This is a genomic window from Cognatundibacterium curvum (genome assembly GCF_014284235.1).
GTDB classification, from domain to species: domain Bacteria; phylum Pseudomonadota; class Gammaproteobacteria; order Burkholderiales; family Burkholderiaceae_D; genus Undibacterium; species Undibacterium curvum.
Window position 1 is genome coordinate 403,700 of record NZ_JACOGD010000001.1, and the last position, 230,686, is coordinate 634,385.

Sequence of the window (230,686 nt, forward strand, 5' to 3'; positions counted from 1 at the left end):
CGTGCGAAGTGGCTGGCGAGTGGAGGCATTTGGCGTGAACCCAATTACAAACAAACTGATCTGAGCCTAGATCAACAGTTGAGACAAATTCCGAAGGAGTTACCAGTTGGTATTCTCAAAAACTAGCCCGCCTTCTAACCCAACACTCAAGTTCGCTCCCTTTGGTCGCTGGGACGCGCCTTCGGCGCGCCCCTTTGCTGCACGTTAGGCCACTCGAAATGAAGCCCGAGTTCCATTTCACGTACGAGAAAGACTGGCTAACTGCGCCCGTAGCGTTCTGGGTGCATGTGCCCGTTACCGGAACGAGCGAAGCCTGTGATCCTCCTGCCCCAGTTGCAGTTCCTCATCTCGGCTACGCGGTACTCCGCGTGGAGTTCGAGTCTCACGAACTTCAATTCAGCGCGTTGGCTCAGCTGGATCACTTCATTGAGGTTCTGTCGCGCAAGCCGCTTCCCACTTCGCGCCAGCTAGCCTCGCGTCGGAAGTTGCCGGTAGGCCCAAACGGCCATTGGTTAAGTCGGTTGCCCGCGGAGCTCAAGTCGCCTCGAAAGCGAGAGAAGCTGGTGCAAGTGCTTGGCGCAATACGCGAGCAGGTGGCTGGCCCGTGGTCTAACCAGTCGCTTGAGCCGACTCGTGTCGGCAGGCTGCCGCTCTCGGCTCAGCTTCAACGTTAAGGCTAGCATGTCAGTATCACCGCAATTTACTCGCTCAACCTGGTTCGCAACCGTTTTGGCATTGCTGGTCGCCTTGGGTACGCAAGTGTTGATCGGCTCCTTGTTGCCCCTCTTTGCATTTGAGTGGCTCTACGAAATGCCGCCAATGAACCATCCCGTGCTAATCGCCGGAGAAACATCCTTTTGGCGCGTAGACGCGCTGATTCGCGCGATGTCCTTTGCTATGGGTGCCTTCATTGCTCACCTACTTGCCAAGTCGCACTCTTGGCAATTGTTTGCCAGTTTAGTGGCAATTTCTATAGCAGACACCTTTTTTGAGCAATTCCCTATGCAAGCGACTCCTTGGCAGCTTGGAATTTGGGCTTCAGCAGCGCCAGTAGGAGCACTACTTGTGGGCGTACTGTTCCAGACAAGGAAGGCCAATACCTGACTGGTCAGTCAAGCTGATACAGCCTGCCTAGGTAGATAGTCACACCGTATTATTTGCGTGAGTTTTCAGGCCATTAGTCAGAACACTATCCGGAATTTTTCGCACCACGCTCGAACTGGGTTTGGACACAAGCAAACTGCCGTTACCCTGTTTCTTTATTGCCAATTCGGTCACCCCGCTTTACAATCAGTCATCATTTTTTATCAGGGTCAGCGTGCGTTATGTCTCATCGCTTAACTACCAGCCTGACGAACCGTTACAGCGGATCGCCTGCGTCGCCCGCTGACCTCAAACGTTAGGAATAACTCATGGCACGTAAGGTACTTGCCGCACTCTTCGGGCTGTTTTCAGCGTCTGCGGTGGCTCAAAACTTTGAAGCAGGCCAAGTCTGGCGGTACAAGACTCGTCCGGGAGAAAGCGATTCGTGGCTCTATATCGTCAAGGTTGAATCATGGCCGAACGGTGAAAGAATCTTTCACATTTTCGCCGACAAATTAAAAATCAAGAACCCAATGCTTGCTGGCGGCGTACAAACTGAGCTTCCACATGCCCCAGTTTCAGAACAAACCCTGAAGTTAAGTGTCACGCGGCTTCAGAAGAAGACAGGTGCACTTCCAGATATCGCTGAAGGATATGGTGCATGGAAAGAACAATATGATCAAGGTGGCGCTGGGGTATTCACCATCTCGGTAAGCGAGATCATTACCCTAATTGAAGGTGTCGTTAACCAACATGCGAAACCGCATTCCTAACAAGTCCGTCAACCGGGCACCCAAAAAGCTACGCTTTTTGGGTGCCCTCCGCGCTGCGCGCTCCGGCGCCGATTACGTCCAACGTCTGCCCACTTATGTTTCTCGGATCCCGTCTAAGCGTTCGCGGCTGGATATTCGTCCTTTCTGTTACCGTTACCGGGACAATTGCTTACAGCACCGTGATCGTGCGTCTCCTTAAGCCCTTCGTGTCAGAACCTGTGTTCGACTTCCTAAACATTTGGGTCACAGTCGCCTGCGTTCCATTCCACATTTGGCTTGGGCGAAAATATATTCTCTCTCAGCGCAATGATGAGGTGTTGAAGTGAAGGCTTTTTTCGCTAAATGGTTCGCCGCTTTAAATAGCGCAGTGAGTGTTTGGGAACATTCGTCAGTTACAGAGCATGTCGCATCGAACGCACAATTCAACCTAGCTCCCTCTAAAGCAGCGAGTTTAAATTGGAGCCAATATTTGGGGAAGCGATCAGCATTGCTACTGACATGTATCACTCCGGTGATCGGTCTGTTTTCGCAAACATAGCGATACGGAGTTCTACGGTTGGCGCTGTGAACAGGCCGTTGAATGCGGGCGCATCGATCGACGGCGCAAAGTTGTCTGGGCCAGCTCTGAACGGCATCCCAGCAGAGGTCTATGAAGCCGGGTCAAGTTGGTGGCGGAGAGCTCTACGTAGCTCGTCACAGGCCTGACTAGTTGCTGGAGTGGACCTCCACCAGCTCCAACGTTAGGCACATCGTATTGATTGAGTGAATTTTCACGCCGTTAGTCAAAACATTACTCTGAGCTTTTCATACAAGACTCACCTTCGTTTTTGACACAAGCAAACTGCTGACAAGCTGTTTCTTTATTGCCAATTCCATCGCCCGGCTTTACAATTCGTCATCATTTTTTATCAGAGTCAGCGTGCATTATGGGTCACCACTCAACACCCAGCCTGACGAACCGTTGCAGCGGCTCACCTGCGGCGCCCGCTGAACTCAAACGTTAGGCCTCACAATACACGCTGCTCCAATGCTCATATGAAAATCAGTTTAAGAAAGATCACGCTTGAAAACTTAGACGACGTCGTTGATCTTCGGTTACTTGATCACCAATCCAAGTACCTCGCGAGCAACTCTTATTCAATTGCCGAGGCCAGCCTGAATACATCACTTCGCACCCATGCCATCTACGGGGACGAGCGGGTGATTGGCTTTGTCTTGTACTGCACGCCAGATGACGGTGATGACGAACCGGGCACATATGAAATTTGGCGCTTGATGATCGATGCGGGTTTTCAAGGGCACGGGTATGGTCGGCAGGCTCTGGAGTTGGTTCTTCGGGAGATATGCGCAGACGAGACTTCGCGGAACATCCACATTTGCTATAAACCAGACAACGAGGCGGCGAAACGTTTCTACTCTAGCCTTGGATTTGAAGAGGCCGGTATCGAGCCTGAAACTGGTGAGATGGATGCAGTGGTTACGCCCTTGCGCATCAGATGGTCGAGGCCAGCAGGTAAAGCCTGACCGCTCGTTCGAGCCGGCTAGTCGCTTCAGACCCCCATTTCGTTCTGGCCCTGCGGCACCCTGCCGTCGCGGGCCAGTTAGCTTCAACGTTAGGTATATCGTATTGATCGAGCGAGTTTTCGTATCATCAGTCAAAACCCTGCCCAAAAATTGTCACACCAGGCCCACCGTCGTTTTGACACAAGCAGGCTGTTGATCCCCAGTTTCTTTATTGCCAATTCCATCTCCCTGCTTTACAATCAATCATCATTTTCTATCAGGGCCAGCCTGCGTTATGTCTCACCACTCAACAGCAAGCCTGACGAACCGTTGCAGCGGATCGCCTGCGGCACGCTCTGAATTTAAACGTTCGTTCGTTTTGAGGTTCCTATGATGCGTATTCCAGTCTTTTTAGTCGGCGCGCTATTGTCCGTTGCCGTGGAGGCTCATACGAGTTACGAGGCCGACCTCGTTTGCCCGATCGGTGGTGAGAAATTCAAAGCGATGCTTACCGCCTCCGGGACAAGCTTTGGAAAGTTTCTCGATCTAAAACCATATGGCCCTATCGCAGCACCTTGGCCTCTTGCCAAATGTCCAACCAATGGCTTTGTGATGTTTCAAAGCAAGTTTTCCGATACTGACATTAGTCGCCTCGAAGCATTCGTCGCGTCTACTCAGTATCGGGAAATGAAAAATACTCACACCAACTACTATCTTGCCGCGTCGCTTCAACGGCAAATTGACGCTCCTCTCCCACAATTAGCCTCAACTCTGCTATATGCCACCTGGGAAGCTCCCGACAGCCTCTATTCCACCTATGCCGCTGAAGCACTGGAGGCCTACCAGGCTTTACTGAAAGCCGAACCAGCGGACAGCAAGAATTGGGTTACTTATCAGCTAATTGCTGGTGAGCTGGAGCGACGTTTGGGGAAATTCGAGGCCGCTGCGAACCGATTTTCTGATTTGAAAAAGAACCCCAGTCTCGATTCGTTCGTAAAAGGAATAGTCGAATTTCAGCTCCAACTAATCTCGGAGCGCAACTTGACGTCTCAGCGAATTCCCAGCGGCAAAAAGTGATGGTGCTGCGCTGCCCAACCCATCATTACACCGGACGCTGCGCGATAAAGCAGCGCAGCGCCGGTGAATTCAAACGTTAGGTACCTCTGTGAAATTGTTGCAATCCTTGAGCGCCAAGACACAAGACGCAATAAATTTGCAGTTCCCTGAGCTGCGCGCAATTAAAGAGAACGATCCGAACTCCATGAATCGAGTCGCGATATCGGTGTTTGATCACTGGCTCAGAGACGAGGCCGAATGGCATTTACTTGATTGCTACGACGGCAAGGAAAGAGAAAGCAGAGATAGAAAATTCCTGTCCCACTGGCAAGCTATATTCGAATCGACCGAAGTTTACACACTTAGATATCGCGGCAGATGGCCACGAAAATCAAAATTAGTTATTAAAAAATACTTGGACAAGCACGGCTTCTTAAGTCAATGCAAATTCGATACTCGCCACTCTCCTAGCCAATTTGTCATACTGCCGGAATTTGATTGCATCTACTTAGCTTCCTGGGATGACACAAATGTTGTGTACTTTAATTCCAGGGAAAAAGCAGATTCGATCATTAACTTAGCTAAGATTCAAGGGCTACATTGCCTTGAATTCGATAATTAACCTTTCGGTCAACGTTAGACATGTGCATTGACATGATCTATCGAATGCAATTTTTTTGACAAAAGCAAGCTGCTAATAGCTAGTTTCTTTATTGCCAATTCCACCACCCCACTTTACAATCATCTCTCATTTTTAATCAGGATCAGCGCGCGTTATGGGTCACCACTCAACACCTGGCCAGACGAACCGTTGCAGCGGATCACCTGCGCCGTCCGCTGAACTCAAACGTTGGGCCGCATTGACGCGGTCACAAAATTAATTTTTTGCATATAAAGGTGTTAAATGGAAAAGCAGAATTATTTAATTGAACAACTAATAATGCAGAATCGTTTGTTGAAGCTAATATTGAGTGTACTGGTTGTAACTCTATCAGCCATAGGCTTAATGGCAGCAAGGGCGCCCGAGGGTGTAACTGAGTCCATTCGAACCAGGGAATTATTGGTGGTCGATAGCAATAACGTAATTCGCGCCAGAGTATCAGGGGATATGCCAGATGCGATTATGGCAAACGGCCATGTGTCTAAACGCGGTGCCAAGGCAGCTGGCTTTATGATATATGACCAAGAGGGAATAGAACGGGGTGGTTATGTCACGTTTGACCATGGCAATGCGATGCTTTCCTTGGATTCAAAATATCGCATGGTTGCCAATCTTATTGCGGGCCCTGAAGAAGATGGCGTTTCTGTCTTAAATTTGCATACAAAAAATTCCTCGTTGGAGCTGCGATCTGACCCTGAAGGTTCAAGACTGAGCGTCTCAAAGGCGCATCGGGTAACCTATCAGCATCCGGAGATTGAAACGCTTAGTCAGGGCAAGTGCAGGAGCTACAAAGATTTGGAAAAGAAATATCCCGGCGAGGGCGTATGTCTTGATCGATTCTCTCAAGCTACGTGTGATAGATGTTTCAAATCTGAACAGTAGCTCTCATACTTTTCTCATCTTTTGGCTGGTTTTCTTTGAGTTGGCGTTGTTCTTCGTGGCCTAAATTCCAGTCTAAACTTGCGCTGAAGTGGAATGCCCAAATAGCTGCGCTATTCAGGCTCCTGTGCTGCTTAACTTTGGCGCTATGCATATCGTATTGATTGAATGAGTTTTCAGGCCATCAGTCAAAACACTACCCGAGATTTTTCACGCCAGGCCCACCGTCGTTTTTGACACAAGCAAACTACTGACACCCTGTTTCTTTATTGCCAATCCCATCGCCCCGTTTTACAATCAGTCATCGTTTTTTATCAGGTTCAGCGCGTGTTATGTCTCACCGCTCAACTAGCCGCCTAAGGTATCGTTGCAGCGGATCGCCTGTGGCATCCGCTGAACTCAAACATTAGATCGCACAACGATGAGACGTCTTGCCTGGTTAATTTTCTTTTTGATACTGCCTGCGTATGGTGCAAGCGACTTCTATGAGACGTTTGATTTTAAGAACTGCCTGCATTGGTATATTGATAACGAACCGCATGGAGTTGAGCTTAGTAAAGAGCCAAAGGAATATATAGCGGCGCTGGAATTGGCAAACCGCCAACCCTACTCCTGGCACAAAATTGAGTCGTGGTATGAACTGGAGAAGATGCCTGAAACTGGAAAAAACAAACTCGTTTCAGTGTATTCGGCAAGTGCCGGTCACTCAAAAAATAACTACGTCCAGAAGTTCGGCGCATGCTATGGAAACCTTTCCGTTGGAATTACCTGCTTGCCAAAACAAAACTTTCCATTGACTGGCGCAACCTACCGAGCCATCAAGTCCAAGGGAATACTAACTACTCTGGCGTGTGTCGCTGGATGCAAAACTGGCGCCCCAGCCTACATCTACTACATGGGCTACGAAAATATGGAAGGCGAAAGAAACATTGAACATGAAACTGCCAAAAAGCGATTCATTAAGGTATGCGGCGGTTCACTCTAACCCTGCGTTCGAGCAGACCTGCGGGAAAAGCCGCGCAGGCCGCTCAACTCCACGTTGGGCACAAGTGCATGGATCTCGCTGATCACATTTTTTTGAAGAGGGTAATTCCCTCTTGTCGCTGGGGTTCTCCATGATCGAAACACTTGAGCCCTACTCCCGTCAGATGGCTGAGGACTTACTTTCTGTATATCCCGATTGGGATCACCTCCTGACTGTTGTCACTGAAGACGGATTTAACTTCTTCCGAGTCGAAGTGCCGCCGTTGCCCGGAGCCAAGATCGGCCCACTTGGCATTACCTCGCTCTATAGCGAAGAAATCACCATTTACTTCGATTCTTACCACTGTCACTATGCGTCGATACTTCCCTCCATCGACGAACCTGTGGGCGCTATTCCATTGATTCAACAATTGCTGAACGAGGAACTTGTTGTCGTTTCCTACCTTTGCAGCGGAGATAGCATAATCAAGGACGGTGTATTTTCGAGGATGCTTGTGCCTGTAGCGGGGATTCCGAGCGAAAACTACGAGTATTACTATGCCAACGCTTTGCGTATACGATCATGGAAAGGCACGTACGACAACGAGTTTCCCGCCCCCTATGTCAGCAGTAAGCCCAGACGCTGACCAACACTACTCAACATAGAGCCGCGCTTGGCAATGTGTGATAAATCGATACAACGCTGGCTACCATCAAGTTGGGTATCTCATTGATCTAAGGAGCTTTCATACAATATTTCAACGCTACCCGACGCTTTTACATCAAGCTCACAAACCCAGTTATAAAGATGATCTGACAAAATATGGCGAATTTACTGCCAGGGACTTCAAAGACGCCTGTTGGGCGTTGTTACACCAAGGTGTGGAAGTTTGTGCAGCATCACCGAACCCGATTTTTCAAGCACTTGCAGTCCTTCACAGGAAATTTGGCAAACGTCGCCTGCTTACGCTGGTCGACAAAACTTCAGAGACTCACCCATTAGTGCGGTACTTGCCAGAATTGCGGCTATCCAGTGAAAATCTGCTCCCTAAACTTTCTGTCAGGCTTCAACATCGTATAACTTACGTGAAATTGGCACCATCAATCAAAAATGCAGTCTGGAAATGTTCACACCAGATTCACACTTATCTTATGAGTTATCGCAATGAGTCCATGGATTTCATTAGTCTCAACATGCGCAATTGGCTGTATTGCAGTCATCGCTTATGAGAGAGTATTTCTTCGAAAACACGCATTAACAAAATCTGGGTATCTTTTTATTGGGGGAGTAGCTGCCGGATTCTTTCTTTACATGGCTTTTTGGCAGATGCCAAAACCAGATATTTCCCCTGTCCTTTTTGGCTTAAAGTGGATTGTGTTTGGGTTTTCCATGCTGCACATCAACAAGGCATTCGCTAAAAATAATGAAAACTCATGACATTCAAGTTCGCTACAATTCGCTCCGCCGGACGCGCTAAAGCGCGCCACTAAATTTTTCCTCAGGGTTCATACATGCGTCTTTCAGTTCAACCGGAGTACCTCAATGCAGTTCTCGCTTCGGTGGATGGTCATTTTTCGACCGCGCGCGAGAACTTTGAAGTCTTGATTGCTCGTGCCGAGATAGAAGAAGATCTGCCTAGGCGCAATGCACATGAGTCAATAGCAAACAATTTCTCTTACTTTGCCTGGGGCATTCCTTGTGGGCTGTGATGTCAAAGGGAACGCAGCTTATTTCGACAAGAATAAAGTCTATGCGCTGGATGGTGCCAGCGACAAATGGGGGGATTCTTCTCCCATGAAAGCGATGTCAACGCAATATCGGTCAATCAACCGGGGCCGCATAGTTGGCCTGGCCAAGCGAAACGTCAGCCCCCCTTTAATTCAAGCGTTAAATTTCACAAGGAACGAACAATGTCATTAGTCTGGTCATCCTCAATCGACAATCTCGACTGGGCAGAGCTTGCCGCGCTGTATCGTGCCGCACCGCTCGGAAACAAAACGCCTGAAGGGCTGAGAACTGCGTTTACGAACAGTATGTTCAAATGCTTCGTCTACCAGGACGGTAAGCTGGTTGGTGTTGGCCGTGCCCTGGCGGATGGGGTTGACTGTTCGTACATTTGTGATGTCGCGCTGCTGCCCAGCCATCAGGGAATGGGCCTGGGTAAGCAAATCGTCGCTAAGCTGGTCAGCTTATCCAGTGGTCACAAAAAAATTATTCTGTACGCGGTGCCGGGTAAAGAGCCTTTCTACAAGAAATTCGGCTTCAAACGCATGAGCAGCGCGATGGCTATCTTTGAGAATCAGGGCGACGCCCTGGAGCGAGGGTACGTGAATGAAACCTGAGGCAGCTCCCAACTTCTCTCCGTCTTGTCGATGGACTCTGCATGATAAAACCGCGTAATACCGTTTAGCTTCACAACAGGATTAGCAAACTGATGTTCATACAGACACTGATTCCGGACCCCGATTCGCCCTGGTTCTTCGTTTTCTTCTTAGCCATGTGGTGCACGATCACTGGATTGCTTAGCACGCTATCGGGTTGGCGCAGCATGACCACCCACTGGCGGGTGCTGGGGGAAAATTCAGGCAACATCTATCGCTTCGTGTCCGGAACAATTGGCGCCAAGTCATTTCCGGTCAGGTACGGCGGTTGCCTGACCATCACGGTATCAGAACAAGGTCTGGGCCTTGCGGTTCTCTTCCCTTTCCGCTTCATGAGCCCGCCAATTTTCATTCCGTGGTCACAGATCGTCAGCGTCACCGAGGGGAAAACATTCTTCGTTCGCCATGTACTGATTCAGCCACACAATCACTGGGCACGCATCAAATTGCACGGCAGGGTTGTGGAGCAAATACTGAGTTCGAGTTCTGGACGCTTATGGAATGCAGCTTAATACTGTTGTTGAACCGGTTGAGTGTCGCGGATCAAACGCCGCGCCCGCTGGACTTATACATTAGGACGACTATGTCTGCTCGCGGCTACCTACTCATGGCACTCATCGTGATTAGTTCGATATCGCAATCTCACGCTACATCGATCGGGTTCACCGACGTTAGTGTCCTTATTTTCTCGCCGCGCGAATCAATACTTCAAGCCGGGCACAACCCACCGCTTTCGCACGCGACCCATATTATCCATAGTAAGTGCGCGTCAAAGCTACTTCCCGTCGTTGTCCTGACAGGCATTATCCCCGATGAAAACGCTCCTTTCGAGACTGAACTCGCACGTAGTCGTGTAGCGAGCGTAAAACCAGTCACTGATACAGAGTGTTGAAACCCCGTAGTTCCAGTTCACTTGACATTAGCCACACGCAAAATGCATCGGATTTCGTGCAACTTACTGCCCTTTTACTTGTCCAGATATGAGCAAGCTGTGGACACATTGTCCCACTCTGGGAGGACGGTAATTACCCATGACAGTGGATTGATGATCCTGATGAAGTCACGCTTCCGCATCACCAAAGACAAGGTAGATGACGAATTTCTGTACCTGAGCCCAAATGTTTTTACGCTAACTCCACTAAATTTCCTCCTTAGCAAACTGCCTGCACGCTGTTTTATTATTGCCAACTCCATCTCCTCGCTTTACAATCAATCATCATTTTTTGGCTGGGGCAGCGTGTGTTATGTATCACCGCTCAACTACCAGCCTAACGAACCGTTACAGCGGATCATCCGTGGCGCCCACTGAACTCACATATTAGTCCCGTATCGTAAAACACTAAACACATCAAAGGCTTTCAATGCATGCGCTCCCGATGTACGCCGCCCTGCTTGGGCTTCTATTCTTCTATCTGAGCATAAGAACCATTGGTTTGAGGCGCAGACTACAAATTGGCATTGGCTCGCAAGAAAGTGCTGAAATGCTTCGTGGCATGCGCGTGCATTCAAATTTTGCAGAGTATGTCCCCATCACACTCTTGCTAATTTACTTTGTTGAAATTCAGGGTGCTCATCCATTGCTCATTCATGCGCTAGGCATCCTTCTTTTGGTTGGGCGGGCAGTTCATGCGTATGGCGTCAGTCAAATGAATGAGAAGTTTGTTTTTAGAGTCTCGGGCATGGCCATGACGTTCACTGCACTGCTCATTTCATCTTGTGTTTTGCTTTTTAACTTCCTCACGAAATGACTGCTATTGCCTATTGTTGAATAGACAAATTTGTAGTTAGTTACCTTCATTCGCGGCACTCCTCATGGCGCAGCTTAGCGAACCGTTGCAGCGGATCGTCTGCGATGCCTGCTGAACTTATACGTTAGTACATATGAAAAACATCCTGATCATCGACGGAGCAGACAACTGTGTGTACGACATCTTCGCTGCCACAGATAGTGAGTTCGACCTTGTTTTTCCGACGGGGCAGGACATTGCGTTCATCGACGAAGTCATGGCGCGCGGTCCGAAAGGTGAGTTGAATGAAGCCTTCAATCGGATTTGGCAGCGTCCGATACGGAAGGCAGAAGCCATGGGAATTCACGGCACCCTTTTCGACGAGTTAGAGCACAAGAAGCAGTATTATCCGACTCGACGCGATAGCGATGCGAGGAATCCAGATGGCTCCTGGCTGCGTTAACGGGGCAAACTATGGAACCTCAAGTGGCAGGCTGCATGGTTCTCAGCAACTGTTCATCGCAATGTGCAGCAATCAGGGCCTTTATCAGCTTTAACATTAGACAAGAACAGCAAAAATGAAAAATTACTTTTTTGAAATTCGTTGGGCAATCGCCCTGATTCTTCTGAATTATCTGGTGATGGAAGCAGCTGCTACCTGGCTCACTGAAGACAAGATAAATCTATTGTTCACGATTGGCAGAGGCTTAGTGTGTATTTATGCTGGGTGGCTAGTCATTTCAAATTCTGTTGGTGGTCTGTGGAAGGCCTCGCTGACCGGTGCATTGTTACTCTTAATTGACCATGTTTTGTTAAAAGGTGGGACCTATCTCTGGGCATACTTCTTCTCTCCGGCAACCTTCCCTTTTGATGGGTTAATGGCATTTGGGGGTGTAGTCATTTCATATTTTGTGTTTGTCTGGGTACCTATGGCACTGGCATGTCTTGGAGGCATAGCTGCCAGGACTTATTTCAAACATTCCGGCCAGAGCCATGATCCTGGCACAACGCCTGACAGCGCTCTTTAATTCAGGCATTTATTTTCACAAGGAACGAACAATGTCATTAGTCTGGTCATCATCAATCGATAATCTCGACTGGGCAGAGCTTGCCGCGCTGTATCGTGCCGCACCGCTCGGAAACAAAACGCCTGAAGGGCTGAGAACTGCGTTCACGAACAGTATGTTCAAATGCTTCGTCTACCAGGACGGTAAGCTGGTGGGTGTTGGCCGTGCCCTCGCGGATGGGGTTGACTGTTCGTATATTTGCGATGTTGCGCTGCTGCCCAGCCTTCAGGGATTAGGCCTGGGTAAGCAAATCGTCGCTAAGCTGGTCAGCTTATCCAGTGGTCACAAAAACTTAGCGACACTGATTTGCATGAGGTCTGCCTACCACAACTGGAGTCCAAGCCGGGAAACTGCCGTTATTGCACTGCTCACAGCGGTGTATATGGCTGTTATCGTTGGCTACCTGTTTTTAAGTCCAAGCATGCGAGCCCTCTATATTCAAGGTGATAAAGAGAAGTGGGCTGGTCGCTGACCAGAATGCCATCCGTGGCGCAAAGCATATATGTGAGAGGACCTGCTGACGTAAGTCTCTCATCTCAAATCTCAATCGGAATACGCCCAGGAATTTTCATATGTACTCTCAAATCAAACTTGATCAGCTAACTGCCGGGTCGATTTACAAAATTACTTTCCTTGGTCTGGCTTTTTCATTGATGCCGTTGTGCCTGGTCTTCGGTGTTTTCGCAGTGTTTGGATTTAACACCATTATCTGGAACGGCCAGCCAGTTCACGGTCTGAGTGGCCTACTTCTCTCACCAATAATTGCAGCAATAATCGCTTCACTCCTGGGAGGCTTCGTTGGAACAGCCTGTGTGGCGGGTCTTTGGCTGCACTCCAAATTTCGACCACTCACACTGTCTGGCAAGAATATCTCGCACGACCAGCAAAGTGTCAGCTGAGCAATCAACTGAACGGAGATGCGGCGGTTCGGCTTTAAGTTTGAGCTGCAAGGAGCCAATACGCTAGCTTGAAGAATCATGGAAAAGCATGTGATTTTGGAGTGACCAGATGACTGATTCAGAAACGATATGAGCCGCCTCTTTAGCAATTCGACTTGGTCATTATGGTGTTTACTTTTGCTTGTACTTGCCCTGAAAGCGGCGCAAGCAGCGGGGCTTGATTCGCACTTGCCGCCAGGTGTCGCTTTTAGCCGCCTGATTTTGCTCAATGCGGTCACATTTTCGGAATTTTTTCTTGCGATCGGATTGTTAGGCGCTGTATTAATTTCCCGCTCTAAGCCAGATTGGATAGTCGTCGCTCTATCCTTAGTAGCCATAGCGTGCGCGCTCTGCCATATGTTCTACTTTTTAATTGGCATTGAATCGCTCCTCCTGTATGGCGCTTGTTCATTAATTCGGGAATACTGTCGCCGTTCATAACTCCGCAATCAATCGGAGCTGCGCGAAGATCTGCGCAGCCCGCTTACTTCAATGTTAGCCCTAAGGAGCCCTCTGCCTGTTTGGATTATTCAAAAAAAACCGCTGCCGCCAGAGCCACGCAAGCAGTTTCCGCCCATCCCAGACTCACTCCTTATTTAACAAGACGCCTGCCGGCATCTATCAATTTGAATGTTAGACAAGACTATGTACGACGAAGATAAACACAAGCGCGCAGTCAAGGCCGAGTTGACAAAACGAGGTCTGGGCTCGCTCATGAATGACACAAAATGGCGCGAGCTGCTTGCTGAGATAAACAAGCTACCCTTTCCGCCGCCTTACCAAAGAAAGGACCTGCTGCAATCTGAGCCCGCTCCAGCCAGCTTTGACTCAGATGTTTGGTACCATGGGGATTGGGATGAAGGAACGCATCCTCTGTTTTCTGTCGAATGGATACGAATCCGTCCCAGATATCTAAAACATGTCGCGAACTTACTGCCGAAAGTTACGGTCAGTTGTGAGGCTGAACTTGAGCAAGCATTGCAGTCGATTGGTCAGGCTTATGAAAAAGTAGATGACTCAATCTGGATTTATGCTTATCGATGACGTAGTTGTCGGCCTCTGATCTGAGCTTTCGGTTGATGGGGATCGCCTGATCTCATGTAAGCTCCAGAGAATATTTTTTGCCTCCACGTTCAAACACTACACTTTAGGAGATATCAATGTCACAGCCTATGTTGGTCCTCGTGCAGTTCAACGTAAAGGATTTCCCAAAATACGTCGAGCACTACGCGTCATTAATGAGTGCAGTCGCAGGCAAATTCGGTGGTCAGTTTATTGCTGCCTCGCGGGATGTCATTGTCAAAGAGGGCAAGACTAGCGGAAATTTCACTGCAATCATTCGCTTTCCCTCCAAAGAAGCGGCGACTGAAATGTATGAGTCTCCGGAATATGCACCATTGAAGGCGAAACGTATTGGCGAACTGACCGATGGCGGCAATCTCATTTTCATACCTGGCCTTGAGCTACCTCAGACTAAATAAGTTGAGCAGCGCATGAGAAATGCCTGGCACTTTTGAAAAGAATCGCAAATGATGCTTGCCCTCCCCTTCAAGGAGAGTTTAAATCCAGCCCTGTCATCCTGCAAAAAAAATAGGTCGCGAACCCCAGCGCCAGCAGGCTTAGCACGAAAATGACTGTGACCTTGCGGCCCGCGCGCAGTATGGCGCGCTTCTCATCTGCCCACTCTTTTTCCTTTGTTCCTTGATCGTAATGCCACTTGATGGCGAAGTACATGCCCGTGCCGAGCACGAGTAGTTTGAACGTCACGAGGACGACAGGGGTCCATTCCATTTGCGTATTTCCCGGCTATTAACTGACACTAAAATTCTGGGGTGCGCAATTGAAGCACAGCTTCAGCAGCTACATGTGTTCGCATCATCCACACAGTCGCCCTGCCCGGGTTCTCATTCAATTTGCTGCGCCAATAAGCATGGCACTCAGCGCAGATAAGAGAAAAAACGGTCACGGCAGCCATATACGCATGGTGTTGCTGCACGCCCTGAGGCATACTACTTTAAAGCGATATTCATACATAGTGACAAAATGTCCCAGCCAAAACACATACAAGAAGACGATACGCACATTTGGCGCCAGGCGTACCGGTTCAGCTTTGCCGCCAGTCGTTCATGATTGATCATCTCTACGCTATCTTGTTCTTGAGTCTTCCTCCCCCGGGGCTTGGATTGTTTCTATGTGTGGCAATCCGGATCAGGCGCTCAGGGATGCAAGACCAAGCCATCTTTCCGCTCTTTTTCAATTTTGCATGCTATGGCGCTGTCCTCATGTTCGCCATCTCGGCCTTCTTTCATATGTGGTCAGGAGCACACTCCATTGCTATGCTTGGTTTAATCGTGGTTGGGCTACCCGTGATTATCATCCAAGCCATAAAGCTCTCCCGGACTTGGCATGCTTCGGCCTGCCATCGTGCTTTATGTATTTCCAGCTATTTGTTCCCTGTCGCGCTTGCATCCTGCATCGGACTTTCCTTTGCGTTTGAACAGTGAGTCCTGCGTGTACGCATCTGCTCGGTGGCACCGTCGATGATCTCTGAAAAACACACTCGACTCGATTCATTATTGCCAATTTCATCACTGGGTTTTACAATCAGTAAGAAACTTCCATTGAAGCTTAGGTGCGTGATGTGTGATGCGTCGTCATGAAACCAGTAAGCTAAGCTGAGTTTATAGTGGGCTGCCTTTGATGCCCGCTGATATAACCACTTTAATACCATATTCGACATGCTAAAGCCATTGCTTGCTCTCTTTTTTGCTTCCATTTTTCCCACCCCTGTGGCTGCGCAAACATCACGAGGTTTTGACGACAGTGCTCAAAATCTGATGGTCGTACTGAGAGAATCACAAGGATCGAACAAGCAGGTCGAATCGCTTGTACCTATGGGTAAGGCGAAAGCAAAACTACAAGACGGACGAGAAATCGAAATCGACACCGGCTGGTTCGAGTATCTTGGTGACATGCATGTTCGTTTCGTCTTCGACACACCGACCAGCATGCCAAGCGCTACTCCCAAGGATATTGAGCGTCTGGCGCTAACTCCTGAAGCTGCCCTTGAGCTTGCTGTACGCAACATCAAACGCGTGTATGGCGAGCCTAAAGCCGTACCCTTGAATGATCTCTTTGAAGTGAAAGCTAAGTCTCCTGATCTGGACAGCAGCTACTTCCTGGACAAAGATTTCTGGAACGCTCAACTCAAGAAATACCCTGACGGTGTAGTCGCGCTGGTAGCTAAGCGAGGAGGATTGATGTTTGCACCGCTGGTCGACCTGAAGGCAGTCGAAACCATGAAAAGCTCCGTCGCCTATCTGCACTCAAGCAGTGAACGCATGCGTATTTCTTCGGCACTGTATTTATTTAAAGATGGCAAGTGGTCAGTCTACCAGGCCCCTGTTGGCGCACGCACGCAGTAAAGTCGAATACGCTGGTTGCCCCCCTGAGAATCCACGTCGAAACCAACTTCACGTCTGTTTAGTCGACTCAATACCTATGAAGACAACAAAATGAATGCCCTAAATTCAAACCGAAGAACTGACTTCATCATCTGTGTTTCACAACTTAGTTTCGCAGTCTTGATCGGCATTCTCGCGTTGGGCGTGTCTGTCACTGCGCTTATGCATGCCGTTGATCCCGAACACTTTGGCCCGTGGGTATCTAAAACAATGTTTGTGTTTGGCGGCCTGGAAGACCCGACAATGGCACGTGAAGTACTCGGCGACAAAATCTATTTATATGCTGCTGCAGGGGCACTGATCGCTATCCCAACCATCTGGGAACAGAGTCAGGCTGCGCTAAAGCGCTTTAAGCAAACAGCCGGTGTTTGACCGGAATGTGCTATTGGTCGCCTTTTATACTGCCCCACCTTCTATGACGGCTACCGTTTCATTCAACGGCACAAGCTGAATTCAAACCTTAGGTTGCACATACCATGCTCTTTCGTCGCATTCTAATTACCATCGGTGCGCTTTCTCTCGTCTTGTTGGTGGGAGCATGGCTACTGTTGAAGTATGCACCCGAGGTCACGCTCAAGCTGACGCAGGCTCAGTTACAAGCGCAAATTGAACCTCACTTCCCCGCTAAGAAATGTGTGCTGGGTGCGTGTATTGAACTTCTGGCGCCACGCCTGGCGCTCACCAACGGCTCGAACCGCATAGTGATAGAGACCACCTTCGTAGCCACGCTCGGTCATCGGTCCATGCCAGGTTCTGCTCAGCTCAGCGGTCGCCCACATTACGAACAAGCTTCAGGCAACTTTTACCTGACCGACGTTCAGGTAACCCAATTCCAGATGACCGGCGCCGCACCGGACCTTAATGAAGCAATCAAGCTTCGTGGCCCCGGCATCATGGCTGCCATCATGAATCGCTTCCCTATCTACTCAGTCCAGTCTCATCAGGAATATGGCCGCATAGCTAAGCTCGCGCTCAAATCAGCAAACATTGTGGATGGACAGTTGCAGCTGGTCCTCGTCAACCCGCTCCTGATCTTCGGGAAAAGTACACAAGGCACTCTCAGTGATGAGCCTGCCTCGCAACAGCAAAATGCCGCTTAACCCAAACCTAAGGCTTTAATTTAATGTCCAGGCAATTCGAATCATTCAGTAAATTCCTCAGTCTCGTACTTCGCCACAAGCCCGAAACCATCGGTTTGCAGCTTGACCCGGAAGGCTGGGTGGACCTCGATCAATTGATCAAGCATGCGAACGCACATGGAACTCAGTTGAGTCGTCCCATCGTGATGGAAATCGTGGCTACCAATGAGAAAAAGAGATTTTCCGTAACGCCCGATGGTTCAAAAATCCGGGCCAATCAAGGCCATTCCGTTCAGGTCGATCTGTGTCTTGCACCTCAGGTACCTCCGGCAATACTCTTTCACGGTACAGCCACACGATTCCTCACATCTATTCGCGAACTTGGGCTGGTGCCAGGCTCCAGACAACATGTGCATTTATCGGCAAGCGATGCCACAGCCCATGAAGTCGGAAAGCGCCATGGAAGCCCGGTCGTGTTATCTGTTAGCGCCTTGGATATGCACAATCACGGCTATATCTTTTATCAGTCTGAGAATGGCGTCTGGCTCACAGCTACGGTCCCGAATCGGTATCTGTCATTCCCAGTGTGATGCCTAAACCTTAGATCAAACGTACGCGTTTTAGCGTTTTTCCTGCGATCCTTTAGACTTTTCGCTTCACGTTCAGATGCCAGACTCTGATCTTTTTTGAGAGCCACTCACTCCGAAATACGCACCACTGTACGCACACTTTTGAGGTCGTAAAATGACAGACGCCAAATCATACGTCACCGACAATGCAGCTGAATTTAAATGGCAAGCCGACGACATATTTGGACGCATCGCCACCCGATACGACAGGCTCTGTGATGTATTCAGCTTTGGCATTCATCGCCTGTGGAAGCGCAAGGTCGCACAGCAAATCGCAAGCGAAAGCTGGAACATTCTCCTTGATGGAGCGACTGGCACAGGCGATATCATTCTGCGCGTTGTGTCACAGCCTGGCGTCGAAGGAAGAACCATCCTGGCGTCAGACCTTAGCCCCAAAATGCTGTCCATCGCTGAGAAGCGGCTGAGTAAGTATTCTGCGACGGTTACCCTCAAGTTATTGGATGCAGAAAGCATGCCTTCCGTCGCCACGCATAGTGTGGATGCCTACTCGATTTCGCTGGGCTTAAAAATCTGCAACCGGCGCCTTGCCCTGCAAGAAGCGTTACGCGTACTCAAGCCTGGTGGCCGCCTCATCATCCTTGAAGCGTCCAATATACCTTGGTCAGCCTTACAAAGGATGTACTTGCTGTACATGTCAATTTGCATGCCGGTCCTCGGCTGGCTGGCAACCGGCGGCGATGCTTCCGCTTACAAGTACTTGCTGAAAGGCATACGAGAATTCCCAAGCGCTGAAGATCTCGCCGACGAAATGGCGGGAATAGGCTTCGAAGACGTCGCGTTCGAACGGCTTTCGTTTGGTATCGTTGCAATTCATACTGCCCGTTCGCCAGGCTTGCAGAGCAAGCCTCCGCATGCAATCAACGGCATGCCAGCCGACGGCCTTTAATTCCAGCTTTAACTGCGCCTCAATTCAACTCTGTGCTGCAGTGAGCGATTTAAATAAATAGCTTGTGCAACATAATTAAATTCAAACGGACATACGATGAACTTTCTCTCCCGCATTTTTGGCCGACCTGCCGCGCAGCCTGTACAGGATCAGGCGGTTCTTATTTATCTCGATGGGCAAGGTTTGCCGGAAGAGGTTTACGCTGATTGCGATCTGATGACGCTGGAAGAACAGCTTGAGCATGCGCTTGGTTCTGGAGAGCTGGGTGTTGTTGATGGCAATGAAGTGAGCACGGATGAAGTCCAGCTGTTTCTGTACGGTGCGGATGCCGAAGCGATGGTTCGGGCCATAGAGCCAGTCCTGCGCGCATACCCGCTCTGCCAAGGTGCGAGGGTTGTTGTTCGCCGCGGTGCGCCTGGTGCAGAGCAGCGGGAATTTTTCGTCAAGCCCTGAGCAGGCGCTCAAGCTACCGCCGTCATTTCAACAAACGCGTCAACGTTGGCAATCGCTCAGACAATATGAACCGGAAATTCAGCGAATAATGCGTTGATAAGTATTCGACCAAAATTGCCATTTTCATATGTACATGTTAACCTCGAACGTCCACACAACATATAGGTCGTAATCAAAATGCATGTCACGCCTCCCCCTCCAAGATTCACCACTGAAGCGGTACCGGGTGGAATACGCGCGTCTATACCGTCCCGCCAAAACTGGTTAATCATACTTTTCTTGAGCGCATGGTTAGTCGGCTGGGCGTTTGGCGAGATTCAAGCGGCGACAGAACTGCTAAATCCTTCCGAAAATTCACCCTCACTTTTCATGGCGGCATGGATAACTGGCTGGACGCTGGGCGGAATATACGTCGTTAGCACCATTATCTGGCAGCTCGCGGGCAGGGAGATTATTACGCTGGATTCGACCACCTTCGAACATCGACTGGAAGCCCTAGGTCTGGGATGGTCAAGGCGTTATGCCCTTGCTGAAATCAAACATCTTCGCGTCACTGAATACGCGCGCGCGAGTTTCGCCAATCAATCAGCATGGGCACCACCGCTCATAGGCTCAGGACATGGGCCGCTGGCATTTGATTACGGTGCCAAGACCTTACGCATCGGTTCCGCACTGGAAGAAGCAGAGGCCAGGCTGCTTTTGGCCCAGCTTGAAGCCCGGCTTCCACGCAGGTTGGATGAGGACTAACATCGTTTACCTGGCAGGCGACACCCGACCATAATTCATCTGAAATCGTTATGCTTTTGAAGGATAGGCAAATAAACGCTGTTCAAAAATATAAGACTGACACGCCAGTTTTTCAATTCACGGTTAGAGCGTAATACTGACATTAGTTTTATTACCAGGAATGGATGGCACTGGCGACTTGTTCACGTCGTTCATGCATGCACTCGGGGCCGAATTCAACATCATAGTCGTTCGCTACCCTACAGATAAGACCCTGAATTACCGTGAACTTTTAGCGCATGCGCGACGATCACTTCCTACCGATGAGCCCTACTTCATTCTGGGTGAGTCGTTCTCAGGCCCTTTAGCTATTTCTCTTGCGGCCGAGACTCCGTCACACTTATGTGGTGTCATTCTGTGTGCCACGTTTGCACGCAATCCGCGACCGTATCTGACTCCATTCAAATCTCTGCTGGCAGTTGCGCCCGTTCACTGGATGCCGCCTGCTGTATTAAGCTGGGCTCTGCTAGGCGCTTTCGGAACAAGGATGCTGCGCTCTGACATTGCGCAGGCTGTCGGGCGTGTTGCCCCTGCTGTCCTCCGCACCAGATTGCAAATGGTCGCTTCCTTAGATGTTTCGGCTCAGCTCTCGGTATTAGTTGTGCCTTGTCTGTACCTGCAGGCCACGCATGATCGTTTAGTTCCCGAGAGCGCCGCGGAGCATATTAAAAGTATTCTGCCGCAGGTTTCGTTGGTCAGAATTAACGCGCCACATTGCCTGCTACAAACTGTGCCAGAGAATGCCGCCAGCGTTGTTTCCACATTTCTCCGTGAGTCTATACTGCTTAAGCAAGCTGCTGATATTAGACATAATCCAATGCAATTTAAATAAGAAATAAGAAATAAGAAATAAGATGTCAGCATACTCAGAGTTAAAACTTTCGCAAAATGACCGCCGTCCCTTCGTAATGTTGCGTGCAATTTCAGAGGCTCATTCTGTGACGTGGTCTGCGCACTGACTGAACACATTGCACTTGGCGTTGCCCCCAGCCACAAGGTCAGCTCCGCGCATTCTTATTGCATGGTTTTGGCACCGGATTGTTTTTGATCTGCAGGTTTCTTTTAGTACAATTAACAACGCTAACCTCATCGCTTATGTCACGGTCAACATCGACATTAGAGATCACTACAGATCCCTGCCCTATGGACTACACTTGCCCCAGCTGTGCGTGTTCGCTTAAAAAAGAACCACCCGGATTCCAGCCACTTTCTGGCCAGCGGCGCTGGCTTCCACTCAAAACAAGTATGGCCTGTAGCCGTTGCAACACGCGGGTCGAGCTCAATGTGCACCCCATTGAAAAGAAAACGCGCTTCCTTGAATTGGGCATGTTTTGCTTACTGATCTTGCTCTCAACGTGGGAACACTCTATGTCCTTTGTATGGATAGCATTGCTATGGGGCGGTCTGAGCGAAATAGGTCTGGCGCTTTGGTCGCGTCTGTATTTGAGTGACTGGAAGCGTTATGTTCCGGCCAGACCAGACGAGCCAGCCTTTGCGAAACCTGATTCATTTAATACGTAAACACTATGCAAAAGCTATTAATCAACTTGCTCATTTTCTCTCTAGGTTTTTCCTGGGTGACTGCAAGACAGCATCACAAAATAACTTTTAGTTTGGCAGCCCGTATTGCCTTGATTGGACTGACTTTGCTGGCATTAGTCGCCTTGCACGCCTTGTTGATAGCGCACCAGTCTTTAAGCACGGCTTTTTTTGTACTCAATAATGCTAATGATGCGCAAATGGGTGTGATTTATGGTGTGTGCGCAATTTACATTTCGATTTTATGTTTTATTTGGGTCGTTTCTTTGCGCCTCAAACTTAAATAGACACAGATCAACTTAGAATCAAAAATTCAACAAATCTGCCAAGATTGCCATCAAGCATGACTGACTATTCGATATAATTCAGACCATGCGATCTTCTTTTTTACTCCGTCAACTGATTTCCTGGATAGCTTGCTTTGCCTTGCTGTTCAATGGATTTGCGCCCGCTCTGACGGCTGCTTTTCCTGGGAAGCAGGCGGATGGCTTGTGGGTGGAAATTTGCAGTGCCAACGGTAGTAAAGCGCTCAAGCTGATTGCGGTTAGCGCGGATGCTGATCAGAAAACGCCAACGGATCAGATGCAGGGCACGCAGAGTAAGGTGCATAAAGGGCATTGTGCTAACTGTCTGCCGCATGCTGATCATGCCGTGTTGATCAATACCGCGCTCAGCGATATACAGCCTGCCGAAATTGGCGCATCCTTCCCGCCGCTTTTTTACCATTCTCCCAAACAGCTTTTTTCCTGGGCCAGTGCGCAGCCCAGGGCACCACCTTTCCTGGCCTGAGTCCTTCAGGCATCTGATTTCACGCTGCTTCTTTGCATAAGCTGCTGACAGCGCGGTCTGCTGCTGTCGCTGCGCGCTGCCTTACCAGTGTTCGCGCCAGCATTTTCGCTATGTTCAGCGTCTGCACCGCCTTGTGAGTCAATCTGAATCAATTTGATTCATCCAGCCTGAAGGCTGCTCTTAGCTCCAGATTGTTTCATCTATCCCAAAGGCCGTGAATGGTGCTCGCCTGTCTGCAGGCGGCCTTGATCGCTGCCATAGCGTACAGAGGGAAATATGTCTGCTTCTTTAAAAAAGTCTGAAGTCTGTTTACTGGCGCTGCACTGCTTTAACGTGGCGGCGATTTGTGCTTTGGGTGTGTGGCATGCGTATGCCTTTATGAGTGTACCCAAGGCTACGCAACAGGGTATTCACCTTGAGCGCTTGAAGCTGATTCCGGCCGAGGCGGCCAGACCTGCGTTCAAGTCAGTCACTCCAATCTGAGTATGTATTTTGTTTTGTTCCTATTTTGTTCCTAAAAAAAGAAATATCCATGTCTACTTTAAATTTATGCAGCACGGTCAGGCGCCCTGCTTTTTTGATGCTGTCCACGCTGGCGTTTCTCGCTGCAAGCAATGCGCAGGCTTCTTGCGGTAGCAGTTTTTGCCTGGTCAATACTGACTGGTCGGTACAGGGTGCCTGGCTGGAGCGCGGTACCCGTGTGGATTTGCGGTTTGAGCAGGTGAATCAAAATCGTTTGATGTCTGCTGCAGAAAAAGTCACGCCATCGAATGCCAATGAAGTCGAGCTGGAAACGATCAGCCGGCGCTGGGTGTTCAATCTGGATCATGCGTTTCATGACAACTGGGGCGTATCCCTTGTCCTGCCCTTTATTGATCGTTCACATGTGCATACCGAAAGCGCTGAAAGGGTCAACTGGACGTATCGCCAGATGGGTGACGCACGTGCGGCCTTACGCTACCAATCCGACATACAAGAATCAGCAAATGGTAAAAACGCAGTCATGGGTGCGACGTTGGGATTCAAACTGGCCACGGCAAAAACCAATATCGCGAACAACACCGGCACACCCGCCGAGCGCAGTCTGCAAGCTGGCAGCGGCACCACCGACCTGACCGGCAGCGCCTATTACCGGCGTGTGTTACCTGACCTGGCAAGCACCTGGTTTGTGCAGCTCAATACAGAAATCCCGCTCAATGAAAAAGATGGCTATCAACCGGGTGCCACTGTAGGTGTGGATCTGGGGCTGCGTACTGAGTGGAAGTATGGCATCTCGCCCATGCTGCAACTGAATTTCCAGCATAAGAAACGTGACTCTGGCATTCAGGCTGAACCTGACAATTCTGGTGGCCGCTCGCTCTCCATCAGCCCCGGACTGAGTTACCGCATCAATGCGCGCAGCCATCTCTACGGCTTCGCACAGCTGCCTGTCTACCAATACGTCAATGGCGTGCAACTCGCACCGAAATGGGCATTTACTTTGGGCCTGCAATCGTCTTTCTAACCTTTTTAATTTCTTAATTTAGGCAATCAATATGAAAACATTCCAAACAATCCAAACATCACGCCCGGCAGCATTGTCCTTACTGGCCTTGTCTGCACTGACATTGCTCAGCGCTTGCGGTGGTTCCGGTGGCAGCACAACGCCTGCGGTGACCTATCCTGCAGTAATGCCGGTCTCGGTCAACTTTGAATTACTCGCCAATGGGGTACCCGTGAAATGCGGTTCCAGCATCACAGGCCTGGGTAGCAAAGCCAGCACTGCAGAATTGAAAGATGCGCGTTTTTACATCTCCAATGTCAAGCTGATCGATGCCAACGATAAGCTGGTACCTGTCACCCTGACTGCGAACGACTGGCAAAATGATCAGGTCAGCCTGATCAGCTTTAACGATGGCAGCACAACTGCCTGCGGCGGCACCGCATTACCTACCAATAGCGTAATCAGCGGCACGGTTCCTGGCGCGGCTTACAAGGGTATCAGCTATGAAATCGGTGTGCCTGAAACGCTGAACCATACTGACTACGCAACTGCGACCAAACCAATGAATGTGGCTGCGATGGCATGGAGCTGGACCTCGGGCCGCAAGTTCCTGAAGCTGGAATTAAACCCTGTCGGTGGTGTGAATGTCACCCGCATCAACAATACCACCGTGCCACCGACCACCACCAACAGCGTGTCGTCAACCTGGAATCTGCATTTAGGTTCAGTCGGCTGCACGACCAATGCAAGCAATGGCAGCTATAGCTGCACGAATTCGAATCGTATGGTGGTCAAGCTCGCAAACTTTGACGCTGACAAACAAAAAATCTCGCTGGATCTGAATGCATTGTATGCAGCAAGCGATCTGAGCAGCGATACCAGCGGCGCCGTCGGCTGTATGTCGGGTACCACTGATCAGGAATGTAAAGGGATATTTGACAGCTTTAAAATTGATCTGAGCAGCGGCAACCCAACCACCGCCGGTGTGCAATCTGTGTTTGTGGCACGCAATAAATAATGGCAGCCATCTTCAGCCGTTCTATGCTGTCTGGACTCTCGCTGTTAGCCAGCACCGTGATGCTGCTGGCCTGCGGTTCAGGCGGCTCTGGTGGAGGTGGCCCCTCCTCAACCCATAGTCATGCAACGCCAGTCACGCCTGCATTGAATGGATTCCCGGAAGCCATCATTCCGGCATCGAACCCTTATACCGAGGAAAAAATGCAGCTCGGGCGTCAGCTGTTTTATGACACCCGGCTGTCCGGCAATGGCAGCCAGTCCTGTGCTTCTTGCCATCAGCAAGACAAGGCATTTACCGATGGTCGCCCGCTCGCAATCGGTTCGACCGGTGAAACCCATCCACGTAATTCGCAAGGTCTGGCTAATGTGGTGTATCACGCGACCCTGACCTGGGCCAATCCGGTACTGACCGAGCTGGAACGACAGATGGAAGTACCGCTGTTCGGTGAACATCCGGTAGAAATGGGGATCAATGATCAGAACAAGAACACCGTGCTGTCACGCTTCCGGCAAGATCCGGCGGTGATAAAGCAGTTTCAGGCAGCGTTCCCGAAGGATGCAGATCCGGTCAGTTTCGCCAATATCATTGCCGCGATTGCGAGCTTTGAACGGGCGCTGGTGTCCAGTGATTCGCGCTATGACCAGTTCTTGCAGAAAAAAGCGACACTGAGCGCATCCGAATTACGCGGCATGAATCTGTTCATGGGAGAAAAGGCCGAGTGCTTCCATTGTCATGGCAGTTTTAACTTCAATGATCAGGTCAAGTTCAAAGGATTGTCGCAAGTCGACACGCCTTTCCATAACACCGGGCTGTATAACATTGATGGCAAAGGCGGCTTCCCCTTCCCTAACCGCGGCTTATTTGAAAGCACTTTGCGGGCACAGGATATGGGTGCATTCCGCGCCCCCAGCTTGCGCAATGTCGCAGTGACAGCGCCGTATATGCATGATGGTTCCATCGCGACGCTGAAGGAGGTGCTGGATTTTTATGCCGCCGGTGGACGCCATATCACGACCGGGATCTACGCGGGGGATGGCAGAACAAATCCGTATAAGAGCGATTTAATCACCAGAATTAATCTGAGTGAGCAGGATAAATCGGATCTGATCGACTTTCTCGGCACGCTGACGGATGACAAGTTTCTCAAAAATCCAAGATTCTCGAATCCAAACTGAAGCCTGAACACCATCAATTCCGGGGCCAGTCCCCGGGTTTTGGAGTATGCATGAATTTCCCCATTTGCAATCACACAGCCATTTTTCTGGCGGCACGGACAGAAATGACAGAACAGCAGGCGGCAAAGCTCTGGTGCGTAAAAAGTGGCGCGATCCGGATTGATACCCTTGCGCCCGAAGCTACAACCACCAAGCCCGGCTTTCTGAGACTGGCGTTGAAAGGAGACCTGATCGGCGTTGAGCGTCTGGCGGCGATGCCCGAACAGCTAAGACTCACGGCAATTACCCCAAGCTGTCTGAGTCCGGTGAATTTAGCCGATGAGCAGCAATGGCAGCAATGCTTGTTGCAGGCGCTGCTCAGCGCGCACCAGCGCCATCGTGAAGCGATGGACTTACGTTGCGGCACGGTCGATGAACGGGTACGCAAGCTGCTGCAACTACTGGCAGACTCTGGGCCCGACGATACGGACAAGGATTTGCCTTGTACCTTGCCCAGTCTGGGAAACATGGCGGACATCCTGCTGTCCACGCGCGAATCAATTTGCCGTGCGCTGACTCACTTACGCGACACCCATATGCTGGAAGACCAAAACCCAGCGCATATGAAAAGACGCAGGCTGGAAAATCGTTCTCATCTGATCCGTAATATACAGGTGCTGCAATAAACTTCATTTCCACGCCCGGATTCTTTACTTTTTGCTTTCAACTCAGACATCCTCAGCGCCTGCAATGTAGCTACGCTGGGGATTTTGTCGATTTATGTTGAATTTCTGAACTGAATGTGAGGTTTTGCTACATTCCCAGCTTATCAGGATGATAAACTTGCCCACAAGCTGTATGTGCCGCCCAAGCAGCTTGTTTAGTATCAGAATCAGCTCCTCACCAGCAGAAGAAGAAAGAAAATCTGTTGAGTCAGACCTGTTCTGTGATGGCGGTTCCCAAAATGAAACTTTATGTCTTTATCCAGTAGTCCGAACACAGTAAAACCGATTTTATCCGGCGATATACGCCCGGATCTGCTCCGCCAGGAAGTACTGGCAGATATTCTTGAAGCAACAGCCGACGCACGGCCAGAACACACCGCGCTGATTTGTGGCGACCTTAGCCTGAGCTATGCCGAGCTAAATGCGCGTGCTGATCTGGTCGCTCACCACTTGATACAAGCGGGCGTGGTTCCGGGGCAAATTCTGGGTTTATGGTTGCCGCGCGGGACAGACCTGCTGGTGATGCAGGCCGGGATAGCAAAGACAGGCGCGGCCTGGTTGCCGTTTGATGCCGATACACCGCCAGAGCGGGTTTTGGTTTGCCTGCAGGATGCGCAGGCATTTGGCTTATTGAGCACATCAACCTTAGCGCAGACGCTGACTGACTCCGGCTTGACGATCTGGGATGCTGCTGACTTGCTGGCCCCGGTACAGACTACGCTGCAAAGGCGCCAGGGATGTGCTGCGACCGATCCGGCCTATGTGATTTACACCTCGGGGTCGACCGGCAAGCCCAAGGGCATCCTGGTTAATCAGGGCAGTATCTGTCATTTCTTACGTAGCGAAAATGCCGTACTGGGCATACAAGCCAGCGATAAAGTGTATCAGGGCTTTTCGGTTGCGTTTGACATGTCGTTTGAAGAAATCTGGATCAGTTATCTGGTTGGCGCGACCTTGTGGATAGCGCCTAAGGAAATCACTGGCGACCCGGATGCGCTGCCGCTGGCGCTGGCGGCAAACCAGATCACAGTACTGCACGCTGTCCCTACCCTGCTCGCTTTATTTACCCAGGATGTACCCAGCCTGCGCCTCATCAATCTGGGTGGTGAAATGTGCCCGGAATCGCTGGTGGCGAAATGGAGTCGCGCCGGACGCCAGATGTTTAACACCTATGGCCCGACTGAGGCGACGGTCTCCGCCAGTCTGGCTCAGTTGTATCCGGATCAGCCTGTCACGATAGGCAAGCCGCTGCCTAACTATTCCATGATGGTGATTTCCACCGAGCTGGAGCAAGGCTTGCGTTTATTGGATGTGAGTGAAACCGGGGAACTGTGTATTTCCGGACCCGGTGTGGCGTGTGGCTATCTGGGGCGCCCGGATCTGACTGCGGAAAAATTCCTGGCCAATCCCTGGTCGCAATCTGAGCACGATCAGCGCCTGTATCGTACCGGCGACCTGGCAGTCATTCAGGACGACGGCAGTATTCAATGCCTGGGCCGCGCCGATGATCAGGTGAAGATACGCGGCTTCCGCGTCGAACTGGGTGAAATCGAAACCCTGCTGGCGCAACAAGCTGGCGTAGGAACGGTCGCCGTGGTGCTCAGAAAAGATCAGGATATTGATCAGATCGTCGCCTTCATCGTGCGTGACACTGCACATACGGACAATGAAGATCAAGCTGCCTTTGTGAGCCGTTTGCGTCAGCAACTGGCAACGGCGCTGCCACCTTACATGCTGCCAGCGCGTTTCGAGTTACTGGAAGCTGTGGTACGTCTGACCTCTGGCAAAATAGACCGCAATCATTTGAAACGCCTGGAACTGAGCGCAGCACTTGCGACCGGAGAATCAGACCTTCCTGAAAATCCGGCTGAAGCATGTCTGTTCCCGGCCTTAGCGCATTTGTTCCCCGGGCAAGCCATACTGCGCTCAGCTGACTTCTTCCGGGATCTGGGTGGTCACTCCTTACTGGCGGCGCGTCTGGTATCAGCCATACGGAAAGACCCGCGCTTTGCCTATTTCAAGATTGCTGATATTTATCAGCAGCGACGCGTTGGTGCCATTGCTGAGGTGCTGGCTGCCTCTCTGCAGCAACCGGCAGCGACAACAACACGTAGTGAACGCAAGTTTGCCCCTGACTGGAAACGCTATGCATGCGGAGTCGCACAGGCAGCGAGTATTCCCTGGCTGGTTGCTATGCGTATGGTGCAATGGCTGGCTCCCTTTTTTGCCTACCATTTTTTCACCGGTGATGCGGATGACTCCATCCCGCGCGCCGTTGCATTATCCGTTGCCGCCTTCCTGCTGTTGACCTTGGCAGAATTTGGCATTGCGATTCTGGGCAAACGCCTGATTGCTGGCAATCTGAAGCCGGGTCATTATCCTTTATGGGGCTTCACCTACTTCCGCTGGTGGCTGAGTGACAGACTGATAGAGGCCGCACCGGTGTATATGCTCAGTGGCTCTTCGCTTTATACCTGGTGGCTGCGTGCACTGGGTGCACGTATAGGGCACGACGTAATCATAGGTTCGATGACGATACGGGCACCGGAATTACTGCAGATCGGTGATGGCGTCAGCGTAGGCAATGCCTGTAACTTTGAAAATGCCAGAGTACAGAATGGCGAACTCATCCTGGGTCAGATAGCACTGGGCAAAGACGCCTGTGTTGGTTCCTATGCTGTACTGGAAGGAAACGTGAGCCTGGCGGAAGCGGCCCATCTGGAGGGCCAATCAGCGCTGGCTGAGGGACAGCATATTCCGGCATTCCGTGTCTGGGCAGGCTCTCCTGCGCGCGATACCGGTGCATTTACGCCCGACCCTGACTCGCCACGGCCTGCGCTGAGTACGCTACGTGCCGCATGGGAAGCTTGCTTTTTCATCTGCGGCTCACTGTTTATCTGCGCCTTGTTTTTCATGCCGGTCTTTCCTAGCTTTGTCACGATAGACTGGTTAGACAGCATAGATACGCTTTCTTTCCTGAATGGGAATTCGGTACCGCTGCAATTACTCAAGTATTTCCTGCTGGCCTTCCCGGCTACAGCAGTATTGATTATTTGCACGGCGCTGTTATCAGCGGGCATACGCTGGAGTGTACTGCCGCGCTTACAAGCGGGTAAGTACGCGGTCCATAGCAAAGTCTATCTGGGCAAATGGCTGGTCAATCAGATACAGGAATCCAGCCTCAATGTATTGCACGGCGTGTATGCAACGGTCTTTGCCCCCTTCTGGTACCGGCTGTTAGGTGCCAAAGTCGGACGTGGTGCAGAAATCTCCACCGCGCTGGGCGTGGTACCTGACATGCTGACCTTAGGCGATGAAACCTTTATCGCTGATGCGGTATTACTCGGCGATGAGCAAATTGATGGCGGCTGGATGACGATGCATCCTACCGTCATTTCTAAGCGCAGCTTTGTCGGTAATGGTGCTTACGTTCCTGATGGTACCATCTTGCCGGAAAATGTATTGATAGGCGTACATACCAGCGTGCCAGCCAATGAGCGCTTGAAAAATGGGGATACCTGGCTGGGATCACCGGCCATCCATTTACCGGCGCGTGAAGAAGTCAAAGGCTTTCCTGAGCATCTGACCTATCGCCCTTCTGTGATACGTCGCCTGGGACGAGGCTTAGTCGAAGCATTCCGCATCGTTGCGCCACATGCGCTGGTGATTGCGGTCGGCTATACCATCGTGCTGGATCTGATGCCATTAGCTGGCGAAGACCGCTGGACCGAAGTTCTGGTCTACCTGATCGGTGCCGGACTCATGTATGGCATAGGCAGCTTTGCGTTTGTGCTGGCACTGAAATGGCTGCTGATTTTCCGCTACAAGAAGGCCAGCGTGCCAATGTGGACCCCGTTCGTGTGGTTATCGGAAGGCATTACCAATCTGTATGAAGGTATCGCTGTGCCTAACTTTATGCGCTATCTGCGCGGCACACCCTGGCTGCCTGTCGCCTTTAATCTGCTGGGTTGCCGTATCGGGCGTGGTGTGTATATGGATACCACCGATATCACCGAGTTTGACTGCGTCAGCATAGGCGACTACAGCGAAATTAATGCACTGGCCTGCCCGCAAACCCATTTATTTGAAGACCGGGTCATGAAAATTGATCAGGTCAGCATAGGCAAACGGGTTTACATGGGGCCGCGCAGTTATGTGCTGTACAGCGCAGTGGTGGAAGATGATGTCAGTCTCGGTCCACTTACGCTGGTCATGAAGGGAGAATTCATCCCGGCTGGCTCCTCATGGGCAGGATGCCCGGCAGCGATACGGACTGGCCAGTAATAGCAAACTGAAACAATCAAAAGCTGAAACGAAGATGAGATACGAGGGTGAGCTTTGATGCTCACCCTTTTTTACATGTGACTGGCACAATCGCTTGCCAGGCCGAACGGTAAAACGAATCTGAAATCCGCACTTTCAGGAAGGCCATGACACTTACCAGTTAGCCTTAGATAAAATCACCAGCCACTTTTTGAAGAACAACATTTCCAGGTGACCGGCTTGCACGCCGGTAGAGCAATCCAACAGCGGATTCACAGCATAGGAACGCTGGCGAAAATCACGGCAGACGAAAATTTCACGCCGTCCCAAACGGACTAAAAACGCATTTGGTGACAGTTGTAAGCTGAAACGGGTATCAAAAGAAGATTGCAGGTAAGCCATGATAACTCTCCATCGTTTAAACAAAACATGAGGTACAGCAAAGTCAGAACAACACGACTTTGTCTCTGGTGTGTTACGCAACGGAAGTACTTTAACACAATTACTGTATGCATATACAGTGCTTTTAAAAATGCTGGTTTTTTGCAACATCGCATGCATCTGAACGCCAACGCAGTTGCGTGTCAACGCTGAGGCCAGACATAAAAAAACCCGGCACAGGCCGGGTTTCCTGATCGCGCAGACAAATGCGCAAATGAGCATGTAGCTTAACGGATAGACTTCAGATACTCCGCAAACTCTTCGCCGGTTTCCTTGTGCTTCAGGCCCAAAGCCACACTGGCCTTCAGATAACCCAGTTTAGAGCCGCAGTCATAGCGGGTGGCAGCTGCACGATATGCATAGACCGGAAAATCCTTGAGCATCGCTGCGATACCATCGGTCAGCTGTATTTCACCACCGGAACCTTTACCCAGTTTTTCCAGATAAGAGAAAATCCGGCCAGACAAAATATAACGCCCCACCACAGCCAGCGTAGACGGCGCCACATCCGGCATCGGTTTTTCAATAATGCCATGGACTTTTTCCAACCTGTCCTGATATGGCGAACCACTGACAATACCGTACTGACGGGTAAATTCACGTGGCACATCCTGCACGGCGATAATACTGCCGCCTTCCTGTTCATACGCCTTAGTCATTTGCGCCATGACCGAGGCCTGACCGATGTCAGCATCCATCAGATCATCAGCCAGCAACACAGCAAATGGATCATCGCCTATCACTGGACGCGCGCACAATACCGCATGGCCCAGACCCAGCGCCGCAGGCTGGCGAATATAAATGCAGTTAATATTTTTAGGAATCACATTTCTGACCAGATCCAGCAAGGCTTCTTTGCCGGCGGCTTCAAGCTCGCTTTCGAGTTCGTAAGCTTTATCGAAATGGTCTTCAATCGCGCGTTTGTTGCGGCCAGTGATAAACACCATTTCTGTGATACCCGCCTCAACCGCTTCTTCGACGGCATACTGGATCAGCGGTTTATCCACGATGGGCAGCATTTCTTTAGGCTGCGCCTTAGTGGCAGGCAGAAAGCGGCTGCCCAGACCAGCGACGGGGAACACGGCTTTTGTAATTTTTCTCATTTCAGCTCCTGGAACAAAGTTGAAGCAATTCTGCTTCTGTCAAAATTGGTACGCCTAATTCTTGTGCTTTTTCTAGCTTACTGCCGGCCTCGGTACCCGCAACCAGATAATGGGTCTTTTTCGACACTGAGCCGGACACCTTACCACCGGCCGCTTCGATCAAGGCCTTGGCCTGATCACGACTGAGCTCAGCCAGGGTTCCGGTCAATACAAACGTCTTGCCACTTAAATGGCCTTCTTCAAGCACCTGCCCTGCCATTTGCTCCAGCAAGGACAAGCGCAATACGTGTAAATCCTGAATATCCTGACGATGCGTGCCCTGCTGCAGCCACTGCAGTAAAGCTTGCTGTACATCAGCTGGCAAGCCCAAAGCCGTGTAGGAAGCGGTATCGAGTTTAGCCAGTTCTCCCAGACCGATACCACGCTCAGTCAATTGCTTGCAACGCGCCAGTGTGAGTTTAGGTATATCCAGCGCCGCCAGCAACACCGCCGGTTCGAGTTTATCGCGCAATTTAGGATTGACGGCTTTTTCACCAACGGGCGCGACACCTGCTGCCAACAAGCCATCGATTGCCTCTTGATTCTGCGGCTGAGAAAAAAACTCAGCAAGCGACCAGGCAACGGTAGCGCCGATATCCGGCAAAATACGGAAGATACTGGCAGGCACTTGACGTATCAACGCCAGGCTACCCAGATAATCAGCCAGGGTTTTAGCAGTAGACTCGCCAACATGGCGTATGCCCAGCGCGAACAAAAGTCGCTCCAGAGGCGGCTGCTTGCTGGCGGCAATCGCGGCGATCAGGTTTTCCGCCCACTTACTGGCGACCTTACCTTGCAGTACGGTTTCCGGTGTCACGCCATCGCGCAAATCCGCCTGGCGCTTCATTTCCAGTAAATCTGACAACTGCAATTGATACAGGTCGGCGATACCCTTAACGATATTCAGATCGACCAGGGTATCGATATAACGCTCACCCAGGCCATCGATGTCCATCATTTTCCTGGAGGCGAAATGACGGATCGCTTCTTTTCTTTGTGCTGAACATGATAGTCCGCCAGTACAACGCGCCACTGCCTCGCCCTCTTCACGCACCACATGAGAACCACAGACTGGGCAAGTCTTGAGCATTTCAAACGCGGCCGGTTCAGGCTGTGGACGGCGTTCCAATACGACCGCCACCACTTCCGGTATCACATCGCCGGCGCGGCGCACGATCACGGTATCGCCTATACGCACATCCTTGCGTCTGACTTCATCTTCATTATGCAGCGTGGCATTGGTCACGGTCACACCACCGACAAATACCGGTGCCAGTCGCGCTACCGGCGTCAGTGCACCGGTACGGCCTACCTGGATGTCAATACCACTGACCGTGGTTAAAGCTTCCTGAGCCGGAAATTTATGGGCAATCGCAAAGCGCGGCGCGCGCGAAACAAAACCGAGCTGCTCCTGCTGCGCAAAGGCATTCACCTTATACACCACGCCATCGATTTCATAGCCTAGTCCATCGCGTTTTTGCTGTATGTTGCGATAAAAATCGAGTAAGCCTTGCGCGCCTGCCACCACCGCATTTTCTGCGCACACTGGTAATCCCAGCGAGGCATACCAGGCCAGCAAGTCTCTGTGCGACTCCGGCAGCTCAGCACCGTCCAGGGCACCGATGCCATACGCAAAAAAGCGCAGTTTACGTTGCGCCGTAATTTTAGAATCCAGCTGACGTAAGCTACCCGCTGCGGCATTGCGCGGATTGGCAAATTCTTTGGCACCGGCATCGCGCTGACGCTGATTCAGTTTCTCAAAATCCTGTTTAAACATCAGCACTTCGCCACGCACATCCAACACTGCAGGCGGATTTGCCGTATTCAGCCGTAGGGGAATACTGCGTATGGTACGGATATTTTCTGTCACATCTTCACCGGTGTAGCCATCGCCACGGGTGGCTGCCTGAGTGAAGATACCATCCACATAACGCAGATTAATCGCCAGCCCATCAAACTTCAGATCGATGGCATACTCAATTTCAGCCGTATCCGACACATCCAGACCTTCTTTGACACGTTTGTCAAAGGCAAACACATCTTCATCTTCAAAGCCATTATTCAGCGACAGCATAGGAACCGCATGCTGAACCTGAGAGAATTCAGGCAAGGCAGCACCACCTACGCGCTGGGTCGGCGAATCTGGCAGACGTAACTCAGGATGGTTTTGCTCTAAGCTTTGCAGCTCACTGAATAAGCGATCGTATTCAGCATCCGGTATGGTCGGTGCATCCAACACATAATAGGCGTGACTGTGCTGCTCTAACTCCTGACGCAGAACTGCTGCACGCTCAGCCACAGTTTCCTGTCTGGCCTCAGGGGCAGCATCGAACAAATCGTTCTGCATAGCGATCAGCTGAATAAGCGCTGCGCACGTACCGAGCCAGCAGGAACCTGCGCCTCTTCCATCGCGCCATAGAATTCGCTGACCTGACCTGCGATCTCATCCAAGGCCTCTTTCGAGATAGGACGATTACCATCATCCACCACGATACCACCCAGGCGGGTCGCGAGCGATCTGGCGCAGGCAGCCATCGCACCGAAACCATCACGGGCTGGTGCCACGCAAGGCACATCCAGCAACAAGGTCAGGCGGGAGGTCATGGTCTCACTCACGCCTACATTGGTCGATAAGGTGAACAGGCTGCCACCATCGCCATCCGGCATCATCAGGCGGCCATCAGGACGCTGATCGAAGCCCATCTTCTCTAACGCCGCGAGCAAGGTATTCAAGGCCCAGGCCGCACCATTGGCAGCGATGTTCACACTGAGTTGCGCATCATGTTCAGACACGAACTGGTGCAATTCCCTGGCATTACTGATCACGCGATTCATGTCAGGCACATCGGGATGCGCACTCAGGTTGTCGGCAATGGCGCGCAGCTTCATCACAAACTCTGAATATTCGAGTTCATTTAAAGGACCGCTACGGCTGACCATTTGTATGCCAGCCAGCAGCGTGGTGTAGGCGCCACCAGTGGCAATCACATCCTTATCACCGGCTGCAGTAATGCCGACAAAATGGACCGGCTTTTTACCCACGTATTTTAATTCGGCGATTTCAGCCAGTAATTTTTCACCACGCATCGGCGTGTCAAATTCGAGTGGAATCACGCAATCGATTAACTCATCGACGGGCAATTCTTTAGCGTGTACTTTGACTGCGACCGCTACTGTTTCAGTATCAGCTTCAGCCTCAGTGCCGCTCACATCATCTGTGCCAACCGCAGTGCTGGCAGCTTCCTGTTCAGAGTGCGGCTCGAGGGCAGGTTCCAGCTTCGTGTGCTCTGGGCTTAATTTCGGTTCCTGGCGTACCACCGGAGTGTCTGAAGGGCTCAGTAAGGCATCGTCATCGCCGTCACCAAAAGCGTTTTCTACGGTTTTTTTCGCCTTATATTCCTGCCATTTATTGAAAGCAAAGACCCCAACCACGAGTACACCGCCACTTGCAAATAAACTTAATTGTAAATCCGTCATGCTGCTTGAACCTCAGTAGCAAAATTGACAGCGGACTCCATGTCCACCGCCACAATTCGAGAAACCCCCTGCTCTTGCATGGTCACGCCTATCAGCTGCTGCGCCATTTCCATCGCAATTTTATTGTGGGAGATAAATAAAAACTGTGTGTTATTCGACATACGTTTCACCATATTACAGAAACGTTCCGTATTCGAGTCATCCAGCGGCGCATCGACCTCATCGAGCAAACAGAATGGAGCCGGATTCAGCTGGAACATCGCAAACACCAAGGCAGTCGCGGTTAAGGCTTTTTCCCCACCGGACAGCAAATGGATAGTCGCATTTTTCTTGCCTGGCGGCTGCGCCATGACCTGTACGCCGGAATCCAGAATTTCATCGCCAGTCATGATCAGCTTAGCCTGACCGCCACCAAACAAGATAGGGAATAACTCAGCAAAATGATGATTCACTTTATCGAAAGTCCCCTGCAACAACTCGCGGGTTTCGATGTCGATTTTATGAATCGCATCCTGCAGCGTGGTGATCGCTTCGGTCAGATCCGCATGCTGCGCACCGAGGAAGGTTTTTCTTTCGCTGGCCTGAGCCAGTTCTTCCAGCGCCGCCATATTCACCGCACCTAAAGCCGCAATGGCATTGCCCAGGCGTGTGACCTCGCCCTGCAGATAAGAAGGCTTCAGATCATCATGCAGTTTTTCAGCGAGTTGCGCTTCGTCGACTTCAAAATTCCTGAGTTGTTCCTGATACTGTTCCTGCGCCAGACGAGCCGCCTGCTCTTTGAGCTGCAACTCCATAATCCGGTCACGCTGAGGCTGCAGACTGCGTTCTATCTGATTTTTATTATCTTCAAACTGACGCAGCGACTGGGTCAGCTGATCCAGTTCATGGCGCGCATTAGCCAGCGCTTTTTCCTGTTCAGTACGGCGGTCCAGCAAATCCTGCAAACCAGCCTGTGCGGTCTGGTCATTCATGCTTTCCAGCTCAAGCTGGCCTTGTTCCATACTGGCGAATAACTGCGCCGACTGTTCCAGCGCAGTCGCGATATTCCTGCGCATTTCTTCCATCTTATTGCGATGAGATTTTTCAGCAAACGCTGCTTCCTGCGCTGCCAGTTCCAGATCACGCACGCGCTGTCTGGCCTGATTCAGACCATGCTCTTGTTCCAGATAGGCGGTCTGGCCCTGTTCATGCAATTCCTGCATTTCAGCCAGTTCCAGATCCAGCATTTCAAATTTCTGCTCAGATTCAGCGCGTACCTGCTGCTGCTCTGCTTCCTGCGCCGCAATCTCAGCCAGATCTGTGCCGATCTGGGTCGAGCGCTGGTTAAAGCGCTCCTGCACTTCAGCCAGCTTCATGAATTCAATTTGCAGGCTATGCGTACTCTGCGTCAGTGCGGCAACGCGCTGGCGTAAGTCCTGTAGTTGCTGTGCTGCCTGGGTATAGGCTGCCTCTGCCCTGATGGCCGCATTTTTTGCCTCATCCGCCAACATCTGGCGCGCGCGGCATTGCTTACCGAGATTCTCGATTTCCTGCTGGCGTCCGAGCAAGCCATCCTGTTCAGAATCTGATGCATAGAAACGCACGCTGGTACGTGAAATCACATGTCCCTGACGTGTCACAAACGAGGCACCAAACGGTAACTGCGCGCGGTTAGCAAATGCTGAACTCACGTCTTCGGCCACGTATAACTGATGTAACCAGTCTTGCAGCAGGCTGCGGATGCCGGTTTCGTTCAGTTGCAACAGCTCGATAAACGGTTTCAGCCCAGGCGCACTGGCCGGTGGTTCTGCCTGTACCTGAGGGCTGTACAACGCCAGCTTGGCAGGCGGCGCATCGCTGAAGAAGGCCTTAGCCCAGTCCAGATTAGACATTTCCAGAGATGCGGTACGTTCACGCAGCACCGACTCCAGCGCAGTTTCCCAGCCTGCTTCGATATGTAGCTTTTGCCACAGCTTAGGCAAACTGCCCAGCTCATGTTTGTCCAGCCAGGGTTGTACTTTGCCCTGACTTTGTACTTTTTCCTGTAATTGTTTGAGGGCCAGCAAACGCGCTTCTAATTGCGCCAGCTCAGCCGCATCCTGATTCACTTGCTGCTGTGCCTGCTTGCGCTGTTCATCCAGTGTTGGAAGACGTTCCTGCGCTTCTTCCAGCTGCATATTGAGCTCTTCCAGCACCTGCTTCTTCTCTTCCAGCTGGATAGAGAGATTATCGAGATGGGTAGAATCGGGCGTAGCCAGGCCCTGCTTTTCCTGCATCAGGCGCTCTTTACGCGCTGCCAGACTATTGAGGATATTCGATGCATTACGCTGATGCGCAGACTCAAGTTCGATCTGCTGCTGCATCTGCATGATCCTGGCACGCGACTCGGTCGATTTCAACTGGGATTCACGCCAGCCCTGTTCAAGCGCGGGCAGCGTGTCTTGCTGTGCCTGAGCCGATTCCGCGGCCTGCTCGGCACGCATGGCTAATTCTTCGACCTGAATTTCAGCTTCGGATAAATCATCCTGTAAATGATGACTTTGTGACTGCCATTGATCGCGCTGCGCCTTGAGCGAATGCAGTTGTGACTGCAGACGGCTGCGCGATTCGATCACAAATTTAATCTGGGCTTCCAGGCTGCCGATCTCGGCATTGGTCTGATACAAATGCCCCTGCGCCTGGTGCATACGGTCACCGACGGCATAATGCGCCTGACGCATTTGCTCGAGCTCCAGCTCCACATGACGTAATTTTGCGGTCTGTTCTTCCAGATCCAGCTGAGTCTTTTCTATTTCGGCAAAATGGCGCTTTTGCTCGTTTGCAGCCTCGTTACGGCGCAACAGCCACAACAGCTTTTGCTTTTCTTCCTGATCGGCCTGCAGCGCGTGGAATTTATTGGCCACGATGGCCTGGGCTTCCAGTTTTTCGAGGTTGTTATTCAGTTCGCGCAGGATGTCTTCGACGCGCACCAGATTTTCATGGGTATCGTGAATCCGGTTTTCGGTTTCACGGCGGCGCTCTTTATAGCGCGACACACCGGCCGCTTCTTCGAGGAAGATACGCAACTCTTCAGGGCGGGCTTCGATAATCCGGGAAATCATGCCCTGACCGATAATCGCATACGCGCGTGGTCCCAGACCCGTACCCAGGAAGATGTCCTGAATATCACGGCGGCGCACCGCCTGGCCGTTGATGTAATAAGTCGAAGTGCCGTCGCGTGTCAGCGTACGCTTGACCGCGATTTCTGCGTACTGACTCCATTGCCCGGCCGCCTTACCGAGGCTGTTATCGAACACCAGCTCTACCGATGCGCGACCAGCCGGTTTGCGATGCGTGGAACCGTTGAAAATAACGTCCTGCATGGATTCGCCACGCAACTCGGATGCTTTGGATTCACCCAGCACCCAGCGCACGGCGTCAATAATATTTGATTTGCCACAGCCGTTCGGCCCCACGACGCCGACCAGTTGCCCAGGCACCTGAAAATGCGTTGGGTCAACGAAGGATTTAAATCCCGACAGTTTAATAGAGGTTAATCGCACTTGATGAAGTTTTATTATCGTCTGCAGCCCCTCGCGGAACTGCACTTATATTCGTGAGAACGGATACCCTGAGCCATACAGGAAAGCATGGCATCATACCATTTGATGCCCGAAATTTTCACAAAAAAGCCTTGAAAAATAACCAACAAAAACACTATTTTCTGTAAAAAAGCTTAAAAAATCCTAATTTAATTGCGACAAAGCCTTTCTCGGGAGAATCGGGCAAAGGATATAATATGTTAAACCTTGCTTGCGAGAAGAACAAAGCAAATGTGATGTCGGAAAGCATCAGTGACGCCAGTCCATCATCCGCCTGCCTTTTAAATAACTCAGCAGAACTGAAACTGAACCATTCCAACATGACTTTTCACCCCTACCTGACCAGCCTGCAGCCTTATCCTTTCGAGAAATTACGCCAGTTATTCAGCGGCATTACGCCGAATCCGGCTTACCACGCGATCAGCCTGGGCATCGGTGAACCTAAGCATCCGACACCGGCGCTGATAGAAGATGCCCTACGCAATAACATGGCGGGACTGGCCAGCTACCCGTTGACAGCCGGTTCAGAAGCCTTACGTCGCAGTATCGCCAATTGGATTGCGCGCCGTTATGACATCCCGGCGCCTGACTTTGCCACTGAAATTTTGCCAGTCAACGGCTCGCGTGAAGCCTTATTTGCTCTCGCTCAGACCATTATCAATCCGGCTGCGTGCAAAGATGGCAAACCGCTCATCATGTGTCCGAATCCGTTTTATCAGATTTACGAAGGCGCGGCCTATTTGTCCGGCGCTGAGCCTTATTTTGTAAATGCAGATCCGGCCCGCAATTTTGCGCCCGATTACAGCCAGGTGCCTGAGCATATCTGGCAACGGGTACAACTGCTGTTCGTCTGCTCGCCCGGCAATCCTACCGGCGCTGTTTTACAACTGCATGACTGGAAAGAGTTATTTGAGCTGTCCGACCGTTACGGCTTTGTGATTGCAGCGGATGAATGCTATTCCGAAATCTACTTCAAAGCCGATGCCCCACTCGGTGCGATGCAGGCTGCACGTCAATTGGGACGCGGCTATGAACGCCTGATCAGCCTGTCGAGTTTATCCAAACGCTCGAATGTGCCTGGCATGCGTTCAGGCTTCGTCGCTGGCGACGCCGCGATCATGAAGCAGTTTTTGTTGTACCGCACTTATCACGGCAGCGCGATGAGCCCGATGATACAAGCGGCATCGGTCGTCGCCTGGGATGATGAGCTCCACGTGCAGGAAAACCGCGAAAAATATCGCCAGAAATTTGCACAGATTACGCCATTACTCTCAGAGGTGCTGGATGTGCAGTTGCCGGATGCAGCATTTTACCTGTGGGCGAAAGTCGATCATCTGCAGGGCATCAGCGATACCGAATTCGCACGTCAACTCTATGAGCGTTATCACGTCACCGTGCTGCCGGGCAGTTATCTGGCCCGCGAAGCACACGGCATCAATCCGGGCGCTAACCGCATCCGCATGGCCTTAGTAGCAGACGTTGCGGAATGCCTGGAAGCAGCGCAGCGTATCGTCGCTTTCTGCCATGAGCTAAAAGGACAATAAAGGTCAACTACGGTCATTCCTGGTCTGTCAATGCCCCACAAAGGTAAAACCAGACCAGTCAGCCGCCACAACTTACCAACTGAGATTGAGTCTGCGCCGACTAAGCACTATGATGCGGGAATCGTATCCGCTCAGCCCAGCCCAGGCTTAACTGTTTTTTTATTTAATTTTATTCTTTAAAAGCCAACATCACCATGACTCAACAATTACAGCAAATCATTGATCAAGCCTGGGAAGACCGTACCAGTTTTTCTCCGAAATCTGCACCTGCCGAAGTGCGTGAAGCAGTCGCACACGTGTTGTCCGAACTGGATGCAGGCAGTCTGCGCGTCGCGCAAAAAATCGATGGTCAATGGCATGTGAATCAATGGGTAAAGAAAGCCGTGCTGCTGTCTTTCCGCCTGGAAGACAATATTTGCATGCCGTCCGGCGACCATATGCAGTTCTATGACAAAGTGCCGACGAAATTCGCTAATTACACCGCTGAAGACTTTGCCAAAGGCGGTTTCCGCGTGGTGCCGCCAGCAGTCGCACGTCGCGGCAGCTTCATTGCCAAAAACGTGGTGTTGATGCCTTCCTACGTCAATATCGGTGCCTATGTGGATGAAGGCGCGATGGTAGACACCTGGGCCACAGTCGGCTCTTGCGCGCAAATCGGTAAAAACGTTCACTTATCCGGTGGTGTGGGCATTGGTGGCGTTTTAGAACCTATGCAAGCAAACCCAACTATTATTGAAGATAACTGCTTCATCGGCGCGCGCTCTGAAATCGTGGAAGGTGTGATCGTGGAAGAGAATTCTGTGATTTCCATGGGTGTTTACATCGGCCAGTCGACCAAAATTTATGATCGTGCCACCGGCGAAGTCAGCTATGGCCGCGTACCTTCCGGCTCGGTTGTGGTTTCCGGCAGCCTGCCTTCTGCGGATGGCAAATACAGCCTGTACTGTGCAGTGATCGTCAAACGCGTCGATGCACAAACCCGTTCTAAAACCAGTATCAACGAATTACTGCGCGGCGCATAATTCAGCAAACCCGTCAGTGCTGGCCAGCTACCTGCAGCAGACCAGCACTGCTTGGCAAAAGTAACACCAGAATAATTCGTATAACAGGGAAAAGGAAGCATCATGGCAGCAATGGAGCGCTTGTTTCAGCTCATGAAAGAAAAACATGCTTCGGACATGTTTTTCGCAATCAATTCACCAGTCCATCTCAAGATTAATGGCAATCTGCTACCCATCAATCAGCAGCGTATGGATCAGGCGAATATCCTCGCCCTGTTAGCCGAAGTCGTCGCGCCTGAGCATCTGGAAGTCTTGGAGCGCGAAAACGAACTCAATATCGGTATCGGCGCGGCTGGCATAGGTCGCTTCCGTTTATCGGCCTTCCGTCAGCGTGGCTCGATCTCGGCCGTATTCCGTTTCGTTCCTGGTGATATTCCGAAATTGAACAGCCTGAATCTGCCGCCAGTGCTGTCTGATCTGATCATGGAAAAGCGTGGTCTGATTCTGGTGGTTGGTGCAACCGGTTCAGGAAAATCGACTACCATCGCATCGATGCTGGATCACAGAAATGAAGTGAAGTCCGGCCATATCCTGACGCTGGAAGATCCGATTGAATACCTGTTCCGCAGTAAAAAATCCATCGTCAATCAGCGTGAAATCGGCAGTGACTCGGAAAGCCTGAAGACTGCCTTGAAAAACTCTTTACGCCAGGCACCGGATTGCATACTGATCGGTGAGATCCGTGATCTGGATACGATGATGGCGGCGATTGCCTATGCACAGTCCGGCCATCTGGTACTGGCGACGCTACATGCGAATAACAGTTATCAGGCGCTGAACCGCATCATCAGCTTCTTCCCTATGGAAAACCGCACTGCGCTGTTACTGGATCTGGCCTCGTCGGTGCGCGCCATCATTTCACAGCGTCTGATCCGTGCCGTTGATGGCGGCCGCTGTCCGGCGGTCGAAATCATGCTCAACACGCGCTATGTGTCTGAGCTGATAGAACAAGGCGATATTTTCCAGATCAAGGAAGCAATCGAGAAAAGTCTGTCGCCTGGCTCGCAAACCTTTGAGCGCGCACTGATGACTCTGATTAAGGATGGCCTGATCAGCAAGGAAGAAGGTCTGGCCAATGCCGACTCAGCCAATAATCTGTTGTGGCTGCTGAATAATGAAACGTCGACCAATCAGGCACCGGTACCGGAACCTGAGCCGGAAACCAAAGAAGAAGCCTCTTTCACCGAATTCACGCTGAACGTTTAAACCGTTAAAGAATTAACCAATGAATCGCAGTCCACGCAAGATCACCCTGTACGGCATCCCAAATTGTGACACCGTCAAAAAATCCCGGGTCTGGATGCAGGAACAGCATCCGGATTTCGTGTTCCATGACTTCAAAAAACAAGGTCTGGAACGCGCCACGATAGAACAATGGCTGGCGCATCTGAGCCTGGATGTGCTGATCAACCGCAAAGGTACCAGCTGGCGTGCACTCAGCGAAGAACAAAAACAATCCGCCAGTGATAGCGAAGCGGCGATTGCACTGATACTCAGCAATCCTTCGCTGGTCAAGCGTCCGGTGCTGCAAATCAGCGATGCACAAGGCATTGCACATGTGTCGGTAGGTTTCACACCTGACACGTTCAACACTATTTTTTCCCGGTTCTGAACACCATGAGTAAAACCCTCGCTCTGACCGAGCAATTAATCGCACTCGACTCCGTTACCCCTGAGGATAAAGGCTGCCAGCGCACCCTGATTTCATTGCTGGAACCACTGGGTTTTACCTGTGAAACCATACAATCCGGCGACGTGACCAATCTGTGGGCGCGCCGTGGTACCCAGCAGCCCGTGCTGGTATTTGCCGGACATACCGATGTGGTGCCTACAGGCCCGGTCGTCCAATGGCAATCTGCCCCGTTCATACCCACCCAACGTGACGGTAAATTGTATGGCCGTGGTGCGGCCGATATGAAAACCTCGATTGCTGCGTTTGTGGTCGCCACCGAAGAATTCATTGCCGCCCATCCGGATCATCAGGGCTCGATTGCCTTTCTGATTACCAGCGATGAAGAAGGCCCGGCCACCGATGGCACCGTCGTGGTCTGCAATCAGTTAAAAGAACGTGGCGAGCAGCTCGATTACTGCATCGTCGGCGAACCGACCTCTTCTGCGCAGCTGGGCGACACCATTAAAAACGGCAGACGCGGCACTATGTCAGGCAAACTGACGGTGCGTGGTGTGCAAGGCCATATCGCTTACCCGCAACTGGCTAAAAATCCTATTCACCTGTTTGCGCCAGCGATGGCAGAGCTGGTCGCTGAAGTCTGGGATGAAGGCAACGACTACTACCTGCCAACTTCATGGCAAATGTCGAATATCCATGCCGGGACCGGCGCCTCGAATGTCATTCCGGGTGAAGCGGTCATTGATTTCAACTTCCGCTTTTCGACCGCCAGCACAGCCGAAGGCCTGCAACAGCGCGTCCATACGATCCTGGACAAACACGGCCTGGACTATGCGCTCAAATGGACCGTAGGCGGTCATCCCTTCCTGACGCCTAAAGGCAGCCTGAGCGACGCGCTGGCCGCTGCGATACGCGCAGAAACCGGGCTGGAGACTGAATTATCGACCACAGGCGGCACTTCTGATGGCCGTTTCATTGCCAAGATTTGCCCGCAAGTGGTAGAGTTCGGCCCTCCCAACGCCAGCATCCATAAAATCGACGAGCATATCGCGCTGGCGGATATCGAACCTTTAAAGAATATTTACCGACGAACGCTGGAAAATCTGCTGACCTGATAGGGTATAGCGCCGCTGATCTTCAGCCCGTTCATCAATCATTAACGACTATGACTACTTCCACATCACCATTTTCCACCCTGCGCGATCTGTTGCGCTATGCAGTCACCCGCTTCAATCAGGAAAAGCTGTTTTTCGGGCATGGCAGTGCTAATGCGCTGGATGAGGCAGCCTATCTGTTGCTGCATACCCTGCATCTGCCACTGGATAAAATTGATCCTTTCCTGGATGCGCGTCTGCTGCCGGAAGAAATCAGCAAAGTCATGCAAGTCATTGAGCGCCGCGCCACAGACCGCGTACCTGCTTCCTACATCACCAATGAAGCCTGGCTTGGCACCTATAATTTTTATGTGGATGAACGCGTGATCGTGCCGCGCTCCTTCATTGCTGAACTGATCCCTGAACATTTTTCACCTTGGGTGAATGATCCTGACAGCATCACGGATATCCTGGAACTGTGTACCGGTTCCGGCTGCCTGCCGATTATGCTGGCCGATATGTTCCAGAATGCGCAGGTGGATGCAGTCGATATTTCCGCTGACGCGCTCGAAGTCGCACGCAAAAACGTGGCGACTTATGAGTTGCAAGACCGGGTCAATCTGATCCAGTCTGACCTGTACACCAATGTGCCGGATAAGCAATATGACCTGATCATCACTAACCCGCCGTATGTGAATTCCGGTTCTATGGCCAGCCTGCCGCAGGAATATCTGCATGAGCCGCAAATCGCGCTGGCTGGTGGCGATGATGGCATGGATCTGGTCAGGAAGATTGTCGCGGGTGCCGCGCAGCGCCTGAAAGACGACGGTATTTTGATGGTGGAAATCGGTAATGAGCGCGCATTTGCGGAAGCGGCTTTCCCTGAACTGAACCTGACCTGGGTCTCTACCAGCGCAGGCGACGACATGGTATTCCTGATCGAAGCACGTGATTTGCAGGATTTCCAGGCCTGATTACACACGCAGCAAAATGTAGAACAGGGCAAAGCTGAATTTGCCCGTTTGCCCGCTTTTTCCTGTTTCTGCCCGTTTTTGCCTGTTTTTTTTGGGCCATCAGCCCGGCTGAAGCATAATGCGCAGCGCTGATGGCCTTGCTGTCACTGATATTTCAGCGATAAGTTCCGCCAGCTCAGTGCAGCTCAGTGCAGCTCAGTGCAGTCTTAATGCTATATCAGCTGTGGCGCTGCGGCTCACAGCCTTACTCCGAATTGAATTCTCTATGATACGTTTGCAACAAGTCATTCTCGCCCGCGGTACCAAACCTTTGTTTGACAGCGTTGATGTGACGCTCAACCCCGGCGATAAAATTGGTCTGATCGGCTCCAATGGCGCGGGTAAGTCCAGCCTGTTCGCGATGCTGCGCGGAGAATTACATCCGGATCAGGGCAGTATAGAATTTCCAGCCAAATGGCAACTGGCCCACGTCGCGCAGGAAACCCCGCCGCTGGAGCGCAGTGCGATAGACTATGCGATTGATGGCGATGTGACCCTGCGTAAGCTGGAAGCCGAATTAGCCGCACTGGAAGCACAGCCGGAAAGCCATGACAATGGCATACAGATCGGTAACCTGTATGGTGCTCTGGCCGATGCTGACGCCTACACGGTACGCTCACGGGCTGAACAATTGCTGATCGGCCTGGGTTTCCGGCTGGATCAGTTAGAACAGTCTGTGGCCAGCTTCTCGGGCGGCTGGCGTATGCGCCTGAATCTGGCGCAGGCGCTGATGTGTAAGTCGGATTTGTTATTACTCGATGAACCGACCAACCATCTGGATCTGGACGCGATTATCTGGCTGGAAGACTGGCTCAAACGCTATGCCGGCACCCTGATCATCATTTCCCATGACCGCGATTTTCTCGATGGTGTAGTGAATGTGGTGGTCCATATTGATGATCGCAAGCTCAAACGTTATTCAGGCAATTACTCTGCGTTCGAGCGCCAGCGCGCAGCCCAGCTGGAACTGGCACAAGGCATGATAGAAAAGCAGAACCGCAAACGCGCGCATCTGCAATCCTTCATCGACCGCTTTAAAGCCAAAGCGACCAAGGCCAAACAGGCGCAAAGCCGTATCAAGGCACTGGCCAGAATGGAAGAGCTGGCGCCATTACGCGCTGCAGCCGAATTTTCATTTGAATTCCGCGAGCCTCTGAGCGCACCAAATCCTATGCTGGTGATGGAAGACGTGGATTGCGGCTATCGTCTGGAATCAGAAACCGATCATAGTTTTACAGAGAAAAAGATCGTCGGCGACGTCAATTTCTCGCTGCAGATCGGTCAGCGCATCGGTTTGCTCGGCGTGAATGGCGCCGGTAAATCGACCCTGATCAAAACCATCGTCGGTGACATTTCGCCGCTGGCAGGCACCATGCAAACCGGTAAAGGCCTGTCTATCGGTTACTTCGCCCAGCATCAGGTAGAAATGCTGCGCCATGACGAATCACCGTTGTGGCATCTGGCCCACATCGCACCGGATGTACGTGAGCAGGAATTGCGTAACTTCCTCGGTGGCTTTAACTTCCCTGGCACCATGGTAACCAGCCCGATCAAACCTTTCTCAGGCGGTGAAAAAGCGCGTCTGGCGCTGGCGATGATCGTATGGCAGCGCCCTAACCTGTTGTTACTCGATGAACCGACCAACCATCTGGATCTGGAAACCCGCGAAGCCCTGACCGAAGCGCTGGCGCAGTTCGAAGGCACGCTGGTAGTGGTATCCCATGACCGCCATCTGTTACGCGCCACCACCGATCAGTTCATCATCGTCGCTGATGGCAAGCTCATGCCTTTCGACGGCGATCTGGATGACTATAAGAACTGGCTGTTCAAAAGCAAGCTGGAAGCCGCTGCCAGCCCTTCTCTGCCTGAAAAAAGTAAAGTGAAGGACAGCTTGCCGCAGGTGCAGCCTGTCGCTGTTAAGGTCGATGACAAAGAGCAGCGCAAACGCGATGCAGAACAACGCCAGCGCCTGTCTGCAGCACGTAAGCCTATAGAAAACCGTATCAAGCGCCTGGAAGAAAATATGGCGAAACTGAATGCACAAAAAAGCAGCATAGAAAGCCAGCTGGAAGACAGCAGCATTTACGACGAAGCGAATAAAGAAAAGCTGAAAGCCTTGCTGCTGGATCAGGCCTATGTAGTCAAAGAGCTGGAGCAGCTGGAGATCGACTGGCTGGAACAGCAAGAGCAGCTGGAAGCGATTACCTGATTGCGTGTGGCTCAGTCAGCCTGCTGCGGGCTGACTGCAATGCACATCGGTGCTGTTCATATTTTTTAATCATATAAAAATAGCAAAATATTCCTTGCCGTAAAGGAGCGTGCTTTCTAAGATCAACTGGTTTTCTTGACCCGAGGATGACCATGAAATTAGAAACCATCGCTGTACACGGCGGCTATTCGCCTGATCCCACCACACGTTCTGTCGCGGTACCGATTTATCAGACCGTGGCCTATGCGTTTGACAATACCCAGCATGGCGCAGACCTGTTTGACCTGAAAGTTCAGGGCAATATCTATTCGCGCATCATGAATCCGACCAATGATGTGCTGGAAAAGCGGGTCGCCGCTTTAGAGGGTGGCATCGCGGCGCTTGCCTTAGCCTCGGGCCAGGCTGCGATCACGTATGCGATCCAGACCATCGCCGAAGCCGGTGACAATATCGTATCGGCATCAACGCTGTATGGAGGCACCTATAATCTGTTCGCTCATACCCTGCCCCAGTTCGGCATCCAGACCCGCTTTGCCGACTACCGTGATCCGGAATCCTTCGCCGCGCTGATCGATGACAGAACCAAGGCGGTGTATGTGGAATCCATCGGCAATCCGCTGGGTAACATCACCGATATCGAAGCCATCGCAGCAGTTGCGCATCGCCATGGCGTGCCGCTGATCGTGGATAACACCGTGCCCTCACCGTATCTGTTGCGCCCTATTGAATTCGGCGCCGATATTGTGCTGCATTCTCTGACCAAATACCTGGGTGGCCACGGCACAACCATAGGCGGCATCATCGTCGATTCCGGCAAATTCCCCTGGGCGCAGCACAAAGCGCGCTTCAAGCGTTTGAATGAACCTGATCCGTCTTACCACGGTGTGGTGTACACCGAAGCACTCGGTGAAGCCGCCTACATAGGCCGTGCACGGGTGGTCCCTTTACGCAATACCGGCGCGGCTTTATCACCGTTTAACGCGTTTCAAATCTTGCAGGGTATAGAAACACTGGCCTTGCGGCTGGATCGCATCACTGAGAATACTGCCGCCATCGCGCGCTATCTGCAGACACATAGCAAAGTCAGCTGGGTCAATTACGCAGGTCTGCCGGATCACCCTGATCATGCGCTGGCGCAGAAATACCTGGGCGGCAAACCATCGGGCATCCTGACTTTCGGCTTGCAAGGCGGACGTGAAGCTGGAGCGCGCTTCCAGGACGCTTTGCAGTTGTTCACGCGGCTAGTGAATATCGGCGATGCCAAATCGCTGGCCTGCCATCCGGCCAGTACCACCCACAGACAATTGAATCCGGAAGAATTAGCGAAAGCCGGCGTCAAAGAAGAAACCGTGCGTTTATCGATCGGTATCGAACATATCGATGACCTGATCGCTGATCTGGAACAGGCGCTGCAGGCAGTCTAAATAAACAATCTGATCACCCTCATGCCGCCAAAACCCAATATCCATGCGGGTTCTGGCGGCATTCCCTTATCCGGACTGTATTCACAGCCAGTCCAGCGGATCCACCCGGTAATACTGACGCAGTAAGCCATACAGCTCAGGCTCAGCCTCCGCCAGTGCATGACTTTTCCTGAAAAAGGCTTCGGTCGCCACAGCAAAAAATTCGGCCGGACTGGTCGCACCATAAGGATCAAGCACTGTCTCCTGTTGCTGGTTGAGTGCATGCTGCAAGCGTTCATAGGCGCGCTGCATGACCTCGGACCAATATGCATAGGCGTTCTTCCCGGCTAACACCGGCGCGCCATTGGTGCTGCCACTCTCGCTATCGAGCTGATGCGCAAATTCATGTAAAACCACGTCCTGACCGGCCAGCGCAGCTGTCTGCTCTGGTGTAGGCGGCACAATCTGATCCCAGGCCAAAATCACGCGTCCATCGCTCCAGGATTCGCCGCTTAAGCCCTGATTGGTATGGGTCACCACGCCGCCGTCCAACATCTGACTGCGCGGCGCCACAAACACTCCCGGATATAACAGTATGTGGCTCAAATCAGGATAGACCTCGGTTTCCCGGTTCAGCAACAACAAACAAGCACGCGCTGCGATGGTGACGCGCATCTCATCCGTCACCTGCAAACCATCACAACCAACAAACTTTTTCTGAAACAGAAATTGACGTATGCGTCGCTTAAGCTGCATCTGCAAATCGGTAGGCATCCTGCTGTAACCGGGCAGATTCCTGCGCAAGATTTTTGAATACGGCAACGGAAATGCCTTGCCCAATACCTGATGCAAGCGCCATTTCGGCACCAAGACCAGAGCACAAATCACGCTAATTAAAATGCATCCTATCCACCACACATCGCCTCCTCAGGCTGTATCAGACCAAGGCCAGATGGGCGCCTTCGCGTAAAACTCAATAGTCATTCAATTAGCAGTCATGATTTCTGCAATGGCGCTTGTCAATTCAGCACCTACTACACCTGGCCAGCGATACGCTTGATCAGACGCAGCGCCATCTCACTTGTGAATTGAAATTGTGGCACCATCTCAACCACCTGTGCGCAGTCAGTCAACGACCTGCTAGCCAGCACCGGAGCGCACTACACTTTTTCTTTTTTTTCTGGAGTCAGCATGTCAGGCATACCTTCCGTTACCGCCAGCTTAGGCGACACCCCTTACCTCGTTCATCTGAGCGATGATCTGGGCCATCAATGGCAAGCCGATGAACCTTTAGAAGTCGGTGGTGCCAACACCGCGCCGTCACCTGATCGTTTGCTGCTGGGCAGCCTGGGTTCCTGCACCGCGATTACCGTGCAAATGGTCGCAGCACGCAGGCAGATTCCACTGACCGGCATACAAGTGAAGCTGTCACTGAATCCTGACGGCAAACCGGAAGCCGGCAATGACATCGTGCGTGTGATCGAGTTACAAGGTGAACTGAGTCAGGAGCAGCGCGAACAGTTACTAAAAATTGCCAACGCCTGTCCGGTTCATAAAATCCTGACTGGTGAAGTCCGTATCGCCACCTCACTCACCGAGCCAGCTTAAGCCAATTTGCTATGTCAACGGATACTCAAATGACGACCGACAGCGCCACCCTGCGCACGCTCACAGCGCGTACTTCTGTGATCGGCGAAGACACCACTATACGGCGTGCGCTGCCGCATCGTGAGCAAAAAACGATAGGCGCCTGGTGCTTTCTCGACCATGTCGGCCCGGCCCAGTTCGCCGCCGGTAAAGGCATGCATGTAGGCGCACATCCGCATATAGGATTGCAAACCTTTACCTGGATGATAGAAGGCGAGCTTTACCACCGTGACTCGGCCGGACACCAGCAAATCGTTAAACCGGGTCAGGTCAATCTGATGACGGCAGGTCACGGCATCGTACATACCGAAGACAGTGTGCAGGACGGCGCTCGCCTGCATGCTGCGCAGTTGTGGATCGCCTTGCCGGACAATGAACGCCAGCGCGCACCAGGCTTCCGTAATTATCCTGAACTGCCGGTAATGGAGCAGGATGGCTACCGGATTACCGTTCTGGCCGGCAGCCTGCTTGCACATACCTCGCCGGTCGAAGTGTTTTCCCCGCTATGTGGTGCGGATTTCAGCAGCACCGCTGCAGCACGCACAGAGCTGCCGCTGGAAGCCAGCTTTGAATATGGCGTACTGGTATTGGAAGGTAAAGCCAGCGTGAATGGCACTGAGCTGGAACCAGGCCACCTGGCCTACCTGCCGCCTGGCAGTGGCAACCTGAACTTAAGCTGTGACGCGGCCTGCCGTGTGCTGTTAATCGGTGGCGAACCGTTACAGGAAGACCTGCTGTTGTGGTGGAATTTTGTCGGCCGCAATCAGGCCGAACTGGAACAGGCATTACAGGACTGGAATCAGCAAAGCTCTCGTTTCCCTGCCGTGCCTGGTTCATCATCAGCACGGCTCGAAGCTCCTGCGCTGACCGGGATGAAATTGAAAATCTGAATCTGCGCTGACTGAATGCAAAACAGCTGCGTCTGCCTGGTGCAGAACGCAGCTGTTTTTTTGTGGCGGCTAATCAGACTGTCAGCGGCTGTCAAAACCGACAACCAGGCTGACAGCCTTGATCCACCTTACTTAACTTCGCGGATAAAGTTTTCTTTAGTGCGGCGAACTTTTTTCAGGTTCACCAGCCAATCCTTGTCTTCTTCACGATAGCCGAGTGGCAGGATCACGACGCTGCGCAAGCCCTGAGCGCGCAAGTCCAGGATTTCGTCCAGCTTGTCCGGATCAAAGCCTTCCATAGGCGTTGCATCGACCTGCTCTTCTGCTGCAGCGATGAGTGCGGTACCAAGGCCGATATAGGCCTGACGCGCAGCGTGTTGGAAGTTAACTTCTGCATCACGTGCCGGATACAGGTTCAGCAACATATTGCGATAGTTTTCCCAACCTTCATTTTTAAAACCACGCACTTCATTGGTCAGGTCAAACATCATATTGATGCGTTCTGCTGTGTAGTTATCCCATGCTGCGAACACCAGTAAATGCGAGCCTTCCGTGATCTGTGCCTGATTCCAGCCGATCGCCTTTATCTTTTCACGGATTTCCGCATTGGTCACAACCAGCACTTCATATGGCTGCAGGCCGCTGGAAGTTGCGGTCAGACGAATAGATTCCAGAATACGGTCCAGCTTGTCCTGAGGAACAGCTTTAGCCGGATTCATTTTTTTGGCAGCATAACGCCATTGCAGTTTTTGAATTAAATCACTCATGATGACCTTCCGAAGTTAATGTGAATACGCATTCAGTAGTTTTAGCAATGCAGCATTGTCGTTCAATCCCGCCTGCTGACTATGAGCAGACTGAGGTGTGAGCAGCGGCACAGCAGCAGAATAATGATAACGATGATGCAAGGATTGAATGCGCTCATCCTGCAAGCATCCCGCCATCGCCAAACAATTACTAAAAATTAATTGCTACTGATGAGGACTACTATAACAGGCTTCAGAAAAGTTTGCAGACGACCGGTCTAATTCTAATTTCTTATATCGACATCTGAGAAATATGTACGCTCTGCCACGGCTCTGCCCAACAGCAGGATGCCGGGCATCAATGCACTTCCGCCATTCCCAAGATAGTTGCGGGTCGCAGCAGGAAAACACCAGGCAGCAAAATCCGAGTTGCAGGTTTGCAAGGACAGTACCAGGTTTTGCAGTTCGGTTTCGAACTGGCTCGCTTCAGGATCACAGCTGGCACGCAAGAAAACCGGGAGAAAGGCAATGCCAATCGCGGGCAACGGCGTATCGCCGCGCGTCATTGAGGCAGCGGCCACGGCCTGATCCAGTAAGCGCTCAGCCTGCTTAGCTGCTAATGGCGAACGTATCGCCAAAAACTCTTGTTTAGCCTCGATCAGCTCACCATATTCACCACCAGATAGCCAGCAATCGCAACGTCCAGCCCAGACTTCTTGCAGCGGCCCATGCTTTTTGCTGTCAACGATCTGATACTCCTCGAGCGCGTAGCGCCCTGCCCGCAATGCGGCCTGAGCCAGTAAACCCAAATTGCTACGCTCTGTATAGCAATAGGCGGCATGACCGACTTGGTTCGCGAATTCCAGCTGCAGCGCATTCCAGGCCGACAAGGTTTCTGCCCAAGGTACAAGCCGCCCGGTCTCAGCAAGCTTGATTCCGACTATATCTTTTATCTCATTCATCATCGGTACAACGACTCCGCTAGCTTGTTCATGTGCGTAAGTTCTATGCGTGTTAAACATTGCAAATTTGCTTTTAATTTACGCAAGTTTGACTAGGCTAAATCTCAGGAAGATACAAAACAGTTGCTACACCCGTAGCAAGTATTCAGACCAGACAGGAAATCATCATGGAAAACCAATCGACTAAGGCAAGACAAGATAAGCCGGCACGACCCACAGCTTCTGTGCGAGAGCATCCGGAAAAAACAGCACTTGAAGATATCCGGCGCCAACTGGGCTGGGGACTGATAACCGCTCACCGGCGCGATCAGCAAAGCGGTCATGATCAGCGTTAAAGTCGCCTCGTCACATCAAACTTTAGCAGGTGGCGCCGCTGAACTTTCAGTGCTTAGCCGCTCAAAAAATGCCAATACATCCGACTCAAGCCTGGTACGCGCAAAACCTGGCAGGCTTTGCCAGATGCGCTTACCGTAAGGCTTAGAAATCAGGCGTGGATCACAAATCATCAACACGCCGCGATCGGTTTCGTCGCGGATCAGGCGGCCAGCGCCCTGCTTCAGATTAATGATCGCCTCCGGCAGTTGATGATGCACAAAGCCATTCATCCCTTTTTTTTCCATCGCAGTGATACGTGCTGCCAGCACAGGATCATCCGGCGGGGAAAAAGGTAATTTGTCGATGATCACCAAGGACAAAGCCTCACCACGTACGTCCACCCCTTCCCAGAAGCTTTGACTGCCGATTAATACGCCATTGCCGGAATTTCTAAAGCGCTCCAGCAATTCAGTCCGGCCCGCATCACCCTGCACGAATAAGGGAAAATTCAGTCCACGCTGCTCAAATTCCTGTTTCAGGCGTTCCGCACTAAAGCGTACTGCTTTAAGCGTGGTACATAGCAGGAAAGTTCGGCCTTTAGCAGCGGTAATCACTGGCAACGCCGCATTGATCACAGCATCCGCATAGTCGCGCGAATTCGGGTCTGGCATGCCATCCGGCACATACAAATAACCCTGCTCCTGATAATTAAACGGGCTGGGCCAGGTAAATGCCGGTTCATTCCATAAACCCATTTGCGACACATAATGGGTGAAGTCGTTTTTCACCGCCATAGTCGCTGAGGTAAAAATCCAGGCGCGTGGCACCCCTTCGCGCTGTTTATTAAATATCGGTGCGATCGACAGAGGAGTCCGGTGCAATTGCAGGGAGACAGAGAAAGCCTCTACCCACAACACATAATCACCGGCTTTTGTGGCATCTTTCGGCTCGGCATTCCAGTCATCGATCTGATCTTGCAGCATAATGGCGCGCGCGCGACACTGCTCCAGCGTTTCTGCACGTTCTGCCTGCTTTTCCAGCACCGCAATCAACTCGCTCATGCTGTCTTTTAAGGTATCCAAAGCTTCAAAAAACGGGCTTGAAGCGGCAATCTGATCGATAGAAAGACGGACTATATCCTGCGGAAAAGCCAGCCTCAGATCACGTGCAGCCTTTTCAACCGGTGCCACCAGTTTGGACCATTCAGCCCCATCGCGCGCGTGGGACAAGCCCTCTGCATGCACATCGCGACATAATTCCAATACCTGCGAAGTCGACACCGTATCGCCAAAAAACAAGGTCGCGGTTTCCGGCAACTGATGCGCCTCATCGAAAATCACCGTATTAGCTGATGGCAGTAACTCGGCCACGCCGGTATCCTTGAGTGCCACATCCGCAAAAAACAAATGATGGTTGACCACAACCACATCGGCCTGCTGTGCTTCCTTCCTGGCTTTCATGACAAAGCAATCCTGATAATACTGACACTCAGTACCCATACAGGTATCTTTAGTTGAAGTCACCAGGCTCCAGACGCTGGCGGTTTCAGGCACCCGTGACAATTCCGACTTATCACCCGTCATGGTGGTCTTGATGAAGCGCGAAATGTCACGCAGATAACCGACATCCTCTCGGCTGGTCAGGCGGCCATTCTGCTGGGTGCGTTCAAGATGGTAATGACACAGATAATTTGAACGGCCCTTGAGTAAGGCAACCGACACCGGTGCCTTAAGGATTTTTTTGATCGTCGGAATATCACGCTGAAACAACTGATCCTGCAAATTCTTAGTCCCAGTCGAAACGATGACTTTACCGCCCCACAGCAGCGCCGGAACCAGATAGGCATAAGTTTTACCGGTGCCGGTACCGGCTTCTGCCAGCAAGGTTTTTTGTCCGGCGATAGCGTCGGAGATCGCTTTTGCCATCTCGGTCTGCGCCTGGCGCGGGCGGTAGCCGGGCAAAGCCGCACTCAGGGGACCATCAAAACCAAAAATATGCGCTACATCCTGATGGTGCAAACCATCTTTAGTATCAGTGGATAAAGGAGGGATATCAGTCAAAATAGACAATCAATTTCAATCAAGGGGACGCAGTTTGCCAGAAAATTCAGGCAGGCACATCAGGAGTCAGTTGCATTTTCAGTAAAGTTATGTGATCTTTGAGCTGCAACTTCCGTTTTTTCAGGCGACGCAATTGTAATTCATCGTGTGCAGGATCCGTAGTCAGTGTATTTATGACCACATCCAGATCACGATGTTCTACTTCCAGCTCGATTATTCGTTGACGTACTTGTTCAGGATGGCTCATAGCCTTCAGCTTAAAGTAAAATAGTGTGAAATTTTGGGAAGCCAAATAAACTGGCTTTCCGCTAGTGTAATCTACCGAGACGTATGAGCCAATATAAGATAGAAGCTGGCACCGGACAACATATCGGTGACCGACAAGAACAACAGGACCGGGTCGCATTATTTGCGGCACCGTGTGCGCCCGGCTATATGATGGCAGTTGTCGCTGACGGCATGGGCGGTAAAAGTGGTGGTGCCCTCGCTGCTGAACAGGTGATCCGTACCGCTAAGCAGCTATTTGATGAATTTTATACCGGCAGCAATGTCGAGACTTTGCTGGAGAACATACTTCAGGAAGCCCATACCGTCATTAAGCTGACCGCGGTGTCCTCTGAAAAAGAACCGCACAGTACTTTCGCCGCGCTGGTCATCACGCCACAGAAAGAAGCCATCTGGGCACATGCAGGCGATTCGCGCCTGTACCGTTTCAGTGGTCCTAACTTTGGCGAAAAAACCCGCGATCATTCCTACGTAGAAAAACTAGTCGACGAAGGAAAAATCCGGCCAGAAGAAGCGAAAACACACCGATTATCCAATATCCTTGTGAACGTGCTGGGATCCAGCAATACAGCGCCCTTCATCACCTTCGGTAAATATCAAAACCTGGCTGCAGGTGACAGCTTCCTGCTCTGCACAGACGGGCTCTGGCATTATTTTGACGATGCCGAGTTGTCAGCAGCGGTAGCTGCCAATACCCCGAGGCAAGCATCTGAGCTACTCATACGTAAGGCGCGCGACAGAGGCGCACCTAAGGGCGACAACTGCACCTTTGCCATTGTTAAGCTGGTCGAACCGCCACCTGAAGTTAAAAACTACACGGTACAAAAAATGCGGCGGGCAGTCTGAGCTACGACTTTCGCAGTTTATGCCTCAGCTTTGCTGCCTAAGACCTCAGGCAACATAGCTTAGTCAAAAAAATGGGAAGCCTGGCTTCCCACTTTTACATCTGGCATGTGTCATGTAACATCATGGCAAAGCGACATATTCAGCGCTGTTAGCAAGTTGGTTTATCCTGGCTTTCGAAAATCGATCAACTCAAAATTAATAATGTTGCTATCATCTTCTGTTGCCAATATCGGTGTCGCCGGCTCTGAACTGTCTTCAACCTTGTTCCAACCATGGCCAGGCGCGTCCAGGGTACGATTACGTTCCAGCTCATTGGCGATGCTAATTAGCAGCAGGATATCTCGATACACCGGTAACTCAAAACCCATACGCTTACCGTCGCGGTCATCCACCAGCAAACTCTGCAAGAATGGCAAGGCTTCGTTGGTATTCCACATCGCGCAGATTTTCTTCATCAGATGCTCAAAGTCATCCAATGTACGGGAAGGCAGACTGGCTGGATCCACTTCGAATTCAGGGATGTTCGCATTAAAAAACACCACGAACCGATCGCGCAAATGATCGTATTTCTCTTTCTGGCCAACCACGCGGTATAAATCCAGCAAATACAGCCAAGGCACCGGCGAATCCGGTTGGTCAATATCCGCTTGCGGCTCCAGGATTTCAATTGCACGCTCAGGATCATTGACCGACATCCAGAACTCAGCCTCCTGAGTCACATCCGAAATTTCCTCAACCTTTACAGAGTTGTTTCTGCTTGAGAAAAAATTGAAGGTACTGCTATTGGTATCTTCAAGGGAAGGCGTGAAATTTTTTCCAAAAACAGAATGTGCTTCCAGCTTTCCGGTATTTTTAACGACAGGATCTGGCGTCGCGGAAAGTGTCGGACGCGCCGCTGAAGGTACCGTACGTGCCAGCAATTGCGACTCTGGTGCATCGCCGCCGCTGGCCTGGGAGTAAGTGGCTTGAACGCTATCCACCAATTCCTCAATATTCTTCTTAGTCTCAGGTTCAGGTTTAACCGCTTTTTGCTCCCACCAGCTCGCTGCATGCTTCTTGTGCAATCTGCGTATATAAGCGAACAACAACCCCGCCAAACCAAATGCCAGCACGAGCACCCCTGACAATATAAAAAGCCAGGTTTTCGAAACGGAATTCTCTCTGAGCTCGTCAAACAGGGACTTGTCGAGTTGTATTTGCTTTTTCAGCTGCAGGGTTTCCTGTTGCAGGCTTTGTATCTTCAGCTTTTCCGCTTTTTCCGTCGTTTCTGCCGGCGTTTTATCTGGTAAAGGCCGGGCTGGCGCTTCGCCTCTTAACATCGCGGCGAATTGCGCTTGCGCCTGGCGCAACTCTTCAATGTCCTGCGCACCGGTTTTACCATTGGCCACACCGCTTGACAAAGTCTGCGCCATCTTCATGCCCTGCTTGGGCAGTTCTGCACTATCCGTAAGCTTCAATGCATCTTTTGCGCGGCTTTCGATGAGCTGAGGCGTATTACTTTTTGTCGCAGCCTGGGATGTCGACGTAACAACAGGCTCTGCCGCTTTCCGTTTGGCTTTGACGATTTCCGTTCCTGAGTCTGGCCCACCCTCGCCTGTTCGCTTCGCCGGGGAACGCGCCTTTCCAGCGCTGCCAGTCATGCCGCCCTGAGTCAGTGCTGCCTGAGCGTCCACTTTTGTTACAGCTATGGGACTAGGTAAGCCAGGCAGGTTTTCTGGCGCTGCCGTCACTTGGGGCGGATCGAGCAGTAACAGATATTCCCGGTGCAATTGCACTTCACATTGAATATTGAGCAGAATTTTGACAGCTGGCTCAGAAATATTTCTGCGGCTTTGTAGCAACAAATAGCTGCTACCGCCACGCTGAACCAGTTGCAAACTCACTGGTGACAACATCACACCCTCGGTCGACTCGACCGAGCCATGGATACAGGACATATCGACAGAAGAACTATCGGCACCGGTTAACTCAACCTGTGCCTTCAAAATCTGCCCAAGATAAGACTGCGAACGAACCGCGCCTAATCCCAGTGCATATGCCTGTCCGGTAGCACCCACAGCTAACGCGGAGGCACATACCAGAGAAAGTGTGGATCTGCGAAACGGTAAAATGATGATTTCCCCAAAATGTCTTAAATATTGCCCGCCAATAAGAAGATTGGCATCAGATGCTAGCGTTATAACAAAACCAAGTCATACTGAAAATATCAAACCGGAAATTTTTTACCCAAAAGCAATAAATAAAGTTAAATTCTTTTTTACACGTATCTCACTCAGCACAATTTTCAATTACGCTTCACTCAACCTTGCCGTTATAGATTCTTTAGGTCAAGAATTTTCTTTGATATGCCACGCAAAATGTTCACCTCCTCCGTTTCCAGTTGCGTGCGTGAAAATAAACGCTTCAATCTCGGCATTAATTTCTTAGGGCTGGCAGGATTCAGAAACGCGATCGACACTAAAGCCTGCTCCAGATGCTGATACATACCTTCAATTTCTTCAGCATTTGCCAGTTGCCCTTGGAAGCCGATTTTTGCAGGATTCTGCACTTCATTTTGAGTAGCCATCCTGCACTCATAAGCAATTAACTGTATCGCCTGCGCCAGATTTAAGGAAGAATAATCAGGATTCGCGGGGATATTCACCAGCACCTGACTATTTACCACCACTTCATTCGGCAAGCCGTAGCGCTCATTGCCAAATACGATGGCGGCCTGACCAGTCAGCTGGCGCTGAAAATCTTCAGCCAATTCGCGTGGCGTCTGCACCGGCGGCGAGAATTCGCGCAATCTGGCGCTGACTGACGCCACCAGCTCGCAGCCTTGCAAGGCAGCGGCAACCGAATCAACGATCTGAGCTTGCTCCAGAATATCTTGTGCGCCGCTGGCAAACGCAATGGCATCCGGATGACTCAAGGCATCGGGAAATCTGGGATTGACCAGTACCAAATGCCTGAATCCCATGGTTTTCATGGCACGTGCAGCAGCACCAATATTGCCAGGATGACTGGTTTCTACCAGTACAAAACGTAAGCGCGTAAAAAGAGATGTGTCAGTTTCTGTCAAGTTCATTTAAAATAGCGTTTATCCGCGTTAATTATAATCAGTAGAGCAAAACAGCCTGCTGCCAGATTTAGCGCCTGCTCTTTACCATTTTCATTATTGCAAACTACCAACTTTGCTGCTTTGGCAAATGTCTGCGGGTTTGCCGTCATTTTATCGGAATAATTATGCATCCTATGCTCAATACGGCTATTAAGGCCGCTCGCCGCGGTGCGGCAGTCATCAATCGTGCGTCTTTCGACCTCGACCGCGTCAGTGTTACTGAAAAACACTTCAATGACTTTGTGACCGACGTTGATAAGTCCGCTGAGGCAGCCATTGTTGAAGTTCTTAAGAGCGCTTATCCTGAGCACGCCATCCTGGCGGAAGAATCGGGTGCATCCGCTAATTTGCATGATGAAAATGAGTATGTGTGGATTATCGACCCATTAGACGGGACGACTAATTTCATCCACGGTTTCCCTCAATACTGTGTATCGATCGCGCTGCAACACAAAGGCGTGATCACGCAAGCTGTGGTTTACGATCCTACCCGCAATGAAATGTTCACTGCCACCAAAGGTTCTGGTGCCTACCTGAACGAAAAACGTATTCGTGTTACCCGTTGCGATAAGCTGGCTGATGCGCTGATCGGCACAGGCTTCCCTTCACGTGATTTGTCCGGCCTGGACGAATACCTGCAAATGTTTAAAGTCATGACCGGCAAATGCCAGGGCCTGCGCCGTCCGGGTTCCGCTGCGCTGGATCTGGCCTATGTAGCGATGGGTCGCCTCGATGGTTTCTTTGAAAAAGGTCTGGCGCCTTGGGATATCGCTGCGGGTTCACTGTTAATCACCGAAGCAGGCGGTATCGTTTCTGATTTCCGCGGCGAATCTGACTACCTGTACAAGGGTGATGTCATGGCCGGCACACCTCGCGTCTTTGGCCAGATGGTCAATGTATTGCAGCCGTTTGCAGGCAGCGCAAAATAAGCGCCAGGCTGCTTCCGTCTTTAGCTTCAAAAGTATAAGTTCCATTGTGCTTCGCCATCCGGCGAAGCACAGGTTTTACCGGGTTGATATAGTTCACCCGTGATTTCAGATTGTACAATCTCATGCCCTCATTTCACGAACTCGGCTTGTCCGAGGACATCGTTCGCGCAGTCAGCGAACAAGGTTACACCTCCCCTACTCCTATTCAGCAACAAGCGATTCCAGCCGTCATCCAAGGCGGAGATTTGTTAGCAGGGGCACAAACTGGTACTGGCAAGACCGCGGGCTTTACTTTGCCGGTATTGCAAAGATTGCTGAGTCAACCTAACGGCCCCAGCGACAAAACATCGCGCCGCCCTATCCGCGTGCTGGTACTGACACCAACCCGTGAACTCGCCGCTCAGGTGCAGGAAAGCGTTGCCCTTTACAGTAAATATTTGCCTTTGAATTCCGGTGTTATTTTTGGTGGCGTCGGCATCAATCCGCAAATTAAACTGCTCAAGCAAGGTGTAGACGTACTGGTCGCGACCCCGGGTCGCCTGCTGGATCACCATCAGCAAGGTACGATAGACCTGCGTCATATCGAAATCCTGATTCTGGATGAAGCAGACCGCATGCTGGACATGGGCTTCATCCACGACATCAAAAAAGTATTGGCGATCCTGCCGCCAAAACGCCAGAATCTGCTGTTCTCAGCGACCTTCTCGGACGACATCAAAGCATTGGCTGACCGCCTGCTGAATAGTCCGGCCATGATAGAAGTCGCGCGCCGCAATTCAACCGTGGAAGTGATTGCACAAAAAATCCATCCGGTTGACCGTGATAAAAAGCATCCATTACTCGCGCATCTGATCAAGTCGCAGCAATGGTCGCAGGTATTGGTGTTTACACGCACCAAACATGGCGCCAACCGCCTGGTCGAACAATTGGGCAAAGAAAGCATTACGGCCATGGCTATCCACGGCAATAAGAGCCAGTCTGCACGCACCAAAGCCCTGTCTGAATTCAAGGATGGCAGTTTGTCCGTATTAGTCGCCACCGACATCGCTGCACGCGGCATTGATATTGACCAGTTGCCGCACGTAGTTAACTACGATTTGCCTAACGTACCGGAAGACTATGTGCATCGCATCGGCCGTACAGGCCGCGCCGGTGCAAGTGGCGAAGCCGTTTCGCTGGTTTGCGTGGACGAGTTCAAACTGCTGGCTGATATCGAGAAATTCATCAAGCGTCAGATTCCTCAGGAAATCATAGATGGCTTCATTCCCGATCCGAATGCCAAGGCCCAGCCTATTCAATTGCGCAGCTTTGAAGGCCGCAATCATCCCGGCAATGGTCAACGCAAAGCCCGCCCGGCAGGTAGTAACAAAGCTCAGGCAGCCAAGGCACCAACACGCCACGAAACAGCCGGCCGCCCACAGCAGCCTAAGCCACGCAATAGTAATCTGTTAGGTGGTAAATCTGCAGGCCCGCGCAGATCTGGCAGCCGCGGCAACGGCTAAGCCAAACTACGCAGTAAGCGAGTCAGCATCCACAATACGCTGACTTTCTTACTGCGTTTTTCTATCCGACTTAGACCGCATCCGGAGCAAGTTCGATTTACATCTGATGCTTAAGCATCTGTGAGCGAATCACCGTCCGCAATCACAACCCATCCTCAAGCTGCGCCAACCGCAGCAAAAGTGCGCGCAAGTTTGCGCGACACCTCTCGCTATCTCTCTATACCTCAGCGCCATCCACTATAATATTGGCTTTTATGGCGGAACTTTTGCCTGACAGCTTACGACACGCAACAGTATCTTTGCTGAGCTCAAGCTTTTCAATGAATGATGAAGCCAACAAACGATACACAAACTGATCATCAGGCTAAAGTAATCCTGCATGCCTGCTCATTTCCGGCAACCAGACAACATCATCCCAATAACAATAAAGATTTATGAGTAACGACAATTCCAAACATACGCCAATGATGCAGCAATACCTGCGCATAAAAGCTGACCATCCGGATACGCTGGTGTTTTATCGCATGGGCGATTTTTATGAACTGTTTTTTGGTGATGCGGAAAAAGTATCGCGTCTGCTGGGTATCACCCTGACCCAGCGCGGCAGCTCAGGCGGCGAGCCTATCAAGATGGCAGGCGTGCCATTTCATTCGCTGGAGCCCTATCTGGCCAAGCTGGTCAAGATGGGTGAATCCGCTGCAATCTGCGAACAGATTGGCGATCCTGCCACCAGCAAGGGGCCGGTAGAGCGCAAAGTCATGCGCGTCGTCACGCCTGGTACGCTGACCGATACCGATCTGTTGCCGGAAAAATCGGAACGGCCACTGCTGGCGCTCTGCCTGACGCAGCAAAGAAAAACCATTACCGTCGGCTTGTCCTGGCTGTCACTGGCCAGTGGCGCCTTGAAGCTGATGGAATTTTCCAGCGATGAAAAGTCGCTTCCTCAGCGCTTACAACATGAGCTGGAACGTATCGCACCAGCCGAAATACTGATTTCAGCTGGCACGCTGATGCTGGATGAGCATAGACAAGCCCTGCCCGGTAAATTTTCAGAGGTCGCGGACTGGCACTTCGATATCAAGCAAGGACAAAAAGCACTGCAGGATCAGTTAGGCACATCAACACTGACTGGTTTTGGCGTTGAAAATATGTCTGCAGCACTGGGCGCGTCCGGTGCCTTGTTACGCTATGCGGAAAGCACCCAGGGCCGCGGCTTGAAGCATGTCAATGCGCTGAGCGTGGAAAATGAAGATGAATTCATCGGACTCGATACCGCCACCCGACGTAACCTGGAACTGACTGAGACCTTGCGTGGCCAGGAAGCGCCAACCTTGTTCTCATTGCTGGATCACTGCAAAACCGCGATGGGATCACGCCTACTGCGTCACTGGCTGCATCATGCGAAGCGCGATCAGCGCGTGGCGCGCTCACGCCATCAGGCGATCAGGGCGATCATGAGTGCTGATTCGACCGAAGGCCTGTCCAGCGCCCTGAATGCGATTCCGGATATTGAGCGCATTACCACCCGTATCGCTTTGCAATCTGCGCGACCACGCGACTTGTCGGCATTACGCGATGGTATGCAGCATTTGCCTAGCTTGCGCAATTATGTGAGCCTGTGTGTCGCCGACAACCACACCAGCCTGCTGACGCAGATATTGCAGGATTTGCAGACCCCTGCAGAGTGCCTGGACTTGCTGGAACGCAGTCTGTTACCACTGCCAACTACCATGGTGCGAGATGGCGGCGTGATTGCCAAAGGCTATGATGCAGAGCTCGATGAACTGCGTGCGTTGTCAGAAAATGCCGGGCAATTCCTGGTTGATCTGGAAGCCTCAGAGCGTGAACGTACCGGCATCGCTAACCTGCGGGTGGAGTACAACCGGGTACACGGCTTTTATATCGAAGTCACCAATGGCCAGGCTGATAAAGTACCGGACAATTACCGGCGCCGCCAAACCCTGAAAAATGCCGAACGCTATATCACGCCGGAATTAAAAGCCTTTGAAGACAAGGCGCTTTCTGCACAAGAGCGCGCTCTGGTCAGGGAAAAAATTCTGTACGAGCAGTTATTGCAGGATTGTTTACCGCATATAGCACAGCTGCAGACCATAGCCCATGCGGTCGCCAGCCTCGATACCCTGGTCAGCCTGGCGGGTCATGCCTGCAAAAACAATTGGTGCGCACCTGAGCTGATTGAGGCTCCCAGCCTCAGCATCAGCCAGGGCCGCCATCCTGTCGTCGAAAATCAGATAGAACGCTTTATCGCGAATGACTGCAAGCTGGATGCGGATAAAAAATTATTACTGATTACCGGCCCGAATATGGGTGGTAAATCGACCTTTATGCGTCAGGTTGCCCTGATCACCCTGCTCGCTTATGTGGGTAGCTATGTACCGGCACACAGCGCAAGCATAGGCCCTATCGACAGAATTTTCACCCGTATTGGTGCAGCAGACGATCTGGCCGGAGGACGTTCCACCTTCATGGTAGAGATGACAGAATCTGCAGCCATCCTGCATGGCGCCACAGAAAACTCGCTGGTGCTGATGGATGAAGTCGGTCGCGGCACCTCTACTTTTGACGGATTGGCGCTGGCCTGGGCAATTTCTAAACACCTGATACAGAGCACCAAAAGCTTTACCTTGTTCGCGACGCACTACTTTGAACTGACCCAGTTACCAGATACCCATCCGAGTGCGGAAAATGTGCATCTGTCAGCGGTAGAACATAAGGAAAACATCGTGTTCTTACATGCGGTACAAGCTGGACCGGCGTCGCAGAGTTATGGCTTGCAAGTCGCGCAGCTGGCTGGCATACCGCAGCCAGTGATACGCTCGGCACGCAAGCATCTGGCGGATCTGGAAGCGCACTCATTGCAAAGCACACCGCAGTTTGATTTATTCTCTGGTGCCAGCAGCGCACCAGAGGCAGTAGCAGAGCCAGCCATCAGCGAGGAAGAGCAACAAGCCCTGGATGCGTTGAAAAAAGTCGATCCGGACAGCCTGTCTCCGCGCGAAGCATTGGATGCACTGTATGAGCTGAAACAACTGTTGGGAAAATAAAGGGCAGGCCAGCGTTCACCGCTCACCGATCACCGTTCATCAGACCCCAAAAAAAATGCCGCAGACCTGAAATCTGCGGCATTTTTCACTTTTATACCCGCTGACTTGCAACTACATGCAAAGCCAGCGCAGGAGTTGATCAGTGAATATGGTGGGTGCGGTATTCATCGCTGCCGTCACCGTCTTCATCGTCATGATGATGGCCGTGTGCGCCGTGTACATGGCCATGTGCCACTTCGACGTCGGAGGCTGCACGCACAGCTTCCACAGTCAGGCTGAAACGCAATGCAACACCTGCCAGTGGATGATTACCATCCAGTACGACTTTATCCTCGGCGATATCGGTGACGGTAAAGATATGGCTTTCACCTTCATCAGATTCTTCCGGCATGCCTTCAAATTGCATACCAACTTCGAGTGGACTAGGAAAACGGTCACGTGGCTCAACCTTAACCAGTTGCGCATCATAGTCGCCAAACGCATCTTCTGGCTCCAGTTGAATCTCAGTAGAGAAACCAGTTTCTTTACCTTCCAGGGCCGCTTCGATTTTCGGGAAGATATTGTCATATCCGCCGTGCAGATACACCATAGGCTCCTGACCTTCCTCGATCAGATTGCCTTGCGCATCCGACAGAGTATAGCGGGCGGTAACAACTGAGTTTTTGACAATCTTCATACGATATCCTTTAAAAATATATGCATGCGGGATTATACCCGTCTGGAACTGCAGCGCAGGCACGCCTATAATGCGCACATGAAAAAATTTACGACACCCCTGACGCTGCTAGGCGACATCTCTCCAGAACAATTCCTGTCCGAATACTGGCATAAAAAACCATTGCTGATACGACAAGCAATTCCTGGCTTTCAACCCATCCTGTCGCCACAAGCGCTGTTTGATCTCGCTGCCCGTGACGATGTGGAGTCGCGGCAAATCAGTTTCTTCAACCAACACTGGGAAATGCAACGCGGCCCGATAGAAGCGCCGCCGCTCAAGCATAAAAAAGACTGGACCTTGCTGGTGCAAGGCGTCAACCTGCACAACACAGATGCCGATGCTTTACTGCGCCAGTTCCGTTTTATTTCGGATACCCGCTTAGATGATCTGATGATCAGTTATGCCGCAGACGGCGGTGGCGTGGGACCCCATTTTGATTCCTATGATGTGTTCCTGCTGCAGGCACATGGGAAGCGCCAGTGGAAAATCAGCGCACAAAAAGACTTAAGCCTGATCGAAGGCATGCCTTTAAAAATTCTGGCCGACTTTAAAGCTGAACAAGAATTTGTGCTGGAACCCGGTGACATGCTGTATTTACCACCGCAATATGCACACGATGGCATTGCAATCGGTGAATGCATGACCTATTCAGTCGGTTTCAGAGCGCCGTCGTATCAGGAGCTGGGTGAATCCTTCCTGAATTTCATGTCAGACACACTGGAAATCCCTGGCCGCTATGCAGATCCGGAATTGAAACCCACTGCCAAACCAGCCGAAATCAGCAGTGATTTCTTACAGAAGGTATCCGATGAAATCGCCAAAATACGCTTTAAAGAAGATGATATTGCAATCTTCCTTGGTGAGTACCTGACGGAACCTAAGCAAACCGTGTTTTTCGAGTCGCCAGCCAAACCACTGACGCCGAAAAAGTTTGCGCAGTCTGCAGAAAAAAATGGCGTGCGGCTCTCACTGAAAAGTGCCATGCTGTATAAGGGTAAGCATGTATTTATCAATGGCGAATCCTTCGCAGTGGGCAAGGAAGACAAGTTACTGCTCAATAAATTTGCCAATCAGCGCTACCTGGATGGCGAAGATATTGCCAGTGCGTCGGTTGATGTGATGGAAGCATTCTGCATGTGGTACGAAGATGGATGGCTGGAGTTACGCAAATAAGCCGGTTCGCACCCTGCTTCCAAACTAAATACCGCCTTTGTTTCGTTAAATTAAACGCAATAAAAGTAACGAATAGGGATTAGATGTTTTCTTCGATACAAAAAAACATGAAATTGCAGGCTAATTCGCATCAATCCCTATTCCATTGCAGGAAAAATCATTATAATCACGGGTTAGGAAACTTTCGATGAAGCGCATCATGAAAAATGGTGCTCTGCAGCGAGTAAGCCTATAGAGCGATAATTACCGGTAATTATTCATCGCAAAATTTTGATCTTATTTTTGATCTATTTATTGAAAGTACAAACATGAAAAAATCTCTCTTGCTCGTATCCCTGATGGCAATCGCTTTGGCAGCTTGCGGCAAAAAAGAAGAAGCAGCATCTGCTCCAGCAGCATCCGTAGTTGCTCCAGCTCCAGCATCCGCAACTGACGCTCCAGCAGCAGCTCCAGCTCCAGCAGCAGCTTCTGACGCAGCAGCAGCATCTGGCGCAGCTCCAGCAGCTTCCGCTACAGCAACTCCAGCTTCCAAGTAATTTTTACTGAAGCGAAAAAGCCGGCATAAGCCGGCTTTTTTTTCGCCTGAAATTCGCTATCACCTGTTACAACAGGCATTTTGCAGTCGCAGCAAACCGGGGGAAATTCAGGCCAAATAAAAAAAGCGGCCAATTAATCTGGCCGCTTTTTTTACCTAATTACACCATTACTTAAGCTGCTCATTCAGCAATTGCAGGATTTTCAGAGATACCGGCGAAGTATCAACCTTACCATCATTATTATGCACGCTGATATGGCTGACTTCGCCATTCGGACCTGCATTTTTCACCAGAATGCGGTAGCGTTGCGCATCTTTCGCTGCATCACTGGAGCCAAACGAGAATAATCTGGAGAAGAAGCCTTCGCTGGCGCCCTTGGTTTTCGCATCAATATCCTGATCGATATAGCGCACAAAGTACACACCTTGTGAACGATCGCGATCTTCTACAGTGAAACCAACTCTATCCAGGGCAAGGCCAACACGACGCCAGGAGCGATCGAAGCTTTCATCGACCTCGACATAATTTTGCTCACCGTTTTTAAGCAATTTGGAATGTGATTTTTCTTCGGCCGCTGTTTTCACCGCTACTTTGGCGGTTTCCGCGTCCGAACCCAGACGCACCATCAGGCGAGACAAAAATTCAGCTTCCAGGCCAGGATCAGCCGCGCGCGGCGTCCAGACCGTACCATCCTTTTGCGCACCAGTCACCACTTCCTGTGCACCACGATGGCTGATGTAAATCTCCAGCTTGCCATCCGCTGTACGCTCCAGACGGGTACGGAATTTATCGCGCTCACCAGTCGAATACAGTGAGTCGATCACGCGGCCCAAGGTATTACGGATGATATCCTGCGGAATTTTCGCGCGGTTCTCAGCCCAGTCCGTTTCCATCACGCCAGCTTCCTGATTTTCTATCACAATCAGAAAACCCAGTTCTTGCCAAAAGTCTTTTAATTGCGGCCAGACATCTTCAGGCTTCAGAGAAACTACCAGCCAGCGCTGAGAACCATCACGCACGATGCGCATATCTTTAATCTGCCCCGGCGCTACAGTTGCTGCAACTGTACTGGATTGGGCTTTAGCACCCTTTTCCAGATTGTAGCCAGAAGCTGTCGCTGTACTTTTATTCGCATCAGGAATCGCAAAACGGCTATCGCGGCGTATCTGAGTCAGGTCAGGCGGAACTTCCAATGACACCGTATTTGCTTTACCTGCGCTTTTGTAATCAATCTTATTTGGCTCAATCAAATTGCTAATAGAGCTACAACCCGTCAATCCAACAAGCGCTACAGCGCCGATGATGCCATTTTTAGCAACCAAGCTTTTTGCCATGTGAAAGTCCCTACTCATTATTTTTCAATTAAAACTACGCGCTGCAAACTAGTCCTTGCTGCGTTCTTTGTGGTGCTTATTGTAATACACCTGCCTCGCGTAATGCAGCACGAAGTGTCTCATGATATTGCTCAGACATAGGCACTAAAGGCAAACGCAGGCCTGCAGGTATCAAGCCCATCTCGCTCATTGCCCACTTAACCGGCAGAGGATTGGGTTCGATGAATAATTTATTATGCAAAGCCATCAGATGGTTATTGATACCGCGTGCTTTCGCAATATCACCAGCCATCGCCGCAGCACATAATTCATGCATAGCTTTAGGAGCCACATTGGCAGTCACGGAAATATTTCCTTTGCCGCCGCAGAACATCAGCGCCATTGCCGATGCATCATCACCTGAATAAACCGCAAAAGATTCCGGAGCCAGACGAATCAGATCGATTCCACGTGCCAGGTTGCCAGTCGCATCTTTCACACCGATGATGCCCGGCACTTGTGCAAGACGCAGAATAGTTTCATTGGACATGTCCGCCACCGTACGGCCAGGTACATTGTAGAGAATGACAGGAATATCAACCGATTCCGCAATTTTCTTAAAGTGCTGATACATGCCTTCCTGGGTAGGACGGTTGTAATACGGTACCACTTGTAAAGACGCATCCGCACCAGCTTCTTTAGCGAATCGGGTCAATGCAATCGCTTCAGCCGTAGAATTACCACCGGAGCCAGCAATGATAGGAATGCGTTTATTGGTGTGCTCAACAGCTACACGGATTAATTCGCAATGCTCTTCGACTGAAACAGTCGGTGACTCACCGGTGGTCCCGACGATCACGATACCGTCAGTACCTTGCTCGATGTGCCAGTCAATCAGCTTACGCAAGCAAGGCAAATCCAGACTGCCATCTGCATGCATAGGGGTTACGATCGCAACCAGACTTCCGTGAATCTTTGTCATGTTAGTGCCAGAAAAAAATAAAACCCTGATTGTAGCGGAAGCCACGTTAATCAGGTGGTAAATCGCTGGAATTCAGACTCAAACCAGCCCCTTATTACGCCAGACGATTTAACTGCTTCGCCCCGCCCTGCCTGCGCGCGCAAATCCGCTGTATCTGCGCTGGTTTCGGCACATCCACATAGCCGGATTCATAGGCAATCACCTCCATCGCGACCGTTGGGTCAGACGCAATTAACTGCAGTAACTCACCTTCTTTGAGTAAAAACTCTGCACGTGAAGGCTTGCCAAATTCCTCATTACCCACAGCAAAAGTCTCGTAAATCATCACACCGCCAGGTGCCAACAGCTTCAGCAAACGCGGGAACAAAGGCCGGTGCAGATAATTACACACAATCAATGCAGAGAAGGAGGCATCCTCAAATGGCAATACTTCATCCATTTCCTGCTCCAGATCCAAAGTTATGGTGCGAACACCAGCAAGATTCAACTCTGCAAATCCAGCCGGATCTCTGTCCACGCCAAACAATTCCAGATCTGAGCCCAATAAAGGACGCAGATTACGGCCATGACCGCATGCCACATCCAACACCCGTCCCGACTGAATCAGCTGGCTGTGCCTGATGACCCAGGGTGATGCCGCACCGGCACCGCAAACCATGTGAGCACAAAGCGCCATCAATCAGAACAAAACGGTAAACGGGATCAGTAAAATTTGCAATAAAGCACTACCAAGTGCCATCACAGGCACCATCCAGTACTGCAACATTTTCAAAATAGCAAGACCCATCACGATGAAGAAACCATAGGGCTCAATTTGTGCAAACTTCATTGCCATTTGATGTGGAAGCAAACTAATCAGTAACTGACCACCTGCCAGTGGAGGCACAGGAATCAGATGGAAAGCAAACATCGCCAGGTTAGTGAGTACGCCAGCGGATGCCATTTGTATGAAAAAACTCTCATCAATCCGGAATACGCGCAACAAAATAGCGAGTACAGCCCAGGCAAAAGCCATAATGAAGTTGGCCAATGGGCCAGATATGGAAACCCAGGCCAGGTCTTTTTTAGGATGACGTAATTGCGAATAATTGATAGGCATAGGTTTGGCATAGCCAAACAAAAATGCGCCATTGGTTGCCAAATACAGCACCACGGGAATAACAATTGTCCCCAGCGGGTCAATATGCACCATGGGATTCAGGCTTAGCCGTCCAGCGGCCTGGCCAGTCGTATCGCCAAAATAACGCGCCGTATAACCACGGGCCGCCTCATACAGCGTAATAGCGAACACAACTGGCAGTGCGAAAATAAGAACGGTTTGAATTAAGTCATTCATAAATTACTTCTAAAATAAAACGGTAAGCCTCGAATTACAGGCCAAAAAGTGCGGGATCACCACCACCCAGCCGTATCAGCTCTGGCTCTGCAGCAGTCATATCGATCACTGTGGTAGGCGACAAACTGCAGGCACCACCATCGATCACCAGATCAAGCTGTTTTTCCAGTCGTTCACGGATTTCTTCGGCATCATTCAGCGCGGCATCCTCACCCGGCAAAATGAGAGTCGTCGCAAGCAACGCCTGTCCTAATTCTTCCAACAATGCATGGGTAATCTGATGTTCAGGTACACGCAGACCGATGGTCTTACGCGAAGGGTGACTGAGGCGGCGCGGCACTTCCTTCGTCGCCTCCAGAATAAAGGTATATGGCCCCGGCGTTGCTGCCTTGAGTAAGCGGTATTGTTTATTGTCGACCTTGGCATACAAGGCGATTTCAGACAAATCGCGACATAACAAAGTCAGGTGATGTTTTTCATCGACGCCGCGGATACGACGCAAGCGGCTTACAGCATCTTTATCATCCAGATGGCAAACCAGGGCATAACAAGAATCCGTGGGAATCGCAACGATGCCACCCTGATCGATAATCTGCACTGCTTGTTTAATCAACCTGAGCTGAGGATTTTCAGGATGAATTTGAAAGAATTGACTCATAAAATAGTAAGGCTGGTGATGCTCGCCAGGCGCCTCATCTGGAAAACGATAAGAACGCGAACGACACTGCTAGTGGTTTTACCTACCAGCCATGATTAAATAGACATAAGCTGAGTAATGTACCAGATTCCCTTCTGTCAGGGGAATGTTATCAAGCGCTGACATCAGTCAAAGCGCCAATGCTCCCACACTGGCACAGAATCGCGCGGCAAGGCTTGTAAATGTCCGATATCGACCTCGAAATCCTCAGGCGAATGGAAATCAGAACCGCGTGAACTCAGAAAACCATAACGTGCGGCGATACCTGCGTATTCCGCATACTGATCCACGGTATGACTGCCAGTGACGGTTTCAATAGCAACACCACCGAAGGCCTTGAACTCGCGGAAGAAACAGTCAAACGCCAACGGCGTCAAATCATAACGACCAGGATGTGCGATGACAGCTACACCGCCAGCTTCGCGTATCCAGCTGACAGCCTCGTTGAGATTGGCCCAACGATGCGGCACATAGCCCGGCTTGCCCTCAGTCAGGAAATGTTTGAATGCGTCAGAAACCGAGCTGGCCGCACCGATTTCCGCCAGATAACGCGCAAAGTGCGAACGCGAAATCAAATCGGGGTTGCCGACATATTTCAACGCACCTTCATAGACACCAGCGATTCCGGCACGCTGCTGCAGATCCTGCGCCATATCACGCGCACGGCGCTCGCGTCCAGAGCGGGTGTTAGCCAGACCGGCCAACAGTTGCGGGTTAGTTTCGTCGACTTGCAAACCAACGATATGCACCGTCTTCCCGGCCCAGGTCACCGAGACCTCCACTCCGGCGACAAATGGCAGGCAAAGGTCAGCGGCAGCCGCTCTGGCCTCAGCCACCCCACTAACCTCATCATGATCAGTCAGCGCCCATAACTCAACACCATTACGTTTTGCACGTATCGCCAGGTCAGATGGCGTCAGAACACCGTCCGACACTGTGGAGTGAGAATGCAGATCAGCGTTTAACAAGATGGCAGACATAATTCAAATCATCAAAATCATTTAAGGAAAGATTGTACTCCCCTCGCCATCATTGCGCTGCAACAGCCGGTAAACCTGAAGTGGTCAGATTTTCATTTCCAGACGCAGCGTCCAGGTGGTATACGTGGTCGCCAAGGTTTTGTCATTACGATAGATGCCACCGGTTGTGACAGTATTGGCACTGTAAGAGTCCGCCGGACTCAGATTATTGGCCGACAAACGCATTTGCAGGTTAGGACTCCACTTCCACAATGCGTAGGCGTCAAACTGGCGCTTTTTTCCCGTTTCCACAATCTGAGTCGCACTGGACTGGATTTCATAAGCTGGCGTCCAGTTGATACTGCCGCCCAGCGTCAGCGGCAAGCCGGCAAGCCGGTAATCCAGCCCGAGGTTTGCAGTTTGCTTAGGTTGTTGATCAAGCCGGTTATTTGGCCCAAGTATATCATCCACACTAGACCAGAAACGGCTGTAATTGGCACGAAAATCAATCGCAGGGCCTTCCGGCAAAAATTCCTGCAACTGGAATTTTGTATCGAATTCCATCCCCTTAGTGATTGCATGGCCTACGTTGACGGGTGAAGATACCCAGCGCGCGCCACTACCGTTATCGACTAACACTGTCCTTCTGCGTATCAGATCGTCGATACTTCTGACAAACAGGTTCAGACTCACGATACCAGCCCGGCTCAGATAATGTTCGAAGGCCAGGTCTATGCCTTTAGATAATTCCGGCTTCAGATTCGGGTTGCCGGTGCGGTCAGGCCGGGTGGCGCTGTTTTGATTTGAAATACTGGGAATCGCAATCAAATCATTCAAAGCAGGTGCGCGGTAAGTGCTGGTCAGACCAAGGCGGATCTGATCCTTGCTATCAGGGATACGCCAGACGCCATGCAAGACCGGGCTCCAGACCCGGCTATCGTTGTCTACATTTTGACGGGTCGACGAACTGGACGTATGTATTCCTTCCCAACGTACACCCGCGTAAGCTGAGAACTGCGGGCTGATATCAAATTCATCCTGTACAAACAAAGCGATACGACGCGTGCTGGCATCAAGATTATCGCCAGACTCAGCATATTGTGGCAAACCATTATCGAGCGAAGTACGGGTCTGGCTACGTTTACCTGTTTCCAGCTCCCAGCCTGTCGCTATCGTATGCGCATCGCCTATCGGCATAGTCAGTTTGCCGCCGGTATTGAATGTACGGTCACGCGTATTGTTCACATCAGAAATCACATCAATTTGCTGACCCGTCTGATTGAACTGATAGCGCATGGAGGAACTGTTCATTTTCCCCAATCCGCCACCAAAGCGCACAACCAGCTTGCCATTGTTTTCAAATTTATGCTGCCAGTTACCAAAGCCACGCAGGAAAGTCGTTTCAGATTCATTCGATGCATTCGCTGTCGCATACGACTGCGGACCAAAGTAAGTGGGCGAACGAAATAACTCATTGACCTGATTGAAGGTCTGAGAGTTACTCTTCGAAGTCATCAGGAAGGGCTGAAAATTCAGGGTATCGCCATTTTCAAATTTATAGTTAAAACGCGGTGTCAGATGCAAGCCTGTCGTTTCACGATTGGTCTGATCCTGCTGGTGCTGCATCAGCACTGTTTCGCCAGCAGTATTTTTTTCCAGACTATCAGTCAGACTCTGGTCATGCTGCTTATTTTTAAAAACAGAGCCACTCATCACATAGCTCAGCGCACCGGCTTCACCCGGCACAGTCAGCGAGACATTGGGGGCCAGCCTTCCCTGCTCAGACCCAAGTGAAATCTTCAGATCAGTCGTCTTTTGCTTGTATTCTTCACGCAGCACAATGTTAATCGTCCCAGCAATCGCCTGCGTGCTGAACTCTGCAACTGCACCTCGTACGATTTCTATGCGCTCAACCTGATCAGGCGACAAAGAGTCCATAGAGAAGCCGCGTGGTGCACGTTCACCATTAATTAAAATTTGCGTATAGCCATTACCCATACCACGCATACGGATATCGCCGCCACGACCAGGGCGCCCGCCTACTGTCACACCAGGCAGGCGTTTTAAGACTTCGCCCAAACTGCTGTCACCATTACGATCCAGTTCTTCACGACCGTAGATAATCTTGCCCGCTGTCGATTGCCTGCGCTCCTCGACTTCAGTGCGGCCACCACTGACCGTCACTTGTTGCACCACTTCCTTGCCAGTCGCTGGCTTTACTTGCTTATCTGCCTTACCCGGCTCGGCTTTCGCCTTGGCCGGAGAAGTCGTAGCCTCTTTTACAGGCGCTTCTTCCTGTGTCGTCTGGGCATAACCGGAACTGACGGAAAACAGCATGCAAATTGCAGCTGCAATAGGAGAAAGACGAAATGGTGTGCACATGAAAACTCTCTTGAACGGATGGTATGCTGAGGCGGCTTTGGCTGAGGACTAACTGGCTGACCACCTGAAAAAGCATTAAGAATCGAATGTCGCCTATTGTATTTTTTGCTGCAAGCATGCGCTACCGCTTTGTGCGGCTGATTTGTATAGAAATGAAACGAAGTGAGTCTGGTGCCAATGTTTTGCCTCAGAGGCGTGACTTACATCCCTTTTCTCTCACACCTTCGTGGATCAAAGAAAAAGCCCGCACACCTTATAGTATGCGGGCTTAGCTCAATCAGACGCTGCGCGCTGAGTCAGCTCACTGCTTAGTCCTGACGTGCCGCCAGATTCAGATTCAATTGCGAACGCAACAAATCTTCTGTTTCCGGGCGTGGATTGTTACGGGCGTGTTCCAGTTTATCGAGGTAAGCCGGGCTTACGTCGCCGGTGATGTAGAAGCCATCGAAGCAGGATGCTTCTATGTTTTTCAACAAAGGATTCACATCAGAGATAGAACGTTTCATTGCATCGACGTCCTGATACACCAGCGCATCTGCGGTGATTTCACGGCACACTTCTTCGTCCGAGCGACCGAAAGCAATCAGCTCGCTACGGGTAGGCATATCGATACCGTAGACATTCGGGAACTTCACTGGTGGTGCAGCGGATGCAAAAATAACCCGCTTGGCACCGGATTCGCGTGCCATCTGCACGATTTCACGACTGGTGGTGCCGCGCACTATCGAATCATCGACCAGCAAGACACTCTTACCTTTGAACTCGGAGCCGATCGCATTCAATTTCTGACGTACCGATTTGCGGCGCACAGACTGGCCAGGCATCATGAAGGTACGACCGATATAACGGTTCTTGATAAAACCTTCCCGATAATCGAGATTCAGCTTCAATGCGAGCTCCATTGCCGATGGACGTGAAGAATCAGGAATCGGCATCACCACATCAATATCACCGGCGCTGAACTGGCTGCGTACTTTTTCTGCCAGATACTCACCCATTTTCAGACGAGTCAGATAGACAGAGGCGCCATCAATAATGGAATCCGGACGGGCCAGGTACACGTATTCAAACGCACAGGGATTCAGACTAGGATTGTCTGCACATTGCTGGTTATACAGTTTGCCGTCGAGGTCGATAAACAAGGCCTCGCCCGGTTCTACGTCACGCAGGAAAGTGAAGCCCAGACCTTCCAGAGCAACCGATTCACTGGCGATCATGTACTCTCTGCCACTCTCATTTTCCGAGTAGCCTATGCACAGTGGACGGATACCGAAAGGATCACGGAAGGCCAGCAAGCCATAACCGGCAATCTGCGCTACCACCGCATAAGAACCACGCACACGGCGATGCAGCATGGACACGGCACGGAACAGTCCTTCAGGATCCAGAGAGTAACCACTGGTCACTTCCTGTATCTGATGCGCGAGAATATTCAGCAGAACCTCGGAATCTGAATCCGTGTTCAGATGACGGCGGTCATTCTTGAACAACTCAGTTTTGAGCTCAACCGCATTGGTCAGGTTGCCATTATGTGCCAGCACAATACCAAACGGTGCATTCACGTAGAAAGGCTGCGCTTCCTCTTCGCTGGTAGAACCGGCAGTCGGATAACGCACCTGCCCGATACCGACATTACCCGGCAAAGAGCGCATATTACGCGTGCGGAATACGTCACGAACCAGACCATTCGCTTTGTGCATGGCAAATTTATTGCCGTGATTGGTAGCGATGCCAGCAGCATCCTGACCACGATGCTGCAACAGCAGCAGCGCATCATAGAGCAACTGATTAACGGGATTATTTGAAACAACACCTACGATGCCACACATGGTGGACTCCTAAAAAGACAAGTTAAAACCGAACATGATGGGAAATCGACGTGGGCAGAAATGGGATCACAGTATGTGCCGCTGTTTCTGCCAAAGGACTGAGCAAGGCTTCTTTCCAGAAGGCTTGCTGTGGCATGGAGGTCATGCCACACACTAAAACTGCTGCCAGGACTAGTACACAGCCCCGGGCAAAACCGAATAAGCCACCCAACCCACGATCTGCCAGCGATAAGCCACTGGCTTTGATAACAGCATCGACTGCCATCATGACCAGCGCCATGAGCAAACGTACGCCAACAAACAGGAGGATAAAAGCTACGATCAGGCGCACGATCTGGCCCGGAAAAAAAGATGGCAACCAGGAGGCCAGTAATTCACTGTAAGCATTAGCAATAACAAAAGCGACAGTCCAGCTGACCAGGGACAGGATTTCCTTGATAAGTCCACGCATGGTGCTGATAACGACAGAGCAGATCAGTATCAGCAGAACGATGTAATCAAAGAGTGTCACTTAAATTCCCGCTCAGTTTGGAACCAAAGTACCGCTTAAACCCAGCTTATCCAGTTTAGCGCGCGCTTTATCGGCTTCTTCTTTGGATTCAAAGGGGCCGATACGAACCCGTATCTTGTCACCTGAACTGGTCGCTACCTTTTGCGTATAAGAACGGATATTGGCAGACCTGAGTTTAGACTGTAATTCGTCGACTTTTTCCTGGGAAGCCAATGCAGCTACCTGCACAGTATAGGAAGATTTTTCTGTATGTTCAGTTTTTGTTGTGGCCTGCGGCTTAGCGGGTGTTTTACCTTCGAGAATAGCTAATGCGCGTGCCGTCTCATCATCACTGGCTGCGTTTTTGACAGGCTTGGCGGGCTCAGCTTTTGGCTCTGGCTTACGTTCGGACTTAGGTTCAGGCTTAGCTTCGGTCTTAACTTCCGGCTTCGCATGCTCTTTTTCTGGCGACTTTTGTGCCTTGTCTGCGGGTTTAGCTTCCGTTTTGGAATCGGCTCTGAGCTCTTTGATCTCGCGGCGAGCTTCCGTAATGACTTCAGGCTGACGTTCAGTCTTGGTGTTTTTTTCTGGTGTTGCGGTCAGTGCAGCTGTCTGGCCAGTTGCTGGCTTGCTTTCCGTTTTGGGAAGTGCTGGCATGTCCTTCGCTTTTGGCAAAGGTGGCGCTGGCTCGATAATTTCTTCAACCGGTTCAGCCGGTGTAATCACAGGCCGCCTGTTCGAGCCAGCCTCGGGGGTTTCTGCCTGATTTTGATTAGCAGCCAGTTCAGGTGCTTTGTCTTTAGAGGGGATGCGAATTTGCACATCATCACCCAAAGGCTTAGGTTCAGAGTCGAACAACATGGGCAAGCCGATCACAGCAGCCAGCGCGATAGCACTGGCCCCGATCAAACGGCGGCGCGCACGTTTTTTTTCAGGAAGGATAGGATCTTCAACCCTGGAACGACGGGAAGCAGCGGCTTTCTTAGAGCGCGAGCGCGTTTCCACGCTATCCTCTTCCGCACGGGAGCGGAATTCGCCATTTTCATAGCTATCGGACGTATCTTGCTTTTTGAAACGCGAGAACAAACCCATGTGCAAATTTCTGTCTGGTTAGCAGTCCCCACATCCATCAGAGATATGGGGTCGCAAAATCATGTATGGATTGCAGATCTTCTGGCGCGCATCACACCCGCAACCGTCAGGAAAGATCCAAAGACCACTATTCTATCATTTTCCCCGGCTTTACTCATCGCATAGTGATAAGCTTCTTCAGGATTTTGAAATGTTTGTACGCTGTGTTCTGTGTCAGACACCACACCTGCATCCAGCAAACGCTGCTCTAACTGACTCGCCGTCGCTGCACGTGGCAAAGGCAAATCTGTCACGCACCAGTGATCAATCTTGCCCTTCAACTGCGCGATCACGCCATCAATATCTTTGTCCAGCATGGAGCCGAATACCGCATAGGTATAAGCATGAAAGCCCATGTTATCCATATTCTGCGCCAGGGTGGCTGCCGCATGCGGGTTGTGCGCGACATCGAGCACTACCACCGGACGTCCCGGCATCACCTGGAAGCGCCCGGGCAAATCGACCATCACCAGACCGGTACGCACTTCCTGCGCCCCAACCGGCAATACATCCTTCAGAGATTCTAAGGCCGCCAATACTGCAGCAGCATTCAACAATTGATTGGCGCCGCGCAGGCTAGGATAGCCCAGCGAATTGCGGCGCTGATTACGCCCACCATAATTCCACTGCTGCTTGTCGCCGTTATAGTTGAAATCACGGCCAAACAACCACAGATCAGCGCCTATCGACGTAGCATGATCAATCAGGGATTGCGGCGGCACCGGGTCACCGCAAATCGCAGTACGACCCGGGCGGAAAATTCCCGCTTTTTCGAAACCGATTTTTTCACGGGTATCACCCAGATAATCAGTGTGGTCTATATCGATGCTGGTGACGACAGACACATCCGCATCAATCACATTCACCGCATCCAGCCTGCCGCCCAGCCCGACTTCCAGTATCACCACATCCAGCGGCGCTTTGGCCAGCAAATCACAAATTGCAAGCGTGGTGAATTCAAAATACGTCAGCGAGACATCGTCACGTGCGGCTTCCACGCGATCAAAGGCCGCGATGAATTCTGCATCGACCACGTTTTCGCCATTGATACGGGCACGCTCGTTAAAATCGAGAAAATGTGGCTTACTGTATAAACCTACCCGATAGCCAGCCTGCATCAGGATCGCTTCCAGCATGGCGCAGGTAGAGCCTTTTCCATTGGTGCCGGCGACCATAATCACAGGACAGGAAAACTGTATTCCCATGCGGTTCTTGACCGCAGCAACGCGGTCCAGTCCCATATCAATTTCTTTAAAATGGCGTTGCTCTAACAGCGACAGCCATGCTGGTAAGGTAGTTGGCAGATTTTGCATGATATAAAAAAAGCCCTCAGCAACGGGATCTGTACACAGACCCCAAGCCTTGGGCTTCCTGAAAAATAGATTAAAACTTAAGCGACTGCTTCAGCAGGCTGATTTTGCAGCAAAGCGAGCAGACGGGCGATTTCTTCGCGCATCTTACGACGGTCGATGATCATATCGATCGCGCCTTTTTGCAGCAGGAACTCGGAACGCTGGAAGCCTTCCGGTAATTTTTCGCGTACTGTGTTTTCGATCACACGTGGGCCAGCGAAACCGATCAGCGCTTTTGGCTCACCGATCACCACATCACCCAGGAAGGCAAACGAGGCAGATACACCGCCCATGGTTGGATCGGTCAACACAGAAATAAATGGCAGACGCTGTTCAGATAATTTGGTCAGCATCGCAGTCGTTTTCGCCATTTGCATCAACGATAACAAGCCTTCCTGCATACGTGCACCACCGGTAGCGGTGAAGCAGACAAACGGCACTTTTTGTTCCAGTGCGGCCTGTACACCACGTACGAAACGTTCACCGACGACGGAACCCATAGAGCCGCCCATGAATTCAAATTCAAAGCAGGCTGCCACCACCGGCACCGACATAATCGAACCGCCCATCACCAGCAAGGCATCGGTTTCACCGGTGGTTTCCAGTGCGTCTTTCAGGCGGTCAGGATATTTTTTACTGTCTTTGAATTTCAGCGTATCCACCGGCAGCACTTCCTGACCGATTTCATAACGTCCGCCAGCATCAAGCAAGGCATCCAGACGCTCACGCGCACCGATACGCATGTGGTGACTGCACTTAGGGCAGACATGAATATTGGCTTCCAGGTCGGAACGGTACAACACCGCTTCACAGGATGGGCATTTCACCCATAAGCCCTCAGGAATAGACTTGCGTGTTGCAGATTCCGAGCGCTGTATGCGCGGTGGTAACAGTTTTTCTAACCAGCTCATGTTTTCTCCTCTTGCCAGCTTGCATCTGACAGATCAAGCACATGACCCCGCTGATACGGGGCCAAACAGTTGCCACAAAGTGCAATAGGCGCGTATTTTACCCGTCTAAGGCCTCTCTGACACCAGAAATAAAAGTTTTTACGGCATTCACTGCCTGATCCCTTGGGGTGGTTTCGAGTTCCTGAATAATCCGGGACCCGATCACGACCGCATCCGAAACGCTGGCAATTGCACGCGCCGTCTGTCCATCACGAATACCAAAGCCAACACCGACTGGCACCTGGACATGTCGCTTAATCTTAGGAATCATCTCTGCCACAGCAGACAAATCCAGACTACCGGAACCGGTCACCCCTTTTAAAGACACGTAGTACACATAACCGGATGCGATTTTACCTACCAGCGCAATCCTCTCCTCAGTCGAGGTCGGCGCCAGCAGGAATATGGTATCCATGCCATGTTGCTGCATGCTTTTTGCAAATTCTTCGCATTCTTCCGGTGGATAATCTACCACCAACACCCCGTCCACACCCGCTTCTGCGGCAGCCTCAATAAAGACTTGCTGCCCCATGCGCTCTATAGGATTGGCATATCCCATCAGCACCACCGGCGTTTTTTGATTGTTTACTCTAAATTCGCGGACGAATTGTAATACATCCCGCAAGCCAACTCCAAATTGCAATGCTCTTTCGGATGCGCGCTGTATCACAGGTCCATCCGCCATGGGGTCGGAAAACGGCACGCCCAGCTCGATAATATCGGCACCACCCTCGACCAGGGCGTGCATCAGCGGCACCGTCATGTCAGGCGCCGGATCGCCCGCAGTAATGAAGGGAATCAGACCTTTACGTTGTTCTGCCGCGAGCGCAGCGAGTACAGATTGAATTTTTGACATATTGATAGACCAAAGAGGATAAACACCAGGCAGGCTGTGCCGGGCGCTTTGTGTAGCCCGGCAATGCAGCGATTGCCACTTCAGGAGATTCAGCTACGCATTCAGAACTTCAGCCCTGCACGTTCTGCAACCGTGTGCATATCCTTGTCACCACGACCAGACAAATTGGCCAATATGATTTTATCTTTCGGCAATGTCGCCGCCAGTTTAGTCGCATAAGCCAGCGCATGACTGGATTCCAGCGCAGGGATGATGCCCTCAATACGACAGCAATCATGGAAGGCTTGCAGCGCCTCTTCATCCGTAATAGTCACGTACTCCGCACGGCCACTGTCTTTAAGCCATGCATGTTCAGGGCCAACACCCGGATAGTCAAGACCAGCAGAGACTGAATGCGTCTCTATCACCTGGCCATTCTCATCTTGCAGCAAATACGTGCGGTTTCCATGCAGGACACCTGGCGAACCGGCTGTCAGCGAAGCTGAATGACGGCCACTGTCCACGCCCTCACCTGCCGCCTCTACGCCAAGCAAACGGGTTTGCTGATGATCGATATAGGGATAGAAAATACCCATAGCATTAGAACCGCCGCCAACACAGGCGACGACATAATCCGGCTGACGCCCTGCCAGCTCAGGCATCTGCCATAAGCACTCTTCGCCGATAACAGACTGAAAATCCCTGACCATCATAGGATAAGGATGTGGCCCAGCCACCGTGCCTATGATGTAAAACGTATTTTCCACGTTGGTGACCCAGTCGCGCATCGCTTCATTCAGCGCATCCTTGAGGGTTTTCGAACCAGACTCAACAGGCACGACGGTCGCACCCAGCAGCTTCATGCGATAGACATTCTGGGCCTGACGCTTCACATCTTCAGCACCCATATACACCACGCATTCCAGCCCAAAGCGCGCGCAAATGGTGGCGGTTGCTACGCCATGCTGACCAGCGCCGGTCTCCGCAATCACGCGCGGCTTACCCATACGTTTTGCCAGCAAGGCCTGACCTATCACGTTATTGATCTTGTGCGCGCCGGTATGATTTAAGTCTTCACGTTTAAAATAAATCTGTGCGCCGCCCATCATTTCTGACCAGCGCTTGGCGTGATATACAGGTGACGGACGCCCTACAAAGTATTTCAACTCCTGGCGGAAATCTTCCAGAAACTGCGGGTCATGCTGATAAGTCGCATAGGCATCCTTCAGCTCACTCAAGGCATGGGTGAGCGTCTCGGAGACAAAGCTGCCGCCATACGGGCCGAAATGACCACGCTGATCTGGTAAATGATAGGAGCTTGATTGATAGATTGCCGCCGCTGGGGCTGCTGTAGCTGCTGTAGCTGATACATGCGCAGCTGCGCCCGCATCCTGATTGATGTTGGTAGTCATTGCTGTCCTTACAAATGGAGGTGATCAACACCCCGGAATATTGTCTGCATCTTGTACCGCACGTATGAACGCACGGACTTTCTCTTCATCCTTAATTCCTTTTGCCGCCTCGACACCACTGCTGATATCAACCGCAAAAGGACGTACCTGACTAACTGCGCCAGTCACATTTTGTACGCTCAAGCCACCACTTAAAACGACCCGAGGCGCGAGCTCTTTTGGAATGAGAGACCAATCAAACACCTTTCCACTGCCACCGTAACCATCCACATAGGTATCCAGCAGCAAACCATTAAATAAAGGACTTGCATCACGATAGATGCGCTCACATTCTAACAAATCATCCGGCTTTGTGTCAGCCCTGACCCGGAATGCTTTCAAAAACGGGCGCTGCACCAGTGCCGCCAGCTGTGCACACTGACTGGCGCTTTCATCACCATGAAACTGAAGCAGTTGTAGCGGACACTGCTGCAGCGTGGTCTGTAATTCCTGTGCGGTGGGGTTCACAAACAAACCTACCGAAACCACAAACGGCGGCAAGCCGGATAACAGCTCTGCGGCACGGCCTGGCTCCACATAGCGCGGGCTGGGCGGATAAAACACGAAACCCAGTGCATCCGCACCGGCTGCAGCGACCTGAGCCAGATCGTTATGATTCGTGATACCGCATATTTTCACTCGGGTCCGATGTCGCATGTATGACTACCTGTTTTGTTCTGTCCGCCAGTGGCGGGATGTTAAAAAAATAGAGCACCGGCGGGTATTATGCATAGAAATAGGAAAACCAGACGTCGCAAGCCTGCTCAGTTCTGAGATAATCAGACACATTCAATCCGGAACACTCTGAGTTTCTATGACCCTGCTAACCGACCAGAAGAATACAACACGTTTATTTGATCTGGACATTCAAAACCAGACTTTTGCTGAGGCACATCAGTTACTGATGCAAACGGCACGCACCAGAGGCAACGCGTCCAGGGTCGTTGTGACACCTAATGTGGATCACATCGTGCGACTGGATCAACAAGCAGAATTCAAACAACTATATAGCACTTCAGATCTGATTTTTGCAGATGGCATGCCGGTAGTCTGGGCCAGCAAAATTACCAAGCATCCCTTGCCTGAACGTGTCACCGGTGCCGATTTATTTGTATCGCTATGTCGCGCAGCTTCGAATGAAGGCTTATCGGTATTCGTGGTCGGTGGCATGCCAGGCCAGGAAACAGAATTGCTGGCAGCATTTGCCAGGGTCTATCCGGGATTGCAGGTTGATCTGTTCTGCCCTTCTATGCAATTCACTCCTGAGGGTGCCGAAGCCGATGAGGCGATACGCCGTATCCGTGTCGCCAAACCACATATCGTATTTATCTGCCTCGGCATGCCCAAGCAAGAATACTTTGCCTTCCGTTACCGCCGCGAAGAAAGCACGGATAATGCCCCGCTGTTGATGTGCGTAGGCGCTGCAATGGAATTTGCACTGGGTCAAAAACAGCGTGCTCCATTATGGATGCAAAAAATTGGCATGGAATGGTTCTGGCGCCTCGCCAGTGAACCACGACGACTGTGGCAACGCTACACGACACAAGGCGTCAAGTTTTTCGGTATTTTTTTCCGCGAATACCGCAAGCAAAAAAGCCAGCGCTGAATCATAGATAGCAACAGCCCTGTTGCATCAATGGCGAATACAAAAAAACCGCAAACTTCTGCGGTTTTTTTGTTACTACGGGAGATCGTAAAGCGAATCAGGCAACCTTCTTCGCATCGAAGAATTGTTCATCTTCGGTGGAACCGTGCAATGCTGTGGTCGAAGACTGACCTTGCTGGATAGTCTGAGTCACTGCATCAAAGTAACCTGTGCCAACTTCGCGCTGATGCTTGACCGCGGTAAAGCCTTTTTCCGCTGCTGCGAATTCGGCTTCCTGCAATTCAACGAACGCAGACATCTGACGGCGTGCATAGCCATGTGCGAGGTTGAACATGCCGTAGTTCAGCGCATGGAAACCAGCCAGTGTAATGAACTGGAATTTATAACCCATGGCGCCCAGTTCTTTCTGGAATTTCGCAATCGTTGCATCGTCCAGATTTTTCTTCCAGTTGAACGATGGCGAGCAGTTATACGACAGAAGTTTGCCAGGGAACTTGGCATGGATCGCATCGGCAAATGCCTTGGCAAATTCCAGATCAGGCTTACCGGTTTCACACCAGATCAGATCGGCATATTCGGCATAGGCCAGACCACGGGAGATTGCCTGCTCCAGACCTGGTTTGGTTTTGTAGAAGCCTTCAACGGTGCGCTCACCTGTGCAGAAAGGCTGGTCATTAGCATCCACATCGGAAGTCAGCAAATCTGCGGCTTCTGCATCGGTACGGGCCAGGATCACAGTTGAGGTACCCATGATGTCGGCTGCCAGACGTGCTGCATTCAGTTTTTCAATTGCTTCACGGGTAGGTACCAATACCTTACCGCCCATGTGACCGCATTTTTTAACGGAAGCGAGCTGATCTTCAAAGTGAACACCGGATGCGCCCGCTTCGATCATGGCTTTCATCAGTTCAAACGCATTCAATACACCGCCAAAACCGGCTTCAGCATCGGCAACGATAGGGGCGAAGAAGTCGATATCGTCTTTACCTTCCGACCATTGAATCTGATCAGCGCGAGTCAGCGTATTATTGATACGTTTAACAACCAGCGGTACCGAGTTTGCCGGGTACAGAGACTGGTCAGGATACATTTCACCCGCTACGTTAGCGTCACCCGCAACCTGCCAGCCAGACAAGTAGATCGCTTTCAGACCCGCTTTTACCTGTTGCATCGCCTGATTACCAGTCAAAGCGCCCAGTGCATTGATGAAAGGCTCGTTGTTCACCAGATCCCACAATTTGATCGCGCCATTTTTAGCGATCGTGTGCTCGACCTTGATCGAACCACGCAGACGAACCACGTCTTCTGCAGTGTAGTTACGTTTAATGCCTTTCCAGCGTGGATTGGTATCCCAGTCTTTTTGCAATTCAGCGACTTGTTGTGCACGTGTTGTCATGATGCTCTCCTGTGGTCAAAACGAATAAAAGTGGTGTTCCGTTGAGATCAATAATAGGAGATATTTTGCGGAGCAACAAGGTCTTATATAAGACATATAACAAATATTTTTACGTTTAAATTCAAATACTTATATTTTATTTTTTGCGATACGAAATTCCTTTTCTTAAAATGAGAAAAATATTTTGTGCAGAGCCAGTTAATTTTCCACATTATGAAAAGTAAATCTCACAATGCAGCAAATCATGACAAATCAGGTATCAATTTTTTGCCATATGAAATTTCCTCGCCTAAGAAACCTTGCAAAAATTCCCGCAAACCAAGAAATAGTCTGCCAAATACAACAACGCCCCATCTAAGTGGGGCGTTGAAACTTAGTTTAACGATTCAAATCGCGTTTCATTGTTGTTTTTAATACCAAACATAAACTCCACCTCTGGTCTGATTTACGCGTGCCAGGCACTGCAACGATAAGCAACTCACTTATGAAGCGGGACTCAGTACAATCTCATACCAAGGTGTACGCTGGTTGAAATTCACTTGAAATCCACCTGAAACCCTCTGGATGTTTTGCTTAAGCAGTGGCGGCAGACGGGCACCCTTTTCATCTAAAGGGTAAATCTCTATGCGCGGATACGCACTAGGTACAAACAGTTGAAACACGATACGCTCCATCCAAACCGGAGCGACACCATCGCGTGGGCCAGAAGGCTTGCCAGTAAGTCCGGCATCAGGCTCCAAGGTTTTCCAAATCATGTTGCCATCATAGGGGATTAGCTTTTTGGTTTGTGCCTGCCCATCTGGTCCCTGACTGGCGGTCGTTGCTCCGCTGGCCACTAACAGGAGCCGCCTGGACTGTTTCAAAGGCAAACCATCACGCGTACCCAAGAGGAAAGTACCGTACTTACGCCCCTCACCACTGATCTGGGGCTTCAGAATTTTTAAATTCAGATTCGCCGTATCTGACACGCCAAGCTGGACAGCGCCGTATAGATTCTGCATCCAAATTTGCGGCTGCTCACGCTGGATTAACAGTTGCTGGCCGGGCGCACGTACGCTGACTTCTGCACCCGATTCTGGGGTAGATACCATATTGGATACGTCCTGGTTTTTACTCTGCGCAAGTGCTGCAAAATCCATCGCAATACGCCTGGACATAACAACATCTTCATCTAACTGCAAATTCGCGCGCAGATAGCCAGGATAGACTGCCGGATTGACACTTTCCAATTGCGATGCGAGGCTGAGTCTGGCATTTGCAGGCAAAGACACCGGAGCCAGCTCAGGATTAGGCTGTAATTGAAACTGGCGAAATAAAGCTGAAGACAAGCCTGCAGTGACCAGTTGCCCGCTATGCCCGGTCAGGCTGAAGCTGTCCGGCGCAGGATCGCGCAAATTCACATCACCATACTGGAAGAAAAACAGCCCATCCCAATCCTGCATGCTGGCCAGTGTAGCCATTACCGGAATAATTTCTGCAGATTGGCGATTAGGATAAGCCTGGTTGAACTCACTGATCACAAATGGTTTGCGCGCATCACGATAGTAAGCGCGGCTAAGCAAGTTACTCCAGCCTTCTTTTAACGCAGACTGATCACGGATTTTCCAGTCATTTCTGTCCCAATCCTTGCCGGGAAACTGATAATGATCGACGTAGACATGTTCATCCACATAATCCATCGCTGCGTGCGAGTCTACATTCAGCAATCCGCCGTAATAGGCCTGGGTTCCAGCCACAGGCACCAGATTGCCAACTTCAGCCCGTATCGTTTTCTTCATCAATTCCAGATATTGCTTATCACTTTCGGACAGAAAGCGCAGGAAATCGATAACGCGGCGTCCTAAGCCGCTATCCGGCAACTGATGCTGACGTTGCAAGGCAGTGGGCACCGTCCAGTGAAACTTCTCGAATACCCGCCTCAGCATATCCTGCGCCCTGAGAGTCCAGTCGTCACCCTGTTCCAGTATCCGCCTGTCCTGCAACGTCACCAGCAAGCCGCCTTTCTTTGGCAAACTGCAGCTGCGCCAGACTGCACATGCCTGCTCTATGCTACCGTACTGATGCTGTATCCAGCGCTGCCATTGCAATTGCAAGATTCGCTGATACTCACCTTTAAGCTGATCGATCTGTTGTCTTTGCCAGGCGCCGACCAGTGAGGATTCATTATTAATTTCGACCATCGCCAGCACAGGGTCGTCATTTAATTGCAGGCGACGCAGCAATTGCTGAGCATATTCCACCTGTAATGCCTGCATTCTGGGCTCAAACATATGCATAGGCTGGCTGGCAAACGGCATACTTTCACCGGCAAACAAGGGCGTTACCTGATCCACCGCTGGCCTGAACGCGTAACCCACATGCAGATTTAAATTGACGTATAAGCCCTCACTTTTACAAGCGTCGATCAACAGACGCAATCGTCTTAAGGCTTCGTGATTAAAGCTGGGATAAGCACCGGTGGTCAGTATGCCCTGAGGTTTGTCAGTATCATCACTGAGCGTAGTATCAAGGTGGTGTAGCCTCACCGCGTTAAACCCAAGGCGGCGCAGACGTTTTGCCAGCTTGACGGCGCCCTGCTCGTCCGGAAAATTATCTGCCGCCGAGAGACTGATACCAAAAAACCGCAAGCGCTTATCGTCACCGGTATTGGGCTTTTTGTCAGTGCCGGTGGTATAAAAATGGGCCTGCTTGATGAAAACACGGTCAGCTGCTGTAATCGGCCGGTTCAGTCCAGAAAAATCCACAACAGGCTGCAACTGGTCTTCATTCACAGAAAACCGGTACCAATCAATTTGCTCGGCACTCACTGTTTGTGCAGTTAATCCGACCAGTAAAATCAGGCAACGCCAGCCTGGGGAAAAAGAAAATAATTTCATGAATAAAATCGCATCCAACTGACTAGCCTATAAAATACCAGCTATGCCCTTAAAAAGACCGCCTGAATGACGCCCGGTACGCAAAAAATTTATCCAACGGAGATGCATCCTGTAGAAATCGGGATTTTGCATATCATCGTTGTGCTATTCGTTGTTTTTTCTCTGCTGCCTTACGGTATATCCTGGGATTACTCGGGCAAGTCCGAAGTCACGATGGAAGGTTCGCTGGCCACCAAGCTGGAATGGGGCAGCCTGTTCCTGATTTCCGGCATTTTGCTGTATCGCCATATCGAAACAGCCTTGAAGTATCTGCGAGCACTCAATCCGTTTCTGATCATGGTGCTGGTATGGTGTATCGCCTCCAGTCTGTGGTCGCCGATAGGTGGTGTGACCTTCAAGCGCGCGATCCAGTTATACGGCATCGTAGTAATCGGCATCAGCCTGCAACTGTCACCCAAGCCCCTGCACCTGATGATCAATTCCCTGGTCTACACCTTGATGGCCATGCTGATGCTGTCATTTGTGATGGCACTTGCCTTCCCCAGTATAGGCATAGACTATGAATTAAAAGGAGCCTGGCGTGGCGCACTGTCACAAAAGAATGAACTGGGCCAGGTAGCGGCGATGTCTATCCTGTTCTGGCAGGTCAAAGCTTGTCTGCAACAGGTCAGCTACAGAACACTGCTGCTGGCAATTTTATTCAGCTTTTTCATGCTCGTGATGAGTAAAAGCTCAACCAGCATGATCATTACCTTGTCTACCAGCGGGATTTTTCACTTGCTGCGTAAGCGGCATCTGAACTCAGATTATCCTTTGGTACGGATTTTCCTTAGTCTGCTATGCGTTGCTTTACTGGCAGTGTATGTGTTTTATATGTTTGAATCACGCATGCCGACCTGGGCAGAGATTTCATCCCCAATTGCCAGCATTTTTGGCAAAGGCTCAGACCTGACCGGTCGCACCGATATCTGGGAACTGGTCTGGCTGGAGATCAACAAGCACTGGCTGCTCGGTCTGGGCTATGGCGCGTTCTGGCTGGGGCCGGACAGCTTGTCGCAGTTTGTGATCGATGCTTTGCACTGGATTCCCCTGCAATCGCATAATGGTTATCTGGATATTCTGAATGAACAAGGCATCATAGGCCTGACCCTGACCATATTGACCTTGCTGTCGCAAGCCTACTATCTGACCCGGCTCGCACAACACGATAAAATTCAGTCTGCATTCTGGACCGCAATGCTGGTGGTGATCGTTGTGACCAATTTTACAGAAAGCAGCCTGTTTCGCGGCTTTGGCTTCCTGAATGTCTTCTTTATTTTTGCGCTGATTGCCGTGACCTCAGCCAATCAAAGAAACCAGGAACAATTGCGTCTGCAGCGCTGAAAACTCAGTGCTTGATACCAGCGTGCAGATAACGCTGTCCCAAGCGCAGAAATGGCGCTTCAATCAAGCGCTGCGAACCATCGGCCAATACCAGGGACGCCACCATCATCAAACAGAATTTCACAGGCAGCGACAGGTCTGGCAGCCAGAAACTGATGATACCGAACACCAGCCAGTGGTACAGATACAGCGAATAGCTAATACGCCCCACATACACCATAGCAGGTGATGCAAGCACACGGCTGACCATATTGGACTCTCCAATCAGATGCGTAAACATCAAAGCCAGCGCAATCCCCTGTACCGAATAACGCCAGGATTCGCGGAAATTCTCATCCCGTATCAACAAGGAAGCCAGCATCAGCAAGACACCTGCAATAAGCGCTTTACGTTGCGCAAAATGAGCCGCCAGCCCCGGGTAACGCGCCTGTATTAAGGCAAAGCAAGTGCCATACATAATTGAATCTGCACGCGTATCGGTCGCCTTATAGATACGGTAATGAACCAGCTGATCCAGCCCCACACCATAAACCAGATATAAACGCCACAACAGTATCGCTACGATAAATGTGAGCAAGCCAGTAAGAAAACGCCTGGGAAAAGCAATACACACTGAAAACACAAACGGAAACAGCATGTAAAAATGCTCTTCGACTGCGAGTGACCAAGTGATGGATAAAGGCGGCGGCAACAGGTCACCACTGAAACCGACAAAAATCCCGAAGTAATTCGCAAAATAAAAAAACACTGACATCAGTTCTATCCACTGCCACTGCACGCCCGCCAGTTGCATCACTCCAAGTGAGATCAGCACAAACACGATCAGCGCCGGCATCAGACGAAAAAAACGACGTAAGTAAAATTTCGAAATACTGACCTGCGCCGTCTTATCCCATTCAGCAATCATCAGGCGGGTAATGATGTAGCCACTGATAAAAAAGAAGATAGTCACACCTAAACCACCAGGCACAATATGCCCTAGCCAGGCATGGGAGATCAGTACCAACAGGATGGAAACACCACGTAGCCCATCCAGGGCTTGCAGGCGTGAATGCGAAGCAGGATTCATGTTAACTTCAGTAAAAAATCAGGAGGATTCCGGGCTGCCATAGGCTTCGGGAACTTTACCGGCAAAATGATTGAGCTTGCCAAACTGCGATGCCACAATTCTGGCCCAGCGAAACGCACGCTGAGGTGCAAATAAAATCAATAAGGCCACACACAGCATGCCTATCAATGCCTGCAGTATTGCGCGCAGCCCTAGCCAGCAAGCCCTTAGCGGACGCTGTGCTGCAGGTGTCATTAGTAATTCGGTACGCATAAACAGTTGTCCGGTCCGGAATGAGCGCTGCAATAACCATTTCCGCGTAGCGCGCTCCGCGGGAACCGATTCAAACACAGGCGCATCATCGCACCAGATCATTTTCGCACCTGCCATGTCGAGACGGCGAAATAAGACAGAATCTTCACCACCGGTACGCCCGAAAGCAGGATCAAACACCGCACCATTCTGCGCCTGAGCCAGTAACACACTGCGCCTGACCAAGACATTACCGCTGCGTGCATCATGGTGATCAATGACCGTCCCATTCGGCAAGCGCCGTCTCTCAAAATAGCCACCGCGCCTGACCCATTCCGGCGTACTTGCATCGTATTCGGGCACCACAGGCGCAAACACCACATCCGCCTGATAACTGCGTTGCGCATTTCTAAGTTCGCGTAACCAGGAACTCTGAGGGTATTCATCATCATCGACCATGCATATCCACTCGCCTTGCGCAGCACTAATCGCTACATTTCGGGCCAGTGAAATATTGGAGACAGGTAAATGGATAAATGTCAGGCGCTCGCCAAACAAGGCTGCCTGCTTCTGCAATTCGGACTGAGCCGAATGAGCTGGATCGTTGTCTACCACGATAATCTGCAAGGTGACATCCTGAATATCCTGCATCCGTATTGCATTCAGCAGGCGTGCCAACAATTGGGGACGCTTAAATGTACAGATACAGATACTGATACTGATTTCGACCATGTCAGTTTTTGCGTTTTGCGTTTTTTTTGCGACGACCTGGCATCCAGTTCAATACAGTCTGGAACCAGCGTTTTTTTTGCAGCGACTGGTATTCGTTGTACACCGTACCGGCAATATCAACACCCGCTGCCTGCATGTCATTTTTGACCTGACGCAAATCACTGATACGGGTCAGGTCCTTTTTCGCCACCAGCAATGCGGTACCGACCTGATGCGCGAGCATCTGTGCATCGGAGGCATTGCCTGATGCATGGGTATCGACCACAAATGCATCAAAGTCTGCATAGCAGCTGTCCAGCAAATCTTTGATACGCGGGACTTGCAATAACTCCAGCGGATTTGGTGGTCGTGGCCCCGATGGCAATAACTGTAGTCCTGGTAATAAGGGGATCAATACTTCATCGAGCTGCTGACGCCCTGCCAGTACCGATGACAAGCCATCGGGCGAGCCCAGCGCAAAGAACTGATGCAGGCTGCCGCTACGCAAATCGCCATCAATTAACAGTGTACGCCGCCCTACCTGTGACAAGGCTATCGCGAGGCTCACCGCCATATAGCTTTTCCCCTCACCGCTTGCGGAGCTGACGACCGCAATCCGGATTTTGTCAGCCGTATCAAATTTCAATAGCAGCTCGCTGCGCAAACGCCGGATTTCTTCCGCTTCTTTTGAAAATGGCTGATGAAAAAAACGCAGAGAAGGATCGGCTATACCGTTTAACAGATCCTTAGAAGTGAAACCAAACTGCTGACCCAAGGCCTGATCAATCTGCGCCTGTGTCAGCAAACCGAGACGCAATGCTGCATCACCAAAACGTAGTTTGTGCTGCCTTTGCTCATGCGCGATCTGCTCAATCTGCGCTTCGGTCAGCAAGCCTTGCTGCAGGAATAATTCGCCCAATCTGCCAACCTGATGCCGTTCAGTTCGCATGCTCATAGACTCAGACATGCTTACTCCTTTGAGCAGCAGTGAACTGTGTGCTGCTATCACCGTCTGTACGCTCCAAAAATCCAATCTGAGCCAGTACAGGCACATCAAACTCGCGCGCCAGGTCTTCAGCGCAGCGTACTTTGCGCTGCATCAGCTCCAACAGAAATGCAAGACTGAAGCCGAACATCAATCCGGCAATCAGGCCAAATACCAGGTTATTGCGCAGCAGCGGCTTAGCATGTTTTTCGGGCAATTCAGCCCAGCGCATTACAGATGCATTAGAAATCGCGACATTACTGGTCATGAGTAACTCATCAAATTTTTGTATCGCGGCGTTATACACTTTTTGGACGCTGTCGAGCTGACGCTGATACGAACTGATTACATCGCGGTGACGCTTGTTTTCAAAGGTTTTTTTCTGATAGCCAGCCAATTCAGCTTCCATCACTTTTTCCTGCTGACGCAAACGCGCCTCAGCAGAATTAACCGAGTCGACCGCCGTCGTTGACTCACGCTTTAATTTCTCGATCAAAGACTGGCGCTCATCCTGAATCGCAATATATTTCGGATGGCGTGGCCCCAGCGTCGTTTTTGCATTGGCAAGCTGGGTGTCTAACGCTACCAATGCCGCCTTTAAGCCTGAGATATGGCCTATGCCTGCGATTTCAGGCAAGTCGGAATTGGTGTTGCCCTGCCTGAGCATATTCTCCAAGGCCTGCCTTTTGGCCTGCGCCTCGACGCGCTGCAACTGAGTTTCAATCAGGCGGTTACTGAGTACGCCCATCTGGCGTGATTCGACATCAGCGCGCTCATCAACATCGACAATCTGATGTTCTTGCTGATAAGCCGTGAGCTTCTTCTGGATATCATCCATCTGACGGCTCAACGTCTCAAGCTGGGCATTGTATTGATCACGGCGGGCACGGGCCGGTGCATTTGCCATTTCCAGCGACAGGTCGATGTATGCCTTAATGACCGCATTCACTACATCCCGGGCATGTGCCGGGTCATGAGAAGAATATTGAATTTCAATGACACGGCTGTTTTTATGCGGCGCGACTTCGATTTTATCGGCGATCGTTTCTGCCAGATGCCGCAAACCACGCTGTTCACCATAGCGCGCAATCAGCTTACGTGCCTCGTCAGTATCATGCAGGCCCAGGGCGGCAATCACATGCTCTGCGGCTTTGACGCTTTTCATCACATCATATTGGGTTTGCAGATAACTCTCATCCTGCAGGGGATGAAACTGGCGACCCGCAATCGGGTCATTCATTTTATAGTCGATGAATACATCAGCATTCGCGACATAGGTCTTGGGGACGACCAGGCTGGCAATCGCCGCCATGACCACCGAAATCACAGTCACGACAGCAATCAGGTTGCGGCGCGCATTGAGCATTGCGCCTATCTGGGTAAAAGATAAAATCAGGTCAGCTGAGGGAGAGCGCATCGACTACCTTAAAAAATACGTTCATTAACCACTACCACATCTCCTGGCAGCACAACATCTTTAATATTGGCAGGCATTTCTATCAGTTCGCCATGCTTATCTTTACGATGAATCACGATGCGCGACGAAGAGCCACGCTCAGAAACACCGCCACCCACTGCCAGTACCCGCATCACATTCATGGCCTCTTCCATAGGATAGCTACCGGGACGGCGCACTTCACCATACACATAAAAAGTCTTTTGCTGACCGACTACCAGCACATCATTCGGCAGAATTTTCTGCATCAGTTTTTCACTATTTTTATTATTTTCAAACTCGATTTGCATGGTATCGACTTCAGCAGCATCCTGATCCGCACCTGCATTCTTACGTAATAATTTGACTGACTTGTCCGCACGCGTGGTCAGGCCACCAGCCAGACTCAAAGCATCCAGCACATTCAACTGCCCCTGCATAGGAAAACGTCCTGGCCGTACTACTTCACCAAAAACTGAAAAATTACGACTGATCTGTTGACCGATACGTACTGCAACCTTGGGGTTGATCAGGTACTGCCCCTGCTCTAATTTATTGGCAAACTGAATCGCCACATCCATGGTCGATTTGCCTTTAACTTCCATCGCGCCAACCAAAGGGAGGGTGATAATCCCCATCGAGCCCACCACCACATCCGCACTCAGATCTGGCTGACCAAACACAGTAATGATCAGCTGATCGCCCTCGCCAACGACATCACTACGTGTTTCCATCATTCCGGAATCGGCGCTGTTTTCGATGACGGGCGTTGTCTTTTTGGGCGATGGACTCACTGCTGGCTGATAGGAGAGACTGAAATCCAGCTTTAAACGTAATCCGTGCAGTTGCGATGACTCTTCGGCGCAGGCAACCGAAAAAAATGAAGAAAGCAGTATTCCGCAATAACAAGCGCGGAGCATGTCACTCTTCAAATTTACAATTGGTGAAAAAATCATTGAAAACCGATTATTGGGATGGAATTTGCTTATTTTATCGTGCTGCCGCACTTATGATTGCATATTTTTGTCATAGAAACAAAATCGCGCCGCAGTTTGGTCGAATTCATTTCCTTGACAACAATTATTCACTGCACAGCACCTAAGCTACCACTCAATTTAAGCTGCTGATACAGGATAGGCGCTTGCCTTACCAGTTTGATTTCATCACAGTTTAAACCAGCAAGCTTCTCCCGCGCATTCTCATTTGTACTTGCACAACATTTCTTCAATTGAAAAATAGTGCAAAAAGTACATTTCCATTTATTCACCATGTTAGCTTAACTCTGCCGAAGGATTTATCTGCGAAGACTCGGGTTTCGCGTCCATTCTGCTGAATGGCAAAGTGTCAGGCTCAGAACTAAGAACTAAGCCAAGAACAAGCAAGGAAGAAATCCATGCGTCTGATGAAGTTAAGCAAGCCAGAGATGCATTTATGTGTCCACCTCTCTTAGGAAAACGATGAAAAAGCGATTTGTGATTACCAATGAAAACACTTTTTTTTCTGCTTTACTGTTAATTAGCATCCTGCCTGGCTGTGGTGGCGACAAAGCCACTGAGGCTGACTTTGTGGCGAGAGCAGGCGCTCAGACTGCGGGCTCGTCGCAGGTCAGCTCACAAGCTCTGCCTGACACTTCAGATCAAGTGCCGCTGGCTGCTGCGCCTGATTACCACAGCCTTATCCAACAGGCGCCGCCGGGAAAACAGGCCGGCCTGCTTGCCACCGCGCTAGGTAAGCCCAACCAGTTATTGCTAGGACTGGGTGTGCAATACCTGTCCGACATTGCCAGTGATGCCGTTGTCATGCCCTACTTTGGAGTGACTAAAATTGATATTTATGACCGGTATCTTAATGGCATAGACCCACAGACTTCCTGGGTAGGATGGAATAGCCCGACCGGCGCATACGCCAGTATGGTTGCCAGTGATGCCGCGAGTTTAGGGGCCGTTCCTATGTACACTTTGTACCAGATGGCCTCGCAAGGTGATGGAAACACCACGTGGCTGACCGATACCACGCTTATGACACAGTACTGGAATAATGTACGCACTCTGTTTCAGAAAATACAGGCTACCGGCAAGCCAGCTTTAGTCAATGTAGAGCCAGATTTTTGGGGGTATATCCAACGCATTTACAATGCGTCGGGAGTGATCACTGCTTACCAGACCGAGCCAGGCAGGGTCGCCATTGCAGTCGCATCAGCAAACAGCAGCGAATGCAATACCCAGCCCAATACAGCGGTAGGCATGGTGTCTTGTATGATTTCGATGGCACGCAACTATGCGCCCAACGCCTATCTCGGCTTCCCGCCCTCAGGATTTCCGGATCTGCTTGCGCAAGAACCCGCCTTCATGCAAAAGTTAGGCGCTGGCAAAGCTGACTTCGTTGTGATGCAAACATCCGATCGTGATGCCGGCTGTTATCTGAGCAATGCTGTCGATTGTCGTTCTGCAGGCGGCACCGGCGATATAAGTCAAACCTACTGGGATACTTCGAATTTCCAGTGGGCCTTTTCACAAGCTGCGCAGTACTCCAGCGGCAGCTACAATGCTGCTGGCGTCTACACACCACCCGTGTACTCACTGCCACTGATATGGTGGCAAACACCGATGGGGACACCGGCCGCCGCCAATGGGACAGGGACAGCCAGCGCAACGGCTTCACCCTGGCGTGACAACCGCATGGATTACTTCCTCAATAATCCTGCACAATTGACAGCGATGAATACGTTTGCTGTCGTGTTCGGGTCAGGCGCTGCATCACAAACGAATTTGAGCAACGATTTCACCAGCACAGGGCAACATCAGTTTGTAGCACTACAAGCCGCTTACAAAAAAAAACCTGCAAATTTACCCACGGCCGTCCCGGTGTACACAGATAATTTGGCCATTGGCTGGCAGGGAACATGGGGATGGAATGCAAACGTGAACTTTTCCAGCGCCACCCCGTTGCAGTCGGGTAGTTACGCGATGAATGTCATCACAACCGGTGCCTACGGTGCAGTCGGATTGACCAGTACTACTCCTGTTGCGTTCAACAGCCCGAACGCGGCCATTCAGCTCTGGGCTTATTCTGCGACTGCCTTGCCTATAGTGCTGATTCTGTGTCCGGTTGAAAATGCTTGCAATGCACATGTGACGCTCAACTTACCACCTGCAAAGTGGACTTTCTTCAGTATCCCGGCGTCCAAATTTGGTAATCCCGGTACGATCAAACGGATTAATATTCAATCCAATTCACCATCTGAAGTGGTTTCTTTTACGATAGACCAGTTGTATGTCGTGAAATAATAAGCTGCCTATGCGATTTACAGTCTGCGGAAGCGACGCAATCCTTTGCAACAGTTTCCCACGCTGGCAATTGTCACAAAATTTAGCCACGTGCAAACACGCGTACTATGTAACAAGAAAATCCCTGAAAACCAGGCATTGAGACAGATCTGCATGGATTTATTGCCATACAGCACTTATGTTAACACATTAAATTACCATTTAAACAATGTTGCGAGACAATTTCCGTAAAAAGATTTCCGTAATAACAATTGTTCACTTTCATTAATTGTCCTTAGCCCGGAGCTGAGCTACCATTGCACAAAAGGAACGACGCAAGCACGATGCGGCAGTTCTGCCCAAAACACCTTCCCTTCCCTCATCATTTGCTATGCAAAATATAACTACAGTTCCTTTGGTCATCATTGCGCCTGTCCGCGACGAAGCAGATCTGATACGACTGACGCTGGATTCAATGGTGGCGCAAACTGTGAGACCGGTTGAATGGATCATCGTAGACGACGGTTCCAGAGACAATACCGCTGAAATTGTTAATGAATACGCACAAAAATATCCGTTTATCCGCCTGGTGCAAAGACCTGACCGTGGCTTTCGTAAGGTGGGCGGAGGTGTAGTCGCCGCGTTTAAATTCGGTATCACCCAAATTTTGCATCAGGACTATCAATACATTGCCAAGCTCGATGGCGATATGTCCTTTGGCCCGCGCTACCTGGAAAAAATGTTTGCCGAGTTTGAGCGAGATCCTAAACTGGCTGCGGTATCAGGCAAAGTGTTCCGCACTGAGCAAAATCAGCGTATAGAAGAAATCATCATTGATGAACATGTGGCCGGACAGTTCAAACTCTACCGGCGCAACGCATTTGAAGAAATCGGTGGCTTTGTTGAGGAAGTGCTCTGGGATGGTATTGACGTACACACTGCCCGTATGAAGGGCTGGAATACCAAGAGTTTTTATGATGAAGATGCGATATTGATGCATCACCGTCTGATGGGTTCATCCGATAAAAATGTCTATCGTGGCCGCCTGCGCTGGGGACGTGGCATCTGGTTTATGGGCTACCACCCACTCTATGCGGTGGCATCCGGCGTATTCCGCATGCGTGAGAAGCCCTTTGTAATCGGTGGCCTCTTAATCATTGCAGGCTATCTGGGCGCCGCGTTACGAGGTGCGCCGCGTTACGAAAACCCTGAATTCCGGCGCCATCTGCATCAGTGGCAACTGGCGCAAATCAAGAATTTATTGTTCAAATCCAAAACAAAATAATAACGGACACTATGTTCAGTCATCCATCCTCTGCCCAACATGCACAGAGCGCCCATCTGCTGTCTGTCCTGACCGGCATTGCGTTCAGCAGCGTGATCTGTATCACGCTGTTCTGTATTATTTTCAATGTCGAAACTGCCGAAGTAGAAGTATTTGGGGTACGCATACTGATCGCCGCGCTCAGCAGCATTATCGTCTTTTCCAGCCACAGCCTGCTCAACTCACTGCAGGACAGACGTGCTTATACCCTGTTCCCCAAGCTGACCTGGCGCTGGTTCATCGTGTTCATGATCGTATTGCTGACGGCTTACGTACAGAAATCCTCAGAACAATTATCACGCAAGGTGATGTTACTTTGGCTGTGCATCACGCCTTTCGTGCTGATGGCGACTGCATTATTCATCCGTTCCGCCGCCGTTTTGTATTACTCCAATCCGGCACGGCGACGCAAAGCAGTGTTGATTTGGTCGAATTCAGCGTGTGCCGATCTGGTCGATTCGCTCAAACATTCACCATTGGCCGCAGTGGACATCGTAGGCTTCTTTGACAATCGCAGCGAATCGCGCCCACCTAGCGGCATAGAAAGGCTGGGCAATCTGGAGGATGCAATAGAATGGATAGTCGATCCTGAAACTGGTAAGGTCAAGGTCGATGTGGTCTTCATCGGCATGAATACCAAGGAGCCACCGGAACTGGCTGAGGTCATCGAGATCCTGTTTGACAGCACTGCCACCACCTATTTTGTACCGGAATCCCTGATCTTTGGCATGCCAGGCATACAATTGCGCGAACTGGCTGGCAAGCCGGTACTAGCATCCGTGGAAACTCCGTTTATCGGCGTCACCGCTTTACCTAAACGTCTGATTGACTTCTTCGGCGCGTTGATTGGACTAATCTTGTTGTCACCTGTACTGCTGTGCGTAGCAATGTGCGTTAAACTGAGTTCACCTGGCCCGGTCTTGTTTAAGCAAAAGCGCTATGGCATCGCCGGTAAAGCGATCAGCGTTTACAAGTTTCGCTCTATGCGTATGACGAGCAAGGATGCGCCTGTGATACAGGCAACTGTAGGCGACCCACGCGTCACCCGCTTCGGCAGTTTTATACGTAAAACTTCAATTGATGAATTGCCTCAGCTGTTCAATGTACTCAAAGGTGATATGAGTCTGGTCGGTCCACGCCCACATGCAGTCGCGCACAATGAGCTATATCGCAAACTGGTGACTGGCTATATGTTCCGGCACAAGGTCAAACCCGGCATTACCGGCTGGGCACAAGTCAATGGCTTGCGCGGTGAGACAGACACACTGGAGAAAATGCAGGCCAGGGTCGACTATGATCTCTACTACTTGCAGCACTGGTCGATCTGGCTGGATTTTGTGATTATCTGGCGTACCGTAAAAGTACTGTTCGGCGACAAAAACGCTTATTAATTTGCACTACACTGAACCCTGCAAAACACCTGCCGGGTTCAGGATTTGCGCCAGGCTTTCAGCTTCACGCCCAAAGCGGAATCACGCAGATAGCGCTTACCACGCCACAAGCCACCATGTACTTTTGCCAGCAAGGCCGGGCGCGAAACAGCACCTTCACACAATTCAGTAAAACCGGTAGCAAAGCGCTGCTTATAGGCTTGCTCACCGCGTCCCAGATCGATCAGTGTAACACCCTCTGCAGCACCATATTCTGCGCAACGGGCGAGCAGTATTAAGCCCGGTGAATACTCGCCAAACTGCGTGTCATACCAAGGGAACCAGTAATGCAGTGTGTTGGCGCTACGCATACCAAAATGCGCGGCCACCAGTTTGTCACCCGCATACAGTACAGACAGCACGCCCGCAAAGTCGCTGCCACGCTGAGCCTGTATCCCTTCCATCAGTTGCCGTATCCAGGCGACGGCAAATATGTCCGCCTGCGGCCCCAGGGTGCGCACGAATTGTTGCGATTTCCCATCCAGCAGCGTCTGAAAATCCGCTGCGTCCACAGAACTGAATTCAAAGCGCACATCACCCACACGCTGCCCTAATTTGCGGGCATTGGTTTCTACTTTCTTTAACAGACCAGCTTCACGAGTTGCTGCCAGCCTGGCACCGTAAGCCGCATAGCCTCCGTCCAGATTCAGGCACAAGGATCGGCTGCCGGTCCAGGCGTGACTGGCAAATTCCTGCATGACGGCGGGTACGTGATTGAATGCCAGATAGGATTTCCCCATTGCCCTGAGCAGGTCAGACATAGGGAAAGTCATGTCTGGCGCGTGTAACACACCCTGATAGTCACTGAGACCTTCGCCGATGAAGTTTAGCTGCTGGCCAGCCAACTGATGGTAGGGAAACAGGCCTGCGACCTGCCCTGCCTGTTCCATCACCAGCAAGCGCGCATCAGCACGCTGTTGCGCCACCAGTTGGGAAAAACGCGGATGAAAATAAGGACTGTCATAGACAGCCGCCGTCTGCTGCAGACGATGCCAGCTCGAAATCAAGCCTGCGTCCAGCTCGGAAAAACTAATTATGCTGAATTTCATTGCCGTTTTCGCTGCTGTCTTCGTTATTCAGGAAATACTGCTGCAAGCTGGTTTGCAAGCCTGCTTCTATCTGGCTCTCAACCAGGGCAGACAAGCGGCTACCCTGCACCGGCGCATACACAAATACGCGATAGACATCGGCAATACGCAATTCAGACGGGTTCATGGTCAGTACCCAGTACTCTTGCTGATTCCGTTCAGATCGCCAGCGCCGCTTAGCCGGTTCAGCAACTTGTTCAGGCATCACCTTGGCTACCCAATTAAGCTCGGCCATACTCTGCAGTAAATCCTCGATTTCATCGAGACCAAACCAGGTAAAGGTACGAATCTGGGCGATGCTGACGCTGGCTAAACGCCCTTCTTGTCTGGCACGCACCAGGACGCCGAGTATGCGTACAGCATCATCAAAACGGCTGCCCGGTGTCGGCACATGCCACCAGCGCTCAAAGCGCACCACGGGCAAAGCCGCAGTGATCACTGCCCCGACCAGCGTGATCAGCCAGGATAAATAAATCCAGACCAGAAAAATCGGTATCGCTGCCAATGCGCCATACACAATGGTGTAAGTCGGAAAATGCGTGACAAACTGGGCAAAGCCGCGTTTAGCGACTTCAAATGCAAGTGCTGCCACCAGTCCACCCCAGGCTGCATCCTGCCAGGCTACCGGGCGGTTAGGCACAGTGGTGTAGAGCAAAGTGTACGCGCCGGTCGTAAACAAAATCGACACCAGGGTATAAAAAATGGCACCAATCAGTGGCACTGCATTCACCACCCCGCTGGTGGCGGTAAACAGGTATGAGGTGGCGGAAATCGATATACCGATCAGCAAAGGCCCCAGCGTGACGATCGCCCAATACACCAACACCCTTTGCACCAGCGGGCGTGAACGCTTGACTTGCCAGATCTGATTAAAAGCGCGGTCTATCATCGCCATTGTCGCAAATGCGGTAAGCATCAGCGCCACACCACCCACCGCAGACAGGCGGGTAGCCTTGGTTGCAAACTGGGTCAGATAACCAAGTATGGTGTTGGCTATCCCCTTAGGCATCAGGTTTTGCACAAAATACGCTTCCAGCGAAGTACGGAAGGTATTAAACAAGGGGAAAGCGGTGAAAATCGCGAGTGCCACCGTCAAGATAGGCACCAGCGCCAGTACCGTGGTGAATGTGAGACTGCCCGCGACTTGCGGAAGTCGCCCTTCCTGCAACCTGCGTAATGCGAATTGAATGAGATTACGGATGTGTTGCCAGGTCATACCACGCATAACTGCCTAATTAAATTTCAACAGACTCTATTTTAATGAGTTTAATGAGATTGCAAGCATAAAGCTTCATAATATAGGCCGTATGCGAAATCGAAACCACGATGAACTCCACTTCACCGGCATACTGAGAACTAAGATTTTTAAGAAAGACGTCCGATGAGCCATTCATCCACACCACTTACCCTGCTGGTTTTATATTATTCGCGCCATGGCAGTACCCGCAAAATCGCTGAATGGATAGCGCAAGGGATAGAAAGCGTACCCAATTGCGATGCCCGCCTGCGTACAGTACCTCCCGTTTCCAGCGATACCGAAGCGACTGCAGCCACCATTCCCGACAGCGGTGCGCCTTATGTGGAATTACAGGACCTGGCAGAGTGCGCCGGTCTCGCTGTTGGTTCACCTACCCGCTTTGGCAATATGGCCGCCGCGATGAAGTATTTTTGGGATGGTACCAGTGCCGACTGGCTGTCCGGTACGCTGGCCGGTAAGCCGGGCTGCGTGTTCACTTCGACCGGCAGCCTGCATGGCGGTCAGGAGTCAACCTTACTCAGCATGATGCTGCCGCTCTACCACCATGGCATGCTGGTGCTTGGCATTCCTTATAGCGAAGCAGATCTGATGCTGACCTCCAGCGGCGGCAGCCCCTATGGCGCGACGCACTGGTCCGGACTGGATGGCAAGAAAGCGCCGACCGATGAAAGCCGCAGACTGGCGATCGCGCTCGGCAAACGTCTGGCGCAAAACGCGCGCAAACTGGCAGCATGCGCATGATCAGCCGCAGCCAACAATACTTTCACCGGCTGGCCTGCCTGAGTCTGCTCGCCTTAATCGTGCTCTGCATCGCCTGGGAGCTATGGCTGGCACCGCTGCGCGCAGGCGGCAGTTTTATGGCACTCAAAGCCCTGCCCTTATTACTGCCTTTACGCGCCGTCTTAAAGCGCGACAACTACACCATGCAATGGACCACCATGCTGATCTGGCTGTATTTCACCGAAGGCGTGGTGCGTGCCTATAGCGATCAGTCTCGTCTGTCTGCCGCACTGGCACTGGCAGAGTTATGCCTGGCGCTATTGTATTTCATCGGTGTTGCGGCCTATCTGCGCCCCATCAAGCGGGCTGCCAAAGCTGCACAGAAAGCGAAACTCGCGCAACAGAATAGCGAACAGCATGGATGATTTTCTGACCGCCTGTCGTCTGTGCGTGGGCCACGCGAATGTGCTGACCGCAGAGCAGGACAAGACACCTTACGAAACTGAGTGGCGACGCCGGGTACAAGGCAAGGCATTGGCTGTCATCCGGCCCGGTAATACCGATGAAGTCGCGGCCATCGTCGCGCTGTGTCATGCGCATCAGGTGCCTGTCGTGCCGCAAGGTGGTAATACCGGACTGGTGATCGGCTCCATCCCTGATCAGCAAGGTAGCGCCATCATTTTATCTTTGCGGCGTATGACGCAGATACGCGCTGTCGATGCCGGTAATTTCACACTGATTGCGGAAGCAGGCTGTACGCTGGCACAGGTTCAACAAGCGGCTGATGCGGCCGGTCTGTTATTCCCGTTGTCGCTGGCTTCCGAAGGCAGTTGTACCATAGGCGGCAACCTGGCCTCGAATGCAGGCGGCACCGCCGTACTGCGTTATGGCAATGCACGTGAACTCTGTCTGGGCCTGGAAGTGGTCAGCCCCGATGGGCAAATCTGGCATGGACTCAGTGGTCTCAGGAAAGATAACACCGGCTACGATTTGCGTCAGCTGTATATAGGCTCAGAAGGAACGCTGGGTATCATTACCGCCGCAGTCCTGAAGCTCTACCCCAAACCGGCAGCACAAAAAACCGCCTGGCTCGCACTGGAATCCCCGCAGCAAGCCTTGCAAGTCTTGCGTGCAGCAAGTGAAGCGCTGGGCGCCATGCTGACCACCTTCGAACTGATGGCGCATGTCTGCCTCGGGTTAGTGCTGAAACATCTGCCGGGCAGTACGGCGCCGCTGGCACAGGCAGCGCCCTATTACATTTTGCTGGAGTTATCGGATCAGGAATCCGAACAGCATGGCAACGCGGCGATGGAACAGCTGTTACAGCACTTGCTGGAAGCGGGGCTGATCAGCGATGCCGCTATTGCCGGATCTTTGCAACAGGCGCGCCAGCTGTGGGCCTTGCGTGAAAACATCTCGATGGCGCAGGCCGCTGAGGGTAAAAATCTCAAGCATGATATTTCCGTTCCTATTTCTGCCATCCCTGCTTTTATAGCCCAAACCGATGCCTTGCTACAGCAGCACTTTCCAGCTTGTCAGGTAGTGTGTTTCGGGCATATGGGCGATGGGAATTTGCATTACAACGTGTCACCGCCAAGCGACAACAAAGAGGCTTTTTTTGCCGCAGAAAAACAAATCACGACGCTGATACACGACCAGGTGCAGTTATTCCACGGTTCTATCTCCGCTGAACACGGTATCGGTGCCATGAAGCGCGCTGATCTGGCAAAATATACCAGTCCAACCGAAATGCTTTTAATGCGCACGATTAAGCAAGCTCTTGACCCGCTCAATATAATGAATCCGGGCAAAATACTGTAACGGCGTTGCGGGCTTGCAGAACAGGGAGTCAACTCATGCACGCCATTCACGCTACTACGCTAGTCAGCTTAATGACGCTGTTAACCATGGCCACAGCCCATGCCGAGACCTATCGCTGCATCAGTCAGGGACAAACCGTTTATCAGGAAACACCCTGCCGCCAGGACCAGCAGGCAGCCGGAACAGTGCAGCCTGCCTCCCAGCCCACGGCTCAGGATAGCGCCGCAGCACGCACCCGGCTCAAACAGCAACAGGAAGAATTACGCCGTATCGATCAGCAGCGCCAGCACGAAACCGAACTGGCGGCAAAACAACAGCGCAACATAGCCGCAAAAGCGGAACGACAAAAACTAGCCTGTGATAAAGCCAGCCTGCAACTGCGCTGGGCGAAAGAAGACTTGCGCCAGGCAACGCCCGCTAAAGAAGCGAAGGCCAGACAAAAACTCAAACGTCAGCAGGAAAAAACCAGCCTGGCTTGCGCTCAGCGCTAAACTGCATGCACTCAGCAAGGCGGCCGCAGTTTCGGCATAATAGCTTGCCGTAAAGAGCACCCCGCTCTCGCTACTCAAGAAAGAAAGCCCCTGCCCATGAGTCTGCTTTTCACCCCAACCCAATTAGGAACACTCAAACTCAACAACCGCATTGTGATTGCACCTATGTGCCAGTATTCAGCGCAGGACGGTATCGTCAGTGACTGGCATCTGATGCACTTAGGCAGTCTCGCGCTGTCCGGTGCAGGCTTGCTGATTATTGAAGCGACTGCTGTAGAACCGGATGGGCGGATTTCCCCGGCCGATGTGGGCTTATGGTCAGATGAAACTGAAGCAGCCTTAGGCAAAGTATTACAAGCTGTGCGCCGCTACTCCAATATGCCGCTCGCGATTCAACTGGCGCACGCCGGACGTAAAGCATCGAGCCAAATTCCTTGGGAAGGCGGTCAGTTACTGCAAGCCGAACACGGCGGCTGGTCAACCTGGTCAGCCTCTGCCATTCCACATGGCGCGACTGAAACCCCACCGCTTGCGCTCGATCAGGCTGGCATCGCACGTGTCAAACGCGCCTTTGTCGATGCCGCAGTACGCGCCCATCGTCTGGGCATAGACAGCATAGAACTGCATGCAGCCCACGGTTACCTGATGCATCAGTTTTTATCGCCTTTATCCAATCAGCGTGAAGATGAGTACGGCGGCAGTCTGGAAAACCGCATGCGCTTGCCTTTGGAAATCGTCGATGCGGTCAAAGCTGCGCTGCCAGCGGATTATCCGGTCGGCGTCAGGATTTCCGCCAGCGACTGGGTCGAAGGCGGCTGGGATCTGGCGCAAAGTATCGTTCTGGCGCAAGCGCTGGAACAACGCGGCTGCGCGTTTATTCATGTGTCCAGCGGTGGTTTATCACCACGCCAGCAAATCCCGCTGGAACCCGGCTATCAGGTGCATTTTGCCGCGGCGATTAAAGCTGCGCTCAGCCACTTGCCTGTGATCGCGGTCGGGCTGATTACCGAAGCTGAACATGCGGAACAAATCCTGCAAGATCAGCAGGCCGACCTGATAGCAATCGCACGTGGCATCCTGTATGACCCGCACTGGCCATGGCATGCCGCTGCCAAGCTGGGCGGCACCGTTGAGGCCCCGCCACAATACTGGCGCTCTCAGCCACGTGATCAGAAAGCCTTGTTTGGTGAAACCCGCATCGGCGGCCGTTAAGCCGTAACACCAAGCCTCAGCCAGGGGCTAAGCGGCAAAAACAAAAGCGGGCACCACACTGGTGTCCGCTTTTTGTTTTGTGCCTGTTCTCTTTAATTTGAAAGACCATGGTTGCTGGCCTGAATACAGACAAATCAGCAGCTACTGTATTAATTCAGCTTTTTCAGCGCCTCGCGCACATAAGTGACATTACTGCTGTTCGGCGCCAGCTCCAGATAGCTTTGATAGGCTTTTCTTGCCTTCTCTTTGTCAGCGCTACGCGCCAGCGCATCGCCCAGGTTCATGTAAGCGATGGCCCGTGAAGGATCCATGCTAATGGTGTTTTCAAACCAGCGTGCCGCCTCAGGATACTTTTGCTGTTTAAAATAAACAAAGCCCAGATTGTTGGCCGCCAGTGCAAAGTCAGGCCGGTACTTGAGCGCCTCGGTGAACGCCGCTTCCGCCTCGGCATATTGCTTCTCTTTGTAGAATTGCAGACCCTGGTCATTCGCTCTTTGTGCCAATTGACGTGAGGAGCCCTGCACCAGCTTAGGGGCGGAAATTTTCTGTTCACCGCCATTGAGGTTCTTAATCACAATAGGCGCCTCGCTGCCCGGCTTGGCGGCCACCACACTGAGTTTATTATTCAGTGCGATTTCTTCTGAAGACAGCTGATTGGTTTTGGCACTTAAATATTCCGTTTCGGCACGCAGTTCAAATATAAATTCGCCCCCCTCTGAGCCTGGCAAGCTGCCAAAGGCCGGCGTCTGCGCTGACATGCCCGCAACTGCAGGTGCTGTATACGCGGCCAGCTCAGTGGCGGTAATGATGCCATCGCCATTTAAATCCGCTTTACCGTTCAAGGCCTGCAGCAAAGTCCAGGTGAACACAGAATGTCCATTCGGGCCACCATCTGCCACTAACTGATCGGCACCACCGGCAGTCAGCATCTGACGCCCCAGGCGTTTCGCATTATCTTTCAGGAAGGCCGCATTACCACCACGCGTAAGTCCCAGCCCGCTATAACAGGCATCCATGACAAAGAACACATGTTTAGCCTGCAGATTTTCTGCAATATTCTGCAAATCCGTCATGGGAATCGCATCGACAGACAACTGCGCCGGATCAGAATCAACCGGAATGATATACCCCAGATTACGTCCCGAACTGAGCTGACGGGTAGCACCATGTCCCGCAAAAAAGATAAAGACGCGATCATCTTTTTTCAGTTTGCCATGACCTAACTGATCATGAAATGCGGCCAGTATATGATTGCGCGTGGCTTCCGCATTACTCAGCGTGATCACCTTCTCTCTAGCAAAACCAAAGCGGTTGATTAAGGTGTCGCGGATCGCATTGGCATCCTGTACTGCATACTGCAGCTTAGGCCATTTCTGATAATCGTTAATGCCGATCACCACGGCCCAGCTATCCTGATACTCGCTGCCCAGACTGACTTTTTCCGGTGCCGCTTGACGCTCCTTGCCGACCTTGAATTCACTGCCATCCCAGGCCGCAAAGCGATAACCATCCGCAATCAGTTTATCCAGCACCAGCGGCAAGGCCTTGACGGTACGTTCATGAATATCATGGAACAGGATGATGCCGCGCTGCTCTTTTTCGACTGAGGACAGCACACGTTCAACGATAGAATTAGGCACCGGGTCGGCCCAGTCCAGCGAATCGATATTCCACATCACAGAGCGCAGCCCCAGCTTGCTCAATAACTCCATGCCCTCTTTGTTCTTCGCACCGTAAGGAAAGCGAAATAAAGGCGAGCGGCTGGGATCTATCGCTTTGAGTAACTGATCGGTCTGTCCGATTTCGGCACGCAGATTGTCGCCACTCTCTTTCGACAACAAAGCGTGACTGTAGCTGTGATTGGCTAAGGCATGGCCTGCTGCTTTCAGACTTTTGCTGATGTCCGCATTTTTATTCAGCTTTTCCTTGCCCTGAGCATCAATACTGCCGACGTTACGACCGACTTCAAAAAAGACGGCAGGCACATTATATTGCTTGAGTATCGCGGCGATTTCCTGGGTATAACTGGCATGCGGACCATCATCGAAACTCAGCACCACGGTTTTCGGCGGCAAACCACGGCCGAATATCTCTTTTTCAGCACTCGCATCCGGAATCTCCGGATAAGGCAGAATCACACCGTAATCTTTCAATATCTGCTCGCGCTGATAAATTTTCCTGAGCTTGGTCAGATAGTCATCCCACTTCTCACGTTTAAGCTCAATGGAGCGGGTTTCAAAGCGCGCGAAAATCGCCTTGAGTTCCTGGTCGTAGTTTTGCTCGATTTCGGCCAGCGCACTCAAATCTTCCGAGATACGCTTATGCTGTTTGACTGCTGGCAGCGTCTGTTCTTTTGCCACCAGGCGCTGCAAATACGTGAGTACCTCGCGGAAGGCAAGGCGGTCGGCATCGTATAAGTTGTCGCCTGATTCTATGTAATTGAGTATGCCGTCCACATAACTGAGGCGCTGACTGGCGCTCAGGCTGGATGTTTGCTCCAGCCTTGCCTCCAGCTTTTTCAAACGCGCCAGATTATCGTGGAATAAGGCGCTGCCTACCCGTATCGCTTCTTTGCGTTCTTTCTCATTCAAGGTTTTTTCATCCGCCAGCAAGACGATGGTCTGGCGGTAGGCCTTGAGCAAGGCAGGTAATTCTTCCGGCAACTCAGTCTGTGCATCCGCAGCCTGAGCAAGTACCTTAGCGGCACCCAAAGGAGTGGATTGATAGAGATAAGCGGCGCCAGCAATGCCGCTCAGGCTTATCGCAGCGGCAATCAAATAGTTGAATTTCATGAGTTAATAATTGGCAGGTAGTATGGATACAACACAGACGATATGGTAGGTGAAAGCTGTAGCTCTGTGGGTTGCGGACAAGATGAAAATTGTAAAGTTTCAGAAACGCTTTGCCAGCGACAACGTCCGGTGAACATCAGCCACGCGCTATGCAAACCGAGGGCGCGAACAATTTAGGCGTTGCAAACATGAACTACAAGCTGAGTTTATGTGCGATTGCGACAACTAGGTTTTTATACAACATTGTATTTTTTAAATGCAAAAAACATTCTAAAAATCAAAAACTCCGTGCTAGAGTCGCCTCGCTATTGCATAAAAGCATAATTTCCTGAATATCATGCCTTTTGCATAGCCTCCCCCTACACCGAAGCATCCCGTGTCTGAACTGACTGAACAAGGAGATACCTATGTATTCAGCTGTCCCAGAAGCACCGCAAGAAGCAATCAAAAATCGCCCGTTGGAATTTTTCGCGACCGATAAAGCTGCCGTGCAAGCCATTGCTCAGGCTGCAGTCAGCGTGGAATTATTTACCATTCCGGTTTACATGAATTCCATGTATTCCATCTACGGCACCCATCAGATTAATTCCAAAGGCAATACCTATTACAAAGGCCGTCAATGGCCAGGGATGTCAACCAGTGCGCATCCGCATACTGCCAATGAACGCGCCTTTAATGTGATTTTCAGTGTCTTCATCCAGGAAATGCTGCATCTGCAGATGGCAGCCAATCTGGCGACTGCAATCGGTGTCAAACCCCAGTTTACCGCAGGGTCCGGTCTGCAAAATGCGGAACGTGGCTGGACTTGCTACGGCCCGCAAAAGAGCGTCATCCCCTGTATCGTGGACCTGAAAGATACCTGCACTTATCACAACGTGAAAGTGAATCTGGAAGCACTGAATCACAATCAGATACAGCTGTTTCTGGCAATAGAACAGCCAGAAAATCAAGCGCGTGAAGAGTTACGTCAGAATGCGCACAAGTATTTCCCGGATGTGCCGTTTGCTGGCTGGACCCCATCCAAGGGCTTTGCTGAGCTGCCTCTGTTCGGTACCATTGGTTACATGTATGAATGCTATGCGCGTTACATCAGCATGGAATATAGCGATGGTCAGACTTTATGGCAAAAACTGTTTGTGAATGGATCTGTCCAGCAGGACATGTTTAATACGAATAACAGTTCCCACCCGAAAAAAGAATACCCCCATTTTTCTACGCTGTTCGGGCCGGAAGAGCAGGATGGCGGCGGTACGCATTCACATAATAAAGCGATCGATATGATGTGTGCCATCACCGACCAGGGTGAAGGCAATGCGGCCGGTATTCGCCATTACCGTCGCACCCATCTGCTACGCGCAGTGCAGCCGGATTATCGCGAAAACGATGAGGCGCTCAAAGCCGATTATCCATCCTATAACGGTGAAGGCAAACCGGTAGCCTCAGCCGATGCCGCAGCACGCTTCCACAGCGCAGCCTTTGATCATTATGAACGTTTCCAGGATGTGAAAAAAATTCTGGAATCACGCAGTGAAATTCCTTCGGAACGCCTGACCACCTGGGAACAATGGCATGCACAGGGCCACCACTGGACCAGCGATATGCTGATCAATCATGAATATGTGGCGGCCAAGGCACCCGCCAATATCCCTAAACCTGCAGATGTCGCAGGTGCACTCAACCGCCTGAAAGCGGCAGGCACCAGCACATTGAAGACCCTGAGTCAGGTTTCAGCCGGTGCTATTTATGGCATTACCTCTGTGCTCGATGAATACTGGCAACAGCAAAGTACCGGCTTCCCCTACCCGTCTATGGTGGGTTCGGGCGACAGGATCGCGATCTGCTGGGCCATTACCGGTCAATCACCCGACCTGTCGGTCTCTGTACCGCTGCCAGATCCGGAAACCCTGTATCACGCTTGCCAGGGTATGCAATTGAGTGGCAAAGACAGCAGCCATCAATGTGCAGCGATAGAGGTCTATCATACCTGTCGCGGCTCCAATGGCTGCCATGCTCAGGGTGGGTGTGGCTTTGCCCAGCTCGATAGCGGCGGTGGATCTTGCGGCAGTTCATCCTGTGGCAGCGTGAGCAACAAATCCGCATCCGCCAAATCTGCCACAACGGAGACCGCCGGACAAAATCTGTGTGGTGGTCCGACACCCGGCCCGGCACCATCGGATTTATACAGTGCGCCCAGCGACAATAAGTGCAAGTCGTTTGGGGGCTGTGCAGTACCGATTTCCGCTTCCCAGTTGTATCCGGAGAGTGGCAGCATGACACTGTATAACTTCGAAGACCGGCCACCACATCGCTCTGTACCATTGAATGAAACCATGCCTTTCCATCAGGGTGAAAACGTCTACGATCTGGCCTGGCAAGCTTATGCCAAGGTAATGAAAGCCAGAAAGCAGGAACCGGGAACACGGCCGGCACCAACTGATTTACGTCTTGCGTTGCCGCCATCAACCTGATTTTTACAAGTTATTCACGCACTGAGATGAAGACAACTATCACGTCAGGATCAAGCAGCGAAACACGCCTGGGCCTCCCGCATCTGGGTCTGGGTGTGGGTCTGCGGCATGTTCATTTTCAACACATACTCGAGCATGGCCCCGGGGTCGACTGGTTTGAGATTATTTCTGAAAACTTTATCGATCACCATGGTTTTGCGAGGCATGTATTGAATCAAATCGCAGAACATACACCAGTTGTAATGCATGGCGTATCCCTGTCTGTCGGCAGCTGCGATCCACTCGACATGTTGTATTTGTCCAAACTCAGGCAACTCGCATCGGAAATCCAGCCAGCCTGGATTTCCGATCATTTATGCTGGACTGGAGTTCAGGGCATCAACAGCCACGATTTATTGCCCATGCCATTAAACGAAGAATCGTTCCGCCATGTGGCAACCAGAATCCGTCGGGTACAGGATTTTTTACAACGACCACTGATACTGGAAAACCCCAGTACTTATCTCGAATTTCAGCAATCTGAATTCACCGAATCTGCCTTCCTCGCCGCCCTGTGCCAGGAAACCGGTTGCGGCCTGCTGCTGGATGTGAACAACGTCTATGTCTCAGCCTATAACCATGGCTATGATCCACGTGCCTATTTAATGGAGTTACCGGCTGATCGTATTGTACAGATACATCTGGCGGGGCCAACAGACTGTGGTGACTATCTGATTGATACCCATGACCAGCCTGTCCCGACTGCAGTCTGGGCTCTGTATGCGCTGGCCCATCAACTCACCGGAGGAGTATCAACCCTGTTGGAATGGGATGCGAAAATTCCCGCTTATCCGGAATTACTGGATGAATTACATAAAGCAAGACAGGTTATTAACGGAAATTTACCTGAACTGCCCGCAGTCACCGCAAAAACGGCACATGCGCATGCGTTGGCAGGTTCCTTGCAAGCCTTGATGACCTGATTTATTTTCCGACTATGAAGCCTAATCTGAATGATGCATCTGTGGCAAAAACTGAAGTAAGGCTTGCGCAAATACAGGCCTGGTTCATGACCGCGATCAGCCATGCTGGCGGATATCGTGCGGGCGTGCACGCCGCGCAGCAAATGTTTTCGCTCAATGAGACAGCGCTGTTAAAGCCGGGTCATGAACAGGCCTCGCGTCTGCCTATCTATGCCAGTGGCTATCTGTTGCGTTTGCAGGAGTGCCTGGAAGCGGATTACCCGGTACTGATGCGTACCTTAGGGAAGGAATTGTTTCATTTTTTTTGCCGCCAGTATCTGGCCCGTCATCCATCGCATTCTCCCTCTTTATTTGATCTGGGCGCAGGGTTTCCGCAATTTTTGCAGCAATCCCAGCCAGCCAGCGGCGAACATGAAAACGATCTGTTGTTTGTCTTCCCGGTCGAGCTGGCATTTCTGGAGCGCGCTTATACCGAGGTATTGCGTGCGCCCGGGCTGGAAATCCAGTCTGAGACCGGCAGCGCATACGATCAGGAAACGCCCGTCCCGGCCCTGCTGACACTTATGTCAGATCTGCACCCTGCCGTGGAACTGAATGCAGAATCCAATGTCAGTACCAATCCAAGCTGGTCGGCGGCGCCCTGCTTGCGTTTACTGTCGGTGCAGTTTCCTCTGGCAGACTTCTGGCAAGCTGCCAAGGCCGGGACCGAAAACAATACCGATCCGGTACAGCCGGAACCCCAACCCGGCTGGCTGGCCGTGAGCCGAATTCGTTATCGTGTACTGCTGTATAAGCTACAGGAATGGCAATTTCATGTTCTGGTTAGCTTGCAGCAAGCAGAAGCCCCGGTAAACGATGTGGAATGGCTCGCCAGACAAGTCGCTGTGCATACCGGACTGAGCGACATTGCCACTACAGATGCACTGCGCTTGTGGTTGCCAGTGGCTGCACAAAACAATCTGGTGGTGCGCATGCCTTAACTATGCAGCAGGTAGAAGCGGCAATTGCAGACTGAAGCAACTACCTACACCCACCTGACTTTGGACACTCAGGCTGCCACCATGCTTGACCGCAATGCTGTAACTCATGGACAAACCCAGCCCTGTACCGTGTCCGACATCCTTGGTCGTGAAAAACGGATCAAATATCCTTTGCAGATTTTCTGCGGCGATACCGCAGCCAGAGTCAATGACTTCGACGATGGCCCAATCCCTGTCCTGTTCGGTTTGCGGCCTGAGCACGAGCCGTATCAAGCCATTTCCATGACAGGCATCGACCGCATTATTGAGTAAATGGCTTAACACCAGCTGAATTTCCAGCTCATTGCCGACGACGACAATATCTGATCCCAGAATTTTTTCGATATGACATTGCTGCTTATGCTCACCCAGCGTCGCCAGTGCAATCGCAATACTGCTGTGCAGGCTGATACTTTGCGCTTGTTGCTGACCGAGTTCAGTGTATTGCTGTAGTTTACCAATCAGATCGCGTACCCTTAGCAAGCCATGATAAGTCTCATCAAGCAGAATAGGCAACTCTCCCTGCAGGTAGGGCAAATCCAGCTGCTCCAGCTTTGTATGCAAACTGTTCAGTTGCATAGAATCCGGACTGCTCCCCAGAGTCTGTACACTTTGAGCAAGCGTGATTAATTGTTCTGACCATTCACGCAGACACTTGAGATTACTCAGGCAGAACCCAATCGGATTATTGATTTCATGCGCCAGTCCTGCAGTGAGCTGCCCCATGGCAGCCAGTTTTTCGGTCTGCAGCAACTGGTTACGGGTATGCTGCAAATGAGCCAGCGTTTCATTTAACTCCAGCACTTTATCGTACAAAACCCGTGTTTTTTCATCCAGCAGTTTTTCCGCCAGCAGCCTGGCCTGGCGCTCACGCTGATAAGCTCGCAGATATGCGTCAGCTTCGCTCATGGCTGATGGAAGTGTATATGTAAGCGGCAGCGTTCCGCACCATCATGCATACATTCGGGATGCTCTATCTGTATTTGTTGTGAAAACTGTGCCGCCGCCCCTTTAATCAAACCCACAGCGGCATGACACAGCTTACGTCTGGACTGGTAATACATCACCAGCATTTGCTCATTGCTATTGTCATAGTCGAAGCTGGGCAGATAAGCATCCGGATACAAGCGCCGCACTTCCTTATGAATCACTTTATCAACTGACAGCAAAAAAGGACGTAAATCATTTAGCTGACGCAATTCCGGCGGAAGCGAGTTGTAGAGACGGGAAAACAAAAATTCGCCAAATGCCTCAACTAACTGCGTGGCTGGCAAATTTGTTTTTTTAGATAGCAGAGCTACCAGCCCCAACAATTCTGCATCCTCATATTGCTGTCCGGCCGTATAAATACCGCCAGAGACAGGATTAAGTTCAGTCAGCACTTCGTCCCACATATGCATGCCCAGTTTCTCGATGACCATGTCGGACAGCGCGGTAAAAATTGATCCTTGCATACATGAGCCTTTCACGAAGTGAATGAGCAAAACACAGATGCTTCCTGCGTACATTCAGCACCTGATGGCTACTTCAGCTTATGTGAAAAGTTTCCGAACCACAAATTTCTTTTTTGAAATTTCCAGGATTTTTGCAGTGATTAACATTAGCCCGATGCCGATGGCAGTCTTTCGCTACCCAAATGAACCCAAATGAAAACAGCCATGACAAGCTTGTGATCTGGCTCTTCATGGCTGTCAGTAAGGGCATTGAAAAGCACCCTTGCTCAGAAAGCGTTTGCTACGGTGTGGTAGCGACTTCGGAGATTTTCGTGCTAATCAACTGTGTGTAAAGTGCCTCAGACTTTGCTGCTGACTTGATTCGTGACGACTTTAGCCGCAGCAGGACTGGCAGCAGGCTGAGTTTTAATTACTTGCATTGCGGTCGCAATCAAACCGCTCATATCGCCGAGGTTAGCCGGTACGATCAAGGAATTATTGGTCTTCGCCAGATTACCGAACGCGCCTACATACTGCTCCGCCACCTTCAGATTGACCGCATCAGCGCCGCCCGGAGACTGGATCGCCGCTGCAGTCTTACGTATCGCTTCAGCGCTCGCTTCAGCGATGGATAAAATTGCAGCTGCCTGACCTTCGGCACGGTTAATCGATGCTTGCTTTTCACCCTCAGAGCGGGCAATAGCAGCTTCACGTTCACCGTTAGCGATATTAATCTGTTCCTGCTTACGGCCTTCGGAAGCGGCGATCAGTGCACGCTTTTCACGCTCGGCTGTAATCTGCGCCTGCATCGCATGTAAAATCTCTTTAGGTGGCGTTAAGTCTTTGATTTCATAGCGCAATACCTTCACGCCCCAGTTTGCGGCAGACTCATCGATCGCACTCACGATTGTGGTATTGATGTGATCGCGCTCTTCAAAGGTTTTGTCCAGTTCCATCTTACCGATCACAGAGCGCAAGGTAGTTTGCGCGAGCTGAGTAATCGCCGCAATGTAATTCGATGAACCATACGAGGCGCGCATTGCGTCAGTAATCTGAAAATATAAAATCCCATCTACCTGCAATTGCGTATTGTCTTTAGTAATACAAACCTGGGGCGGTACATCCAATGGGATTTCTTTGAGGCTGTGTTTGTAAGCGATGCGGTCTATGAAAGGAACCACAATATTCAAACCTGGTCCTAAAGTTGCATGATATTTCCCCAGACGTTCCACCACCCAGGCATGCTGTTGAGGCACGACGTTAATCGTTTTGATGACGAACACCAGAGCCATGATGAACAGTATCAGAGCCACTCCACCGATATTTTCCATGTTATTACCTTTATTGTTATTGAGAGAAAAAGTCGAAACGATGTATGTGTGATCGTTTCTCATTCAGCTACTACATGCAAACCACTGCTGCCAGTATTCAGCAAACTCAGGCTGGTCTGACAATCAATCGACTACCCTGTACTTCCTGTATCTGATACGAGCCCGGCAAACCAGCGCCGTGATGCAGCTCTACATCCCACATCGCGCCGCGATACATTGTTCTGGCCTGAAAGCTGCCGTCACCCAGGTCGCGCCACTGTTCAACCTGCAAGCGCTGGCCAACATCCATATTCACATTCGGATCACAGGCCGCTTGCTGACCTGGTTTCCAGCCATAAGGGCTTTTGTGCAGTATCAGCGTGGCCAGCCCGCCCACTAAACCCGCCACGATCAGTTGCGTACCGCTGGCTGCGCCAAAAAAAGCGACCAACGCAGCAGCGGCTAAACCCAGCGCAATCATTAATAAATAAAAAGTACCGGTCAGCAGTTCCAGACTCACTACCACACCCGCTGCGATACACCATAGGGTCCAAGCACTCATGTTTCAGCCTCCTCTTCTTATTAGCATTGCAATTAGTATTGCATTTGGCGTTGCAATAGGAATTGCATTTTGATGGATAAAACGACAAAAATCAGCGGTAATCGCTGTCAAATGTATACACCGTTTTTATGAAAGTTGCATGACTGCCTTTCAGTGAGACAGCAATAAAAAAACGCGGACTGAACAAGATTCAGCCCGCGTTTTTCAGTCATGACGACTAGTTTCATGACGCCTAGTTATTACTTCTGTTTGCCAATTAGCTCAGGTACCTGCTTATTTAGCCACCTTTGCCAGCTTTTGCCAGGTATCGACCACAGAGTCAGGATTCAGCGAAATCGACTCTATGCCTTCCTGCATCAGCCACTCGGCAAAATCCGGATGATCGGATGGACCCTGACCGCAAATACCCACATATTTATCGAGCTTGCGGCACGCAGCGATAGCACGTGACAACAAGGCGCGCACCGCAGGATCACGTTCATCGAAGTCAGCTGCCAGTAACTCCATACCGGAATCGCGGTCCAGACCCAGAGTGAGCTGAGTCAGATCGTTGGAACCGATAGAGAAGCCATCGAAGTGTTGCAGGAAGTCTTCTGCCAGGATCGCATTGGATGGAACTTCACACATCATGATCAGACGCAGGCCATTTTCGCCGCGTTTCAGACCATACTGTGCGAGCAGGTTGACCACTTTTTCAGCCTGACCCAAAGTACGCACGAAAGGCACCATGATCTCTACGTTGGTCAGACCCATGTCATTGCGCACGCGCTTCATTGCCTGACATTCCATTTCGAAGGATTCTGCAAAATCCGATGCCAGGTAACGCGCTGCTCCGCGGAAGCCCAGCATAGGATTTTCTTCATCCGGTTCGTAGCGTGAACCGCCTATCAGTTTTTTATACTCATTGGATTTAAAGTCAGACAAACGCACGATGACTTTCTTAGGCCAGAATGCGGCCGCAATCGTCGCCACACCTTCTGCCAGTTTATCGACATAAAAGGCTTTAGGCGAAGCATGACCACGCGCAACCGATTCAACCGCTTTCTTGAGCGCCGGATCGATGTTTGGATACTCAAGGATAGCCTTAGGATGCACACCAATATTGTTATTGATAATGAATTCCAGACGTGCCAGGCCCACACCTTCGTTAGGGACGGACTGGAAGTCAAATGCTAATTGTGGGTTACCCACGTTGAGCATGATTTTCAAAGGCAGCTTCGGCAATTCACCGCGTACTTCTTCGGTGACTTCGGTTTCCAGCAAACCATCGTAAATCTTGCCTTCGTCGCCTTCGGCGCAAGATACAGTCACCAGGGTGCCATCTTTCAGCATATCGGTTGCATCACCACAGCCAACCACCGCTGGCACACCCAGTTCACGCGCGATAATCGCGGCGTGGCAGGTACGGCCACCACGGTTAGTCACAATAGCGGAGGCACGCTTCATCACAGGTTCCCAGTTCGGGTCTGTCATGTCGGCTACCAGCACGTCGCCCGGCTGCACACGTTCCATTTCAGATGGATCGTGAATCACACGTACGCGGCCAGCACCGATCTTCTGGCCAATCGCGCGGCCGGAAGCGAGCACAGTGCCGCTGCCTTTGAGTTTGAAGCGTTGTTGCGCGTCAGTCGCTTTTTCCTGCGATTTGACTGTTTCAGGACGTGCCTGCAGGATGTACAACTTACCATCGCGACCGTCTTTACCCCATTCGATATCCATAGGGCGACCATAGTGCTTCTCGATGATGACGGCATACTTGGCCAGCTCAACCACTTCGTTGTCGTCCAGCGAGTAGCGGTTACGCATTTCAACTGGTACGTCCACAGTTTTCACGGAACGGCCAGCCTTGGCTTCACCGGTGAATTCCATTTTGATCAGCTTGGAACCGATATTGCGGCGGATAACAGGCAATTTACCTTGTTCCAGCATAGGCTTATGCACATAGAATTCATCCGGATTCACTGCGCCCTGCACCACGGTTTCACCCAGACCATAGCTGGAGGTAATAAACACCACATCCTTAAAGCCGGATTCAGTATCTATCGTGAACATCACACCGGCCGCGCCCAGATCGGAGCGCACCATGCGCTGCACACCGGCAGACAAGGCAACTTCGGCATGAGTAAAGCCTTTATGAACGCGGTAAGAAATCGCGCGGTCATTGTAGAGCGAGGCAAACACGTGCTTCATGGCTTCCAGCACGTTCTCGATACCGACCACATTCAGGAAGGTTTCCTGCTGACCGGCGAAAGACGCATCCGGCAAATCTTCTGCAGTTGCGGAAGAACGTACCGCAAACGAGACTTCACCGACAGAATCAGCCACCAGCTTGTTATAAAACGCTTCAATTTCCTGTTGCAGACGTGGCTGGAATGGGGTGTCGATTATCCATTGACGGATTTCTGCACCGGCTTTCGCCAATTCTTTGACGTCTTCGATATCCAGTGTTTCCAAACGGTCGGCGATACGTTTTGCCAGCGGCAAGCCGCCGTTTTCGCTATGCGACAAAAAGTCACGGAAAGCCTGTGCAGTGGTCGCGAAACCACCTGGTACGCGCACACCGGCCGTGGCCAGCTGGCTGATCATTTCGCCTAGAGATGCATTTTTACCGCCGACAGATTCAACATCTGTCATCCGTAAATGCTCAAATGAGGCAACATAAGTTGCTTCAGTATTTGCTGCGTTGGACATAACAACCTCTTTTTGATGGTAAGAAATCTGTACTGCTTCGTGTCTGGCCTGATTTTTGTTATTCTGGTCGCCAGTCACGAACCACATGCTATTTCAGCATTTTACATGCTGTGCTGCAAAATAGATCGCTGCTACACAATATATTGGAATGATATATTGACGCGCAAGCAGAAATTTTTTTCACCTTTGGCATTCTTAATGCATAGAGCTCATGAGCGAATCCACCACCAATAATAATCCTATCGCCAACCGCACCGTGTTCTTTGTCTCCGATGGAACTGGTATTACCGCTGAGACCTTTGGCCACTCCGTACTGACGCAGTTTGACCTCAAGTTCAGACAAATCCGGCTACCTTTTGTAGATACCCTTGATAAAGCGCATGAGGCCTTACGCCGCATCAATGATGCCTACACCACCGAAGGCAATCGTCCTATCGTGTTCTCCACCCTGGTCAAGACCGAACTCGCGAATGTTGTTTTTCAATCCAAGGGTTTGCACATGGATCTGATCCAGACTTTCGTGTCTCCGCTGGAGCAGGAGCTGGGTATCAAATCCACCCACACCATAGGCCGCAGTCACAATATCGCTGACACGGAAGAATATAAGAACCGTATCGAGGCGATCAATTTTTCGCTCGCGCATGATGATGGCCAGTCAAACAAGAACCTGTCTACGGCTGATGTGATACTGGTGGGTGTATCGCGTTCAGGAAAAACACCGACCAGCCTGTATCTGGCGATGCAGTATGGGATTAAGGCCGCCAATTACCCGCTGATCCCGGATGATTTTGAACGCGGCAAGCTGCCTTCGGTGCTGCCTGAATTTAAGGCCAAGATGTTTGGATTGAGTATTGCGCCAGAACGGCTGAGTGAAATCCGCAATGAGCGCCGGCCAGGCAGTAAATATGCGTCGCTGGAAAACTGCCGCTACGAAGTGAATGAAGCAGAAGCGATGATGAAGCGCGAAGGCATACGCTGGCTGTCCTCGACTGCCAAGTCGATTGAGGAAATTTCCACCACCATCCTGCAGGAAATCAAAGCCGATGTGCGTGTCTATTAAGCGCGCTTAGCTGCAAAATACCAAGGGCTGAACGCAATGCGGGTTCAGCCCTTAGCGTTTTTTGAGCGTTTTTTTCAACGCATTTTTAAGTTAACTGCTGCCTGACCTGCTCAAAAAAACAAATCGCAGCACTCGCAGCCACATTCAGGGATTCTATCGCGGCCTGTTGTGGGATGGTCACAGTCTGCGTCGCCTTGTCCATCAGTGCAGCGGACACACCCTGCCCTTCATGACCAAACATCCACACCACAGGCTGGTTTAAAGCGGATTGGTAAATGGTGGTCTTGGTATGGGAACTGGTGGCCAGCACCGGGATCTTACTGCGATTCAGGACCTCGGCCAGATCGCAGTTTTCGTAAATATGCAGTAAAAAATGTGCGCCCATACCAGCCCGCATCACCTTGGGCGACCAGGCTGACACCGTACCGCTACTGCAAAATACATGACGGATACCGGCAGCGGCCGCACTGCGCAGTATCGAGCCCAGATTGCCCGGATCTTGCAAACCATCGAGTACCACTGCCGTTTCTGTAAGTGCCGCAGGCAAGGCACGTTGCGGCGTAGGAACCACAAACAAGATGCCGACGCCATGTTCAACCTGGCTCAGCGTTTCATACAAAGCATCCGGCAGACAGATTTTCTGTGCAGCATCGAGCAGGTTGCTGCTGACCAGCTGATTGACTTCCGTGTTCGCCAAAGCCGATTCAGACACCACGCACAGCTCAGGCGCACCGAGCTGCTGGCCATAGGCCTGGCACAAATGCACACCATCGAGCAAGGTCTTGCCAGCCTTGCGGCGCGCCTGGGCCTGCGTCGCCAGTTGTCTGAGTTCTTTGAAAAGCGGATTGTCCCGCGAAGTAATATGTTTCATGCTAACAAAGCCTTGACTGGCCCAAATGATTTTCTGTGTACCGGTGTGACACCGTGTTGCTGCAGGCGTGCCAGGTGCAATGCGGTCGGATAGCCCTTGTGTTGATCGAAGGCGTAATCCGGATACAGCTGATGCAGATCCAGTAAGGCATGATCTCTGGCGGTTTTAGCCAGGATAGACGCGGCCGATATCGCCGGGACTTTATCGTCGCCCTTGACGATTGCTTCAGAACGCACCGCCATCACCGGGCAACGATTGCCATCGATCAGTGCCAGCTCAGGCGTGATGCTGAGTTGTTCGACTGCACGGCGCATCGCCAGCATGGTCGCCTGCAAAATATTGAGCTGGTCGATTTCCTCGACTGAACTTTCGGCTATCGCCCACGCCAGTGCTTTTTCCTTGATTTCCACCGCCAGCGCATCCCTTTGCGCTTCGCTGAGTTTTTTGGAATCGCGCAATCCGTTAATTGGCCGCGCCGGATCCAGTATCACCGCTGCCGCCACCACACTGCCAGCCAGTGGCCCGCGACCAGCTTCATCCACGCCACAAATCAGTAAATCATCATGACTGAATAGCGCCAGCGTTTGCTGCGGCTCAGTCTTGTCCTGTGCGTTCTTTGGCGCCTGCTTCTTGTTGACCATCTTAAACCTTTGCAAAAAACTGTCTGAGCGCCGCTTCATCGAGGTGGTAATGACAGATGCGCTGTGCGTCACCACCGGGATGACGGCCTATCAGTACGGGCACCAGTTCGTCGTACAGACTCAACAGTTCTTCATCAGCGTCAACATCCAGCACATCCACGGTAAATGAATATTGCTGGGAGTAGCTGTTCAATTGGGTCAGCATGTCGTCACACAAATGACAATAGCTGCGTGAATAGAGGGTGAATGCGATCATATCGCGGCGCCTGCAGTCAGATTGCTAAAGACTGGCATTATAAATGCCGATCAGCAAAATACTGGCATATTTTGTGCCCCGGAGCGCAGTCGAAACTTCATACACTGAGGATTGATGCGGTTCTCAGGCCAAAAAACGGCCAACAGGCGCATCAAATCTGAGACATTTTAAATTGAGCTGCTCAAAATTCGGGCTGTAATAAAAAAGCTGCCCACTCAGGGGCAGCTCAGGATGCGGCTTAAGACCTTGCTTACAGTTGGTCTTACTGCGCTTGCGGACGTATCAGCACGAACTGCGATGCGTTTTCACGTTTTACCAATAGCACCGCTGGTTTCTTAGGCTCCAGCTTACTCAACATGGCATTGAATTGCTTGGCATCTTTCACGTCTACCTGGTTCAGCGACAGGATCAGATCACCCGGACGCAGGCCTACGGCTGCTGCCGCGCCATCGACGGACTCGATCACCACACCACCGCCAGGCAAGGCTTTCTTTTGCGCCTCATTCAGATCCGTCACATACACACCGAGTAAATTGCTCAGCTCTTTCTTTTGCTTTTTATCGGCTTTCTGCGCGACCTTATCTGCATCACGCTCTGCCACGACCAATGTCAGCTCTTTGATGGCGTTTTTACGCCAGACACTCATGCTGACTTTGCTGCCAGGACGGGTAGCACCTACTGCCCTGAGCAATTCGGCACGGGTCTCAATATTCTGACCATTGAACTTCAATACCACGTCACCATCCTGCACACCGGCTTTTTCAGCTGGAGAACCTGGTTCAACCGCAGCAATCGGTACGCCCTGCGCTTTTGGCAAGCCTAAGCTTTCTGCGATTTCCTTAGACATTTCACCCATCTGCACGCCGATACGGCCGCGCGATACACGACCATGCTGCTTGAGCTGCTCGGCCACACGCATCGCTTCATCAATCGGGATGGCGAAGGAAATCCCCATATAACCACCGGAGCGGCTGTAAATCTGCGAGTTAATACCGATCACTTCGCCACGCATGTTGATCAGCGGGCCACCGGAATTGCCAGGATTCACAGCTACGTCAGTCTGTATCAACGGTACATAGTCACCAGTATCACGCGCCTTGGCAGAAATGATACCCGCTGTGACGGTATTTTCCAGATCGAACGGGGAACCAATCGCGATCACCCATTCACCAGCCTTGATCTTTTCAGAATCACCGATGGTGATCTTAGGCAGCTTATTCGCCTCAATTTTCAATACTGCGACGTCGGTACCTTTATCACTGCCGACTACCTTGGCTTTGAATTCGCGTTTATCGGTCAGCTTGACATACACTTCCGATGCGCCATCCACCACGTGTGCATTGGTCAGCACATAGCCATCGGCAGAGACAATGAAACCGGAACCGACACCGCGCGGCACTTCCTCTTCCTGTGGCGCTTGCTTACCTTTGCGTGGCGCTTGATTCTGCTTAGGAATCGGCATACCAAAGAAGCGGCGGAAAAATTCCAGCTGCTCGTCATCAGCACCTTGTTGCTGACTGACTTTTTCCGTTGTGCGGATATTCACGACTGCCGGTCCTGATTTTTCGACCAGCTCAGTAAAATCTGGCAAACCGACGGGTGCAGCGGCCAATGCGACTGGGGTCAGCTGCATGACGGCCGGAGCAACGAAGCCCACACAGGCACTCACTACTAAAGTGGACACCATTTTTTTAACTGGAGACAGTGTTTGTGCTTTCATAGTTAGTCAACTTCCTTTACTTTTTGCTTAGCTTATTACTTGATCACTTATTTGTTTTCAGCTCAATCGAATTCATGACCTGACGAATCGCACTGACCGGCACTTCACCGACTACGGTCAGCCAGTATTCGCCCTGACGTTTTCCCATGATAGTCATAGCGCCCTGCTGCAGACTGCCTTCCGTTCTTCCCTCGCTATAAGGCTCGATAAAAACAGACATAGCAGCCAGCCCGTCAGAAAACATCATCTGTATCACCTGATGCGATTTCGCTGTTTTGTTAGCTGTTGCGTTAGCCGAAGCACTGCCAGCATTACCCGCACTGGATGCATTGCTGGTGCTGGCGGGAGATGGAATCACCCGTTTCAGTTCCTTGGTTTTGGTAAAACCGGCAGGCAAAGCCTTAACGACCCAGCCAGAATGAATATTGGATTGCACAGTCAGATTTTCAATACGCCACTGACTCACATTGGGAAAACTGGGCCTGAGTTTATTCTTGTCGATCTCATTGACTTGCAATTGCGTGAATGCGATTTGCTCTATGACTTCGTTCTTAGGATTGACGGTCTGCGCACGCAACATCAGACCAGAAGATTTTTCTGCGCACAGCCTGTAGCCATAGCGGAATCCATCCTTGGGTTCCAGCGAATAAGTCTGACACTCCAGACCGGCCACACGGCTCATTTCGCCTTTACGGATGGTATAAAAATCAGGCAGATACTGGGCATTCTGAGTCAGCAAGGCAGGAAAAGACTCCTGACTGACATCTTTCTCCACTTGTATGGTTTTGCTGTCCGGCAGATAGCAGGAGACTTCGTCATTTCTGCGTATGTATTCGCGTGGTTTACCGTCGAGTATTTCCAGTTTTTCAGTCTCACCAGCGCTATCAAGATAGTGCGTGATCCTGGAAGTACGTATCTGACTCGCCTGCTGATAAACAAAGGTGCCGGAGTAATTCATTTTTTGCGCAGAGGCTTGTATCTTGCGCAGCACATGTTGAATTTCGCGCTTATCTTCCGCATTCTCAGTGGCAAACACTGAGCTGCTCAGCGTACATAGTAAGACCAGGTTCGCTGCGGTATAGAGACGACGACCAGACATCTTGTTATTTCTCCGCAGCCGGCGTAACGACGTTGGCGCGCGTCACATACTGCGCACCGCTACTGATGGCGGGTGAAAAGCGCTGATGCGCAATCAGGTAGCTGTCTATACGCGGATCACGCAGCATGTCCATTTGATTGCCATTCGCTGTTTTTGCTGTCTGCTCTGCGCTGTCACTCGCCGCCACCGGTGGCGTCGCACTTGTCCGTACCCGCGCCGAAGCCAGTTGCAATTCAGGCGTGGAATTCCTTGCCAATGGTGTCTGCTCAGTGACCGCCGCAGGTTGCAATAATTTAGGGGTGATAACTAATGCCAGCATAGCTGCCGCAGCGATACCGGCCACGCCCGCGTAAGAGCGCAGCAGCGACTGTCGCAGTCCGGATTTGCCTGCATCTGCCGGACGCTGGTGCAGCGCGGGCACCAGCAACACCGGTTCAGACTCAAAGCGTGCGGCAAAACGCGCAGTAAAATCTGCACTCATCGGTTGCGCCAGGTCGTCAGACCGCAGCACATCGCCGATCTGATGATAAATATCCCAGTTCGTCTTATCGTCAGACGCGATCAGTTCAGCGATAGCTGCCTCAAGCTGGGCATCATCGATTTCACCATCCATCAATGCGGATAAGTTTTCTTGTTGAGTCGTATTTTTCATCATCATATTCATGGTCCTGCAAAGTGTTTCTATAACTGCCAGGCTTACCAGCGCTGGTCCAGATTGGTTCCCAACATGGGCCGCAAACGCTCGGCAATCGCTTCCCTGGCCCGGAAAATACGGCTTCTGACCGTACCGATCGGACACAACATGACTTCGGCAATCTCGTCGTAACTCAATCCCTCAATCTCACGCAGGGTAATCGCGTTCCTTAATTCTTCCGGCAATGCCGCCATCGCTGCATTGACTGTTTGTGCTATCTGCTTACTCGCCAGCAAAGACTCCGGCGTATTAATGTCGCGTAAGCCTTCTGCATCAACAAATCCTTCCGCCTCTTCCACATCCGCGTCAGTCGAGGTCGGTGCCCTGCGGCCTTGCGTCACCAAATGGTTTTTCGCCGTGTTAATACCGATCCGGTACAGCCAGGTATAAAACGCTGACTCGCCGCGAAAATTTGGCAACGCACGATACGCCTTGATGAACGCCTCCTGCACCACATCCTCTGCTTCCGCCTGATCATAGACGAGCCGGGACACGAGCCGCATCAGTTTCCTTTGGTATTTGGAAACCAGAAGCTCAAATGCCTTTTTATCTCCACGCTGCACGCGCTCGACCAGCAATTGGTCTATCTCGCGCTCTGTCGTCACTCAATCATCCCTATTCTTCTTCTGAACAACTGGTATTTATCCCGGTCTCTTGCCGTATGCACGGAATTTTTCCCGCTTTATGCCCCAATAGAGTCTCTTTCATTCAGGGAAGTTCCCGGATTTCATGACTTTCCTGCTTTCTTTTTGCTGAAACTGCTGCAAACTGATCAGCGCACGCCGCAGGTCACGCCTGACGGTGGCAGGTGCAGAGTCTGGCAGCAGCAAAAAAGACAATTTAGAACCATCCTCACGCACAAATTCCAGCGCCGCCAAATGACTCCAGAACAGAGATGCAGGCCCCAGCGTGCAGACCTGAGCAGGCGACCAAGCTGGCGCGCACCAGACATGCAGCAGGCAAAGTCCATCGCTGCTTACGACGATGCGTAAAATTCGCTGGGCCCGCCACCAATACCAGATTTGCCGAGCGAGCAAGATACCTGAAATCATCGTCAGTGCAATCAGCCACGGGCGCGGACAATCAAAAATTAACAATGAATAACAAACACTGAAGCAAGCGCAGACTGCCATTGCAATCACCAGTGCCAGCAATATGCGCGATGGCCTCAGATCAGCAAGGATGGATGGCTGCATCAGCTTTGTCCCTGAATGAAAAAAAGCACCTCATTTCCGAAGAAATGAAGTGCTTTTTTGTAGATGCTATGCATCAGTCAGATGTATGAGGCGATCAGACTTTTGCAAAGATCAGGGTGCCGTTTGTTCCACCAAAACCAAACGAATTTTTCATCGCATAATCGATCTTGACGTCTCTCGCTACATTGGCACAGTAGTCGAGATCACATTCAGGATCCTGATTAAAGATGTTGATCGTTGGCGGTGAAAGCTGGTGATGCACAGCCAGTACCGTGAAAACAGATTCCAGACCACCCGCACCACCGAGCAAATGCCCGGTCATGGATTTGGTGGAATTGACTGTCAGCTTGTAGGCATGATCACCGTAAGCAGCTTTGATCGCATCCGTTTCGTTTTTATCACCCAGAGGCGTCGATGTGCCATGCGCATTCAGATATTGAATCTGATTCGCATTCAGGCCTGCATTTTTCAATGCATTGACCATACTGCGGCGCGGACCATCCATGCTAGGGGAAGTGATATGGTAGGCATCGCCACTCATGCCGAAGCCAACGACTTCTGCATAAATTTTGGCACCGCGTGCTTTCGCATGCTCATACTCTTCCAGCATCATGACACCGGCACCTTCACCAAGCACAAAGCCATCGCGGTCTTTATCCCACGGACGCGATGCCGTTGCCGGATCATCGTTACGTGAAGACAAAGCACGCGCTGACGCAAATCCACCCAGTCCCAGCGGGGAAATCGTGGACTCAGCACCACCGGCTATCATCGCATCCGCATCACCGTATTCAATCATACGGGCAGCAGAACCGATGCAATGCAGACCTGTGGTACAGGCTGTGACGATCGCAAGATTTGGCCCCTTCAGACCATACTTGATCGACAGGTGACCGGAAATCATGTTGATAATCGAGGCTGGCACAAAGAAAGGACTGATGCGGCGTGGGCCACGTTCGATCAGCGTTTCCTTGGTTTCTTCTATCATAGGCAAGCCGCCGATACCAGAACCCACGATCACGCCGACGCGATCAGCATTTTCTTCTGTGACAGTGAAACCACTATCCTGAAACGCCTGCATCCCGGCAGCTATGCCGAAATGGATGAAGGTATCCATGTTACGGGCTTCTTTTGCCGGCAGATATTCCTCGACATTGAAGCCTTTCACTTCTCCCGCGAAATGCGTGGAAAAGGGAGTTGCATCAAATTTGGTGATCGTGGCAATACCTGACTGGCCAGCCTTAACAGCATCCCAGGCACTGGAAATTGTATTGCCTACTGGCGAGACACATCCCAGACCGGTTACCACGACACGACGTTTAAGCGTACGACTCAAGCGCTTCTCCTGGATTTAAAAACGGGGTAATGAATTACGCCTTGAGGTGTGCAGTTGCGTAATCAATCGCTTGTTGCACTGTTGTGATTTTTTCTGCTTGCTCGTCAGGGATTTCCATTTCGAATTCGTCTTCGAGCGCCATCACCAGCTCAACTGTATCCAGGGAATCAGCACCCAGATCATCAACGAAAGAGGATTCGTTTTTGATGTCAGCTTCAGCGACGCCCAGTTGTTCAGCGACGATTTTCTTAACGCGTTGTTCGATATCGGACATGTGTATCTCCAGTGAAAAAATCAAAAATAAGGGCCTACAGAAAGTGCGCGCATTTTAGCAGGTTTGTAGACAAAAAATGCAAGACCCAATTTATTTAGTCATAACTCCGCTTAAAATCGGCGAAATGTCTAACTTTTACCAACAAACTACCAGATACCCGCACAAAACCGTTCCAGGCTGAAATGACAGTAAACAATCAAGTCAGCAGAATCCGGCTATGCCGGTATCCTGTTTTTAAGCCAGGTACATCCCGCCATTTACATGCAGGGTGGTACCGGTAATATATCCGGCATCAGGTGAAGCCAGGAATACTGTCGCGGCGGCGATATCTTCCGGGCGACCGAGTTTCGCCATCGGAATCTGCACCAAAATTGCCGCTTTTTGCTCATCGCTGAGCGCCTTAGTCATATCGGTATCAATGAAACCGGGCGCAATACAGTTAACCGTGATATTCCGGCTACCGATCTCACGCGCTAATGCACGACTCATGCCAGCCACACCAGCTTTGGCCGCCGCATAGTTCATTTGCCCCGGATTACCGGATGAGCCGACCACAGAAGTGATGTTAATGATACGGCCATGTTTGGCTTTCATCATGCCACGCAAAACTGCACGCGACAGGCGCGCGACCGAATTCAGATTGGTGGTGATCACATTATCCCAATCCTCTTCCTTCATGCGCATCGCCAGCTGATCCTGGGTAATGCCCGCATTATTGACGAGTATGGACAGGCTGCCGAATTCTTTTTGAATTTCATCAACCAGGCCCGAGCAACGCTCTACGTCGTTAACATTAAAAGCGACGCCCTTACCCGCTTCCGGACTGATTTCAGCGAGGTAAGCAGAAATTGCCTGCGCGCCGGATTCTGTGGTTGCAGTACCAATCACTTTGGCACCAGCCTGCGCCAGCGCAACAGCAATCGCCTTACCTATACCGCGTGATGCGCCGGTAACCAGCGCTACTTGATTTGCTAATGCCTGAGTCATTTCAATAATTCCAAGACTTTTTCTAAACTTGCCTGATCAAAAATAGTATCACCGACCAATTCGCCCTGTATGCGCTTAGTCAAACCGCTCAATACTTTACCCGGACCGCATTCAATCACATGACTGATACCAGCCTGATGCATAGCCTGTATGGTTTCCACCCAACGCACAGGACTCGCCGCCTGACGCACCAATGCATCCTTAATCGCTGCCGTATCATTGACTATCGCCACATCGACATTATTAATTAACGCGATTTCTGGTGCAGAAAAATTCAACCCGGCCATATACGCCTGCAAACGATCTGAGGCTGGCTTCAGCAACGAGGAATGGAATGGTGCAGACACTGGCAATGGCAATGCGCGCTTGGCACCTTTGGCCTTGGCGATTTCACAGGCGCGCTCAACCGCGGCCTTGGCACCGGCGATCACCACCTGCGCCGGCGCATTGAAGTTAACCGCCTCAACCACCTCACCCTGCGCCGCTTCAGAGCAAGCCGCTTTCACATCTTCATCACTCAGACCCAGTATCGCTGCCATGCCACCCTGCCCAACCGGTACCGCCTCTTGCATCGCCTGAGCACGGAAGCGCACCAGCGGCACTGCATCTTTAAAGGCGATCACACCAGCTGCTACCAGCGCGGAATATTCGCCCAAGCTATGACCGGCAACCAGGCGCGGCACTTCACCACCTGCAGCGATCCAGGCGCGATAGCAAGCTACCGCTGCAGTCAGCATCACCGGTTGTGTATTGGTCGTCAGGTCCAGCGCTTCTTTCGGGCCCTCAGCGATCAATTTACCCAGGTCAAATCCCAATGCGTCAGAGGCTTCCGCAACGGTTGCCTGCACCACAGGATTATCAGCAAAGCCATTGAGCATGCCGATAGCCTGAGAACCCTGACCGGGAAAAACAAATGCAAATTGGGTCATTTTTCTAAGTCTCTCTTTATCGAATAATAGAAATGAATTTCTTTTTCCTTAATACTTCACCATACCGCAGCGTTTGCGCAAACTCAGGCCGCAAACGCTCCAACATTACATCTGTACGATAGCCGCACCCCAGGTAAAGCCGCCGCCTACACCTTCCAGCAAGACTTTATGTCCGGGCTGCACACGGCCATCACGCACGGCCAGATCCAGTGCCAGCGGTATCGACGCGGCCGAGGTATTACCATGTTGATCTACGGTGACCACCAGCTTCTCCAGCGGCAGACGCATTTTCTTTGCAGTGCTTTGCATAATGCGGATATTGGCCTGATGCGGGATCAGCCAGTCGATATCACTGGCTTGCAGTCCAGCCAGTTCCAGCGCCTCATTCGCCACTTTCTCCAGCACCGTCACCGCCAGCTTAAATACTGCCTGACCATCCATATGCAGATAGGCACTGCCCGCTACCACACCCTGCTCCACATTTCCTGGCACGCACAGAATATCCTGATAGCTGCCATCAGCATGCAGCTTGGTCGCCAGCACACCCGGCGTTTCCGAGCGAGACATCACCACCGCACCGGCACCGTCACCAAACAACACGCAAGTGGTACGGTCTTCAAAATTCAAAATACGCGAAAATACTTCAGCACCAATCACCAGTACGTTTTTGTGGGCACCGGATTTAATCATGCTGTCGGCTACCGCCATCGCATACATAAATCCACTGCACACCGCCTGCACGTCCATAGCCGCTGCACCATTCTGAATTCCCAGCTTGTTCTGCACTACACAGGCAGTACTTGGAAATCCACCGAGAAAATCCGGTGTCGAGGTCGCGAGGATAATCATGTCGATATCAGAAGCAGTCATGTGCGCCGCTTCAAGCGCACGTTTTGCAGCTTCTGTACCCAGATCACTGGCTTTTACACCAGGCTCTGCATAATGACGGGAGGCGATGCCACTGCGGGAAAAAATCCAGTCGTGCGAAGTTTCTATCCCTTTAGCGGCAAGCTGCTCTGCCAACTCATGATTACTGACTGCTTTAGGCGGCAGATAACTGCCGGTACCGATAATTTTGCTGAAAAAAGTCATGCGGTTTTTTGTATCAGTGGTTCGTTATATTCAGGCGAAGCCGGGTCTGCCACCGGCATCAGTTTCGCCATCGAAGTCGAGATACGGGTGAGTACATCATTTTTTGCAGCGTCAAACGCCCGCTGTATCGCCCACTCGTAACTGTATTTATCCGCACTGCCATGACTCTTAAATACCAGACCGCGCAGACCCAGCAGGCTGCCGCCGTTGTAATTCGAGGGGTTCATGGTACGTGAGATAGATTTCAATGCGCCGCGTGCAATCAATGCACCCAGCATATTGAGGGGATTACTTTTGAATGCATCGGTCAGGGTGGTTTTTACAAAACGCCCCATGCCTTCCGCTGCTTTCAGGGTCACATTACCGACGAAGCCATCGCAAACCACGATATCGGTAGTACCCTTGAAAATGTCATTGCCTTCTACGTTGCCATAGAAGTTCAGCAGGCCACGCTCATGGTCTGCACGCAGCAAGACTGCGGTTTTTTTGACCACGTCATTGCCTTTAATATCTTCCTCACCCACGTTCAGCAAGCCTATGGTAGGACGCTCATTGCCTTCCAGCGCAGAAACCAGGGCAGATCCCATAATTGCAAACTGATGTAAGTGCAAAGGTTCGCAATCGACGTTAGCGCCGAGATCCAGCATATAAGTGGGACGATTTTTTTGATTCGGCAACATGCTGCAAATCGCAGGACGATCCACGCCCTGCATGGTTTTCAGCACATAGCGCGATACGGCCATCAGGGCACCGGTATTACCGGCGGAGACGCAAGCCTGTGCTGCACCCTCTTTCACCTGGGTCAGCGCGACACGCATAGAAGAATCTTTTTTACGGCGCAATGCAATCTCGACCGGATCATCCATGGCGACCACTTCGGACGCATGGATCACCTTCAGACGCGGATGATTGCTCGCATGGTTCTTTTTCAGCTCTTCCTGAACTTCAGATTCCAGGCCAACCAGCAGGAACTCGACATCCGGTTCGCGATTGGCAAAGGCAACGGCTGCTGCCACAGTAACCGCAGGCCCATGATCCCCGCCCATGCAGTCAATGGAAATTTTTATTGTCATGTAGTATTACGCAACTTCAAGCCGAAACGCCTAGTGTATCAAATTAGAGGACTATTTCAGTTATTTTCATTGCTAATTTGCAAGTATTTAATAAAAAAACCGGCAAAACAAGGTTTTTACCGGCACCGGTGCTGCAAAATTTTCAAGAAAACCTGTTCATCAGCATGAATCCCGGAAAAATTTGCCCATAAAAAAAGCGGCGCCAAGTTCTAGACTTGTCACGCCGCTCTTTTTACCAAGAAAACGAATTATTCGTCGTTCTTAGTTTTCAATACTTTACGACCACGGTAAAAGCCGTTAGGGCTGATGTGGTGACGCAGATGTGTCTCACCAGTTGTTGGCTCGATACCTAACTGTGGTGCAGTCAGGAAATCGTGGGAACGGTGCATGCCACGCTTGGATGGGGACTTTTTATTTTGCTGAACTGCCATGATAACTCCTAATACTTCAAAAAATGTTTCTAAAAATTTACACACCTGGCTAAAGAATGCGCACATCGCAATGCGAACATCGCCAACCAAGAATCCCTAACAATACTTCGACCTGAGTGTTTTTTCAGAATAATGCCACTAGGTACGCCCATTTATTGTCTTCAGCACGGCAAACGGCGATTCTTTTTTACCGACTTCTGCGTCAATCCCTGCAGTAGGTTTTGCTGAAGCCAACGATACATCCGGGCATACTGCATGTTTGGGCGATTGGGGTATTGCCAGCAGCGCCTCATCCTCTATCAAATCCATGATATTGAACGTTTTACTGCCTACTACAACATCGACCTCGTCATCTTCTAGCAATGCCTCAATTTCATCAGCATTTTCTTCGTTTTTGGCGAGTATCAATACAGACTCTGAGTCTATCTCATATGCAAACGGAGCCAGACAACGCTGGCAATTCAGATTCACACTACCAGTCACACTCAGTATCAGGCGGGGATGCCCCAGCTGATCTTTTCCGCCAGTCAGAGACCAATTCAGACTCCCTTCGGTGCCTGTACATTCCTCAGCCAGACGGGGTAAATCTGCGACCAGTATGCTTCCAGAACGCTGCTCTTCGAGCCGGCAAAACGTGAAAGCGTCAATCACAAAAGCTTGCATAGGATTATTTGAACCCAGAAAACCTGCGATAATAACAGCACTTGCGCTTCTTAGTCAAAGGTCAGGCCGATTTTTTCAGAAAAATCATACGCTTGCGGTGCATTTTTACTGTTCAGCACACAAGCAAAGTCTGACCCGGCATCAGCGCAGCATCTCTGACACTACTCAACGCCAGCCAACAACGATGATAAACCCGACAATTATACTGGCTTCCAGCTCTGCTTACCGCAAAGAATTACTATCCAGACTGCAACTACCGTTTCTGAGTATCGCGCCTGACATCGATGAGTCGCCCAAGCCCGGCGAAGGTCCGGCCGATACCGCCTTACGCCTGGCACAGCAAAAAGCAGCTGCCATCGCGCAATTGCATCCCGAATCCTTAGTGATAGGCTCAGATCAGGTTGCCACGCTGGATGATTTGCAAATCGGAAAACCGGGCAATCATGCCAATGCGCTCAAACAATTGCAATTGATGCGAGGCCGTGAAGTGATTTTCCATACCGCGCTATGTCTGCTCGACAGCAGACAGCAGGCGCCCCAGCCTTTACAATTGCGCAATGTACAGACCCGGGTCCAATTCCGGGATCTCAGTGATGCAGAACTGGATGCCTACCTGCATCTGGAACAGCCTTACGACTGCGCAGGCAGCGCAAAGAATGAAGCACTGGGCATCAGTATTCTGTCTGCAATCCATAGCGATGATCCGACCGCATTGACTGGCCTGCCACTGATTGCGCTGACTGATATGCTGCGCCACGCTGGCGTGCGCTTCTTTAGCTGAACTCCGCCTGCTGCAAACCGGCCGCTCCCGAATACCCGAATACCCGAATACCCGAATACCCGAATACACAAATATCCAAAGAACACTCACCCCTATGACGAAAACCGGCACCTTATTTTTGATTCCCAACACCCTGGGCCAGTGCGAGACGCAACAAACCAGCCTGCTGCGCAATATCATTCCCGAAGCGGTACAGCAAATGTCCTCGCAACTCGGCTACCTGGTCGCGGAAAACGCCAAGACCACGCGCGCCTACCTGAAATTCCTGGCCCAGCAGCATCCTTTACGACTGGCCATGCAAGAAATTCAGATACAAGAATTGAATGTCAATACCCCGGCCCAGGCATTAGAAGGCTTATTGCAGCCCCTGCTACAAGGGCATGATGTCGGCCTGATTTCTGAAGCCGGTGTGCCTGCCGTGGCCGATCCGGGCGCCAATCTGGTCAGACTGGCGCATAGCAAGGGCATTGAGGTACGCCCGCTGGTCGGCCCGTCTTCGCTATTGTTGGCACTGATGGGCAGTGGCCTCAATGGTCAGAGTTTCGCGTTTCATGGCTATCTCCCGACCGACGCCGCATTGCGCGCCAAACGCATCAAGGAACTGGAAGACCGCTCACGCAAGGAAAAGCAAACCCAGTTGCTGATAGAAACCCCTTACCGCAACGCAGCCATGCTGGAAGCACTGGCAACGCAATGCCAACCGTCCACCCTGATCTGTGTCGCCACCGATCTGACCCTGGCCAGCGAATCCATACGCACCCTGAGCGCAGCGGAATGGAAGAAGAAATTGACCACCAACCAGGCACCGGACTTCCATAAAAAACCGACGGTATTTCTGTTCCTCGCCGCATAAAAACGCACGACCGGTTGATTTTTCTAATTTCAGCTAAGATGGATGTTTTTAGGAAATGACGTAAAACAAGTCCAGTGCATCCCGGCATCACCTGTTTTACGCCCTCCCCTTACACGCAATCACTACCGGAGCCAAGCATGCTGAATTTTGACTTTTACAATCCCACCCAGATCCTTTTCGGTCAAGGCAAGATTGCTGACCTCGACAAAGTCGTTCCCAAGGAAGCCAAGGTATTAGTGCTGTATGGCGGCGGCAGCATCAAGAAAAACGGTGTGTTTGACGAAGTCATGCAAGCCTTAGGGCTGCGCAGCGTCACAGAATTTTCTGGCATAGAACCCAATCCCAGCTACGAAACCTTAATGAAAGCCGTCGCCGTGGTGCGCGAACATGGCATCGACTTCTTGCTCGCAGTCGGCGGCGGCTCTGTCATCGATGGCACTAAATTCGTCGCAGCTGCCGCATTGTTTGAAGGCGAGGATCCATGGGCAATTCTGGAAAAGCGCGGCAACAATATCACCCGCGCCCTACCCTTTGGCAGCGTACTGACCCTGCCCGCCACCGGTTCGGAAATGAATGCTGGCGCGGTCGTCACACGCCTGTCGCTACACGCCAAAATGGCGTTTTCCAGCCGCCACTGCTTTCCGCAGTTTTCGGTACTGGACCCAAGCAAAACCTTTAGCTTGCCGGTACGTCAGGTTGGCAATGGTGCGGTTGATGCCTTTGTGCACGTGATGGAGCAATATCTGACTTACCCGGTCAACGCGCCAGTGCAGGACCGCTTTGCAGAAGGCATATTGCAGACTCTGATAGAAGAAGGCCCGAAAGCACTCGCTAATCCGGACGATTATGAAGTACGCGCCAATCTGATGTGGTGTGCCACCATGGCACTGAACGGCGTGATTTCCACCGGCGTGCCGCAAGACTGGGCGACTCACATGATAGGCCACGAACTGACCGCATTGCATGGCCTCGATCATGCGCAAACACTGGCCATCGTACTGCCATCCATGCTCAGGGTACGCAAAGATGCTAAACGCGCCAAACTGCTGCAATTTGCTGACAGAGTCTGGGGCCTGCGTGAAGGTGATGAAGATGCGCGCATCGAACAGGCGATCAGCCGCATGCAAGCCTACTTCGAGCAAATGGGCGTCAAAACCCGCCTGCGCGACTATGGCTTAAGTGCCGCCGATATTCCGGCCATCATCAGCGCACTGGAATCTCACCGCATGATCGCGCTGGGTGAAAAACGCGAAGTCACGCCCGAGATTAGCCGTCAGGTGCTGGAGCTGAGCGTATAAGCTTAAGACCGCCGCCAGAAATAACAACGCCCGCTGCATGACACAGCGGGCGTTTTTTTCACAACAGGAATAACCAAGAATACTTAGGCGCTACAGCACTTAACGCACTGCCCTTTCGATATGACAGTGCAGACTCAGGAAGCGCAATGCGCCGCTGTAATTGCTGTCCCAGTCATCCATCAGATAATTATTAGCTTCCTCGATAAAATTATTCCAGTCTTCGAGCAAGCCTTCCTGCTTTTCATGTGGTGCTGCCGTATTAATCCAATGGGTAGCCAGCTCATGCGTAAAACCCTGTTCGCGGAATTTTTTCACGATGCTTTTCGCGCTCTTTTCCGGCAGGCTGGTTTTCGGCGCCACACCTGCTGCGATGCAGACAAACAAAGTCATGAGCGAGTCCACATCGGTTTTACCCTTGGTCAGACGGGTCCATTCCTTAGACACCAGCGCATCATAAGCTGAGGTATCCTCGATCTCATGATCTCGCAGGTAATAGCGATCCTTGAGCGAAAACACCAGCTTATCCAGCGACGCTTTTTTATCTTTGAACAGTGGTAGGTCATGCTCACAGATTTCCTGCACGATGCGATTTACGAGCGCATGAAACTGCTGCGGCACCTCGGAGATATCCAGCATCTCCATCGCCTGAACACGTTCTGCCGGTGTCAGACTGCGGATCGTATCAACCAGGGTGGCAAATTCCACCTGATTCTCCAGACTACCATCCTCACCGCCAAACACCGTCACCAGCAAAGCGCTGCGCACGATACCAACTGCCTCGGCATCCTCATCCTGCAAATAGCTGCGCGACAAACCCAGCACTTCACCAAACCAGAAACCCGCTTCAATTTCCAAGGCATTTTGCTGGCGATGTTCCAAAGCCTGGCGGTAATCGGCTGGCTTTTCACGCAAGGACCAGGCTTCCAGAAAATCCTCGACCTTGCCCTTGACCTCGCGTCCCAGCAAGGCGTATTCCGGCATCGCAAACAAGGCCTTGAGCAAACCTGAACCACCACGCGACAAAGTCAGAAAAGTGTTATCCCGTATCAGTTTGGCCGCAATCTCCAGATCACCGCCTGAGGTTTCCAGCAAATACAGGCTCGCCAGATTCACTATGCGTTTACGCGCGAGTTCAATTTCGGGGCGCAGGTATTTACTGCCAAACGCTTCAGCGATCTGTACCATGCCCTTGGGCGCCTCAGCTTCAATCGCCGCGATCTTACTGCTGGTCAGGATGGCGCGCTGCACCCCATAGCGCAAGGCGGTTTCAAAAAACGGACGCTGATCGAGTACCGCAAGCTCAAAATTACTGCTTATTTCGCTCATGTGGCTTATTTCCTTCAATTCCAGAGATAACATCAAAAGCCGCACACAGACTAGCTACGCTGTGCACGACTGATGGGCCCATAAAAAATGCAGAAGACGTCAGACGCGCTCTGCATTTCAGGGAGCAGGCCCGCCGTGCAGGCCCTGTCTGCAATCCGCCTGTTACAGTGCGGACTCCTCATCGTCATCATCACCGTCATCATTGTTTTTCGGTGCTTCTTCAGGCTCACCCTCAGCTGCCGCGGCTTCCGGATCATCGCTTTGCAGATTCGCCAGATAAGCCTTATAACGTGCACGCAGTTTCATCAGCACTTCACGGAAAATCTCTGGCAACTCATAGCGCAGGATATAGGTCACCTGCATCCAGTCATGATCTTCCAGGTTCGCCATATCCAAAGGTGAGGCCAGCCCCTCGTTATCATGATCGAGGTTCATCAGATCATCTTCACGTGCGGCAGTGCGCTCGCCGTCACCGTATTCGTACAGATCAAAGGTTGCATACTTGTAGAAATGTTCGACCATCTGGGTACGGTCGAGCAGGTAATCCACCAGCGCATCGTAGCCGCCGTCAACTTCTGCGATTTCATACAAAAATTCCGCCGGATCGGCACCGTCACGGAAAATCACGGAGTTGATCATGCCGCGCAATTGCTCATGGGTCTGATCACCATAGCGACGCTCCAACACCACTGCCTGGGCGAATTGCTCAGGCGTGACCACCAGATTCACCAGCGACTCTTTGGATGCATCGTATTCACGTATCACAGCCAGTAAATCCTTGGCAGGCAAATCGTCCAGCGCCGCGACCAAGGCCTTGTCGCCATGGGTTTCCGCGATATTCGCCAATGCGAATTCAGCACCGGCAATGTCACCGGCCAAAATCAAACTCTGCGCTTCAATAACAGCAGGTAAAGTCATACTCAGTTTTCCTTAATCTTTACGGTCAAAGCCTTGCTCGGCCAGCCAGTCAGCCCCTGCCTCACCCAGATCATAATCATCGCCATCATCACCATCGTCGCGGCCATGACGTCCGTACTGACCATCGAGATCGCCGTTTTCACGGTCTTCAGACTCCTCATCATGCTCCTCGTTATCCGCATCATCTGCGGCATCGGCAGCACTGCCTGCGCGTCGGCTCTGCGCGCCACGCAACAGGTATTCCAGCACTGCGGCAGTCACCAGAAAGCGGTCACCGGCAGCTTCGGTCTGCACGACTTTCGCCAATGGCTCAGCCCAAGGTTCCAATCTGACTGCAGCATTCAGTGTTTTCCAGGCTGGCAAGCTGGCCTGCTCTTTGGCAGTCAGCGCTTCCAGTGCGAGCGGATTGAGAAAAATAAAACCCTGATGGAAGGCCGAGGCCAGCATTTCGGGATTGCTTTCCATCATAGGCAACAGCAAAGGCAGTTGTTCCGCCTTTTCGCGCAAACGTGCCTTCAGAATATTTTTGCCTTCGGAATCTGATTTCAGATCGTCGATTTCAGCCTTATAGACTGCCATCAAATCCTCAAAAAAACGGGACAATTTCACTGCAATACTCCTGATAAATAAGCTTTCCAGATTTCGCTGGCGGTTTCCAGCGGCGAATCCAGCAAATTACGGCGCCGGTTCTCATCATAGGCCGCGCGCTTGCTGTCGTCGGTCAGCACATCATAGGCTTCTTTCACCGCATGAAATTTAGCGGGCGCCAGTTCAGAGTCATTGCGGTCGGGATGGAATTCCGCCGCTTTCTGGCGGTAAGCTTTTTTGATATCTGCCAGCGTCGCATTCGGCGCGACACCGAGAACAAGGTAATGGTCTGTCATCTGCTCTCTGAGATCGGTATAAAAACAGAGCGGCTGCAGGATTGCAGCCGGTCTAAGTCTTGCTAGTTAGTGGCCGGCCATACGCCGGTCAGCCTCAGTATGATTTGGGTTCAGTCTGCAGTCAGACTGCCCTCATTCAGCAATCAGTGGTGGTGACCACCAACGCCATGCGCATGGCCATGAACCACCTCTTCATCGGTGGCAGCACGTACTTCCAGCACTTCGGTATCAAAACGTATGGTCATGCCAGCCAGCGGATGATTGCCATCAAGCTTAACCACGCCTGCGTCAATGCTCAGCACACGGAACTGCATGGTTTCTTCGGTTTCCGGGTCACGGGTTTCAAACATCATGCCGACTTCGATGTCCGGCGGGAAGGCGCTGATGTCTTCTTCACGTACAAATTCAGGGATCACGTCACCGAAACCATCTTCCGGCTGCAACAGCACAGACACTTTATCACCGGCTTGCTTACCTTCTAAGGAAGCTTCTACAGCAGGCAAAATATTATCGTAATCACCATGCAAATACACGATAGGTTCACGATTCTGATCGATCAGCTGACCTTCCATATTGAACATAGAGTAATTCAGGCTGACGACGGTATTGGCTTTGATTTGCATGGCTAAAAAAGGAAATGAGGGGAAGAACCCGATCAGGTCAGCATTGTGAGCATAGCCAGCAAGCTGCCAGACCGGCACGGGATTGCCAAATTCATATTGAGTCTGACAATTCCCGGTTAACTGACTCGCTATTGTACCAGAGCCAGCCGCTCAGCTGCAGCCTGTCAATCCGCCAGTTCACGTTTGAAGCGTAGCGGATGAAGGTTTATACGCCTATTTTCTCCAGCATAGAGCCAATTTCACGCAGGGCGGGTTCCAGCTTGGGATGCTGGGCAGCGAATTTGGCGGATAGGGCCAGCGAACGTTCGCTCAGTGCGGCAAACACCGGGTCATCATGCTGACGGTCTGCCTCCAACACCTGATCTATATCCTGATTCAGATCTTCCAGCATGGATTTCAATTCATCATCCAGCGGTGCCTGCCCGGATAATTCGGTATGCAACTGGCTCAATAACTGTTTTAACTGTTCTCGTTTCATGATTACCTCCGGATTAGTATGTTCTGTCCCGTGCTGAGCACATGACCGCCTTGCGTCGTTTTAGTCTAGCTGGCTTCCAGCGGATATACCAGCACCACCGCTTCCGCTGCGATGCCCTCTTCCCGCCCCAGATAACCTAGCTTCTCATTAGTTTTGGCCTTGATATTGACCTGAGAAACAGCCACCTGCAAATCCTCTGCCACATGCGCAATCATCAGCGGAATATGCGGCGCCATCTTAGGTGCCTGTGCGATGATGGTCGCATCCAGATTACCGACCGCGTAGCCCGCTTCGTGCAGACGCTTGACGGCTTCGCGCAATAAGACCCTGGAATCAGCGCCCTTAAAGCGCGCATCGGTATCGGGAAAATGACGGCCTATATCACCCATGGCCGCTGCACCAAACAGCGCATCAGTAATCGCATGCAGCAAGACATCGGCATCGGAATGGCCGAGCAAACCCAGCGTATGCGGGATATCAACGCCACCTATGATCAGTTTGCGATCCTGTACCAGCGCGTGGCAGTCATAACCTTGCCCGATACGGAAAGGAGGGAGTTTATTCTTCATCAAATCACCTGTACTTTTTTAAGACTTAATTGAAATCCGCTGATATTCAGCTGAATTTCAGCGTTCGCGGGCTCAACCCGGCAGCAGATTCATAAAACGCGCCACCTGTTCCAGATCGGCTGGTTGCGTCACCTTCAGATTACAGATATCGCCAGCCACCAGCAGCGGCGTATAGCCAGCTGCTTCCACTGCACTGGATTCATCCGTCACTTGCGCCGCCTGATCCAGTGCATCACATAGCAGAGCATAACGGAACATCTGCGGGGTTTGCGCCAGCCAGACCTGTTCGCGCGGTATGGTCTCCACCCTGCACTGCTGATCTGCATGCACCCGTTTGACCGTATCCACCACTGGCAATGCCAGCAAACCACCTACTGCATGCTCGCCAACCTGCGTCAGCAGAGATTGCAACAAAGACTGCGTCAGGCCGGGACGCGCGGCGTCATGCACCAGCACCCAGTCCTGCGCCTGTACGCCACCATGCGCAGCCAGCGCCGCCAAACCCTGACGCACGGTGTCGCGCCGGGTGGCACCACCACAGCGCAGCACCGTCAGCTTGTCATGCGCTGCCAAAGCCTGATCGACATACGCATCTTCCGGGCTCACCACCACATAGATATGGCTGACTGGCGAAAAATCCAGGAAGGCATTGACGGTATGCTGTAACAAGCTGGCAGCGCCAAGTTGCAGGTATTGTTTAGGAATGTTACTACCCATACGCGCACCTACGCCGGCGGCAGGAATCAGGGCGATATAGTTCGGTGAAGACGATTTTTCGGTGTGTGAACTGGTTTGCTGCATAAAGTCAAATGGCCGCCCGCTGCCGGACTGGCCTTCGTTTATAATTAGGCGCTCATTTTAACCGTGTATGTCTGCCCTGAGACTGGAGTAGTCAGACTTTAATTTCGGTCTGGCCTGGCAGCCGCAGACAGAAAACGCAGCAGCCTGACCGACCAATGTGACGGCCTGGTGTTTCACCTCACTGTTTATTCACCTAATCAGCCCAAATCAGCCCTATTAGCCCTATTAGCCCTATTTAGCCCAATTCAGCCGCAATGTCATTTGATTTCAGCAAATCCTTAGCAAAACCCGGCCACCGCTTCAGCTTACCAGCGCTGCATGGCTCCTCTGACGCCTATGCACTGGCGCAGGCCGCAAGCACATTGAAGGCAGAGCAGCGCATGCTGACGGTGTTTGTGGCCCATGCCGGTGATGCACAACGCCTGTTCGATGAGATCCCTTGGTTCAATCCGGATTTACGCTGCCACCTGTTGCCAGACTGGGAAACCCTGCCGTATGACGCGTTTTCGCCGCATCAGGATCTGGTGTCGGAGCGTCTGGCCAGCTTGCATGAAATTCAGAATGGGCGCTGTGACGTGCTGCTGGCCCCTGCCAGCACCGCCTTGCTGCGTATGGCACCGCCGTCTTTTCTGGCCGCCTATACCTTTTTCTTCAAAAAAGGCGATACGCTGGATGAGGCCAAACTCAAAACCCAGCTCACGCTGGCAGGCTACAACCATGTGAATCAGGTGATGTCACCCGGCGAGTACTCGGTGCGCGGCGGACTGATCGATTTATTCCCCATGGGTTCTGCGCTGCCCTACCGGCTGGATTTATTTGGCGACAGTATAGAAAGCATCAAGACCTTTGATGCTGACACCCAGCGCTCTATTTTTCCGGTGCCAGAAGTGCGCTTGCTGCCAGGTCGTGAATTCCCTATGGATGAACCGGCACGTGCCGCTTTCCGCAGCCGCTGGCGTGAACAGTTTGAAGGCGATCCTTCACGCAGCGCGATTTACAAAGACATAGGCAATGGTATTGCATCGGCCGGTATTGAATATTATCTGCCCCTGTTTTTTGAAGAAACGGCCACGCTGTTTGATTACCTGCCAGCGCAACCGTATTTCGCTTTAATCGGCGATATTGACGAAGCGATTAAACGCTTCTGGAGCGATACCCGCTCACGTTATCAGTTCCTGAAAGCGGACCGAGAGCGTCCGGTCTTGCCGCCGGAAAGCGTCTTCCTGCGCGATGAAGATTTTTTCAGCCTGCTGAAAACCCAGGCACGCTGGGTGTTGCCAGCAACGGACAAGGCCATGCCTGCCTCCGAGATCAGTGCCTTCCTGCCAGATATCGCAGTTAATCGCCGCGCGGATGATCCACTGACCAATCTGCGTGCATTTTTACTGCAGACCGATAAACGGGTCATGATTTGTGCTGAAACCGCAGGCCGACGCGAGACCCTGCAACAGTATTTCAATGAATTTGATATCGCACTGACTTTGTGTGATGGCTATACCGATTTCATCACCGGCAGCGCGCGCCTGATGCTGGGTATCGCCCCTCTGCATGCCGGCTTTATGCTGGCCGAAGGGATCGCCTTTATTACTGAGGCCGAGCTGTATGCAGGCAGCGGCAAACGCATAGGCAGAAAGAAACAGGAAGCGGTGACCCAGGTCGAGCATATGGTGCGCGATCTGTCCGAGCTCAAAATCGGCGATCCTGTGGTACACAGCAATCACGGCATCGGGCGCTACATGGGTCTGATCAGCATGGATCTGGGTGAAGGTGAAACTGAATTCCTGCATCTGGAATATGCCAAGGAAACCAAGCTGTATGTGCCGGTCGCGCAATTGCATGTCATTTCGCGCTATTCCGGCGCTTCGCCGGAAGACGCACCGCTGCATAGTCTGGGTTCCGGCCAGTGGGAAAAAGCCAAGCGCAAAGCAGCCCAGCAGATACGCGACACCGCAGCTGAATTACTGAACCTGTATGCACGCAGAGCCACCCGTCAGGGACATGCCTTTGAATTCTCAGCCAGAGATTATGAAAGCTTTGCCGAGAGCTTCGGCTTTGAAGAAACGCCGGATCAGGCGGCTGCGATCAATGCGGTGATCGCAGATATGACCTCAGGCAAACCGATGGACAGGCTGATCTGCGGCGATGTGGGCTTCGGTAAAACGGAAGTTGCGCTGCGCGCCGCCTTCGTTGCCGTGATGGGTGGCAAACAGGTGGCGATTCTGGCACCGACTACTCTGCTGGCGGAACAACATGCACAGACTTTCGCCGACCGCTTCGCCAACTGGCCGGTGCGCATCGCAGAATTGTCGCGCTTCCGTACCGGCAAAGAAGTCAGTCTGGCCATCAAGGGCATGGGCGACGGCACCGTCGATATCGTGATCGGCACCCATAAACTGTTATCTGACGATGTGAAGTTTTCACGGCTGGGCCTGGTCATCATCGACGAAGAACACCGCTTTGGTGTACGCCAGAAAGAAGCGCTGAAAGCTTTGCGCGCCGAGGTTGATGTGCTCACGCTGACAGCCACACCTATCCCACGTACGCTGGGCATGGCGCTGGAAGGCTTGCGTGACTTTTCGATTATCGCCACCGCGCCGCAAAAACGACTCGCCATCAAGACCTTTGTACGCAGTGAAGATGATTCTGTGATCCGGGAAGCCTGTCTGCGCGAACTCAAGCGCGGTGGCCAGGTGTATTTCCTGCACAATGAAGTGGAAACCATACAAAACCGCAAGGCCATGCTGGAAGCCTTGCTGCCGGAAGCGCGCGTCGTGATTGCGCACGGTCAGATGCATGAACGCGATCTGGAAAAAGTGATGCGCGATTTCGTGGCACAGCGTTTTAACATCCTGCTGTGCACCACGATTATCGAAACCGGTATCGACGTCCCGAGTGCGAATACCATCCTCATGCATCGCGCTGATAAATTTGGCCTGGCTCAGTTACACCAGCTGCGCGGACGGGTTGGCCGTTCACACCATCAGGCCTATGCCTATTTGCTGGTCCATGATGTACAGGGTCTGACCAAGCAGGCTAACCGCAGGCTGGAAGCGATCCAGCAAATGGAAGAACTGGGTAGCGGCTTCTATCTCGCGATGCATGATCTGGAAATCCGTGGTGCCGGTGAAGTGCTGGGTGATAACCAGTCTGGCGAAATGCATGAAATCGGCTTCCAGATGTACTCAGACATGCTCAATGAAGCCGTACGTTCGCTGAAAAACGGCAAGGAGCCCGATCTGGCTGCGCCTTTGCAAAGCACCACAGAAATCAATCTGCATATACCGGCGCTGTTACCGAATGAATTCTGCGGCGATGTACATGAACGCCTGTCTATCTACAAGCGCTTAGCTAATTGCAGCAAACCGGCTGCGATAGATGATCTGCAAGAAGAACTAATCGACCGCTTTGGCAAATTGCCGGAGCAGGTCAAATCCCTGCTGGAAACCCATCGTTTACGCGTTGCTGCCAAGCCGCTGGGCATTATCAAAATTGATGCCCACAGCGAAGCCGCCACCCTGCAATTTGAGCCGCAGCCGCCAATAGACGGCATGCGCATCATCGAACTGGTACAAAAGAACAAGCACATCCGCTTGAATGGACAGGATAAATTGCGCATCACCGCCAACATGCCTGATCTTGCCAGCCGCGTGAATCATATTAAACAGACTTTGAAAGCCCTGCATTAAGATGACGCAAGCTACGACACCTGCTTTTTTGACTTTACATAGTCCGGCCGCATTCAATGAAGCGCAACTGGCATTTATTCACACCCTGAGCACACACTTGGCAAGCGAAGCCAGCCTGCTCAGCCCACAAGTCGCGCGTTACACCCTGACCGCTGCCAGCGATAATCCGGAGCAGGCAAGCGAGATTGCCGCCTGGCGCGAACAGGCCGATCAACTGGGTCTGGACAGCGCCTGGCTGCCAGTTCAGCGTAGTCTGAGCGAATTTGGCTTACTCGCGATGGACATGGATTCCACCCTGATCACGATAGAGTGCATCGATGAAATCGCTGACATGCAAGGGTTGAAGCCGCAGGTATCAGCCATCACCGAAGCCGCCATGCGGGGTGAACTCGACTTTCAGGAAAGTCTGAAGCGCCGCGTCGCGCTGCTGCAAGGGCTGGATGCGAGCGCCTTGGAACGTGTGTATCAGGAACGCTTGCAACTTTCACCCGGCGCTGAGCGCCTGATCGCGGCGGCACAGGCAGCGGGCCTGAAAACCTTGCTGGTATCGGGTGGCTTCACCTATTTCACTGAGCGTGTGAGCGAAGGTCTGCAACTCAGCTTCCACCATTCCAATGTGCTGGAAATCATCGATGGCAAACTGACCGGCCGCGTCACTGGCACAATCGTCGATGCCGAAGAAAAACGTCGTACCGTGGCTGCTACCTGCGCGCAGCTGGGCATCCCTGGCAGTGCCGCTATTGTCATGGGCGATGGCGCCAATGACTTGCGCATGATGGAAATTGCCGGCCTGTCGGTTGCCTTCCGCGCCAAGCCGGTAGTACGTGCTCAGGCCAGTATCGCACTCAACCATTGCGGACTGGATGGCGTATTGAATGTGTTGATGTGAACGTGTTGTGATCGTGAAGGTGAACGCAATCGGGAGCAACGCGTGCTTGCTCTCAGTTGATCTTGGCTGCAGCAATTTAAACTCAAATTTCAAACTCAAATAAATAGCACGACCGTATTTTTTAGCTTACACTCATGCAAGTTTCATCAATGACAGACTGCCAGGGCAAGCCAGGCTAAGCGGATGCAGAGCAAAGCTGGCCGCCGCACTGGTGAGGAAGTTCTGAACAGAACAACACAGGAGACCAGCAATGTTTGAAGACTTCATGGGTACCATGCCCGTCGCCGCGCGCCAGCAATTTGATCATGCAGCGCTGGCCGATTATTTGCGCCAGCATGTCCCCGATTTTACTGCTGCGATGGCAGATCAGCTGCAGGTAGAGCAATTCAAAGGCGGGCAATCGAATCCTACCTTCAAACTCAGCGCGGGCCAGCAACGCTATGTGATGCGCGCCAAACCCGGCCCGGCCGCCAAACTGCTGCCGTCAGCACATGCGATAGAGCGTGAATTCAAGGTCATGGATGCCTTGCAAAAAGCGGGCTTCCCGGCTGCGCGCCAGTATGCGCTGTGTACCGATGAAGACGTGATAGGACGCGCCTTTTACATCATGGAATACGTTGATGGCAGAGTATTGTGGGATCAGTCGCTGCCTGGCATGACGCCGATGCAGAGAGCGGAAATCTATGATGAACTCAACCGTGTGATCGCACAATTGCACAGCCTGGACTATGCCGCGCTTGGCCTGGCGGATTACGGCAAACCCGGCAATTACTTTGCACGTCAGATCGATCGCTGGACCAAACAATACCGCGCTTCAGAAACGGAAACCATAGAGGCGATGGACAGACTGATAGAATGGCTGCCACATCACATCCCTGCCGGTGACGACACCAGTATCGTGCATGGCGACTACCGGCTCGACAATATGATGTTCCACCCAACTAAACCGCGCGTCATGGCGGTACTGGACTGGGAGTTGTCCACGCTAGGCCATCCGCTGGCCGATTTTTCTTATCACTGCATGAGCTGGCATGTATTGCCCGGTCAGTTCCGTGGTATCAAGGGTCTGGATCTGAAAGCGCTGGGGATTCCGGATGAACAGTCGTATATCGCAAAATACTGCGAGCGTACCGGTAAGCAAATTCGCGCTGAAGACTTTAATTTCTACCTCGCCTATAACCTGTTCCGTATGGCTGGCATTTTACAAGGCATCATGAAGCGCTATGTCGATGGCACTGCATCCAGCGCTCAGGCCAAGGCCTCGGGTGAAGCAGCGCGCCCTATGGCGGAACTGGGCTGGATTTATGCGCAGCGCTGAAGATCTATGCCGAATAGATGAAAAGTCTTCAGTGTATGGAATGCACTTCCCTGAGCAGAACTGCTAAAACATCTGCATAATGGTGGACGCTCATTTCTGAGGGCTGAAGCAAGATCGTCGTTGCGACGATCAGCTTACAGTCCCTTTCCAAGTCACGCCCACACTCTGCTAACAAAGACAAAGGAAAATCATGATCGACGTTTACTCCTGGCCTACTCCGAACGGTCACAAAGTGCATATCATGCTGGAAGAATGCGGCCTGGCGTACCGGGCAATTCCCATCGATATCGGTGCGGGCGACCAGTTCACGCCCGACTTTCTGGCGATCTCCCCGAACAACAAAATCCCTGCCATCGTCGATGCCGACGGGCCGGATGGCAAACCAATTTCATTATTTGAATCAGGTGCGATTCTGGTTTATCTGGCGGGTAAAACCGGTCAATTCCTCGGCAATACAGATAGAGAACGCTATCAAGCGCTGCAATGGCTGATGTTCCAGATGGGTGGTTTCGGCCCTATGCTGGGACAGGCGCACCATTTCCGTATTTATGCGCCGGAAAAAATCCAGTACGCCATTGACCGTTATACCAATGAGGCGCAGCGTCTGTATGGCGTGATCGATCAGCAATTATCGAAAACTGAATTCCTGGCTGGTGACCATTACACCATAGCCGATATCGCGGTATTTCCATGGACCAGATCATTTGCCAATCAGGGCATAGACTGGGCCAACTTCCCGCATGCCAAGCGCTGGTTCGATCAGATCAGCGAGCGGCCTGCAGTACAACGCGGCGTACAGGTACTGGCCGATTTGCGCAAACCACTGACCAACGACAAAGCCAAAGAAGCTTTGTTCGGAAAAACACAGTACGCAAAAAAATAAGCCTTGCCACGGCATTTGCGCCAAATTATGCTGACTATGGAGTGAGCTCATTGCTACAATGAAATCACTCCAATTTTACAGAGTGACGTATGCGCCGGATAATCAAAAAAAACAGGCTGAAATTAGCCGCGGAAAGCCAACGTCTCGTCAATCTCGCGTTGGCTGTCGCCCAATCCGCAAGCCGGATTGAAGATAACGCCTGGCAAGCCAGGCTAGATACCTATGTTCGCAAAAACCTCAGACTACAGCATCAGGATCTGCTTGATGCTGCGGCCGAACATGTATTCCATAGCCATCCACATGGCTATGAAGTGCTGGTAGAAACACTGGAAACCATCAGCACCTCCTGCACCCTGACCCATCAGGGACAGGACTGGCAATGCCTGCTGGTGGCAGCACCCGTGCTGGCCTGGACCCGTTACGATATTGCATCAGGCGCCCTGCCCGCTACCATACTTAATCACCTTCACCAGCAAATGCAGGCGCATTTGCTGGCCCCGGCTACGCGCTTGCAGTTATTGCCCAATCTGTATTCGATAGATCAGTTACCGCGCAATCATTGCGAGACCTTCAGCCTGCTGGAAAAACAGGCGCAGGCCCTGGTCGCGCAAACACAGACAGCGAGCGAAGCGCAAAAAGAAAAAACCGTGCCCTTCCTGGCAGATATACGTTTTTTACTCGCTGTAATCGCCACCCCTGCAGGTGAGAACCTGTTCCGCTGGCAGCAGTTGGATGCGCCCTATGACAGCGAAGCGGCCAAAGCCCTGTGCCTGGAGGCATGGAAAGCCGGAACCGAAGAGCAATTCAAACACGTATTGCCCGGATGTGGCATCGACCTGCTGCTGCCTGAAGCCTATTTCAGTGCCTGTCGCGACGCCGACGTGGCAATCCGCCCGGCCTCGATACTGGCTGCAGTGTATTACCTGACGCAGACTTTGGAAAAAGACAGCAGCCACTTCCGTGTCGTGATCGGTGCCTGCGCCAATGCCGACAATGCCGGTCAGATTGATGAATTACGCCTGAGCTTCCTGCTCAATGAGACACCGGAGGTGATCTATGGCGTGATCTGGCCGCTGTATCAGGCAGAAGATCAGCAAACCGCCATTGGTCTTGATGAGCAGGAAGACTTACAGGGCGATATTCCAGAAATCCTGCGTCAGGCTGGTATCACAGACATCGTACTGCTGGATGAAGTTTTTTCTATGGAATTCTGCGATGACTGTGGCACGCCACTGTTCCCAGATCATGCAGGTGATCTGGTACACCCGGAAATGCCGGATGACATACCCGCCCCCGGTACCGCGCATTTCCATTAAAACGGTGAACTTATGCCCCGTCTGGTACGGGTTTTTTTTCACTATTTCTTTACTGGCTATCAATTACTTTCATATACTTTCATATACCCTCATCTGCAGTGTGGCTTTTTCCACGGTCTGCAGCTGTAGTGAAAATTTCTTGTGCCAGACCGATTAAACCGATGTAGAATCATTCCGAACGGTCGTGCTATTCCGTTTCTTGCAGCATTCCTTGATCTATAAACACAATGTGGCAACCTAAGCATCGGTCAGCCCAGTCCCGTACAGGAGACAGTATGGATTTGAATTACAGCGCGGAAGATCTCGCATTCCGTGATCAGGTCAGAGCTTATCTGGACACCCACCTCCCATCCGATTTGCAGCACAAAGTGCTCCATCATTTACGCTTATCCAAAGACGACTACGTGCGCTGGCATCGCATACTGGCCAAACAAGGCTGGGTTGCGCCCGGCTGGCCGGTGGAATACGGTGGCCCGGGCTGGAGTGCGACCCAGCGTCATATTTTTGAAGAGGAATGTGCGCGTGCCGGCACCCCGGCCATCTTGCCGTTCGGTGTGAATATGGTGGCACCGGTGCTGATGGCCTTCGGTAATGAAGAACAGAAAGCGCATTACCTGCCGCGCATTTTGAGCTGCGAAGACTGGTGGTGCCAGGGCTATTCTGAACCTGGCTCAGGCTCAGACCTGGCCTCGCTGAAAACCCGCGCCGAACGTCACGGCGATCACTACATCGTGAACGGTCAGAAAACCTGGACCACGCTGGCTCAGCATGCCGATATGATTTTCTGCCTGGTGCGCACCGATCCGGATGCGCGCAAACAGGAAGGCATTTCCTTCCTGCTCATCGACATGAAAACGCCGGGTATCACGGTAAGACCCATCATCATGCTGGATGAAGACCATGAAGTGAATGAAGTGTTCTTCGATAATGTGAAGGTACCGGTCAGCAATCTGATCGGCACTGAAAACAAGGGTTGGACCTATGCCAAATATCTGCTGGGTCATGAAAGAACCAATATCGCCGCAGTCGGCCGCGCCAAACGTGAATTACAATTCCTGAAGCGCGTCGCTGGCAAGCAGCAAAAACGCGGGCTGTCGCTGCTGGCTGACCCAGTCTTTGCACACAAAGTAGCCGCGCTGGAGATAGAAATCATGGCGCTGGAAATCACGGTCTTACGTGTGATTTCTCAGGACAGTGGCAAGCCAGGCCCGGAAGCATCTCTGCTCAAAATCAAGGGCACAGAAATCCAGCAAGACTTAACTGAATTGATGGTGGAAGCCGTTGGCCCCTATGCGCTGCCGTTTGACCCGGCCTATCTGGAAGGTGAACAGGCGCACAGCGTGACTGAACAGGATGATGCGGCGCCGCTGGCTTCGTATTACTTCAATTTCCGTAAGACCTCGATCTATGGCGGTTCTAACGAAATTCAAAAGAACATCATCACCCAGATGATACTGGGACTGTAAAGGAGCGCGCCATGAATTTTGATTTCAGTCAGGAACAGATTCAGTTTGCCGATGCACTCCATCGCTGGGCAAATCAGGATTATCAGTTTGAACAACGTAAGCACATTATTCAGTCTGCCAGCGGCACTTCTGATGATGCATGGGCTGCACTGACCGAGCTCGGCGCACTGGCGCTGCCAGTGCCGGAAGATCAGGGTGGCTTTAACGGCAGCGCGGTGGATATGTTGGTGCTGATGCAGGAACTGGGGCGGGCGCTGGTGGTGGAGCCCTATTTCGCGACTGTATTCGCCGCTGAATTCCTGAAGCTGGCGAAAGCCCACTTTGATATTTTGGAACAGGTGGCAGCAGGCCAGACTAAACTCGCAGCCGCGCTGTATGAAGCGCAATCACGCCATGAGGCTTACGATATCAAAACTACCGTCACTGCCAACGCAGATGGCTATGTGCTCAATGGAAAAAAGACGGTCGTGATTCACGGTGCACAGGCTGATCAACTGATTGTCTCCGCCAGAGCGGGTGGTGATCAGCTTGCAGCCAAAGGCATCATGCTCTTCCTGGTCGATGCGCGCAGCCCGGGTGTCAGCCGTCGCGATTACCGTACCCTGGATGGCATGCGCGCCGCCGATATCAGCTTTGACCAGGTACAGTTACCCGCTATCGCCTTGCTAGGCCGTGAAGATGGCGGTGCAGACTTACTGGACGCGGCGCTGGATTACGGCATCACTTTGCTGTGCGCTGAAGCCGTCGGTATCATGGAGGCCACCATTGCCGCCACACTGGAATACCTGAAAACCCGCCAGCAATTCGGCGTGCCTATCGGTAAATTCCAGGTACTGCAGCACAGGATGGCGGACATGTATATGGAGATGGAACAGGCACGCTCTATGGCGACGCTGGCGGCAGTCAAGCAAAGCAGCGCAAATGTGCAGGAGAGACGACGCACTGTCTCGGCTGCCAAAGTGCGGGTTGGTCAGGCTGCGCGCCTGATAGGTCAGCAGGCAGTCCAGCTGCATGGCGGCATGGGTGTCACCAATGAACTGCCGGTGGCGCACATGTTTAAACGGCTCACGATGATAGAACTGAGCCTGGGTGATACCGATCACCATCTGGCACGTTTTATCGCGCAATCAGATTTTGCTGCGGCCTGAGACAGCCCCCGGAAAAATCCCAGCCCTTGTGCTGGGATTTTTCTTTCTCTATCAGACCTGCACAACAAAGAAAGGAAAACACGATGTCCGAGCAAACCAACTGGTGGTATTTTGAAGACTTTATACCCGGTGCAGTCATAGAACTGGGTCAACGCCGTGTCACAGAAGAGGAAATTCTGCGCTTTGCGACAGAATTTGATCCTCAGTCTTTTCATATCAATCATGAGAGCGCGAAGGACTCTATCTTTGGCGGCGTGATTGCCAGTGGCTGGCATACCTGTAGCATGATTATGCGTATGGTGGTGGATGGTTTTCTGGCACGCTCGTCCAGCATGGGCTCACCCGGCGTTGATGAAATACGCTGGATCGTGCCAGTCAAACCTGGTGACATACTAACCGTCCGTGCAGAAACCCTGTCCCGCCATGCTTCGGTGTCCAAGCCTGACCGCGGTGTCGTCTATACCCTTTGGACTGCTGAAAATCAGCGTGGTGAAGTTGTGTGTACCATCAAGGGTATGGGCATGTTCGGACGTCGCCCGCATTGATATCCCATAACCTGGGCAGCAGCTGGGTTGAGATAAATAGCGTGATCAACATTGCACGCTAAGGATATTGTCAAGCTTATGTCATGTCGGCTACTATCAGGCGCGTTGTGCTTATTTGCTAAAGAAAAATCATCAGGAGAACATGCATGAGTGAGTCCACCAAATCCCGGCCAACACAGCTCAGTAATCCGGCGCGCCGCCACTGGCTTGCTTCGGGCAGTGTCGGTGTAGCCGCTGCAGGGCTGGCGGGGTTACAACAGAATGCAATCGCACAAGCGGTCGCCACCACTGCCGCAGCCATTCCAGCCGCAAAGCCTTTACCATCTTATGTGAGCTGGAAAGATGCATCTGCCCTCATCGTCCATTCCAGCGGCACTATAGAAACCCGGCGCAGCGCGTTTGGCACCAGCGTCATCACTCCGGCTGAACAACTGTATGTGCGCAATAACCTGCCAGCACCCGATGCATCCATCGTGGCTAATCGCGATGCCTGGGAATTACAGATCGATGGCGTGAAGCGCCCTGCTACGCTTAATCTCAAGCAATTGAAACGCCTGGGACTGGAAACCGTCACGGCGGTATTACAATGTTCGGGCAATGGACGTGGCCTGTTCCCGAGTAAGCCCAGCGGCACACCCTGGCAGATTGGTGCTGCCGGTTGCGTAGTCTGGAGCGGCGTACCGGTACGCGCACTGATCGCAGCACTCGGCGGCGTGGCTGATGGGATGGTGTACATGACGGGTACCGGTGGTGAAAAACTGCCCGAGGGCATAGATCCGAAATCGGTGATGGTGGAACGCTCAGTTCCCCTTAAAGCACTGGACGAAGCGATACTGGCCTGGGAAATGAACGGTGCCCCGCTACCCCTCGCCCATGGCGGTCCGTTGCGTCTGATCATACCTGGCTATACCGGCGTCAATAACATCAAATACATCAAACGTCTGGCCTTCACGACCGAACAGACCGAAGCCAATATTCAAAAACATGGCTATCGCATTTCGCCACCGGGCCAGAAAGGCGACCCAACGCATCCATCAGTCTGGGAAATGAATGTGAAGTCCTGGATCAATTCACCAGCGCCGGAAGCAGGCGAAGTTCCGGCTGGCGATACCCTGATACAAGGGGTCGCCTTCGGCGGTATGCATGCAGTCAAAACGGTAGAAGTATCCGTCGATGGTGGCAAAAGCTGGAAAGCAGCGCGCTTTATCGGCCCCGATATGGGCAAATATGCCTGGCGTCAGTTTGTGTTGGCGGTGCGCCTGGATGCCGGCAACTACACCATCGCCTGTCGTGCGACCGATAGCCAGGGTCAGGTACAGCCGGAAGCCAGGGTGGAAAATGCGGGCGGCTATAACAACAACAGCTGGAAAGACCATGCATTGCAAATCAATGTGGTGGCAGCATGAAAAAACGCATAGTCCGCGCGTGTGCGCTGCTGCTCGGTATGACCGCAGCATTAACCACTGCATCTGCAATCGCTCAGAATAAAGATCAGGATGGAGGGAAGACGCTGGAAGCAGGCAAAAAAGTTTTTACCCAGACTGCACAACCCGCCTGCATCGTTTGTCATACACTCAGGCATGCCGGTGCGAGTGGTGAAATCGGGCCCTCGCTGGATGAATTGAAACCGGATGCAGCCCGGGTAGAAAAAGCGGTCAGAAATGGAATCGGCCAGATGCCTGCATTTAGCAATCTGTCTGATGCGGATATCCGGCTGGTGGCAAAATATGTGTCTACCGTAGCCGGTCAGTAAATCAGCTAAAAATTGATTGCAAAGGTAAAAAAAGCTGCCAAAAAAACGGGCAGCTTTTTTAATTTAATTCTTCGTTTCAGACGGTAACTTATTTTCACGCCAATCCGGCATGCCGCCGCGATACCAGTAAATTTTGGACACACCGGTTGCCTTAGCAACGATCGATGCCTTGTAAGACTTCCAGCATTCCGGACCATTACAGTAAAACACCAGTGCTTTGTCTTTACCTAACTTCGTCACTGCCGAATAGTCATCCAGGCTTGAATCAAACTCTCTGTCCTTGAGGCTCTTCTCCACATAGGGCGCATGGATTGCCCCCTTGATATGTTCCTGATCATACTCTTTGACAGAGCGGGTATCGACCAGCACAGCGCCTGAGGCTGCCAGTTTCTGCACTTCTGCAGAACCAACGGTTGCCACACCGGATATAACTTTAGGCGTCAGGATACCCAGCGCCGCAATGTAGGCATATTGCGTTTCATCGGCACTGCTGGTGGTCACCATTTTCCCCAAGCCAGCAGCTTCTGCATCCGGCCCTGATAGCCAGCGCAATACTTTCTTTTTCTCAGCATCTGGCATCGATTTTTTGACCATCAAGGCCAGGCCGGAAGGCAATTCAGGAGTCGCCTTCAACACCACAGCGACCTGTGGATTGGCCTTCATCCAGACTTCTGCTTCTGCCTTCGCAGCGATCGTCACGTCTGCAATATTGGCACTCAGCGCCAGCAATCCGGCACCGCTGGTTTTACCATAGGTGACGCTCTTCATACTTTTCAGACTTAAACCGGCTTCATCCAGCAATCCCTTAGCGACATAAGCACGCACCGAATCCTGTTGGGTCAGGTAAAGGCGTTTGCCTGCCAGCTGATTCAGGCTGCCAATGTCTTTGCGGGCGATCAGCACAAATTCAGAATTGATTTTCTGACGCGCCAGCAGTTGATATTGATGTGAAATTGCCGAGGCGGTGACATGCGGCGGGCCGATCAGCATATCGTTTTCCTGGGTACGGGTGGCACGCATGACATCCGTCAGGTCCGACGTTTGTTTCAACACCACCGGTGCTCCCAGCGTGCTGATCAGGGATTGGGTAGGGACACTGCCAAAGGACAAAGACTTTTTATTAGTTTCATCGGCAGGATCAATACCGATCAGCACTTTGTAGTCTGCCATCGCGTACAGTGGCCAGGCGAGAGTCAGCCCCAGCAGCAGATGCTGCCAATCATTGCGTTTCATTATGCGCATTTCATTCACAGATGTTAGTCAGCCTTGTCACTCAAGGCAAAAAATATATCAAAAAATGAAATTCTCACAGATAACAATGGCGTCAAGCAAGCAAATTCGCGTGCCACCTGACTTTGCGCGCAACGCCATCACCACAATACATTGCTGCCTTACCAGTTTTTATACGGGTTCTGTATCAGACTGGCATTCGCATAACGGCGATCATGACTGACTTCCTGCCCCAGCCAGGATGGGTGTACGAACACCTGATCTTCAGAATTCAGCTCTACTTCGGCCACCACCAGGCCTGCATTATCACCAAAAAACTCATCGACTTCCCAAACCACGCCATCACGCGCAATGCGGTAACGCTGCTTTTCTATCAAAGGGCGCTGGCAAACCTGATCTAGCAAGGCACGTGCCTCGTCCAGCGGAATGGAATATTCCCATTCGCCGCAACTGATGCCGGTGGACTTGCTTTTGATGGTCAGACAGGCGGTATCCCCCTCTATCCTGACACGCACGATGCGCTCAGGATCGGTGCTGATATAGCCCTGACATAAGAGGCTGCCCGTTGCGCCTGCGCGCCAGCTGTCATCCGCCACCAGAAACTTACGTTCAATTTCTACGCCCATTTTTTTCTGCCTGTTCTGTTTATCTTGCTGAATTTCACCTGACAAAAAAAGAGAGCGCCGCAGCGCCCTCTTCTCGCCTCTATCTGAGCTACATTAAGCGCTGACAGATTTCAGGATAGGCTGCAACATGGCTTCGCCCAGTTTTGCACTACGCGCGCCATCCCAGCCCACTTCTGCATCTGGCAGATTATCATTATCTTTGAATGGCAACTCCAGAGTCAGCGATACGCATTTATAGGTATGGCCTATGTATTTTGAAGCCAGTTTCAGCATATCCGCATTGTACTTCGATGCTTCGTAACCGATCTTGGTCTGGAAATCCGGGCTTGCTGCGCAGAAGCTGTCGACAAATACCTGTTGCTCATGCGCCTGCTGCCCGGTAAAGCCTTCTATCATCTCGCTGCCTGCAACGAATACATAGGGCAAGGCTTCATCGCCATGTATATCCAGGAACAGATCGCAACCGGTTTCTTGTATCTTGTTTTTCACATGATAGACTTCCGGGCTGGTTTCCAGCGATGGCGTCATCCATTCACGATTCAGATTCGCGCCGGCTGCATTGGTACGCAGATTGCCACGGTAAGCACCGTCCGGATTCATGTTCGGCACTACATACAACACAGCCTGATCCAGAATCGCACGTGCAATCGGATTCGCCGGATCGAGCAAGGCATTCAACATACCTTCGACCAGCCACTCTGCCATAGTTTCACCCGGATGCTGACGCGCAATCACCCAAACTTTTTTCTTGGCCGACGGATCACCGATTACCACCAGATTCAGATCGCGGCCATCCACGGTATTGCCCAGATCCTGCACGCGCGCCAACGGCGATTGCTCCACCGCACCCAGCAAGGACAAATGACGCTCCCAGCTGTAAGGCTCAAAATAAGCGTAGTACACGCTGTCAGTCTCTGGAGTATGGCGAATCGTCATCACTTTGCCATCGAACTCTGTATCGACGCGGAACCAGTTTTCACGGTCATAGCTGGCAACAGCACGATAGTTTTCCCAGCCCTTGGCGTAAGTTGCCTCACCCGCATTCAGAAAACGCATCACCGTTTCCTGATCACGTGCGCCTTGCAAACGGAAATGGAACCATTGCCAGATATCCGCATGCGAATCTTTGCGCAGTTTTAATTCGATGTCACCCGCTTGTTCGGCCTTGACGACTTCAATCGCGCCCGCGTCGAAGTTCTGACTGATTTTAATTGTCATATGAGTTTCAGTTTGATCGTTTATTTCACCGCCAGCCAACACTGTACCTCTGCGTTTCAGGTTGGACGACGACCTATGCACCGTATTGTCACAGCTTTTCAAGAATATGAAAATAATTTAGTCAAATTTTGCTCTGAATATGTTCAAATACAGTTTTCAGAAACGGCTTACCGCCTTGATTTAGGTTAGCCACTCAGAGAAGGCACTGAGAACGCACAGCATACAACAAACAATGAATGTTTGTTTATCTATATTTATTGATATTATTTTTGAAGCCAGCAGTCTTTTGAGCTGGCAATATCGCTGTTACTCAGGCTTGACTAAGCGGGTGCTGGCGATTTGAGCCATTAGGAATTCTCAGGCAGACGATATGCGGTCAATAACAAACTATGCTCAGAATGTCAGAGTGGATATCTGCGTCTCCATACACGGACAATTCAGAACCTGAATTAAAAACCAGTTCGATTAATGCGCTTGCATTATGCTTAAGGAACAACCAGCAACACCTTTACCGTGGAATCTACCGAAGCCTTGTCGATATAAGCCAGAGCGCTGGGTTCTGCAGCGACCGCTTTTTTTATCGCAGCATCATTTGGAAATTCTTTTGGTGCTGTTCCCTTGCCTGAAAATGAAGCCTTGGCCCAAATTGCCTCTACCTGGGCAGGTGTTTTTTTGATGACTTTTTCATAAAATTCTTTACGTATCGCTGCATCCTTGCTGTGATCCAGCGGCGTGAAAATTGTGGAGCCACCCAAAAAAAATTGAGAAACCTGTTCTGGCAGCATACGTGTCGCCTGGTTGGCAGGATTCGTGACGACGACAATCTCTGCCGTAGCGGGTAGCGCATTCAATACTAACAATGCAAACATCAGTCGTGTTTTCATCATATTTCCTTTTACCAAATGTTGGACAAGCCATAAGCATTTTCATGACATCTTCGATGGCATAAATTGTTGCCTGTTATATTTGCCTGTTAAAACAGTCGATCGTAAGAGATGCGGAACACGTTCACGTTACCGCCAAAGTTATTCGTGGTGTCTTGATTTTTATCCAGCTGCAATTTGACTGCGCTTTTTGCATCGATGTCGTAACGCAAAGTAAAGGATAAGCGCTTGTAGGCCTGGGGTTGATATTTGCTCAGATCAGAGGTCTTTTCTTTGTAGCTGGCATAGTTCAGGAATGGTGTCCACGCACCCATGCGATAACCGGCACCTAAGGTATAGGACGGTGCAGTCACCGTGTATCCGGCATCATCAAAATTTCTGGAAAGCTGGGTCAGCTCACTTAAGAAAAACCATTGATCCATATCCAGATTGACCGCAATGCCGTAAGCCTTGAGTTTGGCAGCACTGTCCAGAGCGATGGAACTGTTGACCACCTTCACATCAGACTGTACATATACCGCTCTTACTGTGAGTGGCCCCCGCTCCAGCTCGGCATCAGCACCGATGATATTGCTCCAGGTGACGTCAGTCTGACCGCTGAATACCAGTTTTTCGTAAAGAGAATCTTTGGATTTTTCTTTACCGCCAAATACACTGAAGGCGACATTATTATCCGCCACGCTGGTGCGGTAACGGACACTCGCGCCGTTATAATTAGTCACTTCCCAACCATACAGCTCCGGTGGCGGGCTTACCCACGGATAGGCTGCGCCCACATCCTGGAAGTCGGAGTAAAAATATAAGGGGATACGCTTACGCCCTACCTGAACTTCCCATTCTTTATTGAGTTTATAACTGGCATAGGCCCATTGAATATTGGGCGTGGAATCCGTGCCGCGCACCACCACCTGCCCAGTCAGGCTGAAATCTTTGCTGATGGCATAAGTCGCCTGTACCCCGGCACGCGATTCGGGCTGCAGAGAAAAACTGTTGTTGTAGACACCTGCATTTGACCAGTCCGCTACATAGCAGGGACAAGTTTTATCATTGATGGCAGCCGGCCCGGTATAGTTTGCCGGTAACTCACCGCCAAAGGTACGTCCGCCCACAATGGATAAAAATCCACTGACTTTGAGTTTAGATCCTGCGTCCATCTCCTCGGCATATGCAGAGGTGACCGAAAAACTGAGGAAGCCCAATAAACTGCTGCACAATCCGGACCAGAGTTGAAGTTTGACTGAAGTCATCATGCGATCCTTTAGATAAATTGCCAAATGCGTTTGACGTAGAAGCTGTGCTGTAAAGCCGTTCTGATGATCCAAGGTGCCCGGTTCTGGAGATGGGATGAAAAGTTTGGGCCGCATTGCCGGCACCAACGCCCTGAACCCAGTCTATAAGGCTAATTGCTACTTTCAGTGTAGGTCAGTCTTTAGCTTAGCGATCTGAAATCTTCCATATCAGTTGCTACAAAACAACCGATTGAAAAGAACTGTCAGATGAACGTCAAATCACAGTAAATTTCCTTACTGCACTGCAGGTATGTTGAATACTGAAATATTGCTCTATTTGTCCATAGAAGCATCTGACATTTTTTGACTTACGGATCTGGGCGACATGCTTGGTTGAATGACTGAAGGAATGAGGATGCGGCTATCGCTTTTGCTTCAGCCCTCATTCGAAATTATAATCTTTACAATTAATTTAAAGGCAATGGAAACGCTGACTTGGCATCAGTCCTCAACTTGTCTTTGTGGTCTAGTCGCCCAGCCAGCGTTGTCAACAGCAAAGCCAGGAAAACCACTACAGAGGCGACCCATGGTGTGCTCATCAAGCCAATATGCGCAACAATCAAGCCCCCACCCCATGCGCCGCCGGCAATACCCAAATTAAAGGCAGCGATATTCAGACCAGAAGCAACATCTATTGCATGAGGAGCATCACGCTCTGCCCGCTGGACAACATATACTTGCAATCCTGGCACGTTACCAAAGGCGACAGCACCCCAGGCGAACACGGTGAGTAAGGCTAAGCACTTATTTGACGCAGTAAACGTCAGCATCAATAAGACCAGCGCAAGCAAAGTAAATACGATTTGCAGTGCCCGTATTGCTCCCTTTTTGTCGGCTAACTGACCACCCCAGATATTCCCGAATGCGACAGACACGCCATAGACCAGCATGACTAAACTGACACTGGAGGCAGAAAATCCAGATACCTCCTGCAAGACAGGTGTAAGGTAAGTGAATGCAATGAAAGAGCCGCCGTAACCCAATGCCGTCATTGCATAGACTAACAATAAGCGCGGCTTTTTAAGTACCGCCAGCTGCGTCAATAAAGAGGCTGGCTGGCTGTGGGAAATCGTATCAGGGACCAGGATCCAACTGCCTGTCAATGCGACTATCCCCAGGAAAGAAACTGCAAGAAAAGTGGTCTGCCAACCAAAGGTCTGGCCGATAAAGGTCCCAAGTGGCACCCCAGTGACAAGAGCAACGGTCAAACCAGTAAACATGATGGCAATAGCGCTCGCCGCCTTATCCTTCGCCACCAGGCCGGTCGCTATCGTTGAGCCTATCGAGAAAAACACACCATGTGCCAGGCCGGTCAGTATTCTGGCTGCCATGAGGGTTTCATAGCCAGGCGCCTGCCAGGCAAGCAAATTCCCGATTATAAATAAAGCTATCAAGCCCAACAAAAGCTGCTTTCGTGGCACACGACTCGTCAACGCGGTCAACAATGGCGCACCGACTGCGACACCCAGCGCATATAGACTCACCAGCAGTCCCGCTGAGGGAAGCGAAACACTAAGGCTGGCAGCAATGGTGGGGGTGAGGCCAACAATCAAAAATTCTGTCGTCCCGATAGCAAAAGCGCTCAGTGTCAGCGCCCAGAGAGCAAATGGCATGATTTTCCTTCAAATTGAGTCATTAGGGTGACGCAGTTTGCTCGCTTTACTATCAAAGAAAAATTCTCTTAGCTACAATATGTTTTTGACTGAGAATCACAAATGCTAAATATTGAATCGCTGATTGCTTTTGTTTCGGTAATGGATACCGGTTCATTCTCCGCTGCAGCCGACCGGCTGGGGCAAACACCTTCCGGTATTAGTCGTGCTATTTCGAGGATGGAGACTCAACTTGGTACTACCTTGCTGAAACGAACTACCAGACGTTTAGATATTACTGAGGAGGGAGAGTGGCTATTAGCACGTGCACGTCAGATTCTGTCAGATTTGCATGATACAGAGGCAAGCATGAACGCCCGCCTTTCACAGCCATCGGGTTTGGTAAGAGTCAGTGCAGCAACGCCCGTTTTAAATCATTTAATCGCGCCGCTGGCAGCAGATTTTATGGATAGTTATCCGCTAATACGCTTAGATCTGGTCAGCGGAGAAACTGTGGTCGATCTGATTGAGGAGAAAATTGATTTAGCGATCAGAATCGGTCCTCTCGCCGATTCAACACTTCATGCACGCGGATTGGGAAGCAGCCGGTTGCGCTTACTGGCATCACCAGATTATTTAAAGCGCTATGGTATTCCCCAAAAAATAGAGGATTTGTCTGCACATCGTTTGATTGGATTTACCTCTCCGGCAACGCTCAATATGTGGCCATTAACCCAGGATAACGGCAACAATTATTTGATACAGGCGCAAATTACCGCCTCGAGTGGGGAGACGCTGCGCCACCTGGCCTTGAGAGGCACGGGAATTGTTTGCTTAGCTGACTTTTTAACGTCTGAAGACAGAGAAAAAGGGCAACTTCTCTCCATTATGGAAGATGTAAGCTTGCCCTGGCACCAGCCAGTTTGGGCCGTATTTTACAAACAAGGCGCACTGGCCCCGCGTATCAATGCCTTGGTGACTTTTTTAGCTGAACGGCTAAAAACCACGTTAGACTGATAAAAAGCTGGCTTAAGTGATAAAAATGCGCTGAAGCTCCGCAACATGTATTGTTCCATTTTCATGGGCGCCACCCGATGTCAGTTTTGGTTTGCTCATATTTTATTGCTGATCGCTGCCTTTACGCCTGATCAAAAGTGATAATGATGGCCTTACTGACATGCCCCATTATCGCAGCCTTGGAAACAGTATCCTGTTTTTGTCAGCATGCAGCCGCAATAAGTCAGCAATTCTCGATATAGATTAGATTTATCATTCCAATTATGTTCAAATCTAAGCACCTCACGACAAGCAGAATCAATTGGATTTTCAACGGCTATCTATCAACAGATGACTATTCGTTTTAGAACTGACATCCATATAGATAAAAACTAAAAATTAATTCAAGCTCAATCCAGGCAATCAGAATATTTCCATATGGAAATTTAACGATATTCCGCTCCATGCCGCTTGCAATCGAATTCTTTTGAGATTGGGTATTTTCCAGCATTGGACAAGAAATCAACAAATGAAAGCTGACATGGTAGCCTCGTTTTTGTCCACTGCCGGCAACCTGGGGCGAAGAGCCTGGACTTGCCTGACGTATCCAAAATTCTTGCATTTTGGTCTCAACGGCCGCGATACCAAGCCCGGTAATCCTGAGTTCTTCCAACTGAACAACGCGTTGGTGGAGCAGAAAGTGATGACTGCGCGAGTCAGAGCCTTTGCCCGACGTTCGTTTGAGGGCGCATTGACCGCGCCACTGGGGACTGCGCTACTCGCGTGGGTCGGCGGTGGGGTCGCCGGATGGCAGCCGGCTGTGATCTGGTTTGCCATCTTCTGCGTGATCGAGTTTTTAATTGGCCGGTCTGCCTACCTCTGCTGGCGCGATGGTTCACAGAAGCTGGATATACTAACGCAAGGCAGGCGTCTGATCTTCCTCAGTTTTCTGATAGGCCTGGTTTGGGGCTCGTCCGTTTTTGTATTCTGGAGAGAGGGGCAAATCCAGCATTATCTTCTCAACCTGACGATCTTGGTGGGGGTGTCCGCAATCTCAATATCGATCATGTCGCCATTTCTCATGGCTACAGTAAGTTTTTACAGTGGTCTGTTGCTATTACCCTTGATCCATACGCTGCTGATGCAAGATCCGATCAGCTTGAAAGTTGCAATGGGGCTAGGCATTCTGTATATGCTTAGCTTGCAACATGCCAGTGTGGTTGGCGATCAACTCATCAAAGATCTGGAGTTAACTGTTAGAAACGAAATGCTGGCTGAACGTCTGCACCTGGCGCTTGATGCCGCGGATCAGGACTGGTTCGACCTGAATCCACAATCTGGCGAGATGGTCGCCAGTGTCCGATATATAAATTTTCATGGTATCGCTACGGACGATACCGTATACGATTTCCAGAGTTGGCTGGATGTCATACACCCGGATGACAGAGCTGCCACGCAATTGGCGTTCAGTACGGCATTACAGGATGGTGGCGCTATCGAATCTGAGTACCGCGTCCGCGCACTGAATAATGAATGGCTTTGGATACGATCCATAGGGCACGTGGTTGACCGCGATGCCCAAGGTAAGGCAGTAAGAGTAATCGGCATCCATTCGGATGTCACTGAAAGTAAGCATGTCGACGGAAAAATCAGGAAGCTAGCCTTCTACGATCAGCTGACAAACCTGCCAAACCGCCGTCTCCTCAATGATCGTATCCAACATGCCATTCAAAACGCAAAGTGCCAACAGCAATATGGCGCCCTCCTGATGCTGGATATGGATGATTTCAAGGCACTGAACGATACCCAAGGGCATGACGTCGGGGACAAATTTTTGGTGGTTGTAGCGCGACGCATTGAGTCCTGTGTTCGGGAAGTTGATACCGTGGCTCGTCAGGGCGGCGACGAGTTTGTGATATTACTTGAATCTCTGGGCGAGCGAGATGAGGCAAGCGATCGGGCAGAGGCCATCGCCAAAAAGATACTCGACGCAATCAAAAAACCCTACTTGCTTGAATTGACTGAGGTTGCTGGCAAAGGGCATACCTACAACTATCATTGCAGCGCAAGTATAGGCGTGACCCTGTTTTCTGGCCAGGTTAACTCAAGTGAGGAATTGATGAAACGCGCCGACACGGCCATGTACCAGGCGAAGACGTCCGGGCGTAACTTAATTCGCTTTTTTGATATGGGCATGCAGGAGCAAGTCACTGCCAGAGCAATCCTTGGCAATGAATTACGTGAAGCCATACAGAAGAACCAATTTGTCCTGCATTACCAACCCCAGATGAATGAGGCAGGCTGCATAACGGGAGCCGAAGCGCTCTTGCGCTGGATGCATCCCAGGCATGGCGTGATGCCTCCTGACAGCTTCATTTCCGTAGCAGAAGACACGGGATTGATTTTACCCATCGGCCGGTTCGTCATGGAAACAGCATGCGCGCAGTTAGTCGCCTGGGCTGCCCGCCCCGAAACCGCACACCTGACTTTGTCGATCAACGTCAGTGCGGCACAGTTTCGCGACCAGGAATTCATAGATCATACGCTGGCTACCGTTAAAAGTAGTGGCGTCAACTCATGCAAAATCATGCTGGAAATTACTGAGAGCCTGTTGTTGAACAGCCTGGAAGGCATCATTGAAAAGATGTTTGAGTTGAAAACGCGAGGAATTAGTTTTTCGCTCGACGATTTTGGCACCGGGTACTCCTCACTCGCCTATCTCAAACACCTGCCTATCGACCAGTTGAAGATAGATAAATCATTCATCCGTGATGTTCTGACCGATATGAATGATGCAGTGATAGTCCGCACTATCATCGCCCTTGCGAAAAGCATGGAGCTCAACATCATTGCTGAGGGAGTTGAAACCAAAGAACAGCGTGAGTTATTGGCGAAAAATGGATGTTTTGCATATCAAGGATATTTATATGCTGGCCCAATGGCAACTGAGGAGCTTGAGCAATATATGCAGCAATTGATCGCGAAAACCACGGCCTGCACAAGCACATCAGCAGGCAATGAATGCCAAACTCAGTCTTGAATTGATCATTTTCAACTGCCAGAAATTTGCAAGCACAAGAGAACCATTTACCGGCGAACAGCAGCCCAAACGTTTCCGAAAAATCGCTCACCAGCGCGGCGCGTTCACATTCAAACGCCATCTGCACGGCAAGAAAATCTGCATTCAATGCCGTCGAGCATGTGCGCATGCAACTGTGATCCATCGAGACCTGGCTCACTTCCGAACTGAGGAGGCAGCAATCCAGCTTTAAACACGGATAAGCTGACACTTCCCTGAAATTCAGATAACGCTCAATCTCGTTCCGATTTCAAGCTTATTGCGCCCATTTTGTTTCGCACAATACAGCGCCTGGTCTGCCAATTCGAATAGTTCCGTATCGGTAGCCATAAAGAACTAAAATACTTGAAAAGCACTACTGTTCTTTCAGAGGTAAGATTTACCTGAACACGATTAATAGAAATATTGAAAACAGCCGAAGCTGGCAGCTTGGTGCACCTCCAACTCAAGCTACTTGAAGCAGCCGGGGTCAACGAATCCGCACATGTTCTGGTGTCTGTGTATCGTCATCGATCAATGACGGACCAACATTTCTATCGGCTTGTCTATGCCCTCCGCCAATTTTAAGTTTGTGAGGAACGAGCCTGCTACCAACATAGCCAATCCGTGCTGAGCAAAGGGCAGTCAATGAAAATGGAGATTTGCCGCAAATATGGCAGTAAATGAAGCAAGGGCGATTGCCCCGCGACCAATTATTGTTGAGTGCGCGTGCGCCAATGCGGTAGACAGCCAAAACTAATCAACCCTAGCTTTAGACAAAAACCAATGCCTGCAAAAAACTAACGAAATGAGGAGCCAAGGCTGAATTGGTCTCGGTCTGAAGTGTCGTTACAGCCATAAAGTTGCCCTTCCTCTGTCTCAAAGCTTACGATCAGATGTCGCTTTTTTTAGTGCAGCTTGGGCGCTATGGACTAACTAGTCAAAATCCATAAACGCACCCCGCACTTGATTTTCAGGGTTTAGGTGTAGTGCGATCAATGGTGGCTGAACTATCTCTTTATGAACGCAAAGCCTTATTGCGCAACTTATTTGTAGTCAGTAACCGGTCTTGCGTTACCAAGGGCAATGCACGGGAACAGGCTTACCGACCGCCCCGCCAAACATGCAGGCCGGTAATTCGTGCCCCACCCCTTACAAATAAGCAAGCAATCTTTCGCGAGTCCAGAGTTTGTTGGCGTAGATTAAAGCGCCAACACCTGTCACGATGACGCACAAGACATACGTTGTGTTCATGGTAAATATCGCGGTCGTTATTGGATTCCGTTGTTGTAAATAAAAATAGAGAGCAGCAACAGATGTCGCCAATAACCACGCAATAAATAGATAGAAGAAACTGCGACCTTGGTTTTTGCTGCCTCGGATAAGCAAACCAATGCAGAACGCACTGATTAATTCGATGACCAGAATGGCGATGCTGAGGAAAGACACGGACGCCGTATCATTTAATGCCATTGGCGTCGAAAAGAACATTTTTGAGCCCAGCAAGGTAAGGAAAATGAGAATCGCCCAGCATCCGTAATACATCACACTTGAGATCAGAAAATGATTGGCAATGCGAGCATTTTGAAAGTTTTTTGGCAGCAGGAAAAAACGCCAATGCAAATCTTTGACCACGATGTAAGGGCTGGAAAATGCAGCGATCATTACTAAGAACAGCAGGTGGGGTAAGGTCACAGGTGCATGCCAATCAACGACCAGCTTAGAGCTAATCGGAAGAAACCAGAATAGGCCTAAAATAGCGAGTCTACCTTTCTTTTCTCTGGCGTTAATCGATCCAAGGCTAGTGAACCGCAAATAGAAGTGGCGCAAGTTACTGATGAGCACCAACTCTCTCAATCGGAGAAATAGCGTTTTTCCTTTTTGAACAGGTGGTTTGTCCCAGTAGAGCAATGTGCAAACAGTGAGTATCGGCCACGCCAAGATGGCAGGTAAATGCCACTCAATGGAAGCATTTATCCACTGCTTGGCTCCCATGTGGAAAGTAATGTAAATTAAGCATGCTACGAATGCAAAGAATAACAAATAGCATCGTTTATTCAAATAGTGATTGAATACCATTGGCAAGGAAAAACCGCCCGCTAATGCCAATGACGCCATCGCCAATAACGCGCTAGTCGGCAATAAATCTTTATGGTTTAACTCCAACGTAGCGAGCACACAAAGCAGGATAATCAGACCCAAGGAGGTTCGCGTCAAAATTGCGCGCTGCCAGCCATGCCATAAACTGACAGGTGTTTGCATATGATAGAAAACTCGCGCGCCTGAGAGCATAATGCGTCCCCATTTTAGCCCGCTCACCATTAAACTAAATAGGCAAACGCCGGTAAAAACGGAAGCATAAAATAACCAATGCTTACCATCTTTGTTCAGCAAAATTATGCTGTATACGATCGCGAGTAAGGTCAGAAAAAAAATTGAAATATAGCCTGTGTAACTACCTGTATACCAAAATTTCAATGTCTTCGATTCTGACTTTAACATGGCTTGCATTTTCATAATTCAATAATTCAAGGCGATAAAAAGATCATCGAGACCGTTGATAGACGGTGCTGTAACGATGTCATCGATGTCAAATTTAGTCTCAGAATTTTTCACTATCCAGTCACGGAGTACACGTGTGTCTATGACACATTGCTCTCGATTTTCGGCAATACATAGTGATTGTGGTATGTTGAATGAAGATTTTGGTAAGATTCGAATGAATTCCAAAACCGCATCCCATTCCTCAAATAACTGAATTCCGCCATTGCGCATGAAGGCAACGTGAGACACCACGCGTTCTAAGTCGCTTAATAAATGGCTGGAAATAAGGATGGTCGGCGCATATTCGACGCTGCTGTCATGTTGATCTTTTTCATGGATAGAATCAGCAAAGAATGGTCGTTCATCTTGAAACAAGGAACGCATGAAATCACGTCTTGTCATAGGATCAAGGCTTGATACTGGCTCATCCAAAATAACTAAGTCTGGTTGATGTGCGAGCGCCAGCACCACCGCCAATTTTTGTTGATCGCCTCCCGATAGTTGACTTACTTCACGAGTCATAGGCAGACGCAAGCGTAGCGCCAATTCTATGGCACGTCGTTCGCGCCATTTAGGATAGACTTGCCCTATCATCTTGATGTGTTTTTCAACAGTGAGCCAAGGAAATAGATCAGCGGATTGCGCAACAAAGCCGAGTCGTTCGCGTATCGTATCGTCCATTTCTAGTACTGGTGTATCGAACAGGCATACTTCGCCTTGCTGAGGCTTATGCAATCCAACCAGACAACGCAGCAGCGTCGATTTACCGCAGCCGTTGGCACCAATGAGACCCACCACTGCACCATGAGGAATCGCCAGATTGACATCTTGCAATATCGATTTAGAGCTATAGGAATAATGCAGGTTTTCGCAGGAAATCGCGAATTGCTTGGCGGCTGATGCTGTGGTCTTAGTCTGCATTTCTTTTATTCTCGTTCTCTATAGTTTTTAATGCCTGTTCAAATAACCTCAGCGCTTGCGCCTTCTCCAATCCGAGCTGATGGGTTACTTGGGCTGCACTCAACATCGCAGGCATAGCTAAAATGGTTTTGTCTTTTGCCGTATTGCGCTGCTCTGCAATCACCATGCCGACCCCACGCATGCGCACTAATACACCTTCGATCTCCAGCATGTTGTAAGCCTTGCTGACAGTCATAGGATTAATCGCATGTTGCAAAGCGACCGTCCGCACGGAGGGCAATGTGTCACCTGAACGCAACTGTCCACTTGCAATAAAGCGCCTCACCTGATCGATGATCTGGCGAAAAATGGGTGTACTGCTGGAAGGGTGTATGTCGTAGTTCATTGTGAATTAGTGTATCACTACGATAATACACATTACAAGGTATTTGAGGCGTCAGTCGCCAATATTCGATGGAACTAAGCCCCGTTGGTAACAAGTCCCAGTCAAATTTAAATTTGCAAAGAAGCCCATGGAAATGCCAAACAATCGCCAGCAAGCTACCTGTGGGCGAAATACGGTGATCGCCGCTATAGTTACGCTTGAGAGCAATTTGACGATTCTCATCGGATTTAAAGGCATTAAGGAAATCATTGGGGCAATAATTTAAAAAGGCTCCCCAGAAAGCAAAAAGGCCAATCTGCTGATTGGCCTAAGTCCTTGATTTTATTGGTCGGGGCGAGAGGATTCGAACCTCCGACCCCATGCACCCCATGCATGTCTCACGATGTTTTTTAAGATTTTTTAAAGTTCACATTTCATTATTTTATCCCTTAAAAATCAATAACTTATAATTTTTATTGTCCACGAATGTTTTTTTACGTTTTTTACTATCCACAAAATCTGTTGGGGTAAATGTTGGGGTAAAATTTCGAACCTCCGACCCCATATATAAATTTTCAATGTCAAAATTAACACAAAAGGCACTTGAAGCAATTGACCCAGAAATGCATGGAAAAACCGTGCGAGAAGACGGCGGATTACTCGGCAAAGTTCGCCTCAAAGGCGATCAGATATCCATCTATTTTTACTACCGTTACCGCTGGGAAGCAAAAACCCGGGATTTGTCATGTGGAACCTGGCCAACCGACTCGCTGGTCACTATACGCAAAATCAGGGACGAAGCCAGGCTAAAAGTAGCAAAAGGCATCGATCCCGGCGAACAGAAAAAAGTCGTCAAGATTGAAGCTCAGGAAGCCATCGCTCTTAAACTGGCGGAGCAAAGTAAAAAGCTCAAAGAAGAGCTGACTTTCACGGATATGTTTGAGGCTTGGATAGACAACGGCGTACGCCGCGAAGATGGTAATGCAACGCTAAAACGAACTTTCAGCTCTGATGTCCTGCCCTTTCTAGGCAAAAAGAAAGTTTGCCAAATTACCGAGTCAGATTTAATCCATGTACTCAAAAAAATGGTGGATCGCGGCGTCAATCGCTCAGCGGTCCTCATGAATAATAATTTTAAGCAAATGTTCTCTTGGGCGGAAAAACGCCAACCCTGGCGAAAACTCATGCTTGAAGGAAATCCTGCAGACCTGGTTGAGATCAAAAGAGTCGTCAGCGAAGAGTATGACATAGACAACGTTCGCACCCGCATCCTCTCTGACGAAGAAATCGCTGAATTAGCAGCTATTTTTATGCGTCAGCAAGCCAGCTATGAACAAGCGGAGAACAAACGCGCAGCACAACGTCCTGTCGTCGCCACCACCCAACTCGCCATTTGGATCATGCTGTCCACCTTGTGCCGTGTTGGCGAATTGAGTTCTGCGCGCTGGGAGGATATTGATTTCGACAAGAAGGCTTGGTTTATCCCCAAAGACAACGTCAAAAACAAAGTCGCATCATTAAACGTGTATCTTTCTGACTTTTCCCTGGAACAATTCAAGCAGCTATACCAACTGACGCGCTATAGCGAATGGTGCTTCCCTGACTCCACAGGCAATAACTGCATAGGCCGCAAAGTCATTGCAGACCAGGTCAGCGACCGGCAATTCATGTTTAAAGTGGACAAAAACGGGGAACCAACCGCCCCCAAAAAGAACCGCAAGAACGACAACTCTTTAGTCTTAGCGGACGGCAACAACGGCAAATGGACCCCGCACGACCTGCGCAGAACCGGCTCAACCATCATGCAAAAACTGAGGATCTCAATTGATACGATCAACCGCTGCCAAAATCATGTCACTCCCGGCGGCAAGGTGAATCGACACTATCTGCACCACGAATACGAAGAAGAAACCAGAGATGCCTGGCAGGCGCTGGGGCTGTATTTGGAAGCAGTTTGTGGCGACGTGATGCCATGATTAGCGCATCTGTCACAATATGTCTGATCATGCGAGGGCAACCATTTGCCGCTATAAATAGCACAGATGACTGCCCGCATCCATACGTCTGGCAAGCGCTCTCCACCAAGAATCCCATCGTGTGTTTAGGCACGATGAGCGCTCAAACCGATATCAAACACATTGCATGTTTCGGATAATGAGTAAATTTTACGACTATTAGCTATCCATACATACCTCACAGAATATCTTTCTCGAAGTATGTCGCTGCCTACATTATGATTTCGTTTGCCGATCTGAGTCTGGTAATTTCTGCTCTTAACCGGGATAGTTCGACGACTTCTGGCGTAAGGATTTTATAGTACCTTTGAGCCCCCCCCCCATTTCCGATGCTGCCTTGAGACAATTGAGCAGCAATTGATCGCATAAGCCTAATTCCTTGACAACCAAAGAGACCCATTTAACATCAGAAACACGTTTGAAGGCACTTCTTTTAATTCGGTCGTATAAGTTTGTTAGGTATCCGGTTCATCATTTGTATTACCAAAGGTGACGTTGAATTTACATCACCTTTGGAACTAAATTTTAGCGGACACTCTACTAATCAGAATATTGCTCTTCCGCCAGGCAAATTGACTGTCACTACAGAATCAGTAATTGTCTCTTCTTTTGTAGCAGTAATGACAGATTCGCTAGCCAACAACGCGCTTTCTGTCACCGGAATCTCTGCTCTGCGCTTAATGGTCAAGAGTTGATGCAATTTGGCGTCTACCTTATCTAAGGTACCTTGCATGTCAATCCACCAATCGGTAGACCAAATGCGAACGACCTCCCAACCAAGGCCGCGAAGCACCTGCTCACGAAGTTTATCTCGATCTCGTGCTGTAGCAGAGCGATGGTAGGTTGCACCATCGCACTCTACTCCTGCTAAATAACGGCCTGGAGCATCAGGATCGACAATGCCAAGGTCAATGCGAAATGAGGAGACTCCAACTTGAGGATGCACCTGCCATCCACGCTCCACAAGTGCACCACATACCGCCTTTTCAAACGGACTGTCAAAGTCACCAATGCTACCAGCTACAAACTCCCCTAAGGCGCGAGCACCACGTTCAGCAAATTCGAGGAAATGCTTCAAATCTCGAACGCCCAATGCTTGTGTACGAGATAAATCCATTTTTTCCGGCTTAAAGCTACCAAACACACGTAACTCCTGACGAGCACGAGTAATAGCAACATTCAGACGCCTCTCTCCACCTTGTTGGTTCATCGGGCCAAAATTCATTGGCATAGCACCATCTATTCCTGGACCATAGGTGATAGAGAAATACATGATGTCTCGTTCGTCACCTTGAACACTCTCAAGGTTCTTTACAAACACTGGCTCGAGAGAAGCCTCAGCAAAGTGGTGCTCAATCGATGGATCGTGCCTGCGAGCTTCATCAAGCAAGTCTTCGATAAGTCGTTGTTGTTCCGTATTAAAGGTCACAACACCAATTGTCAAACCACTATCACGGAAACCATGCGACTTGAGACGAGAAACGAGATCTGCTACGAGCGCTTTTGCTTCCGGCTTATTTGTACGAGAAGCACCTCGTTCGTATTGACCGCCAGTCACATATTGGAAGCTTACAGCCCGGTCGTTTGTCACTGGACTCGGGAAGGTGACAAGGTCTCCACCGTAATATCTATAGTTTGAAAAAGCTATGAGGCTTTCGTGGCGACTACGGTAGTGCCACGAAAGCTTCATTGTAGGTAAGTTTGCACCTATGCACTCTTCAAGAATGCTTTCCAGCTCAATCTCAACATCAGTGTCGTCGACATCTGACTCAGCACGGTCGAAGAAGGTTGTTGGAGGAAGCTGTTTTGGGTCTCCCACCATGATGACTTGTCGAGCTCGAGCCATAGCACCAATCGCATCCCAAACAGGGATTTGAGAGGCTTCATCGAAAACGACCACATCGAAATCTGCCGTTTCTGCTGGTAGATATTGAGCCACAGAAAGAGGACTCATCAACAAGCAAGGAGTTAGACGTACAATCGCACTTGATGCTTTTGACATCAACTCTCTAAGCGGAAGATGCCTGGATTTCTTTTGCATTTCATAACGAAGAAGACCCCATTCCGAACCCTGAGTGACCATTGTCGGCGACGGTAGCCCAGCAGATAGCTGAGCATGTACCCATTTCTGGGTCAATGAAATAAATTTTTGGTCGAGCTCACGGAAATCGTGTATGCGTTTTTCGTGCTCTGCAGATACAAACGTACGCAGGACATCATCTTGGTCAACGACAGCGTTGAGCCACCAACGACAGTAGTCTGTCTCGAACACTTCTTTGACGGTACCCAATGCAACTACCCCTTGCTCAAGTCCCGAGACAAGGGGAGCTAGACCAAGCGTTATTGCATGCTTTCTTACTTTACGCCAGGCACACCAATCACGAAGACGGCTCGATTCTTTCAGAACTAGGCGGGCACGCTCGAGAATCTGTTGCGGCGACAATGCAGACAAGATATGGTGTTCAATCTGGGGAATGCCACTAGATATTGCAAAAATCTCGATAACCCTGTCAAACTCAATAAGAGCATCAGCATAAACGTGACCCGCAGCGGCAACAGGTCCAAAAGGTTCGAGTAATACATTGCTATCCCCCAGCATAAGCGTAATCGGTGCTTTCAGCTGTGCGAGCGCTTCAGGTGTACTTGCAAGGGAACCCAACGTACTAGACAAAGCCTCGGAGAACTGTAATGCAGACCCTATACCATGCAATTTTGTCTGCAATCCACTCCACAATCCATCCGTTTTTACAATAAGTTCATCGTATCCTTCGATGCTTGTGCGCAAAGAAACTAATTCGCGCATTTTTTTCAGGTCTTCAGCCGCAAGCTTGCCCGCACGACCACCCTCGATGAACATAAAACCTTCGTCCAACCAAACAGCCTCACTACGAGCTAAAGAAAGCGCCGACTGAAAGGAGAGGAACTCTTTGGAGACTGCCACGTCCGATTGATATCCTCTCCAAACCCCAGCAGTTTCATCGCTGAGTAGCTCAAGGGGTGCAACAACCAAGTCAATTTGACGAAGCTCTCTCATGCGCTGAAGGTCCTCGCGAGCGATGTCTCCACATAGGCCTTTTGCAACAGGATCGAATCCAATATCCTCCCATGGTTTACGTTCAAAAGCTTGTTCGTGTGCGCATTGGAACGCATATAAAGATCGAGCAACGTTTATGTCAGTTTTTAGACCAGCCCAAACGTTCGATGTTGGCAGTGACAAATCATCAAACTCATTTAGCTTTTGAGTGAGCTTGTCGATTTCAACAATTCTCTCGATGTCACTATCGATGTCAGGCTCACCAGTGTTCTTTGCAAGTTCTTTCAACTTTTTCGCTAAACTACGCTTGCGCAGGAAACTAAATGGCCAAGAAGAATTTTGCAACTCTAACAAGTCACCTTGAAGTTCTTTAACTACTTTGGTAGGGATACCGTCCTTGTAGATCAGAGTCTGTCGACTAACAAGATCCTGGCGAGTCCGAAGCAGTTCAATAGCATCACTTAGCCGTTGTTTTAAAGAAGAGTTCCATGGCTGCGACAAATTAGATCGAAGTTCTTTGTCACGCTGAAGCTGGATGATGCCAAAACGTAAATCATCAAGCATCTGTTTACCACACGGCTGAGATAACTCAGAAAGTAGGAAACGATATCTCTCAAGCATTGGCACTGCTTGACGTAAGCTATCTGAAATATTCTTTGCATCGGGTCGCAATACGAATCTCCAATCATACCCTGATGCCCTCAGGAGAATAGATGCAAGCTTTGTTAGCCCATTGCGAACACGAGAATCAAGTATCAACTCAGGCAAGCCAATAGTCTTGCGTAATGCTAAGGCGGCTGTCTCAAAAACTTCCACTACACTTAGGACTCTTTGAGCTGAGTTAACCAGGTTCTCAGCCCAAGTCGGAGACCATTCTGTCTGAAGAATACCTGCGAGTGGATTTGCCGTGAGGTTTGAAGCTCCGAACGCACGAGCATTTACGTCAAGCAGTTCAGCTGTTTGACGTAAATCTCGCATGGACTCAGAATCATGATGATGTGCATTTGGCCATGACAGATGAAGAATAGGAAAGCCATGTCCCTCAACAACACGGCCAATCGCCTCATACACACACAAACCGTTTGAATAGATTGTATGAAGCCGCTCAACATATCCATTGAGCTGAGATCGCAACAGTTCAAGACGTGCAGCCTCAGCATGCCATTCGTCTGGGGCAAGTGTCGCACTGGCATCCCAAGATGTTCGAAGCTGGTCCAGCACTTCTGCTTTACGAGCCTTATTAGAATGTAGCTCCAAGCAAAAATTACCAAGACCAACTTCGGCTAATCGTCGATAGACGACATCAAGGGCAGCCATTTTTTCGGAAACGAAAAGAACACGTTTTCGTTCCGCGAGAAATTGTGCAATAAGATTAGAAATGGTCTGACTCTTTCCAGTGCCTGGCGGTCCAATAAGAACGTAGTCTTTCCCTCTGCTACCAGCGACTACCGCTGACAACTGCGAAGAATCCGCAGGAAGTGGGCAAAACGTCTCCTTAACAGGTAACTCGAAATCCAATCGACGGACATCGGGAAATTCCACATTATTAAAATAAGAATTTCTCGGCGTATCAATAAGATGCCGTACCACAGGGTTCTTTCTTAGGCTTTCGACCCGCTCAGTCAAGTCGCGCCACATCAAATATTTAGCAAAAGAGAATGATGCAAGCACTACGTCTTCGACAACTTCCCAGCCAGGAATATCTTTGATAGCATGGGAAACAGTCATCCATATACCAGCAACATCCAGCCCAGCATCATCTTGAGGTAGATTTGTGTCACGAATACCAAGTTCAAGCTCGAAATCTTGGCGAAGCAGCTCGATAAGCGTTGGATTAAAACGAGCTTCATCATCATGAAGCTTTATACTAAAGCCAGATCGAGCACTTTTCCTCTCAAGTGATACTGGCAAAAGAATCAACGGTGCACGATATTTTTTTTCATCCCTGACGTCCCTTGTCCATGAAAGAAACCCCAGAGCCAAGAACAAGGTATTTGAACCTCCCTCTTGTAAACTTGTGCGGGAATTCCGATACAGTTCAAGGAGACGATTCTCAAGCTCTTCTTGGGTTAAACCAACGAATACTTCTTTCCGCTTAAGAGCATCCAAAGCATGTTGTTTATGCACATATTCTCGCTCGCGTGCCTCATGGAGTGCTTTACTGCGCGGATCGTCACCGTCCATAAGATCTGGACGGCTCAACAACTTTAACGCATGTCCCTCCGCGAGCACATCTTCAACAGCCCCGGGTTCGGGAGCGTCAAGCTTTATAGATTTTTTCCCAGCTTTAAAACTCAAAAGGTTATTACGTAAAGACAAATCTAACAATTTTCTCTGCCACCGTGATAGCCGATCTTCTGGACACTCCACCTCAATACGCGCCTCCTCTTCTCCTCCTAAATCCGGACAATCTTCCCATACTGGATCTTGCGGCTCTTGCTGCGGCGACGAACCTTGTTCCGAGAAATTAGATTTTTCACTGGCAAGGGGCTTAATACGCTGAAGACGAGCTCGACGGATATCGACAGCCAACTTGAACACCCCCTCTTCAGCCTCCGAAATGTGCTCTTCACCTTTTAATATAGTGAAACTAAACGTCGGAAGTGGTCGATGAACAAGTAACGTCGATTCAAAAAGCACCATCTCCTTCAATTTAACGCGCTTACGAAGAGCCGTGATATCGTCAACAACGGTAGAAGAGAATTCCTCTGGTTTCAGCCATACACCGGGGAAAGCGTGCCCATTCTGGAAAACGATGAGAGGATTTAGACCAGCTTGCTCAAGTGCTGCACAAATGAAAAGGGTTAGATCTAAGCAGGTGCCTAGCCCAGACTCCACAACTTGACCAGGTCCGCGAACTTTTTGTCCTTGTTGCTCAAAGCTAGCTGGTGGTAAAGCGTAGTCCAACCCCAAACTACCAATAGCGCTCCAAATTGCAGATGCAAGCTCCCATGCCCGTTTGGCACCATCTTGATAACCATTAATGGAGGAGGACTTACCAGCCTTGCGCAAAATCTCAGCGGCATTCTTAAGCACGCGCTCGACTGCAGGCTCGTTCGGTTGAACAAATGCAGCAATCATGTCGGGTAGTGATGACAATCCTCCCCATTGATTTCTTGGCAGAAGTTCGACTGTTGACTCAATGCGAGCAATACTAGGCGATTCTCCATCTGAAATGGTAAGTTCCAAATTCAGAATTGCCTTCTCTGCTTCCGTTAGTCGTCCTAGTAACGAGCCATCAAGCGAAATATTGAGATCTCCAATATGAAGTGTCTGCCCTGATGCTAACTGGTCGATATGCCAGGTTTTTGGCTTCAAAAACGGCGGCGTAGATATCACTGTCAAACGAAGATTGCGATACGAAATTTCGGTTTCATTTACAATCGCCAGTTCATGAATTGCAGGCACCGCATTTTGAAAATCAGCAAGATTTATCCGGGTCGAAACATTTATTTCAATTTTGACCTCAGGTGGTAACTCTTCACTCACCTTCGTTAGTTCGATATCCCCTACATCCATATTGAATCCCATTTCAGAATTGATTGGCTTCGAAACCAAATTTCATATTTTTACAAGATCGAGAAAACTGAATTTCTTCTGGTTCCATCACCAGGAAACTAAGTTCCACTTATAGGCTATTTACATGGCGTTAATTGCTACAACGCCAAGTTGAGTTAAGTCTTTCTATCATCACAATTAAACGATGGTCAAGTAATTTCAGAGATAGCAATCCACTCGATTACTATATCAACCTCGAATAATTAATTAAAAAACAATATTCCTCATAGAGTTCGATATCCAATCTATATATCAATGAGCGGATAGTCGATCATATATAAAATTTTAGTTAAAAATAAAATAATCAATTAAATATTAAATAACATTGTAAAATGTCAACTTTGTGATTAGATCTTTGAGACTCGAGTGCGACACCTTCTTCTACTGTTGAGTTTTGTCTGTTGTATTGCATATGCTGAAAACCGCAGCTATGAGGTAAGTAATGTGGAGGAAAAAGCTGCAGAGTGTTCGGCTGATCCTGAGTGCGAGGCGTTATATTTGCGGATGGAAGCGAGGAAAGCGGAGCAAAAAAAAACAAAGCCATTGATTTCTGGATGGGATTTGGCATTTCTTGCATTTGTCTTAATCGGGTTTTATTACTGGCGTAACAGGAATGAATCCGAGCAAGAAGGGAATATTGAAAAACACGTTGTTACTAAACAAGAAGAACTGAAGTTAGATACTCTTCAGGAATTTAAGTTACATGCAGTGACGGATGAACAAGAATTGGATGAGCATGAAAAGTTTTTAAAAGATTTAGAGCTAAGATCTCGTAAAAATAGATAATTTTTTCACCTAAGCGGAATCTCTATTCTTGCCATACATACTGAGTGAAAATGACTAGAATATCCAAATTCCTTAAAAAATACTTCACGCATTTCGCAGGACTACTGAATCAAGTCAAAGGTGAAACTTATGTGAGTGCACTGGGATCAAGGGTAAGCGGTTCGTACTGCCTACTGATGGATCACCTGACCTACGACGAGCGCGCAAGCTCAATAAAGCAATAAGCATAGAGACTTCCTGGAAAAATCAGCCGATCCAAGTTCACCGCGTCATGCACTTTAATTGTGGTGACGATGGGAGTATTTGGGTTATGAATGACGGCAGCGCGATCAACATGACTAAAAGGGGGAATCCGACAAAAAAAGGCAATGGGACTGTTCCTTCCTTTTTGACGAATACTAAGAAAAATGTCTGATAGCTAGCTCAATGTAGAACTATCCAAGCTCCTCTGACCATGACTACAACTTTCATAGGACTGGCATTGATACAATCAAATCATGCAAAGAACATAGCATTATGTTGCTTAAAGTTTATTTTCCCCTTGCTGTTTTTTGAGTAACCTATGCCAAATCGTTGCCAATGCGGATGTTGCATCCGCAATTCACTACCCGAACAAGAAAAGCTCGCTATCATGGAGCGAGCCAAATACGACCACATTACTGTCCTCGACAGAGGAAGAATGCAGGCGGTCAAAGACGAAGAATGGAGGAGGTTCCAGGAGAAAAGAGACCTGCGAGTCCGCAAGCTGATACAGAAATTCTTCCGAACCTTTATTTTTTGGCGATATTGATTGAGCTCACTGCTAGCACACATTTGATTTGCCAATAATTACAAATTACACTGCCTTACGGCCAATTTTTTCTGTTGCGTTATTAAACAAAGTCAGCAATCACTCAACATCAAGAACATGTGGAGTGCATTCGCATTACGTTCGCATTACGTTCGCATTGCAGCGGCATCTCAGTTCACTCAGAGGTATTGGACATGCAGTATTTGTAAAAATATCGCGGCGCACGACGACTATTAGTCCCATCGACATGGGAAACACCAAAGTGCGCGACGAAATCCGCCCCGGAATATAGGTTCATCTGGTAGCGCTTTGAGCCAAATATTCTCTATTAGCGAATGGAGAATATTTTCTGTAGCACCACCTACGGCAACCCTGCCTGCTGCGTTTGCAGCGCTTTCAGAGTACGTCCAGTTTCGTCTTTCCATTCCGTGCGGCCATTCGCGCTACGGCCCAAGATGATCGCTGCAGCAGTTGATGGGCTAGAAAAGCTGTAGTCCTGTTGAAAGACATAGTTCTCGCCTACGCGCCGCAATACTTCGTTATCGATTAAATCTTGTCGCAGATCGACGATGCCATGCATTTGCTCTCGCATCGACGATGTGATATTGGCACTGGCCTGCGAATTTTCCTTCACGACAAACCCCTGGTTTGATTCATAACCTAACGCGTTCAAACCTTTTCCGGTACAGCGTAAAACAGTGGTATTCGCCTGATTTATCTCTGTCGCATGTGCCAGCTCAAAAGCAGACACGCCTAAAACGGGCAACATACTCAACATATGATCGAGAAACACCAGCATATCGGCACGATCTGACTCCGACAGCGTGGGTTCATTTTCTGCTTTGATGTTTTCCAAACGCATGCGCTTGGCATCTTTTGCACGCTGTATCAGTTGGGATTCGAGGAACTGCACATGTGCTTTATTGAGCTGCCCTGCGCCAGCCACAAAAAAGACTGCCTTGGTCCAAAAATCTTTATTGCTGAAATGACTTTCTAATCTTGGCTTTACCGGATCGCCCTCACCGATATAGACCATCTCGCCATCACCATCTGGTCGCGGGCCAAGCAAAAGATAAACCCCTGTTTGAGCAAACTCTTCACGCTGCTTTATCGTCGTCAGTAATGGACGAGGAAATACAACTGCTCTGCCTATCCAATTGCTGCGCTCTACTATGCGCAGACCATCCGGGTCACCAGTCGCTACGAAAATTTTTAGGGAAAATGGTTTAGGCATAAATTAATCAATCAACAAAACATTTGATGCATTTCATATTATGCATTCACCAATAAAATATTGAGCAATGCATATCATAGTTACATAGCTAAACTATATCAATCTGAAAAACAGCACGCACCAATATCGGAAATTCGACATAGATAAATAGTAAAATTATTAACCATAATATAAAAAATTTAACCACAATCTAAATTCAATGACCCGATTCGCCGAGCCAACAATTATCCGTTGCCCTTCATGCAACTGGCATTTACGCCAAAGCCAACTTGCTTCAATCAATTTTCATGGACGTACAATTCAAGTATGGACTGACGGGGTGACAAGTATCGGTTATGAGATTGTAAGTTCACCACTACTACAATGTCCTTTATGCAGCAATCCATTTTGGAAGCAAGATGCTAAAGAAGTCGATATACCACAACCAGAACCACAAGAAAAAAAAGGGCGACTTGCAAGTATCCTGGCTACGCTGACTGGAAAAAAGAAAAAGGAAGAAAAAAAGCCTGTAGAAACAAATTGGCTGGGTGTTCCAAATGATGTGGCGCATGCAGTTAATTCCCAAGTACCAACAATTGGAGACTGGCTAACGATATTGAATGGCTCGAAAGGCCTTAGCCCAGAGCGAGAATCAATCGTTAGGCAAAAAATTTGGCAAAAAGGCAATGATCATTTACGCACACGCCCAGATGGCACACCATGCCGTAAAACCCCTTTGTTTTCTAATGATTTTTCAGAGCAGAACTTGCTGGCGCTGCTGGATTTACATAAGAACAACTTGATCGATTCACCTACTGAGAAGGCAGAAATACTGCGGCAACTTGGCAGATTCGACGAAGCACTGCAAGTTTTAGAAACAATCAAGGAAGAAGGCTTGAACCGCATTGCCACTAGAATTTGGGAACTCGCGACCAAACATGATGGCAGCCTGCAATCACTTAGCTAAAATTGAAATTGGTTAGCTATATGCTACAGCGGTCAATAAAACGAACAAGTCCGATGTACAGCTTATCTGTACTAACTCAAACTTGCTCTGACAGAAGGTGGCTGTCTCTAGGCGACTCCCGCCTCGAAGCCACCTGTCGCCCCAAAGCTGTCTTTCAAAATAAGGAAGGCCAAGGGGTTTTACATCCAACCTACTTCTGGAACACTTCCCCGCGGTGGTACTCGAGGTATCCAGCCGTTCCATCCGATAGGAATCGAAGTGGCTTTGGTAGCCCCAAAAGTTTAACGTGACGTTCGTCCAAGCGGGGGGAAATCATCATTTGGCCATCGCTGTCGAATGTGATTAAGCCTCTGTCAAAAAGGGCGTCAAGATTTGCCGACAGCAGCAACCCATTGTCCACATCGAGCTTCTGTTTCCCCTTTGCTTTAACCCATGGTTTGATGTGGGACGCTATTAGAATTTCACGACAATTAATGCCAGTGACGGCACATGCACCACCCCAAACCCTGATTAAGTCCTCACGAAATTGACCTTGCCCACGACGAGCGTTGATGCTGGTTAGAACATCTGTGATTGGTTCTTTTTCGTTGGCTATTTCCTCTACCCTGATGGGGGCGGAAGGGGCAATTTGAATGGCATCACTAAGAACCTGCCACTTCTCTCCACGCTGTTCGGCAGGTATTGCATCAAGAAAACGCCCTGCCACTAAGCGGTCAAGTTCAGTGTAGCGACCAAACATTTGAAGCAGCTTCCCTTGCCCTGTTATTGTTCTCGCATTGAGCGTGACAGGCTCATCAAGCCACCAGAAAAAATCATCTGGACAAATCCAGTTAGGTATCCAAGCCGTATCCTTCTTCCAGTCGGCGAGAAATTGCTGATGATTTCCATCGTACTGGTGCCGAACATTCGGAACAGCCCAAGCTTCTTCGTGAAGGTCATTCAAATTGAGGTCTTTGACTAGTTGTTCGCGTTGTGGACGATAGTGTTCGGAGGCGAGGCAAATCGCATTTCCGGCAATGCCGACAAGCTGCTGTATCCCACTGTGCGAAACGGTCATGAATACGAAGGTCTGACCCGCGTTTTCGTCCACCGGAGCATTGCCCAAGCCCTCCGTGTGGAAGAGACGATAGCGCTGCCTCCCGCGCTTGAGAAGCATCCGAGGTGAATTATTCCATTCCTCATGACCGTAACCTGTATCTTTGGGATAGCCGCTAGTTGCGATGACACCTGACGGACGAACATATGATTGAGTGTTCCAGAAGATAGGTTTTTGAATGAATAGTGCCATAGTTTTCCTATAAGTTATTTTAATCGAACGTACAAATGAACATGCGGGCGTGCCGTCAACAGCACTCCGGTAGCAGCTTGCCAATCTTCAAAACTCACAGACTGTCACGCCATATTGTAGTAATCGGTTGACATTCACTGTTAGCAGCAGCATGGAACTCGAACTCTTCGGACAGCATGTATCAGGTCAGTTTTGGACCAGTACAGTTAATAACCAAAAGCGTCGGGAACACCGAAATGCATGACTAAATTCTTCCAGAATATTGGTTCATTCAGCTGCACTTTGATCTCTATGTTTTCTATCAGCGAATCGAGAATATTTTCCGCAGCACCAGCTACAACGGCCCCGTCTGTTAACTTATTATTGGTGGTATATTTGGGTTAGCTTAAGACTAAAGAGACTTTCAGTGCTTTCTCTGCGCTCTCCTGAAAATCATTAATCTTAGTCATCAATCATTCTTCATCCAAAAGCTCTTCCAGCAAATAAGATTTACTATATCCACTTCCTACCTTCTTCCTACTTAACACTGCATTGAGCACGTTTGACCTTACTGAAAAATTTTTAAATGCGTCGTAAAAACATTCAGTCTTTCCACTACCAAATTATCTTGTTGGGTTGGTCAAAATTTCAAAAATCACCTTAGAAAATAACTTAGCCTTACCCGGATCAGACAGCAATTGCATCATCTGATTCTGATGTGCGTCGCCACTACCTAAGATGGCATCATCTACCGCCCTTGGAAAGTCACCCAGCATCGCTTGCTCTGCGCTGTTATTGGCGATCTGCTGCATGACGATGTCATTTTCGCGCACCTTGTCGCTGATGGTATAAGCGTAGTTGACCATGTCGTTGTCGGTGAGTTGATCAGTGATGAACAGCTCGTTTAAGCGGTGTACGATTTGGGATAAGAACTCGGTCTTTTTGTCTTTAGCCTTGGCGGTACCTGCGCCCTCGCCTGGTTCCAGCTTGTATTCATCGCTGTTCTCTTTCAGCGTTAAATGTTGCTGGCGGATTTTAGAGACGCGGTAATGGCTGAGTACTATGCTGGATAAGTCGATATCGTCTTCATCCAAGATGGTCTCACGCAGCATAGGGCGCAGGTTGCGCGCATACAGACTGAGTTTTTCCAGGTCTTTGTCGTTGTAATCAACGATTTGCGACATGAACTCGTAAAAGCGCACAAAGGTGCCGAGGTCTTTTTTGAAAATTTCTAACGCGTCTTTTGCACGCTTGCAGTCTTTGAAGCTGTTTTCTGCATTGGCAATCAGCACTGCGTCGTTAAATTTCTTTTGACGCTCAAACATGTCTTTGGCTGTCTTGTACGCTTCCACAGCATGCTTGTAACGCTTCTGCCAGCGCTCTACCGCAGGCTTGCAAATATTGGCGATCGCGGCGTTGCTCTTACTTTTAACGAAGAAGGCGTCGCAGAATTGTTCGACTTCTGTCCAGGTAAAGATATCAGCAGCCCTTAGCTTGTCGTACAGATCAAAAATCAAATTCGGATTCGACACATCTGCCAACTCTGCCGTCTGGAAGTAAGGCTGAAAAGATGCCAGAATCTCTTCCGGCTCATTAAAAAAGTCCAGAATGAAGGTGCCAACCTCAGCCTTGCCCGGATAAGTGCGATTTAAGCGCGACAAGGTTTGTACGCACTCAACACCGCCCAGCTTTTTGTCGACATACATGGCGCACAGCTTGGGCTGATCAAAGCCGGTCTGAAACTTGTTCGCCACGATCATGACTTGATAATCGTCCGTATCAAAGGCTTTGCGCATGTCGCGGCCTTTGAGATTCGGGTTCATATTGGTTTCAGTGAATTTCTGCCCAAGGAACATCTCTGCATTCGGGTCTTTGTCGTTGAACTCGACTTCGCCAGAAAACGCCACCATCGCGTGGATCTGTTGGTAGCCTTGCTCGCTCTTCATTTTTTCAACGAGGTATTTATCAAACGCCTGTTTGTAGCGCACCGCCTCTTTACGCGAGCTGGTGACCACCATCGCCTTCGCCTGGCCACCTAACAAACCCATGACATGGGTTTTAAAGTGCTCGACGATTACCATCACCTTTTGGCTGATGTTGTGATCGTGCAGGCGTACCCATTGATTAAGCTTAACCTTGGCTTTTTTGCTTTCGACTTCCTGGTCGACATCCTTCATCCTCATCGCCAGGTTATAGGCGACTTTGTAGTTGGTGTAGTTCTTCAACACATCAAGAATAAAGCCCTCTTCAATAGCCTGGCGCATGCTGTAGACATGGAATGCGGCGGGCTTATTGCTCTTAGAAGCTGGTTCTTCAGGGCGCGGCAAGCGGCCGAATAATTCTAAAGTCTTGGTCTTGGGTGTGGCGGTAAACGCCAGATAAGTCAGGTTTTTAGAGGCGCGGCGCGAGGCGACGGCGGCATCCAGAATGTCTTCTGTCGATAACTCATCCTCCTCGCTGGCGCTGCCATCGACCATCAAGACTTCTTTTAACTGCCGGGCAGTCGAACCGGTTTGCGACGAATGCGCCTCATCGGCAATGACGACGTAATTACGTTCTTTAAGGCTGACGCTGTTTTCTATCGCCTTTAAAACAAACGGGAAGGTTTGTATCGTAACGATGATAATGGGCTGAGAGTTCTCTAATGCCTTGGCAAGCTTTTCAGATTTAGAACCATCGCCTTCTTGATTATTGATGCGTCCCACTACACCGTCAGTTTGTTCAAACTGGGCAATCGTGTCTTGCAGTTGCGCATCCAGCACCGTGCGGTCGGTGACGACGATCACGGAATGGAACAGCTTGTTACCTTTGTCATCGTAGAGTGACGACAATTGATGCGCTGACCAGGCAATCGAATTGGATTTACCAGAACCGGCGCTGTGTTGAATCAGATACTTATGCCCCGGCCCTTCAGTGCGTGCGGCATCAAGCAATTTATTCACCACATCCCATTGATGGTAGCGCGGAAAAATCAGGCTTTCTTTCTTGTATTTGCGCCCTTCCCAGTCTTCTTTGTCTTCGATCTGCAAATGCACATAGCGGCCAAGGATTTTGAGCAGGTTATCGGGCAATAAGACTTCGTTCCACAGATAATCGGTCGCGTATTGGTTAACGTCTAAAGGTGCATCATTCCCCGCGCCGCCCTCATGCGTGCCTTTGTTAAACGGCAGGAAGAAAGTGCTTTCTCCTTCTAAACGCGTGGTCATATAGACCTCGTACTGGCTCACCGCAAAATGCACCAGCGCACCGCGTTTAAAGGTCAATAAAGGTTCCGGTTTTTTGGTAACCGGGTCCACCGGCAAACGCGTGCTGCGGTACTGACGCATCGCATTATGTACCGCTTGCTTGAATTCTGATTTCAGCTCCAGTGTCGTGACCGGGATACCATTGACGAACAACACCAGATCAATACGCCAGTCTTTGGCTTTAACGCCCGTTTCTGCCAGATGCGCAGCGGTCGCCCACGGGCTGTACGTCACCTCCGGCACCACGCGCAAACGATTCTTTTTGTAGCGCGCCAAGGTATCTGGGTTCAGATCATGTTCCGGTGCGAACTGGCATAAAGAAAAGCGCGTACCACGATCTTTGAGCTCATGCCGCAACACGCCCAGCGTACCAAAGCTGCGGATTTCTTTATTGGCGGCATTCGGGTCAGCCTTATTCAATTGCTGCGCCAAACGCTCCAAAAATTTTTGCTCAGGCTGCACCGGATACAAAGCACAAAACTTTTGCCATTGTTCGACTTGGGTGTCTTTGACAAAGCCAATCACATCTTCGGGATACAAAGCCAGTTCGCGGTTGTAATGCTCTGCTTTGCCGAGCAACCAGCCGTTGGCAAGTAATTGGCGAATCATGTCGCTTTGGAAGGTACTTTCGTTGGCTTTGCTCATCATTGCGCTCTATTTCTGATGTTTATTTTGTGATCGTTTCTTAAGTATGGTACTTAGCAGTACCGAGGGGGCTGATGCAAGTTAAGTAATGGGAAATATTCTCACTCAATTCGAGACGCACCGCGTCTCGAATTCGAAACGTTCGCTCTGTACCGTCGTTCCTGCGAAGGGGTTGGCGAGGGTTTCGATCAGCATGCTGATCGGCATGCGTTTGCAAACGCAGAAGCGCCCCGCAAGGTAAAATCCAGCTGCTTTAACTTCGCATCGCGCCATTTGAAATAGGACGCTGCGCATAAATTCACTTCACTGGATTCCCGCCAAAAGCACGCGGGAATGACGGTGCGGGCGCTTGTGCTGCTCATGCGGCTTGTGCCTCTGACAAAGGCGGCTGCCAATCGCGTACGTCGATTTTTCCGGTGACGGCGGCGGAGATTAGGGCTGTGCGGCGTTCATAAGCGTACGAAATGCTACTTTCTGTTCGCCCCAATAATTCGTCAATTACTGATGTTTTCCGACGAATTTCACTGCAAATCATAAGTTGCTCTGCTACCTCGGGAAATGCTATCTTGATCTCAGAAAGCTTCTCTCGGTTTATCTTTGGCATCGCCACACGATCCGACTCTAGAATTGCAAAGCTCGTGAACCAATTGGACAACAATGAAAAAAAGAGAAACTCGTTTGTAAGTCCGTTTTCCGCACGAATTGGATACATATCAGCGCTACAAATCGTTTCATCATTTGGTGAAACACAGACTTTTGCTAATGCCGGTCGAATTTTTGAATAAATGATTTCTCCAGACGTGCACAGATACTTTCCACTATCCGCGCCTTGAGCTTCCGCTGTCTCCAGTTCTATGAGCCTTCCAGTCCCACTCTCAATATGATTTGGTGCAATGAGCGTGTAGTTTCGATAGGGAAGTACAGAGGGATCAACTTGTCCATTTCGAATGGATGCGCAGTGATTGAACTTACACAGACGCCAATGCGCAGGCACTTCGCCCAGCCACTCTACGCCGGAGTCGCGCATGGGGGCGTTGGGGTTGAGGCCTTTGGTGACGGCATGACTAATCACCGCCTGCCGTTTTTCTTTCAGCAGCTTGATCAACTCTTGCTGCTTCGCAATCAGGGTATCGATCTTGGCGGTTTCGTGGTCGAGGAAGTTGGCGATTTTTTGTTGTTCTAAATAGCTCGGTGAAAGAAAGTAACAACATGCTATATCGGTGTAGTTGATTGTTTGTCGAACGCCGGCACCAAGTGTTTTCATGTGAGAAACGTCGAACTGTTGCAGCAACCACTTTAGATATTTTTTGTCATAGGCCACATCAGAATTTAATACGATATATCCAGTGCTCACTACAACATCAATATCTGAAAGTGCGGTTCGCAAACTAAGAAGATCGAAATTTAAATTCAACGGATTTACGAGAAACTCTCCTGCCAGTACTTCCTGGTATGCCGCTTTTGTTTCTGGGGCTAAGTTTTCACTATTTTTATATATCACTCGTCCAAAGCTAATCGAACCGGCATCTAATTCCGGATTTGATGTCTTCTTTTTTTCAAAGAAAACGTGTTTCATCCGTATTGGTTGCCAGCATGCTGGCACTCTTCCCATCCAAGTAACCCCTGAATCCTTATATTCAAGATAAGCCTTATACCGACTCATAGATCCCCCTCCTGCGCCAGATTCAACATATAAAACTCATGCAGCTTGGCTTGCAGCAGTTTTTTATCGGGTAGCTGGGTTTGGTATTCGGCAATCATGGCGGGAGACAGGCTGCGGCTTAAGGCATATTCGACCACTTCATCGTCTTTGCTGGCGCACAGCAACACGCCAATGGCAGGGTTTTCATGTGGCTTTTTGTGGTCGCGGTCCAGCGCTTCGAGGTAGAAGTTGAGTTTGCCTAAGTGTTCGGGTTGGAATTTATCCACTTTGAGTTCTATCGCGACCAGCGCGTTTAAGCCGCGATGGAAGAATAAGAGATCGAGGGCAAAGTCTTGTTTGCCGACTTGGATAGCGTATTCGCTACCGACAAAGCAAAAGTCGCGTCCTAGTTCGAGCAAGAAGTGCTTAAGCTTGGCGAGCAAGCCTTGGTGCAGATCGGCCTCGCTGTGCTGTTCTGACAGGCTTAAAAAATCAACGATGTAGCTGTCTTTGAAGACCTTGAGGGCTTCTGGGTGTAATTGTGTCACCGCTGGTGAGACTTTTATTGGATTCAACACCACCCGTGCAAACAAGGCGGTATTGAATTGTCGCTCCAGCTCACGTTTGCTCCAGCGTTCTTGGACTGCCATGCGTAGGTAAAACTCACGTTCTTCAGGGCGCTTACTTTGGCTCAAGATGATCAGATTGTGTGTCCACGGTAATTGTCTCACCAGTGGCGCGACAATTTTGTCATCCTGATACGTCTCGTAAAACTGCCGCATACGAAACAGATTGGCACGGGTAAAGCCTTTGAGGTTAGGCTGCGTGGTCGCCAGGTGCTTTGCCAGTGCGTCTACCACGCCATCGCCCCATTCTGCTGCTTTGATCTTATTGCTGATATAGGCACCTACTTGCCAGTACAAGTCAATCAGGGTGGTATTGACAGCTTGATACGCGTGTTGGCGTGCTGCGGCGATCAGGTGGACGACTTCGGAGAAGTCGGGTTTAGATGCACTTACGCTAAGATTTTGGCTCATTGACTGCTCCCCGGATAACCGTCATTCCCGCGTGCTTCTGGCGGGAATCCAGTTTGTTCACCTTGCGCAGCACTAGCTTTAGCTTGCGTGCTTTGCACGTGGTGTTGTGCTGGATTCCCGCCTTCGCGGGAATGACGAATCTTTTGAATTTGTCCAGTAATTTCAAACCATAAGTCATCCCAATCTGGATTACGTTCTTCTATCAGTCGCAACTTCCACTCACGATTCCATTTTTTGAGCGCTTTTTCACGGGTGATTGCACTCTCCATAGTCTCGTGTTGTTCGTACCAGACTAAGGTCTTCACAGCATATTGTTGTGTGAAGCCCTCCCCCCCCCCTTCACGATGTTGCCAAATGCGTTGTATTAAATCGGAGGTCACACCAATATACAAGGTGCCGTTGCGTTCGCTGGCGAGAATGTAGACTGCGGGGGCTTTCATACTTTACCTCCGGCACTGGTGTCATTCCCGCGTCCTTCTGGCGGGAATCCAGTTTGTTCACCTTGCGCAGCACTGGCTTTAGCTTGCGTGCTTTGCACGTGGTGTTGTGCTGGATTCCCGCCTTCGCGGGAACGACAGCCTATAGGTGTTGCGGCAACTAAATTACTCATGAATGCACCTCTTGCAACAGCTTCATGATTTCTGCGCTCACGGCATCCAGATCAGCATCGATCTCTGCCAGGTCACGCGGTGGCAGGTATTGGTAGAAATGGCGGTTGAACGGAATTTCATAGCCGACGATGCCGATTTGCTGATCTTTATCGTCCTTCTTGCTGGCATCGATCCAGGCATCTGGTACGTGCGGTTGCACTTCTTTGTTGAAGTAGGCTTCGTTGACTTCGTTCACGCTGCGGCTTGGGTCGAGCGCGACGTTTTCAAAATCGCGCAAGTCACTATCGGCTTTGTATTCTATGGTTTTGCCATCGACGTTAAACAAGCCGTAGATTGGGTCGGCTTTGGTTTTATGGATTTTTTTGATGACCGGCTGAGCCGCCGGGTTTTTCCAGCTGACGGCGGATTCGATGGCTTTTTTGTCTTTAGCATCCAGACTGATGCCTGCGGCTTTGGCTGCGCCAGCGATGGCATCATCATATTGATTCATATCGTCAAACTGCGCGCTGCCTATTTGCACCTGCAGCGCCAGCGCCTTGCGCATGGTGGCTTTGGTGCTGGTCCAGGTATCACGATTCAGCAAGTCCTTGATTTGCTTTTCTTTGAGATCAGCAAAATGGGTTTTGATATAGCGGCGGATCGCTTCTTCATGGCTGCTGAGGTCGCCGTAATGCGGGCAATCCGCTGCATCGCTCCACAGTGCGGCGGGCAGATGGGCGAATTCTGAGTAAGCCCATTGCATGACGCTGTTCAATGCGCCGGATTCAAAACGCAAAGCGGCGATACGCTCATCGCTGAACTGGTAAGACTGACGCAACGGACGTTCTATGGTGATGCGGCGGTAGCCGAATTCATGGGTTTTAAAGATTTTGGCGGCGAAGGTTTTTGCGGCTTCTGTCTTGGGATTAGCCGATTGGCGACCGCGATTGCTTTTGGCTTCGGTGGGTTTCTCCAGTTCGCGTGCGTCAACGACTTCAAAGCGACCAAAGCATTGCGTAATGGTGCGGATATCGTCTTCGCTCATCTCATTGCGCTTGCTACCCAAGGATTTGCGCATCTTGCCGCAGAGGTTGCTGCCATTGATAAGTTGTACCACGCCTTTGCGTTCGGTCGCTTTTTTGTTCGACAAGATCCAGACATAGGTGGCGATGCCGGTGTTGTAGAACATGTCTGTCGGTAAGGCGACGATGGCTTCGAGTAAATCGGCTTCTAAAATATAGCGCCGGATTTCTGATTCACCGCTACCAGCGCCACCGGTAAATAAGGGCGAGCCATTAAGAATAATACCGATGCGGCCACCACCGTCTTTGCTGTCGCGCAGCTTGCTAATCAAATGCAGCAGGAATAACAGGGAGCCATCCGAAACACGTGGCAAACCAGCGCCAAAGCGGCCGTCATAGCCTTTTTCATTATGTTCTTTGACGATGTCGTCTTCGATTTTTTTCCAATCAACACCAAACGGTGGGTTGGAGAGCATGTAATCGAACGGCGTGGCATAGAGCTGATCGTTAGACAGCGTATTGCCCAGCTTGATGTTGCTAACCTCCTGGCCTTTGATCAACATGTCGGCTTTACAGATGGCGTAGCTTTCCGGGTTCAATTCCTGGCCATAGGCACGCATGACTGCATTGGGGTTGAGTTCGTGCACATACTCCATACCGGCAGACAAGAAACCGCCTGTCCCTGCGGTAGGATCGTAGATGGTGCGGATAATGCCAGGCTTAGTCAGCGCCTCATCGTCTTCCATGAAGACTAATGATGTCGTCAGCCGGACGATGTCGCGTGGCGTAAAGTGCTCACCTGCTGTTTCATTGGAGCCCTCAGCAAAGCGCCGGATCAGTTCTTCAAAGACCAAACCCATATCGTGATTCGATACAGTTTTTGGGCTGAGATCAATGGTGCGTACTTTCTGCACGACTTTGTAGAGCAAATTAGCGTCATTCAATTGACCGATGAATTCGGCGAAATTGAAGTATTCAAAGATTTCACGCGCATCTTTGGAGAAGCTTTGGATGTAGCTTTCAAGATTTGCCTTGATACCGCTCTCACCAAGCTTAGACAAATCCATTTTGGAGGTATTAAAGAAGCTCAATCCACCCGTCGAGCGCAAAATGAGTTTCTCTTGCGCCTCTTCAGGCAGATTCATCGCCTGCACTTTTTGGTGTTCAGCCAGTACCGCTTCCTTGCTCGCTTCCAGCACACACTCTAAACGGCGTAACAAACAGAACGGCAGGATGATGCGACCATATTGGCTTTGTTTAAAATCGCCACGCAGCAGATCAGCGATAGCCCATGAGTCGGCGGCGAGGTTGTTTGGAGTTTGCGTCATGATGTACGAAGTTAAAAACTGTTGAAGCGGAAAGTGGAACACAAAGCGCAAGGGTTTATAGCCGAGTTACAGGCATCTGTTGTCGTCAAGCCCACTTTAAATCAGAGAAGAAGCAACTCAAGGCCACCCGGAGCCAGTTTGATTGGCAGATAGCATCTTGCGCCAGTTCTATAAATGACAGATGTTACATGATCAATAATATAAAACCTATAGCTGGCAAGCGGGTTTGCGCTAAATCAGCGGGATGCAGTGAGAAAAAATGGGCTAAAGGTACGCAAACTGTAATCAGGCATTTCCTTGCGCAGCGTCCATTATTAGCGAAGCCAGAACGCAACGTTGCACATCACACCACTTCATCACATAACATTTGAAGTTCGTTTTATTGTCTACATTTTAATATTATGGGAGAATGCCCGATTTCAAACTAAAAGGTTAAATAATGTCAAATGAATTGGATGAAGTAACTGGCCCCGTTGATGCAAATGGCCGCGATATCAATGTTATTAACAAGCAAATACCAGTTACTGTGGGTACTGGCTCGCTTCTTTTTGAGATTGCACTATGGACGGTCATTCCGGCTTTAGGAATCCTTTTCCTGCTCGCCGGGGTACTCCCAAAAGAAGAAGCAATAAAAATGATTGTTGGCGGTGTATTGCCAGGTGCGATTTTTCAGTTCATGAAAGTCAAAGCACTATCTTATTTGCGAGCCCTTCAGCAAAAGATCCAAGCAGATGCTTCTCAAATCGATAATTACCTAGAGCAACGTGTAGTTATCCTGGAAAACGTGGTTGGTCTGGTGAAAAAATCGATTGATCTCGACACAGATGTGATGAAAACAGTCACAGCTTATCGTAGCGGTCACAACCTAGGTTCAGACGCCCAGCGCAATGAGGCATCACAGCAACTTGATGGCATTTTTTCCCGTATCCATGTTGCGGTTGAGTCCTATCCTGACCTTAAGTCACAGGCGGTAATCGCCGATGCCATGCGCCAAAACAGCTACCTTCAAAAAGAAATTACCGCTGCCCGTACGCTGTATAACGATACGGTCGCTATGTGGAATCAAGATATTTTTGCTTGGCCAACAAAGCAAATCGTTGCTGCCCGCGCAGCTTATACAACACGAATCCCATTCACCGCATCCGCCGAGACCAAAGCCGCAGCAAGGAGTAAATTCTTTTGATCGAGGACGTCCACGAGCCACTTGAGCTCTATAAAACACACTTCAAAGAAGCTCACGCAAGAAACACATCTGAGTTGTTCGAAGATCTGGTGCGTCAATCAGGTGTTGACGAAAACGCCAACATTGTAACTGTTAAGCAACTTCGCGAACTTGAAACGGGAGTCTCAAGTGAAAGCTCGGCGAGCAAGTGGTGGGGGATTTTGCGGGTTTGCACTATCGCTGCACTCGCCTTTTCCTTGCTCTATGTCTATGCAAACAATTACTCATTGATGTGGATGATTGTGCCAGCGGGCCTATTTGGTGCTGCCATCTACAAACTCAACAAATTAATTGCCGACGTTAATGCACGCCTAAAAAATCTGGAACAGCAACGGGATGCAAAACGTGAAGAAGCATGGCAGCAGATGGCACCGCTTAATCGCCTCTACAAATGGGACATCTTGGCAAAACTATTGGAAAAAACCGTTCCGCGCATTAACCTCGATCCCTATTTCTCCAATGGGCGTTTGGATGAGCTTCGCAACAGCTTTGGCTGGAATGATCAATTCAATCAAGGGCGCTCCATCGTTTTTTCTCATAGTGGAGTGATTAATGGCAATCCATTTATACTTGCCCAAACGCTAGAGCATTCGATGGGGACAAAAACCTATCATGGATCGCGCCAGATCAGTTGGACTGAACGTCAACGGGATTCAAGCGGAAGATGGACTACCGTTACACGTCACCAAACCTTGAATGCTTCGGTCGAGAAGCCATTTCCTGAATATGGTCATCGCTCATTTATTATTTATGGTAATGAAGCTGCACCAGACCTTTCTTTCAGTCGACAACCATCTAACCTCTCGACCTTAGGTGACGGGTGGATCGCAAACTGGAAAAAAGACCGCGCTGTTAAAAAGCTCGAAAATAAATCTCGCAACATTGAAAATGGTGGTGGATTCACTGTCATGGCCAATCGCGAATTCGACGCGATGTTTGGAGCAACTGATCGCGATCATGAAGTTCAGTTCCGACTATTATTTACCCCGCTTGCACAGCAGGAAATGCATAAATTACTAAAAGACAAAGAAGTCGGCTACGGGGATGATTTCGAATTTGAAAAAAGACGCATGATTAATTTAGTTGAGCCAGCACATATGGTGTCGACTGATATTAGTGCGCAACCTGAAAAATTTTATAGCTACGAATTGGCTTATGCACGGAGATTTTTCAACGATTATCATAATCATTTTTTCAAATCGTTCTTCTTCGGCATCGCACCTTTGTTGGCAATTCCGCTCTACCAACAACATCGCTCCCACAACGATATCTACAAAGGTGTCAATTCGAGTCATTCGTGTTTTTGGGAGCATGAAACTATCGCTAATCACTTTGGTGAAGCAGTATTTCAACACCCCGAATGCATTACAAGAAGCTTGTTAAAAACACGTTCTAAGGTTGAAGCAGATAACACGCAAACAGTTCAGGTTACAGCCTCCGGTTTTAAAGGAATTAATAGAACAGCTGTGGTCTCAGTGTATGGTGGAGATGGTCACTATCATGATGTTCGGGTTAACTGGGTCGAATATATCCCAGTTAAACATCAATCTCATATCATTGTTCGTGAAAAACAAAATTTTCCTGCAGAGGGAGAAGTAAAGCCGTCAGAGATTGATGATGGATCATGGCAAACCGCATTTAAGCAACGCGGAGTAGACCTTAGCAAAGCGGTTCTACGTCGCTCTGTGGTCTCCGCAGTCCTTCCTCAAGTCTGACAGCACGGACAAATTAGCGTAAAACTGCATTGATATTTTTAATTCTGAATGGTGAATATTACACCTTCACCATTCAGAGCCGGTCACTTTCAAATCAGCACGTAAAAATACTGATGCCGACTAAACCAGGGGAAGTGCGCATTGCATACAACAGGTACGTAACCTGAATCTGGCGTCGCTCAGAATACTCTCCACAGCTTATTGCTCATTTTTTTTGATAAGCCAAATCATCACCAGCAACAAATTTCCTTACAATTGACTGGCACGACGAGCATTCCAAAGATCATGCACCATCTGCATACGCAGCCATTGCTCAGCGGTGCTTCCGCAATGCGTTTCAAGTGAAATGGCAACTTCAGCGTTAATACTACGTCGTTCATGAATAATGTTGGCAAACATACGTGGGCTTAAATTCAATTTTTCTGCCAAGGCTGCCTGAGATATCTTCAGTTCAGGCAGCACCACTTCGCGCAAGATTGCGCCGGGATGCGTTGGTTTGCGATTAGGGTCTGGCTGTATAGCTTGGTTCATCATAGGGAGTCCCTCTTTTTATGAACAAGGCGGTGAATGCTTGCATATTGTCTATTTTACACGTGATGCTTTTAATGCACTATTGGTTTTAGAAAATTGTGGCAAGACTATTAATACAGAAAAATCCCCTCCTTTTGCCCACTTCCACAAGAAAGACTGAATGTACGCAAAACCGCCGTCATCCATTTCTATGATCACCATCCAATGTTAGTTTTTGGTTTGCCCGCATTTCGCTAATTCGGATCTAAAGTATTAAGTTTCGAAGATGCAGACCTCATTTGCCGCACATCCTCGTGCGAAGATTAATTGAATCAATCGTTCACAAACCACCATTTTTGAACATCCCAACAAATTCCATAGTACAATGTTCAAAATATATGAAAAATACATATGAACATGTCCATATGTATTTAACACCTTATTGAACAGTGAAGTTCAACTTTTTGGAAATAACCGGGGAAAATGATGGCAACTTTTGCGTACGGGCGTGTTAGCACCAAAGATCAAACAACTGAGAACCAGAAATGCGAAATCGAGGCTCAAGGCTACCGCATAGACTATTGGTTTGCAGACGAAGGGGTCAGTGGTAAGGTGCCAGCAAGCCAAAGACCGCAGTTCAGCAAAATGCTCGGACAAATTCGTGATGGCGAAACCTTAATCGTTTCTAAGCTTGATCGCCTTGGTCGCGATGCCCAGGACGTCGGTGCAACGATCAAAGCACTTGCGAATCGCAAAATTGAAGTGATCGTTCTACAGCTTGGAAAACTAGACCTGGCCTCCCCTGCCGGAAAATTAATGCTGAATATGCTGGCTGCCGTTGCTGAAATGGAGCGAGACTTATTAGTTGAGCGTACCCAGGCGGGACTGGCACGTGCTAAGGCAGAGGGTAAAACACTTGGTCGCCCAACAAAAACAAATGATGAGCAACGTGAACAAATAATCAACCTACATAAACAAGGTACATCGATTAGCGCCCTTTCTCGTATTTATGGCATTTCTCGAGCAAGTATTATGAGGGTTACTGGTACTTTGTCGTGAAATATTATCTCTTTGAACACGATATATAGAGAGAACCTCACTACCAGCTGTTATTGGGAAATTAGCTATCACACGAATAACTCAAGCCTATTTGCTTTCGAATTGCGTCTAGGACTTCAATTTGCTCTAGCATTTCGGCATGCGGCATGGTTGGACTTTCAATTTTTTTATTATATATACATCGCATAACTTCTATGGCTTCATGTATATAACCATCACCTTGATAGGGATACTCTTGAGATATTGAATTTCCATTGTTTAGTGATAGTGTAAATTTATCGGCTCGATAGAATCGAAATGGAATACTTAAAACACCCAAATCACCAATAATATTCATACCGCCATTTGTTGAAATACGAATACTGCACATGCTTGATGATATTCCCCCGTTTTTATGTCTTAACAGGAAACTAGTTTGCTCATCAACCTTGGTGGTTCCAATTCTAGAAATGGCCTTCACTTCATCTACGGCCCCAAGAAAAAAAGTTGAGATTGAAAGACAATAAACCCCGATATCAAGCAAAGCACCACCACCAAGCTCTTTGTTGTTTAGGCGGTGTTCTGGGGCCGTGTCACCAATGAAACCAAAATCAGATTGAATATGCTGTACTTTTCCAATTGTTCCACTGGTAATAATATTTTTTGCTTCTATTATTGCGGGAAGAAAACGGGTCCACATTGCCTCCATAATAAATAAATGTTTTTGTTTTGCCACATTAATGACTTGCTCAGCCTCACGCAAATTTAAGGCAAATGGTTTTTCACAAAGTACATTTTTTCCAGCCTTTAAACACATTAAAGAATTTTTTGCATGGAATATATGGGGAGTCGCAACATAAATAACTTCAATTTGAGAGTCGTGGGCCAATTCTTCATATGAAGAATAGCAGCGGCTACTATCAACACCGAACGCTCGTCCAAATAAACTTGCATTTAGTTTGTTGCGTGATCCAACTGCAACTAACTGTGCTTGCGGAATGTCCATCAAAGCTGAAGCGAAAATTCTAGCAATTTTCCCTGTTCCAAGAATGCCCCACCGGACTTTCCTCCCCTCATTTTTGCTTTCACTTATTTGCATAATATATAGATTCAGTATCTATCAACTATTTTGTAAATGTGCTGCAAACTAAAAGCTAACGGAAATTTGCTTGCCCCACTATTTTTAACATTCCAGAGATATAATCCGCCGTTTCTTTGATTTTTCCTGCACCAAACTCAAATGTTGCGTCTAGTGTACTAAGGAAAATTTTTCCTTTACAATTTGTTGTGGAATCAATAAGGGAAAGTATACTTTTACCCTCACGGTCTGATAACAGAACTAGTTCGTCTTCTGGGCCATCAAACACACCATGATAGTGCCAACAACATGCTTTTGGAGTTAAGCCGGGTAAAGTTGCTTTAAATGAAGGCGATACTTTTATATCAAGCTTCCGTTGCTCACGCCACCAACTACTATCAACAGGACGTGAGTACCACTGAACTCCAGGAAACCAATTATCGCGCAGATCTTCAATAATTAGATTTGTTCCATTTTTGATCGCGCCATCAATTATTGGCCAAAATTTTCTTAAAGCGCGTGTATTACTTTCCCACGGAATCCAGATTGATGTAGCGTTTGAAAGTATGGATGAGCAAAGACAAGACCAATGGACTCCGTGAAACTGGCTTCGAAATTGTTCTGACATTAAAAATGAACGCTGCGCCCAATTACCAGAGTGTACGTATATATTTAATGGTATTTTTTTTACTATTTTTTTCCGCGCAGAAAGGCAATACGCGAGTAAATTTGAAAAAAATCTATTTGGTGCGATGGAATCTTTATTTGAAAATGCTGGCAATCTCCCAGCGGCCGTTAAAACTAATGCCCCAGAATCATTTGACATCGGTTTGATCGCAGCTATAACCCGATTATCCATATCAGTAATTAAAGGAATAAGCTCAGAACCTTTTAGCTCTCCTTCACACCACCAACCTCTTATTTCTTCTTTGCAAGCCAATTCTTCTAATGCGACATGATCAAGAAGAAAAGAATAATCATTTTTTGTTGCTCTAAAAGCTTGGAGTCGATGTATGGTCGGGCTATGCACCCAGGAAACATCTTCTACTATGTAGGGCAATATTCCGTCAAAACAGAATATCCAACCACCATTTTTTAAAAAACTCCTCAATATCTCTTTTTTTGGATGAAGTAAAACATTATCAGTCCCGGTAGGAATAATTACCAAATCACAAAATTCAATGGCTTCATAAGTTAACGACTCTACTTCAATCCATTGGTCTAAATAATTATGTCTATCCCCATTGTATAGTTTATGCAAATCAATACCACTATCGATGATCGCGACCTTTAACTTATTAATATCCATATTTTCGACGATTTAAGGTAGCAAATTTAGGGGGTCCGAAAATGCTGTTTTTTTGATGCGACCGGCATATGCCTCATTTGATAAAGACGTTCTCAATGCTAATTGGCAGTAATAAGGAAGCAGATCATACTTTAGATAAATGTCGCCCAGATTCCGGAAAAAATGTAAAGCTTCTTTCGCGGTTGGTGGTTGTTTTTTACAACGTGAGCCTTCATCTAAGTGAAGAATGTTGGCAGATGGAGTGATGCCTTGAGACGCTAATTCTTCGCAACCCTGAAGAGTATCCTCTATTGAATCTAAACCTAAAACTAAGTTGCACCATGAGTGTCCCCATCCATAAATATCCACCGCTTTACGTAACATAAATAAATAGTGATCTCGACCAATCTCATTTTTACCCGGGCACTCAGACGCAAAAACGTCTGGCATCCATGCTTCAAGATTGAAAACAACGGTACTTACACCACTATCTTTCATCAAATGTAATGCATCAGTACTAGACGGCGGTGCAGTTACGGCGACAATACCTTCAGTGAATCGTTTGCTATATTTACTGTTTAAGACTTTAGAAATATCAGCATATATTGACGCTTGCATGTCTAGCTCGTCATTTTTCAAATTCCCGCTAATTAAAATTAGGTGCAAGTGTTCGGCATAACAGTCGTCGTTAATCGCAAGTTCAAGAGCTTCATTCATTTCTTTGAAATACAAGTCACGTGAATTCTGCCACAACTGCAACGCAGGTATTTCTCTCTTTTTTTTTGCAGTAAAGAAAATACTTTTTTCTACTTTCTTGGTATTAATTTTATTGATGCCGCAAAATGTACACATCTTCGAAATGGCACAATCGTGCCAAGGCCAAATATTCATTTCATCAACACCACATGCGCTTATAAGGCGGGTCAATGGGATGCCTGATGATGTGTACTTTGAATAGTATTTCGGCTCTGGTACAAAAATTGTCTCTGATAATCCCTTGAATATATGCTCACATCCATTTGCACTTAGTTTCAGCTTTCCGTTTTCAACGTCTGCAATCACCGCTGATTGATCTGAAGCTGCAACCGCTGATACACAAGTTTGGTACCCATCTTCTCCTCGTAACAACAATTCTTGCGGGCGAAATTGCTCAATTCGATGTCCTTTTGGTGCGTTGTAAACAAGATTTTGCCCTTTTGCACCATTTGCTTTTGCCATTTCTAAAGCATGTTCAGTAAAATGAATGCCACGAGTTAAGATGAGTGCTTTTGCTAGTGTTTCATGCGACATTTATCGCTTCCTCAAATTTGAAAGGGAAAAAGGAAAGATTGCGGCTAAAGTTGCAACTGTGTGCAAGATAGGAAATATTATTAAATATAAGACAATATTTAAATTTATTGATTTTGTGATGTATGCAAATAATAATAAAAAAATACCAATTAAAACAATGGCTGACTCCAGATGATTCGTTAAAACTAAAACAACAATAAAGCAAGTGTAAATAATTGGTATGCCGTGATATGCTAAATAATGGATAATGCAATATAACCATCCAGAATCAGCCTTCCAAGCATCTTTCGTTAGTCGAAATAAACCTTTCATCCAACGGATACGCTGCAAAAATAAACTTCCCCAACCACTCCTTCCTTTCTCATAGCCGATAATTTTATTCACCCTTTGAATACCAAGCCCTAATTGGCGGCACTTCAATCCAAAATATAAATCATCTAAAAATGTGTCACTGTTATCATTTATAGATGACAACAATTCAGGGGAATACATCACAAATTGCCCTGGCACAGTAATGCCCACTCGCAAGAAATGTAAAGTTGGCCGCAAAAACCGGTGAGACCAACGTTTATCTAATTGAATGCAGTTTCCCAAGAGTCCGGGTTCTGAAATTGATTCAATCAATCCAAATGTAATACCATCCATTCCTTTTAAAGCATTCAATATAAGTTCTTTACATGCTGAAATTTCAAGGTGCATATCAGAATCTATAACGCAAATAAATGGAACATCAATACGTAATTGCGACTTGATTTTTTGCAATTTACTTCCAGGGCCACATAAAATCTGCTCAATTTCGATTGGATGTGAAATTTCATCGCATTCAGTAATTACAAGTGCGCGTGTTGCAATTCCTGATGAATTAAGTTCCTTTTTCAGGTCAGCAATGTCGTTATTAATATTTTCGCCAACCGAAAAAGTTATCAATAACACTTCATAATCGGGTGGCTTTAGCATGTCGAGCAATTTCAAGTGAGTCTGGTATATGTATCGGACGTAATTTTCCTGGAAACTCAGCACCTTTGATATTCATCGTAATTTCAGGTGATAACTGATTTCTGATCCGGTCCTTCTGTTTATTTAACATTGACGGACTTAGATTTTCAGGTAGTTCAATGTCTAAAATTACTGCGTCCTTATTAAAAATAGATAGCTCTTTGCAAATTTGATAATATGAATCAAACCATGGATAAGCACCGTACAATAAACAAACCAACAATTGGCTAAAGCAAATTTTTCGTTCTAAAACTTCGCATCCCAAAGTCTTAATTTCTCTCTTTGCTTGAACTGAATCGCTTACAAAAGGTGGCGGGAGTATTGCAATAGTATTTCGCAAATGATCATCTATTAAGATACTGCTATTCCTTTCTCCATTTGGCTTAAACAACTCATAGGAGATTGGTCCAACAAACCACCATAACAAAGATTGTGTATCGTGCGAAATTTTGACAAGATCATCAAAATCTCTAATTAAGTTCAGTTCATCTTCAAAATTTGCTGGCAAGTACTTTTGACCTACGTATGCCTGAATGGCATTTAATCGAATTACGAGATTTTGTCTCGATGAAGTATTTTGAAAAATTGCAGTCATACAAAACTTTTTGAACGATCCACCATTAAGGAAGTTAATTTTTACTTAAATGTTAATTATACAGCAATGAGGTTCAGACCATTTTTCAAAGTTTAGTTATTCAAAGATGATTGGCTTATGATTTCACGACAATACTTTTAGCTCTTGCAGTCACACGAAAAAAGAGATGCAAACGCAGGAGGTGGGGCCGTCGTAGGTAGTGCAGTAGAAGACATTCTGCATTCGCGAATAGAAAATATAGGGCTCAAAGTGCCAATGGATGAACCGATTTTAGGGGTGGATTTCGCCACGCATATTGGCGTTCCTCACGCTTATTGTGATGGACAATTAATGGCAAATGCAGTAACTGGAAACCGATCTGAAAGTTAATAGATATAAAGTGCAGAATTTGATTGAGAAGCCCCTTCCTCGGTGACAAGCCTAATGTTCAATCCAACCAAAATTACTACGATTATCGTAGAATTTTTTCTGGCCATCCATTTACAAACACTGAGCCATCCATCCGCAGACGAACTTCAAACACACGTTCAACGTTACCATCATTTTCGATTAGCGAGTCGTAACGCGCCGTCAAGTAATGGAATTGTTGATTCGTAGAGCCAGCCCAACGGCGACCACGTTCAGGTAAATTCGCTTCATACGGACCATCTACTAACACATCAGTATATTGAAGTAACTGGATACTCCCAGGCAACTGAAGTGCTTCAAGTTCACCTTTTGTATATCCGCTAAATACCATCACCGACAGTCCCAGTGTCTGCGCACCTTGCGCGACCACAGCCAAACCTTGAGCTTGTAACATGGGCTCGCCACCGAGAAAAGTTACCCCCTCTAGATCATGCGTGCGATGCGCAGTTGCAAGCCAGTCGAGAACTGATGACGTCGAAACAAGCTCACGCTCGACCAATTGAAGATACACTGGGTTGCAGCAACCACGGCAACGCTTGTTGCAACCTTGCACCCACAACACAGCTCTTCGTCCCGGCCCTTCGGCTTCTGTGCAAGGCAGACGAGATGCTAAGTTAAGCCAATGCACAGCGTCACTCTAATTCAAGTAACAATTTGCTACCTGCGATACGAACCTCAATTATCTTGCCCCGAATTTGATTAGGAGCGGCCATATGTTCAAATAAAAAAGCGGCTAATGGATCAATCAGTTTGTTAGTGATTGCGTTAGGGACGCCGCGCCCGCCCGCTCCGCGATCCACGTCCTTAACTAGCAAGGTTAATATCTCACTCTCCTTAACTAATCTCAAATCCGAAATACCCCATTTATCCCTCAGCCCCTTACGCAGTGGCGCCAGCTTGGCGCGCGCGATGTCGATCAAGAAGCTATCATCACTCATAAAATTGAACGGGATAATGTTGGCCTCCCCTATTCTCCCCAACAATTCTGGACGTTTTAGCTCATGCACGAAGTGTTGCCGCACTTTTTGGATAAATTCGTTGCGTACATCTAGGCTCTCAGGCTTAACCTCAGCTGCGCCAATATTCGAGGTGAATACGATAACTGTATCTGAAAACATAACAGTTTCCCCTTTGCCATCCGTCAAGCGCCCGTCTTCAAGAATTTGTAGAAACTTGTCGAGAATACGAGGGTGCGCCTTCTCGATTTCATCGAATAGCAGTAATGAAAATGGTCTTTGCTTGACCGCATTGGTCAACTGCCCCCCTGCTTCATAACCAACGTATCCTGGCGGAGCACCCACCAATCTCTGGTCGGCATGCTCGTGGTTAAACTCTGACATGTCGAAGCGAAGACAGGCTTCTTCGTCGCCAAAGAGGAATTCAGCAATGGACTTTGCAAGTTCAGTTTTGCCGACGCCCGTAGGGCCGACAAAAAACAACACTCCCTTGGGAGTGCGTTGCCTGTACGAGTGTTGCAGTCCCGAAAGTCCCGTGAAGGCGCGCACGAGGATGCGCCGCACCGCTTCAATGGCTTCCCCTTGACCTTTGACGCGCCTTCCCAGGGTTTCGACAATGGTCTGGAGTTTTTTGTGATCCAGTTGCTCCCAAGGACTGTGTCTGCGGCCGTGGCGATACAGATTGAGCAAAGACAAGGCACTTGAGACTTCAGTCTCCTGTCGTGAAAGTCGTGCAAGATTGTGAATGTCGCGGATACTCTGGCCTTCCAAGCCATCAACGAAGTCAGCCAACTCACGTCCTCCTTGCTGCAAAGGGGGCTGCAGCCGAAACACCTCTTTCAAGCCCAGTACAGCAGACTCGCGAACCTGCCTTATCGGCAAGGGGATTGCTATTTCTCTAAATAGTGGATTGTTCAAGTAGAGCGATGGTGGCAACACATTCAAGCCCCCACATAGCAACACCAGTAGTGATTGTGGTTGACCAATGCTTTCAGCATTGCGAACCACAGCGGCATCACGGGTAGCCTGTCCCAAACGCATCAGCCATCCGCGCTCGTTCTCACTCAAGGAGTTGACGCTACCAAACAAATATTGCGTCCAGTCCAAGACAAATGCGACTGGCTTTTCGGCACGTGGTTGTCTCAGCGATTGCGCAGCAAAAGCCAGCAAGTCATCCGCGCTTGCCGAAATGCAGCTATATGCGGGGCTCGGCACCGATGTAGGCGGTAATTCACCCATGTCATAGGCGCTCCCCTCGGACGCGCTTTCTCTAACTGCATGCGGCATAACTGAGCTTTGCAATTCCCGCCAAGTCCTCTCATCAACGCCACTAACGCCATTGACGCGGTTCCAGAAAATCACGTGCTGGTACCCGCGCTGACGCAGCAGGTTAATCAACGCGGCAGGCAATGCTGTCCATTGCCCTGGCGCTTCGGGATCTGATGTCAAATCACCAGTATTACCGTGCAAAATCACACCGCGCCGTATGCCGCATTCGCGGTGAAAATCTTCTTGCCAAGTCAACAAAGCTGAACTCATTTGCTTCTCTCCTGTGTCACATTAGGGTAAGGGCGAGCATCCTGATCCTGGTCGTCGGGATTGACCCAAATCACGCGCTTGTCGCTCAGACTGATGCCGTAAGCATCTTGTAGTGTAGCCATAACGGGTGCGACATCTTTCTCGCAAGTTTTGCCCTTGTATTGATGAAACTTGTAGCTGAGATGGCCGCTCAAGTTGATGCGAAAATCTGCCTGTGCGCCAGCAGGTCGACGGGCGCGAATCAGTACCTCATCTTGCCCTTGTGATGTGAGATGCTCTGGCCTATCCACAACAAAGCCAGCTTGTTGCAGTGACTGATAAATCGCCCGCACGACTTCGCGGCGTTGGCTTTCGTCCACGGCAACTTCATCTTGTTCTTGCACCAGTTGACTCAAGGCTTCAGCCTGCTCTGCAGGAGCGAGTCCTATTGCATGGGCCAATGCCTCGCGCAACTTGGCAGCGCGTTCGCCACCACCATTATTCGCTTCCTGTTCCAACTGCTCTCTTTGCAGCGTCAGTACATCGGCCACGGCTTCGCGCTGCACAAGATTTTTCATTTCCTGCAGCTGGCGTTCAGCATCCATTTCATACCGCTGCCGAACTTCGCGCATGACAGCTGAAATCTGCGCCGAAGTCATGTTATTGGCTGCATTACCAAGCAGTCGCTCCCGTAGTTGCTGCAATTCGGCAAACGCGGCGTTGAGTGCGACAGGTGTGCTCCAGCAGATCAAACCTTCGCGCCATGCTGCCTCAAGTTCTGCCCGCAGCTGCAACTGTCGTTCGGCCTCAGCTTGCTGCGCTTTGCCGAATGCCTCAGTTGCGGCTAGCTCAGCATCTTGACGGTAACGGCGCTGCTCACGCGCAAATCGTGGTAATCCGTGAAATCGTCCACCTATGGAACGGCTCATATCTCTGGCAGCAAACGGGTCGGAGTCCATCAAAGTCTCCATGCGGTCAAGAGCGATACTCAACTCACGAAACTCTTCCGCAACTACGGCATCTAGCCTTTGACTGATGACATCATTCAATACCCTGCGGTAGCGCTCAAGGAAGGGACGCGTTGTCTCGCGCACACGCTGTCGATCAAGCTCTTGTTTGCGTTGCCGTTGAATTTGGTAGCGATATTCGTCTGCACGACTCATGGTTTCATTTCCTTTGTTTTTTTCTTTTATCTTGCTTCCGTGGATGTATTCCTGGCGTAGCAGCGGGCACAAGGCGTGAAGGCGCATATGACTTGGAATCTTGTGTGTTCAGGCCAAGCGACTGCGCTTTGTTTCGTAGATTGATGTCATTACTAACAAACAAAACCTCGTTCAGACGGAAAAACAACGCCGTTGAAAGGATGGCATGATCGGGGTGCTTGACATCCCACTCTGAAGGCAGTAAGGCCGTGTATTCTGTTTCATGTCGGATGCGGGACGAGGTTGCATCCAACTGACGAATAGCAGCACGCGCCTTGGCAGAGCGAGCCTGATCTACACTGGTCTTCAACCCATCCAACTCACTCAGAACCCGATGCGGCACGATCGGAATATCGTTGGAGCGTAGCTCCTGCAAAAGCTCAGGATGTTCCATCAGAGCGCTGGTATCGAACACGACAACGCGGTGTCTAATTTCGACTGGGGCCAGCTTCTCCTGCGCTAGAAGATTCCAGCTTTCGACTGCTTCATTCAACACATACCAGAGGGGAGATGATGTATTTAGAGCATGAAAATGCTCCGCAGCGTTGCGCCAAGTGCGCACGGCATCCAAGGCATGAGGGGTCAAGGTGCGCACATCCATTTGGCTATTATCCGCTGCTTTCAACGCCTGCTCGCCAATACTCCGGTAAACATCCTGGACGGCTTTCTCAATATCTTGCAACGGCTGCTGTATAGCGTGTGGGCCATACAGCTTCAACTCTTTTCGCTCTAATGCGTGTTCCAGCCACACTTGCCGCAATTCGACGGAAAGCAATTCTTCTGGAATTTCAGTGGTGGAAGGCAAGGCAGATCGCAGCTTTTCCAATGATTCCAAGGTGCGAATGGGAGCCGCATGACGCAGCAGCGAGGCCTGCAACGGCACAGCCTTGTCCGCAGACAACACCTGAGCTATCTGAATCAAAAGAGAAACGACTTCCTCAGGTCCAAGCTGATTGGGCGTATGTTTCAACGACTCATCAATAGCTCTCACCAGAGATCGTTCCCAAGCAGATTTCCAGTCTTTTCTATCTGGCCGCCACAAACCAATTGCTTGTGTAGCGGGTTCGATCACCGCCATCAGATCGCCCAGCGGCTGTTCAGCACGCGTGGCAAGCCACGGCCACACCGTTTCACCGAGTGCATCGACATCTCGCCATGCTACGGACATGAAGGCAATGCGTGGGTCATCGGAGTGCTCGCAAGCGCCCTCTAAATCTCTCCGCAGCTTGGCCCAAAGCGCGGTTGCAGACTGGTCGTTCAAAGTCACCACCAAGCCACACAAGCGCGGTTGTCCCGCCCAATAGAGGCGGAGGTTACCGGCCACTTCTGCTTGAGCACTCGCTCCGCCAACCTGCGGTAGAGACAAGCTACGAAATCCAGTCATCATTCCTGCAGGGGGGGGCATAAGCAGCGTGAACACGGTCGGTTGTTTGCTATTGGCAATCAGTTCCGGTGCACTCACTTCAGATGAGAAAACGATGGTGGGTATTGCCGCATCCGCAACCACAACGCCTTGCGCAATGATGCATAACCGCGCTCTGGCTACGCCCCCATTAGTTGCTGCAATGGAGCGGACAGTGCGTGCATCTCGTAAAACAGAAGAGTCAATGACTGGCAGCAAAGCATTCGGCTCGCTTGTTAGTGCATCAGCAAGCAGAAGTTCCCATGCCAGTTCGGATTGTGCTTGCGCCAACCAGCGCTGCAATGCTGCATCGCGCGGGGCATTCACATTCAGCACGCCGTCCTCGCTACATGAGATTTCGAGTCGGCGCTCTACCCATCCCGCTGCATGCACTACGGGCACGATGCGATCTATAACTGTCGCAGGATTTTTCCAGTCATAAGTTTCCTGCGCTATGGCACGTTCAACCTGGGGCAACGGATTTTGCGGTCTCAAAGATATGTCGGCGTCGCTGATGCGACTCATGCTGCCTTGGCTCTGCAGCCCACCATCCTTCTTGGCCGGTTTGATCTCATCGCCGATAGGGTCATAGTGATGACTGACTTTGATCGTGCGCGAGCGCACCGGCAGGCTATCGGTGCGCAAGAATTGCAAGCCATCAGCAGTCAATTCAAGCTCAGTTAGAGGTACCTCAAGCGTATCCAGAGCGTTACGCTTGGGTAGAGCACCCAAAGCGGAAAGTTCAGATACGCAGCCGTCCAAAAGTTCACGCACATCGCATGCGCCAAGTTGATCGCGGAAAACACCCAGCAAAGACAAGTTCTGTTTGTCAGATAAATGAAGGCCAGGATCACACAGTCGCAACACCATCCGTTCGAATACCGTGGGCTTGCGCTCGGTGTGATAGGTCACATCGGATTCAATGCGATACAAGGGTAAGGGAACGAAAATTTCTGCCAGCTTCATGCGCGGCCTCCCCATTTACCGTACTTGTCGCCCTTGGGCGCAACCGTCCGATTGGGTGGAACATTGAACCTGCCGCTCTGCTGTTGTGGCTGCTGGGGTAGCATGTCGGGTGACATCAACTGCCTTGCCGTAACCAGCTGTGCATCGCGCTCCAGTTGATCTAGGATAAATTTGTAAACGGTTTGCTTTTCGCTACCTGCGCTGGCCATTCGAGGCAAATCCACCTCATAGGATGCATACATGCTTTTCGCGCCGAAGACGATCAGCAGTGCCTGCGCGCGAGAAAAGGCCACATTAATAAATTCGAAACGGGCGACATTGGCTTTGCTGGAACGACGCCGGGGCTGATTGCCCGAACGTAAAGGGTCGTATCCATCGTGTCGCACCATACTGACCAGCACGATCCACTTCTGCTTTCCCTGATAGCGGATCACTGTATTGACTTCAACATCCAGACAATCAAAACGGCCGTTGGACTCTTTGGGCCTGCGGCGGCGGATGGCAGCACGAATTTCTCGGCATTGGTTGGCATAAAAAGACACCACTCCGACTTTACATTTATTTGTCCGCGAGTAGCCCAGTGCAGCGGATTGGCGTTCAATTTGCTCCAGCGTTTCCGCAATCAACTCCGCTTCCAGGCGATTGGTGCGCCGAGGTTGGTTGCCGTCCATATCTTCACGGTGAATCTGGTTGTGCAGGTTGTAGGTTGTGTCCACCCACAACACATGGTCGCCCGGAGTAAGCAGAGGCGAGCCACCGTCCACGTTCTCTAATCTCAATCCGTGAACTCGACGAAGCTTAGGTTCTCGGTCATCGTCAGGCGCAAGGAGGCCGCATTCCAACTCGTCTTCGTAAAAATAGTTCACTATCTTCATAATTTGCGGGTGCATGCGGAATTGCACATTGAGTCGCGCGCGGATGGCGTCATCCGCCATCTCGAAATGTGACTTGAATAACGAGGCTGTGACCATCTTCTCAAAGCGGCGCAAGTTGTCGCGGGTCAGCAAGGTTTGCGCTTCTGCAAGATTGCCTGTGCTGTTTTCCTCTGCGTTGGCAGCTTCGTTTTCTTCTGCTTCATCCATGAAGCTACGTGCTTCGTCGCCTTCCTGAAATAGCGGCGGCAACTGCCGGTGGTCGCCCACCAGCACGGCGCGGCGCGCGCGCATCAAGGGCATCAGTAATTCCAGCGGCGTAGCCTTGCTTACTTCATCAATGATAGCGACATCAAAACTCGTCTGGCCGACATCGTCAAGCGTGCGCTCATTTTCGTTGCAGGTAATGGCAACTACATTGCAGCTCGCCAGAAAATCCGAGCGCAAATTCTGCCAGTCTTCTTCTCCGGCGTTGTTGCGGCTCAAATCGCGCATCCACTCTTCTAGTAGCGCCGCCCATGTCTGGCGTTCATGTTGTTGACTGGCCTGGCGTTGCTCCACGGCCTTGATGACTTGGACAACGGTTTCGAAGCGCTGCGATAAAGTCGCGGCAGGTTCTATCGGCAAGCGGTTGCCTTGCGTGATAGCCTCATCCTGCAACAGAGCGTTAACCTTATGCTGATGCTGTCTGCGCTGCTCGTACCAGTTATCCAGCTGGCTTTGCGCGCTACACTCCCGGTTCCTCGCGTCTCGCACAAGGCCATCATTTGGGGCTTGAGGCGCGGGCTGCAACAATTGAGTCTGCATGGATTGCTTCAGGATTTCGATGGCCTGTTCGATAACCGGCTGCGCCGTCTCCAACATATTCAGGCTGGCTGCAATTTCGTCACCCAGTTGAGTCGCATTTTCAATGGAAGCGCACCATTTGGTCGCTTGATGAAACAGGCCGTCATAGCGGCTGCGCTCCAAGCCCACACCAGCCTGCTCCAACTCTTTGAGTTCCTTGCGTCTGGCTCTCCATGCATCCACGAAAGCGTCGTCCTTCTCCATCTGCTCTTCCAGGGTTTGGACTTCGTTTCGGAGCGATTCGATGCGTAGCCGGATGCTTGCATCCTGAATGGGGCTGTCCGCAGCTTCACGCAGGCGACGAATATCCGCAGCAATGGCTTCTCGCACATTCGTGAAACGCCGCCACGCGGCCAGCATGTACGCCAGCATTTCGCCCCGACTGCCTGCATGAGCCAGCCAATCGTCCATAGAAAATTTCACAAGCAATCCTGCCGCCTCGCAGGAGGCAAGGCCTTGCGCCAAATTTCTGGTAGGCAGTTCCACTTCCCGCAAGTCGCCATACAGCGTTTCGGCTTCGCCATAAAGGAAGGCCTGAACGCTCTGCAGGCGCAGGCGTTTGGCCTTGTCTTCATCCACCATCGCGCACGCAGTGTAATACGCCTGCTGCGCCTGCGCTGTCTGGCTGCGGGCCGATGCCAAGTCCATTTCAAGTTGCCCTCGTCTGGCGTTCAACTCCTTCTCGTCGTGCAACACAAAAGCAGCGCGGCCATGCCATTCCAACAGGAGGCGCAAGTCTTCGTCACCGCGCTTCCACACTGCGAGGCGCTCTTCGGTTTGTGCTGCCAAGGCTTTGTAGTAACGCTGCAAGGAGGCCGGCCCCGCGAAGGCAGCGCCATCTTCCGTCACTTTGCGTTCACTCCGTGCTAACCGCACTACGCGCAAAGAACCGTCATAGCTCAGGCTGTCCAGCGCGTTGTCCACGGCGGTATGCGCCTGCGATGCCAGCAACACCCGCTGTCCGCGCCGCGCCAGTTGGACGATGGCCTCAGCAATTACCGTGGTCTTGCCCGTGCCCGGCGGTCCTTGAACCAAGCACAAATCAGGCGCAGAAAGAATCTTGACCACGGCTTCTTTCTGAGCCGTGTTGAGCTTGTCGTTGGCCCACTGCGCCACCGTCTCTAGACGATGCGGCACGGAAACCTGTGCAGACTCGAACAAATAATCATTCAGATACGGCGCGAAACCACCCTGTTCCTGCAACTGCCGCAGTGATTGTTGATGGCGTTTTATCAGACTCATATCGCCTGCCGTTGAAATGGATAGAAAGCCGGACTCCGGAATTTGGTTTAGAATGCGTTCGCGCAAGGTATCTGGCTCCTCGGCATTGGCAAGATCATTCGCATCGTCTTCAGTCAATGAGACAGTCAAATCGGCAAGCGCAGGCGTAGGCCAAGGACATTCAGACAGGTTTTCGTCTTTGGGCAATTTCCGATTTTTCGCTAAAGATGCCGACTCAAGGAGTTTGCCCGCCTGCCCCAACCGAGGAAGGCGACGCTCCTCCCTTTCAGGCAAACCAAAGACCCACGGATCTTTGGACTGCCCGACCTGAAACACCACCAGATCATCCCGTCCCAAGGCCTTACGATCCTTTTGCAAAGTCTGTGCGCTCTGTGCTATCAATGAAAAAACCAACTGCTCGTCACGCCATTCGCGACTGATGTAGCGTAAACCGCGCGCCTTGTGACGGATAAGGCTTTCTTTCCATTGAAGAAATTCAGTCCACTCGGTCAACTGCTTTTCGGTTTGCTGCGTAATTGGCGGCAAGTCAACCAGTAACTGCGGTGTGAGCAGATTATTGACACGCTGAATACGCTGCTGACCCAGCGCGGATTTCAAGCTGTCATGCACAGCAAATGCAATAAATTCACGCTCGAAAGAACGCGCTGGCAGGTCGGCGGTCTCGACGAAACCGTTGATCAGAAAAAGTGGAGAAGAGGATTCAGTAGGCCAACTTCCCGTCGCGATGAAGGTACACCCTTCACGAAAGGGCCAATCTCGCCCACCGCCGCTAACTCGAATTGCCATCTGGGCGTATCGTGGATTCTGCTTGTCTCTCTGTCGATTAGAAACATAGCCACTGATGGGCATATTATTTGGGAAAAGCAACTCATACAAAACTAAAGCCCCATCACGACCATTGCAAAACGCTCTGAATGCCCTATGGCGGCGCTGGATCTCGGTAATAGCTTGTTTCATTACTCGACTATCCAAGTCAAGAGCAACATATAAATTCATCTTAAATTATTTCCCTTATGTATGGCACTTTCGCAAATATTTGACCTAGCACGATGCATTTTTCATGCCTCGCTTGAAACTGAGAATTCTGATAAAAAATATCTTAACTTACCAAATAATATGTTTTTAACAATTCAACTTAAATCAATAGAGCCGAAGTAACTTCGGTAAGTTTTTTTTATCTGGTCGCGAACAGTTACACTCAGCTCGTCTGGCGAAAGTAATTTAATATTGCTGCCACATGAAAGAATCCAGCGTAGAAGCTGTCCACTGGAGGGTATTGTCACTGTTAGTAATGAGCCGTCTTCCCCTTCCTGCATTGGGATAAGTTTCTGACTATCATTCAATGGACAGTCGTAAAGCAAGGTCTCCACATAGCCACTGACGACCGCCTTCAGTTCAATCATTTCTCCATCAGAAAAATCTGCCTTTCCCCTGGCAATGTAATCAGCAAAGCAGAAACTGCCGGTTTTTTTATCAGAAGTGCCTAGCAGCTCTACCTTTAAAATTCTGTCGACTGCGTAAAGCCTCTCGCTACCACCATCATCTTTCAATGCAACAAGATAAATTCTAGGGCCGCGTTGCATAATGCCCAGCGGATGCAACGTCGGTTCACTGACATTTTCCTGGCGGTCTTTGTACCTGATACGTACTGACAATCTCTCTTTGAGTGCTTTCAGTACCGATGAAAAAATACGGTAATCAATCACTGCTGGCTTTAAACGCAAGCTATCTGGAAGGATGCAGATTTTTTTCTCATCCAACGCAATGCCATCATCTGGTTTTTTGAGCCTGGTAATCAGCTTTGCCAAATCTGTATTCGAAACAATGCCTTCGAGCTCAACCTTTAAGTGTTCGATAAAATATTCCCAAACAGGACCGTCAATCTCATCATCCTGTGCGACCTGAACATAAGTTGGTGAATTTTCACTCTTATGATGTAGTGCAACTCTTCCTGCAGAAATGAGGTCTTTTAAATCTCGTTGGATAGTACGTGCGGTAAGTATCAAATCCGGGTTGGAATTCGCTAATTTCTCAATGATTTGCTTACTCGAAAACCCAACGGACGCTCCTTGATCAGCGGTTGGAAGCAAACTTTCAATTAACTTCAGGCGTTCAACCCTGTCATACGAGAGAGACATAATGAAATTTCAAATAATCTGATTTGTTGATATTACTAACACAGTGCGACATACGTTGTCGGCAGTTAATGTGCACACATTTCTTGCACTAACAGGTCTGAGGCTCGTTGGGTCAATACAATCGACACGGACAATGTGCCCCTAGTCATACCAACGAACAACTTTGCACGTTCAGCTTTTGACAGCTCTGCAAAATCAACCTCTGTCAGGATGATGGCTGCAGCGGACTGCCCCTTGAAGCGAAAAACAGATTCCAGCAACAAAAGGCCTTTACTCCACTTAGCCTGACCATCCTCAGAGAAGTCTCCAGTGAAGCGTTTTGTGCTATAGCTAGCAAGATTTTCCTGCCGAAGCACTTTAGATTGCTGCATTCCTTTTACAGTCAGTACCGCGATATCGGTGACGTCTATGCCCTGCTTCAGACAATCCTGAATTGCACCTTCTGTTTTTTTAATCAAATCATGTTCCCCGCCGTCATAGATATAGAACTGAGGAATATCACCATGCCATGGACTTTTTGATTTAATACTCTTGGATGTAAGTCCAAAAGCATTTATCGCCTGGCAAATCATCTGCGGGCTACGGAAGTTGTCCATACACTCGATACTGACAGTCTCAGATAATTCACATGATTTGCGTGCATAGAGGCATTGGTCGGCATCTTCAAGGAGATAAAGTCGGCCATCAGGGCGCAGAAAATTGAGAAGATGATTAATCCACTCCGGCTGAAGATCTTGAGCCTCATCAAGAATCAGTAGATCTACCAGCTCTTGGTCCAAGGGTGCACAATTGAGAAAATGCTGAGTCGCCTTGCTAAAAATATCGACATCCCGGAAATCAATGATTTGACCACCCTGGCGATAGCGATCTATACACATCGTATGAAAGGTCGTGCATTGCCCGGGAGCGATCCGACACATATGCTCTGCCAATGGCCGATTGAAACAAACATAGAGTGAACGTAGGCCCGATCCGGCGACCTCGTTTAGCAAGGACAGTGCAAGCTGTGTTTTACCAGATCCAGCCGTCGCTTGAATACGATAGCGTTGAGTCGGTGCTTTAATCCGTGGCACCCAGGTGGCAAGTCCATCTGAAAGGCCTCGGATAGTTTGCAGAAGCTGCCCCTGTATTGTCGCGACATCCGGCACCAAATCCAAATGATTGCTCAAAAACGCTTTGACATTGGAGGCATTTTTGTCCTTTGTGCCAGGCGGAAGTAATTTGATGATTCGGGCAGGCAAATTAGGGAAATCGACGCTATCAAAAATGCGCTCCCTTGGCAGGCCAACGATCGCCGATTCCGTTACGCGGAAATCTGGTAACACTAAACATGTCTGCACATGTACATTAAGATTTTCTTTACTCAGCAACTGTCGCATCGCGCCATACTGAGTATGAATCTGCACAACGACATCTCGTCGGTTCTGTTTATAGTCCTTTGTAATCTTGCCATTAATGATATTTACTGCGCCAGCTTTAACCTCAATCAGTAATAGATCGCCTGCTTGATTCATTACGATGAAATCAACTTCACCGTGACTATCCTTTTCTTTTTGCAATGACTGCCACTCGATATTATGAAAAATACAGTATTCATCCGGCAGCGCTCTTTGTAATAGTTCAAGCACATCCAACTCACGACGGTAGCCGATAGTCTTTTTTACTTGCTCTGACAAATCCGGAAGTAGCGCCACCATAATGATGAAAAATTAATTGACGAAGATGCACAATTGTAACAAATGTTACTAATATTTATAATGCAAATAAGAAAGTTTATTGACGTCTTCTTGATGAATGTCATCTGCGCTGGGCGCTAGAACGGGAGCTTGCTACGACATCTATTGTCGCAATCATTTTTTAAAATCTTTCAAACAGTTGATCCTGACAGGTTCAAGTGCCTGTATCCAAACTGACTCAATAGGGAGAAAAATGCCTGTTCCAACATTGAATGTGTACGTCCAATGCAGCTTCTGTGGATGGCGAAAACTACTGGCCCATAGTACAGATGTCATACCATGTAAGTCAGAAAAAGAAGTAAAGTGCCCGCGATGCTCTCAGCCAACGATCGGCCTGAAACTTGAGAAGAATAATTTTTTCTCGGGAATATGGAAATGAGGCGATAAGTGTCAATCTAACGAAGAGTAATCCCCCCTCCAATAGTCAGACATTTTTCATTCATCAGGAGCGTGTTCTTCTAAATATAAAAGCACGCTTCACGTGTAGTGCGATCAATGGTGGCTGAACTATCTCTTCCTGAACGCAAAGCCTTTTTGCTCACCTCATTTGTAGTTAGTAACCGGTCTTGCGTTACCAAGGGCAATGCACGGGAACAGGCTTACCGACCGCCCCGCCAAACATGCAGGCCGGTAATTCGTGCCCCACCCCTTACAAATAAGCAAGCAATCTTTCGCGAGTCCAGAGTTTGTTGGCGTAGATTAAAGCGCCAACACCTGTCACGATGACGCACAAGACATACGTTGTGTTCATGGTAAATATCGCGGTCGTTATTGGATTCCGTTGTTGTAAATAAAAATAGAGAGCAGCAACAGATGTCGCCAATAACCACGCAATAAATAGATAGAAGAAACTGCGACCTTGGTTTTTGCTGCCTCGGATAAGCAAACCAATGCAGAACGCACTGATTAATTCGATGACCAGAATGGCGATGCTGAGGAAAGACACGGACGCCGTATCATTTAATGCCATTGGCGTCGAAAAGAACATTTTTGAGCCCAGCAAGGTAAGGAAAATGAGAATCGCCCAGCATCCGTAATACATCACACTTGAGATCAGAAAATGATTGGCAATGCGAGCATTTTGAAAGTTTTTTGGCAGCAGGAAAAAACGCCAATGCAAATCTTTGACCACGATGTAAGGGCTGGAAAATGCAGCGATCATTACTAAGAACAGCAGGTGGGGTAAGGTCACAGGTGCATGCCAATCAACGACCAGCTTAGAGCTAATCGGAAGAAACCAGAATAGGCCTAAAATAGCGAGTCTACCTTTCTTTTCTCTGGCGTTAATCGATCCAAGGCTAGTGAACCGCAAATAGAAGTGGCGCAAGTTACTGATGAGCACCAACTCTCTCAATCGGAGAAATAGCGTTTTTCCTTTTTGAACAGGTGGTTTGTCCCAGTAGAGCAATGTGCAAACAGTGAGTATCGGCCACGCCAAGATGGCAGGTAAATGCCACTCAATGGAAGCATTTATCCACTGCTTGGCTCCCATGTGGAAAGTAATGTAAATTAAGCATGCTACGAATGCAAAGAATAACAAATAGCATCGTTTATTCAAATAGTGATTGAATACCATTGGCAAGGAAAAACCGCCCGCTAATGCCAATGACGCCATCGCCAATAACGCGCTAGTCGGCAATAAATCTTTATGGTTTAACTCCAACGTAGCGAGCACACAAAGCAGGATAATCAGACCCAAGGAGGTTCGCGTCAAAATTGCGCGCTGCCAGCCATGCCATAAACTGACAGGTGTTTGCATATGATAGAAAACTCGCGCGCCTGAGAGCATAATGCGTCCCCATTTTAGCCCGCTCACCATTAAACTAAATAGGCAAACGCCGGTAAAAACGGAAGCATAAAATAACCAATGCTTACCATCTTTGTTCAGCAAAATTATGCTGTATACGATCGCGAGTAAGGTCAGAAAAAAAATTGAAATATAGCCTGTGTAACTACCTGTATACCAAAATTTCAATGTCTTCGATTCTGACTTTAACATGGCTTGCATTTTCATAATTCAATAATTCAAGGCGATAAAAAGATCATCGAGACCGTTGATAGACGGTGCTGTAACGATGTCATCGATGTCAAATTTAGTCTCAGAATTTTTCACTATCCAGTCACGGAGTACACGTGTGTCTATGACACATTGCTCTCGATTTTCGGCAATACATAGTGATTGTGGTATGTTGAATGAAGATTTTGGTAAGATTCGAATGAATTCCAAAACCGCATCCCATTCCTCAAATAACTGAATTCCGCCATTGCGCATGAAGGCAACGTGAGACACCACGCGTTCTAAGTCGCTTAATAAATGGCTGGAAATAAGGATGGTCGGCGCATATTCGACGCTGCTGTCATGTTGATCTTTTTCATGGATAGAATCAGCAAAGAATGGTCGTTCATCTTGAAACAAGGAACGCATGAAATCACGTCTTGTCATAGGATCAAGGCTTGATACTGGCTCATCCAAAATAACTAAGTCTGGTTGATGTGCGAGCGCCAGCACCACCGCCAATTTTTGTTGATCGCCTCCCGATAGTTGACTTACTTCACGAGTCATAGGCAGACGCAAGCGTAGCGCCAATTCTATGGCACGTCGTTCGCGCCATTTAGGATAGACTTGCCCTATCATCTTGATGTGTTTTTCAACAGTGAGCCAAGGAAATAGATCAGCGGATTGCGCAACAAAGCCGAGTCGTTCGCGTATCGTATCGTCCATTTCTAGTACTGGTGTATCGAACAGGCATACTTCGCCTTGCTGAGGCTTATGCAATCCAACCAGACAACGCAGCAGCGTCGATTTACCGCAGCCGTTGGCACCAATGAGACCCACCACTGCACCATGAGGAATCGCCAGATTGACATCTTGCAATATCGATTTAGAGCTATAGGAATAATGCAGGTTTTCGCAGGAAATCGCGAATTGCTTGGCGGCTGATGCTGTGGTCTTAGTCTGCATTTCTTTTATTCTCGTTCTCTATAGTTTTTAATGCCTGTTCAAATAACCTCAGCGCTTGCGCCTTCTCCAATCCGAGCTGATGGGTTACTTGGGCTGCACTCAACATCGCAGGCATAGCTAAAATGGTTTTGTCTTTTGCCGTATTGCGCTGCTCTGCAATCACCATGCCGACCCCACGCATGCGCACTAATACACCTTCGATCTCCAGCATGTTGTAGGCCTTGCTGACAGTCATAGGATTAATCGCATGTTGCAAAGCGACCGTCCGCACGGAGGGCAATGTATCACCTGAACGCAACTGTCCACTGGCAATAAAGCGCCTCACCTGATCGATGATCTGGCGAAAAATGGGTGTGCTGCTGGAAGGGTGTATATCGTAATTCATTGTGAATTAGTGTATCACTACGATAATACACATTACAAGGTATTTCCCCATAAGCGCCTCAGGCTGGCTTGCGGCTTACTTAGCCTTTTTGTACAAAATCCTGAAGATATCGATGTAAATATGATTATCTTAGTTGTTTTTAATATTGCAATTTATTGCCTTCAGGATATATAGGCAGCTGGGTCTTTGGCGACCCACAAATTGTGTGCCTCATTGAGGAATTTTTATTAACCACTAAAATAGGAGCCAAATATGGCTTTGAAAAAAAACTGAATCGCGCCACCCCTTTGGCTTTTTAATGCGCCAAAAATGCAAACATACTCTTAGAGAAATAAGAAATATTCGCCATCACACCGAATGTTATCTGCAGCCAAGCTATCCACTTTAGAGGACTACAAGCTCTCGACTCTCGCCAAGTCAACCCGATACAAAATACAACCGTCCCCCACAGCAAATAACCAAATACATCCAGCGACAAACCGAATGCCATTTTTAACAAACCAATCGTAGAAACAAATAAAAATAGCCTCGAGTAATAATCTCTATATTCCTTCGATATCCCACCAAAAATTTTTGGCAGCAAAGAAGGAACCAAACCTAAACAAAGAACTACAATGGACGAACATACCCAAATAACGATCATTACAGCTTCCTTCAGACTGAGTTAATTGACCTTCCCCCGATAATTAGTTCACCATCAGGTGAATGTCATGCAGCGAGATTCTCTTGATTTTGTTTCTTTATCCAGTCTTCCAGATATTGAACCGGCGAGCGGTAACCTAATGTGGAATGCTGCCGCGTTCGATTATAAAACACCTCAATATATTCAAAGCTCGCAGCTCTCATTGCATCATGGCTTGCATAGCGAATTCCATGATAACGCTCATTCTTGAAGCTGTTAAACCAGCTCTCGGTCGGTGCATATCCCAGCAATTTCCCTTCCGACTCATGGAGCAAATCATGCCAAACTCCTTGAGCTTGCTCTGAAACGCTTTACTGGCATATTGACCTGCTGAGAAATTCTATTGAGGAAAGAGTGTCTGTTGCTGAATTGATTCATCTGCACTGATTCTTACTGTTTTTGCGATTAATAATGTTTTTGATAACAATGAAAACGAAGGCCTGTTGAAATCACCAGCAACGTTAAAATGCGTCTAAAAGTGGGGAGGAAAATAATTCAGCCCTCGAACACTAAAGTTGAAGTTATATTTTTGATTTCCAGTTATTGTGGAAAGCAACTCTGCTCATTTCGGACAGAACCCACTATTTCGACTTGGGAAAGTGAACATTACTTCTCGTCCGAAGTTAATCAAACGTATTGCAGTGACACCTTGATCGGCATCAGCTGCATGGCAAATCCTCACAGTTCCTCGTCTAAGTTTTACCGAATGTAAATCCAAGAGCTTCCTGAGCTAACTTTCCTGAGCCAGCTTGAAACCATGTCTTTAGACAAAGGCACGCAAAACTGCCCCCCCCATTTCTATGCGCACCATCTGCGCACCTTGGTTTTGCGTACCTTGCAGCGCCAGCAGTTGATGGGCTTTCCAGGGTAAATAGTTCGACTAAAACACGCAGTTGTACCTGAGCAGAAAAATGGCCCTCAACTTGATGAAGGCCATTTTTGGCTTGTTATGCTATGGCAGCTATGCCGCCACAAAATCGGACTTTAAAGACTTCACCTTCTTCGTCATGACGCCAACGAAGGATTTGGCTTTGTGTCGCTTTGCGCGTTTTCTCAGCTGATTGGCGAGTACAGACCGGAGTTTATCGGTGTTCTTAGCGAATATTTCAGAGAGCAACTGGCGTAAGCGGAGTTCGGTCAGTACAGCGGGTTCTGCGCGTATGTATTCAATCAACTCATTCGCAAATTCCAGGTCGCGTTTTTTGTCATTCCCGGTTTTAGGTGTTTCGTTGAAAAGGTTGTACTTCTTCCCAACCACTTCTACACAATTGCGGCGCAAGGCTTTTAAGGTGTTGGCATTCCCCATGATTTCACTACCGCGAAAATGCCCGTCTTTGATCGGTAGCAGAATCACGTGCACATGCGGGGCGGACTCATCCAAGTGCGCGACGGCAGAGATGACGGGAATGCCCTGATAGTGAGACTCGACCCAATTTAAAAAGTCTTCAAAGCACGCCCTGACGTCAATCGTGCTGTCGGTCGGCAGCGAAAATACCAATTCCACGCCTCGGATATTGTCTTTTCGCAGGATTTTTGCATTGGCAGCCTGAATCAGTTGCTCCATGTGCTGCACAACCGCTGCAGCTGTGCCCTCGCCTCTCAACACAAAATTCAAATGACTTTTTCTTGGGTCGATAGCGTTAGCTGCATTTTCCAGCAACTCCGCTTTGATCTCCCTGAGGTTATGCCTGGCTGCCTTTTCAATGATCTTTTCATCGTAGCGATTACGGGAATTACTGCCGACTCTCTGCACGCGCAGCACCAAAGGATAGGTTTGCGTCATGTCACTCTCCCCGTCCCAGTTGCAGCAGCCAGGCATCGATTTCATGCTCGTAGTAGCCAACTGCCCGCGCGCCGAGGCGGACCTCTTTGGGGAAATTTTTCGCACTCTTGTACTTGTAGATCAAACTTCGCGACATCCCGGTTTTCTTCACCACATCCTTCATCCTGAGCATCCGTAATGCCTGATCCTTGCTTGGCCGCCACTGCGGGATAGGCAGCGCTTCAGGCTCGAGCAAACCAGCGCGTACAGAATTGGAGCTGTTTGTGCCATCACCTGCTTCAGCATTCCGCTTTTTCAGAAGCAGCTTACTCATAGATACCCCCGGACCACCGGCATTGTCTGCAAACCCATTGCGAATATAAAGCCCTTTGATAATTGAAAGACAAGTGTAATGTTCATCATAGCGACCACGCATCACTGAGCTATCGGTGGACATTAACAAATCGGTTGTTGTCATAAATTTTATGTAAATAATAAATAAGTGGGTTTTTACGCAAACGATGCATCGAAAAATGATGCTTATCCTTGCGATCTACAAACTCTAAGACCAAAAATAAAAAAACTTAGATTTTTGTTTTTCCGGGTGATTCTGAAATTTTTTAAGCAAATTTTCAGTGCTAAACAAGGCCAAAAATTCACTCAACAAATTTCAAAAAACACCTCAGGCTTTTTTATTCTGGATCAGGTTTTAGAAAAACTTAGAAAATAGTTCGGTTTTTTAAAATATTTTTTTTCGCATAAAAATCCGGGCTTTTTGAGCAGGCAGATCATCAAATTTTTCATCGTTATTGATGAACCTAAACAGGATTTTTGATTGCTGCTCGGCGATAGTTTTTGCATGGGCGATTCCAGAAAAGTTGATCAATTCAACGTTGATTGACGGCGGATTGACGGCCGACTGACAACTGATTCACGTCGATAAAAATTCAAATTCGATGCGTGTGAAATTTATTCTGGAGCCATTTTCAACAAAACTTAGATTTTTGTTGTGCAAGGTGTTTTTTTTCGCTGTGTGCTGTTTTTGTGGCCAGCGGACTTGCGCAGTGAGCTGTTTTTCTGCAGAGGGAGTGCTGTGTTTTCTCGGCTGGGAAATTGCGAAACCCTAACAGTGCATAGGGGTTGAGGATATTGGATGGGCCGCTCACCTGCCCGCATTTGGAAATTCCTTGCCTCCTGCGCCAGCGCGAAACTGCAAATTCACAGTGCCGCAGCACAGGCGACAAATGATCGCGAACGGCAGCCTTTTGACGCTGCAAACACAGCCATGCTGGCGCTGAAAACGAAGATAAGGAATTAAACGCTAGTGTTGGGGTAAAAACCAGGAGGGAAAAGTGTTGGGGTAAATGTTGGGGTAAAATCTCCAGAAAGCAAAAAGGCCAATCTGCTGATTGGCCTAAGTCCTTGATTTTATTGGTCGGGGCGAGAGGATTCGAACCTCCGACCCCATGCACCCCATGCATGTACGCTACCAGGCTGCGCTACGCCCCGACTCGAGGAACAGATTATAGTAGATGATAAGCATTTTTGCCATGTATCCGGATAAAAATACTGGTAATCATTTGCTGCCTGCGCGGCCACTGACTTGGTCTTTCTCTATGTCGCTGGGCACATAGCAACAGCAACCTCAGGCCAGGCACTTTTTCCGATTTGCAGACTTGTCCTCAACTGCAATACTGAAAAAAGTGCAGATGACTACATGCCTTGGGTCATGACTTATTATGCATGCAGGTGACTACGCAATCATTGCTGGTCTGGGCGCTGAGTGTGCAATCTTGATCGTTTTTTGTTTTGTCAGTCTGGCCTGACTGGCAGCGCGAATGACTTGAAATGCACCAACCAGTGCGGTCAGTTTCTCTGCCTGTTCGCGCATAGAAGCGGAGGCATACGCAGCCTCCTCAACCAAAGTGGCATTCTGCTGAGTGCCCTGGTCTATTCTGGTCATAGCAACGTTAATCTGCGTAATGCCCTGATTCTGTTCGCTACTGGCGGCAGTAATTTCATTGACCACATCCACCACATTTTGCACACTCGACACCACCACATCCATAGTGCTGCCTGCGCGCTTGACCAGCTCACTGCCTAGCCGGACTTTTTCATTAGAGTCATTGATCAAAGCCTTGATTTCTTTCGCCGAAATCGCACTGCGCTGTGCCAATTGCCGCACCTCACTCGCCACTACGGCAAAGCCACGCCCCTGCTCGCCAGCACGTGCGGCTTCCACTGCCGCGTTCAGCGCCAGAATATTGGTCTGAAAAGCAATGCCGTCAATCACAGCAATAATATCCACGATTTTTACAGTCGCCTGGGTGATAGCATCCATATTTTCCATCACGTCGGCCACCATATTGCCACCTTGCGAGGCAACACGCTTTGCCTGATGCGCAAGCTGATTGGCCTGCTCCGCATGATTCACGTTTTGTTTGACGGTACTGGCCAGCTCCTCAAGTGAGGCTGCAGTTTCTTCGAGCGAGCTGGCCTGCTGCTCCGTCCTGACTGATAAATCATTATTTCCTACTGCGATTTGATCCGCCGCATTCGAGATCGACTCTGTGCTGTCCCTGACTTCATTGACGATCAAAGCAAGGCTGTCGCGCATGGCTTTGATCGCATACAACAGACTGCGGCTGTCACCGTCCTGCAGATCAATTGCAGCGGTCAGATCCCCTTGCGCAATGAATTGCGTTACCGTTTTGGCATAAGCTGGCTCACAACCAATTTCCCCCATTAGTGAACGCCGGATACCGATCGCAATTGCCAGGCCGAGTACAACTGCCACGCCACTGCCGACCGACATGATCCATACGACTTCCTGATACTCGCTATCCGCAACATGTTCGTCATCGAGACTTTTTTTACGCTGCAATTCAATAAAATCATGAATCGCCTGCTGCCAGGCGGCAGTAGCCGGAATCGCCTGTGTCATCAATAAATTCACCGCTTCTTCTTTACGTCCAGACATACCCAATTCCAGGAATTGCAGATTGAGTTTTCCTGCGACTTCGGTATCGCGCATAATCTCTGCCACAAAGGTTTTGCCTTTTGCATCAAGCGGCATTTTTGCCAACTCCGCCAGCGCCTTGTCGTAATTCAAATTGGCAGCAGTGACTTTCTTTTTCTGCTCCAGCATCTCATTCATATCTGACAGCAAAGCGATAGTACGTACTACGCGCGCCGTCACGTGCACGGCGTCGCTCATATCCTCCAGTAAGGCCATCTTACGTACATTGACATCGACCACATGGTGCAAAGAATTGTTATTGATTTTAATGCCGTATAAGCCAAATCCCGCAACCAGGCCGAGGAAAAGAAGGATGACGCCAAAACCTATAATCAGACGGGTATTAAGACGCAATTGAGAGAACTTCATCATGACCTCCGAGCCTGGGCAAAGTAGAACTGAACGGATACCAATATGGTCGCGCTAAATGAAAAGCGATAGCATAAAAGCGCCAAAACATTTCCACATGGAAATTTGTTTGATTATATGAAGCATTTTTTGTGTTTTCTGTTAATCATTGTTGCTTCAAAATTCCTGAGTCCAAAAGCAGACAATGCAGTCTTTGTAACTTTGTAAGCCTGGGTTCAGCCAGCGGCCTTATGATAGATGCATCAAAGCGAAGGATGACCCAATGCTACCCGCCTACATTACGCATCACGACTGCCTCCTGCACGATATGGGAGAGCAGCATCCGGAATCCCCGGCCCGTCTGGGCGCAATCAATGATCAGTTACTGATGCATGGGCTGCTCGATTACATGCATGCGTTTGATCCGCCGCTGGTCACCCAGCAACAACTGGCAAGGGCGCACACCGAGGCTTATCTGGAGAATTTTGCACAGACCGGAGCGAATGTGCCGGAAGATGGCTATGTGCAGATCGATCCTGACACCCGCATCAATGCTTACTCTTACCGCGCGGCGCAAAGAGCTGCCGGGGCTGCGGCGATGGCGGCGGAACTGGTTGCGAGTGGCAAAGCGCCAGTCGCGTTCTGCAATATCCGCCCACCCGGACACCATGCGGAACGCGCAGCGGCTGGCGGCTTCTGCTTTTTCAATAATGTCGCGGTGGCCATCCTGCATGCGCTGGACACGCAAGGCATCAGCCGGGTGGCATTGATAGACTTTGATGTACATCACGGCAATGGCAGTGAAGATATTCTGGCGGGCGATCAGCGTGTTTTAATGTGTTCCAGCTTTGAAAAAGATATCTATCCATTTTGTGGTGATATTCCCAAAGCGACTAATATGATTAATGTCGGCCTGCCCTCACGTTCAGGCGGCAAGCTGTTCCGCGAAATGGTGGCAGCGCACTGGCTGCCTGCGCTGGACGCGTTTGCACCGGAGATGATTTTTATCTCAGCCGGATTCGATGCACATCGTGAAGATGACATGGGTAATCTGGGCTTGGTCGAGGCCGACTTTGCCTGGGTCACCAAAGAAATCGTGGCAGTCACCAATAAGCATGCACGTGGCCGCATCGTGTCCTGCCTGGAAGGCGGCTATGAATTGTCGCCGCTGGGACGCAGTGTCGCCGCGCATGTACGGGTCTTGATTGGCGCTGATTAAACTGCTGCGCCACACCACTTTACAAAGACGATTATGGACAAACACTACCTGTCATCCTTATTTTCTCCGCAATCCATCGTGGTCTTTGCCGGGCCACAGGAGCCGTCAGAACAGCAGCCTGATCAAGCCCTTGAACAACCCGGCAGCCTCGCCAGAGTATTGGTAGCCGACCTGCAGGAAAGTGGTTTTCAAGGCCCAGTCAGCTATCTGGACATCAGCATGACAGGTACGCTGGGTGATCTGGCGGCCTCACGCGCCGATCTGGCATTAATCGCACTGCCGAATGCGCAATTAGCCGATGCACTCGAAGTAGTAGGACGCATACAATGCAGGGCCGCGGTTATCCTCTCCAATGGTGTCGACAGCCAGCTTGCTGCGCACCTGTACCAAATCGCACGTCAGCACAATATCCATTTACTGGGCCCGAATTGCATGGGATTCCAGCGGCCTAAAAATCAGCTCAATGCCAGCGTGCTGGGCAAACTGGCGCGGCCAGGCAGTATAGCGGTGGTATCACAGTCAGGAGCACTGGCCAGCTCTATCCTGGACTGGGCTGCAAAAAGCGGCATCGGTTTTTCTGCGGTGGTGTCATTGGGTGCGAATACCGTGGTGGACATTGCCCAGGTGCTGGATTTCCTGGCCGAAGACCGTCATACCCAGAGTATCGTGGTATATCTGGAAGGCATACGCCATGCACGGCGCTTCATGAGTTCGCTACGTGCAGCGGCCAATGCCAAACCGGTCATTGTGCTCAAGGCAGGCCGTCAGCCGGATGGCTCGAAAGCGGCTTTAACCCACTCAGGTGCCATCGTCGGCAGCGATGCGATTTTCGATGCCGCCTTACAGCGCGCCGGTGCGGTGCGGGTGCGCTCTATGGTACAGATGTTTGCTGCCATCAAATGTCTGTCGGCACGCTATCTGCCGGTGGGACGGCGGCTGGCAATCATCTCGAATGGCGGCGGTCCTGCGGTGCTGGCAGCCGATGTCTTGAATGAACTGGGCCTGCAACTCGCCACCCTCACCTCATCCGATGCGGAACAGCTGACGGCGCGCTTATCACCGCTGGCCTGTGTGCGTGACATACTGGATCTGGGCCAGGATGCCGATGCCAGCCATTTCCGCGCTGCGATTCAGGCTTGCGCCCATAGCCAGCAAGTCGATGGCATGCTGGTGATCCTGTCACCTACGCCCGGCATCGACACCGGTACCATTGCGCAGGCGCTGGCTGATGAACAGCCGAATGTGGGCAAAACCATGATCAGTTGCTGGATGGGCGATGAACAGGTCGCTGATGCACGCAAGATACTGTACCGTGCAGCGATACCGAGCTTCCGCACACCGGAAGCGGCAGTCGACGCCTTCCATCATATTTCTCTGTTCCACCAGAACCAGCAATTGCTGCGCCAGGTGCCCTCACCTTTATCACAACTGGCTAAGCCAGACATAGAAGGCGCGCGCATCCTGATTGAAAGTGTGCTGGCCGAACGTCGTAAAATTTTGACGGAAATGGAATCCAAGGCTTTGCTGGCGGCATTTCATATTCCAGTCACCAAAACCATCCTGGCGCGCTCTGCCACCGAGGCCATGCTGGTGGCGAATCAGCTGGGCTATCCGGTCGCACTCAAAATCGATACACCCGACATCCCGCATAAATC

202 protein-coding genes, 1 tRNA gene and 1 pseudogene (1 of these 204 only partly in view) are annotated in these 230,686 nt (G+C 50.1%); 94 read left to right on the forward strand and 110 right to left on the reverse strand.

All coding sequences use genetic code 11. The annotated features are described in order from the left end of the window. Positions 1 to 681: 681 nt before the first annotated feature. The 22 genes from H8K43_RS01895 (at position 682) to H8K43_RS01995 (ending at position 14,513) form a co-directional block, all read left to right on the forward strand. A complete protein-coding gene (locus H8K43_RS01895; RefSeq protein ID WP_186902285.1) occupies positions 682 to 1,104 on the forward strand; it encodes a hypothetical protein in 423 nt (140 codons plus the stop codon). 308 nt (positions 1,105 to 1,412) lie between these two features. Beyond that, entirely contained in the window at positions 1,413 to 1,856 is a 444-nt protein-coding gene (locus H8K43_RS01900; protein ID WP_186902286.1) for a hypothetical protein, read from the forward strand. Positions 1,857 to 2,891: 1,035 nt separating this feature from the next. After that, positions 2,892 to 3,380: a GNAT family N-acetyltransferase gene (locus H8K43_RS01905; protein WP_186902287.1), complete on the forward strand. Its 489-nt coding sequence runs from the start codon at positions 2,892 to 2,894 to the stop codon at positions 3,378 to 3,380. Positions 3,381 to 3,749: 369 nt separating this feature from the next. Next, the gene (locus H8K43_RS01910) at positions 3,750 to 4,436 is read left to right on the forward strand and encodes a hypothetical protein (protein ID WP_186902288.1); all 687 of its coding nucleotides are present in this window, start codon (positions 3,750 to 3,752) and stop codon (positions 4,434 to 4,436) included. 88 nt (positions 4,437 to 4,524) lie between these two features. Then, positions 4,525 to 5,037: a hypothetical protein gene (locus H8K43_RS01915; protein WP_186902289.1), complete on the forward strand. Its 513-nt coding sequence runs from the start codon at positions 4,525 to 4,527 to the stop codon at positions 5,035 to 5,037. A gap of 282 nt (positions 5,038 to 5,319) precedes the next feature. Beyond that, a complete protein-coding gene (locus H8K43_RS01920) occupies positions 5,320 to 5,958 on the forward strand; it encodes a hypothetical protein (protein ID WP_186902290.1) in 639 nt (212 codons plus the stop codon). Positions 5,959 to 6,376: 418 nt separating this feature from the next. Further along, entirely contained in the window at positions 6,377 to 6,940 is a 564-nt protein-coding gene (locus tag H8K43_RS01925; protein WP_186902291.1) for a hypothetical protein, read from the forward strand. A 130-nt stretch (positions 6,941 to 7,070) separates the two neighbouring features. Further along, positions 7,071 to 7,565 (forward strand): hypothetical protein, encoded by a 495-nt coding sequence (locus H8K43_RS01930; protein ID WP_186902292.1) that lies wholly within the window; start codon positions 7,071 to 7,073, stop codon positions 7,563 to 7,565. A gap of 37 nt (positions 7,566 to 7,602) precedes the next feature. Next, complete coding sequence (locus tag H8K43_RS19310; RefSeq protein WP_456243355.1) at positions 7,603 to 8,148, forward strand: hypothetical protein; 546 nt, start codon at positions 7,603 to 7,605, stop codon at positions 8,146 to 8,148. Further along, entirely contained in the window at positions 8,084 to 8,356 is a 273-nt protein-coding gene (locus H8K43_RS01935; protein WP_186902293.1) for a hypothetical protein, read from the forward strand. Before H8K43_RS19310 ends, H8K43_RS01935 begins: the two co-directional genes overlap by 65 nt. 74 nt (positions 8,357 to 8,430) lie before the next feature. After that, the gene (locus H8K43_RS01940; protein ID WP_186902294.1) at positions 8,431 to 8,628 is read left to right on the forward strand and encodes a hypothetical protein; all 198 of its coding nucleotides are present in this window, start codon (positions 8,431 to 8,433) and stop codon (positions 8,626 to 8,628) included. A gap of 201 nt (positions 8,629 to 8,829) precedes the next feature. Beyond that, the gene (locus H8K43_RS01945) at positions 8,830 to 9,261 is read left to right on the forward strand and encodes a GNAT family N-acetyltransferase (protein WP_186902295.1); all 432 of its coding nucleotides are present in this window, start codon (positions 8,830 to 8,832) and stop codon (positions 9,259 to 9,261) included. A gap of 92 nt (positions 9,262 to 9,353) precedes the next feature. Next, on the forward strand, positions 9,354 to 9,812 hold the full coding sequence (locus H8K43_RS01950; RefSeq protein ID WP_186902296.1) for a hypothetical protein: 459 nt from the start codon (positions 9,354 to 9,356) through the stop codon (positions 9,810 to 9,812). A 479-nt stretch (positions 9,813 to 10,291) separates the two neighbouring features. Further along, positions 10,292 to 10,609, forward strand: coding sequence for a hypothetical protein (locus H8K43_RS01955; RefSeq protein ID WP_222610925.1), 318 nt, complete (start codon positions 10,292 to 10,294; stop codon positions 10,607 to 10,609). A 67-nt stretch (positions 10,610 to 10,676) separates the two neighbouring features. Further along, on the forward strand, positions 10,677 to 11,048 hold the full coding sequence (locus H8K43_RS01960; RefSeq protein WP_222610926.1) for an MAPEG family protein: 372 nt from the start codon (positions 10,677 to 10,679) through the stop codon (positions 11,046 to 11,048). Positions 11,049 to 11,181: 133 nt separating this feature from the next. After that, complete coding sequence (locus H8K43_RS01965; protein WP_186902299.1) at positions 11,182 to 11,490, forward strand: hypothetical protein; 309 nt, start codon at positions 11,182 to 11,184, stop codon at positions 11,488 to 11,490. 115 nt (positions 11,491 to 11,605) lie between these two features. After that, positions 11,606 to 12,055: a hypothetical protein gene (locus tag H8K43_RS01970; protein WP_186902300.1), complete on the forward strand. Its 450-nt coding sequence runs from the start codon at positions 11,606 to 11,608 to the stop codon at positions 12,053 to 12,055. Beyond that, positions 12,021 to 12,566 (forward strand): GNAT family N-acetyltransferase, encoded by a 546-nt coding sequence (locus H8K43_RS01975; protein WP_230403612.1) that lies wholly within the window; start codon positions 12,021 to 12,023, stop codon positions 12,564 to 12,566. The genes H8K43_RS01970 and H8K43_RS01975 overlap by 35 nt, the downstream gene beginning before the upstream one ends. A gap of 100 nt (positions 12,567 to 12,666) precedes the next feature. Beyond that, complete coding sequence (locus H8K43_RS01980; RefSeq protein ID WP_186902301.1) at positions 12,667 to 12,993, forward strand: hypothetical protein; 327 nt, start codon at positions 12,667 to 12,669, stop codon at positions 12,991 to 12,993. Positions 12,994 to 13,122: 129 nt separating this feature from the next. Next, positions 13,123 to 13,473, forward strand: a complete 351-nt coding sequence (locus H8K43_RS01985) for a hypothetical protein (RefSeq protein ID WP_186902302.1) — start codon at positions 13,123 to 13,125, stop codon at positions 13,471 to 13,473. Between the two features lie 204 nt (positions 13,474 to 13,677). Then, the gene (locus H8K43_RS01990) at positions 13,678 to 14,076 is read left to right on the forward strand and encodes a DUF6678 family protein (RefSeq protein ID WP_186902303.1); all 399 of its coding nucleotides are present in this window, start codon (positions 13,678 to 13,680) and stop codon (positions 14,074 to 14,076) included. Positions 14,077 to 14,192: 116 nt separating this feature from the next. Beyond that, complete coding sequence (locus H8K43_RS01995) at positions 14,193 to 14,513, forward strand: DUF1330 domain-containing protein (RefSeq protein ID WP_186902304.1); 321 nt, start codon at positions 14,193 to 14,195, stop codon at positions 14,511 to 14,513. Between the two features lie 67 nt (positions 14,514 to 14,580). On the opposite strand, the gene H8K43_RS02000 is transcribed toward H8K43_RS01995, so the two are convergent. Further along, positions 14,581 to 14,823, reverse strand: a complete 243-nt coding sequence (locus tag H8K43_RS02000) for a hypothetical protein (RefSeq protein WP_186902305.1) — start codon at positions 14,821 to 14,823, stop codon at positions 14,581 to 14,583. Positions 14,824 to 15,254: 431 nt separating this feature from the next. Between H8K43_RS02000 and H8K43_RS02005 the strand changes: the two genes are divergently transcribed. From H8K43_RS02005 to H8K43_RS02090, 18 genes are all read left to right on the forward strand, one after another. Next, a complete protein-coding gene (locus H8K43_RS02005) occupies positions 15,255 to 15,536 on the forward strand; it encodes a hypothetical protein (RefSeq protein WP_186902306.1) in 282 nt (93 codons plus the stop codon). A gap of 234 nt (positions 15,537 to 15,770) precedes the next feature. After that, the gene (locus tag H8K43_RS02010) at positions 15,771 to 16,457 is read left to right on the forward strand and encodes a DUF1444 domain-containing protein (protein WP_186902307.1); all 687 of its coding nucleotides are present in this window, start codon (positions 15,771 to 15,773) and stop codon (positions 16,455 to 16,457) included. Between the two features lie 90 nt (positions 16,458 to 16,547). Beyond that, on the forward strand, positions 16,548 to 16,868 hold the full coding sequence (locus H8K43_RS02015) for a hypothetical protein (protein WP_186902308.1): 321 nt from the start codon (positions 16,548 to 16,550) through the stop codon (positions 16,866 to 16,868). Between the two features lie 104 nt (positions 16,869 to 16,972). Next, on the forward strand, positions 16,973 to 17,596 hold the full coding sequence (locus H8K43_RS02020; RefSeq protein ID WP_186902309.1) for a DUF1439 domain-containing protein: 624 nt from the start codon (positions 16,973 to 16,975) through the stop codon (positions 17,594 to 17,596). Between the two features lie 23 nt (positions 17,597 to 17,619). After that, the gene (locus H8K43_RS02025; protein WP_186902310.1) at positions 17,620 to 18,165 is read left to right on the forward strand and encodes an RNA 2'-phosphotransferase; all 546 of its coding nucleotides are present in this window, start codon (positions 17,620 to 17,622) and stop codon (positions 18,163 to 18,165) included. A gap of 154 nt (positions 18,166 to 18,319) precedes the next feature. After that, on the forward strand, positions 18,320 to 19,111 hold the full coding sequence (locus H8K43_RS02030; RefSeq protein ID WP_186902311.1) for a ubiquinone/menaquinone biosynthesis methyltransferase: 792 nt from the start codon (positions 18,320 to 18,322) through the stop codon (positions 19,109 to 19,111). Between the two features lie 96 nt (positions 19,112 to 19,207). Further along, positions 19,208 to 19,564 carry a hypothetical protein gene (locus H8K43_RS02035; protein ID WP_186902312.1) on the forward strand — a complete coding sequence of 119 codons (357 nt, stop codon included), beginning with the start codon at positions 19,208 to 19,210 and terminating at the stop codon, positions 19,562 to 19,564. Positions 19,565 to 19,843: 279 nt separating this feature from the next. Next, positions 19,844 to 20,311, forward strand: coding sequence for a hypothetical protein (locus H8K43_RS02040; protein WP_186902313.1), 468 nt, complete (start codon positions 19,844 to 19,846; stop codon positions 20,309 to 20,311). A 193-nt stretch (positions 20,312 to 20,504) separates the two neighbouring features. Then, positions 20,505 to 21,182, forward strand: a complete 678-nt coding sequence (locus H8K43_RS02045) for an alpha/beta fold hydrolase (protein ID WP_222610927.1) — start codon at positions 20,505 to 20,507, stop codon at positions 21,180 to 21,182. A gap of 536 nt (positions 21,183 to 21,718) precedes the next feature. After that, entirely contained in the window at positions 21,719 to 21,871 is a 153-nt protein-coding gene (locus tag H8K43_RS02050) for a hypothetical protein (protein WP_186902314.1), read from the forward strand. Between the two features lie 5 nt (positions 21,872 to 21,876). Further along, on the forward strand, positions 21,877 to 22,176 hold the full coding sequence (locus H8K43_RS02055; RefSeq protein WP_186902315.1) for a hypothetical protein: 300 nt from the start codon (positions 21,877 to 21,879) through the stop codon (positions 22,174 to 22,176). Positions 22,177 to 22,261: 85 nt separating this feature from the next. After that, positions 22,262 to 22,678: a DUF2946 domain-containing protein gene (locus H8K43_RS02060; protein WP_186902316.1), complete on the forward strand. Its 417-nt coding sequence runs from the start codon at positions 22,262 to 22,264 to the stop codon at positions 22,676 to 22,678. A gap of 276 nt (positions 22,679 to 22,954) precedes the next feature. Further along, positions 22,955 to 23,161, forward strand: a complete 207-nt coding sequence (locus H8K43_RS02065) for a hypothetical protein (RefSeq protein ID WP_186902317.1) — start codon at positions 22,955 to 22,957, stop codon at positions 23,159 to 23,161. 49 nt (positions 23,162 to 23,210) lie between these two features. Continuing rightward, positions 23,211 to 24,182 carry a hypothetical protein gene (locus H8K43_RS02070; RefSeq protein WP_186902318.1) on the forward strand — a complete coding sequence of 324 codons (972 nt, stop codon included), beginning with the start codon at positions 23,211 to 23,213 and terminating at the stop codon, positions 24,180 to 24,182. 31 nt (positions 24,183 to 24,213) lie between these two features. Beyond that, entirely contained in the window at positions 24,214 to 25,179 is a 966-nt protein-coding gene (locus H8K43_RS02075) for an MbnP family copper-binding protein (protein WP_186902319.1), read from the forward strand. Then, entirely contained in the window at positions 25,179 to 26,354 is a 1,176-nt protein-coding gene (locus H8K43_RS02080; protein WP_222610928.1) for a methanobactin export MATE transporter MbnM, read from the forward strand. The genes H8K43_RS02075 and H8K43_RS02080 overlap by 1 nt, the downstream gene beginning before the upstream one ends. 50 nt (positions 26,355 to 26,404) lie before the next feature. Then, positions 26,405 to 27,019, forward strand: coding sequence for a Crp/Fnr family transcriptional regulator (locus H8K43_RS02085; protein WP_186902320.1), 615 nt, complete (start codon positions 26,405 to 26,407; stop codon positions 27,017 to 27,019). Positions 27,020 to 27,307: 288 nt separating this feature from the next. Next, entirely contained in the window at positions 27,308 to 31,342 is a 4,035-nt protein-coding gene (locus H8K43_RS02090; RefSeq protein WP_186902321.1) for a Pls/PosA family non-ribosomal peptide synthetase, read from the forward strand. Between the two features lie 153 nt (positions 31,343 to 31,495). On the opposite strand, the gene H8K43_RS02095 is transcribed toward H8K43_RS02090, so the two are convergent. The 5 genes from H8K43_RS02095 to smc all read right to left on the reverse strand — a co-directional run bounded on the left by H8K43_RS02095 (position 31,496) and on the right by smc (position 39,902). Then, a complete protein-coding gene (locus H8K43_RS02095) occupies positions 31,496 to 31,723 on the reverse strand; it encodes a hypothetical protein (protein ID WP_186902322.1) in 228 nt (75 codons plus the stop codon). 266 nt (positions 31,724 to 31,989) lie between these two features. Beyond that, complete coding sequence (gene galU, locus H8K43_RS02100; RefSeq protein WP_186902323.1) at positions 31,990 to 32,865, reverse strand: UTP--glucose-1-phosphate uridylyltransferase GalU; 876 nt, start codon at positions 32,863 to 32,865, stop codon at positions 31,990 to 31,992. Between the two features lies 1 nt (position 32,866). Further along, positions 32,867 to 35,251, reverse strand: a complete 2,385-nt coding sequence (gene ligA / locus H8K43_RS02105; RefSeq protein WP_186902324.1) for an NAD-dependent DNA ligase LigA — start codon at positions 35,249 to 35,251, stop codon at positions 32,867 to 32,869. Positions 35,252 to 35,256: 5 nt separating this feature from the next. Beyond that, complete coding sequence (locus H8K43_RS02110) at positions 35,257 to 36,381, reverse strand: cell division protein ZipA C-terminal FtsZ-binding domain-containing protein (protein WP_186902325.1); 1,125 nt, start codon at positions 36,379 to 36,381, stop codon at positions 35,257 to 35,259. Further along, entirely contained in the window at positions 36,378 to 39,902 is a 3,525-nt protein-coding gene (smc, locus tag H8K43_RS02115; protein ID WP_186902326.1) for a chromosome segregation protein SMC, read from the reverse strand. The genes H8K43_RS02110 and smc overlap by 4 nt, the downstream gene beginning before the upstream one ends. A 359-nt stretch (positions 39,903 to 40,261) precedes the next feature. Between smc and dapC the strand changes: the two genes are divergently transcribed. From dapC to H8K43_RS02155, 8 genes are all read left to right on the forward strand, one after another. After that, on the forward strand, positions 40,262 to 41,485 hold the full coding sequence (gene dapC / locus H8K43_RS02120) for a succinyldiaminopimelate transaminase (protein ID WP_186902327.1): 1,224 nt from the start codon (positions 40,262 to 40,264) through the stop codon (positions 41,483 to 41,485). A gap of 194 nt (positions 41,486 to 41,679) precedes the next feature. Continuing rightward, positions 41,680 to 42,507 carry a 2,3,4,5-tetrahydropyridine-2,6-dicarboxylate N-succinyltransferase gene (dapD, locus tag H8K43_RS02125; RefSeq protein WP_186902328.1) on the forward strand — a complete coding sequence of 276 codons (828 nt, stop codon included), beginning with the start codon at positions 41,680 to 41,682 and terminating at the stop codon, positions 42,505 to 42,507. Positions 42,508 to 42,609: 102 nt separating this feature from the next. After that, entirely contained in the window at positions 42,610 to 43,752 is a 1,143-nt protein-coding gene (locus H8K43_RS02130; RefSeq protein WP_230403613.1) for a PilT/PilU family type 4a pilus ATPase, read from the forward strand. Positions 43,753 to 43,771: 19 nt separating this feature from the next. Then, a complete protein-coding gene (locus H8K43_RS02135) occupies positions 43,772 to 44,158 on the forward strand; it encodes an arsenate reductase (protein WP_186902329.1) in 387 nt (128 codons plus the stop codon). A gap of 5 nt (positions 44,159 to 44,163) precedes the next feature. Beyond that, the gene (gene dapE, locus H8K43_RS02140; protein ID WP_186902330.1) at positions 44,164 to 45,291 is read left to right on the forward strand and encodes a succinyl-diaminopimelate desuccinylase; all 1,128 of its coding nucleotides are present in this window, start codon (positions 44,164 to 44,166) and stop codon (positions 45,289 to 45,291) included. Positions 45,292 to 45,341: 50 nt separating this feature from the next. Then, positions 45,342 to 46,244 carry a 50S ribosomal protein L3 N(5)-glutamine methyltransferase gene (prmB, locus tag H8K43_RS02145; RefSeq protein WP_186902331.1) on the forward strand — a complete coding sequence of 301 codons (903 nt, stop codon included), beginning with the start codon at positions 45,342 to 45,344 and terminating at the stop codon, positions 46,242 to 46,244. 265 nt (positions 46,245 to 46,509) lie between these two features. Further along, positions 46,510 to 48,492: an ATP-binding cassette domain-containing protein gene (locus H8K43_RS02150; RefSeq protein WP_186902332.1), complete on the forward strand. Its 1,983-nt coding sequence runs from the start codon at positions 46,510 to 46,512 to the stop codon at positions 48,490 to 48,492. A gap of 152 nt (positions 48,493 to 48,644) precedes the next feature. Further along, positions 48,645 to 49,916, forward strand: a complete 1,272-nt coding sequence (locus H8K43_RS02155; protein ID WP_186902333.1) for an O-acetylhomoserine aminocarboxypropyltransferase/cysteine synthase family protein — start codon at positions 48,645 to 48,647, stop codon at positions 49,914 to 49,916. A gap of 81 nt (positions 49,917 to 49,997) precedes the next feature. Here the strand turns inward: H8K43_RS02155 and H8K43_RS02160 are convergent, their stop codons facing one another. Continuing rightward, positions 49,998 to 50,813 (reverse strand): M90 family metallopeptidase, encoded by an 816-nt coding sequence (locus tag H8K43_RS02160; RefSeq protein WP_186902334.1) that lies wholly within the window; start codon positions 50,811 to 50,813, stop codon positions 49,998 to 50,000. Positions 50,814 to 51,086: 273 nt separating this feature from the next. Here H8K43_RS02160 and H8K43_RS02165 point away from each other — a divergent pair, with 273 nt between their 5' ends. Further along, the gene (locus tag H8K43_RS02165) at positions 51,087 to 51,503 is read left to right on the forward strand and encodes an OsmC family protein (RefSeq protein ID WP_186902335.1); all 417 of its coding nucleotides are present in this window, start codon (positions 51,087 to 51,089) and stop codon (positions 51,501 to 51,503) included. A gap of 29 nt (positions 51,504 to 51,532) precedes the next feature. Beyond that, positions 51,533 to 52,432, forward strand: a complete 900-nt coding sequence (locus tag H8K43_RS02170) for a pirin family protein (protein WP_186902336.1) — start codon at positions 51,533 to 51,535, stop codon at positions 52,430 to 52,432. A 128-nt stretch (positions 52,433 to 52,560) separates the two neighbouring features. On the opposite strand, the gene H8K43_RS02175 is transcribed toward H8K43_RS02170, so the two are convergent. Together H8K43_RS02175 and H8K43_RS02180 are read right to left on the reverse strand one after the other, a co-directional pair. Then, on the reverse strand, positions 52,561 to 53,199 hold the full coding sequence (locus H8K43_RS02175; RefSeq protein ID WP_162018648.1) for an NAD(P)H-dependent oxidoreductase: 639 nt from the start codon (positions 53,197 to 53,199) through the stop codon (positions 52,561 to 52,563). A gap of 263 nt (positions 53,200 to 53,462) precedes the next feature. Next, entirely contained in the window at positions 53,463 to 54,143 is a 681-nt protein-coding gene (locus tag H8K43_RS02180; protein WP_186902337.1) for a hypothetical protein, read from the reverse strand. Between the two features lie 164 nt (positions 54,144 to 54,307). Here H8K43_RS02180 and H8K43_RS02185 point away from each other — a divergent pair, with 164 nt between their 5' ends. Then, positions 54,308 to 54,475, forward strand: coding sequence for a hypothetical protein (locus H8K43_RS02185; protein WP_186902338.1), 168 nt, complete (start codon positions 54,308 to 54,310; stop codon positions 54,473 to 54,475). A gap of 15 nt (positions 54,476 to 54,490) precedes the next feature. On the opposite strand, the gene H8K43_RS02190 is transcribed toward H8K43_RS02185, so the two are convergent. Both H8K43_RS02190 and H8K43_RS02195 read right to left on the reverse strand, forming a co-directional pair. Next, positions 54,491 to 56,506 carry an ATP-dependent DNA helicase gene (locus H8K43_RS02190; RefSeq protein WP_186902524.1) on the reverse strand — a complete coding sequence of 672 codons (2,016 nt, stop codon included), beginning with the start codon at positions 56,504 to 56,506 and terminating at the stop codon, positions 54,491 to 54,493. A 55-nt stretch (positions 56,507 to 56,561) separates the two neighbouring features. After that, positions 56,562 to 56,762 carry a YdcH family protein gene (locus tag H8K43_RS02195; RefSeq protein WP_186902339.1) on the reverse strand — a complete coding sequence of 67 codons (201 nt, stop codon included), beginning with the start codon at positions 56,760 to 56,762 and terminating at the stop codon, positions 56,562 to 56,564. An 83-nt stretch (positions 56,763 to 56,845) separates the two neighbouring features. On the opposite strand from H8K43_RS02195, the gene H8K43_RS02200 reads away from it, so the two are divergent. Continuing rightward, positions 56,846 to 57,646: a PP2C family protein-serine/threonine phosphatase gene (locus H8K43_RS02200; RefSeq protein WP_186902340.1), complete on the forward strand. Its 801-nt coding sequence runs from the start codon at positions 56,846 to 56,848 to the stop codon at positions 57,644 to 57,646. Between the two features lie 161 nt (positions 57,647 to 57,807). On the opposite strand, the gene H8K43_RS02205 is transcribed toward H8K43_RS02200, so the two are convergent. The 3 genes from H8K43_RS02205 to H8K43_RS02215 all read right to left on the reverse strand — a co-directional run bounded on the left by H8K43_RS02205 (position 57,808) and on the right by H8K43_RS02215 (position 60,880). Continuing rightward, a complete protein-coding gene (locus tag H8K43_RS02205; RefSeq protein WP_186902341.1) occupies positions 57,808 to 59,703 on the reverse strand; it encodes a type IV pilus assembly protein FimV in 1,896 nt (631 codons plus the stop codon). A gap of 254 nt (positions 59,704 to 59,957) precedes the next feature. Beyond that, positions 59,958 to 60,716: an RNA methyltransferase gene (locus H8K43_RS02210; protein ID WP_186902342.1), complete on the reverse strand. Its 759-nt coding sequence runs from the start codon at positions 60,714 to 60,716 to the stop codon at positions 59,958 to 59,960. Then, positions 60,713 to 60,880, reverse strand: a complete 168-nt coding sequence (locus H8K43_RS02215) for a hypothetical protein (RefSeq protein ID WP_186902343.1) — start codon at positions 60,878 to 60,880, stop codon at positions 60,713 to 60,715. The genes H8K43_RS02210 and H8K43_RS02215 overlap by 4 nt, the downstream gene beginning before the upstream one ends. A gap of 3 nt (positions 60,881 to 60,883) precedes the next feature. Between H8K43_RS02215 and H8K43_RS02220 the strand changes: the two genes are divergently transcribed. From H8K43_RS02220 to mutS, 3 genes are all read left to right on the forward strand, one after another. After that, a complete protein-coding gene (locus H8K43_RS02220; RefSeq protein ID WP_186902525.1) occupies positions 60,884 to 61,678 on the forward strand; it encodes an inositol monophosphatase family protein in 795 nt (264 codons plus the stop codon). Between the two features lie 122 nt (positions 61,679 to 61,800). Then, on the forward strand, positions 61,801 to 63,180 hold the full coding sequence (locus tag H8K43_RS02225; RefSeq protein ID WP_186902344.1) for a DEAD/DEAH box helicase: 1,380 nt from the start codon (positions 61,801 to 61,803) through the stop codon (positions 63,178 to 63,180). A 434-nt stretch (positions 63,181 to 63,614) separates the two neighbouring features. Then, positions 63,615 to 66,245, forward strand: a complete 2,631-nt coding sequence (gene mutS / locus H8K43_RS02230; protein WP_186902345.1) for a DNA mismatch repair protein MutS — start codon at positions 63,615 to 63,617, stop codon at positions 66,243 to 66,245. A gap of 139 nt (positions 66,246 to 66,384) precedes the next feature. Here the strand turns inward: mutS and H8K43_RS02235 are convergent, their stop codons facing one another. Continuing rightward, positions 66,385 to 66,921 carry an FKBP-type peptidyl-prolyl cis-trans isomerase gene (locus H8K43_RS02235; protein ID WP_186902346.1) on the reverse strand — a complete coding sequence of 179 codons (537 nt, stop codon included), beginning with the start codon at positions 66,919 to 66,921 and terminating at the stop codon, positions 66,385 to 66,387. Positions 66,922 to 66,999: 78 nt separating this feature from the next. On the opposite strand from H8K43_RS02235, the gene H8K43_RS02240 reads away from it, so the two are divergent. Then, complete coding sequence (locus tag H8K43_RS02240; protein ID WP_186902347.1) at positions 67,000 to 68,136, forward strand: cupin domain-containing protein; 1,137 nt, start codon at positions 67,000 to 67,002, stop codon at positions 68,134 to 68,136. A gap of 291 nt (positions 68,137 to 68,427) precedes the next feature. On the opposite strand, the gene H8K43_RS19250 is transcribed toward H8K43_RS02240, so the two are convergent. From H8K43_RS19250 to H8K43_RS02320, 16 genes are all read right to left on the reverse strand, one after another. Further along, positions 68,428 to 68,622: a hypothetical protein gene (locus H8K43_RS19250; RefSeq protein ID WP_186902348.1), complete on the reverse strand. Its 195-nt coding sequence runs from the start codon at positions 68,620 to 68,622 to the stop codon at positions 68,428 to 68,430. 217 nt (positions 68,623 to 68,839) lie between these two features. After that, complete coding sequence (gene bamC / locus H8K43_RS02250) at positions 68,840 to 70,006, reverse strand: outer membrane protein assembly factor BamC (protein ID WP_186902349.1); 1,167 nt, start codon at positions 70,004 to 70,006, stop codon at positions 68,840 to 68,842. Between the two features lie 76 nt (positions 70,007 to 70,082). After that, entirely contained in the window at positions 70,083 to 70,967 is an 885-nt protein-coding gene (gene dapA / locus H8K43_RS02255) for a 4-hydroxy-tetrahydrodipicolinate synthase (RefSeq protein ID WP_186902350.1), read from the reverse strand. Between the two features lie 94 nt (positions 70,968 to 71,061). Then, positions 71,062 to 71,625 carry a class I SAM-dependent methyltransferase gene (locus H8K43_RS02260; protein ID WP_230403615.1) on the reverse strand — a complete coding sequence of 188 codons (564 nt, stop codon included), beginning with the start codon at positions 71,623 to 71,625 and terminating at the stop codon, positions 71,062 to 71,064. Positions 71,626 to 71,646: 21 nt separating this feature from the next. Beyond that, positions 71,647 to 72,303, reverse strand: a complete 657-nt coding sequence (locus tag H8K43_RS02265; RefSeq protein ID WP_186902352.1) for a site-2 protease family protein — start codon at positions 72,301 to 72,303, stop codon at positions 71,647 to 71,649. A 34-nt stretch (positions 72,304 to 72,337) separates the two neighbouring features. Next, on the reverse strand, positions 72,338 to 72,961 hold the full coding sequence (locus H8K43_RS02270) for an L-threonylcarbamoyladenylate synthase (RefSeq protein ID WP_186902353.1): 624 nt from the start codon (positions 72,959 to 72,961) through the stop codon (positions 72,338 to 72,340). 164 nt (positions 72,962 to 73,125) lie between these two features. Beyond that, positions 73,126 to 73,980 (reverse strand): 3',5'-nucleoside bisphosphate phosphatase, encoded by an 855-nt coding sequence (locus tag H8K43_RS02275; RefSeq protein WP_186902354.1) that lies wholly within the window; start codon positions 73,978 to 73,980, stop codon positions 73,126 to 73,128. 84 nt (positions 73,981 to 74,064) lie between these two features. Next, positions 74,065 to 76,296 (reverse strand): TonB-dependent receptor plug domain-containing protein, encoded by a 2,232-nt coding sequence (locus H8K43_RS02280; protein WP_186902355.1) that lies wholly within the window; start codon positions 76,294 to 76,296, stop codon positions 74,065 to 74,067. A gap of 353 nt (positions 76,297 to 76,649) precedes the next feature. Further along, positions 76,650 to 78,170, reverse strand: coding sequence for an amidophosphoribosyltransferase (purF, locus tag H8K43_RS02285; RefSeq protein WP_186902356.1), 1,521 nt, complete (start codon positions 78,168 to 78,170; stop codon positions 76,650 to 76,652). 22 nt (positions 78,171 to 78,192) lie between these two features. Beyond that, positions 78,193 to 78,681 carry a CvpA family protein gene (locus H8K43_RS02290; protein WP_186902357.1) on the reverse strand — a complete coding sequence of 163 codons (489 nt, stop codon included), beginning with the start codon at positions 78,679 to 78,681 and terminating at the stop codon, positions 78,193 to 78,195. Positions 78,682 to 78,693: 12 nt separating this feature from the next. After that, positions 78,694 to 79,752, reverse strand: coding sequence for an SPOR domain-containing protein (locus H8K43_RS02295; RefSeq protein ID WP_186902358.1), 1,059 nt, complete (start codon positions 79,750 to 79,752; stop codon positions 78,694 to 78,696). Positions 79,753 to 79,811: 59 nt separating this feature from the next. Next, positions 79,812 to 81,104, reverse strand: a complete 1,293-nt coding sequence (folC, locus tag H8K43_RS02300) for a bifunctional tetrahydrofolate synthase/dihydrofolate synthase (RefSeq protein WP_186902359.1) — start codon at positions 81,102 to 81,104, stop codon at positions 79,812 to 79,814. A gap of 77 nt (positions 81,105 to 81,181) precedes the next feature. Further along, positions 81,182 to 82,054, reverse strand: a complete 873-nt coding sequence (gene accD / locus H8K43_RS02305; protein WP_162018670.1) for an acetyl-CoA carboxylase, carboxyltransferase subunit beta — start codon at positions 82,052 to 82,054, stop codon at positions 81,182 to 81,184. A gap of 97 nt (positions 82,055 to 82,151) precedes the next feature. Further along, on the reverse strand, positions 82,152 to 82,949 hold the full coding sequence (gene trpA / locus H8K43_RS02310) for a tryptophan synthase subunit alpha (protein ID WP_186902360.1): 798 nt from the start codon (positions 82,947 to 82,949) through the stop codon (positions 82,152 to 82,154). 101 nt (positions 82,950 to 83,050) lie between these two features. Next, a complete protein-coding gene (gene trpB, locus H8K43_RS02315) occupies positions 83,051 to 84,340 on the reverse strand; it encodes a tryptophan synthase subunit beta (protein WP_186902361.1) in 1,290 nt (429 codons plus the stop codon). Positions 84,341 to 84,364: 24 nt separating this feature from the next. Then, a complete protein-coding gene (locus H8K43_RS02320; protein WP_186902362.1) occupies positions 84,365 to 85,036 on the reverse strand; it encodes a phosphoribosylanthranilate isomerase in 672 nt (223 codons plus the stop codon). A gap of 157 nt (positions 85,037 to 85,193) precedes the next feature. Between H8K43_RS02320 and H8K43_RS02325 the strand changes: the two genes are divergently transcribed. Further along, a complete protein-coding gene (locus H8K43_RS02325) occupies positions 85,194 to 85,985 on the forward strand; it encodes a WecB/TagA/CpsF family glycosyltransferase (RefSeq protein WP_186902363.1) in 792 nt (263 codons plus the stop codon). Between the two features lie 97 nt (positions 85,986 to 86,082). Here H8K43_RS02325 and aceA read toward each other — a convergent pair whose 3' ends face one another. Further along, entirely contained in the window at positions 86,083 to 87,381 is a 1,299-nt protein-coding gene (aceA, locus tag H8K43_RS02330; protein WP_162018675.1) for an isocitrate lyase, read from the reverse strand. Positions 87,382 to 87,863: 482 nt separating this feature from the next. Continuing rightward, positions 87,864 to 90,257 (reverse strand): cellulase family glycosylhydrolase, encoded by a 2,394-nt coding sequence (locus H8K43_RS02335; RefSeq protein WP_186902364.1) that lies wholly within the window; start codon positions 90,255 to 90,257, stop codon positions 87,864 to 87,866. 66 nt (positions 90,258 to 90,323) lie between these two features. Between H8K43_RS02335 and H8K43_RS02340 the strand changes: the two genes are divergently transcribed. Then, complete coding sequence (locus H8K43_RS02340; protein ID WP_186902365.1) at positions 90,324 to 91,640, forward strand: O-antigen ligase family protein; 1,317 nt, start codon at positions 90,324 to 90,326, stop codon at positions 91,638 to 91,640. A gap of 4 nt (positions 91,641 to 91,644) precedes the next feature. Here H8K43_RS02340 and H8K43_RS02345 read toward each other — a convergent pair whose 3' ends face one another. From H8K43_RS02345 to H8K43_RS02365, 5 genes are read right to left on the reverse strand one after another with little or no spacing between them, the layout of a single operon-like run. Beyond that, positions 91,645 to 92,709 (reverse strand): acyltransferase family protein, encoded by a 1,065-nt coding sequence (locus H8K43_RS02345; protein ID WP_186902366.1) that lies wholly within the window; start codon positions 92,707 to 92,709, stop codon positions 91,645 to 91,647. Positions 92,710 to 92,727: 18 nt separating this feature from the next. Continuing rightward, complete coding sequence (locus H8K43_RS02350) at positions 92,728 to 93,672, reverse strand: glycosyltransferase family 2 protein (RefSeq protein WP_186902367.1); 945 nt, start codon at positions 93,670 to 93,672, stop codon at positions 92,728 to 92,730. Between the two features lies 1 nt (position 93,673). Further along, positions 93,674 to 94,618 carry a CpsD/CapB family tyrosine-protein kinase gene (locus H8K43_RS02355; RefSeq protein ID WP_186902368.1) on the reverse strand — a complete coding sequence of 315 codons (945 nt, stop codon included), beginning with the start codon at positions 94,616 to 94,618 and terminating at the stop codon, positions 93,674 to 93,676. Continuing rightward, positions 94,611 to 96,053: a Wzz/FepE/Etk N-terminal domain-containing protein gene (locus H8K43_RS02360; protein ID WP_186902369.1), complete on the reverse strand. Its 1,443-nt coding sequence runs from the start codon at positions 96,051 to 96,053 to the stop codon at positions 94,611 to 94,613. The genes H8K43_RS02355 and H8K43_RS02360 overlap by 8 nt, the downstream gene beginning before the upstream one ends. 8 nt (positions 96,054 to 96,061) lie before the next feature. After that, positions 96,062 to 96,808, reverse strand: coding sequence for an SLBB domain-containing protein (locus H8K43_RS02365; protein ID WP_186902370.1), 747 nt, complete (start codon positions 96,806 to 96,808; stop codon positions 96,062 to 96,064). A gap of 720 nt (positions 96,809 to 97,528) precedes the next feature. Here H8K43_RS02365 and H8K43_RS02370 point away from each other — a divergent pair. The 3 genes from H8K43_RS02370 (at position 97,529) to H8K43_RS02380 (ending at position 102,052) form a co-directional block, all read left to right on the forward strand. Continuing rightward, positions 97,529 to 99,358, forward strand: coding sequence for a hypothetical protein (locus H8K43_RS02370; RefSeq protein WP_186902371.1), 1,830 nt, complete (start codon positions 97,529 to 97,531; stop codon positions 99,356 to 99,358). 370 nt (positions 99,359 to 99,728) lie between these two features. After that, on the forward strand, positions 99,729 to 100,622 hold the full coding sequence (locus H8K43_RS02375) for a glycosyltransferase family 2 protein (protein ID WP_186902372.1): 894 nt from the start codon (positions 99,729 to 99,731) through the stop codon (positions 100,620 to 100,622). An 11-nt stretch (positions 100,623 to 100,633) separates the two neighbouring features. Then, complete coding sequence (locus tag H8K43_RS02380; protein ID WP_186902373.1) at positions 100,634 to 102,052, forward strand: undecaprenyl-phosphate glucose phosphotransferase; 1,419 nt, start codon at positions 100,634 to 100,636, stop codon at positions 102,050 to 102,052. 38 nt (positions 102,053 to 102,090) lie between these two features. Here the strand turns inward: H8K43_RS02380 and H8K43_RS02385 are convergent, their stop codons facing one another. Together H8K43_RS02385 and H8K43_RS02390 are read right to left on the reverse strand one after the other, a co-directional pair. Next, entirely contained in the window at positions 102,091 to 103,140 is a 1,050-nt protein-coding gene (locus H8K43_RS02385) for a GNAT family N-acetyltransferase (protein ID WP_186902374.1), read from the reverse strand. Then, positions 103,121 to 104,404 (reverse strand): YihY family inner membrane protein, encoded by a 1,284-nt coding sequence (locus H8K43_RS02390; protein WP_186902375.1) that lies wholly within the window; start codon positions 104,402 to 104,404, stop codon positions 103,121 to 103,123. The genes H8K43_RS02385 and H8K43_RS02390 overlap by 20 nt, the downstream gene beginning before the upstream one ends. Before the next feature lie 156 nt (positions 104,405 to 104,560). On the opposite strand from H8K43_RS02390, the gene wrbA reads away from it, so the two are divergent. The 5 genes from wrbA to H8K43_RS02415 all read left to right on the forward strand — a co-directional run bounded on the left by wrbA (position 104,561) and on the right by H8K43_RS02415 (position 108,681). Next, positions 104,561 to 105,178 (forward strand): NAD(P)H:quinone oxidoreductase, encoded by a 618-nt coding sequence (wrbA, locus tag H8K43_RS02395; protein ID WP_186902376.1) that lies wholly within the window; start codon positions 104,561 to 104,563, stop codon positions 105,176 to 105,178. Continuing rightward, complete coding sequence (locus tag H8K43_RS02400; RefSeq protein ID WP_186902526.1) at positions 105,175 to 105,582, forward strand: DUF2069 domain-containing protein; 408 nt, start codon at positions 105,175 to 105,177, stop codon at positions 105,580 to 105,582. The genes wrbA and H8K43_RS02400 overlap by 4 nt, the downstream gene beginning before the upstream one ends. Further along, entirely contained in the window at positions 105,575 to 106,978 is a 1,404-nt protein-coding gene (locus H8K43_RS02405) for an FAD-binding oxidoreductase (protein WP_186902377.1), read from the forward strand. The genes H8K43_RS02400 and H8K43_RS02405 overlap by 8 nt, the downstream gene beginning before the upstream one ends. A gap of 35 nt (positions 106,979 to 107,013) precedes the next feature. Then, on the forward strand, positions 107,014 to 107,469 hold the full coding sequence (locus H8K43_RS02410; RefSeq protein WP_186902378.1) for a DUF4124 domain-containing protein: 456 nt from the start codon (positions 107,014 to 107,016) through the stop codon (positions 107,467 to 107,469). A gap of 96 nt (positions 107,470 to 107,565) precedes the next feature. Then, complete coding sequence (locus tag H8K43_RS02415; RefSeq protein WP_186902379.1) at positions 107,566 to 108,681, forward strand: NADH:flavin oxidoreductase/NADH oxidase; 1,116 nt, start codon at positions 107,566 to 107,568, stop codon at positions 108,679 to 108,681. A gap of 149 nt (positions 108,682 to 108,830) precedes the next feature. Here the strand turns inward: H8K43_RS02415 and H8K43_RS02420 are convergent, their stop codons facing one another. Continuing rightward, positions 108,831 to 111,473, reverse strand: a complete 2,643-nt coding sequence (locus H8K43_RS02420) for a polysaccharide deacetylase family protein (RefSeq protein ID WP_186902380.1) — start codon at positions 111,471 to 111,473, stop codon at positions 108,831 to 108,833. A 407-nt stretch (positions 111,474 to 111,880) separates the two neighbouring features. Here H8K43_RS02420 and H8K43_RS02425 point away from each other — a divergent pair, with 407 nt between their 5' ends. Genes H8K43_RS02425 through H8K43_RS02435 form a run of 3 tightly spaced genes read left to right on the forward strand, consistent with a single transcriptional unit; the run spans position 111,881 to position 115,883 of the window. Continuing rightward, complete coding sequence (locus H8K43_RS02425) at positions 111,881 to 113,941, forward strand: ferritin-like domain-containing protein (protein ID WP_186902381.1); 2,061 nt, start codon at positions 111,881 to 111,883, stop codon at positions 113,939 to 113,941. A 26-nt stretch (positions 113,942 to 113,967) separates the two neighbouring features. Beyond that, positions 113,968 to 114,903, forward strand: a complete 936-nt coding sequence (bufB, locus tag H8K43_RS02430) for an MNIO family bufferin maturase (protein WP_186902382.1) — start codon at positions 113,968 to 113,970, stop codon at positions 114,901 to 114,903. Positions 114,904 to 114,944: 41 nt separating this feature from the next. Beyond that, the gene (locus tag H8K43_RS02435) at positions 114,945 to 115,883 is read left to right on the forward strand and encodes an HvfC/BufC family peptide modification chaperone (protein ID WP_186902383.1); all 939 of its coding nucleotides are present in this window, start codon (positions 114,945 to 114,947) and stop codon (positions 115,881 to 115,883) included. Here H8K43_RS02435 and H8K43_RS02440 read toward each other — a convergent pair whose 3' ends face one another. The 5 genes from H8K43_RS02440 to ppsA all read right to left on the reverse strand — a co-directional run bounded on the left by H8K43_RS02440 (position 115,884) and on the right by ppsA (position 121,918). After that, positions 115,884 to 116,831: a sensor histidine kinase gene (locus H8K43_RS02440; RefSeq protein WP_186902384.1), complete on the reverse strand. Its 948-nt coding sequence runs from the start codon at positions 116,829 to 116,831 to the stop codon at positions 115,884 to 115,886. It abuts the gene before it with no gap. After that, positions 116,828 to 117,376 (reverse strand): heme NO-binding domain-containing protein, encoded by a 549-nt coding sequence (locus H8K43_RS02445; RefSeq protein WP_186902385.1) that lies wholly within the window; start codon positions 117,374 to 117,376, stop codon positions 116,828 to 116,830. The genes H8K43_RS02440 and H8K43_RS02445 overlap by 4 nt, the downstream gene beginning before the upstream one ends. Before the next feature lie 338 nt (positions 117,377 to 117,714). Further along, positions 117,715 to 118,686, reverse strand: coding sequence for an SPFH domain-containing protein (locus H8K43_RS02450; protein ID WP_186902386.1), 972 nt, complete (start codon positions 118,684 to 118,686; stop codon positions 117,715 to 117,717). 106 nt (positions 118,687 to 118,792) lie between these two features. Then, on the reverse strand, positions 118,793 to 119,227 hold the full coding sequence (locus tag H8K43_RS02455; RefSeq protein ID WP_186902387.1) for an NfeD family protein: 435 nt from the start codon (positions 119,225 to 119,227) through the stop codon (positions 118,793 to 118,795). 273 nt (positions 119,228 to 119,500) lie between these two features. After that, entirely contained in the window at positions 119,501 to 121,918 is a 2,418-nt protein-coding gene (ppsA, locus tag H8K43_RS02460) for a phosphoenolpyruvate synthase (RefSeq protein ID WP_186902527.1), read from the reverse strand. 211 nt (positions 121,919 to 122,129) lie between these two features. On the opposite strand from ppsA, the gene ppsR reads away from it, so the two are divergent. Continuing rightward, on the forward strand, positions 122,130 to 122,978 hold the full coding sequence (gene ppsR, locus H8K43_RS02465) for a posphoenolpyruvate synthetase regulatory kinase/phosphorylase PpsR (RefSeq protein ID WP_162018698.1): 849 nt from the start codon (positions 122,130 to 122,132) through the stop codon (positions 122,976 to 122,978). 85 nt (positions 122,979 to 123,063) lie between these two features. Here the strand turns inward: ppsR and H8K43_RS02470 are convergent, their stop codons facing one another. From H8K43_RS02470 to H8K43_RS02545, 16 genes are all read right to left on the reverse strand, one after another. Further along, positions 123,064 to 123,849: a TrmH family RNA methyltransferase gene (locus H8K43_RS02470; RefSeq protein ID WP_186902388.1), complete on the reverse strand. Its 786-nt coding sequence runs from the start codon at positions 123,847 to 123,849 to the stop codon at positions 123,064 to 123,066. Beyond that, positions 123,846 to 124,490, reverse strand: coding sequence for a ribonuclease HII (gene rnhB / locus H8K43_RS02475; RefSeq protein WP_186902389.1), 645 nt, complete (start codon positions 124,488 to 124,490; stop codon positions 123,846 to 123,848). The genes H8K43_RS02470 and rnhB overlap by 4 nt, the downstream gene beginning before the upstream one ends. Position 124,491: 1 nt before the next feature. Then, positions 124,492 to 124,746: a glutaredoxin family protein gene (locus tag H8K43_RS02480; RefSeq protein WP_186902390.1), complete on the reverse strand. Its 255-nt coding sequence runs from the start codon at positions 124,744 to 124,746 to the stop codon at positions 124,492 to 124,494. A 262-nt stretch (positions 124,747 to 125,008) separates the two neighbouring features. Further along, positions 125,009 to 126,466 (reverse strand): DegQ family serine endoprotease, encoded by a 1,458-nt coding sequence (locus tag H8K43_RS02485; RefSeq protein WP_329604467.1) that lies wholly within the window; start codon positions 126,464 to 126,466, stop codon positions 125,009 to 125,011. Between the two features lie 43 nt (positions 126,467 to 126,509). Further along, positions 126,510 to 127,565: a MucB/RseB C-terminal domain-containing protein gene (locus H8K43_RS02490; RefSeq protein WP_186902391.1), complete on the reverse strand. Its 1,056-nt coding sequence runs from the start codon at positions 127,563 to 127,565 to the stop codon at positions 126,510 to 126,512. 4 nt (positions 127,566 to 127,569) lie between these two features. Next, positions 127,570 to 128,223, reverse strand: coding sequence for a sigma-E factor negative regulatory protein (locus H8K43_RS02495; RefSeq protein ID WP_186902392.1), 654 nt, complete (start codon positions 128,221 to 128,223; stop codon positions 127,570 to 127,572). A 38-nt stretch (positions 128,224 to 128,261) separates the two neighbouring features. Further along, complete coding sequence (gene rpoE / locus H8K43_RS02500; RefSeq protein ID WP_186902393.1) at positions 128,262 to 128,864, reverse strand: RNA polymerase sigma factor RpoE; 603 nt, start codon at positions 128,862 to 128,864, stop codon at positions 128,262 to 128,264. 99 nt (positions 128,865 to 128,963) lie between these two features. Next, complete coding sequence (locus H8K43_RS02505; protein WP_186902394.1) at positions 128,964 to 129,455, reverse strand: hypothetical protein; 492 nt, start codon at positions 129,453 to 129,455, stop codon at positions 128,964 to 128,966. A 94-nt stretch (positions 129,456 to 129,549) separates the two neighbouring features. Continuing rightward, positions 129,550 to 130,791, reverse strand: a complete 1,242-nt coding sequence (fabF, locus tag H8K43_RS02510) for a beta-ketoacyl-ACP synthase II (protein WP_186902395.1) — start codon at positions 130,789 to 130,791, stop codon at positions 129,550 to 129,552. Positions 130,792 to 130,825: 34 nt separating this feature from the next. Next, positions 130,826 to 131,065 carry an acyl carrier protein gene (gene acpP / locus H8K43_RS02515; RefSeq protein WP_162018707.1) on the reverse strand — a complete coding sequence of 80 codons (240 nt, stop codon included), beginning with the start codon at positions 131,063 to 131,065 and terminating at the stop codon, positions 130,826 to 130,828. Between the two features lie 234 nt (positions 131,066 to 131,299). Beyond that, a complete protein-coding gene (fabG, locus tag H8K43_RS02520) occupies positions 131,300 to 132,052 on the reverse strand; it encodes a 3-oxoacyl-ACP reductase FabG (protein ID WP_186902396.1) in 753 nt (250 codons plus the stop codon). Then, positions 132,049 to 132,981, reverse strand: a complete 933-nt coding sequence (gene fabD / locus H8K43_RS02525) for an ACP S-malonyltransferase (RefSeq protein ID WP_186902397.1) — start codon at positions 132,979 to 132,981, stop codon at positions 132,049 to 132,051. Before fabD ends, fabG begins: the two co-directional genes overlap by 4 nt. 105 nt (positions 132,982 to 133,086) lie before the next feature. Beyond that, positions 133,087 to 134,073, reverse strand: coding sequence for a beta-ketoacyl-ACP synthase III (locus tag H8K43_RS02530; RefSeq protein WP_186902398.1), 987 nt, complete (start codon positions 134,071 to 134,073; stop codon positions 133,087 to 133,089). Then, the gene (plsX, locus tag H8K43_RS02535; RefSeq protein WP_186902399.1) at positions 134,070 to 135,146 is read right to left on the reverse strand and encodes a phosphate acyltransferase PlsX; all 1,077 of its coding nucleotides are present in this window, start codon (positions 135,144 to 135,146) and stop codon (positions 134,070 to 134,072) included. Before plsX ends, H8K43_RS02530 begins: the two co-directional genes overlap by 4 nt. A gap of 248 nt (positions 135,147 to 135,394) precedes the next feature. Then, entirely contained in the window at positions 135,395 to 135,577 is a 183-nt protein-coding gene (gene rpmF, locus H8K43_RS02540) for a 50S ribosomal protein L32 (protein ID WP_162018712.1), read from the reverse strand. 138 nt (positions 135,578 to 135,715) lie between these two features. Continuing rightward, on the reverse strand, positions 135,716 to 136,240 hold the full coding sequence (locus H8K43_RS02545) for a YceD family protein (RefSeq protein WP_186902400.1): 525 nt from the start codon (positions 136,238 to 136,240) through the stop codon (positions 135,716 to 135,718). Between the two features lie 184 nt (positions 136,241 to 136,424). On the opposite strand from H8K43_RS02545, the gene H8K43_RS02550 reads away from it, so the two are divergent. The 3 genes from H8K43_RS02550 (at position 136,425) to H8K43_RS02560 (ending at position 139,172) form a co-directional block, all read left to right on the forward strand. After that, positions 136,425 to 137,021 (forward strand): Maf family nucleotide pyrophosphatase, encoded by a 597-nt coding sequence (locus H8K43_RS02550; protein WP_186902401.1) that lies wholly within the window; start codon positions 136,425 to 136,427, stop codon positions 137,019 to 137,021. A 94-nt stretch (positions 137,022 to 137,115) separates the two neighbouring features. Next, positions 137,116 to 137,874 (forward strand): SAM-dependent methyltransferase, encoded by a 759-nt coding sequence (locus H8K43_RS02555; RefSeq protein WP_186902402.1) that lies wholly within the window; start codon positions 137,116 to 137,118, stop codon positions 137,872 to 137,874. A 137-nt stretch (positions 137,875 to 138,011) separates the two neighbouring features. Next, positions 138,012 to 139,172, forward strand: a complete 1,161-nt coding sequence (locus H8K43_RS02560; protein WP_186902403.1) for an iron-containing alcohol dehydrogenase — start codon at positions 138,012 to 138,014, stop codon at positions 139,170 to 139,172. A gap of 99 nt (positions 139,173 to 139,271) precedes the next feature. Here H8K43_RS02560 and H8K43_RS02565 read toward each other — a convergent pair whose 3' ends face one another. The 8 genes from H8K43_RS02565 to ispD all read right to left on the reverse strand — a co-directional run bounded on the left by H8K43_RS02565 (position 139,272) and on the right by ispD (position 144,771). Continuing rightward, positions 139,272 to 140,498 (reverse strand): hypothetical protein, encoded by a 1,227-nt coding sequence (locus H8K43_RS02565; RefSeq protein ID WP_186902404.1) that lies wholly within the window; start codon positions 140,496 to 140,498, stop codon positions 139,272 to 139,274. A 162-nt stretch (positions 140,499 to 140,660) separates the two neighbouring features. After that, the gene (locus tag H8K43_RS02570; protein WP_186902405.1) at positions 140,661 to 141,416 is read right to left on the reverse strand and encodes a hypothetical protein; all 756 of its coding nucleotides are present in this window, start codon (positions 141,414 to 141,416) and stop codon (positions 140,661 to 140,663) included. Positions 141,417 to 141,428: 12 nt separating this feature from the next. Next, positions 141,429 to 142,025, reverse strand: coding sequence for a hypothetical protein (locus H8K43_RS02575; RefSeq protein WP_186902406.1), 597 nt, complete (start codon positions 142,023 to 142,025; stop codon positions 141,429 to 141,431). Beyond that, positions 142,022 to 142,300 carry a DnaJ domain-containing protein gene (locus H8K43_RS02580; protein ID WP_162018720.1) on the reverse strand — a complete coding sequence of 93 codons (279 nt, stop codon included), beginning with the start codon at positions 142,298 to 142,300 and terminating at the stop codon, positions 142,022 to 142,024. The genes H8K43_RS02575 and H8K43_RS02580 overlap by 4 nt, the downstream gene beginning before the upstream one ends. 143 nt (positions 142,301 to 142,443) lie before the next feature. After that, positions 142,444 to 143,001 (reverse strand): FKBP-type peptidyl-prolyl cis-trans isomerase, encoded by a 558-nt coding sequence (locus H8K43_RS02585; protein WP_222610930.1) that lies wholly within the window; start codon positions 142,999 to 143,001, stop codon positions 142,444 to 142,446. A 127-nt stretch (positions 143,002 to 143,128) separates the two neighbouring features. Further along, the gene (locus H8K43_RS02590; protein ID WP_162018721.1) at positions 143,129 to 143,401 is read right to left on the reverse strand and encodes a DUF4404 family protein; all 273 of its coding nucleotides are present in this window, start codon (positions 143,399 to 143,401) and stop codon (positions 143,129 to 143,131) included. Between the two features lie 65 nt (positions 143,402 to 143,466). Beyond that, positions 143,467 to 143,970 carry a 2-C-methyl-D-erythritol 2,4-cyclodiphosphate synthase gene (gene ispF / locus H8K43_RS02595; RefSeq protein ID WP_186902407.1) on the reverse strand — a complete coding sequence of 168 codons (504 nt, stop codon included), beginning with the start codon at positions 143,968 to 143,970 and terminating at the stop codon, positions 143,467 to 143,469. A gap of 72 nt (positions 143,971 to 144,042) precedes the next feature. Continuing rightward, positions 144,043 to 144,771, reverse strand: a complete 729-nt coding sequence (gene ispD / locus H8K43_RS02600) for a 2-C-methyl-D-erythritol 4-phosphate cytidylyltransferase (RefSeq protein ID WP_186902408.1) — start codon at positions 144,769 to 144,771, stop codon at positions 144,043 to 144,045. 254 nt (positions 144,772 to 145,025) lie between these two features. Between ispD and mfd the strand changes: the two genes are divergently transcribed. The 10 genes from mfd to sorU all read left to right on the forward strand — a co-directional run bounded on the left by mfd (position 145,026) and on the right by sorU (position 157,775). Next, a complete protein-coding gene (gene mfd / locus H8K43_RS02605) occupies positions 145,026 to 148,457 on the forward strand; it encodes a transcription-repair coupling factor (protein ID WP_186902409.1) in 3,432 nt (1,143 codons plus the stop codon). Position 148,458: 1 nt separating this feature from the next. Then, the gene (serB, locus tag H8K43_RS02610) at positions 148,459 to 149,346 is read left to right on the forward strand and encodes a phosphoserine phosphatase SerB (protein WP_186902410.1); all 888 of its coding nucleotides are present in this window, start codon (positions 148,459 to 148,461) and stop codon (positions 149,344 to 149,346) included. A 250-nt stretch (positions 149,347 to 149,596) separates the two neighbouring features. Further along, on the forward strand, positions 149,597 to 150,664 hold the full coding sequence (locus tag H8K43_RS02615) for a phosphotransferase (protein WP_186902411.1): 1,068 nt from the start codon (positions 149,597 to 149,599) through the stop codon (positions 150,662 to 150,664). Between the two features lie 190 nt (positions 150,665 to 150,854). Continuing rightward, the gene (locus tag H8K43_RS02620) at positions 150,855 to 151,547 is read left to right on the forward strand and encodes a glutathione binding-like protein (RefSeq protein WP_186902412.1); all 693 of its coding nucleotides are present in this window, start codon (positions 150,855 to 150,857) and stop codon (positions 151,545 to 151,547) included. An 89-nt stretch (positions 151,548 to 151,636) separates the two neighbouring features. Continuing rightward, positions 151,637 to 152,863 (forward strand): DUF2863 family protein, encoded by a 1,227-nt coding sequence (locus H8K43_RS02625; protein WP_186902413.1) that lies wholly within the window; start codon positions 151,637 to 151,639, stop codon positions 152,861 to 152,863. A gap of 275 nt (positions 152,864 to 153,138) precedes the next feature. Then, positions 153,139 to 154,329, forward strand: a complete 1,191-nt coding sequence (locus H8K43_RS02630; RefSeq protein WP_186902414.1) for an acyl-CoA dehydrogenase family protein — start codon at positions 153,139 to 153,141, stop codon at positions 154,327 to 154,329. Positions 154,330 to 154,340: 11 nt separating this feature from the next. Next, on the forward strand, positions 154,341 to 155,477 hold the full coding sequence (locus H8K43_RS02635; RefSeq protein ID WP_186902415.1) for an acyl-CoA dehydrogenase family protein: 1,137 nt from the start codon (positions 154,341 to 154,343) through the stop codon (positions 155,475 to 155,477). An 83-nt stretch (positions 155,478 to 155,560) separates the two neighbouring features. Further along, on the forward strand, positions 155,561 to 156,022 hold the full coding sequence (locus H8K43_RS02640; protein ID WP_186902416.1) for a MaoC family dehydratase: 462 nt from the start codon (positions 155,561 to 155,563) through the stop codon (positions 156,020 to 156,022). A 146-nt stretch (positions 156,023 to 156,168) separates the two neighbouring features. Further along, positions 156,169 to 157,428 (forward strand): SorT family sulfite dehydrogenase catalytic subunit, encoded by a 1,260-nt coding sequence (gene sorT / locus H8K43_RS02645; protein WP_186902417.1) that lies wholly within the window; start codon positions 156,169 to 156,171, stop codon positions 157,426 to 157,428. Next, positions 157,425 to 157,775, forward strand: a complete 351-nt coding sequence (gene sorU, locus H8K43_RS02650) for a SorU family sulfite dehydrogenase c-type cytochrome subunit (protein ID WP_230403616.1) — start codon at positions 157,425 to 157,427, stop codon at positions 157,773 to 157,775. The genes sorT and sorU overlap by 4 nt, the downstream gene beginning before the upstream one ends. Before the next feature lie 63 nt (positions 157,776 to 157,838). Here sorU and H8K43_RS02655 read toward each other — a convergent pair whose 3' ends face one another. From H8K43_RS02655 to H8K43_RS02680, 6 genes are all read right to left on the reverse strand, one after another. After that, a complete protein-coding gene (locus H8K43_RS02655) occupies positions 157,839 to 159,008 on the reverse strand; it encodes a rhodanese-like domain-containing protein (RefSeq protein ID WP_186902418.1) in 1,170 nt (389 codons plus the stop codon). 158 nt (positions 159,009 to 159,166) lie between these two features. Next, positions 159,167 to 159,631, reverse strand: a complete 465-nt coding sequence (locus H8K43_RS02660) for a CYTH domain-containing protein (RefSeq protein WP_186902419.1) — start codon at positions 159,629 to 159,631, stop codon at positions 159,167 to 159,169. Between the two features lie 93 nt (positions 159,632 to 159,724). Further along, positions 159,725 to 160,849 (reverse strand): M14 family metallopeptidase, encoded by a 1,125-nt coding sequence (locus tag H8K43_RS02665; protein ID WP_186902420.1) that lies wholly within the window; start codon positions 160,847 to 160,849, stop codon positions 159,725 to 159,727. Between the two features lie 485 nt (positions 160,850 to 161,334). After that, a complete protein-coding gene (locus H8K43_RS02670) occupies positions 161,335 to 161,736 on the reverse strand; it encodes a hypothetical protein (RefSeq protein ID WP_329604468.1) in 402 nt (133 codons plus the stop codon). A gap of 86 nt (positions 161,737 to 161,822) precedes the next feature. Further along, positions 161,823 to 162,983 (reverse strand): porin family protein, encoded by a 1,161-nt coding sequence (locus tag H8K43_RS02675; protein ID WP_186902421.1) that lies wholly within the window; start codon positions 162,981 to 162,983, stop codon positions 161,823 to 161,825. Positions 162,984 to 163,429: 446 nt separating this feature from the next. Next, entirely contained in the window at positions 163,430 to 164,635 is a 1,206-nt protein-coding gene (locus H8K43_RS02680) for an MFS transporter (RefSeq protein WP_186902422.1), read from the reverse strand. A gap of 102 nt (positions 164,636 to 164,737) precedes the next feature. Between H8K43_RS02680 and H8K43_RS02685 the strand changes: the two genes are divergently transcribed. The 3 genes from H8K43_RS02685 to H8K43_RS02695 all read left to right on the forward strand — a co-directional run bounded on the left by H8K43_RS02685 (position 164,738) and on the right by H8K43_RS02695 (position 168,882). Beyond that, positions 164,738 to 165,631 (forward strand): LysR family transcriptional regulator, encoded by an 894-nt coding sequence (locus H8K43_RS02685; RefSeq protein WP_186902423.1) that lies wholly within the window; start codon positions 164,738 to 164,740, stop codon positions 165,629 to 165,631. Between the two features lie 508 nt (positions 165,632 to 166,139). Beyond that, entirely contained in the window at positions 166,140 to 168,650 is a 2,511-nt protein-coding gene (locus H8K43_RS02690; protein ID WP_186902424.1) for a putative bifunctional diguanylate cyclase/phosphodiesterase, read from the forward strand. Then, a complete protein-coding gene (locus H8K43_RS02695) occupies positions 168,628 to 168,882 on the forward strand; it encodes a hypothetical protein (protein ID WP_186902425.1) in 255 nt (84 codons plus the stop codon). Before H8K43_RS02690 ends, H8K43_RS02695 begins: the two co-directional genes overlap by 23 nt. 938 nt (positions 168,883 to 169,820) lie before the next feature. Here H8K43_RS02695 and H8K43_RS02700 read toward each other — a convergent pair. The 3 genes from H8K43_RS02700 to H8K43_RS02710 are packed head-to-tail and all read right to left on the reverse strand — an operon-like array spanning position 169,821 to position 172,518. Then, on the reverse strand, positions 169,821 to 171,179 hold the full coding sequence (locus tag H8K43_RS02700) for a hypothetical protein (RefSeq protein ID WP_186902426.1): 1,359 nt from the start codon (positions 171,177 to 171,179) through the stop codon (positions 169,821 to 169,823). A gap of 9 nt (positions 171,180 to 171,188) precedes the next feature. Further along, positions 171,189 to 172,133: an ABC transporter ATP-binding protein gene (locus H8K43_RS02705; protein ID WP_186902427.1), complete on the reverse strand. Its 945-nt coding sequence runs from the start codon at positions 172,131 to 172,133 to the stop codon at positions 171,189 to 171,191. After that, positions 172,123 to 172,518: a GntR family transcriptional regulator gene (locus H8K43_RS02710; protein ID WP_186902428.1), complete on the reverse strand. Its 396-nt coding sequence runs from the start codon at positions 172,516 to 172,518 to the stop codon at positions 172,123 to 172,125. Before H8K43_RS02710 ends, H8K43_RS02705 begins: the two co-directional genes overlap by 11 nt. Positions 172,519 to 173,075: 557 nt before the next feature. Here H8K43_RS02710 and H8K43_RS02715 point away from each other — a divergent pair. Beyond that, complete coding sequence (locus tag H8K43_RS02715) at positions 173,076 to 174,473, forward strand: tyrosine-type recombinase/integrase (RefSeq protein WP_186902429.1); 1,398 nt, start codon at positions 173,076 to 173,078, stop codon at positions 174,471 to 174,473. Between the two features lie 583 nt (positions 174,474 to 175,056). Here H8K43_RS02715 and H8K43_RS02720 read toward each other — a convergent pair. Continuing rightward, positions 175,057 to 181,065, reverse strand: a complete 6,009-nt coding sequence (locus H8K43_RS02720; protein ID WP_186902430.1) for a DUF4011 domain-containing protein — start codon at positions 181,063 to 181,065, stop codon at positions 175,057 to 175,059. A gap of 405 nt (positions 181,066 to 181,470) precedes the next feature. On the opposite strand from H8K43_RS02720, the gene H8K43_RS02725 reads away from it, so the two are divergent. Continuing rightward, a complete protein-coding gene (locus H8K43_RS02725; protein WP_186902431.1) occupies positions 181,471 to 181,890 on the forward strand; it encodes a hypothetical protein in 420 nt (139 codons plus the stop codon). A gap of 1,151 nt (positions 181,891 to 183,041) precedes the next feature. Here H8K43_RS02725 and H8K43_RS02730 read toward each other — a convergent pair. Continuing rightward, positions 183,042 to 183,914: a GIY-YIG nuclease family protein gene (locus H8K43_RS02730; protein WP_186902432.1), complete on the reverse strand. Its 873-nt coding sequence runs from the start codon at positions 183,912 to 183,914 to the stop codon at positions 183,042 to 183,044. 319 nt (positions 183,915 to 184,233) lie between these two features. On the opposite strand from H8K43_RS02730, the gene H8K43_RS02735 reads away from it, so the two are divergent. Continuing rightward, positions 184,234 to 184,860 carry a calponin homology domain-containing protein gene (locus H8K43_RS02735; protein ID WP_186902433.1) on the forward strand — a complete coding sequence of 209 codons (627 nt, stop codon included), beginning with the start codon at positions 184,234 to 184,236 and terminating at the stop codon, positions 184,858 to 184,860. 190 nt (positions 184,861 to 185,050) lie between these two features. On the opposite strand, the gene H8K43_RS02740 is transcribed toward H8K43_RS02735, so the two are convergent. The 7 genes from H8K43_RS02740 to H8K43_RS02770 all read right to left on the reverse strand — a co-directional run bounded on the left by H8K43_RS02740 (position 185,051) and on the right by H8K43_RS02770 (position 195,636). Then, a complete protein-coding gene (locus H8K43_RS02740) occupies positions 185,051 to 186,148 on the reverse strand; it encodes an HNH endonuclease (RefSeq protein WP_186902434.1) in 1,098 nt (365 codons plus the stop codon). Positions 186,149 to 186,750: 602 nt separating this feature from the next. Then, positions 186,751 to 190,020 carry a type I restriction endonuclease subunit R gene (locus H8K43_RS02745; RefSeq protein ID WP_186902435.1) on the reverse strand — a complete coding sequence of 1,090 codons (3,270 nt, stop codon included), beginning with the start codon at positions 190,018 to 190,020 and terminating at the stop codon, positions 186,751 to 186,753. Between the two features lie 355 nt (positions 190,021 to 190,375). Then, positions 190,376 to 191,680 (reverse strand): restriction endonuclease subunit S, encoded by a 1,305-nt coding sequence (locus H8K43_RS02750; protein ID WP_186902436.1) that lies wholly within the window; start codon positions 191,678 to 191,680, stop codon positions 190,376 to 190,378. Next, complete coding sequence (locus tag H8K43_RS02755) at positions 191,677 to 192,696, reverse strand: PDDEXK nuclease domain-containing protein (protein ID WP_186902437.1); 1,020 nt, start codon at positions 192,694 to 192,696, stop codon at positions 191,677 to 191,679. Before H8K43_RS02755 ends, H8K43_RS02750 begins: the two co-directional genes overlap by 4 nt. Further along, positions 192,693 to 193,136 carry a GIY-YIG nuclease family protein gene (locus H8K43_RS02760; protein WP_186902438.1) on the reverse strand — a complete coding sequence of 148 codons (444 nt, stop codon included), beginning with the start codon at positions 193,134 to 193,136 and terminating at the stop codon, positions 192,693 to 192,695. Before H8K43_RS02760 ends, H8K43_RS02755 begins: the two co-directional genes overlap by 4 nt. Further along, on the reverse strand, positions 193,133 to 193,306 hold the full coding sequence (locus H8K43_RS02765; protein ID WP_186902439.1) for a hypothetical protein: 174 nt from the start codon (positions 193,304 to 193,306) through the stop codon (positions 193,133 to 193,135). The genes H8K43_RS02760 and H8K43_RS02765 overlap by 4 nt, the downstream gene beginning before the upstream one ends. Beyond that, entirely contained in the window at positions 193,303 to 195,636 is a 2,334-nt protein-coding gene (locus H8K43_RS02770) for a type I restriction-modification system subunit M (RefSeq protein WP_186902440.1), read from the reverse strand. The genes H8K43_RS02765 and H8K43_RS02770 overlap by 4 nt, the downstream gene beginning before the upstream one ends. Positions 195,637 to 196,075: 439 nt before the next feature. Between H8K43_RS02770 and H8K43_RS02775 the strand changes: the two genes are divergently transcribed. Together H8K43_RS02775 and H8K43_RS02780 are read left to right on the forward strand one after the other, a co-directional pair. Beyond that, positions 196,076 to 196,819, forward strand: coding sequence for a LemA family protein (locus H8K43_RS02775; RefSeq protein ID WP_162018757.1), 744 nt, complete (start codon positions 196,076 to 196,078; stop codon positions 196,817 to 196,819). Then, on the forward strand, positions 196,816 to 198,573 hold the full coding sequence (locus tag H8K43_RS02780) for an MAG1210 family protein (RefSeq protein WP_186902441.1): 1,758 nt from the start codon (positions 196,816 to 196,818) through the stop codon (positions 198,571 to 198,573). The genes H8K43_RS02775 and H8K43_RS02780 overlap by 4 nt, the downstream gene beginning before the upstream one ends. Before the next feature lie 249 nt (positions 198,574 to 198,822). Here H8K43_RS02780 and H8K43_RS02785 read toward each other — a convergent pair whose 3' ends face one another. Beyond that, positions 198,823 to 199,107: a HigA family addiction module antitoxin gene (locus H8K43_RS02785; RefSeq protein WP_186902442.1), complete on the reverse strand. Its 285-nt coding sequence runs from the start codon at positions 199,105 to 199,107 to the stop codon at positions 198,823 to 198,825. Positions 199,108 to 199,566: 459 nt separating this feature from the next. Between H8K43_RS02785 and H8K43_RS02790 the strand changes: the two genes are divergently transcribed. Further along, positions 199,567 to 200,142: a recombinase family protein gene (locus H8K43_RS02790; protein WP_222610931.1), complete on the forward strand. Its 576-nt coding sequence runs from the start codon at positions 199,567 to 199,569 to the stop codon at positions 200,140 to 200,142. Positions 200,143 to 200,203: 61 nt separating this feature from the next. Here the strand turns inward: H8K43_RS02790 and H8K43_RS02795 are convergent, their stop codons facing one another. From H8K43_RS02795 to H8K43_RS02895, 21 genes and pseudogenes are all read right to left on the reverse strand, one after another. After that, positions 200,204 to 201,220, reverse strand: a complete 1,017-nt coding sequence (locus H8K43_RS02795; RefSeq protein ID WP_186902443.1) for a Gfo/Idh/MocA family protein — start codon at positions 201,218 to 201,220, stop codon at positions 200,204 to 200,206. Between the two features lie 55 nt (positions 201,221 to 201,275). Continuing rightward, positions 201,276 to 202,508, reverse strand: a complete 1,233-nt coding sequence (locus H8K43_RS02800) for a hypothetical protein (RefSeq protein ID WP_186902444.1) — start codon at positions 202,506 to 202,508, stop codon at positions 201,276 to 201,278. A 12-nt stretch (positions 202,509 to 202,520) separates the two neighbouring features. Further along, a complete protein-coding gene (locus H8K43_RS02805) occupies positions 202,521 to 203,777 on the reverse strand; it encodes a radical SAM protein (RefSeq protein ID WP_186902445.1) in 1,257 nt (418 codons plus the stop codon). After that, positions 203,778 to 204,734, reverse strand: a complete 957-nt coding sequence (locus tag H8K43_RS02810; RefSeq protein ID WP_222610932.1) for a glycosyltransferase family 2 protein — start codon at positions 204,732 to 204,734, stop codon at positions 203,778 to 203,780. Continuing rightward, the gene (locus H8K43_RS02815) at positions 204,712 to 205,368 is read right to left on the reverse strand and encodes a hypothetical protein (RefSeq protein ID WP_186902447.1); all 657 of its coding nucleotides are present in this window, start codon (positions 205,366 to 205,368) and stop codon (positions 204,712 to 204,714) included. Before H8K43_RS02815 ends, H8K43_RS02810 begins: the two co-directional genes overlap by 23 nt. 451 nt (positions 205,369 to 205,819) lie before the next feature. Next, a complete protein-coding gene (locus H8K43_RS02820) occupies positions 205,820 to 206,404 on the reverse strand; it encodes a 4Fe-4S single cluster domain-containing protein (RefSeq protein ID WP_186902448.1) in 585 nt (194 codons plus the stop codon). Between the two features lie 4 nt (positions 206,405 to 206,408). Further along, complete coding sequence (locus tag H8K43_RS02825) at positions 206,409 to 208,271, reverse strand: AAA family ATPase (RefSeq protein WP_186902449.1); 1,863 nt, start codon at positions 208,269 to 208,271, stop codon at positions 206,409 to 206,411. Then, on the reverse strand, positions 208,268 to 209,413 hold the full coding sequence (locus H8K43_RS02830) for a coiled-coil domain-containing protein (protein WP_186902450.1): 1,146 nt from the start codon (positions 209,411 to 209,413) through the stop codon (positions 208,268 to 208,270). The genes H8K43_RS02825 and H8K43_RS02830 overlap by 4 nt, the downstream gene beginning before the upstream one ends. Before the next feature lie 4 nt (positions 209,414 to 209,417). Then, positions 209,418 to 211,820 carry a PIN domain-containing protein gene (locus tag H8K43_RS02835; RefSeq protein WP_186902451.1) on the reverse strand — a complete coding sequence of 801 codons (2,403 nt, stop codon included), beginning with the start codon at positions 211,818 to 211,820 and terminating at the stop codon, positions 209,418 to 209,420. Continuing rightward, complete coding sequence (locus H8K43_RS02840) at positions 211,817 to 215,737, reverse strand: DEAD/DEAH box helicase (RefSeq protein WP_222610933.1); 3,921 nt, start codon at positions 215,735 to 215,737, stop codon at positions 211,817 to 211,819. The genes H8K43_RS02835 and H8K43_RS02840 overlap by 4 nt, the downstream gene beginning before the upstream one ends. Before the next feature lie 173 nt (positions 215,738 to 215,910). Then, positions 215,911 to 216,918, reverse strand: a complete 1,008-nt coding sequence (locus H8K43_RS02845; RefSeq protein ID WP_186902453.1) for a helix-turn-helix transcriptional regulator — start codon at positions 216,916 to 216,918, stop codon at positions 215,911 to 215,913. Between the two features lie 65 nt (positions 216,919 to 216,983). Next, on the reverse strand, positions 216,984 to 218,615 hold the full coding sequence (locus H8K43_RS02850; RefSeq protein WP_186902454.1) for an NERD domain-containing protein: 1,632 nt from the start codon (positions 218,613 to 218,615) through the stop codon (positions 216,984 to 216,986). 688 nt (positions 218,616 to 219,303) lie between these two features. Next, a complete protein-coding gene (locus tag H8K43_RS02855) occupies positions 219,304 to 220,662 on the reverse strand; it encodes a hypothetical protein (RefSeq protein ID WP_186902426.1) in 1,359 nt (452 codons plus the stop codon). Positions 220,663 to 220,671: 9 nt separating this feature from the next. Then, positions 220,672 to 221,616: an ABC transporter ATP-binding protein gene (locus tag H8K43_RS02860; protein ID WP_186902427.1), complete on the reverse strand. Its 945-nt coding sequence runs from the start codon at positions 221,614 to 221,616 to the stop codon at positions 220,672 to 220,674. Beyond that, positions 221,606 to 222,001 (reverse strand): GntR family transcriptional regulator, encoded by a 396-nt coding sequence (locus tag H8K43_RS02865; RefSeq protein WP_186902428.1) that lies wholly within the window; start codon positions 221,999 to 222,001, stop codon positions 221,606 to 221,608. The genes H8K43_RS02860 and H8K43_RS02865 overlap by 11 nt, the downstream gene beginning before the upstream one ends. 295 nt (positions 222,002 to 222,296) lie before the next feature. Further along, positions 222,297 to 222,644 carry a hypothetical protein gene (locus H8K43_RS02870; RefSeq protein WP_186902455.1) on the reverse strand — a complete coding sequence of 116 codons (348 nt, stop codon included), beginning with the start codon at positions 222,642 to 222,644 and terminating at the stop codon, positions 222,297 to 222,299. Positions 222,645 to 222,709: 65 nt separating this feature from the next. After that, positions 222,710 to 223,008: pseudogene (locus H8K43_RS02875) on the reverse strand (IS3 family transposase); the annotation flags it as partial. Between the two features lie 636 nt (positions 223,009 to 223,644). Then, complete coding sequence (locus H8K43_RS02880; protein ID WP_186902457.1) at positions 223,645 to 224,466, reverse strand: plasmid recombination protein; 822 nt, start codon at positions 224,464 to 224,466, stop codon at positions 223,645 to 223,647. Between the two features lies 1 nt (position 224,467). Then, complete coding sequence (locus tag H8K43_RS18900) at positions 224,468 to 224,923, reverse strand: AlpA family transcriptional regulator (protein ID WP_230403617.1); 456 nt, start codon at positions 224,921 to 224,923, stop codon at positions 224,468 to 224,470. A gap of 954 nt (positions 224,924 to 225,877) precedes the next feature. Further along, a tRNA-Pro gene (locus H8K43_RS02890) sits at positions 225,878 to 225,954 on the reverse strand. Between the two features lie 244 nt (positions 225,955 to 226,198). Further along, positions 226,199 to 227,836, reverse strand: coding sequence for a methyl-accepting chemotaxis protein (locus tag H8K43_RS02895; protein ID WP_186902458.1), 1,638 nt, complete (start codon positions 227,834 to 227,836; stop codon positions 226,199 to 226,201). 259 nt (positions 227,837 to 228,095) lie between these two features. Between H8K43_RS02895 and H8K43_RS02900 the strand changes: the two genes are divergently transcribed. Continuing rightward, positions 228,096 to 229,031 (forward strand): histone deacetylase family protein, encoded by a 936-nt coding sequence (locus H8K43_RS02900; protein ID WP_186902459.1) that lies wholly within the window; start codon positions 228,096 to 228,098, stop codon positions 229,029 to 229,031. Between the two features lie 33 nt (positions 229,032 to 229,064). Beyond that, positions 229,065 to 230,686, forward strand: partial view of a bifunctional acetate--CoA ligase family protein/GNAT family N-acetyltransferase gene (locus H8K43_RS02905; protein ID WP_186902460.1) — the 5' portion only. It continues 1,081 nt past the right edge of the window; 1,622 of the gene's 2,703 nt are visible here — the first part of the coding sequence; it begins with the start codon at positions 229,065 to 229,067; its stop codon lies off the right edge, out of view.

Coding starts and splice junctions, on each gene's coding strand:
- H8K43_RS02675 (WP_186902421.1), bottom strand. CDS start 162,983: ATGATGACTTCAGTCAAACTTCAACTCTGGTCCGGATTGTGCAGCAGT.
- H8K43_RS01920 (WP_186902290.1), top strand. CDS start 5,320: ATGGAAAAGCAGAATTATTTAATTGAACAACTAATAATGCAGAATCGT.
- H8K43_RS02545 (WP_186902400.1), bottom strand. CDS start 136,240: ATGCAAGCTTTTGTGATTGACGCTTTCACGTTTTGCCGGCTCGAAGAG.
- H8K43_RS02635 (WP_186902415.1), top strand. CDS start 154,341: ATGAATTTTGATTTCAGTCAGGAACAGATTCAGTTTGCCGATGCACTC.
- H8K43_RS02730 (WP_186902432.1), bottom strand. CDS start 183,914: ATGCCTAAACCATTTTCCCTAAAAATTTTCGTAGCGACTGGTGACCCG.
- H8K43_RS02110 (WP_186902325.1), bottom strand. CDS start 36,381: ATGACGGATTTACAATTAAGTTTATTTGCAAGTGGCGGTGTACTCGTG.
- H8K43_RS01960 (WP_222610926.1), top strand. CDS start 10,677: ATGTACGCCGCCCTGCTTGGGCTTCTATTCTTCTATCTGAGCATAAGA.
- H8K43_RS01980 (WP_186902301.1), top strand. CDS start 12,667: ATGTACTCTCAAATCAAACTTGATCAGCTAACTGCCGGGTCGATTTAC.
- H8K43_RS02220 (WP_186902525.1), top strand. CDS start 60,884: ATGCTCAATACGGCTATTAAGGCCGCTCGCCGCGGTGCGGCAGTCATC.
- H8K43_RS02745 (WP_186902435.1), bottom strand. CDS start 190,020: ATGATGAGCAAAGCCAACGAAAGTACCTTCCAAAGCGACATGATTCGC.
- H8K43_RS02775 (WP_162018757.1), top strand. CDS start 196,076: ATGTCAAATGAATTGGATGAAGTAACTGGCCCCGTTGATGCAAATGGC.
- H8K43_RS18900 (WP_230403617.1), bottom strand. CDS start 224,923: ATGACAACAACCGATTTGTTAATGTCCACCGATAGCTCAGTGATGCGT.
- H8K43_RS02695 (WP_186902425.1), top strand. CDS start 168,628: ATGAATGCCAAACTCAGTCTTGAATTGATCATTTTCAACTGCCAGAAA.
- H8K43_RS02870 (WP_186902455.1), bottom strand. CDS start 222,644: ATGATCGTTATTTGGGTATGTTCGTCCATTGTAGTTCTTTGTTTAGGT.
- H8K43_RS02005 (WP_186902306.1), top strand. CDS start 15,255: ATGCAAGACCAAGCCATCTTTCCGCTCTTTTTCAATTTTGCATGCTAT.
- H8K43_RS02640 (WP_186902416.1), top strand. CDS start 155,561: ATGTCCGAGCAAACCAACTGGTGGTATTTTGAAGACTTTATACCCGGT.
- trpB (WP_186902361.1), bottom strand. CDS start 84,340: ATGACTACCAACATCAATCAGGATGCGGGCGCAGCTGCGCATGTATCA.
- H8K43_RS01935 (WP_186902293.1), top strand. CDS start 8,084: ATGAGTCCATGGATTTCATTAGTCTCAACATGCGCAATTGGCTGTATT.
- H8K43_RS02360 (WP_186902369.1), bottom strand. CDS start 96,053: ATGCGCTCTCCCTCAGCTGACCTGATTTTATCTTTTACCCAGATAGGC.
- H8K43_RS19250 (WP_186902348.1), bottom strand. CDS start 68,622: ATGCTGCTGCTGCGTCAGAAGCTGCTGCTGGAGCTGGAGCTGCTGCTG.
- serB (WP_186902410.1), top strand. CDS start 148,459: ATGACGCAAGCTACGACACCTGCTTTTTTGACTTTACATAGTCCGGCC.
- H8K43_RS02570 (WP_186902405.1), bottom strand. CDS start 141,416: ATGACTTTACCTGCTGTTATTGAAGCGCAGAGTTTGATTTTGGCCGGT.
- H8K43_RS01975 (WP_230403612.1), top strand. CDS start 12,021: ATGATCCTGGCACAACGCCTGACAGCGCTCTTTAATTCAGGCATTTAT.
- H8K43_RS02815 (WP_186902447.1), bottom strand. CDS start 205,368: ATGACTGCAATTTTTCAAAATACTTCATCGAGACAAAATCTCGTAATT.
- H8K43_RS02340 (WP_186902365.1), top strand. CDS start 90,324: ATGACGCCCGGTACGCAAAAAATTTATCCAACGGAGATGCATCCTGTA.
- H8K43_RS02225 (WP_186902344.1), top strand. CDS start 61,801: ATGCCCTCATTTCACGAACTCGGCTTGTCCGAGGACATCGTTCGCGCA.
- H8K43_RS02375 (WP_186902372.1), top strand. CDS start 99,729: ATGCAAAATATAACTACAGTTCCTTTGGTCATCATTGCGCCTGTCCGC.
- H8K43_RS02090 (WP_186902321.1), top strand. CDS start 27,308: ATGTCTTTATCCAGTAGTCCGAACACAGTAAAACCGATTTTATCCGGC.
- ispD (WP_186902408.1), bottom strand. CDS start 144,771: ATGCAGCAAACCAGTTCACACACCGAAAAATCGTCTTCACCGAACTAT.
- H8K43_RS02765 (WP_186902439.1), bottom strand. CDS start 193,306: ATGAGTAATTTAGTTGCCGCAACACCTATAGGCTGTCGTTCCCGCGAA.
- H8K43_RS02400 (WP_186902526.1), top strand. CDS start 105,175: ATGATCAGCCGCAGCCAACAATACTTTCACCGGCTGGCCTGCCTGAGT.
- H8K43_RS02350 (WP_186902367.1), bottom strand. CDS start 93,672: ATGGTCGAAATCAGTATCAGTATCTGTATCTGTACATTTAAGCGTCCC.
- H8K43_RS02385 (WP_186902374.1), bottom strand. CDS start 103,140: ATGAAATTCAGCATAATTAGTTTTTCCGAGCTGGACGCAGGCTTGATT.
- H8K43_RS02850 (WP_186902454.1), bottom strand. CDS start 218,615: ATGGTGGCGCTACTTCCGGATTTGTCAGAGCAAGTAAAAAAGACTATC.
- H8K43_RS01925 (WP_186902291.1), top strand. CDS start 6,377: ATGAGACGTCTTGCCTGGTTAATTTTCTTTTTGATACTGCCTGCGTAT.
- purF (WP_186902356.1), bottom strand. CDS start 78,170: ATGTGTGGCATCGTAGGTGTTGTTTCAAATAATCCCGTTAATCAGTTG.
- H8K43_RS02490 (WP_186902391.1), bottom strand. CDS start 127,565: ATGTCTGGTCGTCGTCTCTATACCGCAGCGAACCTGGTCTTACTATGT.
- H8K43_RS02370 (WP_186902371.1), top strand. CDS start 97,529: ATGAAAAAGCGATTTGTGATTACCAATGAAAACACTTTTTTTTCTGCT.
- H8K43_RS02095 (WP_186902322.1), bottom strand. CDS start 31,723: ATGGCTTACCTGCAATCTTCTTTTGATACCCGTTTCAGCTTACAACTG.
- bufB (WP_186902382.1), top strand. CDS start 113,968: ATGAAGACAACTATCACGTCAGGATCAAGCAGCGAAACACGCCTGGGC.
- H8K43_RS02240 (WP_186902347.1), top strand. CDS start 67,000: ATGAAAAAATTTACGACACCCCTGACGCTGCTAGGCGACATCTCTCCA.
- H8K43_RS02195 (WP_186902339.1), bottom strand. CDS start 56,762: ATGAGCCATCCTGAACAAGTACGTCAACGAATAATCGAGCTGGAAGTA.
- fabG (WP_186902396.1), bottom strand. CDS start 132,052: ATGACTCAGGCATTAGCAAATCAAGTAGCGCTGGTTACCGGCGCATCA.
- H8K43_RS02345 (WP_186902366.1), bottom strand. CDS start 92,709: ATGAATCCTGCTTCGCATTCACGCCTGCAAGCCCTGGATGGGCTACGT.
- ppsR (WP_162018698.1), top strand. CDS start 122,130: ATGAGCGAATCCACCACCAATAATAATCCTATCGCCAACCGCACCGTG.
- rnhB (WP_186902389.1), bottom strand. CDS start 124,490: ATGGTCAACAAGAAGCAGGCGCCAAAGAACGCACAGGACAAGACTGAG.
- H8K43_RS02770 (WP_186902440.1), bottom strand. CDS start 195,636: ATGACGCAAACTCCAAACAACCTCGCCGCCGACTCATGGGCTATCGCT.
- H8K43_RS02415 (WP_186902379.1), top strand. CDS start 107,566: ATGAGTCTGCTTTTCACCCCAACCCAATTAGGAACACTCAAACTCAAC.
- H8K43_RS02665 (WP_186902420.1), bottom strand. CDS start 160,849: ATGACAATTAAAATCAGTCAGAACTTCGACGCGGGCGCGATTGAAGTC.
- H8K43_RS02805 (WP_186902445.1), bottom strand. CDS start 203,777: ATGTCGCATGAAACACTAGCAAAAGCACTCATCTTAACTCGTGGCATT.
- H8K43_RS02050 (WP_186902314.1), top strand. CDS start 21,719: ATGTCCTTTGTATGGATAGCATTGCTATGGGGCGGTCTGAGCGAAATA.
- aceA (WP_162018675.1), bottom strand. CDS start 87,381: ATGACAACACGTGCACAACAAGTCGCTGAATTGCAAAAAGACTGGGAT.
- H8K43_RS02835 (WP_186902451.1), bottom strand. CDS start 211,820: ATGAAGCTGGCAGAAATTTTCGTTCCCTTACCCTTGTATCGCATTGAA.
- H8K43_RS02170 (WP_186902336.1), top strand. CDS start 51,533: ATGACGACCGACAGCGCCACCCTGCGCACGCTCACAGCGCGTACTTCT.
- H8K43_RS02210 (WP_186902342.1), bottom strand. CDS start 60,716: ATGAACTTGACAGAAACTGACACATCTCTTTTTACGCGCTTACGTTTT.
- H8K43_RS02080 (WP_222610928.1), top strand. CDS start 25,179: ATGGCAGCCATCTTCAGCCGTTCTATGCTGTCTGGACTCTCGCTGTTA.
- H8K43_RS02410 (WP_186902378.1), top strand. CDS start 107,014: ATGCACGCCATTCACGCTACTACGCTAGTCAGCTTAATGACGCTGTTA.
- H8K43_RS01910 (WP_186902288.1), top strand. CDS start 3,750: ATGATGCGTATTCCAGTCTTTTTAGTCGGCGCGCTATTGTCCGTTGCC.
- H8K43_RS01965 (WP_186902299.1), top strand. CDS start 11,182: ATGAAAAACATCCTGATCATCGACGGAGCAGACAACTGTGTGTACGAC.
- H8K43_RS02165 (WP_186902335.1), top strand. CDS start 51,087: ATGTCAGGCATACCTTCCGTTACCGCCAGCTTAGGCGACACCCCTTAC.
- bamC (WP_186902349.1), bottom strand. CDS start 70,006: ATGGCAAAAAGCTTGGTTGCTAAAAATGGCATCATCGGCGCTGTAGCG.
- H8K43_RS02365 (WP_186902370.1), bottom strand. CDS start 96,808: ATGATGGAAACACGTAGTGATGTCGTTGGCGAGGGCGATCAGCTGATC.
- H8K43_RS02325 (WP_186902363.1), top strand. CDS start 85,194: ATGACCCTGCTAACCGACCAGAAGAATACAACACGTTTATTTGATCTG.
- mfd (WP_186902409.1), top strand. CDS start 145,026: ATGTCATTTGATTTCAGCAAATCCTTAGCAAAACCCGGCCACCGCTTC.
- H8K43_RS02235 (WP_186902346.1), bottom strand. CDS start 66,921: ATGAAGATTGTCAAAAACTCAGTTGTTACCGCCCGCTATACTCTGTCG.
- H8K43_RS02845 (WP_186902453.1), bottom strand. CDS start 216,918: ATGTCTCTCTCGTATGACAGGGTTGAACGCCTGAAGTTAATTGAAAGT.
- H8K43_RS01905 (WP_186902287.1), top strand. CDS start 2,892: ATGAAAATCAGTTTAAGAAAGATCACGCTTGAAAACTTAGACGACGTC.
- H8K43_RS02625 (WP_186902413.1), top strand. CDS start 151,637: ATGCGCCGGATAATCAAAAAAAACAGGCTGAAATTAGCCGCGGAAAGC.
- H8K43_RS02175 (WP_162018648.1), bottom strand. CDS start 53,199: ATGAGTGATTTAATTCAAAAACTGCAATGGCGTTATGCTGCCAAAAAA.
- H8K43_RS01985 (WP_186902302.1), top strand. CDS start 13,123: ATGAGCCGCCTCTTTAGCAATTCGACTTGGTCATTATGGTGTTTACTT.
- H8K43_RS02495 (WP_186902392.1), bottom strand. CDS start 128,223: ATGATGATGAAAAATACGACTCAACAAGAAAACTTATCCGCATTGATG.
- fabD (WP_186902397.1), bottom strand. CDS start 132,981: ATGACCCAATTTGCATTTGTTTTTCCCGGTCAGGGTTCTCAGGCTATC.
- H8K43_RS02690 (WP_186902424.1), top strand. CDS start 166,140: ATGAAAGCTGACATGGTAGCCTCGTTTTTGTCCACTGCCGGCAACCTG.
- H8K43_RS02660 (WP_186902419.1), bottom strand. CDS start 159,631: ATGGGCGTAGAAATTGAACGTAAGTTTCTGGTGGCGGATGACAGCTGG.
- H8K43_RS02795 (WP_186902443.1), bottom strand. CDS start 201,220: ATGCAAATAAGTGAAAGCAAAAATGAGGGGAGGAAAGTCCGGTGGGGC.
- H8K43_RS02130 (WP_230403613.1), top strand. CDS start 42,610: ATGGCAGCAATGGAGCGCTTGTTTCAGCTCATGAAAGAAAAACATGCT.
- H8K43_RS02055 (WP_186902315.1), top strand. CDS start 21,877: ATGCAAAAGCTATTAATCAACTTGCTCATTTTCTCTCTAGGTTTTTCC.
- H8K43_RS02260 (WP_230403615.1), bottom strand. CDS start 71,625: ATGGTTTGCGGTGCCGGTGCGGCATCACCCTGGGTCATCAGGCACAGC.
- H8K43_RS02070 (WP_186902318.1), top strand. CDS start 23,211: ATGTCTACTTTAAATTTATGCAGCACGGTCAGGCGCCCTGCTTTTTTG.
- acpP (WP_162018707.1), bottom strand. CDS start 131,065: ATGTCCGATATCGAACAACGCGTTAAGAAAATCGTCGCTGAACAACTG.
- dapC (WP_186902327.1), top strand. CDS start 40,262: ATGACTTTTCACCCCTACCTGACCAGCCTGCAGCCTTATCCTTTCGAG.
- H8K43_RS02810 (WP_222610932.1), bottom strand. CDS start 204,734: ATGCTAAAGCCACCCGATTATGAAGTGTTATTGATAACTTTTTCGGTT.
- H8K43_RS02335 (WP_186902364.1), bottom strand. CDS start 90,257: ATGAAATTATTTTCTTTTTCCCCAGGCTGGCGTTGCCTGATTTTACTG.
- H8K43_RS02590 (WP_162018721.1), bottom strand. CDS start 143,401: ATGAAACGAGAACAGTTAAAACAGTTATTGAGCCAGTTGCATACCGAA.
- H8K43_RS02455 (WP_186902387.1), bottom strand. CDS start 119,227: ATGAGTGCTTGGACCCTATGGTGTATCGCAGCGGGTGTGGTAGTGAGT.
- H8K43_RS02075 (WP_186902319.1), top strand. CDS start 24,214: ATGAAAACATTCCAAACAATCCAAACATCACGCCCGGCAGCATTGTCC.
- H8K43_RS02715 (WP_186902429.1), top strand. CDS start 173,076: ATGTCAAAATTAACACAAAAGGCACTTGAAGCAATTGACCCAGAAATG.
- H8K43_RS02705 (WP_186902427.1), bottom strand. CDS start 172,133: ATGCAGACTAAGACCACAGCATCAGCCGCCAAGCAATTCGCGATTTCC.
- H8K43_RS01940 (WP_186902294.1), top strand. CDS start 8,431: ATGCGTCTTTCAGTTCAACCGGAGTACCTCAATGCAGTTCTCGCTTCG.
- wrbA (WP_186902376.1), top strand. CDS start 104,561: ATGAGCCATTCATCCACACCACTTACCCTGCTGGTTTTATATTATTCG.
- H8K43_RS01950 (WP_186902296.1), top strand. CDS start 9,354: ATGTTCATACAGACACTGATTCCGGACCCCGATTCGCCCTGGTTCTTC.
- H8K43_RS02830 (WP_186902450.1), bottom strand. CDS start 209,413: ATGAGTCGTGCAGACGAATATCGCTACCAAATTCAACGGCAACGCAAA.
- ligA (WP_186902324.1), bottom strand. CDS start 35,251: ATGCAGAACGATTTGTTCGATGCTGCCCCTGAGGCCAGACAGGAAACT.
- H8K43_RS02420 (WP_186902380.1), bottom strand. CDS start 111,473: ATGAAATTCAACTATTTGATTGCCGCTGCGATAAGCCTGAGCGGCATT.
- H8K43_RS02320 (WP_186902362.1), bottom strand. CDS start 85,036: ATGCGACATCGGACCCGAGTGAAAATATGCGGTATCACGAATCATAAC.
- ispF (WP_186902407.1), bottom strand. CDS start 143,970: ATGAAGAATAAACTCCCTCCTTTCCGTATCGGGCAAGGTTATGACTGC.
- H8K43_RS02180 (WP_186902337.1), bottom strand. CDS start 54,143: ATGATGAATGAGATAAAAGATATAGTCGGAATCAAGCTTGCTGAGACC.
- H8K43_RS02530 (WP_186902398.1), bottom strand. CDS start 134,073: ATGACTTTTTTCAGCAAAATTATCGGTACCGGCAGTTATCTGCCGCCT.
- H8K43_RS02900 (WP_186902459.1), top strand. CDS start 228,096: ATGCTACCCGCCTACATTACGCATCACGACTGCCTCCTGCACGATATG.
- H8K43_RS02750 (WP_186902436.1), bottom strand. CDS start 191,680: ATGAGTCGGTATAAGGCTTATCTTGAATATAAGGATTCAGGGGTTACT.
- trpA (WP_186902360.1), bottom strand. CDS start 82,949: ATGTCAAAAATTCAATCTGTACTCGCTGCGCTCGCGGCAGAACAACGT.
- H8K43_RS02405 (WP_186902377.1), top strand. CDS start 105,575: ATGGATGATTTTCTGACCGCCTGTCGTCTGTGCGTGGGCCACGCGAAT.
- H8K43_RS02685 (WP_186902423.1), top strand. CDS start 164,738: ATGCTAAATATTGAATCGCTGATTGCTTTTGTTTCGGTAATGGATACC.
- H8K43_RS02215 (WP_186902343.1), bottom strand. CDS start 60,880: ATGCATAATTATTCCGATAAAATGACGGCAAACCCGCAGACATTTGCC.
- H8K43_RS02865 (WP_186902428.1), bottom strand. CDS start 222,001: ATGAATTACGATATACACCCTTCCAGCAGCACACCCATTTTTCGCCAG.
- H8K43_RS02855 (WP_186902426.1), bottom strand. CDS start 220,662: ATGCAAGCCATGTTAAAGTCAGAATCGAAGACATTGAAATTTTGGTAT.
- dapE (WP_186902330.1), top strand. CDS start 44,164: ATGAGTAAAACCCTCGCTCTGACCGAGCAATTAATCGCACTCGACTCC.
- H8K43_RS02010 (WP_186902307.1), top strand. CDS start 15,771: ATGCTAAAGCCATTGCTTGCTCTCTTTTTTGCTTCCATTTTTCCCACC.
- H8K43_RS02025 (WP_186902310.1), top strand. CDS start 17,620: ATGTCCAGGCAATTCGAATCATTCAGTAAATTCCTCAGTCTCGTACTT.
- accD (WP_162018670.1), bottom strand. CDS start 82,054: ATGAGCTGGTTAGAAAAACTGTTACCACCGCGCATACAGCGCTCGGAA.
- dapA (WP_186902350.1), bottom strand. CDS start 70,967: ATGACAAAGATTCACGGAAGTCTGGTTGCGATCGTAACCCCTATGCAT.
- H8K43_RS02710 (WP_186902428.1), bottom strand. CDS start 172,518: ATGAACTACGACATACACCCTTCCAGCAGTACACCCATTTTTCGCCAG.
- H8K43_RS02030 (WP_186902311.1), top strand. CDS start 18,320: ATGACAGACGCCAAATCATACGTCACCGACAATGCAGCTGAATTTAAA.
- H8K43_RS02470 (WP_186902388.1), bottom strand. CDS start 123,849: ATGAAACATATTACTTCGCGGGACAATCCGCTTTTCAAAGAACTCAGA.
- H8K43_RS02560 (WP_186902403.1), top strand. CDS start 138,012: ATGCTGAATTTTGACTTTTACAATCCCACCCAGATCCTTTTCGGTCAA.
- prmB (WP_186902331.1), top strand. CDS start 45,342: ATGACTACTTCCACATCACCATTTTCCACCCTGCGCGATCTGTTGCGC.
- H8K43_RS02670 (WP_329604468.1), bottom strand. CDS start 161,736: ATGATGAAAACACGACTGATGTTTGCATTGTTAGTATTGAATGCGCTA.
- H8K43_RS02860 (WP_186902427.1), bottom strand. CDS start 221,616: ATGCAGACTAAGACCACAGCATCAGCCGCCAAGCAATTCGCGATTTCC.
- H8K43_RS02630 (WP_186902414.1), top strand. CDS start 153,139: ATGGATTTGAATTACAGCGCGGAAGATCTCGCATTCCGTGATCAGGTC.
- H8K43_RS02615 (WP_186902411.1), top strand. CDS start 149,597: ATGTTTGAAGACTTCATGGGTACCATGCCCGTCGCCGCGCGCCAGCAA.
- H8K43_RS02450 (WP_186902386.1), bottom strand. CDS start 118,686: ATGGAAAATATCGGTGGAGTGGCTCTGATACTGTTCATCATGGCTCTG.
- H8K43_RS02655 (WP_186902418.1), bottom strand. CDS start 159,008: ATGAAACGCAATGATTGGCAGCATCTGCTGCTGGGGCTGACTCTCGCC.
- H8K43_RS02620 (WP_186902412.1), top strand. CDS start 150,855: ATGATCGACGTTTACTCCTGGCCTACTCCGAACGGTCACAAAGTGCAT.
- H8K43_RS02505 (WP_186902394.1), bottom strand. CDS start 129,455: ATGCAGCCATCCATCCTTGCTGATCTGAGGCCATCGCGCATATTGCTG.
- H8K43_RS01900 (WP_186902286.1), top strand. CDS start 1,413: ATGGCACGTAAGGTACTTGCCGCACTCTTCGGGCTGTTTTCAGCGTCT.
- H8K43_RS02155 (WP_186902333.1), top strand. CDS start 48,645: ATGAAATTAGAAACCATCGCTGTACACGGCGGCTATTCGCCTGATCCC.
- H8K43_RS02840 (WP_222610933.1), bottom strand. CDS start 215,737: ATGAAACAAGCTATTACCGAGATCCAGCGCCGCCATAGGGCATTCAGA.
- H8K43_RS02580 (WP_162018720.1), bottom strand. CDS start 142,300: ATGACAGACCATTACCTTGTTCTCGGTGTCGCGCCGAATGCGACGCTG.
- H8K43_RS01930 (WP_186902292.1), top strand. CDS start 7,071: ATGATCGAAACACTTGAGCCCTACTCCCGTCAGATGGCTGAGGACTTA.
- H8K43_RS02200 (WP_186902340.1), top strand. CDS start 56,846: ATGAGCCAATATAAGATAGAAGCTGGCACCGGACAACATATCGGTGAC.
- H8K43_RS02555 (WP_186902402.1), top strand. CDS start 137,116: ATGACGAAAACCGGCACCTTATTTTTGATTCCCAACACCCTGGGCCAG.
- H8K43_RS02185 (WP_186902338.1), top strand. CDS start 54,308: ATGGAAAACCAATCGACTAAGGCAAGACAAGATAAGCCGGCACGACCC.
- H8K43_RS01995 (WP_186902304.1), top strand. CDS start 14,193: ATGTCACAGCCTATGTTGGTCCTCGTGCAGTTCAACGTAAAGGATTTC.
- H8K43_RS02740 (WP_186902434.1), bottom strand. CDS start 186,148: ATGGCACTATTCATTCAAAAACCTATCTTCTGGAACACTCAATCATAT.
- H8K43_RS02720 (WP_186902430.1), bottom strand. CDS start 181,065: ATGGATGTAGGGGATATCGAACTAACGAAGGTGAGTGAAGAGTTACCA.
- H8K43_RS02700 (WP_186902426.1), bottom strand. CDS start 171,179: ATGCAAGCCATGTTAAAGTCAGAATCGAAGACATTGAAATTTTGGTAT.
- H8K43_RS02785 (WP_186902442.1), bottom strand. CDS start 199,107: ATGATGAACCAAGCTATACAGCCAGACCCTAATCGCAAACCAACGCAT.
- H8K43_RS02045 (WP_222610927.1), top strand. CDS start 20,505: ATGCATGCACTCGGGGCCGAATTCAACATCATAGTCGTTCGCTACCCT.
- H8K43_RS02275 (WP_186902354.1), bottom strand. CDS start 73,980: ATGTCTGCCATCTTGTTAAACGCTGATCTGCATTCTCACTCCACAGTG.
- H8K43_RS02380 (WP_186902373.1), top strand. CDS start 100,634: ATGTTCAGTCATCCATCCTCTGCCCAACATGCACAGAGCGCCCATCTG.
- H8K43_RS02265 (WP_186902352.1), bottom strand. CDS start 72,303: ATGAATGACTTAATTCAAACCGTTCTTATTTTCGCACTGCCAGTTGTG.
- ppsA (WP_186902527.1), bottom strand. CDS start 121,918: ATGTCCAACGCAGCAAATACTGAAGCAACTTATGTTGCCTCATTTGAG.
- H8K43_RS02085 (WP_186902320.1), top strand. CDS start 26,405: ATGAATTTCCCCATTTGCAATCACACAGCCATTTTTCTGGCGGCACGG.
- H8K43_RS02425 (WP_186902381.1), top strand. CDS start 111,881: ATGTATTCAGCTGTCCCAGAAGCACCGCAAGAAGCAATCAAAAATCGC.
- H8K43_RS01990 (WP_186902303.1), top strand. CDS start 13,678: ATGTACGACGAAGATAAACACAAGCGCGCAGTCAAGGCCGAGTTGACA.
- H8K43_RS02135 (WP_186902329.1), top strand. CDS start 43,772: ATGAATCGCAGTCCACGCAAGATCACCCTGTACGGCATCCCAAATTGT.
- rpmF (WP_162018712.1), bottom strand. CDS start 135,577: ATGGCAGTTCAGCAAAATAAAAAGTCCCCATCCAAGCGTGGCATGCAC.
- H8K43_RS02755 (WP_186902437.1), bottom strand. CDS start 192,696: ATGAGCCAAAATCTTAGCGTAAGTGCATCTAAACCCGACTTCTCCGAA.
- H8K43_RS01895 (WP_186902285.1), top strand. CDS start 682: ATGTCAGTATCACCGCAATTTACTCGCTCAACCTGGTTCGCAACCGTT.
- H8K43_RS02485 (WP_329604467.1), bottom strand. CDS start 126,466: ATGAAAGCACAAACACTGTCTCCAGTTAAAAAAATGGTGTCCACTTTA.
- H8K43_RS02680 (WP_186902422.1), bottom strand. CDS start 164,635: ATGCCATTTGCTCTCTGGGCGCTGACACTGAGCGCTTTTGCTATCGGG.
- H8K43_RS02150 (WP_186902332.1), top strand. CDS start 46,510: ATGATACGTTTGCAACAAGTCATTCTCGCCCGCGGTACCAAACCTTTG.
- plsX (WP_186902399.1), bottom strand. CDS start 135,146: ATGACAATAAAAATTTCCATTGACTGCATGGGCGGGGATCATGGGCCT.
- H8K43_RS02760 (WP_186902438.1), bottom strand. CDS start 193,136: ATGAAAGCCCCCGCAGTCTACATTCTCGCCAGCGAACGCAACGGCACC.
- H8K43_RS01945 (WP_186902295.1), top strand. CDS start 8,830: ATGTCATTAGTCTGGTCATCCTCAATCGACAATCTCGACTGGGCAGAG.
- H8K43_RS02065 (WP_186902317.1), top strand. CDS start 22,955: ATGTCTGCTTCTTTAAAAAAGTCTGAAGTCTGTTTACTGGCGCTGCAC.
- mutS (WP_186902345.1), top strand. CDS start 63,615: ATGAGTAACGACAATTCCAAACATACGCCAATGATGCAGCAATACCTG.
- H8K43_RS02445 (WP_186902385.1), bottom strand. CDS start 117,376: ATGCAAGGATCAATTTTTACCGCGCTGTCCGACATGGTCATCGAGAAA.
- H8K43_RS01970 (WP_186902300.1), top strand. CDS start 11,606: ATGAAAAATTACTTTTTTGAAATTCGTTGGGCAATCGCCCTGATTCTT.
- H8K43_RS02550 (WP_186902401.1), top strand. CDS start 136,425: ATGATAAACCCGACAATTATACTGGCTTCCAGCTCTGCTTACCGCAAA.
- H8K43_RS02060 (WP_186902316.1), top strand. CDS start 22,262: ATGCGATCTTCTTTTTTACTCCGTCAACTGATTTCCTGGATAGCTTGC.
- H8K43_RS02565 (WP_186902404.1), bottom strand. CDS start 140,498: ATGAGCGAAATAAGCAGTAATTTTGAGCTTGCGGTACTCGATCAGCGT.
- galU (WP_186902323.1), bottom strand. CDS start 32,865: ATGAGAAAAATTACAAAAGCCGTGTTCCCCGTCGCTGGTCTGGGCAGC.
- H8K43_RS02280 (WP_186902355.1), bottom strand. CDS start 76,296: ATGCTGTTTTCCGTCAGTTCCGGTTATGCCCAGACGACACAGGAAGAA.
- H8K43_RS02000 (WP_186902305.1), bottom strand. CDS start 14,823: ATGGAATGGACCCCTGTCGTCCTCGTGACGTTCAAACTACTCGTGCTC.
- H8K43_RS02790 (WP_222610931.1), top strand. CDS start 199,567: ATGATGGCAACTTTTGCGTACGGGCGTGTTAGCACCAAAGATCAAACA.
- H8K43_RS02295 (WP_186902358.1), bottom strand. CDS start 79,752: ATGGGTTTGTTCTCGCGTTTCAAAAAGCAAGATACGTCCGATAGCTAT.
- dapD (WP_186902328.1), top strand. CDS start 41,680: ATGACTCAACAATTACAGCAAATCATTGATCAAGCCTGGGAAGACCGT.
- H8K43_RS02355 (WP_186902368.1), bottom strand. CDS start 94,618: ATGTCTGAGTCTATGAGCATGCGAACTGAACGGCATCAGGTTGGCAGA.
- H8K43_RS02270 (WP_186902353.1), bottom strand. CDS start 72,961: ATGAGTCAATTCTTTCAAATTCATCCTGAAAATCCTCAGCTCAGGTTG.
- H8K43_RS02480 (WP_186902390.1), bottom strand. CDS start 124,746: ATGATCGCATTCACCCTCTATTCACGCAGCTATTGTCATTTGTGTGAC.
- H8K43_RS02015 (WP_186902308.1), top strand. CDS start 16,548: ATGAATGCCCTAAATTCAAACCGAAGAACTGACTTCATCATCTGTGTT.
- sorU (WP_230403616.1), top strand. CDS start 157,425: ATGAAAAAACGCATAGTCCGCGCGTGTGCGCTGCTGCTCGGTATGACC.
- H8K43_RS02895 (WP_186902458.1), bottom strand. CDS start 227,836: ATGATGAAGTTCTCTCAATTGCGTCTTAATACCCGTCTGATTATAGGT.
- H8K43_RS02035 (WP_186902312.1), top strand. CDS start 19,208: ATGAACTTTCTCTCCCGCATTTTTGGCCGACCTGCCGCGCAGCCTGTA.
- H8K43_RS02880 (WP_186902457.1), bottom strand. CDS start 224,466: ATGACGCAAACCTATCCTTTGGTGCTGCGCGTGCAGAGAGTCGGCAGT.
- folC (WP_186902359.1), bottom strand. CDS start 81,104: ATGCAAAATCTGCCAACTACCTTACCAGCATGGCTGTCGCTGTTAGAG.
- sorT (WP_186902417.1), top strand. CDS start 156,169: ATGAGTGAGTCCACCAAATCCCGGCCAACACAGCTCAGTAATCCGGCG.
- H8K43_RS02390 (WP_186902375.1), bottom strand. CDS start 104,404: ATGCGTGGTATGACCTGGCAACACATCCGTAATCTCATTCAATTCGCA.
- H8K43_RS02825 (WP_186902449.1), bottom strand. CDS start 208,271: ATGAGTTCAGCTTTGTTGACTTGGCAAGAAGATTTTCACCGCGAATGC.
- H8K43_RS02020 (WP_186902309.1), top strand. CDS start 16,973: ATGCTCTTTCGTCGCATTCTAATTACCATCGGTGCGCTTTCTCTCGTC.
- H8K43_RS02440 (WP_186902384.1), bottom strand. CDS start 116,831: ATGAGCGAAGCTGACGCATATCTGCGAGCTTATCAGCGTGAGCGCCAG.
- H8K43_RS02800 (WP_186902444.1), bottom strand. CDS start 202,508: ATGGATATTAATAAGTTAAAGGTCGCGATCATCGATAGTGGTATTGAT.